We start from the raw sequence: 230,686 nt of genomic DNA, 5'->3' as shown, positions 1-230,686 counted from the left end.
ATTGTTTACGATCATTGTGCTCAATTAGAATCACAGTGCCGTAATTTTTGTGCAGACTCGTATTATCAGCAATAATCACTTTGCCACTAAAGCTTGCAATAATATTTGTACCTGTGGGCGCAGCAAAATCAATGCCTTGATGGGGTTTATCGCCACGAAAACTATTTACATCATCAAAATCAGAGCTGATCCAACCTGTCATTACAGGGTTAAACCCTTTCTCTTCATTGACAGTCATATTTGGCGATTGTGCAAACACCATAAAACCTGACGATATAACGCAAAAGCACAGCAGGATAAATACATTCTGTATTTTAAATCTAAATCGGGGTTGATCCAACATGGCAGCTCGGATCCGTTGTTCAAATTCGGCTTTACTGCCTAGAGGATCGCCAAAGAAAGAGCTGCTGGCTTGTGGGATAATCGCTTTGTTTAACCTTAAGCTAACCAATAATGTTTTGGCATAATCCATTTTATGATCTGGGTTTTTTGCCAATACAGCTGCGTCACAGTTTAATTCCATGGCCATTAAAAACCGTCGTTCAAACCATTTTATAAAAGGGTTAAACCAAAATACACAACAGATAAGCCGAAACAATAGTACAGTGCGATTGTCATTACGATGTATGTGCATTAGTTCATGCTCTAACAAGAGTTGCTGCTGCACAGGTGACATTTTTTCAATTGTATTGGGTAATACAAGTACATGGGAAAACAAGCCAAATACAAATGGTGAATGGTTTATTTCACTTACTTTGATATTTATATGCTTTTTCATAATAAAAGCTTGTTGGTTAATTGAAAAAATACTGAGATTGGTAATATTTTTAGCATTATTTATCACGCGTTTTATTGCAACCACTCCTGTAATAAAAGTGTAAAAACCGTATAAAAATGAACATAATAAAATACCAAATACACAGTAAACACTATTAACAAACACATTGTTGTGTATCTCTACTGCATCAAAATTAGCATGTGTTCCTACTAACATGGGCGATGCACCTTCAATACTTTGCAGCAGTGCCACAGGTATAACCGTATCAATTGCTAATATTGACAACGGCAGTATAGGCAGTAATGAAAGTCCCGCGAGTAACAGCCAAAACCTTGACCACTCGTAAACACTTTTGGCATGTTTTTTTACCAATACACTTAACCCTGCTAACACCGCACTGCTTATAAAGCACACCAGTAATGGGATTATAAAAGTGCTTAGCAACCCATAAACACTCATTCGTTTACTCTCCCTTTACTGGCTGCTGTAAATCGTTTAGCAATTTTTCTAAATCATCAATCTCGGTGTTACTTATCAATTTGCTGTCCGCAAACATCGCTATAGGAAGCGGTCCATCGAGCTCAAGTACACGTGTCGCGAAATCTTTTGTGATACGTGCTAACGTCGTCATTTTATCGAGCTTTGCAAAGTAGATTCGCTTATTTCCTTGTGCTTCACTATAGATGAATTTTTTTTCCCCCATTCGCTCTAAGGTTTTTCGAGTTGATGAGTAACTCCAATCATAAAGTGGTGCAATATGATCATGAAGCTCTCTGGCAGTACGTGGTTGCTTGTACCAAAGTTGCTTTAAAATTTCTAATTCTGGCGCTGTTGGTTGCATAAATCACCTATAAATTCACAATTCCAATTATACTGCGACATAAGTCGCACAAAGGCAAGTAAAAACTGCGACAATTGTCACATTAAATATGACAAACAGATAACGCGTTATCATTTTGGGATTTATAGTGCTGATGAGTCGAGGTGTTTAAAAATCTATTTAACCTGAGCTAGAGCATTAACTTCTCTTTAGTTCAGGTTAAATAGTCTTGAAATTTGCGCAGTTCCCTTAAGTAGTCACTACTTTAAAAAATATGTCTCAGCTAAGCCATTATGGATATCGGCTAAGTTAATTTGTATTTCATCAATAAAATCGTGGAGTAAGCCATTTTTTAACGCACGTACATCGTCGCTGGCCAGTTCGCCTGTTGCTTTATCAATTGATTTAATAATATCAGCTGAATTAGGTAGCTGTTGAATTAACGTTTTTAATTCATTCATACAAAATAAAATTGATCGCGGAAACACTTTGCTTAGCATGACAAATTCAATAACATCTGAACGTTGTACTCGAACACCCATTTCTTGGCGGTACATTTGGTATGCGCTGAGTGAGCGCAATAGGCTGATCCATTGAATATTTTCGTACGGTTTTACTTCTTCTTCATTTGTTATAAGCGTCGCCGAGCGAATATCCAATATTCTGGAAGTCATATCTGCACGCTCTATCAGTGAACCAAATCGTATAAAAATATAACCCTGATCATGGTTAATCGTCGCATCCAATGCACCAAATATTTGGTGGGCAGCCTCAATGATCTCTTTTAAGTAATTAAAACGACCACGCTTTGTTAAGCCTTCGTTTTGATTATCTTTGACATAGTAGTACAGTGAATTTATCGCTTCCCATACATCTCTTGGCATTACATCTCGAATAGTACGAGCACTTTCTCGTGCCGAACTGATAGAGTTAAGAATTGATGAGCTATTGTCACGTCCCACTAGCAAATATTTTAAAGCATGTTGATCAGAAAAATCAGTATGGTTTTCTTGATAGTTTTTACGTACACCAATAATATCGATAAGCGGTTGCCAACCAGTGCAAACACCTTTGGGTAAGTCCATCATTAGTAAATTATTAACATTGATAAGACGGGCAATATTTTCTGCACGTTCAATGTAACGAGATACCCAGTATAAAGTTTCACCTACTCTTGATAACATATTATTTAGCCTCTTCGTCAACAATCCACGTGTCTTTACTGCCACCACCTTGTGATGAATTCACCACGAGCGATCCCTTAACCATTGCAACTCGCGTTAAACCACCCGTTGTAACTTGAGTGTCTTTTCCTGATGATAAAATAAACGGCCTTAAATCTACATGTCGACCATCTGGTTGATTATCATCAAATGTCGGAACCGTTGATAAATCTAATGTTGGTTGTGCGACCCAGTTGCGAGGATCTGCTTTGATTTGCGCGATGCACGCTTCTTGCTCTTGCTTGGTTGATTTGGGACCAATCAACAATCCGTAGCCACCTGATTCATTGGCAGGTTTTACAACAAGTTTGTCTATATTTTTAATAACATGATCACACTCTTTAGGATCAAGGCATTTAAATGTAGGTACATTAGCAATTTTAGCCTCTTCTCCTAAGTAATATTTAATCATCTCAGGAACATAGGCATAAACAACCTTATCATCAGCAACACCTGCACCTGGCGCATTAACTAAAGCCACATTGCCTTTAGACCAGGCACGCATTAAGCCAGCAACGCCGAGTTGAGACTCTGGTAAAAAGGCTTCTGGGTCTAAAAACAAGTCATCTATACGGCGATAAATTACATCTACTCGTTGAAGTCCTGTTATTGTTCTCATATATACACAGTCGTCTTTTTCAACAACGAGATCGCGCCCTTCAACTAATTCACACCCCATCTCTTGGGCAAGGTAACAATGCTCAAAGTAAGCCGAATTAAACACCCCCGGGGTTAATACAACTACCTCCGGTTTATCATCTGGGCGAGGAGACATGGCAGCTAACATATCAAATAACTGAGAAGGGTAATCATCTACAGGTAAAATAGACACTTCTTCAAATAGCTCAGGAAATACGCGCTTCATAACAGAGCGATTTTCCAGCATATAAGAAACCCCAGACGGAACACGCAGGTTATCCTCCAATACATACATGGTGCCATTGCCATCACGTACTAGATCTGAGCCACAAATATGCGCCCATATTTTATTTGGCGGATTAATACCAACACATTGCTTACGAAAATTCACCGATTTTTCTAATAAACCTTTGGGGAAAATACCGTCTTTTATTATTTTTTGATCATGGTATAAATCATCTATAAATAGATTAAGTGCTTCAACACGCTGCTTTAAACCAGTCTCAACACTTTGCCATTCTTTTTTGCCAATAGTACGAGGAATGATATCAAACGGCCATGCTCTATCGATCATGTTACCTTCATTGTAAACAGTGAAAGTAATGCCCATTTCTTTGATCGCTAAATCAGCAACTGCTCTGGCTTTGACCAGCTCTTCCGCCGATAAACTCGAGAAGAATTGCGCTAATTGTTTTCCGTGTGTTCTGATATTTCCTTTGGCATCAATTAATTCATCAAAAAAACCATTTGTTTGGTACTCTTTCCAATCAATTTTCATACACTACTCACCTTATCCATCATTACTATGACGTTATTTAATTTATTCTAATCGAATCATATCCACAGCTACGTCCAGTAGCTGACTACCGCCGCCAAACACGACTCCTTTGAGAGGAGTCACATCAGAAAAATCTCGCCCTACAGCGAGCGTAATATGCTGATCGCATGGCAATACATTGTTAGTAGGATCAAAATCAACCCAGCCAATATTTGGGATAAACACGCCAAACCAAGCATGAGTCGCATCTGCTCCCTCTAATTTCACTTCTCCCTCTGGCGGCATCGTTTCAATATACCCACTGACGTACCTTCCAGCTAAACCAATACTGCGCAAGCACGCAATTGCAAAGTGCGCAAAGTCTTGGCAAACGCCTCTTTTTTGTGAAAAAACAACACTCAACGGGGTGCTAATGGTTGTAAAACCAGGATCATAATGAAACTCATGAAAAATCCTTGCCATCAAATCTTTACATGCGGCAATAATTGTTACTTCAGGCTTAAACGAGATTAATGCATAGTCTTTTATGCCATCATCAATAGGAATAAGCCCTGAGGGTAATACAAACTCAGAGGTTTTTAACAGCTCAGTAGTATTTGGCTTAGCCAATAAATTACGTACATCTTGCCATGGGACGTCTACTCGTTTTAAATTGTCGTTCGCATCGATTAACAACTCAACCTCACTAATCATAGTTACTTTGAGTTTTTTATGCTGTATTGCTATTTCAAATGCGGTTACTTGGTTATTAAAGTAATCACTAAATGATCGTATGTAATTGGGTGTTGGTTCAATTTCAATACGACTACTGTGGCATATTTGCCCACGGTTTGTTTTTGGTGTTAATCGGGCTTGGTTTTGACATAAACTGACATAGTCAGCATAGTTATAGGTTGTTGAATGTTTTATTTTATATTTCACGATTGAGCTTGCTCAATATTAGTCCAGTTTAATTTGTTTGCGGTCTGAGTATGTGAAAAATATTGCAGTAACAGCACATCGCAAAACGTTTCTAAATTCATCCGCGTGTTATGATTAAATTCTATTAATTGCTTACGCAACCCACCATCACTTTTTTGTAAGTAATCTTTTTCAGTTACATAACAACTTGTTTTAGATAATAATATAGCTTTTTCATGTGCCGCAATTACTCCTTGACGTCGCTTATTAGGTAAATGAATACACAGCTGATGAATTTGCTCTAATTGAAATAATATTGAACGCGGATACTCTGCATCTAAAAGTAATAACTCCAACCCAGTACCAATGGTTTGATACACTCTATAACGACGCTTATGCGTAATTAAACTCACTTGGCAGCTTAGCGCAACTTCAAGCAAACCGAGTTCTTCTGGCTCTTCTAATTCTTGAGTTAACAAAGCTGCACTTAACGATGTTATTTGCATGCTTCGTTCAACTCGTCGCCCCATTTCTAATAAAAACCAGCCATTACTATTTGGCATACAATCGGTGATAGAACCATTAAACGCCATAATCGTACCAATAACGTTATCTAAGCTACTTTGCATAGCGCGAGTTGGCACGTTGAGGTTAATATTCTTAAATATTTTAATTTGATCATTAATGCTGTCTATAATTCGCCGACTATCATGAGATAATAGCTCTTGTATTTGTACAGATGCATTGGCGATATACTTGAGTGTATTAACAATACTGCCTGCGCATTGCTCATCTGCTAACAGTTTAAATGCGGCTTCTTTGGAAAAGCAAACATCAGGTAGCTCACGTGTTAAATCAGGTTCGATATACGGATACACGATATATTGCAGATTAATCGCATTCAAAAGTCTCGCTACAATATTTTGCCTTATTAAATCGGGATAAATAGAAAGCTCAGTGTATTTATCGATAAAAATACGTAAAATACGAATGGTATTTTCACATCGCTCTAAGTACCTGCCTAGCCAGAATAGATGCTCTGCCGTGCGACTTGAGACCACGCCTTCTAATAAAGTGACGTCCATTCTTTTTCTGATCGGGGCAATATTATGCTCACTGGCCTCAATGCGATCGGCGGTATTTATCCACGTATCTTTTATCCAACCTGAGACGTGTGGATCACTGCTTGTTTCGTTAGAAAAACATAATGCTGAGGGTAAAACCTCTATGCCATTTTCTGTTGTTAATGCATAACAGCGAAATACAACCGGTCTAGCAACTAGCTGACCATCATGCCAAAATGGCGCACTGCTAAACGATGGTTTTTCTTGGAAAAAATAATTATCAGGATCATTACTAATAAGTAATTTAATTTCCTGCTCATCAAGAACCCCGTCTAACTTTAGTTTCGGGTTTAAATGACACAACAGTTCAAGATTATCCCATGATAATTTTTTAGCCTCTAAGACACTATAGTAATTAGGCTCTCCAAGTAACAATGGCTGCTTTAGAAGGTGCTGTGATAAATCTGCTAGATGACTCTTGATAGAAGAAGACGATAATACGCCGCTACCAAAAGGATTTAATACCTTAACCGATCCTTCTCGTACTGCCTGTAGTAAACCAGGAATACCATGCAGTGAATATTCTGTTTGCTCTAATGAGTCAATACTACGGTCTGTAACCCAACGCAAAATAACATTTACTTTCCCCAGCCCTTGCAACGACTTTAAACACACTTCCCCACCACGCACAGTAAGATCGGCGCTTTGTACTAATGTGTAGCCAAAATAAGTAGAGAGAAAAGCGTGTTCATTGTAGTTAGGATCGTCGATCCCTTGTGTAAGAATGACGATCCGTGGGTCATCCATATAATGGGTATATTCATCAATCCCTTCTTGAAATAGATTTAAAAACTCTTTGATTTGCTGAACGTTGCAATCGGCAAACTCTTCGGCCATTACACGTCTTGCGATAATACGATTTTTAAGTAGCAAGCCTAAACCTAATGGGCACTGACAATGATCGGCAAGTACTTTAAATTCACCCGCGGATGTTCGGTAAACATCAAGCGCCGTAAAGAAAAGAGATAACTCATTACTTGGTAAACTAAAACCTTCACGTAAATAATTTGGATCCTGAAATAATTGCTGTGCTGGAATATGCCCATCAACGAGAAGTGTTTGATCGCCGTAGATATCTTGCTGTATTAGATTTAATAAACGGGTTCGTTGTTTAATGCCTTCTTCAAGTATTGCCCAATCCGATTTTGATAACATAAAAGGCAATGGGTCAAAATGCCATTGCTTATTACTTTCGTTTTTTATATTACCATTTTGAAGTAGCTGCCTAATTTCAATAGCACGACTATTTACATCATCCGCTGTTAAACTTGCTAAGCGGTTAAACAAGGTATCCCAATGCGCTGGGTTTGAGCCACTGTGATTTGCAAGTTCATCATGAACATGTGTTTTATTAAGATATAAAGATAACCAGCTAGGCAACTCTGGCATCGTATTTGTATTTATATACAAGCTGAACGTGCTCCAATTTATAGTAATTAGCCAACATCAATGCGCCGTTTTACAATGTGAAATACACAGTAAAACGGCATATTCCCAACAACTATCTATGCTTATTTAAAGCTTGGCTGCCTGCGTAAGTCTAATGTATTTGGATAATCCGAATTCATACTTTCCTCATCTGGTACTACGTATTCATTCACATTTTGCACAGCTTGAAAGCTATGTGTAACCGCAGAAGGACTCCAGCTAGGCTCTGTAGATGCCAATAACGATGGTGTATGACCATGCTCCCAAAACCTGGCAACGCGGCGCCCTTCAGCCTCAAATGCGTTAACCGGAAGCGTTTCAGGGTTACGACCACCAGCATGACTTACATGGTACACAAAACCGCCAACAGAGCGCCCTTCCCATGTATCAATCAGATCAAATACCAAGGGTGCATGAACACCTATTGTGGGGTGGAGAGCTGTGGGTGGCTGCCATGCTCTATATCGGATCCCAGCGACCATTTCATCTTTTGCTTTGCCTTTTACGGGTCGCAATGGCACTCTCCGGCCGTTACAACTGACGATATAGCGGTCACTCATTGTCCCTTGTACTTTTATTTGTACTCGCTCAAGTGAGGAATCAACATAGCGTGCTGTACCCGAGGCACTCGCCTCTTCACCCAGTACATGCCAAGGTTCGATAGCTGTTCGTAATTCGAGTGTGACGTTATCAAGCTCACGCGTACCACAAACAGGGAACCTAAACTCGAAAAATGGGTTAAGCCAACTTAATTGAAATTGAAAACCAGCTTGTTGTAGATCACGACTTACTTCTGCTAAATCGTTCTCAACATATTGTGGTAATAAAAATTTATCGTGTAATTCTGTACCCCAACGAATTAATGGCTTGTGATAAGGCTTTTTCCAAAACCATGCAAGCAAAGTTCGTAGCAACAGCATTTGTACTAGGCTCATTTGTGAATGCGGTGGCATTTCAAAGCCCCTAAACTCAACAATACCTAAACGCCCAGTTGCTGAGTCAGGTGAATATAATTTATCAATACAAAATTCTGCTCGGTGTGTATTACCCGTTAGGTCGACTAATAAATTACGAAGTAATCTATCGACTAGCCAAGGTTCTGGCACTTCCCCTTCTGGCATATGAGAGAAAGCAATTTCAAGCTCATAAAGTACTTCATCTCTGGCTTCATCTACGCGAGGTGCTTGGCTTGTAGGCCCAATAAATAAACCTGAAAATAGATACGATAAACCAGGGTGGTGCTGCCAATAGGTAATAAAGCTTCTTAAAATATCAGGCCGACGTAAGAACGGACTTTGTTCAGGCGTTTCACCACCGAGAGTGACATGGTTACCGCCACCGGTTCCGGTATGACGACCATCCGCCATAAATTTGTCCGTTCCTAACCGGCATTCTTTTGCTAAGCCGTATAAGGTGGTTGTGCGGTCAACTAATTGATCCCACGATGTAGATGGATGAATATTAACCTCAATAACACCGGGGTCTGGCGTTACCGCATATTTCTCAACACGACTATCTTTAGGTGGGCTATAACCCTCTATGACTAAAGGCATTTTCAATTTTTTAGCAACAGCTTCTATACTGTTTAATAGTCCCATATAATGTTCAAAATGACTTGTTGGCGGCATGAACAGGTATAATCGCCCCTCTCTTACTTCCATAACAAGCGCAGTTTTTACCATTTCTTGACCAATAAATCCCTTTTTAAGCTTTTTAGGCTTGCTAAAGGTGTCTGGTATATCAAATGGGTCGCGATCAATTATATTGCCACTCCAATCAAGGCTATCTAAAGGTAGACGGTAGCCTAGCGGTGATTCACCCGGTAATAAAAAGCAGTGACCACGTTTAAATTCCCATGTACAAGATTGCCAACAATTTTTACTGTCATTCCACTTCAAAGGAAGCACATACCCGACAGGCTTTTCAATGCCTTTATCCATTTTTGCTAAAAAGCCTTTTCGACTCATAGCATTAAGTAACTCAGGTTGATCAGGTTTTATCTCTGTTGGTAGAGAAGCCTCTTGCCACATATGATACAAAATATCTTCATAGGCCGTGGTGAGTGCTTTATTATCTAATCCCAACGATTCACATAATGTGTCGGCGAATTTTTTGGTATCTGTATGATCGTATTTATAGTCTTTATTAGGATCCGCTAATAATGTTGCATCTTGCCAGAGTGGCTCACCGTCTTTGCGCCAATAACACGCATACTGCCAACGCGGTAAAGGTTCACCTGGATACCATTTACCTTGTCCATAGTGCGTAAAGCCGCCTTTTGTGTAAACCTTGTTCATTTCTACAAATAGGTTTTGCGCAAGGACACGCTTTTCTTTGCCATCTGCGTCTGTGTTCCACTGGGGATGCTCCATATCATCGATAGAAATAAATGTCGGCTCGCCCCCCATAGTAAGATGTATGTCTTCTTCTTGGTAAACATTATCAACATGCTGACCTAAGCGATTAATTGCAGCCCATTGCGCCTCAGAATATGGTTTAGTTACTCGAGGGTCTTCATGAACACGCGTTACTTTGTTGTAGAAACTAAATTCTGATTTACAATCGTCAATGCCGCCAGTAACTGGGGCAGCTGAGCTTGGCTCAGGCGTGCAAGCAAGCGGTATGTGTCCTTCACCTGCAAACAAGCCTGATGTAGGATCAAGTCCTATCCAACCCGCCCCCGGAATATACACTTCAGTCCAGGCATGTAAATCTGTAAAATCTTCTTCGGGACCACTTGGCCCATCTAATGATTTTTGATCTGAAGTTAATTGCACTAAGTATCCCGATACAAACCGAGACGCGAGCCCTAGGTGACGAAACAATTGCACAAGTAACCAAGCAGAATCACGGCATGAACCAGTTTGTTTAGTGATTGTTTCATTTGCTGTTTGTACGCCGGGCTCTAAACGAATGCCGTAACCGACTAAATTATATATAGCCTGATTAATGGCCACTAGATAATCAACGCTTCTTAACGGTTCTTTAGGCTGCAAAGAGTTAATTAATTCTAAAAATTTTGGGCTGGCTTTACGTTTTTTAAGATAGGGAGCCAATTCAGATTTTGAAACCGCATCATATACAAATGGGAACTCTTCTGCGTAATCTTCCAAAAAGAAATCAAACGGATTAATTACAGTCATTTCAGCGACTAAATCAACTGTAAAACTGAATTCTGTGGTCGGTTTATTAAACACAACCCTTGCTTGGTAGTTTCCAAAAGGATCTTGCTGCCAATTTATGTAGTGATCTTCTGGTACTATTTTTATTGAATAACTTTTAATTTTAGTTCGGCTATGAGGCGCCGGGCGAAGGCGAAATATATGCGGTCCCATATTGACTGACCGATCGTATTTGTACTGAGTATGGTGCGAAATACCAACTGTAATCGTCATCTATTAATCCCTTTTATAATGTATAGTCATAACATAGCGCATATAAATATGACTTGGCCTAATTTCATTCAGTAATTCTTGTATAAGTACACTTACCAGTTTTGTACTTTATATACATAGCCACTTAAAAACACAGACTATGCAATTATCATTTTGGCCTAATTAATAGGAAGACACGTTAATTAAATATATTTGTAACTTTTTTGATATTGCAATTATCATTTTCAATCGTAAGGTCCGCGCACTAACGGAGAGTTATTAATTTTAAATCAGCAACTTAATCGATTTTATAGATAATTCAGCAATAAAAAAATGAAACACTTCAACTGCTATTCGAGCAAAATAGGCATGACTAATCATTGCATACCTATCTATAATAAAACTAAAAAAATAGTTCATAATAAAGCTGCGAGTAAATTCTATAACAATGTTATAGTGGATCGATTTTTAATCACTTACGTTACATCAAAGTTAACAAGCCCAGTAAAATAAAACAAGCTGTTTTATTTTCAAGGTGTTAGTTTTGTTATCACCCACGCCTAGGCTAAAGCGTGCATTACCATTTCTATTCATATTTAAAACAAACCAATTTACCAATAGGATATTTTCGTATGCAACAGCTAACAGATGTCGGTCATAATTTAGTTAACGGTATCGCCTCTCGTTATGGCCTTAGCCAAAATGCGGTACTTCACATGCTTATTGCAGTGAATAATGGTGGAGGATCAATGGCACAATTTAATAGTCCTGAACTCGGTGGCTCTGGCCAATGGATGCGCGGTGGGATGACAATGGTTGGCGATATGTTTAATTATGGCCTCAAATCAACTGTCGATAACTTGTGTAATGAACTTTCAAATGTTCTAAGTAGCAATCAAGTATTTCCAACTATTCCTGCAGGGACTCCTGGTAGTAATCAATGGTGGCCAGGTGATTTGGGTAGCCCATTTAGTAGCGGCGCGCAAAATAATATTCGCTACGCTATATTCCCTAACCGACTAGCCGTTGAACTCAATGGACTTGTGAGTGTATACGACACGCTAGATCACAATATTGGTGGCGTCAGTCAGCAACAAGGTAATAATACATCGCTCACATTTAGTAGCCAGTGGGGAACCATTAATGTGGATACATTACCATTAATATCAGGGATACAGCCTAGCGCTGCGCAGCAGGACGTTGCTGCGCATTTTACACAACAACAAGCAGCGCACTCTACACAACAAGCAGCGCACTCTACACAACAAGCAGCGCAATCTACACAACAAGTAGTAGAGCAAAACTCTATACCTGCATCAGCAAATAATGTGGACGCTCCTGTGAATACACATCCGCAGTACTCAACAAACGAGACGTTACAAATTATAGAAAAACTTGCGCAATTACGTGACTCTAATGCACTGAGCGATGAAGAGTTTAATTCCAAAAAATCAGAGCTATTAAAAAGGCTCTAATAAATCAGGTATTAATACGCTATGAAGATAACCTCATAGCAGTTTATTTAATTTTGGTAAAAAATATGAAAACATTTAAATGTAATTGCAAAGAAGAGCTCATTTTATTTTTTGAAAGTAGTCACTGCTTAGCGTGCGGCAAAACAGTGGGAATTGATGATGAGTTTGAGCAAGTCGAGCCTTATGAGCTTGATGAAGCATCAGGGCTATTTTATAAATCTGAAAGCCCAGAAGTCCATTATAAAAAATGTGATAATAATGCCCAATTCAAAGTGTGTAACGGTATGGTGAACTTAAGTACATTTGTGCCTGTTGCAGATAAAGATGAAGTATTGTGTTTTGCGTGTCGTTTTAACGAAACGGTGCCCGATTTAAGTATTGTTGACCATATCCCCCTGTGGAAAAAAATGGAGACCGCGAAGCGCCGAGCCCTGTACACATTAAAGTCATTATCACTGCCACTTAACACTATAACTCAAGTTCCCGAGGGCGGATTAAGTTTTGATTTTATTACAGATCGAAATGTAAACGATCACTTTGTTAGCCCTATTGTAGGTCAAGAAACCGTGTTTACTGGGCATAACGATGGTCACATCACAATAAACTTAGCTGAAGCGGATGATGTAGCGCGATCACACACTAAAATGGCGATGGGCGAGCATTACCGTACATTACTTGGTCATTTTCGCCATGAACTTGGTCATTATTATTTTGATCAATTAATTATACATTGCCCAATCAAACATGCTTTGTGCAAACAGTACTTTGGTGATGATGAGTTAGATTATCAACAGGCACTTGATACACATTATAAACAAGGCGCACCTGCTAATTGGCATGAGAGTTTTATCAGTGAATACGCCACCATGCACCCATACGAAGATTGGGCTGAAACATGGGCGCATTACATGCATATTATCGATACATTAGAAACAGCAAAAAACTTTTCTATTACTGGCTCAACAACAGGCAACGAGTCTGATGTTGAAGATACCGACGAATTACAATTACCCCAAAACGCACGCTATTTTTATACACAAACATCAATTGACACTATTTTAGATGCGTGGATGGAGTTTTCAGTTATTCTAAATTCATTAAATCGTAGTATGGGCCTCGCCGACGCCTATCCATTTGTATTAACTCAAGCGGTACGTACTAAGTTAGCTTTCATTCATCACGCCATTCATAATAGGCTAAATTTGATGCCAGACTTAAATGTAGAAGTAAAGACTAGTAGCGAAAACGAGATTTCAGCAGCAAAATCATGATTTAGTAACACCTTATTTTAAAAGGAAAAGCACACCTAAAGGGGTGTGCTTATTTCATAATTAATGAGTTTAATTTGGGTTTAGCTAATTTTAAACTCTTTCGCTATCATTTGTAGTTCATGCGCTAGTTCAGCCATTTTCTCACTCGCCATTGCCGCTTCAGTAGCACTTTGAGACGACGCATCTGATGACTCTGATATCCCAGTAATATTTTGATTGATATCCTCACAAACGGTTGACTGCTCTTCTACTGCAACAGCAACTTGGTTATTCATATCATTAATATCACTGATCATGGATAAAATACCATCTAGTTGTTGGCGTGTTTGCCCTGATAACTCAACGGTGCGATGTGCTTCATCACTGCTGGTAGACATACTACTTACGGCGGTATTTGTTCCTGCTTGTAGTGCTTCAATCATTGTTTGAATTTCGTTGGTTGATTCTTGCGTACGTTGGGCTAAATTTCGAACTTCATCAGCAACGACTGAGAAGCCCCTGCCTTGTTCACCCGCTCGCGCGGCTTCAATTGCGGCATTTAACGCTAGTAAGTTTGTTTGTTCAGAAATATTTCTAATAACCTCAACAACAGCGCCAATATCATGGCTGCTTTGTTCCAGTTTATTGATATCTTTCATGGCATTTTCAATTGTTTCTGCCAAACGGTTTATAGCACCTACCGTTGAATCAATAACTGTAAGGCCTGTCTCTGCAGCTTTTTTAGCTTCATTTGCAGAACTTGCTGAATTCGTTGATAGCTTAACAACCTCTTGGATGCTGTAAGCCATTTCATTAATTGCGGTTGCAATTTGTGACGTTCGCTCTCGTTGTTCATTAACGACATTGTTGGTATTTTGCGCAATTTGACTCGAAGTAATTGCCGCTTCGCTGATTGAGTCTCCATTAGTAACGATGCGTGAAATAACACTTTTCAAACTATTAGACATATAAATGATAGATTTAAATATACCTGTCGCATCTTCTTGGTGTTCGAATTTTTCTGTTAAGTCACCTTTAGCAATTCTCTCTGTAACAGCTGCTATTTCCTTAGGCTCTCCACCAATAGGTCTGCGGATCATTTTAGGTAATGTGACCGCGAATAATAAGCCTAAAAATAGCGCGGATATCGATACTATCTTAACGATATAAATCATCATTTCACTGTTCTTTTGTACCTTCGGGCCAAGTTCATCTTGCTCATTTTTAACTGATAACTTCACGCTTTCTAAATTATCAGCGATACTAGGGCCAATCTTATTTAGTTTGTTATTAATAATATCGTTACGCGTGATAATTGTTTGCTCTATATTTTTTAAGGCATTTAAATACTTTGCTAAATTTGTTTTTACATTCTCCAGACTTGAATCTGTATTAAGTGTTCCTTTAAGCAATTTATCTATGTAAGAACTTGTTTTAGCAAGCTCTTGCTCAGCCCGTTCGATATCAGAGTGTTTGTTTGAAACCAAAAATTTAGTTACATATAACCGACCAAGTAAAAGTGATTCTTGTACTTGTGAGAGCAAATGAGCATCTTCGTAGTCAGTATTCTTACTAACTTGATTAAATAAAGCTGAGATGCTGATGCGCATCGCCTTCCCTGCGGGATCTAAATCTTCAAACACGATCTTATTTCTATCTTTAATTAACTGAACTACTTTTAAAAAATTTGATTTATAATCTTGAGTAAATTGCGATGATTCCTCTATCAACTTTAAACGAGTTGGATCATTCGAAGCGGTTTTTATTTCTCTCAAAAACTGCTCAACTAGCTCTAATCGGCGTGTATATTCTTTAAGGGTTTCAGGGTCACCTTCTTTAATGTACTTTAAAACATTCAAACGTGTATAAAGTAGATTAGCTTGTAAACGCCCTGCTAAATTTGTTTCTATAGCAAGTTGTCTATAGTCAACAAACCCTTGCTGACTCGTTGTAAAACCATAAAGGCTAAACCCAGCAACCACAGCTAAAAGTATAAGTAAAAAAGAGAACGAACCACGCAACTGAGAGGCTAATCTCATATTTTTTATATAAACAATCATAAAGGCCTAACGATTAAATAATACAGATATTTAAACTTTAGGCGTATTTTTGAAAAATGCCAATAGGAATTTTCCTATAGTGCATTACTAAAACTAAATATAACAATAAGTTATGATTTCAATCAAAAATAAATAGTATTAACTGCTGTCTGAAACTTAAATGTACTACTTTGCAAACTCATATTTGCAAACTCATATTTGCAAACTCATATTTGCAAACTCATATTTGCAAACTCATATTTGCAAACTCATAAAGGCTATAAATTATTTACGTAATCAATATAACCTTGAGTTAACTTTAACTATTTTTTCGAGGCACAAATTCCAACACAGTGGCATTAATACAATACCTATCTTCTCCTTTTGGCCCTTCACCAGGAAATAAATGCCCAAGATGTATGCCTGTTGACTTCGAACGTATCTCAATACGCTGCATACCATAACTGTTATCTTCGTGCATTGTCACACTCTCACCTACCGGATTAGTAAATGATAGCCACCCTGTGCCTGAAGTAAATCGATCATGTGTATCAAATAAAGGCGCTCCGCTTAGCTTATCAACAAACTGACCATCGGGTGTGTTTTTAAATATATCGTATTGTTTGCAAAATGGGCTGTCGGTACGAGCACTAAAGGCAACACGATATGCTTCACTATCGCCTAGTTTAAACGCACCTAATGCTTTATAAAACTCCTCTTTAGTGACATACCCTTGGCGAGCGTACACTTCTTTTCCATTTTCGAGAAACAAAATGGTCGGTGTAGCCCATGTCGCTGACTTTATAGTAAGTCCAGAAAGTTGATCGGCTTTTCTAAACGTTAAAGCAATTGTTCCTTGATAATCATTTAACACGTCTTTTTTCAGTTTTTCACAGTATGGGCAATAGCTGCGCGAATCAATAATAACTATCTGTTTTCCTTTTAATAAAGTCGAATTGTCAATATTTTCATCGGCCGTTTTGTCAAACACAACGCCTGTTGAATGATCTGGGCAATAGCCATTTGGGTTTTTTGCCAAGTAATTTTGATGATATTCTTCTGCTGGAAAGAATTCTGTTAATGGTTTGACTATCGTTTTTATAACCCCAAAACCTGCATTTGTTAACTTGGCTTGGTATTTCGTCTTTAAGGCATTTGCAACAGTTACTTGTTGCTCTGTTGTGGTTAATACAATTGAACGATACTGCGTACCAACATCATTACCTTGACGGTTTTTTTGTGTTGGATCGTGGCTTTCAAAATAGTTTTTAAGGAGTGTATTTACACTTATAATATTGCTGTTATAAGTTACTTGTACCACTTCCGCATAATTATGTTCATCAAGTCGACGTGAATGTGCTGTGATATTACGATACGTCGCTTTAAAGCCTTTACCATCTGCGTAACCGGATTCAGCATCGATCACGCCTGGTAATGCTTCATACCGTTTTTCCGCTCCCCAGAAACATCCAGATCCTAGTACGATTTTTTCTAAATGCATAGTTGCTTGTACATCACTCGATTTTATTTGTTCAAGAGAAAGCCCGTAACTCGCAGCACTGAATAAAAGCCCGAATGTTGCTAGTCTAAGTAAACTTTTTGGTTCCAACATATTTTACCTTTTAGTGTATTACTCCACAGTCATAAAGTGAGACCTTGACGTGAACTAATTTATTTCATCTATTTAAATAGTTTTATCGCTGTTTATTGCATATCCACCGTATCCGACTTAACCTATGAACCTAAATAAGGTAAAAAGAGCTTTTATTTTATTTGAGTTTAAACATGAAAAAAATCCTTAAAGCTTCGGCATTAACAATCGCCCTTTCCCTTTCTACGCAATCATATGCAGCTGAGTTTAATTTTTCTTCAAAAATAGATAATACAGCCCAAACTTTAGTGCTTTTTTACAGTGAAGATGGCAAAAACACACTGTTTAATTCAACAAATAAACAATTTAATAACCAATTGCAACGCGCTGTCGAAAGTGAAAGCTTTACAGGTAAATACGCCAGTGTTATTGAACTACTCGCCCCTTTTAATAGTGATTTTAAACGCGTACTAATCGTTGGTACTGGCGAGCAAGAAAAGCTCGATAAAGCACTTATCGCTAAATTAGGTGGCAACATCCACGCGCGTCTAATCGCGAACAAAACAACGACGGCCTCTATCGCTTTTGATAGTGTTAAAGGAGCTGTTAATAATAGCGAGCTGGCTGCTAACTTTGCCCATGGTGCTAACTTACGTGATCACCGGTTTGAAAAATACAAGCAAAAACCAAGCACAAATACAGTTAGCTATACAATTGATGTTGCAAGTACTAAACAAACGCGCAAGCAATATACAGTGCTAGAAAGCATTCAGGCGGGTGTTTTTCTCGCGCGCGATTTAACATCTGAAGTTGCCACAGAGATGACCCCTGTTGATTTTGCCAATGCCGCAAAGGAACTTGAATCATTAGGTGTCGAAATTACAATTTTAGAACCTAAGCAATTGAAAGAGCTAGGCATGGGTGCCTTAGAAGCCGTTGGCCGTGGTAGCCAACAAGGCGCACGCTTAGTTGTTGCGCATTATAAAGGTTCAAATGACACTCCTATTGCTTTGGTCGGTAAAGGGATCACCTTTGACTCTGGCGGCTATAGCATTAAAACAGGTGCGTCTATTGCGCGTATGAAATCGGATATGGCTGGTGCAGCAGCCGTTTTAGGCACTGTTAAAGCAATGGCTTTGGCAAAAGCGGATAAAAATGTGGTTGCTGTTATGGGTATGGCTGCGAATATGGTGTCGCAATTTGCAGTCGCTCCTGGTGACGTCGTCAGAACTGCTGAAGGCTTAAGTGTAGAAATAGTGAATACCGATGCCGAAGGCCGTTTAGTTCTAAGTGATGCAATGTGGTATGCACGCGAACACTTCAAGCCAGAAATCATGATTGATGTTGCAACATTAACGGGTTCTAAAATTAGAGCCGTGGGTAATGATTACGCCGCAGTATTTTCTGATGATGATACTTTAGTGTCACAACTTACCTTTGCTGGTAAAAACGTAAACGAAAACCTATGGCGCTTACCGCTGGGCTATAAGGATACTCTAAGTTCTGATATTGCCGACCTTAAAAATATTGGATCAAGTGGTCCAGGCGCGACAACTGCAGCAAGCTTTTTACAGCACTTTGCAGATGACACTCGTTGGGTTCATATAGATATTGCCGGAAATGCTTTAGCTACAAAAGGTAAAGATGAAATATCGCCAGGCGGTACTGGCTTTGGCGTGCGTTTATTATCTGAATGGTTGCTCAATAACTAAACAGCTATCCATTTAAACTGCGCCAGTTTTTTTTGGCGTAGTTTAAATTTAATGCATTTGTAATGCCGACTCGTAATTATACACTTAACAGGTACTTAAAAAGGAGTATGCTAATCGTATTGTTATAAACATTTACCTTCGAGTGTGCTAGCTTGCTGGTATGATCTACTAATAAAAATAATTAATGATGGACAAAAAAGACCAACCAACCATCCATATTCTAAGCAACTCAAGCGTACTTTTTGACGCCACTACCCTACTTGGCGATAAACTGGCCATTCAAAAACGTATCTGGGCCTTAGCATCACAGTGCAAAAAAACCTATCAATGCATTGATATTGTCCCGGCAATGAACTCTTTAACTCTTTATTTTTCAAATGAAACTAAATTCATTGATTTAAAAGAGCAATTATTAAATAGCTGGAAAACACTCCAACCGGAGGACTTTAAAGGACGCCATCACAAACTAATAACGCGTTATGGCGGTGAAAACGGACCTGATATTGAACACGTAGCGCGTTTTCATAATATGCACATTGAAGATGTTATCGCACGCCACTCTAGCGTGCACTATCAGGTTTTATTTCTTGGCTTTCAGCCCGGTTTTACTTACCTACATGGCTTAGATACGCAATTACATACACCTCGACGAAGTGAGCCAAGAACCCATGTTCCAAAAGGTTCGGTTGCAATTGGTGCCGATCAAACGGGTGTTTATCCAGCTGACTCCCCTGGTGGCTGGCATATTATTGGTCATACTGATTTTACTTTGTTTGATTCAAACCAAAGCGTGCCCAGCATTATCAACCCAGGCGATACCATTGAGTTTATTGCGAAGGACATTGCATCATGATCACAGTAAACAAACCGGGTATGCAAATGACGATTCAAGATTTAGGCCGTAATGGGTATCGTCATATTGGCGTTGCTCGTTCAGGTGCTTTAGATCCCTATGCCATGATCATCGCAAACCGACTACTTAACAACCCCGATAATACACCTGTCATTGAGATTACTCTTGGACTTGCGCAACTAACGTTTACAACCGATTGCGTAGTCGCATTAACGGGCGCTGATATGAAAGCCACATTGGCCAATTCTCCATTGGCACCTGGGTGGACATACCAAATAAAAGCGGGCCAAAAATTATGCTTTGCCACATCTCGAAGTGGTTTTAGAGCCTATTTAGCTGTTAAGGGCGGTATAGTGTGCAGTCCTACAATGGGGTCATGCGCGACAGATGTAGCAGCACAGTTTGGTGGATTAACCGGTCGCGCCTTACAAGCTGGAGATCACATCCCTATAACCCCTTATAATGGTATTTGGTCACAAAGAGGGGCAATTTCACCAGCGGCAAGACAACATATTAGAGTTCATTCAAGTCCACATAAACACTTACTAACTGAACAATCTTTAACAGCATTTTGCCAAACAACATGGCATATAAGCCCTAATAGTAACCGAATGGGTTTACGTTTAACAAATCAAGCTTGTGATTTAACACACATTCGTTCGCTCCCTTCTTTAGCTGTGGGCCCTGGCAGTATTCAACTTCCGCCCAGTGGTGAGCCAATAGTACTTTTAAATGATGCGCAAACAACGGGAGGATACCCATTGTTGGGTACTGTTATTAGTGCTGATTTACATCAGTTTGCTCAGTTAAAACCCGGTGATACAGTAAAATTTAGTTATGTAGATTTAGCCGTCGCAGCACAAGCTCAGTCAAAATTAAATGCCCATCTGCAACAATTAAAACTTGCGCTAAACACATTAAAAATAAAGAGGTAGGAATTATAGTATGTTTGAACTTAATTTTTGGCCACTCATTGGTATACCAGTTGTTGTGCTAGGTTTTGCATTGCGCTTTAACCCCTTAATGGTCGTAACGATCGCTGGTATTGCAACAGGCTGGGCGGTTAATTTAGATATCATCACTTTGTTGCAAACTTTTGGTGAGAAATTTATGAACTCGCGTCAGCTTGCTAGTTTCATTTTAATCTTACCCGTCATTGCTTTACTTGAACGTTATGGCCTACAGCAACATGCTAAAAATTGGATAGCAAAAATAAAAAGCGCCACTAGCGCACGCATATTAGCCTTATACTTCATTGTTCGTGAGTGCTCTGCTGCTCTTGGTTTATTAAGCCTTGGCGGTCAAGCACAAACTGTTCGTCCATTATTGGCTCCAATGGCATTAGGGGCTGCGACGAATAAATATGGTGAATTACCAAAACCAATTAAGGACATGATCAGTGCGCATGCTGCGGCTGTTGATAATATTGCAATGTTCTTTGGTGAAGATATTTTTATTGCTTTCGGCGCAGTACTTTTAATGGATGCTTTTTTAAAAGAAAATGGGATCGCAGGTATCGAACCATTGCACATCGGTTTATGGGCAATCCCTACGGCTATTGCTGCACTGATTATTCACCTATTTAGATTATCTCGCCTAGAAGCAAAAATTGCCTTAGCCGTTGCCGCACACAAACAGCAGGAAGCAATATGAGTAAAGTATCAACAACGGATATAAGCAGCTCAAGCACTGCGATAATTACCATAGAAAACATTTATTTATTGATTGGTATCATTGTAATGTTCTTAGTCGTACGCACGTTACAAGATAAAAACCACCCGAAAAGACTCACTACAGCACTATTTTGGTTTTTATTCGGAAGTAGTTTTTTATTTGGTGATTTGTCTATTGCCATATTAGGTGGAGCCACTACTTATTTATTAGTTGGGGTGAGCGTAATATTAATTGCTCTTCTGGCAGGGTTTAATCTTGTTAGTATGGGCAGTTATAAACCTCTAACAGAGCGACAACAAACTGAGTCTGCCTCACGTCTTGGCAATAAGTTATTTATTCCTGCATTAATGATCCCCGTAATCACTGTATTACTTACAGTATCATTTGATGGGGTCGCTATAGGTGATTATTACTTACTAGACCAACGCCATCTAACGCTAGCGTCTTTGACAGCAGCCTGTATTTTTGCACTTTTAATTGGCTGGAAAATTACAGGAGGTAACCCTGTTGAAGCGATCACTGAGTCTCGCCGACTGGTTGATTCAATTGGTTGGGCTGCTATTTTACCGCAAATGTTGGCCATGCTTGGCGGCGTATTTATTGTGGCGCAAACAGGCGATTCTATCAAAGAATTAGTCACTTTGTTTATTGCACCCGAAAATCGTTTTATGTTGGTGGTTTTGTATTGTGTTGGCATGGCATTATTTACCATGATAATGGGCAATGCATTTGCCGCATTTCCGGTGATGACCGCAGGTATTGCAATGCCATTTCTAATTGAAGGTCACGGCGCTAACCCTGCACCATTAGTAGCAATTGGTATGTACAGTGGTTACTGCGGAACGTTAATGACGCCCATGGCAGCAAACTTTAATATTATCCCTGCTGCATTGCTCGACTTAAAAGACAAATACCATGTTATAAAGGTGCAAATACCCACTGCACTGACCTTGTTAACTGTTAATATTATTTTAATGTATATGGTGATTTTTAATGACTAAACTAACATCGAGTATGCCGTGTGTGATTATCACCGGCTTTGAACCATTTGGTGGCGAATCAATTAATCCCTCGTGGCAAGCTGTAAATAAACTAGGCGATGACTTAATTGCTAAGCATCGAGTGATTGCTTTAGAGCTACCGTGTGAATTTGACCGCTCATTAGATGTGCTTTACAAAGCGATAGAACAGCATCACCCCGTATTAGTGTTATGTGTTGGTCAAGCAGGTGGGCGCAGTGAAATAAGCATAGAGCGTATTGCCATTAATATTGATGATGCCCGCATTGCAGATAACGCCAACACTCAGCCTATTGATAAACCAGTGATTGAAGATGCTCCAGCGGCTTATTTTACAAACCTCCCCATTAAACGCATGCTCGTCGACTTACAAAAAAGCCATATCCCGGCTGCTATCTCTAATTCTGCAGGGACGTATGTCTGTAATCATGTTATGTATGGCTTATTACACTATATTGCAGAGTATGAACCGCAGCTCAAAGGCGGCTTTATTCATATACCGTATTTACCAAGCCAAGCGGTGCACCACCACGGTGCACCAAGTATGAGTGAAGATACCGTCATCAATGCTCTAAAAGTACTGATTACGGCAGCGTTGAGTACAAAAAAAGACGTTAAGGTGGCCGCAGGCACTACACACTGATCATTGTGGTGCACTGCAGTTCATTGTGGTGCATAAATTATTCTTTAAATATTGTAAAAGCTATGTGACTTAGTTAATTGTTTCTGTTAAAACAAAGGTTAGCGTTTAGGAAAATGTACCTAGGCTACATACATGATAGGAATGAGGAGTTACTATGTGTTCAATTTTTGGTGTATTAGACATAAAGTCTGATGCCACACAATTGCGTAGTCAAGCAATTGAAATGTCAAAATTACTGCGTCATCGCGGCCCTGATTGGTCAGGTGTCTATTCATCTGACAAAGCGATTTTAGTCCACGAGCGTTTAGCTATCGTAGGTGTATCTAGTGGAGCGCAGCCACTATATAACCCAGAGAAAACCCATATTCTTGCAGTGAACGGTGAAATTTATAATCATAAAGAACTCGCTGCTCAACTTGAAACTGACTTTACGTTTCAAACACAATCAGATTGCGAGGTTATTCTTGCGCTATACAAACAAAAAGGCCCCGACTTTTTAGATGATTTAAACGGAATTTTTGCTTTTTGTTTATACGATGAAGAGCAAGACGCTTATTTAATTGGCCGTGATCACATTGGTATTATCCCGCTTTATACCGGCCATGATGAACATGGTAATTTTTATGTTGCCTCAGAACTCAAAGCACTATCACCTATTTGTAAACACATAGAAGAATTCCCTCCAGGGCATTTTTTATGGAGTAAAGATGGCGTGCTCACAGCTTATTACCAACGTGATTGGGAAACATTCGACGCAGTTAAAAATAATAGCGCAAAAGCAGAAGACGTAAAGGATGCGCTTGAAGCAGCCGTTAAGCGTCAATTAATGTGCGATGTACCATACGGTGTTTTACTCTCAGGTGGATTAGACTCATCGGTGATCTCAGCCATAACTCAGCGATTTGCCGCAAAACGCATAGAAGACAACGACGAAAGTGATGCATGGTGGCCAAAATTACATTCATTCTCTGTTGGTCTTGAAGGATCACCAGATTTAGCGGCTGCACAAAAAGTAGCTGATATGATTGGCACAGTGCATCACCCTATTCACTTTACAATTCAAGAAGGGATAGATGCATTAAAAGAGGTTATTTACCATATTGAAACCTACGACGTAACAACTATACGCGCTTCGACGCCTATGTATTTAATGGCACGTCAAATAAAAGCAATGGGTATTAAAATGGTACTTTCAGGTGAAGGGGCCGATGAACTATTTGGTGGTTATTTATACTTCCATAAAGCACCTAATGCGCAAGAATTTCATGAAGAGCTAAATCGTAAAGTATCTAAACTGCATATGTTTGATTGCCTACGTGCTAATAAATCAATGGCAGCTTGGGGCGTAGAAGCGCGCGTGCCATTTCTTGATAAAGAATTTGTTGATGTAGCCATGCGAATAAACCCAGAAGCCAAAATGTGTGGCAATGGCAAAATCGAAAAACATATTTTACGTGAAGGTTTTGAAGGTTATTTACCTGACGAAGTACTATGGCGTCAAAAGGAACAATTCTCTGACGGTGTAGGCTATAACTGGATTGATACCTTAAAAGAGTTTGTTGCTGAGCAAGTGAGCGATCAAGACTTAGCGAATGCTAAGTTTAAATATCCAATAAATACCCCTGATTCTAAAGAAGCCTATTTTTACCGGACTATCTTTGAATCACATTTTCCGGGAGACGCAGCCGCTAAGTGTGTGCCTCATGGTAAATCAGTGGCCTGCTCTACGCCTGAAGCGCTAGCATGGGATGCTTCATTTCAAAATAATGCAGATCCATCAGGACGAGCTGCGGGTATACATAACGACGCCTACACGCAAAAAAGCTAGGTATATACCCAAATCACCTCAAGATGTGAGGTGATTTGAGTATATTGTTTCCGACTTAATTTAAGTTGAACTCTGGTAATGTCCCCACTTTCCATAGTTCAACTTAACTAAAACAATAACTTTTTATGCGATAGAAGCAACGCACAACAAACGTGTTTTTTCACCCGCACTAAATGAAACATCATCACCTACTTCTTTATTCAATAGGGCTTTACCAAGCGGCGATAATGGTGTGAGAACATAAACAGAAATGCTTTTAATCGTCACTTTTAAGCCACCTGAATAAGGCCCGATAAAATACCAATTAAGTACATCATCTTCATCACTTAAGCATACTAAAGACCCTATTGTCACCTTCGTCGATGAGGGTTCTTTAAAGGCTTTTTCGAATGCTTTAATACTCATATGGCATTCATTCACACGCTGCGCTTGCCCTTGCGCTAAATACGCTGCTTCAAGCCCTAGCGTATCATATTTGTTTTCTGCAACATTTTCTTCGTGAGTGGCAGTATCGTGAGCCGTTTTAGCCGCGGCTTGTGCTGTGGTTAATTGCGCTTCAAGAGCAAAACGTAGGTGTTCTATAACATGGGCTTTATTCATAGTCTGTGTTCATACGTGCTATAAAAATCAATAATATCTCTATTTTAACGTGCTTTGAGTGCGTTGTAACTGAATTGACAAAAATGACTGATACCTTACCTAGTTGAATCGAAATAGCACTGTTAGTGATATTCGTAGATTAAGTAAATTATTGGTTGATATCTTTTAGGTGTATTTATTACATGATTTAAGTAACCAAAATCAATATGATACTAAACGAAAGAGGCTTAAGCAGATAAAATAATTAAGCACTGCACACAGTGCTTAATAAAATAGTTAATTGGCTATCCAAGGAGTGACTCTAACAAGCGTTGCGGTGATATTAAACGCTGTTTTATCGCCTTCCCACTCGTCAGAGATAGCGACATGGCAAACCACACCTTCACATGTAAAGGCAGGATCAGCAACTACGATAGGTTCTGCAAACGTCAACACAACACCTTTTTGTTCCGGTAATAAAAAGCTCATTAATTTACTAATGAAAAAACCTGACAAGTTAGATAGTAATTCATCAAACTCTTGATCAAGTTGATAAAGATGCTTTTTATTTAAATAGCTTGCGTTAAATTCACGCGCTTCTATTTGTAATTTTAATTGGCAATCATGATTGTCATTTTGTGGTTCAATGACAACGACCGCTTTATCAGAATCTAGTTGTTTATCAAACGGTAATAGCATTTGAGCTTGATCGGTGTAGTTTAACGGGAACTCCTGTCGCTCAGTAATAATACGCCCAGTTTTAATTAAACAGGCATCATTTGTTGCAATGTCTGTGATATAGAAATTAACTTGCGCAAACTGAAAGTCCCCTTTGTTTACCACTTTTAAACGGTCATAAAAGCCATCATAAGAAACAACAAACTCTTTGGCGTGAATACTAAAAGTACCTAACAGCATGAATGTAATAATAATATAACGGGGAAGGCTGAACATTAACTTATTCATCAAAATACGCTCGGTTTTGGTTTATCATTTGGTTTAATTCCTCAATGTATGCTTCTCTTCGTTCTGAATACGATATTAAACCATAGGTTAACTTTGTTGCAGATACAGGTTTTTGTTGGCGACGTAAATCAGCACGAATCGAGCGTAATTCTTTATATGCTCCATGCGTGTTAATATTTTTAAAATATGAGTTTACCGCTGCACGAACTGATTTAAATGCTGCAACTTCATGTTTTGCTTCGGCATTACGTCTATTTGGTACCATGCCACAGCCTTTACTGTAACACCACTGGCCAAAAAAATTCAATCCAATACGGGCAAATCGTGATGTTCCCCACGCAGATTCGTTGGCTGCCTGCATTAGTGCCAATTCTTTTGGAATAATATCAACACGGCGTAAGGCTTGATTTAAAGACAAACTATTAATCGTGTCAGGCAATTTATAGCTATTTAAAATTGCTTTTACTTGCTTGGTTTGTTTCTCATTAAGGGGCTCATCGTATTGCAACATCATTAACGCAATTTCTAATGTTGCGCGTTGCTGGCGAATTTTTTTATTTTCAGCCTCAATATGTGGGCGAATAAAGTCGAAAAAAGCATGCTTTTTTTCTTTCACATCAGTGAAGCTGTCAAACTTAGGTAATTTTACCGAATGCAATGGCTTTTCTATTTTCTTAACGACAGGTTTTTTTTCTGCTGTCGTTTGTGGTTCGCTTAGCGAAGTTGGACGTTGTATAAATGGGTAACTTAATGCCCAGATAAAAAAGAGGCTCATTAGAAAACGAAAAACGTATTTAAGCATGTATCATCTCAAAAAAACTAGCAGTTATGCATGGTAAATACACATGCACTCGACAAATCATTATACCTAAGCATCTAAATAAAGGCGAATTAACACAATTGTTATAATTCAAAAATTTCAGCTACAATTCGCTCATCAAACGTGTAAGTTATTATTAGGTATTGAATTCATGAATTTAGACTGGCAAAAGCGTATTATTGATCAGCAAAAAAATCGACCAAATGATAACCGCTCGCCTTGGCAAGTTGATCGCTCTCGTATTATCCATGCAGCTGCATTTAGGCGCTTACAAGCTAAAACGCAAATAATGGGGATTGGCTTAAACGATTTTTATCGTACCCGCCTTACACATTCTTTGGAGGTTGCGCAAATAGGCAGCGGTTTGCTGCGTCATTTAAAAAATCAACATACAGATTTTCATCATTTCCCCACAACCAGTTTACTAGAGACCCTTTGCTTAGCACATGATATTGGTCACCCCCCCTTTGGCCATGGTGGTGAAATAGCGCTTAATTATATGATGCGTGATCACGGGGGCTTTGAAGGCAATGCACAAACGTTGCGTATAGTTGCTAAGTTAGAGCCATACAGTAATGGCCACGGTATGAACTTGACTCGCCGCACTTTACTCGGGTTCATCAAGTACCCAGCACTCATTGATGATTTATGGCATACAATCCCTTCGCACTCCACTAGTCAGCGATTTATTAAGGCCGATGATTGGCGCCCTGCTAAAGGCTTATACAGCGACGATAAAGAAATTCTACATTGGATAAAAGCCCCGCTATCAGTTCATGACCAAACGCTTTTAGCTAGCCACAAAAAAGTTGATAACTATCGTTCTAAAACTAATTATAAATCCCTTGATGCAGCGATTATGGAACTTGCAGATGATATTGCCTACGCAGTACACGACTTAGAAGATGCGATCGCAACACACACTCTGACTTTAACCGATTGGCAAAATTACGCCGTTCCTGCACTAACAGCCATTGACTCACCTTGGTTAAAAAGCAATTTAGCTTCGATAACTCAGCGCCTGTTTTCACCGTTTGATTATGAGCGTAAAGATGCCATAGGCGAACTGGTTAATACGTTTATTATTCATGCCCATTTAACAGAGCAAAACAGTGTGTTTGAATGCCCAATTTTACAAGTTGGTGTAGAGTTACCAGATCAATATGCTGGTGCACTTCAGGTACTAAAGCAATTTGTGTTTAATCATCTAATTCGAGAGCCACATATGCAACAGATTGAATTTAAAGGCCAAAACTTACTAATTGAGCTATTCAATGCCTTTGCAAGTGATCCTTTACGGTTATTGCCGATAACTACACAGCATATTTACTTACAAGCAAGTAAACAAAATCAAGGCATGCGAGTTATTTGTGATTACTTGTCAGGCATGAGTGATGAGTATGCGTATAAAACATACGAGCGACTTTTCTCACCAATTTAAGTTTTTAAATAAAAAAAGCCACTTACGACAAGTGGCTTTTATATTTATTTTATAGCGATTAAAGTGATTTAATGCCCATATTATAAAGGGTAAAACCATAGATATCTGCGTATTGATCAATGATTTTACTCGTTGGCGTGCCCGCACCATGACCTGCATTCGTTTCAATGCGGATAAAGTATGGATTTGCACCTGCACCTTTTGCTTGTAATTCTGCCGCAAATTTGTATGAATGCGCAGGAACAACACGATCATCATGATCGCCTGTGGTGATCATCGTTGCTGGGTATTTTACACCCGCTTTAACATTATGAACTGGCGAATAACCATGAAGGTAGTCGAACATTTCTTTACTTTGCTCACTTGTACCGTAGTCGTAAGCCCAACCAGCACCTGCAGTAAATGTATGGTAACGTAACATATCAAGCACGCCTACCGCCGGTAACGCAACTTTAAATAATTCAGGGCGCTGAGTCATAACAGCACCGACTAACAAGCCACCGTTTGAGCCACCACGAACAGCTAAATAGTCACTTGATGTGTATTTTTTCTCGTTAAGGTATTCAGCTGCAGCAATGAAGTCATCAAACACATTTTGCTTTTTCAGTTGCGTACCAGCGTCATGCCACTGCTTACCATATTCACCACCGCCACGGATATTTGCAACGGCGTAAACACCACCTTGCTCAAGCCATGCGGCTACAGTAGAACTAAAGCTTGGTGTTAAGCTTGCGTTAAAGCCACCATACCCGTACAAAATTGTTGGGTTAGTACCATCAAGTTTTACATCTTTTTTGTACGATATAATCATCGGTACTTTCGTGCCATCTTTTGATGTATAAAAAACTTGCTCTGACGTGTATTGCGCAGAGTCAAATTTTGCACCCGATTTACGATATACGTCAGATTGTCCTGTATTTACGTCAAACGAATAGGTATTTCCTGGTGTCGTATAATTTGCAAAAGAATAATATAAGGTACTGCTCTCTTTTTTACCACCAAAGCCACGTGCTGTACCAACACCCGGTAGGCTAATTTCACGTACCAACTTACCTGCTTTATCAAATTGTTTAACTTTTGAAATTGCATCTACCATGTATTTTGCAAAGAAAAAATCGCCGCCTTTTGACATACTTAAAACGTTGTCAGTTTCAGGGATAAGATCTTGCCAGTTTTCAGGTGTTGGGTTTGCAGCATCAACAGTAACTACTTTTTTGTTTGGCGCATTAAGATTAGTCACCAAATATAGTTTGCTACCGTCATTATCAAACACGTATGTATCTGAATCAGTGTGCCCTAATATCGTTACGAGTTTACTGTCAGGTTTTGTTAAATCTTTAATAAACAGTTTATTACCAGATGTTGATACACTGGCTGATATCACTAAATATTTATTATCACGTGTTACTGATGCGCCAATGTAACGGTGTTTCTCGTTATCTGTACCACCAAAAATAAGTTCGTCTGCTGTTTGCGCAGTACCTAACTTATGATAGTAAACTTTATGTTGATCAGTCTTTGCTGATAACTCACTACCTTTTGGTTTATCGTAGCTTGAGTAATAGAAACCATCGTTACCAACCCACGAAATACCGCTAAATTTAACATCGATTAACGCGCTTTCAATTTGTTCTTTTGTTTGGGTATTAATAATAATAACTTTGCGCCAATCACTGCCACCTTCCGAGATCTGATAAGCCGCTAATGAACCATCTTCAGAAAAAGTTAAGCCAGACATTGAAGTCGTACCATCTTCACTGAATTTATTCGGGTCTAAAAATACCTCAGCATCACTTTCACCTTTACTGCGATAAAGGACATATTGATTTTGTAAGCCATCATTTTTATAAAAATACGTGTAATCGCCTTCGATAAAAGGGGCAGTCACTTTTTCATAATTCATTAATTTTTCAAGGCTGGCTTTTAATTTGTCGCGGTATGGAATATTTTCAAGATACGAAAAAGTAAGGTTATTTTGTGTTTTAACCCAATCAGCCGTGTCACTGCTCATATCATCTTCTAACCAGCGGTAAGGGTCAGCCACTTTTTGATCAAAATAAACATCAACTACCTCACCCTTTTTCGTCTCAGGGTAAGTAACACTTTGTGCCTTTTGATCTTTGACCTGCGTATTTGTTGTCGCAGAACTTGATGTGTTGTCAGAACAACCACTGAGCGCAACAAGCACGGCGCAAGCTAAAACTTTTTTTAACATCGTATTATTTCTTATAGGACAATTTATTAGATCGAGTAACATATTGCCTTAGTGCCTCCTTGTCTAGCGTAATGCGACTAATAAAAGGCTAGACTGTAAATGTATGTAAACCTATAACGGACATTTAGATGAACTTGTTTGCACTTTTAGTGCCATTGCGTCAACAATAAACACTTCACTTGATGCTGGTATAAATATAATGAAAAAGCAAACCACAGAGCAAGGCACAATCCAATTTACTAACTTTAAAGACTTTTATCCCTATTATCTGCAAGAGCACACTAATACAACAAATAGACGTTTTCATTTTATTGGCAGTTGTTTAGTTGTCATAGCTATTTGCTACGCTTTGCTCACACTAAACCTCAAAGTATTTTGGTTATTACCCATTATTGGCTATGGTTTTGCTTGGGTTGGGCACTTTTTCTTTGAAAAAAACCGCCCCGCTACCTTTAAACATCCTCTCTATAGTCTGCTTGGTGATTGGGTGATGTTTAAAGATATACTAACAGGTAAAATTAAGTGGTAAATAAGACTTTAAATCCCCCTGTTTTTGTCCCTTTTCAATGATATAGTGAAGGTCATTTTTACTATTTAAGATATTAAAATGTATCGATTATTTGAGCGGATGACTAAGCCGTTCCCTGAAAATAAACCAACGCAGCCGCCCTCAACCTTATTTGCCTTTTGCCGTCATTATACAAAAGGTATGGAACTGTCGCTCGTTTTCATGTCACTTAGTGCTGCACTGCTCGCTATTTTAGAAGTATCGCTGTTCAGTTATATGGGGCAATTAGTTGATTGGCTAAGTATTCACACACCCGAAACATTATTTGTTGAGCAAAAGTCTGAACTTATTAAAATGGCTGTGGTGCTATTAATTATTTTACCACTGGTGGTCTTTTTTCATTCAGCAATATTACACCAAGCTCTATTGGGTAATTACCCAATGTCAATCAGGTGGTTAGCTCATCGTTATTTACTACGTCAAAGTGTCAGTTTCTATCAAAATGAGTTTTCAGGAAGAATTGCAACCAAAGTAATGCAAACCTCTCTTGCTGTGCGCGAAACGGTGATGAAGTTACTTGATGTACTGATGTATATTGTGGTGTATTTTAGCGCTATGGTATTTTTAGTTGCCGCGGCAGATTGGAGGCTGATGATCCCATTGCTGGTATGGCTTACATTTTATACCCTAATACAGCTTTATTTTGTGCCAAAACTCAAAAAAATAGCCAGCTCGCAAGCCGATGCCCGCTCAGAAATGACAGGTCGTATTGTCGACAGTTACACCAATATTTCTACCATTAAGCTTTTCTCTTACACACAACGTGAAGAACAATACGCCAAAGACAGCATGGATGTTTTTTTACAGCCAGTTTATAAACAAATGCGTTTGGTCACGAGCTTAAATTTTGCGATTCAATCCCTTAACTACCTTTTAGTGTTCAGCGTCGCTGCATTATCTTTGTATTTATGGTCGTTAAGTGCCATTAGTGCCGGTGCTATTGCGATAGCGGTAAGTTTATCACTGCGATTAAATGGTATGGCCCAATGGATAATGTGGGAGATTAGTGGTTTGTTTGAAAACATAGGCACTGTTGCTGATGGCATGAAAACACTTTCAAACCCTATTGACGTTGACGATGCCCCAGATGCTCATACTCTTAATGTGAGTGATTGTGTTATAAATTTTGAAAACGTGCATTTTAATTACGGTAAAGCTGCCAATGAAACAAATAGAGGCCCTGTGATCAATGGTCTCGATTTAAATATCAAAGCAGGCGAAAAAATAGGCTTAGTTGGTCGTTCCGGTGCGGGCAAATCAACCTTGGTTAATTTACTGTTGCGTTTTTACGATGTTGACAGTGGAGCTATTAAAATTGATGACCAAGATATTTCAAAGGTCAGCCAAGAAAGCTTACGCAAACACATTGCAATGGTCACTCAGGACACGTCATTACTACACCGCTCTGTTAAAGAAAATATCTTATATGGTCGCCCTGATGCGAGTGACCAAGAGATGTTAAACGCTGCAAAGCAGGCTAAAGCCCTCGAATTTATAGATGACCTTGAAGATAGCCAAGGTAACAAAGGTTTTGCAGCACAAGTGGGTGAGCGCGGTGTTAAACTCTCGGGCGGGCAACGCCAACGTATTGCGATCGCACGCGTACTCCTAAAAAATGCACCTATCCTTATTTTAGATGAAGCTACAAGCGCACTTGATTCTGAAGTTGAAGCTGCAATTCAAGCAAGCCTTGATGATTTAATGACAGGTAAAACAGTAATTGCAATTGCACACCGTCTTTCAACGATCGCTCAAATGGACAGACTCATTGTACTTGATGAAGGCGGTATTGTTGAGCAAGGTAGTCATGATGAATTACTCGTTCAAAATGGGATTTATGCTGCGTTATGGGCACATCAAACGGGTGGATTTATTGGGGTTGAATAGAGTACTATACCCAAGCCACCTCAAGATGCGAGTTTCAGTTGGAGTTAAAAGCGATTTAGGCAAGGCATTGATTGCAAATAATAGTGGTTCTATTGTTTAAATCAATAACGCAGTATAAATCGCTTTTAAACCAACCCTCTGGGCGTTTCACAGGCGCTTACTCTCTACGTTGTTACTTCTTAAAAGGGACGACCATTATTGCAAAGTAACGCCTTGATATTAAGCGCCTGTGGAACGCTGAATTCTGCATCTTGAGGTGGCTTGGGTATAAAATGTCCGAATGATAAAAAAGAGCCTTAGTGGCTCTTTTTATCATTATTAATAAGTGGTTAGATTATTTACCGCGTTGCGCATCTTTTTGTGCTTTTTTAGCATCTTTGCGTTTTTGTAAAACCGCTTGCGCTTCATTACCTATATGACCTTCACCACGAGCTTGTGCTAGCTCAATTTGCTTTTGGCGCTCTGCGAATCGTTCTCTTTGTTCATCTGTAACGTTGTCAATACAGTGATGACACGATACACCTTCCATATACTCTGATTTTAGTTTTTCAGCCTCTGTGATTGGCATACGACAAGCATGGCATTGATCATACGAGCCTTTTTGTAAGTCGTGATCCACCGCAACGCGGTTATCAAAGACAAAACATTCACCTTCCCACATTGTTTCTTCTTTTGGCACTTCTTCTAAGTATTTTAAAATGCCGCCTTCGAGATGATATACATCTTCAAAGCCTTGCTCTTTCATATAAGCCGTTGATTTTTCACAGCGAATACCACCCGTACAAAACATCGCTACTTTTTTATGTTTTGTAGGGTCTAAGTTTTCCTTTGCCCACTGCGGGAACTCGCGAAATGTTTTAGTATTTGGATCAACGGCATTTTGGAAAGTACCGATTTCAATTTCATAGTCATTTCGGGTATCAACTAGAATAACCTCAGGATCTGAAATCAACGCATTCCAATCTTGTGGCTTGACGTAACTGCCAACAACTTTGAGCGGATCAACACCTTCAACACCCATAGTCACGATTTCTTTTTTAAGCTTTACTTTCGTACGATAAAATGGGCATTCATCATCAAACGACTCTTTACTCACAATGTTATCGAGGTTTGGTTGAGTATCAAGCCACGATAGTAAATTATCGATACCTTCGCGCTTAGCTGATACTGTGCCATTAATCCCTTCAGCAGCAATTAATAAAGTACCGCGTACTTCATTGGCTTCCATTACATCTAAAAGTGGTTGACGAAGTGCTTCAAATTCAGGGAGTGCAACAAATTTATACAGCGCGCATACAACAAAGTGCTCACTGGTGACATTATCTTTATGTACTGCAGTCATGGGTATTCCTATTTTGCTTTAGCCGTTATTGGCGGTAACCGAATCGTAAATCCGGCGCATTGGGGCGCATATTTTACGCATTTTACGGTTAAATGCAAAAAAAGCAGTGATAAACAGGTTTTTACTGTCGGCCAAGCACTCTACTACGCTATAATAGCGACATTATTGTTGGCTTATACCCAATTAATTGCTCATTTGGAGAAATACACTTTGCACTTTACTGATCTTGGGATTGATACTCGCCTTGAAACACAATTAGCTCATCAAGGGATCACCCAGCCTACAGATATTCAAGCCCATGCAGTGCCAACAGCACTTGCAGGTCATGACATTTTCGCTCAGTCTAAAACTGGGTCAGGCAAAACCTTGGCTTTTTTACTCCCAGCAGTTCAACGAGTCATGAAGCAAAAAGCGCTCAGTAAACGCGATCCTCGAGTACTTATCGTCGCGCCTACTCGCGAACTTGCTACACAAGTATTTACTCAGCTTCGACTTTTAATTGCGGGTACTAATATTAAAGCGGTAAAAATACTAGGCGGTGAGAATTTTAATGATCAAATTAAAGCTCTTCGTAATGATCCACAATTCGTTATTGCAACACCTGGACGTTTAGCTGATCACATAACAAAACGCTCATTACAATTAAGTGGCCTTGAATTACTTATTTTTGATGAAGCAGACCGAATTTTAGATTTAGGTTTCACCGAACAGCTAAAAATGATCAATGAACAAGCGGATCATCGCCTGCGTCAAACCTTATTGTTTTCTGCAACACTTGATCATGCCCAAGTTGATGCGCTATCACGTAATTTATTAAAAAAGCCAAAACAAATTACGCTCAGTGCCGCTAACGAACAACATTCAGACATTAAGCAAAGTTTATTTTTAGCTGATCACCTTGATCACAAAGAAGCATTGCTTGAGCACTTTTTAAAGCAAGATGATGTGGGCCAATGTATTATATTTACAGCAACCCGTGCAGATACAAGCCGTTTAAGTGATGCGCTCAACGCTAAAGGGTTTAAAGCACAAGCCTTAGCAGGTGACCTTGCACAAAATAAACGTCTTGAAATTATGGACAGCTTTAGTCGTGAAAACTTTAAGATTTTGATTACAACAGATGTCGCATCCCGCGGCCTTGATTTACTCAGTGTCACACACGTAATTAATTTTGATTTACCTAAACACGCTGAAGAGTATGTTCATCGTATAGGCAGGACAGGTCGTGCAGGTTTTAAAGGCACTGCAATTTCACTCGTTGGACCTAAAGATTGGTTAAGCTACAAAGCAATTAAAGCTTTTTTAAATGATGAACTTGAGTTTCATACCATCGAAGGGCTTAAAGGTAAATTTAAAGGTCTCCGCGAACCAAAACCTGATGCTATTTGGGCTAAAGAGCAAGATAAAGCAAAACCAAAAGCAAAGGTAATGACCAAGCGTAAGTCTAAGCCTAAAAAGCCACAAGCACCGATTAAAGCCCCCCTTAATATTGATGGCGATGCCCCAATGCGCCGTCGTAAAAAGCCAGAACAGGAATAATTATGAGTTACCTCGGAACCACCCAAACACTATTCGTTAATGAAGTAAGTAACGAAGGCGCGTACCTTGATGGTCATGACCTAGGCGAGGTTTTCTTACCAAGTAATGAAATCAAATATGAATTAGAAGCTGGCGATAGTATCAGCGTATTCATTTTCTTAGATAATGCTAACTTAGCAACAGCAACAACTAAAAAGCCATTAGCACAAGTGGGTGAGTTCGCCCTGCTTCGCGTAAAAGAAATGAACAGCATTGGTGCTTTTTTAGATTGGGGTCTTGAGAAGGATGTACTTGCACCATTTAACGAACAAAAACCTAGAATGCAAGAAGGCTATTCTTATTTAGTTCGTTTGTACTTAGATAATGCAAGTGGCCGTATTTGTGCTTCAAATAACTTTAATCGCTTCATAAATAAAACTGAACCAGAATATACACCACTGCAAGAAGTACAATTGATTGTCGCCGGTAAAACGGATATTGGCTATAAAGTGTTAATTGAAGAAGCACATTACGGCGTAATTTTTTACAACATGGTGTTTAAAAACATGTTTGTTGGCCAGCGCTTAACTGGTTTTATTCAAAAAGTACGTGAAGACGGAAAAATTGACGTCATTCTTGAAAAACCAGGAATGGGAAAGGTAAGTGACCTTGGTGAAAAAATAATGGATAAATTAAAAGCCGAGGGCGGTGTCATTGCACTTGGCGATAAATCAGATCCAGAAGTAATCAAAAAAGTTTTTTCAACCAGCAAAGCTAATTATAAAAAAGCGATTGGTGGTTTATTTAAGCAAGGTTTAATTGATATAGAAGCAAAAGCAATTCGCTTAAAAGCTTAAATAACAAAAACTAACCCACTAAATTTTTATAGGGCAAGGTACACTGTTTGTAATCTTGCCCATATTCATCTAAATCTTCTTTATTTTCAATATTAAATGGCGCTAAACGTAAAACTTTCACCTCACATTTATCCTTAGCAAGATCATGAGCTGAAATACATTCTGAAACATCACTTTTCATTTGGGTTAATCTTTCTTCATTCTTCTCGCATACATGATGGATATATTTAACAAGCGTTAGCTTAAAGTCAACGAGATTGACAGGATAAATATTGAATGCATCGCTCACATTTGATGAATCATCAAATGAATTAGCAGAAACCCCATATTTATTAACCGAAAAATAGATAACAAACAACAAAATAGAAGTAATAATATATTTCATAAAAAGCCCATACAACAAACTAATATAGGCTAATATAACAGATCAGTTATAAATTGTAATTAAAAATTGATACTAAAGTATAGGTAAACGTTAATTTTAAGAAATCGAATTATTAACATTTATCAAAACAGAAACAGGATCATCTGCTTGTGTTATAGGACGACCGATAACTAGATAGTCACTACCATCGTCAATAGCTTGTTTTGGTGTCATTATCCGCTTCTGATCACCTGCTGCGCTGCCTTCTGGGCGAATACCAGGTGTAACAAGTTTAAAGTCACTTCCTAATATTGATTTTAGTTGTTTGGCTTCTTGTGCTGAGCACACAACGCCATCTAACCCCGACTCTTTAGCCAGTTTTGCTAAATAAACTACCTGTTCAGCAGGTGTTTTATCAATACCGAGTCTTTTTAATTCGGCACTATCCATACTTGTTAATACTGTAACTGCAATTAATAATGGCGCTTCATCACCAAATTGTTCAAGTGCTTGCTTCGCTTTAGTCATCATTTCAACACCGCCACTGGCATGAACATTAACCATCCAAACACCCATTTTTGCAGCCGCCGTTACCGCTTTTGCAACCGTATTAGGAATATCATGAAACTTCAAATCTAGAAATACATCAAAACCTAAATCAATGAGTTCTTTAACAAAAGCAGGCCCAAAGTAAGTAAACATTTCTTTGCCAACCTTTAAGCGGCAAGTATCTGGTGATAATTGTTTAACGAAATTTAAAGCTGTTTGTTGATCATCATAATCGAGGGCGATAAGAACTTTTTTTGAATGTTCGAGAGACATAACTTTCCTAAAACTAATTGTAGAAGTAAGTGAATATTTTATAGAAAACTAAAAACCGTCTAAACCACGGCTTGGTACAATGGTTTCCCAATGTTTACACGATGGACAAACCCAATAAATTGTATGGCTGGTGAAACCACAGTGTTGACATTGAAAATCTGGTTTTGTGGCAATATAAGAGGTGACTAACTTATCGATTTGATCAAGCACATCTTTAATATCTGTATTTTGTTTAGCAAGAAGCTGTAATAAAAAACTAAAACCGCGAATTGTAGGTTGACGCTTTAAGCTATCAGTTAAAAATTTAATTGCTTGATCTGTGTGCCCTTGCTCAAGTAATGCTTGGCAATGTTTTATTTTTATCAACACCCCGCCCTTATCAAGCAATTGTAAAAGTAACGCATGAAATTGCTCAGTCAACTTTAATTGATTATAGCTGTGAGCAAGATCATCAATAAATAAAGGAGCAAAAAAAGTAAAAGTACATATCAGCTCACGCCAATAATAAATCGCTTTTACATAATCCTCTTTTGCATAAGCAGACTTACCTAATTCATACAAAGGGCGAATTGCTTTATGATTTAGACTAATAGCTTTGCGCATAACTTGTGGGTCGTTATCTATTAACGCAGCCTCACAATAAAAATTGGCTATGGCTTTAAAATGCTGTGGCTTTGAAAATAAGTCGCTGTGAGCCTCGAACATATTAATACCTTTTTCCCATTCACGTGTTTGTGAATATAAATTAAGTATCGGTTCTAATGCATCACTGTGGTTTGCTTTTATCAACCACACTAAATGCTCTTCGGCGCCATCAAGCAAACCCGCCATAATATAATCTTCGGCAAGTTCAAGTCGGCTACTGGCAGCTTGTTGTTCATTAAGGCTTGGGTGTTTAAGCAGTAGTTCGTGAATTTTTATCGCGCGGTCTAGCTCGCCTCGACGGCGAAACATAGTCGCAAGTGTAGAATAATGTTCAACAGAGTCAGCTGATACTTCAAGCAAATTAATTAAATGCTCAAGACCTTGATCTTCTTCTCTGTCGAGTAAAAACTTTAAGCCTTTACTGTATTCAGACGTGATCTGACGATTTAGCTGATGAGCTTGGTTTTTAGCACTGTTCTTACCCATTATCCAGCCATAACCAGCCGCAACAGGCAAAAGTAAAAACAAAAGCTCAATCATAATTAAGAATCTTTATTAGCTACGAGCTTATTTTTATTTTTTTCAGGTGCTAATTTTTTTTTCAAACGGTAGTTTTGCCACTTCAATTGTGAAAACAACTTAAAGCTTATAAAGCAACCGATCACGACACCTAAAGCAAAACAGATACTTATAATCATTGCGAGGGGTAACGTATTACTGGCAATAATATAATTGATTTTCACCAAGTGCGGATTTTGCGAACCAAGTACAAATGCAAAAATTAGGCATATTGCTACCAGAATAATTTTTAATACCCTAAACAAGTAACTACTCCAACTTAATAACTAGGCAATACTCGCATTTACACGATCGCGTAATTCTTTGCCTGGTTTAAAATGTGGTACATGCTTACCTTCTAACTCAACAGTATCGCCTGTTTTAGGGTTACGACCTGTGCGAGGTGAGCGAAAATGTAATGAGAAACTACCAAAACCACGAATTTCTATGCGATCTGAGCTTGATAATGAGCCGGCCATTTGTTCAAGAATTTCTTTAACAGCATTTTCAACATCTTTCACAGGGACATGTGCGTGTTGCTCGGCTAATTGTTCTATCAATTCTGACTTAGTCATAACGTTTCCTTAAAAAGAGATAAAGGAAGGGCAACACTGCCCTTCCAATTAAGACTGATTAATTAGTCTTTTTGTGCATTTGCGAAAGCAGCTGCCATTGCGTTTTCAAACACTGGCTCTTCTTTCTTAAGCTTTTCTAGTACTTCTTTCTCTTCTGCTTCGAAAAGAGCTTTAACTGAAAGGCTTAAAGTGCGGTTCTTACGATCAACACCAACATATTTCACTTCAATTTCGTCGCCTACAGAAACAACAGTAGTTGCATCTTCAACGCGCTCTTGAGCGATATCAGCTACACGGATGTAACCTTCAACGCCTTCGATAAGTTCAACAGTTGCGCCTTTCGCATCAACTTCAGTCACTTTACCTTTAACAATAGCACCTTTTTTGTTTGCATCAAGGTAGTTATTGAATGGGTCAGCTTCGATTTGCTTAACACCTAGAGAGATACGTTCACGCTCTGGGTCAACTTGCAATACGATAGCAGTGATTTCGTCGCCTTTCTTGAATTCACGTACAGCGTCTTCGCCAGGTGTATTCCAAGAAATGTCTGAAAGGTGTACAAGACCGTCAATACCACCGTCAAGACCGATAAAGATACCGAAGTCAGTGATTGATTTGATCTTACCAGTAACTTGATCGCCTTTGTTTTGAAGACGAGCAAATTCTTGCCAAGGATTAGCAATACATTGCTTAAGACCAAGTGAAATACGACGACGTTCTTCGTCAATTTCAAGAACCATAACTTCAACAGTGTCGCCAAGGCTAACAACTTTTGAAGGATGGATGTTCTTGTTAGTCCAATCCATTTCAGAAACGTGTACTAGACCTTCAACGCCTTCTTCGATTTCTACGAAGCAACCGTAATCAGTAAGGTTAGTTACACGACCAGAAAGTTTAGAACCTTCTGGGTAACGACCAGCGATAGCTGCCCATGGATCTTCGCCAAGCTGTTTAAGACCTAGAGATACACGAGTTTTATCTTTGTCGAATTTAAGAACTTTAACTGCGATTTCGTCGCCAACATTAACGATTTCTGAAGGGTGCTTAACACGCTTCCACGCCATATCAGTAATGTGTAGTAGACCATCAACACCACCAAGGTCAACGAATGCACCGTAGTCAGTAAGGTTCTTAACGATACCTTTAACTTCTTGACCTTCAACAAGGTTAGCAAGAAGCTCTTCACGTTCTTGTGAGTTTTCAGATTCGATAACTGCACGACGTGAAACAACAACGTTGTTACGTTTTTGATCAAGCTTGATTACTTTAAATTCAAGCTCTTTGCCTTCAAGGTGAGTTGTGTCACGTACTGGACGAACATCAACAAGTGAACCAGGTAGGAAAGCACGGATTGAATCAACTTCAACTGTGAAACCGCCTTTAACTTTACCGTTGATAACACCAGTAACAGTCTCTTGCTCTTCACATGCTTTCTCAAGACGGATCCATGCTTCGTGACGCTTAGCTTTCTCACGAGAAAGGATAGTTTCACCGAAACCGTCTTCAATTGCATCTAGTGCAACATCTACTTCGTCGCCAACAGCAACTTCTAGTTCACCAGCAGCATTTTTGAACTGCTCTGCAGGGATAGCACTTTCTGATTTAAGACCAGCATCTACAAGTACAATGTTGTTCTCGATTGAGATAACTGTACCTTTAACAATAGAGCCTTGCTCTGCTTCAAAACCCTTTAAGCTTTCTTCAAATAACTGCGCAAAATTTTCTGACATACGAATATACGTCTCATATATTATTACCAATTAGCAACCATGCTGCATGGGGTTGTTAAAATAGCACTGGCATCCTGCTGGTGCATAAAATGTGTTTAGTTTCGTTTAGGAAACTTACCTTCAGATATTGCAATATCGATTAAAGTTATAACTTTATCAAATACTTGCTGAGCATTAAGCTCGCTAGTATCGAGTTCAATTGCATCATCCGCAGGCACAAGCGGCGCAACAGCGCGATTCATATCGCGATCGTCACGTGCTTTAATGTCTTCTAATAGACCACTTAGTGTAACATCAAGACCGCGCTCATTCAACTCAACAAAACGTCTACGAGCACGTTCTTCTGCACTTGCGGTTAAATATATTTTCAATGGCGCATCTGGAAACACGACAGTGCCCATATCTCGGCCATCTGCAACTAAGCCATTTTCTGTGCGAAATGCGCGCTGGCGGCGTAATAAGGCCTCTCTAACACGTGGTAACGCTGCAACTTTTGACGCTGCAGCACCAACCTCTTCATTACGTATTGTAGTTGATACGTCTTCGCCTTCAAGAATAACTTTTCCAGCATTTGTTTGACTATCCACTAAAAATTGCACATCTAAATTGGCAGCTAAAGGCACTAATGCCTCTTCATTGTCCAATGCAATTTGATGGTGAAGTGCAGCCAGTGATAAAACACGATAAATAGCACCACTGTCTAATACATCCCACCCTAATTTCTCGGCTAACAAGCGACAAACAGTTCCTTTACCTGAACCACTTGGGCCATCAACGGTGATTACGGGCATTAATAACGCCTGCATTTAAACCTCCTTCAATGCACACCAAAATAAAACCGCCATATTATACGTCAGATAATTAAATTTATCCGCTTTTTGTATGTAACTTTTTATATCAACAACGCTGTACCTTAATGACTTACTGACGCTAGGGTCTTGAAAAATGTCGGAAATGTTTTATAGGTACATTTAGGATCATTAATTGTAATTGCTTTTCCACCTACTGCTACCATAGCAAAACACATGGCTATGCGGTGATCGTCGTACGTATCAATTGCAACATCATTAAAGTGTGTTGGGGGGATAATTTCGATAAAATCTTCCCCTTCAACAACTTCAGCCCCGACTTTACGAAGCTCAGTTGCCATTGCATGTAAGCGGTCAGTTTCTTTTACGCGCCAATTATAAATATTACGAATAGCTGTAGGGCCATCTGCAAATAAAGCCACTGTTGCAAGTGTCATCGCTGCATCAGGAATAGCGTTGGCATCTATGTCTACACCTTTCAATTGCCCTTTGCGAACAACTAAGCGCTCATCATACCAATCAATTTTAGCACCCACCTGCTCCATCACTTTGGCAAAACCAATGTCACCTTGCACTGATTTAGCACCAACGCCTTTGATTTCTATTTCACCACCTGCAATCGCAGCTGCAGCTACGAAATAAGAGGCTGATGACGCATCACCTTCAACCATAATGCGTTCAATCGCTTGGTATTGCTGTGCGCCTTTTACGATAAAGGTTTTGTAATCATCATTCGCTACTGCAATACCAAAACGTGCCATGACATCGAGGGTAATATCAATATAAGGTTTTGAAACTAACGCGCCTTTAATTGTGATCTTGGTGTCACCACTGAATAAGGGGGCTGCCATTAATAGCGCGGTTAAAAATTGACTTGAAATACTGCCGTCAATTTCAACCTGTCCGCCCTTAATCTGTCCACCCACGATTTTTAGTGGCGGATAATCTTTATTTTTTAAATAAGTTACATCACCGCCAAGCGCTTGCAGTGCATCAACCAAATGACCAATTGGTCGCTCTTCCATGCGCGGTTCACCAATTAATTCGTACTCGCCTGATACAGCAGCAAGTACGGCCGTTAGAGGACGATACGCTGTACCAGCATTACCAAGAAATAATGGCTCTGATGGGGTTAATAATTGCCCGCCAACACCTTTTACTGTTGCAACTGTTTTATCATCATTGAGGCTTACATCTACACCCAATAATTTTAATGCGCCTAGCATGTGGCGAATATCGTCACTGTCCAATAAATTTTCAACAACCGTTGTACCTTCAGCAAGTCCTGCCAATAATAAAATACGGTTTGATAAACTTTTTGAGCCAGGTAATGTCACGCTACCATTTACGTTATTAATTGGCTCTAAACGTAGTTGCTCCATTAGCTGTTCTCCTTGGCAAACTTTGCCATGAAATCAACTAAAGCCTGTACACCGGCAAGTGGCATTGCGTTATAAATACTCGCGCGCATGCCACCAACAATACGGTGTCCCTCAAGGGCTAGTAAACCAGCTTCTTTAGCGTGTGATAGAAATTGCTGATTCAAGCTTTCATCGTTTAACCAAAATGGTACATTCATGCGTGAACGACAGTGTTTTGCCACTTTATTGTTATAAAATGGCGACTCGTCAATAAAACCATAAAGTAATTCGGCTTTTGCAATGTTTTGCTGTTCCATGGCTTTAACGCCACCATTTTGCTCAAGCCATTCGAACACTTCCGCTGCTAAATACCATGCAAATGTTGGCGGTGTGTTATACATACTGCCTTGCTTAACCTCTAGCGCGTAATCAAATACACCAGGTTTAGCTAAGCCTTGGCGCTCTAACAAGGTTTTACGGATGATGACAATGGCTAAGCCTGATGGACCAATATTCTTTTGCGCGCCAGCATAGATTAAATCAAACTTATTGACGTCAAATTCACGAGATAAGATCGTTGATGACATATCTGCGATTATGGGTGCAGTAGGATGACTTGGTACGTCAAATACTTCAATACCATCAATGGTTTCATTAGGGCAATAATGAATGTATGACGGATCAGCGGGGAATTGCCATTCGCTCACTGGCTTGATTGAAAATTGCTCATCACTATCATTACGTACATCAAGCTCTGTCACTTGTGTAAATTTTAATGCCTCAGTTACTGCGCCTTTTGACCATACGCCGTTTTCACAATACACGGCGGCTTTGTCATCGAGGTGCAAATTTAACGGTACTGCAGCAAATTGACCGCGACCACCACCGTGCATAAATAATATTTCAAACTCGTCACTAATATCCATCAAACGGCGTAGACTTGCTTCACATTTTGCTGTGAGCGCTAAAAACTCTTTACTTCGGTGGCTTATCTCCATCACCGACACACCTAAATCTTGCCAATCAACAAATTCTTTTTGTGCTTTTGCCATTACTTCTGGCGGCAACATTGCAGGCCCCGCACAAAAATTATATTTACTCATTACCTTTCCTCATTCCAGTAATTTAACAATAAGAGTGTATATTTATCCCCGTATCTGGGGATTAATATTATTGCTCTGTTTTATTTTAACAATAAAAAAAAGCGGCCAAAGCCGCTTTTATTTATTAATGCTATTCTGCTGGAGGGTTATCCCCAGCGTCATCATTAACAATCTCGACTACTTCAACGCTTTCGCCTTCGATAGCTTCAAGCTCATCGATTTCAATTTCTTCGATACGTTGTAAACCAACTACTTGCTCTTCGTCAATAGTTCTTATCAAAATAACACCTTGGGTATTACGCCCAACTGTAGAAACTTCGTTAACGCGAGTTCGTACTAAGGTTCCACGATTAGATATAATCATGATTTCATCGTTATCATCAACTTGAACTGCACCAACAACAGCACCATTACGCTCACTTACTTTGATTGATACCACACCTTGAGTCGCACGACTCTTCGATGGATAATCTTCAAGTAAAGTACGCTTACCGTAACCGTTTTCAGTTACTGTTAAGATAGCACCATCTGTCTTAGGTACAATTAATGAGACAACACGTTGACCTTCAGGCATTTTAATACCACGAACACCCGTTGCTGTACGACCCATCTGGCGTACACCTTTGAACTTGATTTCTGGCTTACCATTTTCATCAAGTACTGGGTTACCATTTTCATCTAATACTGGAGATTCTTCAGCTTCTTTAAAGCGAACAACTTTACCAGCATCAGTGAATAGCATGATCTCGTTGCTTCCATCAGTGATGTCTACACCAATTAAGCTATCACCATCGTTTAAGTTAACGGCAATAATACCGCTAGCACGTTGACGGCTATACGCTGTCAGTGGTGTTTTCTTAACTGTACCAAATGCAGTTGCCATAAAGATGTATTTATCTTCTGCATATTCACGCACCGGCAAGATTGCTGTGATACGTTCGTCAGCCTCAAGTGGCAGTAAATTTACAATTGGCTTACCGCGGGCAGCTCGGCTAGCAAGCGGTAATTGATACACTTTAAGCCAATATAAGCGACCAGCTGTTGAGAAACACAGAATCGTATCGTGCGTATTTGCAACTAATAAACGTTCGATGAAATCTTCATCTTTCATCTTCGTTGCTGACTTACCTTTACCACCACGACGCTGTGCTTCGTAATCAGATAATGGTTGATACTTAACGTAACCTTCGTGAGAAAGTGTAACTACTACGTCTTCTTCAGTGATCAAGTCTTCTAAACTGATATCATGCGCTGCGGCATTGATTTCCGTACGACGTTCATCACCATATTGCGCTTTAATTTCAACTAGCTCATCGCGGATAACTTCCATTAAACGCTCTGGTGTAGCAAGAATATATAAAAGCTCAGCAATTAAATCTAATAACGTTTGGTATTCGCTTAGAATCTTTTCGTGCTCAAGACCTGTTAGCTTATGTAAACGCAAATCAAGGATAGCTTGGGCTTGTTGCTCAGAAATATAATACTGGCCATCACGAATGCCTAAGTCATCAGCTAACCAATCAGGACGCGCTACATTTGCTTCACCCGCTTTTTCAAGCATGGCTTTAACATTACCTAGTTCCCACGGACGCGCAGCTAAGGCAATTTTTGCTTCAGCTGGGGTTGGCGAGTTACGGATAAGTTCGATAATTGGGTCAATGTTTGCAAGTGCAATCGCTAAACCTTCGAGCATGTGTGCACGATCGCGGGCTTTACGTAAATCAAATACGGTGCGGCGCGTTACAACTTCACGACGGTGAATAATAAACTCTTCAAGCATTTCTTTTAAATTGAAACACTTAGGTTGATTATTAATTAAGGCAACCATGTTCATACCAAACACAGTTTGTAACTGAGTTTGTGCATAAAGGTTGTTTAGAATCACTTCACCTACATCACCACGTTTGATCTCGATAACGATACGCATACCGTCTTTATCTGATTCATCACGTAATGCACTAATACCTTCAATCTTCTTATCTTTAACCAGCTCTGCAATCTTTTCGATTAAACGCGCTTTGTTTACTTGATAAGGGATTTCGTGAACGATAATCGTTTCACGATGAGTTTTTTCGTCGACTTCGATTTCTGCACGTGCACGCATGTACACTTTACCGCGACCGGTTAAATAGGCTTGTTCAATGCCTTTTTTACCATTAATAATTGCCGCAGTTGGGAAATCTGGCCCCGGAATATAATCCATTAACTCAAGGATTGTTAAATCAGGGTTTTGAATAAGGGCTAAACAACCATTCACAACTTCAGTTAAGTTATGAGGCGGAATGTTTGTTGCCATACCTACCGCAATACCCGATGAACCGTTTACTAATAAGTTAGGAACTTTCGTAGGCAATACGTCAGGAATTTGCTCTGTACCGTCGTAGTTAGGTACAAAATCAACCGTTTCTTTTTCAAGATCGGCCAAAAGCTCATGAGACATTTTCGCCATACGGACTTCCGTATAACGCATTGCTGCTGCTGAGTCACCATCAACTGAACCAAAGTTACCTTGGCCGTCTACTAGCATATAACGTAATGAGAATGGCTGTGCCATACGTACGATCGTGTCATACACAGCGCTGTCGCCATGGGGATGGTATTTACCAATTACGTCACCAACCACACGGGCTGATTTTTTGTAAGGCTTATTCCAATCATTATTAAGCTCGTTCATAGCAAACAAAACGCGGCGGTGAACAGGTTTTAAACCGTCACGTACGTCTGGTAATGCTCGTCCTACAATTACGCTCATCGCGTAATCTAAATAGGAGTTTTTTAACTCGTCTTCAATATTGACTGGCAGAATTTCATTGGCGAAATCAGTCATTTGATATCACATTCCTTCAGTATTTACCCCTAAAGTGCCACATACTGGGCGCTTGCGGGTATTTAGTTATTATTACCAAGTCATGCTACCACAATTTATTTATATTTACAGGCGCTAAATCTTTGCGATTTATTAATTTCCCCCTATATAATGGCCTCAGATTGACGAGGAAGCTTTTTATGACCGAACATCAAAATGTAGATAACGCAGAAATTGCAAAATTTGAAGCCATTGCCGAACGATGGTGGGACCGAGATGGAGAATTTAAACCTCTTCATGAGATCAACCCGTTACGATTAGACTTCATAGCCGACAAAGCCCATGGTTTGTTTGACAAAGAAACACTCGACGTAGGCTGTGGTGGTGGAATTTTAAGTGAAAGTATGGCGCGAATGGGCGCACACGTGACCGGTATTGATATGGGTCAAGAACCATTAACCGTGGCTAAATTGCACAGTTTAGAAACAGGTGTAAATGTTGAGTATATAAAAATACCAGCAGAAGAGTATGCAGCGCAGTACCCTGCTCGCTTTGATACTATTACCTGCATGGAAATGTTAGAACATGTACCTGATCCCGCTTCTATTATCCATGCCGTTGCCAAACTAGCCAAACCGGGTGCGGATGTATTTTTTTCAACCTTAAATAAAACCCCAAAAGCATATTTGTTTGCCATTGTTGGCGCAGAAAAGTTATTAAAAATGGTGCCAGAGGGAACTCACGACCACAAAAAATTTATTAAACCTGCACAACTTATTGCATGGGCAGAGCAAGCTGGATTAAAAGTACGTGCCAGCGCTGGCCTTAGTTATAACCCGCTATCAAAGCAATACAGCTTAAATACCGATGTCAGCGTTAATTATATTTTGCACTTTGAGAAACTGGCGTAATGGCTGACTCTAAAACAGCAACGCCAATTATTAGCTATGATGCCTTTATTTTTGATTTAGATGGCACACTACTGGACACCGCAGATGATCTAGGCGCAGCGCTTAATAGCGTACTCGTTGATCATGATCAACCACAGGTTTCGGCTGACATCTATCGTCCTGCAGCTTCTAATGGTGCCATGGCGCTGCTGGAAGCCGGGTTCGGCCAGCAGTGGCATGCTCACCCAAAGCAAGGTGATTTACGCCAGCAATTGTTAAATGCTTACGCAAATAATATTGCAACGCATAGCCACTGTTTTTCTGGTATAGCGTCTTTATTAATTGCTCTTGAGCAAAAAAACATTAAATGGGGAATAATGACCAATAAACCTGGCTTTTTGACCACCCCATTAGTTTCAGCGATTACTGAATTAAAAGGCGCGCAAGCGGTTGTCAGTGGTGACACGTTAGCAGTAGCCAAGCCTTCCCCATTGCCGCTACTACACACCGCTAATTTATTAGGTGTTGAACCAACTCGGTGTTTATACATAGGTGATGCACAGCGTGACATTGTCGCAGCCAAAGCTGCAAACATGCACAGCGCTACGGCATTATGGGGATATATCCCTAGTGTAGCTGATGCAATAGGCTGGCAAGCTGATTTTAATTGGTACTCCCCTATTGATGCTTTTAACCATATATAGTGCCTAGCTAATTTTTAACCACTACATATTGTGATTGTGTTAATTTTTGTGCATTGATTGCTGATAAAAAAAGCAGCAGAAATTTATTTTTAAAATGAGATAATTTACTCAATCTGGAGTTGATTTTTATAAATTTCATTTTAATCAGAAGGTCAAAGGTTAATGCCCACTAACACAATCATGTTATCCCAACCTTATCCACAATCAAGGGTATTTATGTACCTTGCAAAAGATCGCAGACCACTCTATCTTGTGACCTAGAATTTGATAAGCACCAGATGTTGTGGCTAAGACTTATACAATTAAATTCTCGTTAAAGTAGAATTAACACAATAAAAATTTTTTTAGAAAATATTTCCTCAAGGAATACAGGCAAAATTATGAACCAACAGCTATCTGTAAGCAAACGTGACGGCCGCAAAGAGTCACTTGATTTAGATAAGATCCATCGCGTTATTGCTTGGGCCGCCGAGGGTCTAAAAAATGTCTCTGTCTCGCAAGTTGAATTAAAATCACATATTCAATTTTATGACGGTATTCGTACCGAAGACATTCATGAAACCATCATTAAAGCGGCAGCCGATCAGATCTCTAAAGAGTCTCCTGATTATCAGTACTTAGCTGCACGTTTAGCTGTATTCCACCTACGTAAAAAAGCATATGGTCAATTTGAACCACCTCGTTTATATGATCACATTGTTAAGCTAGTTGAAGACAAGCGCTACGACGCTCACTTACTGGCTGATTACACAGAACAAGAAATTGATGCATTGGACGAGTACCTTGATCATGGACGTGATTTAAACTTCAGCTACGCTGCGGTTAAACAACTTGAAGGTAAATATTTAGTCCAAAACCGCGTTACAGGCGAAATCTATGAGAGCGCGCAGTTTTTATACATTTTAGTAGCCGCCAGTCTGTTTTCAGATTACCCAAAAAAAACACGTTTAGATTACATTAAACGTTTTTACGACGCAGTTTCATTATTTAAAATTTCATTACCAACTCCAATCATGGCCGGGGTACGTACGCCGACACGTCAATTTAGTTCATGTGTACTTATTGAGTGTGGTGATAGCTTAGATTCTATCAATGCAACATCATCCGCGATTGTAAAATACGTATCGCAACGTGCAGGCATTGGTATTAATGCTGGTAGCATTCGTGCACTTGGTAGCCCTATTCGCAATGGCGAAGCCTACCACACCGGTTGTATTCCTTTTTATAAGCACTTCCAAACAGCCGTTAAAAGCTGCTCGCAAGGTGGTGTGCGTGGTGGTGCAGCCACGTTGTTCTACCCGCTTTGGCATTTAGAAGTTGAAAATTTATTAGTACTTAAAAACAACCGTGGTGTTGATGATAACCGTGTACGTCACCTTGACTACGGTGTTCAGTTTAATAAACTTATGTACTCGCGTTTAATTAAAGACGATTACATCACGCTCTTTAGCCCATCAGACGTGCCTGGTTTATATAATGCGTTTTTTGAAGATCAAGATGAATTTGATAAATTATATGTGCAGTACGAACAAGATGACTCAATTCGTAAAAAACGTATTAAAGCCATTGAACTGTTTTCAATGTTTGCACAAGAGCGTGCAAGTACAGGCCGTATTTACTTACAAAATGTAGATCACTGTAATACACACAGCCCATTCATTGCTAAAGTTGCGCCCATTCGTCAATCTAACTTATGTTTAGAAATAGCGTTACCAACTAAGCCGCTTAACAATGTAAATGATGAAGAAGGCGAGATTGCTTTATGTACTTTGTCAGCATTTAACTTAGGTGCGATTGAGTCACTGGATGAGCTTGAAGAACTTGCAGAACTGGCTGTACGCGCCCTTGATAATCTGCTTGATTTCCAAGACTACCCAGTCCCTGCTGCAAAAAATGCAACCATGGGTCGTCGCACATTAGGTATAGGCGTAATCAACTACGCTTACTATCTTGCTAAAAATGGTAAGCGTTACTCTGATGGCAGTGCTAACGCATTAACGCACAAAACATTTGAAGCAATTCAGTACTACCTAATGAAAGCATCAAATGAACTTGCAAAAGAACGCGGTGCTTGCCCTAAATTTAACGAAACAACGTATTCACAAGGTATTATGCCAACAGATACGTATAAGCGTGATTTAGATAAAATCTGTGATGAGCCATTGCATCTAGATTGGGACACATTGCGTGCCAATATTAAAGAGTATGGTATGCGTAACTCAACGTTATCTGCGTTGATGCCGTCAGAGACATCGTCACAAATTTCAAACGCAACGAATGGTATTGAGCCTCCTCGCGGGCATATCAGTGTAAAAGCCAGTAAAGATGGTATTTTAAAGCAAGTTGTGCCTGAGTATGAGCGCCTAAAAGATAGCTACGAGTTATTATGGGATATCCCATCAAACAAAGGTTATTTAGAACTTGTTGGTATTATGCAAAAATTTGTTGACCAAACAATTTCTGCAAACACTAATTATGATCCAAATAAGTTTGAAGGGGGTAAAGTACCTATGAAGGTGTTACTACAAGACTTACTAGGTGCATATAAACTAGGGGTTAAAACACTTTACTACCATAATACACGTGATGGTGCTTCTGATATGCAAGACGAAACACCAGAAGTGGAAGATGATGATTGTGCAGGCGGCGCATGTAAAATCTAATCGATTATAAATATAAATTTGAAGCGGGCTTTACGCCCGCTTTATCCTGTTCGTTTTTTGAGTGATCTTATGTCTTATACTACTTTTAGCCGAAACCATAATAACCAACTACAAGAACCGATGTTTTTCGGCCAAACCGTTAACGTATCGCGTTATGATCAACAGAAGTACCCTATTTTCGAAAAATTAATTGAAAAACAACTTTCGTTTTTTTGGCGCCCAGAAGAAGTTGATGTAAGCAAAGACCGCTTAGATTTCCAAGCCTTGCCAGATCACGAAAAACATATATTTTTAAGTAATTTAAAATACCAAACTTTGCTTGATAGTGTACAAGGTCGATCGCCTAATGTTGCATTACTGCCAATTGTGTCTATTCCTGAGCTTGAAACTTGGATTGAGACATGGGCATTCAGTGAAACAATTCATAGCCGTTCATATACACATATTATTCGTAATGTAACTCAAGCCCCTGAACTTATTTTTGACGATATCGTCAGTAATGAAAAAATTAGTGAACGTGCTGATGCGGTAACTAAATATTACGACGAGTTAATTAATAAAGTTGCCGTATACAACTTATATGGTGAAGGTAAGCATGTGCTTAACGGTGAAACCGTTAATATCAGTTTATTTGAGCTTAAAAAACTTTTGTACCTTGCCATGATGTCAGTGAATATTTTAGAAGCGATCCGCTTTTATGTTAGCTTTGCTTGCTCATTTGCATTTGCTGAGCGAGAGCTAATGGAAGGTAATGCAAAAATAATAAAACTTATTGCCCGTGATGAAGCACTGCATTTATCTGGTACACAACATATTCTTAATATTATGCAAGATGGCAAAGATGACCCTGAAATGGCTATTGTAGCCGCACAGTGTCGTGAAGAAGCAATTCAAATGTTTGTTGATGCTGCTGAGCAAGAAAAAGAATGGGCTGAGTATTTATTTAAAGATGGATCCATGATTGGTTTAAATAAAGATATTCTTTGTCAATACGTAGAATACATTACCAATGCACGTATGATTGCAGTTGGCCTACCTGCACAATTTCCGAGTAACAGCAATCCAATTCCTTGGATCAGCTCATGGCTTGTTTCTGATAATGTACAGGTTGCCCCACAGGAAGCCGAAATAAGCTCATATCTTGTTGGCCAAATTGACTCGCAAGTAGATGCGTCTGACTTTGGTGATTTTGATCTCTAATGTCTGTACAAAAAACTGCAAAGGTTCACCTTGCAGATGACAGCCAGTGTTTTGATTTTAATACTGGCTGCCCTTCTCTTTTAGACTGTTTAGAACAAAACAAATTAACTGTGCCCTATCAGTGCCGCGAAGGCTATTGTGGTGCCTGTAGGGCAACGCTTATTGATGGAACTGTTAATTATAACCAAGAGCCTTTAGCATTTGTCAGAGAAGGCGAAGTATTACTGTGTTGTTGTAAACCAAATGGCAGTATTACCCTGAGTTTTAAATGATTAAAAGACGAGATATAAGCATTAGTACGTTTTAGTGCCAATCAAATTTATTCGTTTCATAGCAATGATCTTTATCGCTAATCATCAAACTTGTGTCATCTATTATAACATCCCAGCTTAAGTTTCTCGTTAAGCCAGCCCGTATATCATCAATAAACTGCTGATCAATTTCAATAATATGGCTGTTTGAAAAGAAACTCAATCGTGTCTGAACATCCGCTAGCCAATCAGTATTGGCGGCGGTCAATATAAGAAGCTCATCAACATTTTTGGCTATTTTAATTAGCTGCTCTGCATCGGGCTTATCAACACTTAGCCATGTCTTATAATGCTCGTCTAAGGCTTTAATACTAACGTCTGGCGTTAGTTTATCAAATTGCTTATTTATCACCGCATCTTTATCATAAGATAGCAGACAGTAACCAAGTAGCTTTAAAATAAAATGCTCTAAGCTCTCATTCTTAACTAAAGCCGTAGTGAACACTTCTTGGTGGTTCCGTTGCTGGCGCAAATCAGCAATAGTAAACCGAGCTTTAAAAACGCGGGTTTTATCACTCATTGCAAATACCTATGATCGGCTACTTAAAAGTAAGTATAGCGGATATAAAAATTTAAGCGGATTATTAAAAGTTATGGTATAACATTATTGATCCACTTTATTGTTGGTGTTATATTATATCACAACATAATCATCACGATGTAGTACCCATGATCCGACATTCATTAATTTCCACTGCAATAATCACTGCCCTTAGTTCATTTTCCGCTCATGCTGGCATTATCAAAGGCCAAGTATTAGATACTAATAATCAACCAATTAGTCAGGCCGATGTACATATACACGGAAAAACACAATCAATTAAAACTGATGACAATGGTCAATTCAGTATTAATGTTGATGCCAATAGTCAATTACACATAAGTAAAAGTAATTACATTGATGCACGTATTGCAGTAAATGAAGCTAGCTCGGCTCTAAATATTACACTCACCCCAACGTCTGTTGAAACGATGGTCGTATATGCGTCAGCTTTGCATAAAAACAGCTTAGAAATGATTTCGCCAGTGAGCGTACTTGCTGGTGATGAATTACGTAACAAAGCTAAACCAACCCTAGGTGAAACTCTCAAGGGAATTCCTGGCGTAAATGCCAGTTATTTTGGTCCGGTATCATCAAGTCCAATTATCCGTGGTTTAGATGGCCCGCGCGTTAAGATCACACAAAATGGATTAGACAGTAGTGATGCGTCACGCATTGGTCCTGATCACGCGACCTCAAACGATAGTTTAGCTGCAGAACAAATTGAAGTTTTACGTGGACCTGCAACCCTACTCTATGGGTCAGGTGCGATCGGCGGCGTGGTAAATGTTGTTGATAACCGAATTCCGACTGATAACATTGAACAGCTAACTGGTGCTGTTGAATACACCCATGACACGGTTTCAAATGCTAATACGTATGCAGCAAAACTGGAAACAGGTCACAACAACTTTAATTTTCATTTTGATGGTACAAAACGTACTGGTGATGATTATCAAACGCCGCGTTTTGATTTACCCGAAGAAGAGCACGAAGATCATGACGGCCATGAAGAAGAACATGAAACCGCAACATCTGTAGAAAACACATTTATTGATAGTCAAACCGTTAATTTTGGTACCAGTTATGTGGGTGAACATTTTACTCTTGGTTTGGCTTACGGACGTATTGATACTGACTACGGTATCCCTGCACATGAACACCATGAACACGAACACGATCATGAGCTCGGCCATGACCACGAAGAAGGTGAAGAAACGCCAGTTTATGCACGTGTAGAGCAAGATCGCTGGCAAGGTCTTATGAGCTATGCGTTGCATAATAATTGGATAGAAACAATTAACTTACGTGTTGGTTATACTGACTATCGTCATGCTGAAATTGAAGATGGTGCTATTGGTACTATTTTTAGTAACGAAACTACAGAAGCACGATTAAACATTGAGCATAAGTTTGCTAATTGGCACGGTATGGTAGGTTATCACTTTAGCGATTCTGACTATGACGCTAATGGCGAAGAAGCATTTACTCCAGCCAGTAAAACAACCAGTCATGCAATCTTTATTTTAGAAGAGCAGCAAATTGGTGATGTTACTATTGAGTTTGGTGCACGCTTAGAAGATTACACTATTGATAGCGCAGTCGCAGACCATGAGCATGACCATGACCATGACCATGACCATGACCATGACCATGACCATGACCATGACCATGATGAGTCAAACGCACAAACACAGCTATACAGTAAAAGTTTCACTAATTTAAGCGTCTCTGCAGGTGGTATTTGGCAGTATACGCCAGGACAAAGTATCGCACTAAGCTTATCTCATTCTGAACGAGCACCGCTTTCTGCTGAATTACTTTCAAATGGTGTTCATATTGCCACCGGCACCTATGAACTTGGCCTAGGCTATGAAATTGAAGAAGGTGAGATTCACTTTGAGCCAGAGGATATAAAACAAGAAACATCAACTAATATTGATTTAAGTTTTAGACGCTTTAGTGGTGATTTTGGTTATACCGTTAACTTTTTTTATAACGATATTGAAAATTTCTATTATCAGCAAAATACGGGTCTAGTCTTCGATGAAGAGCACGGTTTAGAAGCTGCAGAAGAAGGTCACGAAGGTGACATGACTGTATATCAATTTGTAAGCAAAGATGCACAATTATATGGTCTAGAATTTGATGCGCATTACAAAATAAATTCAAATGCGATGATCAAGCTTTTTGGTGATTCTACAACGGCCAAGCTATCTTCTGACGATAATAACTTACCGCGTATACCTGCGAACAAGTTAGGCTCTGAGTTACAATATAATCTTAATGATTGGCAGTTTAGCTTAACCGGCACACATTATTTTGAACAAAATGACATTACCGCTTATGAAACTGCAACTGATAGCTATACATTATTTGATGCACAAGCAAATTACCAATTAACCGTTGGCCCTGTTGATACACAATTTTATATCAATATAGATAATATTACAGATGAATTAGGCTTTGTTCACAGCTCTTTTATCAAGGATAAAGCCCCTCTACCTGGTCGTAATTTTAGAATTGGTGTACGTGGTTACTTTTAATACCAATCTGGGTCGATATGGGGTCTATTTAATGACAAGTAAATTGCGTTATAACGAAGACGTGTTGACCTTTCGTGATTAATTTTGCAGCAGTATGTTTGGCATTTAGGCAAGGCAGCGCCTATGGTGTGGGTTGTTCCCCATAAATAGGCGATAACGCAGTATAAATGCCAAACATGCGCTGCCCAAAGGGTTCTTCCTAAGCAAAAATTTTTATATCTAGTGGTTCTAAATTAAAAATTTTTAACGACGTTATAGCGTGATTTAATTCATTAAATTGTTCAAATGTTAATGCTGATTAGTATAATATTACTTTGTAACAACAAAAAGCCGCGCTAATAAATATTAGCGCGGCTTTTTAATATCAAAATGTCTAATTAAAGAATTTCGATTAACTCAACATCAAAAATAAGCGTTGAGAAAGGAGCAATTGCAGCGCCAGCACCACGTTCACCATAAGCAAGCTCATGAGGAACATATAAACGCCATTTTGAGCCAGTGCCCATCATTTGCAATGCTTCAGTCCAACCTTTGATCACGCCACCTACAGGGAACTCAGCAGGTTGACCACGCTCATAAGAGCTATCAAAAACAGTACCGTTGATTAATGTACCATGGTAATGAGTACGTACAGTTGATTCTGCCGTTGGCTTAGCGCCTTCACCAGCAGTTAATACTTCATACTGTAAACCAGACTCAGTTACTGTGATTTCAGAACGTTTTGCATTTTCTTCTAAAAATGAAATGCCTTCAGCAGAGAGTACTTTTGACTCTTCTTCACGACGTGCTTGAATTTCTGTATTGATTTTTTCGAATGCAGCTTGGATCTCAGGGATCTCGACTTGGAAGTCGCTACCAGCATACGCATCTTTCATGCCTTCAAATACTGAATTTAAGTTTAAACCTTCGAATGGATTAGCTTTAAGTTGCTCACCCATTTGTAAGCCAATACCGTAACTTGCTTTTTCAGCATCTGTAGTAAAATTATCTGACATAATGTGTTTCACGTTTTGTTTATACCAACCTATCATGCGCTGGTATCAGTTAAAAGACGCGTCTATGCTATCATAAAAAAAAGCCCTTTTGGGCTTCTTTAAGCTTAGTTTTTATTGAGTTTTTGCTTAATTAGGCCCATTGCAAAAGTAAATACTGGCAGGCTGATTAAAATACCAGCAAGCAATGGTCTACTCAATAATGCATGCGTACCAACTAATACCGCAGGTACTACAACAACACCAACGACCCCAATAAAAAATGCACCAATCACAGGCCAATGTTTGTCATATTTTGTGATCAAATGTCCACTGAGAATATTGAAACCTAAACAATAAACAAACGACGTAAGTAAAACAGCATCAGGTTGGGCATCAATAGCCATTTTGACGAGCAAGTTGATGGCACTGTGATAGCAATAAGCAAATACAGTCCATAACAGGACATGTTTGACCACCCGTTGCACCGTGTTTAATTGGTTTTGTTGAGACATCATAAACTCCAGATAGCAAAAAGCCGCCCATAAGGCGGCTTTTTAAATATGGTGGAGAGATAGGGATTTGAACCCTAGATGGGCTATAAACCCATGCCGGTTTTCAAGACCGGTGCATTCGACCACTCTGCCATCTCTCCGTACGGCGCGGATAATAGTGGGAATGACTCTTTTTGTAAACCCCTAAAATGCAAAAAACCTAAAATAATTGATATTATAGGTTTTTTAACTCATTTTAAGACAGTTCAATAATATTGCTTAGGTCGACGAGCAATTAGTGAGCATAATGAACACGCTAATAAACTTAAGCTAACAAAGCTAATAACTTGGAATATCAAATCAAATCTGTTTAGGTCACCGCTTGGCATAATCACCAAAATAAATGCCGGTAATACACTTAACATCACTACGTACAAACACACTTTAAATGCTCGACCAAAATCAAATCGTTTACTGCGTTGCATCCACCAAGTCAGTAAAACAAGAATACTCATCGCTGAAAAGGCCACTAAATACGGTGTTTTTGTACTCATTGCGATATAAAGAGTCAGCGCTGCGCCAACCAAGCCCCATAAGGACCACGTTAACCATTTCTCTTTTTCACGTAGAAATAAATTTCCCATCATTCTCGTCTTCTTTATCGTTATTTTTATAAGACTATCCATACACTAACAAAAAACAACAGATTAAAAAACATACTGCAGAAGAAATAGTTCAATTAATGCATCCATGCACTTCTTACAGCTAAAGCAGAGTAACACGTTTAAACTTAATATGATGTGACCAGATTTTTAGAGAAAAGTTCATTCATTTGTGAAAATGATTATAAATTTGTAAAAAAGTGTTCAGGGCTATGACGGACAGATTTTTTACAATCAACTGCTGGTGTCCCTAAATAAAGATACCCGACAATTTCATCTTCACGAGTTAAGCTTAAAGCACCTTTAACTGCATCACTCTGTGCAAAATAACCCGTGCGCCACACACCACCTAAACCTTGAGCGAAAGCTGCTTGTTGCATAGCTAACACCGCACACCCAGCACTTTGAACTTGCTCTACGCGTGGAACTTTTGGGTGAGCTTGGTATTTTGCAATAGCGATAATAATCATCGGGGCACGCAGCGGTAATTCTTTCGCACGATTAATCACTTTTTCATCTTGTTGCTCTGCAATGGCACTTTGATGATAGATCTCACCCAAACGTTCACGCCCTTCCCCCTCAACAACAATAAATTGCCATGGTGCAATACAGCCATGATCTGGCACTCGCAGCGCCGCCTGTTTAATAATACTAAGTTGATCATCATTAGGGCCTGGGGCAATCAATCGAGGATCTGATTGGCGGGTTAATAAAAGTTCAATAGCATCCATAGCAAATCTCTTATTTAAAAGAAAAGAGCATACCATTGATAGTGAACGCTGAGAAAGTGATCTGAGCCAATACTTTGAGATACTTCGTTGATAAAATAAAATGACACAAAGCGACATCTGAACACTTACTGGTTGATTAAACTCAATGATATTACAGTCTGGATCGCTGATGAAAAAAGCCGAGAGCGATATAAATTTAATCAGGAGACATAATAGAACTTCTTATCTCATATATGATTGCACTAACCTGAAACTTCCGAACTCGCAATTCCACAACCCTTTAATGAGCTGGACGCGGAAACTTTGCTCGATTTTACTTAGCCCCTCGATTCCAAACCTCGCGCCGCGATTAAATCGCCCCTAGATTGAACAAATTTCAATCCACAAAGGTCAACACGTTCTAACTCGTAAATCACAGCTTTTATCCTATTTTAGCCGAAATAATCATTATTTAGATGTTTAAACACATACGTACATTATGCATCAACTGTTCAGAAGACATTAAACAACAAAAATCCTCCATTGTTTAATTTTTACAGTTAGACGAGTATGCGCTACAACCATCGTACATTCACAAGATTAATAGTGAATATTCATTTCATATATACAAATTATGGTGCAAGTGCGATAAAATCCTACCTTGTGTATAGATACCGTCAACGTAAAACCAGCTATAATTATAGTTGGGCACAAAGCTTTTTTCATTTGGGCATTACTAGTCACTGTAAATCAGTTAAAATGCTTAACTTCATATCAAGTAAAATACCGAGAGTTTTCTATGAGTTTGTATACAAAATATATGGAAGAAATCCAAACCCGTAAAACGGAACTTGGATTAAACCCAAAACCAATTGATAGTGCAGAGCTACTATCTGAAATCATCACTCAAATAAAAGATACGAACAACGAGCATCGTGAAGATTCTCTGCATTTCTTTATCTATAATACATTACCAGGAACAACGAGTGCTGCGGGCGTTAAAGCACAGTTTTTAAAAGAAATTATTCTTGGTGACGAAGCTGTAACAGAAATCACTACTGAATATGCTTTTGAGCTTCTTTCACACATGAAAGGCGGCCCTTCAATTGAAATGCTACTTGATCTAGCATTTGCTGATAACGCAGAAATTGCTGCACAAGCGACTGACGTACTTAAAACACAAGTGTTCTTATACGATGCAGATACTGCTCGCTTAGAAGCAGCATATAAAGCAGGCCACCCTGTTGCAAAAGAGTTATTAGAAAGCTACGCACAAGCTGAATTTTTCACTAAGCTGCCAGAAATTGCAGAAAAAATCGATGTTGTAACCTACATCGCTGGTGAAGGTGATATTTCAACTGATTTATTATCTCCTGGTAATCAAGCGCACTCACGTGCCGACCGTGAATTACACGGCAAATGCATGATCACACCAGAAGCACAGCAAGAAATCGGTGAGTTACAGAAAAAACACCCAAATGCAAAAGTAATGCTAATTGCTGAAAAAGGCACCATGGGCGTGGGTTCATCACGTATGTCTGGCGTGAATAACGTCGCACTTTGGGCAGGTAAACAAGCAAGTCCATACGTTCCGTTCATCAACATTGCACCAGTGGTTGCAGGAACTAACGGTATTTCACCAATCTTCCTAACAACCGTTGATGTAACTGGTGGTATCGGTCTTGACCTTAAAAACTGGGTTAAGAAGGTAGATGCTAACGGTAACACAGTAACAGATGCTAACGGCGACGCAGTTCTTGAAGAAGCGTATTCTGTTGCTACTGGTACAGTTTTAACGATTAATACCAAAGAGAAGAAATTATACAACGGCGATAAAGAGCTTGCTGATGTGTCTTCTGCATTCAGTGCTCAAAAAATTGAATTTATGAAAGCTGGCGGCTCTTATGCCGTGGTATTTGGTAAAAAACTACAAACATTTGCAGCAGAAACTTTAGGTATTGATATACCGCTTGTATATGCACCGGCTAAAGAAATATCGCATGAAGGTCAAGGCTTAACAGCCGTTGAAAAAATCTTCAACCGTAATGCCGTTGGCGTATTGTCTGACTCACCGCTACACGCGGGTTCTGATGTACGTGTTAATGTAAACATTGTTGGTTCACAAGATACAACTGGCCCAATGACGGCGCAAGAATTAGAAGCAATGGCAGCCTCTGTTATTTCTCCTATTCTCGACGGTGCATATCAATCAGGTTGTCATACAGCATCAGTATGGGATAGCAAAGCGCAAGCAAATATTCCTAAATTAATGGCGTTCATGAATAAATTTGGCCTGATCACAGCACGTGATCCGCAAGGCGTTTATCATGCAATGACTGACGTAATCCACAAAGTATTAAACGACATCACAATTGATGACCGCGCTATTATCATTGGTGGTGACTCACATACCCGTATGTCTAAAGGCGTAGCGTTTGGTGCTGACTCAGGTACTGTGGCATTAGCACTTGCAACGGGTGAAGCGGCAATGCCAATTCCAGAGTCTGTTAAAGTAACCTTTAAAGGCAGCATGGCTAAGCATATGGATTTCCGTGACGTTGTTCACGCAACTCAAGCGCAAATGCTTAAGCAATTTGGCGGTGAAAACGTATTCCAAGGCCGTGTTATTGAAGTACACATTGGTACTCTAATGGCTGACCAAGCGTTTACTTTCACGGATTGGACTGCAGAAATGAAAGCGAAAGCATCAATCTGTATTTCTAACGACGAAACGTTGATCAAGTCTATTGAGTTGGCTAAGAGCCGTATCCAAATCATGATCAACAAAGGTATGGATAATAAAGCACAAACACTTCAAGGTCTTATCGACTTAGCTAACACTCGTATCGAAGAGATCAACAGCGGCACAAACCCTGCGCTTGCACCTGATGATGTAGCTAAATACTACGCTGAAGTAGTGGTTGATCTTAATGAAATCGTTGAGCCAATGATTGCCGATCCAGACGTAAACAACGACGATGTATCTAAGCGTTATACTCATGACGTTATTCGCCCTGTTTCATACTACACTGACAAGCCAGTTGATTTGGCGTTTGTTGGTTCGTGTATGGTTCATAAAGGCGATATGAAAATCATCGCTCACATGTTACGCAACCTTGAAAAGAAAAACGGTTCAATCGTCTTTAATGCACCATTAGTTGTTGCACCACCAACATACAACATCGTTGATGAGCTAAAAGCTGAAGGCGATTGGGCAATCTTGGCTAAGTACGCTGGTTTTGAATTTGACGATGCGAAACCAAAAACTGCGGCACGTACTAAGTATGAAAATATCTTATACTTAGAACGCCCAGGCTGTAACTTATGCATGGGTAACCAAGAAAAAGCTGAACCTGGTGACACTGTAATCGCCACATCAACACGTCTGTTTCAAGGTCGTGTTGTAGCTGATACATCAGATAAAAAAGGTGAATCACTGCTTGGTTCTACACCACTTGTAGTACTTGCAAGCGTATTAGGCCGTTTCCCTACAATCGAAGAATATAAGTCTGCGGTTGAAGGCATTGACCTAACATCGTTCACACCGGTTGAAGAAGCAATGATCACTAAATTCAGTGCTGAAAAATCTGTGCCTGTCAAAGTAGTTGACGCTAGCTAATTTAGTTTAGTAATTAAAAAGCGCGTTTTAAACGCGCTTTTTTAATGTTACGAGCAATGTCATTTACATTCACTCCCGCTTAGGCTCGAAAGGTCAGTGATTACATTCATTTATGAAAATACTATTGAATTAAAATTAGACAACAATCACAGCCAACCCCATAGACCTGTCACAAACATGCCAAGTAAACTAACAAAACTTGTTGCAAATGCTATGCTACGTAATAGTTTAAGATCCAAGTAATAACATAACATGTGCCCAATGCGCCCAGCTAAATACATTAATGAGCATCCATTCAACCATGTTGGGTTTGCTGCTGAAAAAATAGCAAAAAGAGCAAATAAAATTAATATCGCCGCACTTTCATTGCTATTTATTAACGCTCGGTGTGAACGAAACAAAAAACTGCTGTGATTTTGCTCTATTGAAAAACCCGGAGTATGCTTAGCTTTAATACTAACTACATCAGCAAGTGCCAATTGAACCCAAAACAAAAACCCAGATAACCCTAGTACTAAAACCGTTACTTTATACGGGATAATAAAGTCCATTTTACACACTCCTTAATTATACAATTTGTCCGATATCTAACGAGCCTAAACAGTAACTCGCTTTATATTAATTAACGTACCAAGAATAACCAAATTCCTGTTTTGGTTCAATCGTTTAGAGATTTTCTGTTTGAATAGTTATTAACATGATTTGGCACTGTTTAGTTAAAAGTATACATTGAACATTTAGAATAGATCCCCAAACCAGTAACCTACTGATGTTTAAGTGAGCAATTATCTATTTGAGTACTGAAAAACACAGAGCCTAACGCAGAATAAAACCATCTAAATTCATTGATATTACAGCTTTGAGGCCTGCTCTTACGTCATAAATTTATCGCTGAGTTAATATTCAAACTCGCTTGCAACTTTTCTCTTTAATTTTTCAGTTTTAATCTCGAACTAAAAACAAAAAAACCGCGGTTCATTACAAACAGCGGCTTTTTTTGAAAAGCTTAAAACTTACAGGTCTAATGCTTATTTAATAACTTCAAGACCATTCATATATGGACGAAGTACTTCTGGCACGACTACTGAACCATCAGCTTGTTGATAGTTTTCTAAAATAGCAACTAGGGTACGTCCTACTGCTAGGCCTGAGCCATTAAGTGTATGCAGTAATTCTGGTTTTTTCTCTCCAGCACGGCGAAAACGTGCTTGCATACGGCGAGCTTGGAAATCAACCATGTTTGAACAAGATGAAATTTCGCGGTATGTATTTTGTGCTGGTAACCATACCTCTAAATCGTACGTTTTTGCTGAGCCAAAGCCCATATCACCCATGCATAAAATCACTTTACGGTACGGCAGCTCAAGTGCTTGTAAAATTTGCTCTGCGTGACCAGTTAGATCTTCAAGGGCTTGCATTGAGTCTTCAGGCTTTACAAGTTGTACTAGCTCAACTTTATCAAACTGATGTTGACGAATAAGTCCACGGGTATCGCGGCCATAGCTGCCCGCTTCACTTCTAAAACACGGTGTGTGTGCTGTTAAACGAATTGGTAAATCTTTCTCGTCGTAGATTTCGTCACGTGCACTGTTTGTAAGTGGTACTTCAGCTGTTGGTATTAAACTAAAGCCTTCTTGTTCTTCGCCGTCATCGTTTACAAGACCTTTAGTGTGGAATAGGTCTTCAGCAAACTTTGGTAGCTGCCCTGTACCAAATAAACTCTCACGGTTTACTAAATATGGCACGTACATTTCTGTGTAACCATTTTTGTCAGTATGCGTGTCCAACATAAATTGTACCAGTGCACGGTGCATACGGGCTGTTGCGCCACGCATAACAGTAAAGCGTGAACCGGTAATTTTAACACCCATTTCAAAATCTAGACCGTTTAGGTCTTGACCTAAGTCAACGTGATCTTTTACTTCAAAATCATACGCTTTAGGCTGGCCCCACGTTAAGATTTCAACGTTATCTGATTCATCAGCCCCTGCTGGTACTGACTCATCTGGCAAGTTAGGAATTGCTAAAGAAATATCTTTAAGCTGCTCTAATATAACATCTTGCTCAGCTTTAACGCTGTCAAGTTGCGCGCCTAAATCGCTTACTGCATCGAGTAATGGTTGTGCGTCTTCGCCTTTTGCTTTTGCTTGGCCAATCGCTTTGGAACGACTGTTACGCTCACTTTGCAACTCTTGTGTTTTTACTTGTAATGTTTTGCGTTTTTCTTCAAGTGCGCTGACAGTTGCTGTATCAAGCTCATAACCACGTGCTGCAAGGCGCGCCGCTGTTTGTTCGATATCTTGACGTAATAATTTAGAATCTAACATGTTAGTTTTTTAACCTTTTTGCATTACTAGCTGAAGGCCCAGCCAAGCCATAAAAATACACACCACCACATTTAAGGTGATATTGAGGGCCATTTTTAAAAAGTGACCTTGTTGCAGTAGCAACAACGAATCCATTGAGAATGTAGAAAAGGTGGTCAATGCACCTAAAAAACCAATTCCGATTAGGGTTTTGGCGGGGCTAACGGTGATAATTTCGCGCTCTATCAAACCGTATAATACGCCCATTAACAATGAACCAAGAATATTAACCGTCAACGTGCCAAAAGGGAATCCCCTACCGAGCAGTTTTAGCATGGTTTCACTAATAAAAAACCGTAAACAAGCACCACTTGCGCCACCAAGCGCGATCATCATGTATAATTTAAGGCTTGTCATAACGTTTTAAATCGCTTTGTTGGTCACGTTGTTTTAAGTAATCCAGTTTTTGTTTAATTTTTTGCTCTAATCCACGATCGGTTGGAAAGTAATATTGGGTGTCGGCTATTGGCTCTGGTAAGTACTTCTCACCCGCTGCATAGGCACCTTCTTCATTATGTGCATAACGATACTCTGCGCCATAACCTAAGTCTTTCATTAAATTTGTGGGGGCATTACGTAAATGCTCTGGAACAGGGTAACTAGGCTCATTTTGCGCATCCCGCTTTGCTTGCTTAAAAGCGTCGTACACTGCGTTGCTTTTTGGCGCACTGGCTAAATAAATGGTTGCTTGTGCGATAGCACGCTCACCCTCACTGGGGCCCACCCTTTGAAATATATCCCATGCATTGAGCGCAACTTCCATAGCTCTTGGGTCAGCATTGCCTATGTCTTCGGTAGCAATAGCCAGTAAACGCCTTGCAACATACAGCGGATCACCGCCTCCAGCCAAAATGCGGCAATACCAATACAGTGCGCCATCTGGCGAGCTGCCACGCACTGACTTATGAAACGCCGAGATCAAATCGTAAAATTCATCACCGCCTTTGTCATATTTTGCCAAATGCGTTGGTAATACTTGGCTTAATACATGTTCATCAACTAAGTATTGGCCATTTTGTTCGACTGTTAAATCGATTGCTTGTTCTAGTAAATTAAGTACTTTACGGGCATCGCCGTCACTTGCTTGGCATAATGCGCCCTTAGCATTATCAGCAAGAATAATGGTTTTAGTGCTTAACTCGTCGTCGTTTTTTAATGCCCGCTCAATTACTAAATTCAAATCTGCGTCTTGCAGAGATTTAAGTACATACACACGCGTTCGCGATAAAATTGCGTTATTTAGTGCAAACGATGGGTTTTCGGTGGTTGCACCTACAAAAATAAATGTGCCGTCTTCTATATGCGGTAAAAAGGCATCTTGTTGAGATTTATTAAAGCGGTGCACTTCGTCTACAAACAATAAAGTGCGTTGCCCGCGCCCTTCAAGGTTATTTTTAGCTTCGCTCACAGCATCACGAATATCTTTAATACCCGCAGTCACCGCCGACATTTGGATCAGTGCGGCATCAGCATGATTGGCAATAATTTGTGCCAGTGTGGTTTTACCCACCCCAGGCGGCCCCCATAAAATTAAGCTGTGACAACGCCCCGCCAATATTGCTTGGTATAAAGGTTTATCGTGGCTTAATAAGTGTTGCTGACCAATATATTGTTCTAAACTAGTCGGGCGCATACGCGCCGCGAGTGGGCGCACATCAGGAGCAAAATTAAAACCTAAATTACTCACCTGTGACTACTCGCCTTGGCTTTGGTCGTCAATTTCAACGCCATCTGGAATTGTGAACTCAAATAATGATGTTGTTAGGCTCTCATTTACTTTGGCATCGCTAAACGTAAATATTGATGATTGTCCTGAGCTATCTTTGACTAATAACGACGCTAAGCCACTCTCGTTCCCTGAAAATACAATATCAAGTTGCTCAACTTGGCTTTCAACGCCTTTGTTGGGCGTAACGCTAAACCCTTTATCAGTGCTTGCTACATGGTATTTTTGCCATTGCGCAGGATCTTTAGAAGTCAGCAAAACAAACGGCGTTGAATCAATCAAGCTATGTGTTTTCATTATCGTGACTTGCTCAGCAAAGCTGTCAAAGTAATAGGTTTTATCACCGTTTGAAACGAACAAGGTGTCATCCGGGCTTGCTTGCTGCCAGCGGATCATCATTGGCTGTTGTAAGGCAATATTACCTTTACCTTGCATAATTGACTCGCCTTGCGCATCGTTTACTTGCTGAATAAATTGCGCTTGAAAACTCTTTAAACCAGCAAGTTTTGCCTGTAATGCTTGGCTGTCACTTGTAAACGTCTCGCCTGCTAGGCTTTGGGCTGTAAAGAATGACGCTGATAAAAAACAGCTTACAGCTAATGCTAAAGATTTAATTTTTTTCATTTAATTTGCTCCACCGTTGGGCACTAATACATCACGGGCACCGTTATGACCTGGTGCACTCACAATACCCGAAGTTTCCATTTGCTCTACTAAACGTGCTGCGCGATTATATCCTACGCGTAGTTTGCGTTGTACACTTGAAACAGACACTTTACCTGTTTCAACAACAAATGAGACTGCTTCATCATAAAGCGGATCTGATTCTTCATCTGCATTTTCACTGGCTTCACCTGGAAGTAAAATATCTTCTGTGGCATCACCATTTAAAATTTCATCTATATAGTTTGGTTTAGCACGCGCTTTCCAATCATTTACCACGGCATGAACTTCGTGATCATCAACAAATGCACCATGCACACGTATCGGTACACTTGTCCCTGGTGGTAAATAAAGCATGTCACCCATACCAAGTAAGTTTTCAGCGCCTTGTTGATCTAAAATGGTGCGCGAGTCTATTTTACTTGAAACCTGAAACGCCATACGAGTTGGTATATTGGCTTTAATCAAACCTGTTATAACATCTACCGATGGCCGCTGCGTTGCAAGTATCAAATGTATACCTGCAGCACGGGCCTTTTGTGCAATACGCGCGATCAGCTCTTCAACTTTTTTACCTACAATCATCATCATGTCGGCAAATTCATCAATAACCACGACTATACTCGGTAATTTACCTAACTCGTCAGGTCCCTCTTTCATGCCATCGGTGTCTTTAAATAATGGATCTAAAATTGGATGACCTGCTTCTTTGGCATCCATTACTTTTTGGTTATACCCTTTTAAGTTACGAACACCTAACGCTGACATTAACTTATAGCGACGTTCCATTTCACCTACACACCAACGCAGTGCATTGGCAGCTTCTTTCATATCAGTGACTACTTCACATAGTAAGTGTGGGATACCTTCGTACACAGAAAGTTCCAACATTTTTGGATCGATCATAATCATACGCACATCATCAGGGCCAGATTTATACAGTAAGCTTAATATCATGACATTAACGCCCACTGACTTACCAGAACCTGTTGTACCTGCCACTAATAAATGTGGCATTTTTCCTAGGTCTGCACAGATCGGCTCACCGGCAATATCTTTACCTAGCACCATGGTAAGGGGTGACGGGTTTTGCTCAAATTTTGGCGCGTCGATCACTTCTGATAGACGAACTATTTCACGGTGTTTGTTTGGTAATTCAATCCCTACATATGTTTTACCGGGGATCACTTCAACTACTCGGACACTCACAGCAGAAAGCGAACGGGCTAAATCTTTTGCAAGACCTGTAATTTTTGATACTTTAATGCCCGGTGCTAAATCCAGCTCAAAACGCGTTACAACAGGCCCAGGGTACACTGCGACAACCGTCGCTTGTACGTTAAAATCAAGTAACTTGGTTTCAACTAAACGCGATACAGCTTCAAGCTCCTCCGGTGATATCGGGTTTTTAGCTTTATCTGGGCGGTCTAATAAATCAAGCGTTGGTAGCGGTGTGCTTGGTGGTTTTTCTTCTAATAACTGCTCAAATTTTTCTTTTGCTGTCGGTGGCGGCTGATACGTACTTTTTGGCTTAGGCATTGGCCTTGCTGGAGACACCACCGTGGTAACTGGTTTTTCAGGTTCAGCAACGTAGCTTTGATCCAGTGCATTTAATGCAGCAGCCGTGTCCATCGGCTCATCGTCAATGGCACTAAAGTTGATTTCTTGATCTAAAATATCGTCTAAATCATCAAACGGGCTATGCTGTGTAGTGGTCTCAATTTGATCAGCTGTAAAACGCTTTGCTTTTGTCGCACTCGTTGGCGCAGGCTCTGTAAACGTGATTTTATCTTGGTCGTTAAGATCGCCTTCAATTGAAGGTTCATTAATCGGTTTTTCTTCAATCGCTACGCGTTCACGGTGTAACCAGCCTTTAAGCTGCGAAGTAATCACACGGTATATACGGACAACCCAATCACCTAAGAAATCAACAAACTGCACCCACGATACACCAGTTAATAATGTTAACCCTGCAAAAAAGAAGCACAGTAGTAAGATAGACGTGCCAGTGAAATTAAATGCGGGCATCATCGCAGTTGCAATCACATCGCCTATTACACCGCCTGACGAAAAGTTATAAATATCATCAAAATTGATACTACTAATTGCGGTCGCTGAGGTTATAAATAGCGCAAAACCAATTACACGCAAAGCAAGTGTTGTATAGTCTAGCTGAAAAATTTTATGCGGTTGCTTAAATAGTAAATAGCCAAATACTTGAATGGCCGCAGGCACAAAGTAGGCTAGCCAGCCAAAGGTGAGTAATAAAATATCTGCAATCCATGCACCAGCTGCGCCAGTGACATTTCTGACTTCGCTAAAGCTGGTTTGTGACCACGCAGGATCGGCAGGATCAAAGCTTATCAGCGCACACAAAATAAATACTGCGGCAAAGGTGCTGATTATTAACCCTGTTTCTAATAGTCTTTGTACACCGTTTAGGCGCATAATTCCCTAATCCTTATTATCTTTGCATTTTTACTTAGCAGTGAAATACCTTAGCAGGAAATGCTTTTCGTTGCACTTTATCTTAACTATGATGGACTGATAATGAACGTGTTTTTATAAATTATGAATACCTTGGGCAAACCCGTTATTTGCCATTTATTATATCATCTATAAACCCGTACAAAACTTAGGCTATATATGGGCGAATAATCACCCCTTGCTCGCCTTTTACTTCTTCCATCACCACATAAGTGCGACTTTCACTAACGTTAGGAAGCTTTAGCAAAATATCACCTAAAACACCACGGTACTCAGACATATCGTTAACACGAGTTTTGAGTAAAAAGTCAAAATTACCAGATACCAAATGACATTCGATTATTTCGTCATGTTTTTTTACCGCAGCACTAAACTCATCAAATACATCTGGCGATGTCTTTGTGATCGTCACTTCAACGTATACAGATAAGCCTTGACCTAGCTTAGCTGGGTCAACTACCGCTTTATAACCTACAATATAACCTTCGCGTTCGAGCTTTTTTACTCTTTCCAGACAAGGGGTAGCACTTAAACCAACACGCTTAGCTAATTCCACGTTGGAGATACGGCCATCGTGCTGTAATTCCATTAAAATCTTACGATCTATTCGATCTAATAATTGATGCATATTACCAACTAGTTTTTTATTCTGTTTATTATTAATATTTAGATTATATCACTAGCCTCACACTAAAAAAAGGTGAGACACACTGGCTTGTCATGAATATAATAGTGGAAAATTTCATTCCGTTCAAACAAGGCAATATTATGATTATCGGTGTACCTAAAGAAATAAAAAACCATGAATACCGTGTAGGTATGGTCCCTGCTAGTGTTCGTGAGTTAGTAAACCACGGCCACCAAGTTTTTGTTGAAACTAATGCTGGTATGGGCATTGGCTTCACTAACGAAGATTACACGCTAGCTGGTGCAGAAATTCTAGCAACAGCAGCTGAAGTTTTCGCAACAGCAGAGATGATTATAAAAGTAAAAGAGCCACAAGCTGTTGAACGTGCGATGCTACGTGAAGACCAAATTCTTTTCACTTATCTGCACCTTGCACCTGATCTTCCACAAACAGAAGACCTAGTAAAGAGTAAAGCAATTTGTATTGCATACGAAACGGTTACTGATTCACGTGGTGGCCTACCTCTTCTTGCGCCTATGAGCGAAGTTGCTGGTCGTATGTCAATTCAAGCAGGCGCACAAGCCCTTGAAAAATCAAACCACGGTCGCGGCATGCTACTTGGTGGTGTACCGGGCGTTGAGCCAGCTAAAGTTGTTGTTATTGGCGGCGGTATGGTTGGTCGTAGCGCAGCGCAAATGGCAGTAGGCCTAGGTGCTGAAGTTGTCGTACTTGATCGTAACATCGATGTACTTCGTGCTCTTGATGCACAGTTTGGTAATAAAGTTAAAGCTATTTACTCAACGGCTGATGCACTTGAAAAACACGTACTTGAGGCTGATCTTGTTATTGGTGGTGTACTTATCCCAGGTGCTGCTGCGCCTAAACTAGTTACTGCTGAGCACATTAAAGCGATGAAGCCTGGTTCTGCTATTGTAGACGTTGCAATCGACCAAGGTGGTTGTATCGCAACATCTAAAGCAACTACGCATGCTGATCCTACATTCATCGTTGATGACGTTGTTCACTACTGTGTTGCTAATATGCCTGGTGCTGTTCCGCGCACATCTACATTTGCACTTAACAATGCAACATTGCCTTTCATCATTAACCTTGCAAATAAAGGTTACAAAAAGGCATTATTAGATGACGCTAACTTCCTTAAAGGTCTTAACGTGATCAAAGGTCAAGTAACTTACAAAGAAGTAGCTGAAGCATTCAACATGGAATACGCTGATCCACGTACAGCTGTTGAAAACGCATAATTAACGTACGTTAATTAGTAAAAAAGCAGCGAATTCGCTGCTTTTTTTATGTCTAAATTTTGCTTTAATTCGCTTTATATAAATCGCTTGATAATAAAATCAACCTTTACACGCTTTGCTTGGCCAAGTATTTTTTTAACTGCTGGCGGGTAGTCGTCCATAGTCTCTAAATCTTCAGCACCTGATAAACGGCGGCAGTGTTTTAATATTTCAGCTCTTTCATTATCAATTGCTGGCATTAAACTTTGCTCTGGATCATCTAATAAAATACCGTTTTCAATGTCTAAACCCCATGCACGCGGGTTTAAATTGTGACCACTGAGTAAATGGTACTTTTGATCAGAGCAAATGCCTTTTAAATGAAACGAGTTGCTTTCGTGTTGCCACAAGTAAACATTTAAATTTCCATTCGTTATATGGCGTTGTTGCGACTTTAAAAATTTATGCAAAATCGTTTCATACAAATACGGTAAAGCACCTATTTTACTAAATGGCTCACTTGGGGGCGTATAAAAATCATTGGCGGTTTTGTCACCCACCACAATTGTTATTTGCTTACCTTGTTTAAGTAAACGCCTTAACGAGCGCATTAACGGCGCTGGAAAGTTAAAATAAGGCGTGTAAAGAACAAGCTCTTTTTCAGTGGTATCAAATAACGACTTTATCGCGCGATTTAATTCGTTATTTCGTCGGCCTAACCCTAAAAATAAGCGTACACCTAATGGTTGTTCGTTGTTTTCAGGTCCATGTGCATATGTTGCTTGTTTAAGTGCCCGCATTAATTGCTTTTGCACTACTTTAATGTCGTTAAATTTAGTTAATGGACGCACATCAATACGCGGTACAGCCTCTGAACTTAATAATTCTTGCTCTATAAAATCGACCACAGCATTACATAACGCAAATTGATTAATCAAAAAGTAACGATCAAGACGATAACGTTCTTCAAATTGTAAATAAACGTTATTGAGACTTGCGCCGCTATATAACAACGTATCATCAATCACAAAACCCTTTAAATGCAGTACACCAAATAGCTCTTTAGCTTTGACTGGTACGCCATAAATTTGTACATTTGATTGATATTTTTCTTGGTATTCACAATATAAACTTGCGTTACCATCCGATTTAGCCGCGCCAATCAAACCACGTTGAGCACGATGAAAATCTACCAGCACTTTTATTTCTAATGCTGGGTTTGCTAATGAAGCGTGGTGCAATGCTTCTAAAATTTCTCGCCCAGCTTCATCATCCTGTAAATAAAGCGCGGTAATATAGATCCGTGTTTTCGCGTTTGCGATCAGATCCAGAAGATTCGAACGATATTCTTGTGCATTGGTTAAGACGTTAACGTCTTTTGAAGTCAACCCAAACGCGGGTTTTTCCTGCCAAAATAACATAGATGCCTATTCACTTAGGTCACGCCAAAACAGCGCGACAAATCAAAATTAGTTAAAACATATCAAAAAAATACAGCGTGGTCATGAATTAACGATGCTTGTTAGGGTAATAATGGATTAATAGTGTACATATCGTACAGAACAGCTACTTTTCACAATCTTAGTACACAATATTTGACAGCTTTGCGATTTATAAAAAAAAATAATCATCGCTTTTATTTACTTCCCCCTTGTTTCTCTTAAAATCGAGCGCATTAATACGCTATTAAACGTTTAGGATAAAAAACATGAGTGAAGCAAAACATTGTAAGTTACTAATTTTAGGATCTGGCCCTGCAGGTTACACCGCAGCCGTTTACGCAGCGCGCGCAAATTTAAACCCTGTATTAATCACAGGCATGCAACAAGGTGGTCAACTTACAACGACAACTGAAGTAGAAAACTGGCCAGGTGATGCTCATGGTTTAACAGGTCCGGCATTAATGGATCGCATGAAAGAACACGCTGAACGTTTTGAAACTGAAATTATATTTGACCATATTAATAAAGTCGATGTATCTAAGCGCCCGTTTACACTTACTGGTGACCAAGGTACGTACACATGTGACGCGCTAATCATTGCTACAGGCGCATCAGCGAAATACTTAGGCCTAGAATCTGAAACTAACTTCCAAGGCCGTGGCGTCTCTGCCTGCGCAACATGTGATGGCTTTTTCTATAAAGGTCAAAAAGTTGCGGTTGTAGGCGGTGGTAATACGGCTGTTGAAGAAGCGCTTTACTTGTCAAACATCGCAGACGAAGTTCATGTTATTCATCGCCGTGATAGCTTTCGCAGTGAAAAAATATTAGCTGATCGTCTTGCTGAAAAAGCAGCTAACGGCAACGTGGTATTACATTACAATCGCACACTTGATGAAGTATTAGGCGATCAAATGGGCGTAACTGGCATTCGTATTAAAGATGCGCAATCTGACGCAACTGAAGAACTCGATTTAGCAGGCGTATTTATCGCCATTGGCCATAAACCTAATACTGATATGTTTGTAGACCAGTTAAAAATGAAGGACGGCTACTTAGTTGTTGAATCAGGTCTTAACGGTAATGCAACGCAAACAAGCGTACCTGGTGTATTTGCTGCAGGTGATGTCTCTGATCACATTTACCGTCAAGCAATTACCTCAGCGGGTACTGGCTGTATGGCTGCATTAGATGCTGAGCGCTTCTTAGATAATCTATAAATATTTGTTTGTATTCTTAAATGCAAGTATTAAGGGCTGATATTTCAGCCCTTTTTTATATTCCCCCTTTGTAATTTTAATCTTGCAGGTTACACTTTTTAATTCGTCTTATTTTTTATTTACTGATGTTATGACTAAACAGCTTTATCAACTCTCCAATAGCCACTTTGAGTTTCCTAACCCAACACATGCACTTGATGATCCCGATGGCTTACTGGCTGTGGGTGGTTGTTTATCTATAGAGCGATTGAAAAATGCATACATACACGGCATTTTCCCATGGTTTAGCGAGTATGAACCTATAATGTGGTGGTCACCAAGTATGCGCGGCATTATTGAGCTGAATGAGTTTCATGTTAGCCGCAGTTTACGGAAACACCTGAAAAAACACCCAGTAAAAGTAACCATTAATACCGCTTTTAATGATGTTATTGAAGCATGTCAACAACAGCGCCAAGATGTTGAAGGAACATGGATCACAAGTGAAATGATCAATGCTTACCAGCAAGCACACCTAGCTGGTGTTGCCCACAGCCTTGAAATATGGATAGATGATGAACTTGTTGGTGGCTTATACGGAATGATGCAAAACGGCGTGTTTTGTGGGGAATCTATGTTTCATCATCAAACTAACTGTTCTAAATTAGCGATGTGGGCTTTAGTGAATTGGCTTAAGCGCCACAACGCACATTTCATTGATTGCCAACTAGAAAACCCTTACTTGCTATCATTGGGGCAAAAAGTCCTACCGCGAAGCGAATTTTTAACTAAACTTAAACAAGCCAGCAGTTTTAAAATACCACCAACGATGTGGCAAGCGCAGGAGCTTATAGCTATTTATGACTGACCATTTACCGGCTCGTTTAGGTTTGAGCCAACAATTTGATTGTAGCTACCTTACTGATAGGCAAGAGCAATTATTAGTGATCCTCGAACCTAGCTGCTACAGCAGTGAAAAATTTGAAGCATTATTAGCACTTGGCTTTCGTCGAAGTGGTGACCAAATTTACCGTCCACACTGCCCTGTTTGCAGTGCGTGTAAGTCAGTAAGAGTATTAGCTCAACAGTTTTCACCGACAAAATCACAAAAACGTAAACTTAATAAGGCAAAAAATCAATTTACAGTGACGTATTCACGACAAGAACGCCTTGAATATTACCCACTTTACAGCAAATATATCACGCAGCGTCATCAAGAGGGTTCAATGTACCCTCCTGAACAATCACAATATCAAAGTTTCTTATTTTGCCAATGGTTACCTATTACGTTTATTGAATTATGGCACCAAGAAAAACTTATCGCTGTGGCCGTAACTGATTGTATGAACAACGCCATTTCAGCTATTTATACTTTTTTTGACCCCGATTTTGAGCATTTTAGTTTAGGCACATTAATGATTTTAGAGCAGATAAAGTTTGCTCAACTACACAATAAAGATTTTGTCTACTTAGGTTACCAAATTGATGAATGCGCTAAAATGCGTTACAAAACTCAATTTTTACCTGCACAAAATAGAGTTGCAGATGAGTGGCTGACTATTTAATTTGCAAAAATAGCTACTGTGGCTTTACTTATTGGAGTATTTTCGGCAGAATCTGCATCGTTTAACTATTAAAGAGGTGTTACGCTAAACATGGCGAAAGAAGACGTAATCGAAATGCAAGGGACGGTCCTTGATACTTTACCAAATACAATGTTCCGAGTTGAGCTTGAAAATGGTCACGTAGTTGTGGCTCATATTTCAGGTAAAATGCGTAAAAACTATATTCGTATTTTAACCGGCGATAAAGTTACTGTAGAAATGACCCCATACGATTTATCGAAAGGTCGCATCGTATTCCGTGCTCGCTAAGTTAGTGCGTTAACGAAATATCAAGTTTTTAGCTAAGTTGTCTAAGTAACTTAGTTACTTACTACATTAGCTTGAAGCGTTTATTAAATGTAATTGAATGCAAGTTGCTGACCATTACATTTAATAAACAAAAAGCCCAGCATTTGCTGGGCTTTTTGTTATCTGCGTTATTACAAACACTTTTATGCAGGGGTTAAATTCGTTTCATAATCAAAACGAAGTTTTTTATCTTTAAGCGATACTTTCACTGTTCCACCATCAATAAGTGCACCAAATAAAATTTCATTGGCTAGTGGCTTTTTAAGCTGCTCTTGGATCACCCGTCCCATTGGGCGTGCACCCATTGCTTTGTCATAACCTTTATCAGCAAGCCATTCACGCGCTTTAGAAGTAAGCTCAAGGTTAACTGATTTTTTATCCAGTTGTGCTTGAAGCTCAACAATAAATTTATCAACAACCAGTAAGGTCACATCACGGTCTAAATGATTAAACCAAATAATGTTATCTAAACGGTTTCTAAACTCCGGTGAAAATACTTTATTAATTTCGCTCATCGCGTCATGTGAATGATCTTGATCAGTAAAACCAATTGATTTACGCACTGTTTCTTGTACGCCCGCATTAGTGGTCATAACAACAACAACGTTTCTAAAGTCAGCCTTACGACCATTGTTGTCAGTTAAAGTGCCATGATCCATTACTTGCAACAGAATGTTGTAAATATCAGAATGCGCTTTTTCAATTTCATCAAGCAATACAACTGAGTGTGGATTTTTGATAACAGCTTCGGTTAGTAAGCCACCTTGTTCAAAACCAACATACCCTGGCGGTGCTCCGATCAAACGACTCACGGCATGGCGCTCAACATACTCTGACATATCAAATCGAATAAACTCAACACCCATGCACTTTGCAAGTTGCTTAGTCACTTCTGTTTTACCAACACCCGTCGGGCCTGCAAACAAGAATGAGCCTACCGGTTTATCTTCGCTTGATAAGCCAGAACGAGATAACCGAATTGCCGACGTTAATGCATCAATTGATTGATCTTGTCCAAACACTAACATCTTCAGGTTACGGTCAAGATTTTTTAACGTCTCTTTGTCACTTGATGACACACTTTGTTGTGGAATACGCGCCATTTTGGCAACAATTAGTTCTATATCAGCAACACCAATGGTCTTCTTACGTTTAGAGATTGGCTGTAAACGCTGACTCGCGCCCGCTTCATCAATAACATCAATCGCTTTATCTGGTAAATGACGCTCATTAATATATTTAGCACTAAGCTCAGCTGCTGCCTTTAACGCTTTTTGCGTATAGCGAATACCATGGTGCTCTTCATAACGCTCTTTTAGACCGTTTAGAATTTTAGTCGTGTCTGCCACGCTTGGTTCAAGTACATCAATTTTTTGGAAACGACGCACTAAAGCACGATCTTTTTCAAAGATATTTTTATACTCGTTATATGTAGTCGACCCCATACAACGTAACTTGCCACTCGAAAGCAGCGGTTTAAGTAGGTTAGATGCGTCCATAACGCCACCAGAGGCTGCGCCGGCACCAATGATGGTATGAATCTCATCTATAAATAAAATCGCGCCAGGCTTTGCTTGAAGCTCTTTTAGTAATGCTTTGAAGCGTTTTTCAAAATCGCCTCGATATTTAGTCCCTGCAAGTAAAGCGCCCATATCTAATGAATATACAACGGCATCTGCAATGACCTCCGGCACTTGTTCATTAACAATCCGATAAGCTAAGCCTTCAGCAATGGCTGTTTTACCAACGCCTGCTTCACCTACGAGTAGCGGATTGTTCTTTTTACGACGACATAACACTTGAACCGTACGTTCAACCTCACTATCGCGCCCTACAAGCGGATCAATATTCCCTTCACGGGCTTGCACATTTAAATTAGTCGTAAAATTATCTAATTTACTTGGTTCTTCACCTTGTGCACCTTGCACTTCTTCATGAATATCGTCTGACTCTTCACCACCTATTTCATCATCTGATTTAGCTATACCATGTGAAATAAAGTTAACAATATCTAACCGTGAAATATCGCTTTTCTTCAGTAAATAAACCGCTTGGCTTTCTTGCTCAGAAAAAATAGCAACTAATACATTTACGCCTGTTACTTCATTTTTTCCTGATGATTGCACATGAAACACAGCTCGTTGTAAAACACGCTGAAAGCCAAGTGTTGGCTGAGTCTCACGCTCATCTTCCAGATCTGGAATAACGGGTGTTGTTTCATCAATAAATTCTGATAACTCTGTTTTTAGTGCAGCCATATCCACTGCGCATGCGATTAATGCCTCGCCTGCAGAGGGATTATCGATCAGCGCAAGCAATAAATGCTCCACTGTCATGAATTCATGGCGGCGTGTACGCGCTTCACGAAACGCCGCGTTTAAAGTTAGTTCTAAGTCTTTGTTTAGCATTGGCAACCCCTTACTGAGATAAATAAATATACCGTTGTGATGGGTATTCTGATCACCCTACCTTGGTATTATTCCTGCTCACAACTACATAGCAGTGGATGCTCGTTATCACGTGCGTAACGATTAACTTGGTCAACTTTGGAATACGCTACATCGGCTGTATAAACACCGCAAATAGCGCGACCATTCTGATGAACCTGAAGCATCACATCTGTTGCTCTATCGCTATCCATATTAAAAAACGTCGTAAGTACTTCTATTACAAAGTCCATTGGCGTGTAATCATCATTATTTAAAATGACTTTATACTTTCGCGGTGGTTGCAATTTTTGCTTTTCACTATCGCGAACAGTATCTAAAACATCCGAATCTTTCATGCCACTCATAATTAAATATAGTCTTGTCTTTGGAACTCAAGCAAACTTGAATTAAAAATAAATTAAATGTTAAAAAATAGTTTAAAACACTTGACTGATCGGCGAAATAAACTACAGTCAATTGTAGATTGATTAAACCTTAGTCAGTCTATCAAACTATACGGTTTAGAATAACTAAATTAGTCAACTTATAGAAGGATGTAGAAGTATGGCTTGTGGTAAAGTCAAATGGTTCAACAACGCCAAAGGTTTTGGTTTCATCGTGGAAGACGGCTGCGAGAATGACATATTCGCCCATTACTCAACGATTGTAATGGACGGTTATAAAACGCTTAAAGCTGGTCAAGATGTAACATTCGAATTGCAGCAAGGCCCAAAAGGCATGCATGCAACTAATATCGCTCCTAACGAAGAGTTAGTGTAGCTGTATAAATATTCGACTAAAGCGAGCGTTCTGTAAAGATCCTCGCTTAATCCTCCCTACAATTTTCTTCATCAAACATGTTTTAATGTAAAAATAACCCGATATAGTAGAAATTAAACGTTCTTAATGAACAAAAACTGCCCTTCCTCTTGAAATTCTTTTTTAATAACCCCATGTCCTATTTGTTATTAGCCCTTTTGTGCCAAGCTTGTTACACTCTTTGTGCTTAAAAACGGCCTTACATAGCTCTTTAAGTGGCAATACCTATGCTAATGGATCATTTAATTGGCTACAAAATTACAGTAAATTTAATACAGTTCGTCAGGTGTGGTTATTTATCACGTCCATTGCATAGTGCAAAGGACTTACAGTATTAACACCTAACAGACTGACTATTGCTCAATCGTGCTTGCATGATAGCGATGGTATTCTTTGCATTGTTGAATATGGCTTTTATGCCTACTATCTAGGAATGATGATGACATCAAAAATTATCTACACTAAAACAGACGAAGCTCCGGCGCTAGCAACTTACTCGCTGCTGCCGATCATCCAAGCTTATACTAATGCCGCTGGCGTTGAAGTTGAAACACGTGACATCTCTTTAGCTGGTCGTGTTATTGCTAACTTCCCTGAGTATTTAACGCAAGAACAACGCATTGGCGATGCACTTGCTGAATTAGGTGAGCTTGCTAAAACACCTGAAGCTAACATCATCAAACTGCCTAATATCAGTGCTTCTGTTCCACAATTACGTTCTGTTATCAAAGAACTACAAGAAAAAGGTTATGCACTTCCAGATTACCCTGCTGAGCCTAAAACAGACGAAGAAAAAGCAATTCAAGCTACATACGACAAAATCAAAGGTAGCGCAGTAAACCCTGTATTACGTGAAGGTAACTCTGACCGTCGTGCGCCTGGTTCTGTAAAAGAATATGCACGTAATAATCCTCATTCAATGGGCGCATGGAGCAAAGATTCAGCTTCTTATGTAGCTAGTATGAGTGAAGGCGACTTTTTTGGTTCTGAGCAATCAGTAACTGTTGATGCTGCAACAGATGTACGTATTGAACATGTTGCTGCAAATGGTGATGTATCTGTACTTAAGGCAAGCACACCGCTACTAGCTGGCGAAGTAATTGACGCATCTTCAATTAGTGTTGCTAAATTACAAGCATTCTTAGCTGCAGAAATTGAAGTAGCGAAAGAAAAAGGCATCTTGTTTTCATTACATATGAAAGCAACCATGATGAAAGTGTCTGATCCAATCATCTTTGGCCACGCAGTAAAAGTATTCTATAAAGATGTTTTTGCAAAGCACGGTGCTTTATTTGCTGAGCTAGGTGTTGATGTAAACAATGGCCTGGGTGATGTTTACGCTAAAATTCAAACCTTAGATGATGCAAAACGCACTGAAATCGAAGCTGATATTGACGCTGTTTATGCAACTCGCCCTGCAATTGCAATGGTTGATTCTGATCGTGGCATCACTAACCTTCACGTACCAAGTGATGTGATCATCGATGCATCTATGCCTGCAGCTATCCGTTCAAGCGGCCAAATGTGGAATAACGAAGGTAAATTACAAGATACTAGCTTTGTAATTCCTGATCGTTGTTATTCAAGTGTATATCAAGCAACGATTGATTTTTGTAAAGAGCATGGCGCATTTGATCCTACCACTATGGGTAGCGTACCAAACGTAGGCCTAATGGCCCAAAAAGCGGAAGAGTATGGTTCACACGACAAAACGTTTGAAGCACCTGCAAACGGTGTCATTCGTGTTGTAGATACAAATGGCACAACTTTACTTGAGCACAGTGTTGAGCAAGGCGATATCTGGCGCATGTGTCAGGTTAAAGATGCACCAATCCAAGATTGGGTTAAGTTAGCGGTTAACCGCGCACGTGCTACGGGTAACCCTGCAATTTTCTGGCTTGATGAAAACCGTGCACACGATGCGCAAATCATCAAAAAAGTAAATGCATATTTACCAAACCATGATACTTCTGGCCTTGATATCCAAATTTTAGCGCCACTTGAAGCTACGTTATTCTCTCTTGCACGTATTAAAGACGGCCTAGACACTATTTCAGTAACGGGTAACGTGCTACGCGATTACCTTACTGATTTATTCCCAATTCTAGAGCTTGGTACAAGCGCTAAAATGCTGTCAATCGTGCCTCTTATGAATGGCGGCGGTTTATTTGAAACTGGCGCGGGTGGTTCTGCACCTAAGCACGTACAACAGTTCGAAAAAGAAAACCACTTACGTTGGGATTCTTTAGGTGAATTTTTAGCACTTGCCGCATCACTTGAGCACCTAAGCACTACAACGGGTAACAACAAAGCACAAGTACTTGCTGATACGCTTGATAAAGCAACAGGAACTTTCCTTGCTGAAAATAAATCGCCTTCGCGTAAAGTGAAAGAAATTGATAACCGTGGCTCTCATTTCTTCTTATCTTTATTCTGGGCGCAAGAGCTTGCTAAGCAAGACGACGACAGTGAACTTAAAGCACAGTTTACTCAAATCGCCAGCGATTTAGAAAGCAATAAAGAGCAAATCATTAATGAACTTAATGACGCACAAGGTCCGGCAGTAAACATCGGTGGTTATTTCCAACCAAATGATGCTGCAGCATTCGAAGCAATGCGCCCGAGCACTACATTTAACGATATATTAGCTAAATTAATATAAGTATCGGTTAAAATTAAAAAGGCGTTCACTGTAAAGTGAGCGCCTTTTTTGTGCTTATTACAAATATAAGTTTGCATTACAAGCAACCAATAAGCTTCCGGTTAAAATAAAAAGGCCGCAAATGCGACCTTTCTATATAAAACGAACAAACAGATTATTTTGTATAAGCGCGCGGCATCTCAGACTCTGCCATGTAGCGATCACGTAACTTATCTTGGCGAGACTCGGTTGTTACCTCTTCGCCATTGATAAACATTTTTGTAACGTGGCTGCTTAGTTCAAATGGGTCGTTATTCCACATTACTAAATCAGCGGCTTTACCAACTGCAACACGGCCAGCATTGATACCAAACACATCAGCAACATTCGCTGTGATGGCATGTAATGCGCCTTGTTGGCTCATCCCGTAAGAAACTGCGTTGCCTGCATCAAAACGAAGCTGATAAACATTGTGGCTGCCATCACCTGCGATAGCAAAAATAACTTTAACACCCGCTTTTTCAAGCTCGCCTGCGTTATTTAGATTCGCATGGAGTGAATCAAAGCTGCCAGGTAAGTTATCCATTGCACTGATAATAACAGGTACGTTTGCTTCAGCTAATTGTGCTTTAACTACCACAGCATCTTGTGCGCCAGAGATCACCAAGTTAAGTTTAAATTGCTGTTTTACTTTGAGCAGCTCAAGAATGTCAGACGCACGTGATGCACTTACAAGTAATGGCATTTCACCTGCTAACACTTTAGTAAGCACTTTATCTTCTGTACTTGGTTTAGCGTCGTCTTTTTTATCTTTTTTGCTGGTTTTTTGCTGATGTGCTTCAAACTTATCGATTAAGTTTTTAAGCGACATTGCACGAGAGCCTTTACGCTGCTCACCTAGATTAACCACAAGTGCTGCATGTGTTTGCTTAACGCTATCAAATTCACCACTTAAATCAACTACGCTTGCTAAACCTGCAAAGATGCTATCGCCACCATGCGGTGTGATCACATCACGTGTTATACCGCCTTTACGTGCGTAAGGGATCAAGCTACTGCGTGGATTAAAAGCCAAGCTTGGGTCAAAGTCGATCCCTGCTTTATCATCACCAGCATCACGCGAGCCTGCCACAGCGCCCACTTCAACTAAACCTAGCTGGTTCATGCTACCGATAAAGCCGGCCGTTACAATTTGGCCTTTCGCATCAATGATGGTATCTGCTTCAACTTTTGTTGGATTGATGGCAATAATTTTGCCCTCATCCATTATAATACTCGCGCCTTGTAAAATACCTTGATCTGTTGAGGTATGCACCGTTGCGTTGATGATAGCCACTGACTCGGCGTTAACGCCAGTACTTGCTAATAAACCAGCAGCAACTAGCGAGAGCGCAAATGAATGTGTTATTTTTGTCATTCTAGTTACTCCTTATTTTTGACCTAACATAAAATCGCTTTGTGCTTGGTAAGCATCGTCATGGCGATCATACACTTTTGCACCATCTACAAATACTTGCTCAGCTTTTGCATATACACTAAAAGGATTCTGATTCCAAATTACCACATCACCTTGCTTACCCGCTTCTAGTGAGCCTGTTTTATCAGCTATACCTAATGATTTAGCGGCATTTAAAGTGATCCACTTAATCGCATGCTCTTCAGATATATTAAAACCATTGTCATTAGCGCGGAACATCACCTTGCCAGCTTCTTGGTTTAAACGCTGAATTGTCGTGTCTGAATCTGAGTGAACTACTGCGCATGAATTTTTCACTGCATCAACGATAGCAACGTTTTCTTGAACCATGTCGTAAGCTTCCATTTTAAAGCCCCACCAATCAGGCCAAAGTGCTGCACACGAACCATTATCAGCTAACATATCTGCAATTTTATATGCTTCAATACCATGGTGGAATGTGCCTGCGTGGTAACCAAACTCTTTAGAAAGATCAATCATCATTGCCATTTCTTCGGCTTTGTAACAATGATTATGGATCATTACTTCGCCTTCTAGCACGCCACGTAACGTATCAAATTTAATATCACGATGCGGTACTTCAGGGTTTTTACCCGCAGCGTAATCACTGTCATATTTATCCCACTCACGCTTATATTCAGCAGCGTCAATCCAGGCTGTACGGTAGCCTGCCATATTTCCCATACGTGTTGATGGTAAAATGCCTTTGCGACCATATACGCGTTTAGGGTTTTCACCACACGCCATTTTTAAACCATAAGGTGCATCTGGGAACTTCATGCTTTGCATAGTATGCGCTGGCACATTTTTTAAAGTAACGCCACGCCCGCCAAATAAGTTGGCAGAACCAGGCAGGATTTGTAATGACGTAATACCACCTTCACGCGCACGATTAAAGCCTGGATCTTGTGGCCAAACAGAATGTTCGACCCAGACCTCAGCTGTATTTGGGCTGGTCATTTCATTACCATCTTGGTGTGATTCAACCGATGGATTTGGGTACGCACCTAAATGCGAATGTACATCAATAAGACCTGGTGTAACCCATTTGCCTTGTGCATCAATTGTATTATCAACTTGTACTGTTAAATCTTTACCAACTTGTTGTACTTTCCCATCAATAAGTAGTACATCAGCTTCTTCTAAACGCTCACCCGTACCAGTTAATACGGTCGCATTAGTAATTAAGGTGCTTGTTGATTTAAGTGCTTGATATGTACTTGGATAAGGATTTTTATTAATTGTAACTTTTTCATCTTGTGGTCCGCTGTCTTGGCAACCGGCTAACGCCACACCAAGAGCAACAACCAACAATGAAGGAGCAAATTTTTGCATCATGTTTGTCTCTGTTGTTTTTTTATTACTTTATATAAATACACGCAATAAAGCCAAAAAATAAGCTAGAGCCTCATTTATATAAGATGAATGTAAGCAACTAAATGTTTAAATAATATTATTTCTTAATATAGTTGATATACAGTTTCTCCAATGCACCTTCTGTCGTTAAGCTTGGATCTTTAGTTATAAAGTGCTTTACGGTTCGCGTGACAAAGTCTGAATTTTGTTTATGTAATTTAGAAAAATCTTTAATTAAGCAATTACCATCTTTTGCTGCTGTGACTTTATCGTGACGATGACGGTACTGACTCAGCGCTTTATTAAAGTCACCTTGGTAATCTTCGACCAAAATTTTATAAAAATCACTTTTTTGTACTTTTAAGTTGCTAATGCAGTAATTTAAAGCTTCTTTGAAATCGGAAAAAACGAGTCCTTCAACATCAAACTCTGCGGTTTTTTCACGTACCGTTACTTTAGCTTCCTCTGTGGCATAACTGAAGCCGCCAAACGCAAGACGCTCTGCGGCTTCTGCACCGAGCTTCATACCGGCTTTAATACTGTGCGCAAATTCATCACTCATATCGCCAAGTTCATTTTCATGCCACATGTTATACACTCGCAACGGCTTTGCGTATTTAGTGCCGAGTTTACTTTTTAGCTTAGTAAAACGCTCATCAATCGTCATTAAGCGTTCATTATGTAATATTGCATGACATTCATAACACGCTGCAATACTTATAAAGTCAGCTTCTTCGCCTAAGTCGATAATACTTTGAAGCATATGCAATGGCGGGCAATGATCGCGCTCTGTCGCTTCACAGCCACAATAAAAGCAACGATTAAAATTATGCTGCTCACAAGCATATGCTTGCTGGTAATAACTCGCCAATGTTTTACTCACAGTGTCTCCTAATAGACCGATATCTTTATAATCATGGCGATCATAACAGGGTTTTAAAATATGTCAGTATTACAGCACGATAAAGTGCATTTACTCTAAAGTAAATGGTGTGTAAAACCAATGAAAACAGATTGAAAACCAACCAAAATCAATAAAAAAGTTAAAAAATAATTCTAGTTAAATATGTCAAAAAACACATATTAAACATCTTATTTTCATGCGCTTAGATATTAATACACACATCCACATACCGTGTTACATTTTGTCGATTTTCATTTACAGCATTATTAAAAAATTTAGCCAATAATGAACTCGTCAACAAGATAACTTATATCAAAAACACTGGAGAATGATGATGAATACTTTAACAACCACATTATGTACTACATTACTTTTAGGCACAGCAGCACTTACATCAACTAACACTGAGGCTGCGCAATTTGTTGCAGCGGATAACAGCCCTGGTACACAAATTTGTATGGCAGTAGCGTCAAATAAACCAATAAAGCTCTCAATGGCGATGAGAGAGTTACGCGTAAGTAAAAAAGTAGCCACTGATAAACTAAGCTGTAACAACATGAGCATGGAAAATTTTGCAGGTACTTATGGCTTTAATAGAACAGCAAAACTCTTAAATTTAAAAGCTGAAACAAATACATCAATACAAGATTTAGCTAAACTAGATCAACAAACAATTATGGTTGTTGCAGGTTCAAAATAGTATGCGTTACTTTATTTAAGCAGGCGAGTTGTTGGCCTGCTTAAAAATTTGCATATGTTTAATACGTTTAAATTACATTAAAGTAGAGCGGCAATTAAACCAAACATTCCACCAAATACTCCCCCCCACACGACCAACCAACCTAAATGTTCACGGATCATGGTTTGAATAATATCTTTAACCATTTTTGGCGTTAGTTCATCTAAGCGATCATCGACCAAGCCAGAGACCGTTGAATATAGCGAGTCACTCGCTATACCTGATTGCGTCAATTTTTTATTTACCAACGCTTTAAAATCATCAGTTTCGCTCATACTTAATAATGAACCGCGCATTTTATCAATAAATGCTTCGCGCATAGGCTCTACCGCAGCACTGCCACCAAACATTGCTAACATACTGCCAAACTGAGATTGCTCAATTACTTCTAGTAAGCTGTCAAACGCAGGGTTTAAATCAACCTCGTTGATGACAGGTTGAAGATCAACATTGATATTTTTATTACCCAACAATTGTGTTATCTTTTGCTCTGAAAAAAACTCGGTCAAAATAAGATTTTTTATCGCAACCTTAAAGCCCGCAAATTTTAATTGAATAACGCCTGAGCCATATAAAAAAGGGACTTTTTCAAACAACATATGCACAGCGAGTAAATTAGTTACAGCCCCCGATAAAGCAAACAAGCCTATAGACAACACAATTGCTTGATCATAAAAATAACCAATAACCACTAAAACACTCGCAATCACATTAGTGATAAGGCTTTTGTTCATCATTTTTTCCTCTTAGTAGTACTTAACAATATACGTATATTTATTAAATACGAATTTTACTCTCAAGAGATTGTTTATTTAACTACTTTTTGCCATAGTTTAAACATATGTACAAAAGGTGAGCAATCTCATGTGGAATACGGTTAACGAACAAATCAGCCAAGCCATGCATTTTGACTTTAAGCACACCAACAAGCGTCAACTTCAAAGCACTAGCAGCGACATGCTATTTAAAATAAGCGATGGCACACACTCATTTCTTGTTAAAGTAGCCCATCGAAATAATTTAGAACGCTTTGAGAATGACGCTTACAATTTAAACTTGCTGACCAAAGAAAGTATGTTCATGGTACCAGACTGTATTACAACTGGATCAAATATTGAATACTCCTTTATTGCCTTAGAATGGCTGACGCTTGATCAACAGCCTCACACTAACTGGCATATTATGGGACAACACTTAGCTCATTTACATTTAAAACATCAGCAAGCCATGTTTGGTTTTGATCATGACAATTTTATTGGTGCAACTGCTCAGCCTAATCGCTGGCATAAAAAGTGGGATGTATTTTTTGCTGAAGAACGTATTGGCTGGCAACTACAGCTTTTACATGAAAAAGGTATAGAGCTTGTTGACCACAATTATTTTGTAGGATTAATCAAAAGTATACTTCACAGCCACATCGTAAGTCCGTCACTATTGCACGGTGACTTTTGGCGAGGAAACCTAGGGTTTATCCATAGTATTCCCAGTGTATTTAACGCTAGCTGCTATTATGGTGACCGAGAAGTAGATATTGCGATGAGTGAACTGTTCGCGCCCCTTCCTGAAGCTTTTTACATCGCCTATAACAAACATTACCCATTGGCTTCTGGCTATGAGCAACGCAAGAAAATTTATCAACTTTACCCTATATTAAACCATGCGAATGTATTTGCGGGCCACTATCTCACTGAAGCAAAACAACAAATAGAACAATTAATGAAATAAATGCAATTATATGCTTTCGTTGATGTCATAAACCAGTAATACAGTCTATATTTAAGTTACTCTTTAATTAAACATACCAAGTAATGAAAGGCTTTATACCCAAACCACCATAGGCCAAATATTAACATGCAACTTTAATCAACTTGGCTCTGGTAACTTATGTAAGCATTGCTAGGTTGAGGAATTTATGAAAAATCATCTATCACAACGGATCAGCTGCCCACATTGTGGCCACCATATTCACATAACACTTGACGCAAGTGATGGCGATCAAGATTACTTTGAAGACTGCACCGCCTGCTGTAACCCTATTCATTTTAATATGCATATTGATTACGCAATTAACAAAATAGAGCTACATATTGACAGTGATGACGAACAGATTTTTTAATGCTGATTAGCTAAATAGTTTTCAACGGTATTAATGATCGTAAACGTTTGTTGGTCAACCTCAATGTTTATCACGTCACCGCTTTTTGCATTGCCAAGGTTTGTGATTGAAAGCGTTTCAGGGATAAGGTGCAACCAAAACCCATCTTCATCGGTTTCCCCCACCGTTAAGCTAGCACCATTAATTGCAACAAACCCTTTGTAAAGTACGTATTTTTGCCACTTTTTTGGTAAAGTTAGATACATTTTACAATTATCTTGCGAGTGAATAATGTTACTTATATTAGCTGTGCAATGTATATGCCCAGAGACTATGTGACCGCCTAACTCAGTACCGAATGTCATTGAGCGTTCGTAATTAACTGTACTACCAATTTTTAGCTTACCTAAATTGGTCAGGTTCAGCGTCTCGTCAATCACATCAAAATAAACATGGGCAAGACTGCTATTATCTAATGAATAAAATTTAACGGCGGTTAAACAACAGCCATTAATTGCAATACTCGCCCCCAGTTCCAGTTTATCAATAAACTGTACCGGTACAGATAATACTAATCGTAACACACCATGTTCATGGTTATTTGATACTACCAATGCTTGAGTTTGCACTATGCCTGTAAACATAAATCTATTCACCTTTTCAAATCTGACCATTGTAATTTTCAGTGTTAAGTGTACCTGAACCAATATTTTTTTACTTTATTGAAAGTAGACTCATCGTTTATAATTTTTTATTCATTACGGATCGATTACACTAGTAGACCACATTACCTTATTTTGCATGCAATATGACTTTTTGTAATTGGGAAGCTAAACGCCTTATATCTCTTGCGATCCCAGTATTTTTAGCACAAGTAACGCTCGTTTTAATGTCAGTGGTTGACACCATCATGGCAGGACAAGTTAGTCCAACTGATCTTGCTGCATTATCAATTGCAACCGGCATTTGGAATCCGGCCATGCTCGCGCTCCAGGGAATACTTTTAGCTCTAACAGGTATTGTTGCCCAATTTAGTGGCGCCAATGATAAAAACGGTATTAGCCATTATTTTCAGCAAGGTTTATACCTTGCGGGTGTATTAAGCATAGTGGGTATCTCCATTGCTTATTTTGCCGATATTATTATCTTCAAACTTGATACAAGTGCAGCTATTGCTACCATGGCAAATGACTATATTCACTTTGTTAAGTGGGGAGTATTCGGGTTTTTATTCTTTAGTGTCTATCGTAATATTACCGAAGGAATGGGCATGACTAAGCCCGCTTTTTATATCAGCCTTATTGGCCTTGCGATCAACATACCTGCCAATTATATTTTTATTCATGGAAAGTTTGGCATGCCCGCTTTAGGCGGTGCTGGTTGCGGGATAGCCACGGCTCTCGTGTTTACGGCCATGGCCATTGCACAAGTAATTTACTGCCAACTAAGTAAAAAAGTAGATGCTAAAACACTGCTTGCTAACTTTAAAAAACCACAACTCACTACCATGTGGACGATTACAAAGGTGGGAATTCCGATATCACTGGCTACTTTTTTTGAAGTTACTTTATTTGCCTGTATTCCATTATTTATAGCTCATTTAGGCGCTGTCGCCGTGGCGGGGCATCAAATTGCAGCAAGTGTAACAACACTCTTATTCATGATGCCCTTGAGTTTATCTATCGCTATCAGTATTCGCATTGGTAATTTATATGGGCAACATCATTATGAACAGCTCAAAAAAGCAATCTCCACAAGCTACATTTTAGCCGTGATGATTGCCATACTCCTTGCTACTCTTACATTTTTTGGCCGCGATATCATTAGCCACTTATACACAGATGATGCCCATGTAATTGCATTAGCCACCTCAATCATGGTTTTAGCGTGTATATACCAGCTACCCGATGCGCTACAAGTAGCCGCCAATGGCATATTACGAGGCCTAAAACACACCACCCCTATCTCATACATTACATTTATTTCGTATTGGTTAGTTGGCTTTGCTCTAGGTTACGTTTTAGCACGCACAGATTTCATTGTGCCAGCTATGGGCCCACATGGTTTTTGGATTGGTATTATTGTAGGCTTAAGTGTTGCCGCCATTTTATTAATGCTAACCGTTGCAAATAGATTCAAACATGAGCCACTTAAAAACGCTTAAAACAGATAATCAGCACAGTAACCAAACTTGGCAGTTTGGTTACTTATTTACATTGTTAAGCTGCTTATTACTCAGTGCCTGCACAGATAAGCCCAGCGATGTTTATCTACAATACCAACAACGCCTAGCCAATACATTAGAACAACCGCTAAGTCAGGCTCCCGAACTCAACAATATAGTGTTAACGCCTATTCATTATGAGCAAGAAGCGCTAACAACCCAGCAATTAAGTCTATTACAACTGGCACAGCTTTCTCATTGCAAACTAAATACCCTCATTGCTGAACGTAATAGTCAATTGGGTAAACTTGCAACGCCTGCCAGTCAATTAATCTATCAAATTCAATTTATTCAACTCGCACCCGCTTGTTTAGAGAAGCTAGAACCTAGCTCAAAAAGTTATCTTGCAATCAAAGGAGAGTTAAATAATAAAAAGCAGCAGTTAGTAGTGCAGTTCAATCAATTGCTTTATAACGATCCAGAATTAAAACGGACATGGCAACTCACCAGTTATACATTAGATACTAACCTAGCTGGCCTTACCGAGACTGAAGCTGCACTAAATCAGTTAGCAACGTTGAAACAGCAAATTAAGCAACAGCAATATGCACAGATAGATACCCAAGCGCTCTACCCACTTTTGTCACAATTGCACCAATATAACTTTAATCAAGCCCTGATAAGCGCCGTACGTCAGCAAACACAGTTAAATAATAGTACCAGTGACTATTTGGCAAACGTTGATCTAACCATGCTATGTAATCCACTGAAGAATAAACGCCAAGCGCAGATCGTGAGTAACATATTCAAAAAATATTACTTAGCGCAATTACAACCTTACCAAGCACAACTATCAGGAGCGTTAGAGCGTTTAATGCCGCTATACCAAGCCCTTTGGCTAAACTCTACAAGCATGCAACCGCAAATAGCAGCCCTGTTAAGCCCAAGCCAGCCTAGTAATTTACTCATAGCATTTAAGGATTCAGCTAAAAGCCATGTATTTTGGTGGCAAAATTTTTATAAAACGTGTGAAATCAGCCCAATATGAGTAAAAAAACGGCAAACGAACTAAAAAATACGTTTCCCGCTTGATTCACTAAAGCACACGCTATATATTAGCGACCGTTGTTAAGCAATTAACACAACTTAAATTTATGATACGACCGTAGCTCAGTTGGTTAGAGCACTACCTTGACATGGTAGGGGTCGGTGGTTCGAATCCACTCGGTCGTACCAAATTTATTCTTTACTTAAAGAATAAATTTATTTAAGAATTCAAAAAATTGTACGACTGTAGCTCAGTTGGTTAGAGCACTACCTTGACATGGTAGGGGTCGGTGGTTCGAATCCACTCAGTCGTACCAATTCTAAATATTAAAACTCTAAAAAGAAAAAGCACTCCCTACTCTTGATCACCCGGTCCAAGGGTCGGTAGTTCGAATCCACTCGGTCGTACCAATTCTAAATATTAAAACTCTAAAAAGAAAAAGCACTCCCTACTATTGAGCACCCGGTCCAAGGGTCAGCAGTTCGAATCCACTCAGTCGTACCAATTCTAAATGTTAAAACTCTAAAAAGAAAAAGCACTCCCTACTCTTGATCACCCGGTCCAAGGGTCGGTGGTTCGAATCCACTCAGTCGTACCAATTCTAAATATTAAAACTCTAAAAAGAAAAAGCACTCCCTACTCTTGATCATCCGGTCCAAGGGTCGGTGGTTCGAATCCACTCAGTCGTACCAATTCTCAATATTAAAACTCTAAAAAGAAAAAGCACTCCCTACCCTTGGTGACCCTGCATTAGGAATAGCAATTAGAACCCACTTCAGTGTCTAATTTTGAAAACCGTGGTCATATTCCTCAATTATTTAAAGCTAGGGTCTTTGGGAATATCATTTCGCCTGGTTATATATACGATGCATTCATCACCACTTTCATGGCTATACTTTCTAAGTTGATTGATGGGCACTGAAAAAGTATCCCCTTTGTTTAGGATAATTTGTTCACTTACTAGATCAACTTTTAGACTTCCTTGCTGAACAAATATGACCTCTTCTTCAAATCGTTGATGCAAAGGAATACTTGAATTAGGCATTAATTTTAATGCTGAAATATTAAAACCATGACTCCAATTGAGCTGTGCTTTAATTAGGGATTCAGCATTAAGTTTCCCCACTAAAGGCGCTTCAAATACCCCCTCAAATTGGCTCAAATAAGAGTTTTTACACCAGTTAAATTCAGATGTTCTTATGACTGTTTTTGCAAGGTCATCATCAGTTATAACTCTATGCTGTGCAATTTGTTCTGGAGTTGTTTTAGCCATTGGTTGAACACTATCTGGGATTTTTTCATTTAAGGTTGTGTCTACCAAACTGCCATTTTCTAATAAAATAAGACCAAACTCTTTTGCCATATCAAAAACTTGTGGTGCCCAAAGCACTCTACCAGGATCATCACTGCCCAACACTGCATATAAATAACCGATGCCATCACCAACGTTTTCAAACCCTCTAAAAATATCCATTGGGATCGAAATAATGTCACCTTCATTTAAAGTTACTTTTGCGTCATTACCATCAACACCTGTATAAAAGACCCACGTACCACTGTGTACAACAAAAATCTCTTCAGTTAGGTGACTATGTTGTGAATTTAAACACCCTGCAGGCTGGCGAGCACCACCTATGTTAAAACCGTGTGCAATAGAAATATGAACATGCTGATTCGGATTTTCAGCAACACCTGGTCCAATTATCGTAAAGTTTTCTTTTTGATCGCTACCTGGCGAACGCGTATCAATAAACGCATTTTTGCATGGAATTAAATCATCGTATCTAACTAAACGTTCTGAAAATAAACTCATCATTCTCTCCTAATTAATTACTGTGCGGTCCAGCCGCCATCAATTTTTATACTTGTTCCTGTGATCATCGCCGATAATTCACTTAGCAAAAATACACATGCATTAGCCACATCAGTTGTTTGAGCTATTTTTTTCATTGGGATCATGTCGTACACAAATTTTTTGAATTCAGGGTTTTCAAGCATTGGCTTTGTCATGGATGTTTCAACAAATGTGGGGGCCACAGTATTGACACGTACGTTTTGTGGGGCTAGTTCGACAGCGAGTGCTTTGCTTAGACCTTCAACTGCATGTTTGCTCATACAGTACAAAGTGCGGTTAGGTGAACCGACAAAACCCATTTGAGAGGACATATTCACCAACGCACCAGCGCCACTGTTTATTAATGCAGGTAGTGCAGCTTGGCTAATACGGTAAACACTGCGGATATTCATTGAAATTACATCATCGATGTTGTCGTCTGTTTGCTCAATCATTGGGGCAACACGATTAATACCAGCATTATTTAACAGACCATCTAATTTAGTAAGCCCTCGTAAATGCTCAAAAAATATATCGCTATTAATATCAAAAGGCCAAATCTCTATTTGTGATGGCGCATATTGCTTTAATACCTCTAAATCGTATTTTGTGCGTGCAACAGCAATGACATGCGCACCAGCATCAACGCACTTTTTCACACATGTTTTACCAATACCTTTCCCCGCTCCTGTTATTAAAATAGTTTTACCAAGTAATAGCGTTTTATCAAATCCCATTTATTTCACCTAAAATCTATATTGCATTCGAAGTCATTATTAATTAGAGTAACCCCAGATGCAAGATATTATTTAACCAGAAATTCTCATCAACCACATACAAAAAATAACTATATAAGGATTAAAAAATGATAAAGCATTTAAAAAAAGGTCAAGAAAAAGAGTCAAAAGAAAAACAAAATCAATCAGTAAGAGGTATAGTAGAAAATATACTTTCTCGTGTTGAGTCTGAGGGTGATAATGCAATTCGTGAGTATTCTATACAGTTTGACAACTGGACTCCGAAGTCTTTCAGGCTTTCTAGTGACGAAATCAAAGCATGTTATGCGCAACTCGATCATCAATTAATTGAAGATATAAAATGGGCACAGAGCCAAGTACGTAATTTTGCTCAAATTCAGCGTGATTCGATGAAGGATGTTGAAGTAGAAACCCTCCCAGGTGTAACACTTGGTCATAAACACATTCCCATGGATAGCGTTGGCTGCTACGTACCTGGCGGAAAATACCCGCTACTAGCCTCAGCACACATGAGCGTTTTGACAGCTAAAGTAGCAGGAGTTAAACGTGTTATCGCGATGGCGCCACCTTTTAATGGCAAACCATCACCAGAAATTGTAGTAGCGATGGATATGGCTGGGGCTGATGAAATCTATTGCCTTGGCGGTGTACAAGCAATTGCTGCGATGGCTATTGGTACACAAACTATTGCCCCAGTAGATATGATTGTAGGCCCTGGTAATGCTTTTGTGGCCGAGGCTAAACGTCAGTTATTTGGCCGAGTTGGTATTGATTTATTTGCAGGTCCAACCGAAACTCTCATTATTGCTGATGACAGTGTTGATGGCGAACTATGTGCAGCGGATTTGCTGGGCCAAGCAGAGCATGGCCCAACCTCTCCAGCTATATTACTTACAAACTCTGAGCAGCTCGCCATAGATACAATGGCAGAAGTGAAAAAGCAGCTTACTATTTTACCTACTGCAGATATTGCAGGTAAAGCATGGCAAGATCACGGTGAAGTAATTGTATGTGATACTTACGAAGAAATGATCCAGGTAGCAAACAATCTTGCATTTGAGCATGTACAAATAATGACAAAGAATACCGACTACTTTAAAGAAAACATGCAAAATTTTGGCGCATTATTTTTAGGTCCACAAACCAATGTATCATATGGTGATAAATGCATTGGCACTAATCATACACTACCCACAGGAAAGGCTGCGCGTTATACTGGTGGCCTATGGGTAGGAAAATTCATAAAAACATGCACTTTCCAACAAGTAACAGAAGAAGCTTCGGTTGTTGTTGGAGAGTATTGTTCACGTTTATGCGCTGCAGAAGGGTTCGCCGGCCACAAAGAACAAGCAGACATTCGTTTAAGACGATATAGGAAATAAATCATTGTCACAGCAAAAAAGAGTAACCTCATATGATGTCGCCCGCGAAGCGGGTGTATCACAATCAGCGGTATCACGTGTTTTTAGGCCAGGATTTAGTGTGTCTAAAAAAACCCGTGAAAAAGTAATCGCTACGGCTAATGAAATGGGCTACCGCCCCAATGCCATTGCTCGTATGTTGATCACCAAACAATCAGGTATGGTTGCGGTCATTCTTTCATCGCGAGCAAATCTAAATTACCCTGAGGTACTCTCTGAGCTTAATAAAGAATTAGCACTGAATAACAAAAGAGTGCTGCTCTTTACACTTGATCATGCTGACGAGCTCGACGAACTGCTTGAAAATATTTGGACATTCCAAGTAGATGGCGTTATTGCTCTAGCCGCTCATTTTGACAGTAAAAGCTTGGATTTATTTGCTAAGCATAGTACGCCTATCGTGCTGTATAACCGTAATGTGCCTGAATCGAGTGCAAACACTGTATGTTGTAATCACGAGAAAGGCATTAAACAGTTAATTGATTTATTACATAACTCTAACCATAAATCGTACCTAATTATTGCCGGTCCAGATGACTCTGATGTAGCTAACGAACGTCGTGAAATTGCCGAGAGTTATTTACAAGCACTAAAGGTGCAAGATACACCGGTCATTTACGGCGATTACGGCTATGAATCAGCTCGAAACTCACTGGCGCAATGGTTAAAAACAAACCCCCTACCCGATGCCATAATCTGTAGTAATGATGTAATGGCGATTGGTGTAATTGATGAGATAAAACAAAACTTAAACCTCAGCGTCCCTGATGATGTGTCGGTGGTTGGGTTTGATGGTATCAGCGCAGCTGCGTGGTATAACTATCAAATAACCACAATACAACAACCCATGAAACAGCTAACTAAAGCCGCTGTTGATATTTTAATGGAACGTATTGAAAACCCACAAGCAGCAGCTGAAGCACGCGTTTTTACAGGCTCATTAATTACGGGGAACTCTATTAAACAACGTTAAATTAAGGCATTTTTGTGGCCAAAAATCCTGTTTATATCTTACCCGGTACACTGTGTAATCATCGTATGTTTGAAATGCAAGTAAATGCACTTCAAACAGCTGGATATACACCTCATATTATTCCTATTTCTGAACAAGAAACGATTGCAGAAATGGTTGAATTTACCAAAGAACTGATCGAAAAACCTGCACCTATAATTGGTTTTTCAATGGGCGGAATTATTGCGCTTGCACTGTTAAAATCAAATCCTGAGCTAATTGATTCACTATGTTTAATATCAAGTAACTGCTTGGCTGATAAACCAGAACGTCTCGCAATTAGACTTAAACAAATACATCAAGCACAACAAACCAGTTTGACTGATGTACTAAATAAAGATTTTTTACCTCACTATTTCTATCAGTCAAAGCATACAGATAGCCAATTAGTTTTAAACATGGCAAATGAATTAGGGCTCAACGCTTTTAGCGCGCAACTGCACGCACTTGCCACTCGGGAAGATACATTAAAAGTGATTGAAAAAACTGATAAAAAGTTACTTTTTATTGGTGGTGAACAAGATCCACTGTGCGCTAGCGACGTACAAAAAATGATGCATAGCGCCTGCCCGAATAGCGACCTAATTTTATTGGGTCAGTGTGGGCATTTTGTACCTCTTGAAAGGAGCAACACGCTAAATACTTTACTATTAGATTGGTTAGGAGCAGCGCAATGAACTTAAAACAAAAATTAAATAATAAACAACTTCTTTTAGGCACATTTATAAAAAGCACTCACTATCATAATACTGAGGTCCTTGCTCATTCTGATCTTGATTTATTGTGCTTAGATGCAGAACATGCACCATTTGATAGGGGGGATTTAGATAGTTGTATTATGGCAGCTCGCACTAAAAATATGCCAACTCTTATTCGCGTTAACAACACCGATCACGCTACTTTACTTAGTTGCTTAGATATAGGTGCTGATGGCCTAGTTTTACCTCATATTAAATCACCTGAACAAGCTAACGCTATTATTAAAAACTGCTTTTATGGTAATAACGGCAGGGGCTACGCAGGCTCAAGTCGCTTTGCAGGTTACACCACGCATGCGTTAACTGATAACTTAGCAGCTAACAAGTCATCCACCTGCATTATCGCGCAAATAGAAGATGCCGATGCTCTTGATAATATCAATGCTATTTGTCAAATAAGTGAAATTGATTGTATTTTTATTGGCAGAATGGACTTAACTATTTCACTGGGAGAAACCAACCCAAGCGCCTCTGCAGTTATTGACGCAGTGACTAAAATAGCAAATGCCGCAGCAAGGCATAATAAATGTTGCGGTATGTTTGTTGGTAACCTAAGTGAGCTAAATCATTGGCAATCACTTGGTGTAAGCTTTTATTTATTAGGCTCTGATCACAGCTTCTTATTGAGTGGTGCTAAGCAATTACGTAGTCAATTTGAAGAGACAATAGGCATAACAAAATCATGAGCACTCATAATAAAAATAAAGAACTAATTAAAGAATTTACAGACTCGCTTTATAACTTTGATATAAATACTCTAAAAACAAAAGTCACCAATCTATTTGCAGAAGATGCTTTAATACAACTTTGCCACCCGTTCGAAACCTTAGCAAACCCAAACGCACTAATTGAGCAAGTGTATACACCACTTGCCGATGCATTTATAGGACTAGAACGTCGCGACACTATCGTTATGGCAGGTAGCTCTTTGAACGAATCTGATTGGGTTGGTTGCTGCGGATACTATACCGGATCATTTGAAAAATCGTGGTTAGGTATCCCTCCTACAGGCCATCAAGTCAGTATGCGTTTTCATGAATTTTACCGTATAAAAAATAACAAAGTAGTCGAGACTCAAGTCATTTGGGATATTCCTGAAGTTATGATTCAAGCTAACGTTTGGCCGCTTTCGCCAAGTTTAGGTAAAGAGTGGCATGTGCCAGGACCTGCAACGCAAGATGGACTTATCAACACCCCTTACAATCTAGCGCAAGCAACGCGAAGCTTGAATGTCGTTGGCAATATGTGTCATCACCTCGGCTTTTATGCTCAAGGCGGTATACCTGCAATGAAACTTGAACAGTTTTGGCATCCTCACTGTAGCTGGTATGGACCAAGCACAATAGGCACTGCTCGCGGTATTAAAGGCTTTAGAAATTGGCATCAAATCCCATTTTTAAATGCTCTCCCCAATCGAATTGGTGACGCAAGTAAAGGCTATTTATTTGGCGACTCAAACTACGTTGGTTTTACTGCGTGGCCAGGAATGAATATGACTATTAGCCATGATGGATGGTTAGGTATCGCACCGGCCAATCAAAAAATAACAATGCGTAGCCTTGATTTTTGGCGCATAGAGAACAACCTTATTCGTGAAAACTGGGTGTTAATAGATATACTTGATGTTTACCATCAAATTAATGTAAATGTATTCGCTCGTATGAAAGAACTCGCTAAAGCCCGTTATTTAAACTTTGCGCCTTAATCTATTGACTGTTCACATCTAAAAAACGCTGTAAGTGACAGCGTTTCTATTTCAGTCTAATTATACCAACCGTGTTAAATTACTAACCATTTATAGCAACAAATAAATACAGTGATAACAAGGTTAATATTTTGGCATGCAGTTGTTCTCGCCAATTACTCCTGCATTGCTTTATCTCCTTCATGCATGCAGTAGTACATAATAAATGACTAACGCAGTTAGCGCTTTATTTAGCCCGCTGTAATAATTAAATATTTAAGTCGTTCGGTATTACATATATGGATTAGCGATACTTTGTGTGCGTTGCAAAATATCTAAACCTTGTTGTTTTAACCAGTAAGGTAAATCAATAATTACCCAGTTTTCCACCAGCTTATCACCTTCACGATGATACACATCAACAACGCGCATATCTGCTGGTGTATTTGCTCCTGGCAACCCTAAAAAACCACCGATTGCCGTATTTGTTAAATTAGGCCAACCAAAAAAACATGCATATTCATCTTCTGCAAAGCGGCAAATATGGCCATTAAATACTTTACCGGTTAACCCTTCTCTGAAAGGATACATATGCTGTTGCTGGTATCGCTCAATTGTGTACGTTGCACCAATCCCTGCTGGGCCATACCAAACCATATTTTTATCCCATGTTTTAGCAAGTACTTCTGGGGGACAACTATTTACACCACTTTGATTTAATGCAGTAAGGTTATCAATCATCTGATTAACCAAGTTCATTGTCCGTGTGCTTTGTTCTTCGCTACCGGCGCCTAAACGTACTCCATCATGAGTGCGCGGCCCAGGATAGGTAAAATATTGCCCTGTAGAGAGCGGTAATGGATTTAAACCTACCTGCAGCATTACGCCTATAATATCAACAAAAAACCCAGTTTGAATAATTTTACCGTCTTTAACGCAGTTAAATTCGGCGTAGCGAATTGTCACTAGTTTATGAGAAGGTGCAATACCGAGCCAATCACGATCAAATAGCCCCATAAAATGCCCCATGCTCATCACCCATTCACCACCATCGGCTTCGCTTTGTCCTGCAATAAAAATATCTTCGCGGCGTTGCAATGCTTTAAAAGAATGAAATAAAGGCTGCCAAACTTGCTCAATTACTCCATTAATATTGTCTAGTTCGTTAAAAGGATGAACGCCTTTGAAACGGTAGTCATCAGCCATATAATTATTAAATAAATCATTTAAATCATTACCTTGTGTTTTTTCCAGTGCGGCATGAAATTGACGAATAAATTGCTTATTATTAATTGTGTCTATCATGATGTTGCCTTAATGTTTGCGCAGTCAAATTTATACTCTTGAACTAAAATAAATACCTATTCTCAGAATGTATGTTATTTCAAAAGTAATGAAAAGCCTGTTAATAGTGAGTTATATATTGGTTTAAAATAATACTAATGACAATTGACTTCGAAGTCAAAGTGATTCATGATGATTCAAAATAAAAAGTATAAATAGGCTATTCAGCCCGTAATACCTAATCTAACAGGATTAATTATGAATGATTTTGGAGTGTTAAATTGGAGCATTCTCATAGGCTACATTTTTGCAAACCTAGTACTGGGGTTTGTAATAAGTAAGAAAGTAAGTAGTGCCAATGATTTTTATATTGGCAGAAAAACAACACCTTGGTGGGCTATCGGTATATCTGTGGTAGCAACTTATGTCAGTGCGCTGACATTTTTAGGTGCACCGGCATGGGCCTATAAAGAAGGCCTGTCTGTTATTGCAATACATTTAAACTACCCTCTTGTGATTGTTGCCGTTGTATGTTTATTTTTTCCATTTTTTTATAATGCTGGCGTGGCCTCTATCTATGAATACCAAGAAAGACGATTTGGTAAAAAAGCGCGTATATTAATTTCTACTATTTGGCTCATCTCACAAACAATGGGCTCAGCAGCTGTGCTATATGCAACCTCTTTAGTCCTCGCTTTTATCGTAGATATAAACGTAGTTACAGCCATATTTTTAGTAACTATCATTGCGCTAGTTTACACCATGCTAGGAGGGATAACGGCGGTCATATGGACTGACGTTATTCAATCCGCCATATTATTTATAGGTGCAGGCATTATTATGTATGCATTAATAACATCGATGGATGGCTCATTTAGCTCAACGCTTAGTGAGCTAAAAACACAAGGTAAACTAGACCCGCTTAATTTCTCATTCGACTTTACGCAAGTTACCACGGTTTGGTCTGGGGTATTGGCTATGTCGCTTTATCACATCACCGTTTACGGCACTAATCAAATGATGGTGCAACGTACTCTTGCAGCTAAAAACATTGGTGATGCCAAAAAGTCGTATTTACTAATGGGTTTTATTGCGTTCTTTATTTACTTATTTTTTATCTTTATGGGTGTGTTGTTTTATAGCTACTATGGTGGGCGCACATTTGAAAATGACAACCTCATTATTTTACAGTTTGCAGCGGATTACGGCCTCCCTGGATTAATGGGAATTATAGCTGCTGCAGTTATGGCTGCATCTATGTCCAGCCTAGACTCTGCGCTTAATTCACTTTCGACTATTAGTACTATCGATTTTTACAAAAAATACTTTGCCCCCGATAAAAATGATGCGCATTACTTAGGGGCTACTCGCTTATTCACCCTTGGTTGGGCAATCATCATCATTGTGCCTGCAATTATGTATCATCTTTATAGTGAAGGCTCAATTTTAGAAATTCTAACTAAAGTGGGTTCTTATTTTGTGGGTGCTCAGCTTGGCATGTTTGCTTTAGGTTTTTTCTCTAAACATGCAACCGAAAAAGGTCTACTCATTGGCACTTTGATCTCATTTGTAACTGTCGCATTATGTGCATTGTATACCGATATAGCATGGCCTTGGTACTGCGCAATTGGTGCTCTCACTTGTGTGGTATTTAGCATAGCTTTAAGTATCGCTATTGATGGTTTTCAACAGGAATACAATGAGTACACAATTAAAGGTCAACTAAAAGTGTTTAAAGACGAAAAGCGCCCCGAGAAAGAAAATGGCTGGTATTTAGTCCCAGGTAAGTTCGATTCAATTAATTATTGGCTTCTTGGTTTTTTTGTATTGACCTTCACGTCTCTAATGTTATTTGAATATTTTGTATAAGGTGAAAAAATGAATATTTTAGAACAACTTTTTGAAAATTTCAGTGCAGCACAATTGCAAAATCAAGCGCTATTAGCTGATAACGTTCAGTGGCAAGTAAGCCATCCATTTACACCTATTACTTCAAAAAAAAATGTTATAAATAACTACTTTGGTGTGCTTAAAAACTCATTACCTGATATTGAGCGAAAACCATTTATTTCTATCCAAGGCGAATATAACAAGCAGCAGTGGGTATGTGCCACGGGTTATTTTACCGGCACATTTGTAAAACCACTTTGCGGCATTCCTCCTAGTGGCAAAAGTATTTTTATTCGCTATAGCGAAATGGCTCAACTTGAGAACAACCAAATTGTAAATGTTTTTACTTTTTTAGACTTAATAGATGTAATGAATCAAGTTGGTGTTAATCCACTTCGACCTAGCTTGGGGTATAGCGGTTTAATTATGCCACCTTCGACCCTTGATGGCGTTCTAAAATCTTCTAAAGACAGTGAACTAAGCAATACCAATCAACAACTTGTGATTGATATGCTTAGCGAACTTGGCCGATATGACGGGAAAGATTTATACAGTATTAACCTTGAAAAATATTGGCACCCAGATTTCATTTGGTACGGTCCTGCAGCGATAGGGACAACACGGGGAATTAGCGGTTTCAGAGAGCATCACCAAGCGCCCTTTTTGAAAGCCTTTCCTGATCGTGGGATTAATAAAACATTGTGTTTGATCAGCCACAATAACTTCGTTGCTACTGGCGGCTGGCCGCATATGTATGGTACGCACACAGGTAATGACTGGTTAGGTTTGCCTGCATCAGGAAATAAGCTTTTCCCGCGTGTTATGGATTTTTGGCGTTGCGAGAACGGCGTTTTAAAAGAAAACTGGGTGGCTATAGATATCCCTCACTTACTTAATGGAATGGGTATTGATATTTTCGAGCAAATGAAAAACAAAATAGCTGCAGCTAACTAAGAGGTATTAATGAACACACATAGCACTATAACCCAACCATACTGGCTGCCTTTATCTAGTATATTAAATCCGCAAATTAAAAAGCAGCAAGCGCTTGTCGGCTTTGATGAGGAATTTGTTGATATTGTTGATTATATATTACGGATAACGCATCGTATTTGGGAGCAAAAAAACATTGGATTATGCTATCGCTATTACGCTGATATATGTCCTGTTTTTACTCTTGGCGGATACAGCGAAAACATTGAAGATGTTATTCAAGGCACACTTAAAACCATTGCCGCATTCCCTGATAGGAGCCTAATTGGCGAAAATGTCATTTTTTCACAAGAAGAAAATGATCACTACTATTCATCGCACTTGATTAGTAGTGTAATGACAAATACTGGCAACTCAGAATTTGGCCCTGCTACAAATAAAACAGGTCGCGTCACAACAATTGCTGACTGCGTCTGTTATAAAAATCAAATTGTGAAAGAGTGGCTCGTACGCGATAACGGTTTTTTGGTTAAGCAACTTGGCTTAAATATTATCGATGTAGCCAAACACATGGCCAAAATACCAAGTACAGAAAAGCATATGCAATGGCTTGAAGATGAGTTTTTTCGTGTGCAAGCAATTGAGCACCGCACTTCAAGCACCCCTATTTTAAAAGGAGATCATGCAGCTTTTGCTCATAACTGGCTCGACACTTTATTTAATCAAAAACAATTTTCAAAAATACACGAGTTTTATAGCTTAAATGCCACACAACAATGGCCTAGTGGCAGAATGGCCAGGGGTCTTGCGCAAATGAATGGCACATTTATACAGTTTTTTGCCAATTGTCCTGACGCAAAATTAACGATTGATCATCTGGCTATTACACCATTTGAAAATGATAGCGACGATATTGCTATACGCTGGTCACTCGCTGGACATTTTAATCCACAAAGTAGTGAATTAAATAAGCTGAAAAATCTTCCTTACTTTCTTTTAGGCGCATCACACTTACGTATCAAAAACGAAAAGATCATTGAAGAGGTGACCGTTTTTGATGAGATAGCCTTATACACAAACTTATTTAAAACGCAGTTACTACATAGCCAGAATCAGGAGGTAAATGCATGATCAATGCAATTATCGATTTATATACAAAAGCGGATATTCAAACAATAAGCAATAAACTACTGCGCAGTAGCCGCTGGCAACAACATCACTTTACAGCCATGGGCTCACTACAAGCACACCCTCTTTGGCTCAGCTTTTTAGCGCAATATGGGGTATCAGAACTACTCAGTAAAACCCATAATAAAGGCGGCGAACTTGAAACCTTACAACTCGTTTTACAGCCTAAAAAGCTGCAAAACCCAGTACGCTTATCATTTGTAATAAAGCACAACGGTACATTTATCAAGTCTGTAAAATGCGTAATTGATACCCTGTTACTTGCTAGCAATGTATACAGTAGCGAGAGCGTTATAAACAATACTACAGTGAGCCCAAAGTTACCGAAAAGTGATCCTATCGTAGTGAGCGATTTAGATAATCAACTCCATCCAACCACCTTCCACGCGATCCCTAGTGCTATTTGTTCACTAACAAGCCTAACAGCTCAAGTATTAGATACATGGTGGCAAATTTGGCAAAAGAATCACCTAGCTAACTTTGAAGACCTGTACACTAAAAATGCAACGGTTGTGCTTGCAGGTAATAACGAAATACAATCTAAAAATGCACTGTTTGATCATCATCTCGCGCTATCACAAACACTAAGTAGACGCTATGCACAGCTAGAAACAGTTCAGTTTGATGCACACCTTAATCAAGCTGTGGTGTGTTGGACATTGGATGGAACTTTTAATACAAAACACATTCGTGTTCGTCAACAGATGCTCAGTATTATTTGCATCACCGATAATCAAATATCCAGTGAAGTGATGCAATTTGACACCTTAGCCTTAAATCAGCAGTTTGATCTTTAACTCTTTTCACTTTGTGCGCTCTGTGAGCGCATTCTTGCCTCTTTTCATCTACTAAGTAAAATTTCTATTATTCAATAAAATGACTTGAAAAAACTAAGATCTGTTAACCTAGGGCGTGTTGACCTTTCGTGATTGATTTTCAGCAGTCTATTTGGTATTTAGGCAAGGCAGCGCCTATGGTGTGTGGTTGTTCCCCATAAATAGGCGATAACGCAGTATAAATGCCAAACATGCGCTGCCCAAAGGGTTCTTCCTAGGGGGATTAATCGCTACGTGACATTTGACCTAGTGGCCTAAACATATTGATCACGCCCGCTATCTACATCCATGTGGTTATAAAAGATGGTTAATTACAAGTAACTTGCCTGACATTCAGACCGTAAATTAATCTGTTAATAAACCTCTTAGCCAGAGTTAAATAGTACACTTTCTGCTTAGGGACACTTAACACATATAATGCGATGCTTTTCATTATAACCATGGACCCATATGCAAAATGCCAGCTAGGTAATAGCTGGCTAATATTGAGTTAATGATTATATTCTGAGTAATTTAAAACTGATATTTTACGCTCATTCCCCAAGTCCGTGGATTATTCCAATTCGCCTGAACTGAGTTTGCAGGCAGAGCACCTACAATTTTTGAATGAACTACGCCACGTGTTAGTATTGCTTTGTCACCTATATTTTTAACATAGGCTTCTACTTGTACATTGTCGTTTATGTACCATGTTAAGCGGGCGTCAGCCATTAAATGCGCATCTACTTGCACTTCAGGTATATTCGTATCAAATGCGTAATAATCATCTAAGTAATTCATTTGAATATATGGCACTAAGTACGACTCACCACCTAAACTAAATTCGTAACGAGCAGAAAGCCCCATACTATATTCAGGTGCCATAGCTGGTCGCCACCCTGCAAAACTAAATTGGCTGTTATTGTCATTTATATCTTGACGGCCACCTTGATTACCTAGCCCTAACAATGGGCGTAATTGCTCATTACCAACAGCAAAACCATCCGCAAACTCGCTATCAAGTAATGACAGCGTGCCTGTCAGCGTTAAATTATCAATAGGTATCCATTGAATGTCTGCTTCAAGGCCTTTAGTTTCAATATCGCCACCATTTTCATAATACTCAAACGTAGTAGCACTGCCAGCAGACACGCACTCTAGAACAGTTTCCCCCGTTGTTGTGTCGTTGCATGAAGTAGCAAATAACTGTGCTTTTACATCATCGTACTTATTCATAAATACAGAAAGATTTAAACGCATTGCCCCATCAAGTAAATAGCTTTTCATACCCATTTCGTAAGAAATCACATCTTCATTGTCATAAAGAGGATCTGCACCACGGGCTACAACACGTGAGTCATTAGCACCTCCTGTTCGATACCCTGTTGCTACACTTGCATAAATCATGATGTCTTTACTTACATCATATTCAGCTGCCGCTTTGTATAACAATGCTGAATCGTCCCAATCAGGTATGGTTTCGCCTGTAAATGTTTTATCATCTTTATTTACACGCAGGCCACCAACAATACGTAGCTCATCATTAATTTGGTAACGCAACTGCCCGTAAGCCGCAAATGATTTAGCGGTATGCGGATCATAATCAGGATTCCCCCATGAAGGAACAACCACTGAATCTGAAATACCATCACCTGTTGTATCAGCATGGGATAACCAACTCCAATCAGCTTCTTGATCAAAGTAATAAAGCCCACCAATCCACGAAAGATCGGAATCATTGTTTGATGCAAACTGAAGTTCAGAAGATAATGTTTTTTGATCATCTTGACGCCCGAACCCACCGACAAAATCAAGGCCGCCATCACTATAGTCGTTATCGTAATACTGTTTTCCATTGAGCGTTGAATAGTTCGTTGTCCATTTCACATCAGCAAAATCCGTATACCATTCAAGTGCAACTGTTGTAGAAAAGCTCTCTTGTTTATCTAATGAAAAGCCATTGCGATAAACGTCATAAGGACCAAGATCGTCACGTTGCGCATCACCTGGTTGATAAATATGCCCAGGTGTAATAACTGGTTCAGGGTTGAACACGCCTGAGGCAGGCGACGTTTCAGTTACTTGATAACCTGCTATTTGTTGATAACCCCAAATAGCTTCTGAATTGGAGTTTTTCCTCGCATAATCAAAGCGTACTGTTGCATTAAAAGCATCATTTGGCTCCCATTTAGTAACGTTACGCACATAGAACTGGTTTTTCTCACGCAGATCATCAGATGGGCCAGAAATAACTAAATTATTAATGTAACCATCATGGCGATCAGATGCCACAACGAAACGTGTTGCCACAGTGTCACTTACCGGCAAATTTATAATACCTTCATAGGCACTTCGGTTATAACCACCCGTCTCAACTTTTATACTCCCCAGTAAATCGTCAAAAACAGGTTGGTTGGTAATAATATTTATACTACCTGCAAATGTATTGCGGCCATATAGAGTTCCTTGTGGTCCTCGTAACACTTCAATACGTTGCACATCAACAAGAGCTCCTAAGCCTGATGATGTTGTAGGTACATAAATACCATCTTGAAATATCCCCACTATTTGCTCTGCAATACCTGTACCTGCAACCCCTACTTCGTTGGTGCGTGCTCCGCGCATTGCTGGGCGTACTTCCCCGCCAGATGATCCCATGCGTAACCCAGGAACGACTTGTTCAAGTCCCGTAACATCAATAATACCTGCACGAGCAATATCAGCCTCTCCTAATGCAGTAATTGATGATGATACTTCCTGTAAATCTTGTGATCGCCTGTTTGCTGTTACTGATATGCGCTCAATAGTAGGCTCTTTAGCTTGTACCTGCGTTTCTGTTGATGTTTGATCCGCACCGTAAACGTTCATTGTTGTCGCTGCAATAGCGCTAGTAACCGCGAAATGAACGAGGGTCCGTGTAAATTTAGTTGTCATTATTTTTATGCTCCCAGGTTTTAAATCTTATGTAGCTCTCCCCATACCTACATTTCAATTTTTTATAGTATACAAATATAGCAATTGAAATGTACTCACCCAGAATAGACTTCGAAGTCAAACATATCAACAAAAATATTTAACAATCAATTAATAAATATTTAAAAATCTTTTAAATCAACTTATTGAAATTGTATTTTTTTGGTTTCGGAATCTAAAATTTGGATGTTTCAATCGATTTTAGTTGGTGGATGTTAATTAACCTGAACTTTTACTAATGGGGTTAGCCGTGTACTCATATTAAAATATAAATAGACATTACGCTCTCCTGTTAAAGTTTTTAGTAGTAGAGCTATGACAGTAGATTAAATGCTGTTAGTACTGAAAATAACCTCCAGACAAACAATTGTTTATTACTTTAATTACTCGAATGTTGGTGAAGTAAAGTTAATTTTCCCATTGTGCTGTCACTGAAGTACACATAGCTATTTGCTTTTATACATTATATTTGAGTGGTATTTCATACGTCGTATGTACACAAAATAAAATAACTGAGCACTTCATAGCATTAAATTAGTGATGTGATGAATACCCATGATTATCTCCTAAATAAAAAGAGGATGTACCGCTGGCTAAATACTTACGAGTCTACTAGCTGGGTGCAGGTAATATGATGATTTAATTAGAAGAGGCATCGAAAAATAAACGATGCCAAGGCAACAGTAATACAAGGAATCATTTTACAATTAAAGCACATTTCAATATGTAGTCCCTATTTACATTTTGAATATATGGTAACTCTAAAAATTACAACCACTTAAGTTATAGCTTGTAATCTTATTTCACAGTTTTCAACAGAAAATGTCTTTTCGTGAGTAATTTCAACTTTTTTATTATCAATACTTGAGTTAAAAAAAACGTTGTCACCTTCAACAGTAATACTGCCAATTTGTTTTTGCACTGTTATACCTTCACTTGTTAAGTTAATATCCATGTCATCTGTAAACCCAACGGAAATAGGATCTGCGCCAAGCGTTAGATTAAAGTTATGTGGCTTTACTAAGGAGATCCCAGCGTTTATTGGTTTTAAAGTAATGTTGATTGATGCTTTACGGAATACTTCCTCTGAAGTTGCGACCATTAAACCAATTACAGCTCCAGTTACAACAACCCCCATTGTGTAACTTAAACCAAGGTTCATTACAATCAGGCCAATTGCACCACCAATCGCGCCTGCGATTAAAGCTACTTGTACTTTCAAATTTGGAACTTTTAATGAAGCAACATAACCCGCTGCCGCCCCACTAATACTCCAACCGACTAGCCTCCCAATCTCATCAGAAAAAATGCCCATTGATAAAAATGCTAATAAACCACCCGCGGCGCCAATTCCGAGCCCTTTGGATGCTCCGTTGAGTACTTTATTTGTGTTATTCCATGAGTTACTTTGGTAATAATTTTGTACATAAACAAGAAAAGCACCTATGAGAGCCGCATCTATTGCACCTGTTAAAACCCAACTACTAAAAGGTGAATCAAGAATACCTAAAATATTTGCCAATATTGCACTAACTGCACCACCAATACCTGCTCCTGCAGCGAATAATCCCTTTTTATTTATCATATTCCGTCCTATAGAAAATTTTAGTGTGACTAATTTAAGTAGGTAAACGTCACCACGAGTGCTTTATTAAACCGATAACTGCTATTTATTAGCAATGATTATTTTATTGTTCAAATGCATGGTTTATACTTTTCCTTTATTTACTATCGACCATTTGAATATTCAATAATCGATCACCTCTTTCATTACCAATTAATAAATTAATACTGTCTGTAATTTCAATTTGGCTACCAATTACATAAGCTTCTTTTGTTGTGGCATTTATTAAGTTAGGCATATTTTCATTCACTAAATACCAAGCATGGTTATGAAAAACAAAATATCCTTGTCGCTTTTTATCACTTTCTAACAGCCTTTCATTAGGAGTAGTAAAACGGTTAGTGTGCCACCGATATAATGATTGATTCGTGTACACCATTAATCTATGGTCATCAGAAACAAAGCGGCCTTTTTCTCTTTCTGAATAGAAGTTAATAACAGGAAGCAAGCCTTTGTACTTAGTGTTGCAAAAAGGACATGTAGGAGTCAGGGTGTTATCAAAAATATACCAGCCTTGCTCACAATTATCATTAACACATGGCTGAATCAAATCAATAGACTTAATTAGTGCGCTTTCCCACTCATCTGCTGTGGGTCTGCTTTGAGGCGAGTGAAGTCCCTCTATAAAAGCCCTTTCAAATAACTTACTTATATAAGGTCCGGTAATTGAGTAAGGGAGTTTATTCGTGTCTTTCCAAGGTAATTCGGTTGCTTTTACTCTTTCTATTTTTATTCTGTTATCAGTGTTTGTAGGGTGTTCCACAAATAAAGCTTGCTCTCCCATTGATAACATTTCATCTTTTTGAGGGTCTAGATCTCTAACTTTATCGCCTCTTAAAGGATGGCGTAACAATAAATAATTATAGATTAAAACAGCTAATGCATGCCTATCTGTGGATATATTAGGTAAACACCTTGCTGAGTCTGCTTTGGGTAAATGCGCTGTAGCCACAACCTCAGGTGCAATAAAATCAGGCGTACCGACAACGTCTGGTGGATATTTTCCCGGCACAACTAACCCATCAACGTCAATTATAGTTGCAAGTCCTTCTACTGGGGATACAAGTACATTTTTATAGCTTAAATCTGAATGAGCAAGTCCAGCGGCATGTAACCTGCGCACAGCCCTGGCAATAGTTAGTGATATTTTTAGATATTTAGACCAATCGCCTTTTTCACGGTTATCAAGAAATCGATTCTGATTATTTGCAGATGCAAACCATTTACCTTGCTTTTCTTTGCCTTTAATATTTAAAAAGTCATTATTCACCGAACCATAATCAAAGAAAAAATGCGCTTGATAAGATGGAACAACAACGCCTATTTTACCGTTATACTCAACTATTTTTTCTGGCCAACAAAAAAAACTTTTCCAGTAAGCACCTTTATCATGCCCAAAAATACTTTCGCGATACCGACCCGTTATCATTTCTAACCGTTCTATACTTGCATGGTCAAGTTTGTCTCTATAAAAAGCGACTACATAAGATTTACAAGGGCTAAAATACACATCTTTCATTGCCCCTGAACCAATTATTTCATCAACAAATTGAACCTCAGCGCCATCAAGTGCATTTATTTTAACTACTGCCATAAATCACTCCTTAACTAGGCAAATAGAAATTGTACGATCATCATGATTTCCTTTAGACCAAAAATCCATCCACTGCGTTAAACCTTGTAAACCATCTTCACGATTTTTGTGCATAACATGTGGCTCTACCTCATCCCATAACCTATCCCAATGAGGTAATGAGTCTAGTTGTTTTTCAGTTTCAAACCACGCATCTGTAATCCCATCAGTAGCGAGAATAAGTGCACTCATAGAATCAACTTTTTCGATTCTAACCCGTCTGTAGACACTGCCATCTTCAAATATTTTATTATCTAAAAATCGAGTTTGTCCTGCGAATTCACCGCTATCAGGTTCTCCCATTAAGATTACTTTTTTATTCTTATCGTAGATTACAATACCACCATCACCGATCCAAAAAGAGATAACGAGGTAACCACCTTCAACTTTTTTATGCGCAGCAAGTATTAACGTCGTAGAAAAATCTTTAGCGCTATCGCCTTTACTTGTATCAACACAGCTATTTATCGCTTTTGCAGCGTTAAATACGGCTTTTACAATAGTATGCTGATAAGCCTCTAATAATGATTTTTGATTTTCTTCACTCTTATTAATAGAAAAGTCGTTGTATGCATTCTCAAGTTCAATACCATAATGCCCTGTTAAAGACTCTTTAAGCGAGTCAGTTGCATTACCTACGGCAGCAAATGCGCCTTGGCGAGAATATTTACACGAACCGGCACCATCAGCAACACAACTAATAACCCATTCAGATGATTCATTACAATAAATTTTAAAATCATCATCACGATGAATACCTTTGTGAGCATGTGAACGCCCTCTTACACTACTTCCCATTAATAACATGCGATTATTTTCGCAATATGAATGATGCGTATCTGGTTTATGAAAACGTGCACTTTCATCCGAAGGGATGTTTTTCCAAAGTGACTTAGGATCTGGTACAAAAGTTATTTTAACTCTTAAAACAACACTCTGAACCTCTCCATTTGAATGTGGTATTGAACCGTATAAATCAAACTGATGATCGCCAACTTGATCAGTCATGCCAGATAATGCTAATTTTTCCGTATCAAATTCTAACCCCTCGAATTCATCAATACTTTTAGTTTGAAAAAAACTTACCTTTGCATCAGTATCATGATCCAGAGATATCAACTCTGAAAACAACGTATTTACTTTAACATTAGGCAAACGAATATTAATGACCAAAGGCGGTGTTTTTTTATTTACACTTAAATTATTCTTTTTTTTATGCAATTTTCCGCCCTCAACAGTTGTTAGACGCACGATACTTTTATTACTTTTTACCAACGGTATAAGCTCATTAAGCAATGCATTTATATGATGCTGTACAACAGTTTTATCTAAATACTGGTTTGCTCGCTTTTGAATAAACGATTGCTTTGTGTTTGTATGTGAGGCTTGCAATAAAAGATTTAACAAGGCTTGTTCAAGTTTTACTTTACTCATTAACCCTGCCCTCGTGTAATTAAAAAATCGGCACTTCCTTCATTAAATTTAATGTTTTTTTCGCACCAGGGACATGTAACAATGTTTTCGTCACCAACACATAGCAATTTACCACACGCACACATTGCAAAAGCGGACTGATTACCACATTGAGGACAAGGCGGAAAACCATCGAGGGAAGATGTATCAACTTGCTCTGCAACATAATTATCAGTAGACCAATCAAAATAGCTTTCTTCTAACTTATAAGCACCTTCTAGATGATAATATTGATGATTTTTAATAAACCGCTCCATACCTTCAACTAGTTTTGGTTTCGCGTATTTTATTAAATAAGGACGACGATTACTTGAACAACGACCTGTCAATGTTACGCAACTTGAATCTGAGATATTAAGTTCCGAGGTAGTGCCTATGACTTTTAAACCCGCGTTATTAACTTTATCTAAAGAAACTGGTGAATTTTTATTGTCTAGCTCTATCATTTGGCTTTGCGCCTTGACCGAGGCACTCACCCACTCAATAAATTTAAAAAATTGATTTTTATCTGTATTTTCTAGAGCTAACACCGTGTTTGAAATTTTATTAAGTATACCGACATCAGCATTCAAACCTAACGTAATAGCAATTAGACTGACGTTTTTTGCATATTTATCTGTCCATCGAATAATGGCCTGACTTGGGTCATCTGTAGGTTTACCATCTGTAATTAAAAACACAATAGGCTCCCAATCACCGCGTGTTTCAAATGTAGTTTTTTTTACATTAGTATCTATTTCATCCATTAGTACATTTAATGCACTACCAATCGAAGTGCCGCCTCCAACTGGAATTTTAGGAGGATAAAAAGAAATCAAATCAACTAAGGGGGCGATTGCTTTAGCTTTGCCAGCAAATGCAATGATACTAATATAAACAGTTTCTAATGAATGGGGATCTTGGCGTAAAGAAGAAACAATATTTTCGATTCCTTTCTCCATCAACTCAATTGGTTCTCCAGTCATTGATTCTGAAATATCTATAACAAAAAAAATTGGTAATCTACGCATCTTATTTCCTTATAATACGATTTGAAACTCCGGTGGTGGGGGTGGTAATGAGTTCTCTAACGGCCCATCAACACCTGAGCTCATAGAGCCTGCTGCAATAGAGTCACTTACCCATTTAAAAAATTGTGAAAATGCCGAACTCTCCATATTATCTAGCACAACAACATTATTTGTTAATTGCTTTAAAAATTCGGGTTTTGCTTTAGGGCCAGCAGCACAAGCAATTATTTCAGCAAAGTTACTTTCCTTAACTTTAGGCAGTATTTCTTTAAATACCATCAAATCTGACGGTGAACCGTCTGTCATAATAAACAGCATTGGCCTAAAATCTCCTTTAGTAGTATCTGAAGATTTAATTACATTTTTTGCTACTTTATCAACAACAAATTCCAATGCTTCACCCATATGTGTAGCACCAGATTTAGGTAATTCAATCTCAGAAAATTGTGCACTTTCAAGAGGAGTTAAAGGTAAAATCTCTTTGATTTCACGATCAAACGTAATCAAAGATAAATAGACTGACTCTAGTGCATATGGGTCTTGCCTCAGCGCAGTAAGCATTGAACTAATACCGACATTAACTGCATGAATAGGCTCTCCTTGCATCGAGCCTGAGCTATCAATCAAAAGATATACTGGTAAACGTCGACTCATGACAAACTCCTACTTTTTGGTTAAATCAACTAAGTTAATTTCAGGTGGCGGCGGCGGAAGGTCCGATAGCTGGGATGCTTCAGATTCACCATTTTCGACTTTTTGTGAATTTGTTGAAATACTTGCAGATACCCACTCAAAAAAGGCCGAAATGGCATTAGAGTCTGCATTTTCAAGATGCACAACATTCTCTGTAATTTTCGTTAACTCATCTATTTTTGCATGATGACCAGCAGCACAGGCAACTATGATACCCATTTTAGTTGCTTTTAAATCATCAATACCTTGTTGAAAGTCATCAGTTGCACCTCCGTCGCTAAATACAAAGACTAATGGTCGCCAATCGCCTTTTTCTTCTAGGGTCGTTGTTTTTACTTCTTCATTAACTTTATTTGCTAATAAAGTTAATGCTGCACCAAGTGATGTGGTACCTGAAGGAGTAAGTTCAGGAGATTGAAATGACATTAGATCTGTAAGTGGGACTGATTGAACCGCTTTACTGTTAAACTCAATTATTGATAAAAATGCAGTTTCCAGTGCGTAAGGGTCTTGACGTAAAGAAGAGAGTAAAGTTTCTAATCCATTTTTTACTGATTCAATTGGCTCTCCGTACATAGAACCAGAAGTGTCTAATAATAGGTATACTGGTAAACGTCTCATAATGAACTCCTTAAATAGTTAATAACGAAAACTAATCAGTAGAGAAGGCACTGAACAGAAATTAATAACACAGGGTGATAATTGTCATTGTTGATTTGTTAGTATCTTTGCTTATTGCCTCGTCTACATATTCCTTGTTGTAATTTATTTATAAATCAAATTCAGATGGTGATATACCTACAGCATTACAAGCATCCTTGATTGCACGTTTTTCGTCTGCGTCAAAATCGCCATCAGCGCCGCCAATAATAATACCCAGTTGAATACAAGCTCGCGCTTGATCTTGCTTACCTTTTAAAGCACTTAATGCCTGAATTGCTTCTATTTTTCCAAAATCGTAATCAGCTTCTAATTTATTACAGTAAAAATCGAATTTTTCTTTAAGATCTGACGCAGAAAAAACTTTTAAAGACTCATTCGACATAATAAAACCAGTCGTTTTTTTACGTTCCTCTGCGTCTATTTCACCATCAGCAAAAGCAACTAAAGCACATATAGCCATCGAAGCATCCGCAAATTTTTTGTTTTTAAATTGCCCAATATTCTTTTGTAGACTATCGTTTGCATCGCTTATTTTTTCTTTAACGTTATTCCAAAAACTCATATTATTCTCCATTAGTTGTTTATAAATGGGCTTAATTGCCCTTTTTTAACATAAAACTTTTTTTCAGCAAGATCTAACATCGGTATGTCTACTGGTAAATTACCGTAAGCTTCCTCAACTGTACACGTTAATTTTTCGCTCGCAATTAACGAATTAAATCGAACTACTTTTTCTTCAATTTGACACTCTGTACCTATTAACCCGTTTAGTACATTATCATCTTCTTTTAATAATGTACCTATTACTCTCTCAACAGGCCATTGTAATTTATGCACAATGCCTTCAATAAAATATTGTGGTGAGGCAGTAATAATCCAAATTTCCACCCCTTGTGCATGTAAATTCATCATTCTATCTATGACAGGCTTAATAGGCGTTAGCTTTTCAGCCGTATCTAAGCCAGCTTGATATACTAGTTCATTACTTTTTTCGTTTAAAGAAAGCATATAAAAATGCTGTTTTATGGAGTTTTTTATTGTTTTTCTTGATGTCTTTTGTTTTGCAAACACGGGGAAAAGGTAAGTGAAAAGAGGTCTTCTACCTAAAAAAAATTTAAATAAAAAACTTAACGAATTTTCTTTAACCAACGTTTCGTCAAAATCAAATACAGCTATTTTTTTCATAACTAATCTACATCCTTTATAAGTGCACAAGCACCAAATGGCATTTCAGGTAATACACATACCTCAATGTTTTTTTCATTAGCTATTGTTATTAAATGTGCGGTATTTGGATTATTCGCATCATTTATAATTAAAAGGTCTGGAACTCTACGCAACATTACTCGTGTTGCTTCTGCAATACCTGGTTTAATTCTATTTATATCAGCCACATTAAATTTGTTCATTAGCAAACGAATATAGCTATGCGTTAGTTGATTACGTGCTATTCTTTGTTGCTCATCTGGCGCCGTCGCTAATTTAAAATATGCAGTTTTAAAGCAGTTTGAAATTTCAGAAACAAACCAATTTGAATGATCATATTGAGCTAAATGTTCATACGATATACATCCATGGAAATCATTCTTTTTTATCTGTTCATTAATCACTGAACGACTAATTAAACCACTTACAGTTGAGTTCATTAATGCACTTGGTATTGCATAGTCTTCGTAAGTAACAGAATAATCAGCAGTTCCACCGATGTCTGATACAACATATAAGTTATTTTTTATGTTAACATTACGACTAATATTATACTCTTCAATCGCTTTTTTTAACTCATGAGTAATGATTCCCTTTGCAGTCCAACCATCGATAAAAACAATGCTTTGAGGAGGTATTTTCAAATCAAAAATCAGATAATCTAATGCATTAACATCAATCCCTTTATCTCTAACAATACTAATTGAGTAATGAGTTGAGTTATATTCTGAGTAATTGTTTAATCCTTTATTAACAAGTACGCCAATAGGTGTTCCAGCCCTCACTAAAGAAACAATACATACATCTTGCTTAACATTCTCAGAAATCAAACACGATAGATTAAGGATTTCCTCTGCTAACTTATGCTTATATTTAGCTGTTAAATCGTGAAATAATTTTTCGTATTCAGGTGATGGCTTACTTTCTTGACTAACCATCTGAGAGTAATGTAATTGACCTGTTTGAATTAATCGCTCTTTATCTTCAATAGTATGAAATTCTGGTTTTATTTTTTTTAACAAGAACATGCAATCATACTCTGGGTAACTACCAATTAATGGTGTTTTCATTGGTTTTATTCCCTAGCTAAAATTTGTGATCCGTTTGGAGCAATTAAAAAATCAGACTCTCTCATAAAAGGTAGATCACTATTACTGTCGCCAATACTAAACACGGTATCATGTTCCCCTATTTTCAATTTATTTTTAATATACTTAACCGCAATTTCTTTTCTGGCATAAGGTGGTAATATCGCAAAATTACGTCCATTACTGTGTAATAACATGTCATCTAGAAGTATGCTTTTTAAAAAAGAATCAACATCTTTCGCTTTATCTTTGCTGTAATCATTTTTTGAAACCTTAACACAAATATAAGCTGTCAAACCTTGATCAACAATAAGCCTTACTCTCACTCCATTATCTAAAGCAGTAAAATGATCATGTAAATGATTAAACGTCCTTACTAACTCACTTTTCCATACGGCTAAATTAAACTCCCCGTCAATAAATGTATGCCATTCATCGAGCAATCTACGATTTCGATCTAAAATAACAGCACCATGAGATACAACTGCATACGGTGTATATTTAATGGTAGGTAAACTACAATTTAAGAATGAACTTGTTCTTCGTCCTGTCACGGGTATAAATATCCCATTAGCAGCTTCAAAAATATTAAGTAGCTTCTGTTGTTGCAACGATGAATATCCCTGAGCTTTACCTTGACTGTCCGTTGTTGAAACAATAGACAAATCACTTCCCGTTTTTTTTAAACTATTAAAAAGCGTATCATCTAAATCAGTAAAAACAAATAGCCTTGAAGTCTGTTTTATTAGCATTTCCATTCGTGATATTTTACCTCTTCAGTAAAAATTAACCCTTCATAATTTTTTTCACTAACAACAAATATAGATTTATTCTCAGGGAAGAAGTTATATAAATAATGCTCCGCGTCGTTTTCTACCGTGGTTATTTTATGCTTGTTTACAATCGCATCGCACACTAATATTGGAGAACGGTTAATTGATTGAAAAACAACTTCAACACCTTTATTTTCAAGCCTTTCAGCTAATAAAAATGGAATATATTGATGTTCGCCATCAGCGATAACAACCGTACTTTGAGATGTATCTATACTCTTTATTTTTTCTTTGTAAGGCATTAGTAAGCCACACCGCCCGGTATCATTTGCAGACACCGCATTAGACAGCTTAGAATTGACTTTTTCAGGTAGTTTAGGATTAAAATCAGGGTCCTTATCTAAACTAATATTAGCTTTAAGTAAAGAAACATAACGCAGCGGTATATCCAAATTCAAATCGCGTAAATAGTTTTCTTCCCCCATCAAATCAACAATTGCTGTGACTACAATTTCTTCTAACTCAGGTAAGTAAGGCAGTATTTTTAAAAGTAAAACCTTAATAGTGCGCCCAGTCGTAATTTCATCATCAACAATAACAAGTCGTTTAGACTTTATTATTGAGCTTAATAAGCTTTCACTTGGTTGATAAAACATATGATCAACTGCATGGCTGTGCTTTTCATCTACAGTAAACCATAACTTTTCATCTAGTTTATGTCTTGTCGTATGTTGGAAATAAACGTCATCATTTTGTGAGTGGGCTAAACTATCAGCAACGCCAGCGCCTAAACCTGTTGCGGCTTCAGCAAAACTTACAACATAGGTTTGAGGACCCTCACCTATTTTTTCAGCTAACTGATTATAAGTTTGTCTCATTATTTTAGGGGCCGTTGGGGTATAACGCCCAATTAATTTATTGACTAAAATGAAATGACGTTTAGGGTTTTCTCGACAAGCAAATGTCAGTATACGATCTAATGTTGTTCTTTCTTCAGTGGCTTTTAACGAGAGGGTGCCAGCTTTTATGTCATAGATATGTTTCATATTTTCCAGTTATATTTTCTGTATGCTTATAAAATCCCAGTTGCAATTACGCACCTGTTTAACTGAATGTTTTTAATACATTTATAAGTCAATTATGTGTTTAAATTAGTGTGCGTGTCAGTTTCATAAGTCACATAAATTATATAAACATTGCTAATGTTACACCATTGTATTACTCAACGAACATACAGGGTAATCTGAAAGACATAATAACAAAGCAAAGATTTAGATATTTGAGGTACTCATACGAAGAAATAGCAAATAGTGATAAAAATTATAAATTCAATATCCATACACCATAATTGTAAATGGGCTTAAAATTTAAGCCCATAGTTTTTATTAATATCAAGCTTATAGCACATTAAAACTAATTGAATACCTATTGAATGACGAAGTACATACTCGCAGCCCAAATTGTAAACATCGCAAGTAAAAAGTACGCTATCGTTTTTGTTACTTTTTTATAATTAAATAATAAGCTCGCAGCTACAGCAGCCGTTATCCCCACAATAGACCAACGTAATATTGTTAAGTTGTCATCTTGTACAAGAGGTAAAGAGTCCACACCATTAATTATAAACCAAGCTAATAAAGGTAATGCAAATGCAACTGTCGTATCAAAAGTGTTAGATGCTAATGGATTAGCAACGGCATCTTCGTAATCACCTTTTTGAGCATCTTTAACTGATAAAATTAAGTCTGGTATAGATGATGCTGCTGCACCAAAAACTAAACCGGCAAAGAATTGAGGTACACCTAATACTGCTGAACTGCCTAAAACACCTTCAACAAGTATGTGAGAAGCACCAGAAATAACAGCAATAGCTAATGATATAACAATTATCGCACTTGTTGCCGTAAAGGCGCGATTTGAGAAAAATAACGCATTAAAGTTAAAAGTAAGAATATTAGCGAAAACACCTCTGTCTTCAATTTCTTCATACTCATATTCTTCGTCATCATCACTTACGTGGTTTTTAGCATCGAAATATAAATGAACCGCATATAAAAAATAAATTACATTTAATATTACAGCCATCCAAATTGTAAAGCTATTAAAACCAAGACAAACAATTAACGCGACTTCTGCGGTTAAAACCCAAAAAACATCACGTAATAGTACACGTTTATTAAGTTCAATATGCTCAACTGATTTACCATTTCCATCTTTTGCCATAATGATAGATAAAGCAGGTATAACACAGCCGTTAAAAATAGCTGAACCAGCTGTAACACCTAAAGCTACCATAACTAGAGATGGGTCGTTAAACCAAAATAAACAAGCGATTACAACACACATTTCAGGCATGCTAGAACCTATAGCATTAACTGTCGCACCTTTAACACCTGGTGGAAAGTTACGACCTAAATACCCTGCGGCCTGCTCAAATGTGTCGCAAGCAAATTTTAATAAGTAACACGACAAAATAATATATATAAATGGTAATATTGTATCTAACACGTCTTTCTCCGACTAGGCAATATTAACGCCATAATTAACAGCCATAGCATGCAGTCCACCTGCGTACCCTTGACCTACCGCTCTAAACTTCCATTCATTATTATGTCTGTAGAGCTCACCAAAGATGATGGCTGTTTCAGTTGAATAATCTTCTGATAGATCATAACGAATTATTTCTTCGCCTGTCTTTTCATTAACTACACGTATAAATGCATTCGATACTTGTCCAAAATTTTGAAATCTGGCATTTGCATCATGAATGGTTACACCAATAACAACTTTATGCACGTTACTAGGTACGGCTGATAAATCAATTTTAATTGATTCATCGTCACCATCTCCCTCACCCGTTAAGTTATCTCCAGTATGCTCTATTGATAAGCAAGGTGAAGTTAACGCACCATAAAAAACAAAATGTTGATCAGATATAATTTTCCCCGCTTCATTCAACATAAACGCTGATGCGTCTAAATCAAAATCAGCGCCATCTGATGATCGTGAATCCCAACCAAGTCCTACTAAGCATTTACTGATACCAGGTGCAATTTTTTCAAGTGATACATTTGCACCCTTTTGCAAGGATATTGCCATTAAACGACTCCTTAGCTATCTATAAATACTTTATAGGTAGCTACTTTCAGCTGTTTTGATCGTTTGCTCAAGCTTTCTATCGCTAGTAGTTTCACCTATCGCAGAAAACTTCCAGTTACCATTATGCTTATATAATTTTCCTAAGATCATAGATACAGAACCCGCAAATTTCGGATCATTTGCAATATCATATACCGCGTGTATTGAATCAACACGAGCTGGAGTCCCTTCGTATAAACGAATTGACGCAAACGGGATCGTTTTAAAGTCATCACCATTGAAAGAGTTAAGAACAAATATAATCTGCTCTGCATTCGCTGGTAAAACACTCAAATTAACGTTAATTACTTCGTTATCTAATCCATCATCACCATCAGTATCGCCAGTTAAATCATCACCTGAATGCTGGATACCCGTCGCGTTTAACTTTCCAAAATACACAATATCTAAAAGTTTTTTGTTAGCATCAAACACTGCACAACTAGCGTCTAAATCTACTGCAACCATTTTTTTACCAAAGAAGCCTTTTTTCTCTATAGCTCCCCAGTTAACGCCTACACAGATATTTGTTAAGGTAGAACCATTAGACTTTTCAAGACTAATTTTCTGACCTTTTTGTAATGAAATTGCCATTTTAAATCCTTTATATTAAAAAATCAGTTGAAGCTATAATTAATTTCAACTGATTTATTGATTAACTATTTGTATACGGTATTAAACTGAAACGCCGTATTGACGAGCTAAAGGTGCAAGACCACCTTCAAAACCCTGACCAATAGCTTTAAATTTCCATTCACCGTTATGGCGATATAGTTCACCGAAGATCAATGCAGTTTCGATTGAGTAATCTTCAGATAGGTCGTAACGTGCAACTTCTTCATTTGATGAAGCATTAACAATACGAATAAATGCATTTGATACTTGACCAAAATTTTGCTTTCTTGATTCAGCATCATGGATAGTTACAGCAACAACTATTTTAGCGATATCTTCAGGGATCTCTTTAAGGCTAACTTTGATAGACTCATCATCACCATCGCCTTCACCTGTCAGATTATCACCAGTATGCTCTACTGATTTACATTCAGAAACTAAATTATTGAAAAAGATAAAGCCGTTATCAGCTTTAACTTTACCTTCTGCATTTAGCATAAATACCGATGCATCTAAATCAAAGTCAGCACCATCTGTAGCACGAGAATCCCAACCTAAACCTAGTAAACAATTTGTCATTCCTGGAGCAACTTTCTCTAGAGAAACATTGCCACCTTTTTGTAAAGAGACTGCCATTTTAAAACTCCTGTATAATTTATATAAATGAAAAAAAATAAAACAATAACAAACTCAAACACCAGACTAAAAAACAATTACTCGTGTAAGTAACATAGAAATCTCTTAACCATGGATTGTTTTTCGTAAGTATTAATAACTAACAATTTAATTTAATGGGTGTTAAACATTCTTAAATCTGATTTAGAAGGCGCTAAAAATTTCATATCAATTACTTGCCCCTCCACCATTAATGAGTATAAATAGCCTACTTTTACTAATTGCACTGAATTTAAAACTCCATCGATAGGCTTTATCGCAATCAGTGTACCCTTTTAAAAAACGATTAAGCCTTTCAATTACAACAAGGTTATTTTCTTTCTTCAACTCAGCTACGGCACTAAAACCTTTGTTACTTGAGGTTTCGTTTAGCTGAGTTTCGACAGTATGCATATCTGGTACATGCAATGTTACCATTGCATTTACTTTATTCCAATTAAGTGCGCTCGAATAGAGGTTGTATGTCCATTTTTCACAAACACTTTTCGGAATACCATAAAAAACCACACCTTCATTTGAAGTTATTTTACCCGCGTATGGTATGGTTTAAGCAGAAAATGGAAACATCTGTGGTAATAGGCAGTGTGTGCTTGATGGTAAAATTGGATGCAAAAAACCTTGTATTCTCTGCCATAGTCAACGATGTCATTATAATTCCTTTTAATTTTTTCGTTATTACGTGAATAACTTTAATCTAGCTTACACGTGATAGTCAATTACTAAATTACTTTGACTTTATGTGCGAAGAATCGTGTTGTTTATTAATCCATATAATTTATCACAAACAAGGCTTTGTCTGGCTCAGACTTAAGCATAGTTCTCGCCACAGCATTCATCACGCACTGTAAATACGGTAAAAACCGCCATGGTCGCTAAATCAACCAAATAAATAGCAACTCCAGGCTGTTATCAGTGAATAATCGGCAAAGTCAGTAATCCGTGCTCTGGCAGCTATGTAAAACGATCATCTGCTTTTCATCAACCACTCGCACAGCCTCATTTAGGGGTAATAAGTTCGCTGTAAAAAACTATATTCCCTCAGCCACATAGTTTAACTTATGTTAGTTTTACTTCAACCTGAAGCACTTTGCTTTCCCATCATTTACAACTTTAAAAACCCAATCTAAGGCTTCATCAGCTTCATTTTTACCGCATAAATTTATACTCAGCTTATCAGCTTGAGTGCCTTGCTCTACCGCTTCAGAAAAGCCATGCCCTGCTTTGATTGAACCAAAAGAGGTAATTATATAGCGGTCATGAAAGAACCTTTCTGGTGCTACAATTAATTCAAAAGGAGGTAAGTGGGAGTATTTATTTTGATATTGCTTAATAAAAGTGTGTTTGGGGTTTGCAGTATTTATACCTGTAACTAATTTTATAGAGGTAATACAGTCACTTTTGTTAATTTCAGCCAAAATACCATCCAATACTTTATTGTTTGTTAAACGAAAGTACTGATCAACAATTATAATATCGCCGCCTAATTTTATCAGTGGCTTAATTATCGCGACAATGTCAGCTGCATTTTTATCTACAGTAACCGTTGGGGTGATCTGCCAACGTTGATCTCGCTCTAAAATATCGTTAAAGCTTAAAGCATCAGTAAAGTGCTCAGATATTACATTTTTAAACGGCGCTAATACCATTTGATCTTCACACCAATCAATCCAACTGCCTTTATCAATGTATTTTCGATAATTTGGCAATACAATAAACGAGCTGTTTTTTTGCTTTTGCAGCTTATTTAAATAGGTTGTTATAGATTTTTTTCGAACAGGCTTAAGTTGTTCAGACTCTTTGGCCGCCTTATAGGCTTCTCTTGCCCATTTTCTTACGGGTGCAATAATATAACGGCCTTGCTCAAAACCAAACTCTGTTTTTAATAATCCATAATAATGAAATTCAGCAAGGCAACGAGGATCGAATGCTATTTCTTGGTACATCAGAATAACTCCTCATCTCGCTCATCAAAAAAACCACCTGGCCACTGTGTTTCAAAATCACCATCAGCGGTTATTTCCAGTTTTTTTACTTCTACACCTCCTGTCGTTTTTGATAACAGCACAACCCCAATATCGCTGGGTAGAACCGGGGTTTGTTCCTTAGTTAACTTGCCTTCAGCGCTTTCTCTAATTCTACGTAATAATCTTAAAATTAAATGTTCGCTGTGTGTTTCAATAAAAAAGTTGGCTTTTGAACTCTGTTTAATTAGTAAGTCACCTAATTGCACTTGTAACCTAGGATGAATATGCAGCTCAGGCTGCTCCACAGCAATAATACCCTGTTTAACGTAATGTGAAGCAACCACTAATGGCGTTAATTGAGATATACCCACGCCAACCTCACTCGGCCATACGGGTATCTGTGAGTTGATATCCCATAAAAAAGGTGTGACGGCTTTAGAGTGGCTTTTTTGTTCGCCAGTAAACTGATTTAGCGCATTTGCGAATGGTTGTGACTGCGACATCAAGCCAACGCCTGTATTTAATTTATCTTCACTTTTTAACCAGTCATCAACACCTTTATTTAAATCCGCATCATTTTTAGCTAATAAATCCCATGCAGCCTTACCATTGTACCAATGCTTTTGCTCTGTATTTGAATAAATATCATAGTTTTGATCGGGTACAATTCGTAAAGGACCAATATTTACACTGTTTGATAACAAGCCGCACAACATATCTAGCGGTGCTATAAATAGTTCAGTAAAACAGGCAGTTATTTGTTGATTATGCAAGTAACCCCCATTAATACCCACTTCTGATTCATTCATGACGAGATCTATTTTTTGCTCTAATCGCGGGATCCCAAGCTCGGTATGCGCAATAATAATTGGCTTTATTACAGCTTCATTATTTGAAAAATCTGTCATTCCAAAATAATCAGGCGTTTTAGTTAGTAAATAATGTTGTAATGCCGAAACATAGCCACTCTCAGAAATTCGTTCAGACTTGGCTTCTAGCTCAGAAGCACTTTTAAGTAAATGCGGATGCAAACAATCAGACTCAGCGATTAAATTATCTACATAAGTAATTTGCTGCGCAGGCGCTAAAGCCGCATGTTTTAAATTTAGCTTTGAAATGGTTGTTTTAAACTCTTTCGCTTCAGTGTTTATTTCCCCTAATAGCTCGCCATCACCATAAACGGTATACGATTTTAGGTAAGCATTTTGTTTTTTATGAGACCAACTAATTACAAACTCTAGCTGAAACTTTTCAACCCTCTGCTGAATTGAACCTAGTACAAAGACAGGATCGTCATTATTGACTGCCCCTTTATCGATTAAGGATTCAACCATTTGTGTTGTTTCAGGTAAATACTCAACGCCAAATGCGCCTTGCTTATCTAGCTCAACAGCAATTGTTATATCTTTATCTAAATTTTTACCATTTACTAGCGCATAAAATCCATCAATATAATGCCCGTTAATGGCACTAATTTGATTCGGGTTGGTTATTTTGGTTGTAAGTAATTGGTGTAAATAAAATAAAGCCATTAAAACTGAGCTTTTCCCTACGCTGTTTGGGCCAAATAATAAAGTAACAGGCGCAAAATCAATGGTTTGCTTTTCTTTAAATGATCGAAAGTTGGTTAATGATAGTTTGCTTATTCTCATTCTAATTCCTTGAACTTAATTCTTTTTCCAATTTTTATGACTTTGGAGTTTAATCGCTTTTACTGCTTTATTTCAACACAATACTCTACGACCTGTTTACCTTTCGAAGTTAAATTTTTAGGCTAGGCAAAGTCAACTCAAGCAATGCTTGCCAATTAACAGCTTTATTATATTTCAGCTTGTTGCTTTTAATTAGTTGTACAATCGCAATAAAGAACTAGACTTTTTATATATAACAAAAGCTTAAAAATTTATGAAATTACTTGCAGCTCTCTTACTATTATCATCTTATCAAGCGCTTGCTACCCTCCCCACTATTGCTTATGAAATCAATGGGGCACTAATAACCGAAAATGCAGTGAGATATAAAGATGGGTACGGCTTTAATTTAAAGGCGAATAAAGTACTACGACTTGTTACGCTTGATTGGCCACCTTATATAGACGAAAACTCATGCAATCAAGGCTGGCTTTTTCAATTTACTGTGCAATCTTTATTAAAAAAAGGCTATGGGGTATATATCGCTTTTTATCCTTGGGCTCGTGCAGTGAGAGAAGCAGAGCTTGGTAAGGCAGATATTCTATTTCCCGAATACTTTGTTGAAGACGGTGTTATTTCAGATAATGTTTTAGATAAAACACGCAATGAATTACTTGCCCTTAGCTATCCGATCCCTGGCGGTGACTTATCTTTTGTTGCTTTAAAAGGTAACAAGATTTCCTTTAATGGTGAGTTATCATCAATAAAAAACCTATTAATTGGAGTCGTAAGGTCATACAAAAATACAAAAGAACTCGACGAGCTCATTGAAAAAAAGAAAATCGCTACTGTCGTTGCTAATAATGAATATCAGCTTATCAATCTACTATTAAGTAACCGTGTTAGTTTAATTGTTGCGGATTTAGATGTGTTAAAAGCAAGCTTATATAAATCTGATCTCTCAATAAAAAACAGAGTACAGATAGTTGAATCTTTGGTCGCATTACAACCTAAATTGGAATACAAGCCATTATACTACTCAATAAGTAAATCTAAACCTCATTGGCAAAAGGTATTGCAAGATCTTAACCACGAAATTGATTCAATGGACAAAACACTGTTTGACGCTTTTATTAATAAAAAAAAGCAGCAATGTTACGCAATCTAAGAAGCAGTATAATACCACTTTTGGGATTGCGTATTCTTAAGTTATCTAAAGCAGCAAGTATCAGTTGGGATTAAAAACGATTTAGACAAACGCACTATCTAAAAATAATCTCTGGTTATAAAATCCCACTAACAGCTAGATTTTAATTAAACGTCAAATGCTTACCCTCACTATCCCTTCCATTAGTACGCGTGCGCTGCGGCTCATGCTGGCTTTAGTAACCTGCCAGTTACCATTATTGAGCGTGGCTTTTGCGCCCACTTTTAAGGTGCCTGAAGGGTGACCAAAGTTGACTTCACTTAATTGTCCGCCACCAGCGGCTAAATTAACTAACGTGCCTTTAATTGCGGCGGCTGTGCCAATAGCTACGGCTGCGGTGCCCATCATGGCATGATGCAGTTTACCCATCGACATAGCACGTACTAATAAATCTATATCATTGCTGTTAATTTCTTTGCTGCTTGATGCGATATACGTGAGTGGTTTATTTACAAATGCCACTTTTGGAGTATGCTGACGTGCTGCCGCTTCACTAATATGGCTGATCAAGCCCATTTTTACTGCACCATGAGCGCGAATGGATTCAAGCTTTGCCAGTGCTTGGTCATCATTGTTAATATCCTCTTGCAGCTCGGTGCCGGTGTAACCGATATCTGTTGCGTTGACAAAAATAGTTGGGATGCCAGCGTTGATCATAGTCGCTTTAAGTACACCAAATTCAGGTACTTCAAGCTCATCAACCACATTGCCCGTTGGGAATAACGCACCGTCACCATCGGCAGGATCCATAAATTCTAGCTTTACTTCTGCGGCAGGAAACGTCACGCCATCAAGTTCAAAATCGCCAGTCTCTTGTACTTCACTGTTAGTTATTGGCACATGGACTAAAATAGTTTTTTTAATATTCGCTTGCCAAACACGTACTATGGCAACGCCATTGTCAGGAATACGACTTTTATCAACAAGACCATTACTAATTGCAAATGCACCTACGGCTGAAGTTAAATTACCGCAATTGCCGCTGAAATCAACAAAAGGCTTATCAATAGCTACTTGGCCAAATAAGTAATCAACATCGTGATCAGGCTGCTCACTTTTGCTTAAAATTACCGTTTTACTAGTGCTTGACGTTGCCCCGCCCATACCATCGGTTTGCTTAGCATAAGGATCGGGACTGCCGATAACGCGCAGTAATAAATCATCTCGCGCAGAGCCTGCCACTTGGGCAGCCTCCGGTAAGTCTGTAAGGTTAAAAAACACACCTTTACTGGTGCCACCGCGCATATAGGTAGCTGGCACTTTAATTTGTGGTTTGAATGTCATTACTGTTCCTTATGCGCTTTGTGTTGATTCTAAAAAGTCTTGCGCAAAGCGTTGTAACACACCCCCTGCGGCATAAATTGATAGCTCTTCTTGGGTGTCAATTCGGCATTTTGTTGGCACGTTGAGCACTTCGCCATCTGTGCGAGTTATGGTTAAATTAACCGTTGCACCAGGGGTTAGTTCACCTGTTACATCATAACTTTCACTGCCATCTAGTTTGAGGGTTTTACGAGTCGTGCCTGCTTTAAATTCAAGTGGTAATACGCCCATCCCTATTAAGTTAGTACGGTGAATGCGCTCAAAGCCTTCTGCAGCTATGACTTCAACACCCGCTAAGCGTACACCTTTTGCTGCCCAATCACGCGATGAACCTTGACCATAATCAGCCCCTGCAACGATGATCAACGGCTGTTTACGCGCCATGTACGTTTCGATTGCTTCCCACATACGAGTAACCGTGCCTTCTGGCTCAACACGAGCGAATGAACCTTGCTTTATCTCACCGTTTTCAATCACCATCTCGTTAAGCAATTTAGGGTTGGCAAAGGTCGCGCGCTGCGCTGTTAAGTGATCGCCACGGTGTGTTGCGTACGAGTTAAAATCTTCTTCTGGTACGCCCATATGAGTGAGATATTCACCCGCCGCGCTGCTGGCCATAATTGCATTTGATGGTGATAAATGGTCCGTTGTTATGTTATCGCCAAGCACTGCTAAAGCGCGCATCCCTTTCATAGTCCGCTCACCTGCTAATGCACCTTCCCAATAAGGTGGGCGGCGAATATACGTACTTTGTGCGCGCCAGTCGTAAAGTGGGTCGTTATCTTCACCGTAATCAACGGTTAAATTAAACATGGGCTCGTACACTTTTTTAAACTGTTCTGGTTTTACACTCTGCTTAATAACGGCATCTATTTCTTCATCTGATGGCCAAATATCTTTAAGGGTAACGTCGTTACCGTGTTGATCTAGACCAAGTACATCTTTTTCAATATCAAAACGAATAGTTCCAGCAATGGCATAGGCCACCACTAACGGAGGAGACGCTAAAAATGCTTGTTTTGCATAAGGATGAATACGACCATCAAAATTACGATTACCCGAAAGTACTGCCGTGGCGTATAAATCACGGTCAATCACTTCTTGTTGAATAACCGGATCAAGCGCGCCACTCATGCCATTACACGTCGTACATGCAAAGCCAACAATACCAAAACCAAGCTGCTCAAGTTCTGACAATAATTTGGCGTCTTCAAGGTATGATTGCACCGCCTTTGAACCCGGCGCGAGTGAGGTTTTAACCCACGGTTTACGACTTAAACCTTTCGCGTTTGCGTTACGGGCAATTAAACCTGCGGCAATCACGTTACGTGGATTACTGGTATTAGTACAACTGGTGATAGCTGCAATAATACAGGCACCATCGGGCATTAAACCGACTTCGTTCTCGACTACACCTGAAATACCTTTTGCAGCCAAATCACGGGTAGAAACACGGCGATGTGGATTTGAAGGACCTGCAATATTACGCCCTACACTTGATAAATCAAAGGTTAGTACACGTTCGTACTGCGCTGTTTTTAGACTATCGCTCCAAAGCCCGGTAGTTTTAGCATAATTTTCAACAAGCGCAATTTGCTCTTCGCCGCGCCCTGTTAAGCGCAAATAATCAATGGTCATTTGATCGATATAAAACATCGCAGCAGTGGCACCAAATTCTGGTGTCATATTTGAAATGGTTGCACGATCGCCTAATGTTAATGCGTCAGCACCTTCGCCATAAAACTCTAAATAAGTTGATACAACGCGTTGTTCGCGTAAAAATTCGGTGATAGCAAGTACGATATCCGTTGCAGTAATACCCGGTTGGCGCTTACCAGTGAGCTCAACACCTACGATGTCTGGCAGGCGCATATAAGAGGCGCGACCAAGCATCACACTTTCAGCTTCAAGACCACCAACACCGACTGCAATTACGCCAAGTGCATCGACATGAGGTGTGTGGCTATCTGTACCAACAAGGGTATCTGGAAAAGCAATACCATCGCGGTTTTGGATCACTGGCGACATTTTTTCAAGGTTGATTTGATGCATGATGCCGTTACCCGGTGGGATCACATCAATATTTTTAAAGGCCGTTTTTGTCCAGTTAATAAAGTGAAAACGGTCATCGTTTCGTCTGTCTTCTATGGCGCGGTTTTTTTCAAATGCATCAGGATCAAAACCTGCATGTTCCACTGCCAATGAGTGATCTACAATTAACTGTGTTGGTACGACTGGATTTACTTTCGCCGGATCGCCGCCTTTTGCTGCAATGGCATCACGCAAGCCTGCTAAATCAACCAATGCGGTTTGCCCTAAAATATCGTGACATACTACGCGCGCTGGGTACCACGGAAAATCTAAATCTTGTTTACGCTCAATCAGCTGCGACAATGCTGCGGTTAGCATGTCTGGATCACAGCGACGCACTAAGTTCTCTGCTAATACGCGTGATGTGTAAGGCAAGGTAGCGTATGCACCTGGCTTAATGTCATCAACGGCGGTTTCGACATCAAAGTAATCTACATTACTGTTTGGTAACGGTTTTCGATATTTGGTGTTATTAATAATGGTCATAATAAAAGTTCGCTAATAGGTGACGGTGGTTGCACACGTATAGTGTGTTTAAGGAAAGTGTGAAAAAGATGAAGCCTTAAAAACTATGTACAATTAAAATGTGCAAAAAGAAAAGGTGAGCGCTTGAAAACGCCCACCCTTTTGGTCTTAACGTGATTCGATTGGTGTATAAGTGCGCGCATCTGGCCCAGTGTAATCGGCACTTGGGCGGATAATACGGTTGTTAGCACGTTGCTCTTTTACATGAGCAGTCCAACCTGTTACACGGCTCATCACAAAAATAGGGGTAAATAACTTAGTTGGGATACCCATAAAGTGATAGGTCGATGCATGGAAAAAATCAGCGTTACAGAATAACTTTTTCTCACGCCACATGACTTCTTCACAGCGTACTGATACTGGATAAAGTACATTGTCGCCGACTTCAGCAGCTAGTTTTTCAGACCATTTTTTAATGATCACATTACGTGGATCAGACTCACGATAAATGGCATGACCAAAGCCCATGATTTTATCTTTACGCGCAAGCATGCCCATAATTTCTTGCTCTGCGTGATCGGCATCAGTAAGACCTTCAATTAAATCCATTGCCGCTTCATTTGCGCCGCCGTGTAATGGACCGCGTAACGTACCAATTGCGCCTGTCACACAAGAATGAATATCAGATAGCGTTGATGCACACACGCGACCGGTAAAGGTTGAGGCATTAAACTCATGCTCTGCATATAAAATCAGTGACACATTCATCACTTGTGCAAATAGTTCTGACGGTGCTTTATCATGTAGTAGTGTTAAAAAATGTGCGCCAACTGAGTCATCGTCAGTGTGTGTTTCAATGCGAACGCCATCATGGGTAAAGCGATACCAATAACAAATAATACTTGGGAATACGGCAACCATACGATCAATTGCATCATTTGCTTCGCTAAAATCATTTTCCATTTCAAGATTACCCAGCATAGAGCAACCTGTACGCATTACATCCATTGGGTGAGCATCTTTTGGAATGTTCTCAAGCACGGTTTTAAGTGCCGCTGGCAAACCACGTAAGCTTTTTAATTTAGCTTTATATTCAGCAAGTTCTGAAGACGTTGGCAATTTGCCACGTGAAAGTAAAAACGACACTTCTTCAAATTGCGCTTTTTCAGCCAGCTCTGCGATATCGTAACCACAATACGTTAAACCTGACCCTGTTTGTCCTACTGTGCACAATGCTGTTTGACCTGCTACTTGACCACGTAAACCTGCACCACCTAATGCTTTATCGACCATGAGTATTCTCCTAAATTTTGTTGTTCTTATAATTGGGATTATTTATTTGCTGAAAAAAGATTATCAAGGGTATTTTCATACGTGTGATAATCTAAAAAGTCATAAAGTTCAGCACGGGTTTGCATGTTTTCAATTTGGCTTTGTTGCGAGCCTTCATTTAAAATAGCAGAGTACACATTAAGCGCCGCTTTATTCATCGCTCTAAATGCACTTAGTGGGTAAAGCACCATTTGAACGCCAACATCTGATAACTGCTCTTTAGTGTAAATAGGCGTTTGACCAAATTCAGTAATGTTTGCCAAAACGGGGACGTTAATCGCTTTAGAAAATGCTTGATAATCAGCAAGGTCGTGGACTGCTTCAGCAAAAATTGCATCAGCACCCGCTTCAACACAGGCGGCTGCACGGTCAATTGCGGCATTTAAGCCTTCTTTTTGGAATGCATCGGTGCGCGCCATAATGTAAAAATCGCTGTCAGTTTTTGCATCAACGGCCGCTTTAATACGGTCAACCATTTCACCTTGAGAAACAATTTCTTTATTTGGGCGATGGCCGCAACGCTTTTGCGCAACTTGGTCCTCAATATGAAAACCTGCCGCACCTGCTTTGGTCATTTCTTTTACTGTGCGTGCAATATTGAATGCCCCCCCCCACCCGGTGTCAGCATCAACAAGTAACGGTAAATCGCTTGCACCTGTAATGCGACGAATATCTTCAAGTACATTATCAAGGCTGGTCATACCTAAATCTGGCATGCCATAGGAGGCATTGGCAACACCTGCACCTGATAAGTAAATTGCTTGGTGGCCCATTTTTTCAGCCATCATTGCTGTGTACGCGTTGATAGTTCCTACCACTTGCAGTGGATGGTTATTCGCTATCGCCTGTTTAAACTTTGATCCTGCTGACATTGCTGTCTCCTTTGAACGGTAGCTGCTCGAGGCAGACTTTATTTTTAAATTTTAACTATGACAATTTTGCTATTAGTTATTTATTGACTGCACTTTTTTGTGCTGCCAATAAATCAAATTTGTTTTGAACATTTGCTTGCGATGCACTGATGTGGCGTTTCATTAATAGCTCAGCTAATTCACCATCGTGGCTTTCAATCGCATTAATGATTGCTAAGTGCTCATCAAACGCTTTTGACACTCGCGGGCCAACCATGCCCATTTGCACACGATACATACGAATTAGCTGATAAAGCCCATTACTCAGTAGATGAATAAGATGCTCGTTTTTACTACCTTTAATAATGCGATAATGAAAATCCAAATCACCCGCTTCTTGATAGTACGACTCGCCCTCTTTTACTCGCTGAGTTTGTAGATGTTGATTAAGTAATTGTTTTAAGCTTTGCACTTCATCTGCTGCCATATTGTCGGCAGCTAATCGACAAGCTAAGCCTTCAAGGGCACTGCGCACTTCGTATACTTCTATCAAACGCTCTGCAGTAAGGGCCACCACGCGACAACCCACATTGGCTTTGCGCTCAACTAAATAGCAACTTTCAAGGCGGTTTAATGCTTCGCGTAATGTCGCACGACTTACCCCATAGCGCTTTGCCAGTTCAGGCTCTGAGATTTTGCTGCCTTGCTCTATCGTACCTTCGACAATTTCACGACGCATATCCACAAACACTTGATCGGAAGCTGTGGTAATAGGTGTTTTGCTAAAAGCGTCTTGCGTCATTTAATACTTCTCTAAGATTGTCGACAATTAATGACTACACTATGGTCTTTTGCTGAAAATGTGTCAAGCCTAAATCACCAAAAAGAGTGTTTAAAACCGACTATTGTCGACATAAAAATAGATAACTATATTTAAAAGCTCAAAATGCAAATAAAAAACCAGTAAATGTCGACAGGAATAACAACCATAAAATTTTATTTAAGGCGACCCTCAATGCCAGTAATAATGATAGAATACACCTTTAAAATTCTCTGTGAGCTTAGTCTTGGACGCCAATACCTATATCCCCCAGCCTTTTATAGATGACGTAAACACCTATTTACCAGCGCACCTAACACTCGATGACTTTCTCAGTGCCTGTCGCAGACCCCTGCGCAAATCTGTACGCGTTAATACTCTAAAAATGTCAGTTGAGGATTTTAAGCTGGCGGCCAAAGGAAAAGGCTGGCAATTAACGGCGATCCCATGGTGTAGCGAAGGTTTTTGGTTAGTACGCCCTGAAAAAGAAGAGCAAGCATTAGCCCTAGGGAACACTGACTTACACCTAAGTGGTGCCATGTATGTTCAAGAAGCCAGCTCAATGCTGCCACCAATGGCACTCAAAGAGTCATTAATTAATGCAATACATGTGCTTGATATGGCATCAGCCCCAGGCTCTAAAACCTCACAACTTGCCGCACTAATGAATAACCAAGGTGTCTTGGTTGCTAATGAATTGTCGTCATCTCGCTTAAAAGTACTCAGCGCGACATTAAAACGCATGGGGGTGGGCAATTGTGCACTCTCACATTTTGATGGTGCTATTTTTGGTGATTACATGTATGAGTGCTTTGATAGTATTTTGCTAGATGCTCCCTGCTCAGGTGAAGGTACCGTTCGTAAAGATGCTGATGCACTAAAAAACTGGTCAATTGAATCAAATATTGATATTGCTAAAGTACAAAAAAACTTAATTAAAAGCGCCTTTTATGCGTTAAAACCCGGCGGCACTTTAGTGTACTCAACCTGTACTTTAACACCGCTAGAAAATCAGCAAGTGTGTGACTACTTGCTAAGCGAATTTCCAGAGCTGCTAGAAGTACACCCATTAGATGATTTATTTACCGGCGCAGAGCTCGCTACAACGTCTGAGGGTTACTTACACGTTTGGCCACAAACTTTTGATAGCGAAGGTTTTTTTATTGCCAAATTTAAAAAGTTGGGTAGCTGCGATAACCCTAATCAAAAAGTTAAAAAAGGCGCTTTCCCTTTTCAACCTTATGATAAAAAAGCAGCCTTGGCATTTAATAGCGAACTTAAAAAACAATTTGCTGTGCAACCTCTTGCTGGCAGCTTAATGCAACGCGATAAAGAATTGTGGTTATTTCCTGAGGAATTTGATGCCATTGAAAATAAAATAAAATACGCTCGCTTAGGTATACACCTTGGCATGATCCACAAAAATGGGGTTCGTCTTAATCATGAATTTGCCACTGTGTTTGGCGGACAATGTTCAAAAAACGTCTATGCGCTAACTAACGAACAAGCTAATGATTACTTTCAAGGTAAAGATATTCGTTTAACTGAACCAACGAGTACATTAGGAGAAGTAATACTAACGTTGTGCGGCTGCCCAATAGGGTTAGGTAAATGGCAAAAGAATAAAATCAAAAATTCATTGCCACGAGATTTAGTGCAAAATACGCAATTAATTGTTTGGTAAGAAGAAATGTTAATAACAAAAACATAAAGTTTTATTTTTTACTTTATTTTAATACAAACCATTGTTTTAAAAGCAGTATAAAAATCACTCATTTTATTGTGTCTTTTTACATATGTTAACTACACTTAATATTACTTTCTACTTCTCCCTTAATGAATTTAGAAGGTGTTCCCAAGTTAGCGCAGGCTCGTCAAGAGCCACCCCTAAGCCCAGAACAATGCAGATTCGTTCTGGGCATTTTTTATCTAAAAGCAATAAAAGCGTAAAACTTTTTTAAACATGTAGTTTTCTATTGCCTTATGTGTGCTTTGTTGTTTTTATAGGTAAAAAGCTAACTCAAAGGAATTACTATGCCTAAGCCATTCACTTTCATCTCTATTGCTTATTTATTAACAAGCGCCTCCTGTTTTGCACAAGACTCAACAAAATACCTAGGTTTTACCTATCCAGACAAAGCACAAAATGCGGTGAGTATTACCTTCGATGATGCAAGAGAAAGTCAAGTCGATGTAGGCACTACCATACTCAATAAGCACAATGTAAAAGCGACTTTTTACGTATCCCCATTTAATGTTGAAAAGCGCCTTAATAAATGGCAAAAAGCAGCTAAAGCTGGTCATGAAATCGCTAATCACACTAGCAGCCACGTTTGCACAGGTAATTTTGAGTGGCTTAGAAAACAAGGTTTATCACTTGAACAAACGACACTTGAGTGGTTAGAAAACGATATACTAAGTGCGCAACAATACCTCGCGAAGCATTTAGACGTTACCCCGCGAGCATTTGCCTACCCTTGCGGAAATACTTTTGTTGGTCGCGGCATTAATACCAAAAGCTACGTGCCTTTAATTGCCAAGCATTTTGATAGTGGCCGAACCTGGCTAGACGAGTCTGCTAATAACCCTAACTTTACTGACTTTGCACAACTAACGGGTCTGCGAATTGATGGTATGAGCTTTGATGAAGTCATTACTATGACTGAGCAATTACGTAACAATAATGCGTGGTTAATTTTAGCAGGCCACGATATTGGCGAAAAAAGTCAGTATTCAACGGATGCGAAAGTTTTAGAGCAGCTTATTATCTACTTTAAAGACCCAAAAAATGGCTACTGGCTCGATACTGTAAGTAATGTTGGTGATTATGTAAAAAAACACCGTAAATCAATCGACTAATCATTCGTTAAATCAAATTCTGTGGTGCGATTATCGGGATGAAGTAACTGATAACGCGCCAACTTCCCTTGCTTTAAATCAATTAAGCTAATAGCAGAGTCGCTCACAAGGTACTTTTGTCCATCACCTATTGTTTGGTGTTTATCAACTTCCATATGCCAACGTTTCGTAAAGAAATTTAATGGGCTTTTCGGTGAATATAAAATTGAATCGAGCTTATCGAGTATATTAATTAATTTTCGCGGAAATTCATTTTTAATGCCACTGGCGGTAAGTTGCCAGATCCGATTCGGATGTTTGCCAAAGCGTTTTTGCACTGAAAAGCAAAACGAATAATGTACATCGCCTGATAATATCAGCGTTTCTTTTGGAGTGTCGTCGCGGCGAAAGGTATCGAGTAATTTTTTAGCTGAGCCTTCATGGGCCATCCAGTTTTCAACATCAACTAATAATGGCTGCCCACACATATTAAATAATGCTTGAATTGCCTCGATTGATTTAACCCCAAACACCGGCGCAGGTGAAACGATAATCACTTGCTCATGCGTAAGTAAGCTTGCTTCAAGCTCCATGAGTCGTTCCCAATCAAGTAAGCCTGAGGGTTCATTAAAGTTTTGTTCATTACGCCAACGATGAGTACGAGTATCTAACACCACCACCTTTGGTACAGTGTTAAGCTCATAATGCCAATGGTTAAATTCCAGTATGGTTTTATCAAATGCTTTATAATGCCACTGCTTTTGCTCAGTCAAACTTGCTTTAAATTCATCGAGTAAAACAGCGGTTTTATTACCAGCATCATTACCAAAGCCTTGCATTAACCAGTAACTGATCAAACCATTATTAATAATACGCCGACTTACTGGGTGTTGATAAATCAACTGCTCCCACCCTGCTGTTAAATTCCAATCATCGGTCACGTCGTGATCATCAAACATCATTAAAGTGGATACGTTTGCAAATAACACCTGCACATCTTTTAAACCTTCACTAAAGCCGACTAAGGCCTGCTTTTCGCTTTCAAATATCTGTTGGCATTTATTGCTTGATGCTTGATAAGTAATAGTATCTATACTGATATGCGCCCATACAATCGAACTAAAATTAAGCAGGTATAGCGCTATAAACTCTTCAAACGCAATTAAGTGATTGGCTGCTTTTAAACTTGAAAAATGCGGTTCATCTTTTTTGAGCCAATACCCTACGCCTATTTTACTGCGTTGCTGCCAAGGCACTTTAGGCAAAAATAGGTGCCGCTGATAGAGTTGGTCGGTTAATTTTTCAGGCAGTGCTATATCAAGGGGTTGTTCTTTATAAATACCGAGTAAATCAATCAGCCTATATATCGCAATTAGCATGGCGCCGGCAACGTCATCTGCGTAAACCTGATCGCCTGAGAGTAATAAAATATCAGCCCCCGCTTTGCTATTACTGCGATTTTGCTGTTGAAAATCATTCGCTGCAACTAAGCTGTCTTTTGCTGGATGATGCGGATTACGACATGAACCATGTAATATCTGCTCGAGTGTATGTGGAATTACAAACTCAGGGGTTGCCTTACCTTGGTAGCAAAAAACACTTAAATCCACCTCTGCAGAGTCGTTGAATAAGCGATAGCTTATCAATTTATCAATGGGGAGTGTGGCAACCACAGGCTTTATTATTACAAAATGCAAATAAAGATGAGCACCTAAAGCAACGCTATGATGCTCGCTGAAGGTGTCTATTTTATCAAACTCTATACGATATTGTGATGCCACAGACGTGGCAAATTGTATGCAAACTTCAGCAGCATCTGCGCGGCGCACCATCGGCCCCATTAATAAAAGAGGAAGTGATGCATCACTCATGCTTAATTATCCTTTGTTCACTAAATTAAATAATGAATAAAAATTATTTGTAGTGGCAGTCGCTAACTCTTTGTAGCTAATACCTTTTAAATCGGCAATATAATAAGCAACATCTTGCACATAAGCAGGCTGATTGGTTTTGCCACGATAAGGCACTGGCGCTAAATACGGCGAATCTGTTTCAATCAACAATCTATCTAACGGTATTTGTTTAACTACGTCTTTAAGTTCTACTGCATTTTTAAATGTCACAATGCCAGAGATAGAAATATAAAAACCTAAATCAATGGCTTTTTTTGCCATATCCCAATCTTCTGTAAAGCAGTGTAATACGCCACCACATTTTTCTGCATTGTGTGCGCGCATCAGGTTGATAGTGTCTTCTCGGGCATCACGAGTGTGAATAATCAGCGGTTTTTGCAGCTCATTCGCTACTTCAATATGACCGACAAAACTTGCTTGTTGTACAGCATGCGTATCTTTCGCGTAATAATAATCAAGGCCGGTTTCACCAATAGCCACTACTTTTTCATGGCTCGCTAAATCTATTAAACGTTGTTTATCTAACGCATCTTTTTGATCTAGCGGGTGTACACCGCATGACGCTGATACATCACTGTAACCTTGAATTTTTTCCAACATAGATGGAAATTGATCAAGCGTTACACTGACACACAAAAAGTGTTCTACCTGTTTAGCCCTTGCACTATCAAGCACTTGGTCTAAGTTTAAATCGAGTTTATCAAAATCGAGACGGTCTAAATGGCAATGAGAATCTACAATCACGTTACTGCTTACTACATGGTATAAGTTGGATTACCAGAGTTTAACATAGTCCCTAGTAGTTTTTCGATCTTCGCATTAAGATTGGTTTTATCGTCGATAAAACTAATCCCTATTCCTGGTGGGTTAGAACTTTGCGCGCCTTGGGGTGTGATCCACGCAACTTTCCCCGTAATGACATCATCTTCTAATGCATCAGGTAAGGTCACTTTTAATGCCAGTGAATGGCCCATTTCATAACGCATATTAGTGCGTACAAATAGCCCGCCGGTTTTTAAATACGGCATATAGCAGCGGTATAATTCATCTAGATCATCTAAATCGACTAATAATTCTTGCACAATCAATCCTATTTATAGCTTTGGCGTAAACGATACGCTAATCGAGAAACAGCCAAAGGCAAATTCAATCCAAGTATCTGTGTGCTGTTTTGGACAAACTCCGCTAATGCGCTCTGCGCATTTTGATACGAGTCAAAATCCATTCCAGCAATGAGTTGTTGTTTTAATTGTTCACTTAAAAATAAACAAAATACCCGAACACGCTCTGTATCTTTACTAATGATATCAACCAACGCGGTGAAATTATGGCCTTGTTTAAGCTCAGTTGCAAACTTATAAAGTTTATCAATCATTTCCAGCTGTTCGTCTTGTTGCCAACGTTCAATGAGTAACGGCTGTTGAGTAAATAAAGAAAGCCATTCATAGGCAGGAATTTGTAACTGCGAAATCCACATTTTTGCTGCATTTACATCACTAACTTTTACTTGCGTTAGCGCACAGCGGCTTAAAATAGTCGCTGGCAGTTGTGTTGTCGCACTCGTGGTCAATAATAAAAACCGACGCGGACTTGGCTCTTCTAAGGTTTTTAACAGGGCATTTGCTGCTGCGGTGGTCATTTTATGACAGTCGTTTATAACAACCACTTTATTTGCATTTTGCGCCGCTGACTGATTCATAAAATCACTGACACTGCGAATATCATCTACACCAATACTTTGCCCATCAGCTTGCACTACATACTTGTCCGGGTGAGTCACAGCTTGATTGAGATGGCAGCTTTTGCAGTTTCCACAAGGCACTAAGTTATTAGCCGATGAACACAATAATGCATTCGCTAATTGTTCAACTAAGGCACGCTTACCCACACCTTGCTGGCCATTCAATAATTGTCCATGATGAAAGCGTCCTGCGTTAAAACTTGCTGCTAATTGTTGTTCAACATGACTAAGCCAAGGATAAATCATTTTAATGGTTACTTTTAATAAACTGATCTAGCACAGTGATAATATCTTGATGTACTCGTTCGATACTTTGCTGTGCATTTACGGTCTCAATGCTGTCGTCACACTTTGCTAATTCTAAATAGCGTGTGCGTGTACGTTCAAAAAAACTTAAGGCTTGTTGTTCTATACGATCAAGCTCACCACGCCCTTTAGCACGAGCAAGGCCAATAGCAGGGTCAATATCCAAATAAATGGTTAAATCAGGTTTTAAACCTTTTAATACAATACTAGCAAGGGAGTCCAAAGTGTTTGAAGCAATTTCACGCCCACCGCCCTGATACGCTTGCGATGATAAATCATGACGATCACCTAGTACCCATTGTCCTTTTGCCATCGCTGGACGTATAACATTGTGCAACAGTTGAGAACGAGCAGCATACATGATCAAAAGCTCCGTCTCGCTGGCAATCTCTTCGTCGTGATTGTCTTTTACGATACTACGCAGTGCTTCAGCAATGGGGGTACCACCGGGCTCTCTTACATTGATAAAATCAACGCCATGCTGCGCTAAAAACTGTTGGCAAATTGCTATAGCGGTTGATTTTCCGGCGCCTTCTAAGCCTTCAATCACAATAAATTTTGCTGCTGTCATGGTTTCTCTTTTTTGTTTGAAAAAGCATTAGTAGGCTTTCTCGTTTTATATTTTTTAATCTATTTGTTTAACTGCTTTTGATAACGCAAGTAATCTTGTACCGCTTTATTATGCTCTTTTAGCGTTTTTGAAAATTGGTGGCTGCCATCACCTTTTGCCACAAAATACACAAACTCAGATTTTGGTGGATTAACCGCAGCAAAAATTGCAGGTTTTGATGGCATTGCAATAGGCGTTGGCGGTAAACCATTTATTTTATAGGTATTATACGGCGTATAAGTCGTTAAATCTTTGCGTTTAATATCGCCATCAAAATCAGCGCCTATGCCATAAATCACAGTGGGATCCGTTTGCAAGCGCATTTTTGTGTTTAATCGGTTAGTAAACACAGATGCGATTAATGGCCGTTCGCTAGCAAGACCTGTTTCTTTTTCAATAATGGACGCCATGATTAATACTTCGTAAGCAGACTTTAAAGGTAAGTTAGGAGCTTTATTTTGCCACGCTTCATCAAGCACACTTTGCATTATCTTATGCGCACGCTTAAGCACCGAGCTGGCAGTATCATTAGCATGATAATGATAGGTATCAGGAAACAGCCACCCTTCTAAATGTTTATCTGAGCCTAAAACTTGCTGAGATAGCTCATCAAGTATTAAGTCATTACGAAGGTACTCTGCGTGACTAATTGCTGCTAACACTTCGCGCAATGATTGCCCTTCAATAATTGTAAAACTAAAGCTGGCCTGCTTACCTTGGTTAATACGGCGAATATTATCTAAAACGGTGCCTGTATCAAGTTGATATAAGCCCGCTTTTAAATCAGTTAATGTTGGGTCCAATTTAGCGAGTACTTGATAACGAAAGCAATCTTTCAACCACTGCTTGGCCTGCCATTGCTGACATAGTTGGTTAAAACCCGTGCCTTTTTTCACTTCAAATAGCGTGTTTTGAGGCGTTTTTAATGGACTATTAATTGTCGTTTGCAACTGTTGGTAGCCAATACCAGTGACAAATAATGCCAATAATAAGACCGTGATAATCACTTTTAACACGCTGACTCCTTGAGTAATAAATCTTCCAGTAAGGCTACACTGGTAGATAATTCATATTTTATATTATTGATCGCTGTCACAGGCACAATACCCATTAGGCTATTACAAATAAAAACAGCTTCCATTTGCTGTAATTCCTCAAGTGTCATATCAATAAATTGCACGGGTAATTTATCACACAGAGATTGCAGATAAACCCCCCGAATACCGCAGTTTTTCAAATTAGGACTAAAGACGCAGCCTTTATTAATGGCAACTATGTTTGCTGCGGAGGTTTCTATCACAAAATTATTATAATCTAACACGATCACATCATCACATGTTTGATGCGCCATGGCCTGTTTTATCATCACCTGCTCTAAGCGATTTAAGGTTTTTAAACCTGCAAATAAAGGTTGCGATGCTAATTGCACCGTGCTGATAGCTAATTTAATGCCTTGTTGTGTAAGCAAAGAATAACTGGCAGGAAAAGGTAGCTGCGATAGTATAATAAGTGACTGTGGTAACTCAGGTAAACCATATCCTCGGCCACCACTGCCTCGCGTTACGACAATTTTTAGTACGCCCAGTGCTGTTGTGGCGATATAATCAGTAATCTCTGATTCCAGCTGCACAAAGTCTAATTCGCTAAAGCCTAATCGCATTGCGCATTCAATTAAACGCATTCGATGAAGTGGCCAATGGACCACTTGACCATCCTGCACTTTAGCGGTGGTAAAAAAGCCATCCCCATAATTAAAGCCGCGGTCTTGACTGCTTATCGTGGCTGATTGCTCTTTGGAGGCTTTTTTTATTATTTGAATTATTTTTTTAGGCATATTTTGCATATAAAAAAACCCAGTAACAACTGGGCTCTTCTTGGATATCGTTGTTAAAAAAGATTATACCTTTTTAAATAGCAACGAGCCATTAGTACCACCAAAACCAAATGAGTTACATAGCGCGTAATCAAGTTTCGCGTCACGAGCGGTGTGAGGAACATAGTCCAAATCACATCCTTCATCAGGGTTATCAAGGTTAATTGTTGGTGTTACTTTTTGATCTTGTAATGACAAAATTGTAATGATTGACTCAACAGACCCTGCTGCACCTAATAAATGGCCCATCATTGATTTAGATGAACTCACCATCACATCTTTTGCTGCGTTACCGAAGATTGATTTAACCGCTGAAGTCTCAGCTTTGTCGCCAGCATTAGTCGATGTGCCATGTGCGTTAATGTAACCCACTTGGTCAGCATTAATTTGCGCATCATTTAGCGCATTTTCCATCGCAAGAGCTGCACCTGCACCGTCTTCTGGTGGTGATGTCATATGGAATGCATCGCCGCTCATACCAAAACCAACTAACTCTGAGTAGATTTTAGCACCACGCGCTTTTGCATGTTCGTACTCTTCAAGTACGATCACACCTGCACCATCGGAAAGTACAAAACCATCACGATCTTTATCCCACGGGCGCGATGCCGCTTGCGGATCGTCGTTTCGGGTAGATAAAGCGCGTGCAGCATTAAAGCCACCCATACCAATTGGTGTTGACGCCTTCTCAGCGCCACCGGCTACCATGGCATCTGCATCGCCGTAGGCAATCATACGCGCCGCGTGACCGATGTTATGCAAACCCGTTGTACAGGCAGTAACAATTGAAATATTTGGACCACGTAGACCGTGCATAATCGATAAATGACCTGAGATCATATTGATGATGGTCGATGGTACGTAAAAAGGAGAAAGCTTACGTGGGCCACTGTTTAATAATTTTATGTGGTTCTCTTCAATCAGCGTTAAACCACCAATGCCTGAACCAACAGCAACACCAACGCGCGGTGCGTTCTGCTCTGTGATCACAAGGCCAGAATCTTGTATTGCTTGTACACCTGCCGCTATGCCGTACTGAATGAATAAATCCATTTTTTTAGCATCTTTCTTTGGCATGTAAGCCGATGCATCAAAATTATTCAGCAAACCTGCGAATTTGGTGCCAAAACTTGAAGTATCAAAATGCGTAATAGTTTGAATACCACTTTTGCCGTTTAACAAGTTTTGCCACGTTGACTCAACATCGTTACCTAGCGGTGTCAACATTCCTAAGCCAGTTACGACTACTCGACGTTTAGCCACGGTTTGCCTCCAATATGGGAATTATTATTTTTCTGGTGGGTGTAATAGATTAAGGGTAGCGAATGCTACCCTTAATTTGCGATTGATTACTCAGCGTGAGCTGTAACGTAATCGATTGCAGATTGTACTGTAGTGATCTTTTCAGCTTCTTCGTCTGGGATCTCAGTGTCAAACTCTTCTTCAAGAGCCATTACTAATTCAACAGTATCAAGTGAATCTGCGCCTAAGTCATCAACGAAAGAAGCTTCGTGCTTTACTTCTTCTTCTTTAACACCTAGTTGCTCAATGATGATTTTCTTTACGCGTTCTTGGATGTCGCTCATTCTTCTTTCCTTTATTAAAAACGCCAATGCGTTATTTTCAGATTGCGGCGTAGTTTACGGCGCATAATTCTGTGATTCAAGGATTTGCTGATAATTATTTATCTGGTCAAACCTCTTGAAGGTTATTTGGCTCTTTTATCGCTTATTTTCACAACGAATTCAAGTATGTTTAAAGCAAGTTCACAAAAAATTCAACATTTTTCGACAAACTCACCAAAAACTAAATAGGAACAAAGTTCCTTATACCATGTACATGGCACCATTTACATGCAAAGTTTCGCCTGAAACATAAGCAGCTGCATCAGATGCTAAATAACAGACTGCGGCTGCAATCTCATCTGGTTGACCTAATCGTCCAGCTGGAACATTAGCAAGCGTAGCTGCTTTTTGCTCATCTGTAAGCTCGTCAGTCATATCAGTTTGAATAAAACCAGGTGCAACAACGTTAACTGTAATACCACGAGAGGCCACTTCACGCGCTAATGACTTAGAAAAACCAATTACACCCGCTTTTGCTGCGGCATAATTAGCTTGCCCTGCATTACCCATCGTACCTACTACCGAGCCGATGTTAATAATACGACCATTCTTTTTCTTCATCATCGGACGTAATACCGCTTTTGACAAACGAAAGATAGAGCTTAGATTAGTATCAATGATATCGTCCCACTCTGACTCTTTCATGCGCATAAGCAAATTATCGCGAGTAATACCGGCATTATTAACTAATACATCAATATCACCCAAATCCGCTTTTATCGCAGCAAGTATCGCCTCAATCGATGCAGGATCAGTTACGTTTAATGCATAACCTTTACCGTTATCGCCTAAGTACTCGCTTATATTTGCAGCGCCCGACTCACTCGTTGCAGTACCCGCTACTTTAGCGCCTTGCGCAATTAAAGTCGTTGCTATTGCTTTACCGATACCACGACTTGCGCCAGTAACTAGGACAACTTTGCCCTCTAGTGAAAATAAATTTGCCATTGTTATCCTACTCTTATTTTGCTTCGTCAATAGCTGATTGGCTATTAACCGAACCACATACCATTGCTTTATCAATACGCTTTGCAAGGCCTGTTAATACTTTACCAGGACCAAATTCGTAACTTTGGGTAATACCTTGCGCTACTAACGCTTGTACTGTCTCAGTCCAACGTACTGGGCTGTATAATTGACGCACCAATGCGTCTTTAATCGCATCTGCTGCGCTTGCAGCGGTTACATCAACGTTATTAATTACATCACACTTAGGTGTATTAAATGTTAAAGCCGCTAAATCCGTCGCTAATTTTTCTGCTGCAGGCTTCATCAGTTCACAATGTGATGGCACGCTTACAGATAAAGGCAATGCACGTTTGGCACCGGCTTCTTTACACGCCTGTGACGCTCTATCAACTGCGGCTTTATGGCCTGCAATCACAACTTGACCTGGTGAATTATAATTTACTGGCGATACAACCTCACCTTGTGCAGATGCTTCGCACGCAGTTTGGATTTCATCATCACCTAAACCAATGATTGCAGCCATAGAGCCGACGCCTGCAGGCACAGCTTCTTGCATGTATAAACCACGGTTTTCAACGAGCTTTACAGCTTCCCCTAAACTTAATACATCGGCACACACCAATGCTGAATATTCACCTAAGCTGTGACCAGCCATTGTTACTTCTGCATCTGAATTTGCTGATAACCATTGACGGTAAATAGCCACTGAGGCTGTTAATAGTGCAGGTTGAGTACGATGGGTTTGATTTAGTTCTTGTTCTGGTCCATTAAGTACTAATGCAGCCAAATCATAACCTAGTGCGTGTGATGCTTCTGCAAACGTTGCTTTTACTATATCCGATTGATCTAAAAGTTCACTTAACATACCCACTGATTGTGAGCCTTGACCTGGAAAAACAAGTGCAATTTTTTGTGCCATACTTTGCTCTTTAAATTAAACAAATAAATAATTGTTTAAGTAAACGTCTGACAACAACATCTACTCGTCAGTCGCTACTTTTTAGTTGAATGTGTTTGCTCGAAAATAGCTGCAATTTTTTCAGGAAGTTGACGCTCAACTTCTTTAGCAGCTTCGTCGATAGCAGCATGAAATGCTTTAGCGGAGGCATTTCCATGGCTTTTTACGACAATACCGCGCAATCCTACCAGAGAAGCGCCGTTATACTGGTCGGGGTTCACCCTTTTATAGAGTTTTTTTATTACTGGGCGTAGCAAAAAGGCTAAGCATTTATAGAAAAAGTGCTTGCGCAGTGCTTTAGTAAGCTTAAACATAATGAGTTTTGCAATCCCTTCGCACGTTTTTAAAGCGACATTGCCCACAAAACCTTCGCAAACTATAACGTCTGATTTACCAGTAAATATATCACTGCCTTCGCTATAACCGGTATAATTTATATACTTACATTGCTGCATAAGCTCTGCAGCTTGCTTAATATCTTCATGGCCTTTAATCGCTTCAGAGCCAATATTTAATAAACTGACTTTAGGATTATCACAACCAAGCGCTTGCCCTGCGACCACCGACCCCATAATGCCAAACTGATACAAGGTTTGCGCATCACAATGCACATTGGCGCCTAAATCAAGTAAGTAAACAGGGTTTTTACGCTCCGTTGGTACTGCTGAAATTAATGCTGGGCGCTTTACACCTGGAAGCATTTTCAGTACATAATGAGCCATGAATAATAGTGCGCCGGTGTTTCCGGCACTCACACACGCCTGTGCTTCACCTGATTTAACTAAATCAAGGGCAACGCGCATTGAGGAATCTTTTTTTGCTCGCACAGCAGAAGACGGTTCACAGCTATTGGTGACAACTTCAGTGCAATGACGAATAATTAAACGAGGATGGGAAAGAGAATCAAGCGATTCGAGTTCTTTAGATATTACTTGTTCGTTACCACATAAGATTAAACTTAAGTTGGCATTAGCATTTACCGCGTTAACGGCTGCGGGGATAGATGAACGGGGGCCATAATCGCCCCCCATCATATCTAACGCAATGGTTAGATTGGTCAGCATAAAAGCAATCTCTTATTTAGAAATTACTTGAACGCCTTTGTAGTAACCATCTGCAGTCACATGGTGACGACGATGAGTCTCACCAGATGTTTGGTCTACAGTTAAAGTTGGACCACTGATCGCATCGTGTGAACGGCGCATGCCGCGTCTTGCACGAGACTTTTTGCTTTTTTGTACAGCCATAGTCTTCTCCTAAGAATCTTTCTTAAGTTGTTTCAAAATATCAAATGGATTAGGTTTATCATCTTCCGCCTTTAAAACACCAAAGCTGGCAGGCTTTGCTGAATAACTGCATGAAGCTTCGTTGTGGGTAGCAACTAATGGAACTGCTAAAATTAGTTCGTCTTCGATTAACTCAAAAACGTTAATTTCACCATTTTCATCAAGCGCTACTTCATCGTAGTCTTCTGGAAAAATATCTGACTCTGTATCCTCTCCAATTGGGGAATAAACAAAGTCTTGAACCAAATCCAACCCTAAATTACCATTACAACGTTGACAAGTGACAGTAACGTGTGTGGACAAATTGCCTCTAATCACAGCGAAACCTTGGTCGTCGTTTTTGCAATGAATTTTTACCGCTATTTCACCTACTTCTTCCTGCACAACTTCCCGTAAACGGGTAAGTTTTTCAAGCGGTACAATGCCGTCATACTTTAAACGGTGTTGAGCTGCTTTGCCTGGATGAAGAGTGATGGGAATTTTCACCTTTTGCATAGGGGCTGCATCATATAGATAGTTACTTGGTTAGTCAAAGTAAAAAACCATTTTTAACTGGTTTTTCGTGATTCATTTCTTTGTTTTACTTACGGATCTGATTTATCCTAACTCAATCTGATTTTCATTAGGAAAACAATCCATGAAGCACCCTCTCATTTTAGCCTCAAGTTCACCCTTTCGTCAGTCTTTATTGCAAAAATTTAATCTACCATTTGATACTTTTTCACCTGATGTTGACGAAACCCCTCACATAGACGAAACACCGATTGCACTTGTTTCTCGATTAAGTGAGCTCAAAGCCCGCGCTGCAACAGGCCTTTTTAAAGCGGGTTTAGTCATTGGTTCTGATCAAGTTGCAATATTTGACCAGCAAATTTTGGGTAAACCCCACAATAAAGAAAACGCAATAAAGCAACTGAGCCTATTTAGCGGCAATACAGTCACTTTTTTAACCGGCTTGTGCGTATACGACATTCTTTCAAACACAACAAAAACACGCGTCGAACCCTTTGATGTCACGTTCAAAAGCCTTTCGCATGAGCAAATAAGCGCTTATTGCGATGCTGAACAACCTTACAATTGTGCTGGCAGCTTTAAAAGTGAAGGCCTAGGTATTTGTTTATTTGAGAAACTCAATGGCGATGATCCAAACAGTTTGATTGGGTTACCATTGATCAAACTCAGCCAATTATTGACTGAGTTTGGGGTTGATGTATTAAGTAATCAAGCCTAACGATCAAGTAAGAGCGCACCTAATTGCTGATACGAATCAACCGTAGCAATTGGCGCAAACTCTTGCAGCTGTTGGGCGTTGTGTACGCCCATCGTCACACCTATGCGGTCAATATTGGCTGCTTTCGCCATGGCCATGTCGATTTTAGTGTCACCAACCATTAACGCATCAAGAGCACTCATATTGAGCTCATCAAGTAATTGTAATAGCATATCAGGCGCTGGTTTTGACAATGCATCATCGCTGGTGCGCGTTGCAACAAAATAATTCCTAAGCTTTGTTTCATCAAGTAAACGCTCAAGCCCAGCACGGCTTTTCCCGGTTGCAACAGCTAACAACACACCACTATTTTTTAATGCAGCTAAAGTTTGCTCAACACCTTCGAATAAAGGGGTTGGCGTTACATCTACATATTTATATTGATGTTTATAGCCTGCGATCAAATCAGCATATAAATCTGCATCGTTAGGAAATAAAGTAGCCACAGCCTGTTCAAGTGATAAGCCTATAATATTGGCGGTTGCTTCGTCACTCGGAGCAACTAAGCCACATAATATCGCAGATTGATGCATGCAGTTTACTATTTTTGTCACTGAATCCATCACTGTGCCATCCCAATCAAATATCACTAATTTATAGGATTTCACGATTTGGCTGCACGTAATGTTTTAATACAATTAACAAGTGCTTTATCAAGTGGTGCTTCAACACGCATGGTGGTTTCGTTTTTAGGGTGATAAAAACTCAAGTCATGTGCATGCAAAAATAACCGCCCTAAACCAATTTTACGCATCGCTGCATCAAATGCTTGGTTACCGTATTTGTCATCGCAAGCAATAGCATGCCCACGGCACTGAGTGTGCACACGAATTTGGTGCGTACGACCAGTAACGGGTGATGCCTGCACCAGTGAGCATTCATCAAAACGTTCTAACACTTTAAAGCGTGTATGAGATGGTTTACCTTCGGTGTTATTAACACGAACAACGCGCTCACCCGATTGCAAGGTGTTCTTCAACAGCCCTTCGGTAACGTTTTTATCTTTTGAATCCCATTGCCCATCAACCAATGCCCAATAGTTTTTTTCCATGGTTTTTTCACGTAACTGTTCATGAAGACTGGTCAGTACAGAACGACGTTTAGAAATCAATAAGCAACCTGATGTATCCCGATCTAACCGATGCACAAGCTCTAAGCTTCGCTCTTCAGGGCGTAGAACACGCAACGCTTCAATAAGCCCATAACTTAAACCGCTGCCACCGTGCACAGCCATGCCTGAAGGTTTATTAATTACAATAAGATACTTGTCTTCAAATAAAATAGCGTCTTCAAGCTTAGTTACTACATCTAAATTTTTTGGCACAAACTCTTCACGCTCAGCGATTTTAATTGGCGGGATACGCACAATATCGTCAAGTTGAAGTTTGTAAACAGGTTTGATACGTTTTTTGTTCACACGCACCTCACCTTTTCGAAGGATTCGGTAAACAGCGCTTTTAGGCACCCCTTTTAAGTGGGTAATAAGAAAGTTATCAATCCGTTGACCTAAATGGTCTTCGGTAATCGTGACGAAAGATACTTGTAAGCCGGTTTTTTCTGACATTGCCTAATCACTGATTTAAGTAAAAATAATTTAGTTGCTAACACGGTTATAATAATGGGATAATCGCTAGCGCAAATATAAATTTGCACATAACAACGGTGCTTTTTAACACATTAATACATTCGTGATGCACATTCTGGGTAATTGATCATACAGATCCGAGTTAAGTTTTCCAAAGCTTTTATACATACCTAGTTTGCACGTGCGTTCAATTAACTCCGATGCGCGTAATATATCGCTAGTTAAGTTTGACCACGATGTGTTTTTTAATGTTGATAAAAAAAGCAATGAACAAATAATTTGTCTGATCGTGACGGCGTACGATACGCCGTTCAGCAGATGCATTGTAAATCGTACAAGTTAATTTAATACATGGTCGACTCTGGGCAGAACTCAAATAGATAACTGTAAAAACAGTCATTTGTTTTTCCCCTATTTAGAATCTAATAACGTGACAACACGTTATTGTCAGCCAGCACCATAAAGATACTTAAACGGATACAGAGCAAAGCTCCCCCACAGATCCAGTCGTGAGATTGTATAAAAAGAAGCGATGGGAGCAACTGAACAGGCGAAAAGTTTCGTCATGTCAGAGACATAACACAGTAGAGTAACAATATGAAACGTATGCTAATCAATGCGACGCAGCAAGAAGAAATGCGCGTAGCACTGGTTGATGGCCAGCGCCTGTATGATTTAGATATCGAAAGCCCGGGTCACGAACAAAAAAAAGCCAATATTTATAAAGGCAAAATCACACGTATAGAACCGTCACTAGAAGCCGCTTTTGTTGAGTATGGCGCTGATCGTCACGGATTCCTTCCTTTAAAAGAAATTGCTCGCACTTACTTCCCGACAGGTTATACCTTTCACGGTCGTCCGAACATACGTGACGTGATCAAAGAAGGTCAAGAAGTCATTGTTCAAGTAGATAAAGAAGAGCGCGGACAAAAAGGCGCAGCTCTTACTACGTTTATTAGTGTTGCTGGTAGCTATTTAGTGCTTATGCCAAACAACCCACGTGCTGGCGGTATTTCTCGTCGTATCGAAGGTGATGAGCGTACAGAACTTAAAGAAGCATTAAGCCGTTTAGAACTGCCTAAAGGTATGGGTTTAATCGTGCGTACTGCTGGTGTTGGCAAATCATTTGAAGAGCTTAACTACGACTTAAAAGCGCTATTAGTACATTGGGATGCGATTCAACAAGCGTCTGATGGCGGTAAAGCTCCATTCCTAATTCATCAAGAAAGCAACGTGATTTTCCGTGCTATTCGCGATTACTTACGTCGTGACATCGGTGAAATACTGATTGATAAAGCCCGAGTATTTGAAGAAGCAAAAGCGCATATAGAGCGTTTTCGCCCTGACTTCATGAGCCGTGTAAAACTTTATCAAGGTGAAGTCCCACTGTTTACTCATTATCAAATCGAAAGCCAAATTGAGTCAGCATTTCAACGTGAAGTTCGCCTGCCTTCAGGCGGTTCAATTGTAATTGATCCAACTGAAGCACTTACCTCTATCGATATCAATTCATCAAAAGCCACTAAAGGCGGTGATATCGAAGAAACAGCGCTTAACACCAACTTAGAAGCTGCTGACGAAATTGCTCGCCAATTACGTTTACGTGACTTAGGTGGCTTAATCGTTATCGATTTCATCGACATGACACCACCACGTCATCAACGTGAAGTAGAAAACCGCTTAAAAGATGCTGTACGTCCAGATCGTGCCCGTGTACAAATTGGTAAGATCTCACGTTTCGGCTTACTAGAAATGTCGCGTCAGCGCTTGCGCCCTTCATTAGGTGAAGCAAGCCAAGGTCCATGCCCACGCTGTAGTGGCCAAGGTACTATTCGTTCAAACGAGTCGATTGCATTATCAATCCTACGTTTAATCGAAGAAGAAGCGATTAAAGACAATACGTCACAAGTTAACGCACAAGTGCCTGTTGCTGTTGCCGCTTATTTGTTAAATGAGCAACGTCGTAGCGTACATCGCATTGAAAAACGTCATAATTGCGATGTTGTGATTATTCCTAATCAACACATGGAAACGCCTCATTACGAAGTTATGCGCTTACGTAAAGACGAAACCATCGAGACTGTAAGCTATGAGCAAGTGATTGCTCCTGAGCAAGAAGTATTTGAAACATCAAAAACACCAACAGCGGTAGTACGTGAGGAGCCAGTTTTAAAAGGTGTAGTAATGCCTTCGACACCGGCCCCGCAAGCTGTTGAAAAGCCAGCTCCAACGCAAACAGCCAGTCAGCCAGCTGCAGAGCAAGTTAGCTTGCTGACAACTATTAGCAACTGGTTCAAATCGTTATTCGCTGATTCATCTGAAAAGAAAGAAGAAGTAAAGAAACAAGAACAGCAAACTGCACAGAGTAACCGCAATAACCGCAATCGTAACAATGATGGTGATACTCGTCGTCGAAACAATCAACGTCGTCGTAACAACAACTCACGTAATAAGCCGGTTAATGAGCGTTCAACAGAAGAAGCTGTTGTTGTTAAAAACGATAATGCATCAACAAGTACTGAGCAGCAGGAAAGAAACGATAATCGTAATAAACGTCGTCGCAATCCTAACTCGCGTAAACGTAATGAAACTCGTAATGACGATAAAAAAGAAGTGGCAGTTGCAGCAGCAACTACACCTGAAGTAAAAGATGTTACAGTTGAAACTACTGAACAAAAACCAAAAGTTCGCCGTCAACGTCGTAACATACGTAAAAAGGTACGCTTACAAGCTGAAGATAGCCAAGTTGTTGCAACTGATGATCAACAGCAAGCTGTTGCTGATGAAAAACCGACTCAGACCCCGACAAAAACTGAAGACGTTGTTGTAGAAAAAGCACCGGTTGTTGAAACACCTGCACAAGACATTGAACAGGTAGTTGTGAATGAACAAGATGCTGCCTCTGCAGATGAAGAGCAAGGCCAAACACGTACACGTTCACGCCGCTCACCTCGCCATTTACGTGCCGCAGGCCAACGTCGTCGTCGTCCTGAAGGTGAAGAAGCTACTCAAACACAAAGTACACAACCGCCAGCGTTTATTCCAGTTGCAGATCAAGCCGCAGCCGAATATGAAGCGGAGTTAAAAGCAAAAGAAAATGCGATTACTGAAGCGAATGAATCTGCTCCTGAAGTAGTTAAAGCAGCACCTGTTGTCGCAGAGCCTACTCCTGAAGTGGTTGAAGAAACACCGGTGGTCGCTGAGCCGACTCCTGCTGTAGTTGAAGAAACACCTGTGGTTGCTGAGCCTACTTCTGCTGTAGTTGAAGAAACACCTGTGGTTGCTGAGCCGACTCCTGAAGTGGTTGAAGAAACACCTGTGGTTACTGAGCCTACTCCTGCAGTAGTTGAAGAAACACCTGTGGTTGCTGAGCCGACTCCTGCAGTAGTTGAAGAAACACCTGTGGTTGCTGAGCCGACTCCAGTAGTTGAAGAAACACCTGTTGTTACTGAGCCTACTCCAGTAGTTGAAGAAAAACCTGTTGTTACTGAGCCTACTCCTGCAGTAGTTGAAGAAACACCTGTGGTTACTGAGCCTACTCCAGTAGTTGAAGAAACACCTGTGGTTACTGAGTCTACTCCAGTAGTTGAAGAAACACCTGTTGTTACTGAGCCTACTCCAGTAGTTGAAAAAGCACCAACACAAACTGTTTCTAACACTAAAACAGTGATCACAACTGGAAAAGCAAGTGCGCCAATGGCACAACCTACACCAGTCGCTGATAGCGATGTTGTTCATACGCCTAAGGCAATGGCACATGATAAGCGTGAAGCGATTCCAGATAGTGGCTTGCGTGCCGGTTCATTAAAGCCAGCTGGTCGTGCTAGTGCTGCAATGACTAAAACATTGAGTGCTTAATAACTCACATTGTTTAGTTAAGTACTAAATAAAAAAGCCGTGTTAATAAAATTAACACGGCTTTTTCGTTTATAGCTGAAACCTAAATTGACACTAAAGTATAAAGCCCCAAACAACTGAAGTTTTTATCTCTGTAATCCCCTACTTTTTATTTGGTAACTCTTATACCAATCTACTTAGATATGGGGTCTATTTAATGACAAGAAAATTGTGCTATAACTAGGGCGTGTTGACCTTTCGTGATTGATTTTACAGCAGTCTATTTGGTATTTAGGCAAGGCAGAGCCTATGGTGTGTGGTTGTTCCCCATAAATAGGCGATAACGCAGTATAAATGCCAAACATGCGCTGCCCAAAGGGTTCTCCCAAGGGGCGACTAACTGTTTATTACCTGTACGGATGTGGATAAAGGACGCGGAGGCTTTGCTCGATTTTACTTAGTCCACTCGATTCCAAATCTCCCGCCGCGATTGAACCGCCTGAGCTTAAACAAATTTTAATCATCAAAGTTCAACAGACCCGAGTGCTACATACAAATTAAAGTTACTTACTACAAACAAAAAAAACAAAAAACCATCACTTGACACTATATATTAACAAACCCATTTGCTACTATCACTTTGCTTATTTTTAATACAACTTTATTGCATGCTAATTTAATGCGGGTAAGCAGTATTTCTGCGGATAATTAGAGACAACTTTTAGTTAATATAATTCTCAAAGGAAAGTTAAATTATGGAAATTCATAAGTTCAAACTAACACAACTCGCCATAGCATTAGGTCTAACAGCAACTTTGGCTGCATGTTCTAGTGACAATGACAAAACACCTCCTCCGATAGAACCGACACCAACACAAAAGGTTGTTGAACTGCCTGCAGGTACCACATCTGAAAAACAAGCTGGTTTTTTCACTGTAGTTGTAAAAGATAGCGAAGGTAATAGCTTAGGCTCTGCTGATGTGCCTATTACAGTAAAGATCACCAAAAATTCAGCCAATGTTGTTTCAACCAAAGGCGAAGCGTTAACAGCCGATGATTTAACGATTACTAATGGCGCAGGCTTATTTGCGGCGTCATTATCAGAACTCACTGCTGAAACATCAATAACAGTGAATTTTACTGCTCCTGGCTATTTTAATAACAGTAAAGTAATTACTTTATCAGTTGATGATTCTGAAGTTGCAGAAACTGTAACATTAGTTTCTCGTAGTATTGACGCTGATAATGTTGCTATTGTGTCTGAAGAAAAATCAGTGAATGATTTAGCCGAAAATGGCGCTACGGTTACATTTAAAGAAGATGGATCACTTGAAACATCTGATGGCTCAGCATTAAAGCTTGCCAAAACAGTAACTAAAACCAATGGCAGTGCCACTAGCGACAAAGGGGGGGTTCAAATATCAATACCCAGTGGATCTAAAATGCTTGCTAAAAATGAAGCTGGTGAGCTAGTTCCTTTAACAAGCGCCCCTTCCCTTGCTGTTGCGTATTTTAACAATGAAGCTAGCTCCAGTGCTGCTGCAAACGACAATAATGAGAGTCGCCCTGAATCAGCACTAGATTACTTCCCTGGTGGTCTTGACCTAGCCGTTTCTGTTCCTACCGCAGATAATGTAACGACTGAAGTCACAACCACAGGCTCATTTACAACCGCTGGTTTTGTTGCCATCGAATTGACCGATGATGCTGGTAACAAAGTGAAAGAGTTTGGCTCAACGGGTGATGGTGACAACGCCACTAAAAACTCAATTGAAGTTAAAATGCAAGTAGAAGTTAAAACATCAAACGCCTGCCCAATGACTTATGCTGATTTAGATAATCTAGACCAAGCTACAGTGGCTGCTTTTGCTGTTGATGCGTCTAAATCAACTGATAGTGCTTACTTTCGCAAAGGCGCCTGTGTTTCCTCTGATGGCTCAGCAATTGCGACACGCCAAATCAAAGCAGGTGATATAATCCCTGTATGGAGTTACGATGCGGATGAAGCGCAATGGGCTTTTGAAAGCTATGGTGTTGCTCAAGTAAATGCTGATAACGCTGATGTTTTTGACGTAGCAGTTCAGGTAACTCACTTATCTTACTGGAATCTTGATTTCTTTAACTGGCGCGAACCTAACTTTGGCCAATGCGGTGATGATCGCAAAGTTCAGTTTGACATCAAATATGCAGATGGCTCAACTGATAATGTAACCGCATTTGACCTGCTTGTGGAATCTCAATCTGGTGGTTACCGTAAACTTAAACGTGGGTATGAATTCCGTTACTACAATAAGTCTACGATAGCTAACCCGCCGTCATTTTCCGTATTTATGTCGCTATTAAATAATGGCACTAATATTATTGATGGGATCGAAGGTGACGCTAATAATCCGGTTGATGCTTCAGCATCTAGATTAAAACTAAATGACATTTGTGAGTTGGATGGGAAGAAACTAGTGCTAACGCTTGATACTGCTCCAGCGCGAGTAGATCAAAAAATTAAAACACAATATGCTTGTAGTAACAACGCTGAAGGTGATGTTGAAGCCCCACCGGCAGCAACTTCAACTTACGCGTATTTGATTGATTCAAGCAATAACTACGTGACCTACTCATATACTGCAAATGACGGCACAGCAACTTTTTCAAACGTTGTTGAAGGTGATTATAAAGTAAGAGTATGGGATCAAGTCAGCCGAACTTATGTGACTTCTCCTGATTTCGCCGCGAGTGCGACAAATGAAGTGGTTATTGATCTTCCCATTGAATGCACCATAACTGAAAAACCAGTTACAGGTACTGGCACAACAGGCGGTTCGTGATCGATCTTTAAGTAAAACAGAGTCAAAGCCGCGTTTATCGCGGCTTTTTTATTACTAGTAGCGATAATGAAATAGCGATAACCAATTAAACGGGCTCTCATTTGCCTAAAAACCAAACAGTCTGCTTACAATTAACCTAGAAAGATAAACACACCCTAGGGCGCGTTGACCTTTGTGGATTGAAATTTGTTCAACCTAGGGGCGATTTAATCGCGGCGCGAGGTTTGTAACCTAGCGGGCTAAGTAAAAACCGAGCAAAGCTTCCGCGTCCTGCTCACGCCCCTTACCTACATCCGTGTAGGTAACAAAGAGTCAATCGCCCCTAGGAAGAACCCTTTGGGCAGCGCATGTTTGGCATTTATACTGCGTTATCGCCTATTTATGGGGAACAACCACACTACATAGGCGCTGCCTTGCCTAAATACCAAACATACTGCTGCAAAATTAATCACGAAAGGTCAACACGCCCTAGCTTTCACTCGCTAATTTGTACGCCTCATATTTTTCACATTCGAGTTCTGCTATATTTTTATCATAAATAGATTGAGACATATCAGATTTCAATGTTAACTCCTTGCATCGCTGTTCTAACTCTCCAACCTTTGGAATCGTTGGATCGATATTATGAAGTAAGATATGTTTATCAATTTGCCCTCCCCTAGATTGCATTTGACGCTGGATATCTTGAGCAACCATTTGCTGCTTAAGTTTTGCTTCATTGTGCATTTGTTCACTCATTTTGTGATAATCAACGACTACTTTTCTTTCAACCAATTTGTTATAACAAACCAACAACACAAATATAGCCAGTAAAAAATAAATAATCCCTTTCATATTAATAATTTCCCCTTGACAGAATAATGGGTTTTCTAGCCTAATACATCACTATAATAAAATACTCATTCGAGTCAATTCACAAGGAGGTTTTATGCGTAGTAACCTGATAAAATTTAAGTTGCTTATTGGTGCTGTATTATTTTCAGTGTCCGTTTGTGCGCAACAAGTTTACAGCTGGGTCGATAAGAATGGTGTTCGTCATTTTTCTGATGTTCCTACGAGTCAAAGTGCGGAAGTAGTCGAGGGTATTGAGTCAACCCCCACTCCAAAAGCAAAGAATAAAAATGAAAACCAATCTCATGGCTCTGAAGAAGAACATGAAGAGTATACCCCCGGTGCTGAAGTTCCCATAAAAGGCTCGGGCACAATACTCAGTTGCAATAAGTCTATCTCATATCATGGTAATTATTATCAAGGTAGTTCTTCCTATACGATGAATAAACAGTACACTACAAAAAAAAATGCGATGAATGTTTTAAAGACGCACGAAAATAGTAAGGATAGATTAAAAAAAGAGAACGAAAGGTTAAACGCTCATCTTGAAAAACAACAAGCTCATTATAATAAAAATAAAAGTAACTCGATAAAATATGCCATTGAAAATACAATGGACCAAATTGCTGAAAACAACTGTGAAATACAGGTCCATTTACGTTATATGGAACTCACGCAAGAAAAAATAAATTCATTATAAAAACCAAGGAATGATATGACCAAACTTATACTCACTATGCTACTTTTATCAAGCTTTGTCACACAAGCAAAAGTGTATATGTGCGAAGATGAACAAGGGAATGTGTCATATACCGACATTCCTTGTAAGAAAAGTGCATCAACCGTTGCCCAAAAAAATGAAAGTGCTTCTCAAAGCCCAATAGTTAACGAGATCCCTAAAGAGATTAATACTGTCAAAGATGCTTTGAATTATATTGGCTTGAACCAATTAGTACTTTTGAATTTAGATTTAATTGAGCAGCAATATATCATCCCGCAAGGTAGTTTTAATTACGAGTACTCTTTTTTAGCCCCCAGTAAATATCAATATTCAAATGTTCCTATCCATAATGTGAGTGCAAGATTTATAAATGGCATGGGTGAAATTGTTTATCAAGGGAAAATGTACGCAAGAAATTTTTCATCTACGCCTGACAACAATGGTTTTTTCAACGCCACTTTTTCTGATATCAATAAACGAATGATGGAAATGGGACTAGAAGATCAGACTGAAAACACGCTTCGCTATGGAAAAGGCAACTGGAGATGGAATCATCGTAATTTTGCCTGTCATGCTCAATCAGACTTTAGGCCAAGAAGTTCTGTAATTGGGTTAAAAATTACGTGCAAAACACAAAAGTAATATTACTGTGAAGTTCATAGAAAATTAACAGTAAGTACAACTCAAACAAAGAATAAAGCCGCGTCAGATCTCGCGGCTTTATTTGTAACTCTGTTTTAAGCTTACTCTTTCTCATTTTCCATAAAGCGCTGTAACTGATCTTTTAAGTTAGGCGGAATGCCTTTGATAACCAACGTATCAGTAGCGTCGTTATACATAACGCGTTCACCTAAATGCTTACGTTCAAAGCTAATGCTTACACCACCACCAAGACCTGAAAACTTAACCATACTTGTCACTGTTTTCTTGTCAACTGGAAATGACTCTTCTAAATCATAACTTTGCTCTTTACAAAAGCTTTCAAACGGGTTGTCGTCACCTTTAGTCAAGGTTGCGGATAATTCGCTGACATTCGCGTCTTCACCTGTGGTGACACAATCATTACAATAATCGAAAACTTGTTTTCGCAAGTCGTCTTTTTCAGACTTATCAAATTGTTGCTCTGATAGGTAATCTTCAACTGCACTGAGCATCACTTGACTTTGCTGCTTAGGATCAATGCCTTCTTCACAGCCTAAAAAGTCTAAAAAGAAGTCGGCTACTTTACGCCCAGCTCGCCCTTTAATAAACGAAATATAACGATTATCTTCAGCTTGAGTATCCCATGCAGTTAAATCAATACGTGCAGCAAGTTGCATGCGAGATATATCTAAATGACGTGATGAGGCTAAATCAAGTTCAGAGGTAATTGAATAGTGCTCTTTAATGTTGATCATCGCAATCAACATATAATCCGTTGCGACGTATTGGTAATGACAAAAAATTAAATAGCCTGTTTCGTTAAACGCATACTTATTTAATTCTTCTTTTAATACAGTAGTTGCTTGCTCTGTCATGTGCCAAAAGCCAAGTTCGTCATTACGATAACTTTGCATTGCAGATGCAACCACACTATTTTTATCTCCGCTAAATGCACAATAACCTTTACCAGGTTTACCGTTATATGCGTGATGCAGTTGCTCGATGAATACAGCGACTTTTTCATTCACTGCCATTTCGTCATTGCGCAAATGAATTTGCGTATCGTCGTCTTTTTTGTCTACATAATGAACGACTAACTTTTTAACATCTATTGCCATCTTTGTTTTTCACGCCTCTGGTGTTAAAATATGAGAATATAACTCTTTTATTGAACCAACTGATGCCAATCTTATCAAAATATTCTAATGATGAAGTAGAACAAATCGTCGATCAGCTCATTGATGTGTTAACTAAACACAATGCGCCGGTTGATTTAAGTCTTATGTGTTTAGGAAATTCTATCACGCATATCTTAAAAGAGCATGTACCAACAGGGAAAAGACAAGCCGTTGCGGATAACTTTGCGAAAGCACTTGCGCAATCGGTTAAATAAACTTTATGAATTTATCGCAGCACAATCAGTTTTCGTCTAAAGCGAGTCAATTATTAAGTTGGGGCCATTGGTTCACCTTCGCTAATATTGGTTTAGTTTTGCTTATTAGTTTAAGTTACTTATTTGCCGACTCGCCACCGACAACTGCAATCGGGTATGTTTATATGCTAGTTACTTGGCTTAGCCACACTAGCTTTATTACCTTTATTGCCTTTGTGCTGACGATTTTTCCGTTAAGCCTTATATTCCCCTACCCTCGGCATATTCGTGGAATGGCCGCCATTCTTGCAACCTGCGGAGCATCACTACTTACGCTTGACGCTTACGTATATTTTAATTTAGGTTATCACTTAAGTAGTTCAGCATTGCCTGAAATTGTGACTTTATTATGGCATAGATTAACCAGCAGCCCGGGGTTAACCAGTTTACTTGCTGGCGGGATTGTCATACTTATTTTTGCATTTCAATTACTTGCAAGTAACTATACTTGGCATCATTTAGCACGTTTAAAACAGTATAAGTTCGCACGATACGCCAGCTCATTTTTATTAGTATGTTTTGCTATGAGCCACAGTATTCATATTTGGGCTGATGCTAATTTAAAATTTGATATCACCAAGCAAGATAACGTGTTGCCGCTATCTTATCCAACCACGGCTAAAAGTTTATTAGCAAAGAATGATTTATTAGATATTGAAAGCTACAAGCAGGCACACAATGTTAAACTCACATCGCAAAATATTAATTATAGTGCCCCTTCACCACTAACCCGATGCGAAAATTTTACGCCCGCAACCATTGATATCTTAGTATTTAGCTCTACAGCAAATCTAGATGAGTTTGCTAAGCAGCATACAGACTTATATAAAACAGAGCAGTTTTTACAAGCTGTTGATCATCAAGATGCACTTTTTAGTCTAATTTATGGCCTGCCAGCTTATTATAAAGCAGTACTTATGGACGAGCAGAATCTTCCGGTGTGGCAAACACAACGTCGTAGCCTTTCGGTCACTGGATTTGAAGATTTCACATATATAAATGGAGCTAAAATAGATGGTGCTGCAATCCGTATCGTAAATGCAGATGCACAGACCACAGTTCGTGATAATAACACCCATATTTTCGCTTTTAGTTTGGCGACTGATAACAATAGTGTTGTTAGTGTCTCTACTTTATATAGCTCAGATAAAAAAGTCACTCGAGCTGATGGCCTAATCCAACCAAGCGATCTCATTGCTACCAGTGTAGGCCAATACTTAAACTGCCCTAATGTTACAAAACAAAGCATGCTGGGCGTTAATTTATATAGTAAAAAAGACGATATCGGTGTTAATTATTCACAAGGTGTCTTCATTGCGTACAAAAAAGATCGCATTACTTTGATTGATTCTGAGGGTAATTATAAAAATATATCTGCTGCACAAGGCTTTTCAATTGAGCAAAGTTTAGATATCCCATTTTTAGTACATAGTATTAAAAAGCTAAGAACATTTACGCATTAGCCTACACAACAGCCCTTATAGATGTCTATTAGGGCTTGAGCATTTAATTTGCGATTTGCCCTAGTTAGGTTATAGTTTTTATTATTAGCTGACTAAGGAAGGTTAAAAGTAATGAAATCACCCGCAATTTTTTTTATTTTCTTTATCGTTCTTTTCACATCAAGCCTAATAGCTAATGATACTCATTACTATAAATGCATCACGGATAAAGTAACGACCTTCAGTCAATTCCCATGCAGTGGACAAGCAACCCAGCATAAAGTCACAACGGCTAACGTAGCAGACTCATCCAAAATTGATCATACTAAATCCCTCAATGCACTTGAGCGCGAACAAATAGTACGCAACCTCCATAGCGAGATCCGCAGCGTAAAACATACACTTGCAATTTTAAGCCGTAAACGCGATACCGCTGAATATAATCAGCAAGAACGCCTAACACGCCTGATGAGTGATGATGATAAAAAGCACACTGCAAAAGACATTAAAAAGCAGATCAAACGAATCGATAAAACCTACGCAAAAAAGAAAAAATCAACAGAAAAAAAACTGGCTGCATTAGAAAAAAAGTTAAAACGTTATGAATAAGCTATTGGGTTTTACTAATATTTAGCATACTCTTAACATCAGTAGAGCATATACTCTACACCGTATTCTAGGAGTAGCCATATGTGCGCGCACGAGATTGCCGAATTCATTTTAAAAGGCTTTAAAAAGCACTATTTATTATTTCAAAAAATTACAGCACAAGCCCCGCTTGCCTTTGCGCATAAAGACTGGTCTAAAATGCACGAAATTAGTCGTTTGCGGATCAGTTATTACGATGACCGAGTAAATGAAACAACGCAACAACTCAAAGACGAGTACCTAACAACACAACTTGATGAATCGCTATGGCTTGCAACAAAGCAGCACTATCAACAGTTCTTGCTTTTTCACCCACAGGCAGAATTAGCTGAAACATTTTACAACTCTGTTTTTTGTCGATTATCTCATCGTCGTTATTTTAATAATAATTTCATTTTTGTTAAAGCCACACTCGCTGATGCCCCTGCGTTACCAATTGAAGCAGAGTATCGTAGTTATTTTCCTGTTATTGATGGCTTAAAACCCACGATCCGTAAAATTATTGAGCAATTTGACTTTAAAGCCTCTTTTAATGACTTAGAACGCGATATTCGCTTACTTGTTAAAGCATTTTATAAACAAGCGCCAGATACACACCACAGTGCATGGCAAATGCGTTTTGATATATTACAAACTCCCTTTTATCGTAATAAAGCCGCCTACATTGTAGGCCGTGTTGTTTCGCAAAGCGGTGTGCAGCCTTTTATTATTGCCGTTCTTCACCATGAAGATAAAGGTTTATATTTAGACGCCCTACTCACTAAATCATCACAAATGCGGGTTATTTTTGGTTTTGCCCGTGCTTATTTTATGGTTGAAACCCATGCGCCCTCTGCATTAGTCCGTTTTTTAAATCAGCTAATGCCGAATAAAACCCTTGCTGAACTGTACAACGCGATTGGTTTTCACAAGCAAGGAAAAACCGAGTTTTACCGTGAATTTTTAACGCACCTAGAGCGCTCAAACGACGATTTTATTATCGCCCCAGGCACACCGGGAATGGTGATGATGGTATTCACGCAACCTTCTTTTGGCTACGTGTTCAAAATAATTAAAGACAAATTTGGTGAGAGTAAGCCTTTTGGTCGTGACACTGTTCTAAAACGCTACCAATTAGTTAAAAGCCATGACCGAGTCGGCCGGATGGCTGACACCATAGAGTATTCTAACGTCGTATTCCCACTGGCACGCTTTAACGCTACATTATTAACACAGTTAAAGGCAACAATAGGGTCATCAATGGTGATTGAGGGGGATTTGTTGATTATAAAACACCTCTATATAGAGCGAAGAATGACACCGCTGAACTTATTTCTAGAAAGTGCCAACGAAGAAGATGCACGTACTGCCATTATCGAGTACGGGCAAGCGTTGAAAGAGATGATTGCGGTAAATATTTTCCCTGGCGACATGCTTTTGAAAAATTTTGGGGTCAGTAATCACAAGCGAATCATTTTTTATGATTACGATGAAGTCCAATATCTTACTGATATGAATTTTCGAGCCTTACCTAAACCAAAAACCTACGATGATTACTTAACTAACGAACAAAGTTACTCTGTGGCACCCCAAGATGTATTCCCAGAGCAATTATGCACCTTTGTAATGCCAAACCCTTGTTATAAAGCGATTTTTACGCAAATGCATCCTGAATTACTCGATGTCAAATTTTGGCAACAAGCGCAAAAAAATGTTAAAAATGGCCTTGTTAGCCACATTTATCCATACCCTAGCTCACAGCGTTTTATCCATAGTTGGTAAACGAAAGGACACACAATGAACATCAGCAAAATAGACTTAAATTTACTTGTTTATTTGGATACGTTATTACGCGAATGTAATGTTACGCGTGCCGCAAACCAACTGAGCATCACACAGCCTGCAATGAGCAATGGCCTAAAACGCTTACGTAACTTATTTAACGACCCCATTTTAGTTCGCACAAGTGATGGTATGGTACCCACAGAGCGAGCGCTTGAATTACAGCCAGTGATCCGCGGTATATTAATGACACTCGAAGAGACACTTGCTCCTAACCGCGAGTTTGAAGCCAGCCAAAGTAAACGCGTGTTTCGTATTATGGCTAGTGATTACGCAGCCAGTACACTTGCGCCTAAGCTACTCAGTAAGCTGCATACAGAAGCACCTGACACCACTTTAGACATTTTGACTCCAAGCGATGTAACCTTTCATGATGTTGAAAATGGTAAGGTCGATATGGCGATCAATCGTTTTGAAAATTTACCGCAATCGTTTCATCATAAACGTATATGGAAAGATAGCTTTTGTTGTTTAGTTAAGGCTGACAACCCGATAATTGAAAGTTTTAGTCTAGATAGTTATTTAAAAGCACGGCATATTTGGGTAAGTAAAACAGGCTTTGGTGTGGGTGTTGGCATGGATCCTAAAGATGTGCAAAAACTGGGCTGGGTAGATGAAGCACTCGCCCACTTTGGTAAGCATCGTAACATTGCCACTTTTACACGTAATTATCATGTCGCAATTCATTTAGCAAAAGAGCAAAACTTAGTCGCTACATTACCCTCAAAGGCCGCCAATATTTATTTAGATGACCCAGGTTTAAAGATCCTCGATCCTCCTTTCCCAATTCCACCTTTTGAGTTAGATATGATCTGGAGCCCGTTACTGCACAGAGACGCAAGTCATATTTGGTTAAGGCAAAAAGTAGCTGAAGTTGCTGATGAGTTAAAGTAACAGTCTTACATACTCCTGTGTAAAATTTGCTTATGTCTATTTATAAGTGAGTCTGATAAATTTAAATAACACTTTAAAATCAAATGCATAACAAAAACAAAATAATGGAATGACCATTGCTTTAAGTTAATTGAACTTTAATATTCATTTAACTTAAAGAGGTCAACATTATGAATACCCATCAAGGAACAGAAGTAAATCATATCACTGACATTATCCAAGTAATGAACAGCGGCATCGATTTTTATGAAAAAGCTCAGGAGAAAGTTCAAGATCCTGCCATAGGTGCACTTTTTCAACGTATGATCGACGCACGTAAAGTGAGCATTGAAAGCTTACAACCTTACGCTATTAATGAACAAGGTGAACGAGAAGATGGCTCCTCTTTTGCTGTTGAAGCTCGCCGTGCTTACACCGCGCTTATTACTAAGTTCAGCTCAAATAACGACCAAACCTACGTTAAAGAGCTAGAAGAAGTAGAAGACAAAACACTCGAAGAAATAAAGTCAGCCATGCAAAAACCACAGCCACATGATTGTGAAGCTGCATTATCAAAAGTACTGTTAACAATGCAAAGCTGCCATACAGAAATGAGCCGTATGCAAAAGCATTAATCAAACTTGTTATACAAAGCCCAGCGTTCACGCTGGGCTTTTTTATGCCTGCATAAAATTAACCTTTACAACAATACAGTGCAAAGAATTAATAAAAATAAAATATTTATTTAACCACAGCTCATTTTCATTCTACTAGTCTTACTTATAGGTACCTGATACCGCTGTGGCGCCGCAGCATTTATTTAAACTTAATAAATATAATAAGGTTCCATTATGAGAAATAAACAACATGTAAAACAAAATAACGCCGAGGCAGATATGACGCCCATGCTTGATATTGTGTTTATATTATTAATTTTTTTTATTGTTACAACTTCATTTGTTAAACCCGTAGGTATTGAGTTACAACGCCCTGTAGATAACCCTCAAATAGATAAGCAATCTAAAAATGCGCGCTTCACCATTGACCAAAGTAATGCGGTATATTTTTCCGGACGGTTAATTGATTTAGACCAAGTTGCAACTAATCTCGCCATGTTCGCAGCCAAATATGAAATTACTACCGTGCAAATTGCCGCGAACGAAAACAGTACACATCAAACATTAGTGACCGTAATGAATAATATTAAAGACTATAATAATTACCCTATAGCACTCACCTCCCACTAAAAACTATAAAAGGGCCTTTCGGCCCTTTTTCATAAATAAATCTTTTCGTCACATGTTTGTAAAGATAGCCGTTTATTATTAGCTTTAACAATGCTGGTCTAGACCAGATATTTTAAACTTGAGGCTGAACTAATAATGAAACGACATGCAATAGCAACGGCAATATTACTAAGTACCAGTGCATTACTTGTTACCCATAATACAGTTGCTCAAAACGCAACATTTGTAGGTACAATTAAAGATAACAAAACACATTTATCAGGTGCATTAATTAGCATTGTAGGCACTGATAAAAGTACGGTTACCAACTATCAAGGTCGATTTGAACTACCTAAGCTTGATGCGGGTAGTTATCAATTAAAAGTATCTTACTTAGGGTATCAACCTTATTTAATTGATATAAATATTGCAGAAGATGAGGTAAAAAAACTAAAACCAATCACCCTCTTCGCAGTAACAAGCGATAATGCTATTGAAGAAATTATTGCCGTAGGACACATTCAACGTGGTGAAATGGCCGCTGCAAATAACCAAAAAAATGCTAAAAGCATTAAAAATATTATTTCTGCAGATGGGATTGGTAAACTCCCCGACCGAAATGCTGCTGAGGCTGTGCAACGTATCCCAGGTGTCTCAATTGAGCGAGATCAAGGCGAAGGTCGCTTTGTTGCCGTTCGCGGTTTACCAGCACAGTGGAGCTCTGCAAGTATAAATGGCGATCGTTTACCTACCGCCGAGGAAGAAACCACCAGCCGCGCCACTGCATTTGACTTTTTCCCTAGTGAACTCATCGAGTTTGTCGAAGTATCTAAAGCGCTTACACCTGATATTGAAGGCGATGCGATTGGCGGCAACGTAAACTTTGTAACCAAAAAAGCACCCGATGATTTTGTATTTAACACCAATCTTGCTATTGGCCAAAATGAGTTAGCTGATGGTACAAATTACTCAGCTAATGTGCTTTACGGAGATAGACTCCTTGATAACAAGTTAGGGTTCTTAATTAATGCGACCGCTTGGCAACGAGATTGGGCCACTGATAACTATGAACCTCGTCGCGGTAATGACGGCTTAGGTATTTATCGATTAGAGCTACGTGATTACACGGGTACACGCGAAACCTATGGCCTCAATGGTGCTATTGAATATCAGTTAGAGCAAGGAACTTTAAGTGCTACAGCTATGTATGGCACACTAATAGATGATGAAACGCATTACAAACATCGCATGCGCTTTGATAAAAACCGCGCAGAAGTACAACATATCCGAAATGAATTAATCACTGAAATGACCGGTTTCGAGATTGCTGGTGAGCACTACTTCGGTTACGACAAAACCCTCTCATGGAAACTCTCTAGTTACGAAAACGAGTTTCGTTATGGTGATACGCCTAATACCGATGACAACAGCTATTTTGTCGTGCGATTTGATCAAAAAGATGTCGGCTATCAAGGGCTAGAAGACCGTGGAACGGGTAAAAATTATGCCTATAACACGGTTGATAACGGCAGCGATCCTTGGAATGCAATCAGTAATCACTTACCCAATGGGTTTTCATTCGATCCCAGTAAAGCAAAGCTCTCTTGGGTAGAGCTTTATAAAGTATTCGTTAACGAAAAAGATAAAATTGTCGCCAGCACAGATTTTGAATGGCAACTAGACAGCGATTTAATATTAAAAGTAGGTGCTAAATATCGTGATAAAGAACGCGTAGCGCGTTTTAGTGATGAGTTTTACGCATGGGATGAAGCTCAGTATGGCGTAGCACCTACGTTAAGTGACTTTAGTTTGTCAGACCAACCAGGCAGAAATGACTACTTAAATGAGCTAAATGTTGACTATCAAAGTCAATTTTCGCAGGTTGCCGCAACTGATGCTTTGGCACAATTTTGGAATAAAAATAAAGAAAAATTTGTACTTGATAAGAGTGAGTCTGCTTTAATCGAAAATGGCGGTGCACTTGGTCGTAATTTTGATGTGAGTGAACAGCACGTATCGTTATACGCAATGGCAACTTATACCTTTAATAGCCAGTGGGAAATGTTAGGTGGATTACGGTTAACACAAACCGATACGAAAGTTGACGGTTACCTGTATTTAGCCGACGAGGATAAAGTCATCCCTAGCAGCGCAAGTAACGATTATCTCTCTGTGTTACCAGCATTGCACCTTACCTATCATTTTGATGAGCAAACAAACTATCGCTTAGCGTTAACTCGCTCATTTTCTCGTCCTGATTTTGGCTCCCTTACCCCTGGCGCAACTTATTTAGAAGCAGAAAACGAACTTGTTACTGGTAATCCAGAACTTGATCCTACTTATTCAAATAATCTCGACTTTATGGCTGAGTACTTTTTTGAAAGAGTCGGTTTAATTTCTGCGGGGGTGTTCTACAAAGATATCAGCGACCCTATTTTTCAAAGTAGTTCAATGGGTAAGTTTGGCAACAAAAGTAGCGTCAATATTATTCGCCCAGAAAATGGGGATAGTGCATGGCTTGCTGGAGTTGAAATGGCTTTTAATCGTGACTTAGCCTTTATTAATCCTGCTTTGGAAAGTGTGGGCGTTATGGTCAATGCTACATTTATGGATTCACAAATGAGCATCCCAGGCAGAGCCGACAAGGTCGCGATTTCACGCCAAGCCGATAACTTATATAACTTTACCTTGTACTACGATGATTCATTTTTTGCTGCGCGAATTGCGCTTAACTATAAAGGCGAATATATCGAAGAGCATGGCAGCAACTCACAGTCTGATAGCTATTATGGCGATAACACCAGTGTTGATTTTACTACGTCATATCAGCTTAACGATAATGCATTAGTTTATTTAGAGTTAAACAATCTAACTAACGAGCCACTTAAATATTACTTAGGCGATGAGAGTCGCCCTCTGCAAGTCGAATATTACGGTGTGCGTGGCATGATTGGCATTAATTACCAATTCTGATCACTTCTATGTTGTGCGGGGCTGTGCCCCGCAAAGGATTGCTTTATGTTTACTCAACCACAATGGCTAAAACGTGCTCACGGTATTGGCTTTGTTTTATTCGCCGCCAGCTCTGCGTTTATGACTTACTTTTGTATGTATGCTTTTCGAAAGCCCTTTACTGCAAATAGTTATACCGAGTTTGACGATCCTAGCTGGCAAGTCAGCTTTAAAATAGCTTTAATTCTTTCACAAGTTTTAGGCTATCTATGCGCTAAGTTTATAGGCGTTAAGGTCATTGCAGAAATGCGTCACCAACAACGCGGTCTAGCGATCATTGCCATGATCACGGGTGCCGAATTATCGCTGATTTTATTTGCCATCACACCGGTTGGTTTTAATATTGTCTGGCTGTTTTTTAACGGTTTATCGCTTGGCATGATTTGGGGAATTGTGTTTAGTTTTTTAGAAGGCAGGCGTACCTCTGAAATTCTTGGTGCGGTGCTCAGTGTTACCTTTATTCTCGCCTCTGGTTTAGTCAGAAGTGTTGGCAAATGGCTAATTGACACTTTAAATGTACCTGAACTGTGGATGCCTGCTGCAACCGGCGCGCTTTTTTTGCCGATACTATTACTGAGTGTTAAATGTTTAACATTATTACCTGATCCAACCTTGGCAGATCAGCAAGCCCGTCAACAGCGCTTACCTATGGATGCCAAAGCACGCTGGCAGTTTTTTAAACGTTATTGGTTTGGTATCAGCGCTTTGATATTGAGCTTTTTACTCTTTACAGGCTTTCGCGATTTTCGTGACAACTTTGCAGCGGAAATATGGCAAGCACTGGGGTACGGGCAAGAGCCTGCTATTTTTGCTTATGCGGGGATCCGTATGGCACTCATCGTACTAATCGCTTTGGGCGCAATGGTACTGGTGAAAAATAATAAAACCGCATTTTACGTTAATCATGCATTTATATTATTTGGCGCTTGCTTACTTATAAGCAGCACTTTGGCTTTTGAAAGCCAATTACTTAGCGCCAAAGCTTGGATGGTGTTACTCGGTGCAGGCCTTTATATTAGCTACATTCCCTATAACTGCTTCTTATTTGATCGAATGATTTCTGCCGTTGGTTCAACAGCTAACGCAGGGTTTTTAATATATCTAGCCGACTCTGCTGGCTATTTAGGCTCTGTGGGCATTTTACTCTATCGTACCTTTGTAATGCCTGAAATCAGTTGGCTGAACTTCTTTATTACCGCCAGTTACTGGGTCGGCACTGTGGCTGGCTTTTTAGTACTGTGCTCATTAAGTTACTTTTCAATTCGTTTATCTACACAAAAAACATCTGCGCCAACATTGGCCTCTATAAATATTTAAGGAACATTATGACAAAGTTAGAAGCACTCATTTTAGATTGGGCCGGCACGGTTGTTGATCATGGCTCAGTTGCTCCAACCACCATTTTTGTTGAAGCATTTAAAACCGCGTTTAATTTCGAAATCAGTTTACAAGAAGCGCGCATTCCAATGGGCATGGGTAAATGGGATCACATCGCAACATTAGGATCACTTGCTGATATTAAAGCGCGTTGGCAAACACAGTTTGGTGCGCCTATGAGTAATGACCAAATTGATCATATTTACGAGACTTTTATGCCATTACAAAAAGCCAAAGTCGCTGAGCGAGCAATGCCAATCGCAGGGGTATTACCGGTGTTAAATCGCTTAAAGCAACAAGGTTTGAAAATAGGCAGTTGCTCAGGTTATCCTCGCCAAGTTATGGATATATTAGAAGTTGCGGCGGCTGAATATGGTTATAAACCCGATCACAGCGTGGGCAGCGATGAATTATCAGCGGGATCTCGTCCAGGTCCTTGGATGGCCCTTGAAAATGTAAATGTATTGGGGATCAGCAATGTCGCACATTGCGTTAAAGTCGATGACTCAGCACCTGGAATTGCAGAAGGCTTAAACGCCGGAATGTGGACAGTCGGCGTTGCATTAACAGGCAATGCAGTGGGCCTAACAGAGTCACAATGGCAAGCATGTTCACAAACCGAACAAGATGAACTTACCCGTACAGCCTACCAACAACTTTATTACAGTGGCGCACATTACGTGATTGATTCACTCGCTGATATTGAGCCTATTCTTATGCAAATTGAAGCAAGACTTGCACGTGGAGAGCGCCCTTAATGACATATCAACCTTTTTGGTTTGATAGCGCTATAAATGAGGAGGCCGCTGCGCCTTTTCATTTATTACCCCAAGGGCACCACACTGATGTGTGCATTATTGGTGGCGGGTTCACCGGCCTTTGGACTGCAATCAATATTAAACAACAACACCCTACAAAAAAAGTAACCATTATTGAGCAAGGATTATGCGGCCAAGGCGCATCTGGGCGAAATGGCGGCGCAATGCTAACCTGGTCAACAAAGCTTCCTAGCCTAATTAAGCTCGTTGGTTTAGATAACGCGCTATTTTTAGTTAAGCAATCTGAACTAGCCGTGCATGAAATAAGCGCATTCACAAAAGAACAAGGTATTGACTGTGACTGCAGAATCGACGGATGTTTTTATACCGCCTCTAACCGTGCACAACTGGGCTTGCTTGATAACGCTTTGGATTGTTTAGATCAATTTAAACTCAATTCTTGGCAAAAGTGCACTGCTGAGCAATTGTTACAAACAGGCTCAAAACAAAATTTGCATGCTCATTTTTCTGCCCATGGCGGCAGTATCCAACCAGCAAAATTAGTCAGAGGGCTTAAGCGTGTTGCCCAACAAATGGGGGTTGATGTTATTGAGCATTGTCGTTATAAACAGCATCATGGGCATGAGCCAATTAATGTCGCCACCAATCAAGGGGCATTAGTTTGTAATACCCTTATCTTTGCTGTTAATGCGTGGCTACCCACTTTACAAAGCCAGTTTTCCCGCTCAGTAGTCTTGGTTTCAAGTGACATGATCATCACCAAACCAATACCTGATGTGCTCGAGCAGCTCAAGTTAAACCATGGTAGTGCAATTATTGATTCTCGCACTTTTGTTAACTATTACCGCAGCACCTCAGATGGGCGTTTAATGCTTGGCAAAGGTGGAAATTTTTTCAGTTATGGCAATAAAGTACACCCCAAATTTGACCAACCAAGTCACTATAAAAAATTACTTAATAGCTCATTGGCTCATTTTTTCAAAGGGCATGAACTGCCTATCGAACGCACATGGACTGGGCCATCTGACAGAAGTGCCACTGGCTTTCCTTTTTTCGGGCATTTAAACGCACATCCGCAAGTGCTTTATGCAGGTGGTTATTCTGGTAATGGTATTGTTCAGTCTTATTTAGGCGCAAAAATACTCTCAGCTATGGTGCTTAATAATAATCCACAATGGCAACACTGCGGATTAGTAAATCAGCCACTTAAGCAATTCCCAATAGAGCCTATTCGTACCGCTGGCGCCTATATTGTGCGTAATGCTATTCGCCGTAAAGAGTTGGCTGAAGATTTAAACTTGCAACCGCATAAAATAGACTGCTACTTAGCTAAACTCAGCGGCAGTGCAGCAAAAGTTGACACGCAATCACTCAGGTAATATACAATGTCTAAACAAGACTTTCCTATCATTACTTCAACAGAGGTAGAAATTAGTTTTTGTCTCTAACTTACGCAAACACTGACTACGATAGGACCTGTGCGCAGCTTTCTCACGATGCACAATGTGCCTTGGTAGCGCAACAACAAGGCCCACACATAAAAATTAGATCTTATTAATGTCATTAATATCGACTAAGCTATCGGATAATCAGTGGAAAACATAAAAAATATGCTTTTATTTCAAGAAATTCGCAATTATATCCTCGCCCTACTCCAGCAAGACGAAATTGCCACGGGCAGTAAGCTGCCATCAGAGCGGGCTTTACAAGAGCACTTCAACTCTACACGTATCACTGTGCGTGAGGCATTGATCCGATTAGAAGCAGAAGGATTAATTTATAGTCAAAAACGAAAAGGCTGGTTTGTCACTCCGCCTAAACTAAAGTGGCACCCAGCAACAAAAGTTAACTTCTACGAACTTGCTAAGCAGCAAGGCTTCACAGCACAAACACGTTTAGTGAGTGCGAACAAAATCGATAATATTAATTTTACCGATATCTTTAGCGCACAGAGTCTATATCATCTACAACGTGTGCGTAGCTTAGACAATCGTGCAGTCATGTTTGAAGACATTTTTTGTGATGCGCAGCGCTTTGACGGTCTTAATAAGTATTCGTTAAATAGCTCAATTACCGAGATCATGGCCAAACAGTATGCAACAAATGTAGTAAAAGAACAGAGTATTATTAGCGTAACGGTGCTTCCTGACGATGTCTGCGAGATGCTTGAAAAAAACAGTGGTACACCATGCTTAAAAGTAGTGCGTCAACGTTTTGATGAGCAACAAAAATTGGTTGATCATAATATTGAATATTGGTTACACAATGCGATTGAAATGATTGTCGAAGGCCAATAAAAGCGATACTTCTAATATCGCTTTTATTACTCAATTTATACTGTATCTTGCCAATAAAGATTACTTGCAACGGCGTCAAGCAAGCGATGCATATCAGCTGCAAATACATGGCCGATATTACCAATACGAAAGCAATCCGCATCCGACACTTTACCCGGATAAATCACAAACCCTTGATTTTTTAGTGTATTATAAAACGTTTTAAAATCGTAACCCTGCCCTGTTGGTGATAAAAACGAGGTAATAATCGGTGAATGCACTGACGTATTTAATAAAGGAGAAAAACCAAGCTTTTTCATTCCCGTGACAAGAATATGTTGATTTTCCTTATAGCGTTTATAACGCTCTGTGATCCCTCCTTCTTCTTCAAGTTCGACTAATGCCTGATAAAAAGCCCGTACAACATGAGTTGGCGAAGTAAAACGCCACTTACCATTGTTCTTTTCCATACAGTGCCACTGTGCAAAGAGATCTAAAGAAAGGGAACGTGAAACGCCTTCACTTTGCGCTATAATGTGCTGTTTGCAAATCACAAAACCAAAACCCGGTACGCCTTGAATACATTTATTTGCCGAGCTAATCATCACATCAACATGCCAATCAGCCAAATCGAAAGGGATCCCACCAAAACTGCTCATTGCATCTAAAACAAACACCTTGTTATACGTTTTGGACAACTGTCCCACTGCTTCGGCTGGATTTAACATACCCGTGGTTGTTTCGCAGTGAACCATTGCTATATGCGTAATATCAGAATCGTTTAGTAAAACAGCTTCAATATCAGTTACATTTGGCAGTTGGGTTTCGGTGTAATTGATAATGTGTGTATTAATATTCAAATAGGCAGCAATTTCGCCTATTCGCTCACCATACGCCCCATTATTAATAACCAACAATTTATCACTGCTTTTTATTAAGCTACCAAGAGCAGACTCTACACTCGCTGTTCCGCTGCCTTGCATTAGCACACTGGTGTAACCTGGATGTGCAGTAGCAAGTGCCACCAGCTTAGCTCGAATTGCTTGAACTACACCTTGGTTATATTCATCATCCCACGTACACCAATCCTTTAGCATCGCTTTTTTTACTGTATCAGAGGTGCTTAGCGGCCCTGGGGTTAGTAGTAAATAATCATTCATTGTAATTTCCAACTTAACCTGGTCTAGTCCAGATAGTATTGAAGATTTCAACTTGAAAAAACAGTGAAATTTTTATGACAGATCAAAGCGAAAAAAGGGCCTTTCAGCCCTTGAGATGTTAAATAACAATAGGAAAGTTATTTATTAAAAACGGTATTCTGCGCCGATATAATAATATGCACCATTAAAGCCAAATGGAGCCGAACGGCGTGAATACTCAAATACACCAGGGCTACTAACAATAGTATTACCATTTGCATCGACAATGGTGCCTGAACGTGAATTACCTATTTTGTTTTTGTCAGGATAGACATCAAACAAATTGTTAGCACCAATGTTGACTGATAGGTCTTCTGTAACAAAGTAATTCACTTTAATATCAGTCAAAATTTCTGCTGAATACGTTTGGCTTCCACCATCTTCAACCGTGTATTCACCAAAACGATTAAGCGATAAATTAACCGTCCAATCATCGCGTTGATAAAGCGCACTTAAGTTAATACGATCCTCTGGTTGCCATTCTTCAATGATTGAAATTTCTTGATCTGAGAATACATCTTCAACCGGCACTGTTTCTAAACCTGAACCTGCTGGTGTAAATAACGATACAACATCAGTTTTAGTAAAGTTAGCGGCAAGTGTAAAATCAAGCGTGCCACCGAGCCCTTCAGTATTCCATGTTGCTACAAAATCGATACCACGCGTTTCAGTATCAGCGCCATTTAAGAAAAACTGGCCCGCACCTGCACCAGAGCTAACTAGTGCGGCATCTAAGCTAGAAGAAAGCCCTTTGCCTAAACGATTACTGATAACAATACGATCGTCAATATCTATCGAGTAGTAATCAACCGTTACATTAATGTTGTCAGTCACATTATAAACAATACCAAGACTGCGGTTTTGAGATTTTTCCTCTTTTAGTTTTGGAATACCTAAACTTTGCGCAAGGGTTGAATCATTTCTGAATGTCCCCACTTCTTCAGCAACTAATGTACCATTAGGCCCAACAACAAACTGCGTACTAATATTATTAAAGTATAACTGCTGCATAGACGGCGCTCTAAAACCTGAGCTCAACGCACCACGAAGTGAGATATCATCAGTTACTGACCAGTTACCCGCCAATTTAAAGTTAACAGTATCGCCAAAGCCTTTGTAATTATCATAACGAAGTGCGCCGGATAAGATTACATCGTCTATCACATACGCTTCTGCGTCTATATAGAATGAAATTACATCACGCGACTCATCAACAGATGACGCTGGAGATGAACCACCAAACCCTTGTGTGCCACCAGATGCGTTTTCACTCCCTACACCACCACTTAACCCGTTGTAAATACTTACCCCGTTATTTGTATCGTAATCGCGGTATGCGTATTCATTACCTTCTAAAATGCGGTATTCATCAGTACGAATTTCGGCGCCCATTGCAAATGAGTAATCATCAAAATCTTGCGTAAAATCAAGATTGATGGTTTGCAGTGATAACTCCATACCATAGGCATAGGCCTCGCGTGGGATCGTCGTACGTATGTCAGCAGCACTTAAACCTTGGTCATAACGTAAAAAGTTTGCGTAAGATGCATTAATTGTGTCACTCGTCGTGTAACCAATGCTGTTTTCACCGTAGGTATAGGATAAATCTAAGCTTGCGTCGTTATCAAACTGTGTTTTATAGCCGAAGTTATACGAAATATCGTCGATAGTCGTATTAATTTTTGGTAAGAAACCTAACGGTATTGTCGCATCGTTATCTTGCAATACTGGATTACCACCGGCATTTGCATTATGACGGAAAAACGCAGCCGATTCGTTATCACGCGTTGAGTAAGTAATAAAACCATAAAGCTCGCCATCGCCAAGTTCATACCCGGTATTGACAGTTAAACCAAATTGTTGTGAATCAGCATCACCAATTCGAAAGGTATTACGATCCGCTGTTAACTCGCGTGGATCACCAGCCAATAAAGTACCGTCACTTAGCTCTGTACAACCGTAGAATTGGCAAGAGCCATGTAAACCAGCACGGTTAGTCGGGGCGCGATCTCTGTAATTAAGAGTCACGTTTACATACCCTTCATCACCTAATGCAAACCCTTTATTAAAATCAAGATTGACGGTTTCGCCATCCCCTTCAGAATATTGACCATAATTAATGGCCGCTTTACCACCATCATCGGCATCTTTTAAAACAATATTAATTACACCCGCGATTGCATCAGAGCCATATTGTGCGGCCGCACCATCACGTAAGACTTCAATACGTTTAATCGCTGAAGCTGGGATCGCATTCATATCTGTACCCGCAGTTCCACGCCCCACTGAAGTGTTGATGTGAATAATACTCGCTTGATGGCGACGCTTACCATTGATCAGGACGAGTGTTTGGTCTGGGCCTAAACCACGCAATGTCGCAGGGCGTAATGCATCGGTACCATCACTAATTGACGAGCTTGAAAAGTTAAATGAAGGGGCAATAGACTGTAACATACGGCCAACTTCGGTTTGGCCTGTGTTTTCAAGCGCTTCGGCACTTAAAATATCAACTGGAACAGGTAAATCTTCAACTGAACGGCCCGCTACACGGCTGCCGACAATGGCAATTTTTTCGATGTTTTCTTTTGCTGTTTCTTCTTGTGCATTAACGGCTTGGCTATTAGCTGCCATTAAAAGTGGTAATACAGCTGCACTGACCCCTGAAAGCTTCATCATGTTGTTATCATTCCTGTTGATTTGTTTGAGTTTGATACTCAGTAAACCATTTTGATCAACAACCGCATCGAGCTCAGTATTTTGCAACATTGTATTTAATGCATCTAACTGAGTGTAATAACCAAATACTGATTGGGCTTGGTACTGCTTTGCCAGTTCAAATGAAAAAACCACGGTTTGTTCTGTCTGTTTTGCAAAGTCAATCAGTGCTAGATCTGCTCGCTGCGCTTTTATATCAAATTGCACCATCTGTGACTGGACAGTATTTGCGTGTACATTGAAACTCAATGCTATCGATGCAAATACTGATAGACCACAATGGGTGTATGTTTGGTTACTGCGCAACTTATACAAACAGTTGAGGAAGAAAAATCCGCTACGTAATTTTATTTTTTTATTGATTATTTTTTTACTTTTTAGTTTTACCATCGTAACTTACAACACTTTATTTAAACAAGTAAGTAGGCATGCTTAGCTGTTATTGCTATGTTTTAGGCTAACAATATGTTCACCTAATCGTTCATGATCAATGGCTAAATTTAATTTAAGGCTATCAAGTAAACCAGCAATATCACCCGCTTTAAAAACACCTGCAACTTTAAGTGAAGCTAACGCTGGATCCGTTAGTTCAAAGCGCGTAGCAGTGTAACGACTTACTTCTTGCAGCGCTTCGCTCAGGGGTTCTCCATTAAAAATTAGCATACCATGTTGCCATGCTAAATCTCGCTGAACATCATCTTGTGTTAATTGTTTAATCGGCTTAGTGATACTTTCTTTTATTAATGCTTTTTCACCTGAGATCACAATACTGGCATTAATATTTTTTACTTCAAGTGTGTCGTTACTTGCATCTTGTAATTGCACAAAGTGCTCTGCATTTACTTCAACCGCAGGGTCTGTGATCATCACTTTGCCTTCAGTTACAACCAACTCTAAATCAGAAGCTGCATTGCGTTGTACATTAAAGACAGTCCCTAATGCTGTAAACGATTTATCACCCGCCATGACACTAAAAGGTCGTGATGCATCTTTTGCCACATTAAAACGCCCTTCACCGCGCGTTAAAATCAATTGTCGGCGATTTTGTGTGTAGGCCACTTCTAATAAACTATTGGTATTGAGCTGAACAATCGTGCTATCGGGCAACACATACGTTGCTTGCTCACCCACTTTAGTGCGATAAATTTTGCTATATTTAGCCTGCTCTTGTGGAGCGCTAGGCCAATGCTCAATGCCGATAAACATAAAACTGGCAACCAACATAGCAGCAAAGATACTCGCAGCCACAGAAAAACTAAAACGCGGTGCACTGTGCTGTGAAGGCACTTGTTTATTAGGAAACAGACTACTCAATTCATTCAATACACTCAACTCATCCCACAATTGGGCAAGCTCAAATACGGCGTCTTGGTGTGCTTTACTTTCCTTTACCCATACTTGGAATGCGGCACGTTCAGTATCCGACAAACCACGATCCATAGCACTTATCCAGCGGCTTGCTTTGGCTTGAATTGCGTCTTTTGATGAAAATTGATGAATATTACTCATTTTCCTACCCTCCTGGTAAGGGTGTCTTTATCGGCGACAGACTCTGAAGGATGTTCTTGCTGCTGCATGTATTGCATTGCTTTTAGTAACCCTTTGGCAATGTGCTTTTCAACAGTACTTTCACTTAAATTCATTTGCGCAGCAATTTCTTTTTGGCTCATGCCATAGACTTTTTTTAATATAAAACATTTACGTACTGGTTGACTTAATTGCTCTGTTGCTCTGCAAAAAAGTAAGAATCGCTCTTTAGATGTAACTTCATCTTCTAACTGCATCGATGATAAATTTTGCTGATAATCATCACTGCTATCAAGAGAATCATTATATTGGTTATCCCATTTCGCAATGTGATTAAGCGCCAAATTTTTTGCCGTTTTTAGCATATAACTGTGAGTATATTTTATATCTTGCTTTAAATCGGCTTCATAACTTTTAACAAAGGTTTCTTGTACGATATCTTCAACATCGTCAGGTAGTACTATTCGTGATACAAATCGTCGTAGTTGTGCAGACAATTCAATAAATGTAGTCGTTACTTTTGTTCCTCGCGTCATCCTTAACTGCCCCTTGTTAATATGAATACGCTAAGACTACGAGTTTTAGCGCCAATTACAAGGTTAATTGTTAAATTGTCGTTATTATGGGTGCAAAAAAAGTAACAAATTAAATACAATCGCTTTAATCAGAGCGTTATTATTCAAATATCGACTTCATAAAAGCATAGAAAACTTCTGTTTTTTGCGTTGTTAAACTATTTTGCGGTTTTAAAAACCATACAGGTGCATCATCGTCAGCCAAAATACCGGGTAACACCTCTACTAATGCACCACTTTGTAACTCTTCTGCGATAGCTAATTTTGACTTTATGGCAATGCCATGTCCAGCAATCGCGGCTTGTGTCATATTGTCAGAATTAGAAATCGTAAACCGTGTTTTGGCATTCAAATTTACAATTTCCTGTTGTTCATTTAGTAACTTTAATTGACGCTGCCAAGGTAAACAGACCCAATAATGATTGACTAACTTCGAAAAACTAGTAGGCATGCCGTGCTTTTCTACATAGCTTGGTGCTACACATAGAATACGCCGATTATTTACTACTTTGCGCGAAAGTAACCCTGAATCATTCAGTTTTCCAACTCGGATAGCAATATCCTGAGCATCATCAACAACATTTACGAAGTTATCAGAAATTAAAAAATCTAACTGTAAATCAGGGTAACGTTCTTCAAATTCGCTTAATTTGGGCATTACAAACTTCGAAAAGACCCAAGGAGGCATAGTCACCCTGAGCAAACCGCTAACAGAAGAACCTCGAGCACCGATACTATGTTCCGCATCATGTAACGCTTCCAAGATGGTGCCGATACGATGGTAAAATATCTTCCCTTCTGGGGATAAACGCATACGGCGACTATCTCTAAATATTAAAACCGTCGACAATTCTCGCTCAAGCTTAGCCAACCGATGGCTCACTGTTGCAGGCGAAAGCCCTTGTGCACTTGCCCCAGCTAACACACCTTTATTTTCCACAATCGCTATAAATGTTTCTAAATCACTAATGCTGTACATAACCAACCCTTTTAAAGCGTTTGAATTTTTCGAATTAAGCTTTCGTTTTTGCAGTGTTTATTTAATTAAACCAAACACTATACTCGCTTATATTAAATGATAAACAGGAAAACTAATCATGACTTTAAAAGCACAAATAGACGACTACAACCTAGCCAAAATTGCTAAAGTGCCTAGCGACATTCTCGCGCTTATGGATGCTACCACTGAAGATTTAATTGCACAGCATATTGAATTTAATGCATTAAAACTAAACCAGTCAATAAATGATTTTACGTTAAATAATCACCTTAATGAACCCGTCACTCTGTCTACGCTATTAGAGCAAGGCCCCGTCATTATTAGTTTTTATCGCGGTGGCTGGTGCCCGTACTGTAATTTAGAACTTAAAGCCCTCAACGAGATGCTTCCTGAGTTTAAAGCCGTAAATGCTCAGCTGATTGCGATATCGCCACAGCTCCCTGATGCATCATTATCAACTTTTGAAAAGAATGAATTAGCCTTTAATGTACTCTCTGATACGAGCAACAAAGTTGCTAGGCAATTAGGTTTAGTGTTTACATTAGATGAGCGATTAAAACCTATTTATGCACAATTTGGTTTAGATATCCCTGCTGCCAATGGAGACAATAGCTATCAACTCCCTCTACCTGCCACCTATATCATTAACCAAAAAGGTAATGTGATTTATGCTTTTGTTGATAGTGATTACACATTACGCGCAGAGCCCTGTGCTATTTTAAATGCACTACAACAGGACTGTTAATATTATGGTGTTGTTTGAACAACTTAAAACGCTAACATTAAGCTTACTTGTAGTCTGTCACTTTATAGGAGGCGATCTTATGGCAGCTGAAAAAACATTAGCGCAACCAAAAGTAATTATTTTTGATGTAAATGAAACCCTGCTCGATCTTGAATCTATGCGAACATCTATTGGGGCTGCGTTGGGCGGGCGAGAAGACTTACTACCATTATGGTTTTCAACTATGTTGCATCACTCTTTGGTAAGTACGGCAATTGGTGACTATCAAGACTTTGGAAAAATTGGTGTGGCATCGCTGCTAATGGTTGCGCAAAACAACGCGATTAAACTCAATGCAGAGCAAGCGAAAACAGCGATTGTTACACCACTACTGAGTTTACCGCCTCACTCGGATGTAAAAACAGCACTGCAAATACTCAAAGATCGTGGTTATAAATTAGTTAGCTTAACTAATTCATCAAATAACGGGGTTAAAACACAATTTGAAAATGCAGGTCTAACTGATTTTTTTCAAGCCCGTTACAGCATTGAAGATATCAAAATCTACAAACCTGATTTACGTACTTATGAATGGGTGTTACAAAAATTACAGGTAAAACCTGAAGAAGCACTAATGGTAGCCGCGCACGGATGGGATGTTGCGGGCGCAAAAGCAGCAGGCTTACAAACGGCATTTATAGCACGCCCTGGTAAAGCACTCTATCCGCTTGCAAAAACACCTGACTACAAGGTGAACGATTTAACTGAGTTAGTAGCGTTACTTAAATAATAACGTCAGTCTTTAATTAATCCTAGGGCAATCAGTTGATACCCAGCATCAAGCTTTTACTTTTCAAGCTTGATGCCACTGATAAAAAAGCGCGATGTTAAATCCACAAGCTGCTCTAAGCGCGCTTCATCTAAAGCGGGCTTCCATTTAATCACTTGCTCCCAATACGCCATTTTTTTTAAACCACCATAAAAAAATGCAGCGGCAATATCAGCAGGTACATCATTAAGTACACCCGCGCTTTGAGCTTGTTCAAACCACGTTAGTAGGCCTTTTTCACAGTCTAAAAACTTTACTTCAAGGCGAGCTGCTTGCTCTTTATCTCGCATAGATTCAATAATCACAATACGTGACAATGTTAGGTAATCTTCATCATTGCCCAAAGATAAACAGAGCTTTGCCAAATCTTTTAACTGATCATAAATTGGTATGTCTTTTAAGTATTGGTAACTCTGTAATTGTGCAATGCGTGCTAAAAGTAATGATACAACTTCATCAAATAGTGCTTGCTTGTTTGCATAGTGCTTATAAAGCGTACGCTTAGATACAGTGGCTTTTTTAGCGATGGCTTCCATCGTAGTACCCGCTAACCCACGGCGCGCAAATTCATGTATCGCAGCACATAGCACATCATTTTGTTTGTTATTACTCGATTCCATAATGCCCCCAATATCAATACAAACATTGTAGCATTATTTTTTGTATTTGAATGCTAAGAGTAAAAAAGTAAACGCAAGTGTATACCTATTAAAAATTAAGGTATACACTTGCGTTTACTTAAGCTGAATAAAAGTAATTTGTCTTTACATGCTGGTCATAAAACCAGCTAAATGCCATACTCAGGCAGCTTAATACATGCTTAAAATATTATACTTAACAATTGGAACTGTGGAGTAAACATGCGTCAGTCTTTCGCACTATCAAAATTGTCTCTTTCTTTCTTTTTATTTGCCTCAACAGCCTTACTTTTACAAGGTTGCAGTGAAGCCCCACAAACACCGCAAGCGGCTATGCAACCAGCCTCTGTAGCAACCGTGATTGCCGCAACTGAAGATGCGCCTTTTACAATTGAATTACCTGCAACACTTTCTGGCTCAAAAGAAGTTGAAGTAAGAGCACGCGTAACCGGTATTTTAGAATCACGTAACTTTGACGAAGGTCAAACAGTGACAAAAGGCCGATCATTATTCACCGTTGATTTAGAACCTTATCAATTAGCGCTAGAACGTGCCCAAGCCGCCTTTGACGGCGCAAAAGCATCACTCGTTCAAGCACAAAGAGATGTAAAGCGATTAGGTAAACTGCGCGCTGAAAAATCTGTTTCACAACGTGATTATGATAACGCCAGCTCGACTACAGACATCGCGAAAACTAATTTAGCAGCCGCTAAAGTTGCGTTAAAAGAAGCACAATTAAATCTCGAGTATGCGCAAGTTAAAGCGCCTGTTGCAGGTGTTATGGGCCGTGAATTTGTCTCTGAAGGCACTTATGTTTCAGGTCCTGATTTACTGCTAACGCAAATAACCCAGCTTGATCCTATCCGTTTACGTTTTGGTATTTCGGAGCGTGAACAATTGCAAATGCGCCAAGATGAAGCTAACGGTTCACTAACATTGCCACAAAGCGGTCATTGGCAAACTAGCATTAAACTGCAAGATGGCTCTATATATAGCAAAAGTGGCCTAGTTAACTTCTCTGATGTACGCATTAACCCAAATACGGGCACCAGTGAACTACAAGCTATTATACCCAACCCTGATTTTAAACTTCGTCCGGGTCAATTTGTTCGCGTGAGTTTAAAAGGTGCAGTGCGTAAAAATGCGTTTGTTGTGCCACAGCGCGCGGTACTTGATAACGGTATGGGGAAATTTGTCTACGTTGTAGCTAAAGGTGAGCAAGGTGGCACTATTGCCCGACCTGCGCCTGTTGTTGTTGGTGAGTGGGTGCAAAAGCCAGCAAATGCTGGTGATAAAAACTTTTGGTTAATTAAATCAGGCATTAACGCAGGGGATGAAATAATTGTCGATGGTATGGCACGTATCTTCTTCCCTGGCATGCCGGTAGCCGTTAACAATGCAACAAACAGCGTAAGCGCAGAATAGGCGCAGGGAGTATTATGTTTTCTCGTTATTTTATAGACAGACCTATTTTTGCATTTGTTATTTCAATTGTTATTGTATTGGCTGGCTTAGCTGCAATGCGCAGTTTACCCATCGCACAATACCCTGAAATAGCCCCTCCTGTTGTGCAAGTAACTGCAGCTTATCCGGGTGCATCTGCTGAGGTGCTTGAACAAACCGTTGCAGCGCCTATTGAGAATGCGATCACTGGTGTTGAAGGCATGATGTACATGGCTTCTACATCAACCAGCTCAGGCGCAACCACGATTGAGGTAACCTTTGAAATTGGTACCGATATTGACCAAGCGGCTGTGAACGTCAATAACCGCGTTAAGCAAGTTGAAGCGCGCCTACCTGAAGAAACGCGTCGTCAAGGTGTGGTTGTTCAAAAAGGCTCATCAAGCTTCTTGCAAGTTCATGCCTTTTATTCTCCCGATGAAAGCCGCAGCAGCTTGTGGACCTCAAATTACGTTACCCTCAATATTTTAGATCGTATTAAACGTATACCTGGAACCACCAGCGTACAAATATTTGGTGCGAAAGATTACGCTATGCGTATTTGGTTACGCCCAGATGTAATGAGTCAATTAGGTGTTACCGTTGAAGAAATAGCAGGTGCTATTCGCTCACAAAATTCACAATACGCTGCGGGTAAAATTGGCGCTACGCCAACCTCCCAATCAGCCCAAGAACTGGTTTATAGTGTTACCGCACAAGGGCGTTTGTCTGAGCCAAGCCAATTTGAAGAGATTATCATTCGTTCAAATTTAGATGGCAGTAGTTTACGTTTAAAAGATATTGCACGTGTTGAATTAGGGTCAAAAGATTACAATTTCAGCGGTACTATTAACGGTAAAGAAGCCGTACTTTTAGGTATATTTTTACAACCTGGTGCAAATGCACTTGATGTAGCTGAAGAAGTAAATGGTGTACTAGCAGAAATTAAACAACAATTCCCTGTCGGTCTTGCGCATTTAAACTCTTACGACACCACTCGCTTTGTTGAAGTGTCTATTCGTGAAGTTGTAATCACGCTTATTGAAGCAATGATATTGGTTTTCTTGGTCGTGTATCTGTTTTTACAAAATTGGCGCGCGACGCTAATTCCAACATTAGCCGTACCTGTGTCTTTATTAGGTACTTTTGCTGGTATGTACATGCTTGGTTATTCTATTAACTCACTCACTCTGTTTGGTATGGTGCTGTCCATTGGTATTGTTGTTGACGATGCCATTGTTGTACTGGAAAATGTCGAACGGATTATGCATGAAGAGCATGTCAGCGCCCACGAAGCTGCCATAAAAGCAATGAAAGAAGTATCAGGTCCGGTCGTCGCGATTGTACTCGTACTTTGCTCTGTATTTGTGCCCATAGCCTTTTTAGGTGGCTTAACCGGTGAGTTATTCCGCCAGTTTGCGATTACCATCTCAATTGCAGTGAGTTTATCTGGTGTCGTCGCATTGACCATGACCCCCGCGTTATGTGTACTTATTTTAAAACAAGAACATAAACAAACAGCCTCCTTCTTTTTATGGTTTAACCGTATTTTTACTAAAATAACCAGTAAATATGTTGGCGCGGTTGGCTATATGGTTCGCCGTGGCGCATTAGGTTTATTATTAATGATTGGCATGGTGTCTATTACTATTGGACTTTGGAAAAATACCCCTGGTTCTTTAGTCCCTGATGAAGATCAAGGTTATTACATCTCCGCTATTTTCTTACCTGATGGTTCATCGCTTGAACGCACTGAGGAAGTAGTAAAAGAAGTAATTGCAGCAGTGCAATCAAACCCAGCCAATGAAAACGTGGTTGCTTTTACAGGCTTTGACTTTATTGGTGGCGGTTATAAAAATAGTGCCGCGACCTTGTTTGTTACCCAAAAACATTGGGATGAACGCGAGATAGATACAAAAAGCCTCGTCAATGAGCTGTTTATGAAAACTGCACATATTAACGAAGCCTTAGTACTTGCATTTAATCCCCCTGCTATTTTTGGTTTAGGTAGTACCGGTGGTTTTGAGTTTTATATTCAAAACAAAGGTGCTGGTGGCCCTGAAAAACTACAACAAGCCATGGGAATGATGATGGCTGAAGCACAAAAGAGTCCTGTTTTAAGTGGCTTGCAAACGCTTTGGCGTCCCAATGCCCCGCAGCTAAAAGTAAATGTTGACCGCGAACAAGCACGTGCAATGGGTATTGAAATTGATGATGCCTTTACTGCCCTTGCCGGCACGCTGGGCACTTACTATGTCAATGACTTTAACAAGTTTGGTCGTGCATGGCAGGTATTGATGTCTGCTGAAGCTGAGTTTAGGATGAAGCCCGATGACATTGGCCGTATTTATGTTAAAAACAACCAAGGAACCATGGTGCCAATGTCTGCATTTACAAATGTCGATTTTAGCCGCGGGCCTGAGAGCCTTAACCGCTATAACAATTTACCGGCTGTAAAACTGCTCGGTAATGCAGCTCTCGGTTATAGCTCTGGTCAAGCAATTGCTGAAGTGGAACGCATCGCAAAAGCCGTGTTACCACCTGATATGACCTACGATTGGACAGGCTCTGCATTCCAAGAAAAACGAAGTTCTGGCACTACAGGTATCGCACTTGGCCTGGCTGTTATTATGGTGTTTTTAATTCTTGCGGCTTTATACGAGCGCTGGTCGTTACCATTATCAGTTATGCTTGCACTACCATTTGGTACATTTGGCGCACTGGTGTCAATTTGGTTAGTCGGCATGACAAACGATGTTTACTTTCAAATTGGCTTAGTAACACTCCTTGGCCTGGCCAGTAAGAATGCCATATTAATTGTTGAATATGCCCTTATGAAGCACCAACAAGGCTGGAGTGCCAGCGCCGCAGCACTTGAAGCAGCACGCTTGCGTTTTAGGCCAATAATTATGACATCATTAGCGTTTATTTTAGGTGTTGTTCCATTGGTACTTAGCTCTGGCGCAGGAGCTGGTGCACGTCATAGCGTTGGTACAGGCGTGATGGGTGGCATGATGGCCGCCACTTTCTTAGCCGTGTTTTTTGTACCATTATTCTTTTACTGGCTAACAGATCGTAAGCTAAGTGAAAAACGTTCTCGCACTGAGCTAGCGGATGAAATAGCCCTGCATCATAAGCGTGAAAATGTAGATACACCTGAAAGTAATTTATAATTAATAGCGATTAAAAATATAAGGGCAAACAGTAGTTTGCCCTTTTTTATGGGTGTCAGATAACTAGCAATTTCTTCTCGCGGGCGCTACTATACCCAAACCACCTCAAAATGCGAGCGTCGTTGGAATTAAAAGCGATTTAGGCAAGGCATTGATTGTAAATAATAGTGGTTCTATTGTTAAAATCAATAACGCAGTATAAATCGCTTTTAAACCAACCCGTTGGGCGTTTCACAGGCACTTACTATCAGCGTTGTTACTTCTTAAAAGGGATGGCCATTCTTGCAAAGTAACGCCTTGATAATAAGCCCCTGTGAAACGCTGAATTCTGTATCTTGAGGTGGCTTGGGTATATAATAGTTCGTGCGTCGAGGAGCCTTAATATGAACAATGAAAAACTAACTGAGTTTGAGCAATATTTTCAAATTGATGAAAGTAACCGTGTAAATCTATTTGCAGTTGACCCTCATGCGGTTCCTAAAACTCTCGCACAACTCGAAGCTGATATTCCCCCATTATTTAAGCTTGCCAATGAAGTCAGTGAATTAGAGTTAAGTTCATTACGGCCACTGCGTAACTTAGGCGATATAGCACAAGAACTTGCCGTATTTTTACAAGCACAATCGCGTAAAATAGACCTAATAATGAGCCATATATTGGCATCAGAACAGCCCGAAGATAATACAATGTACTGCGATAGTTATGGCGGTGGCGGTGTTAAATTCACCTCAGATAACGTGTATTCATTAGGTCACACATTTCGCACAAAATTGTTTTTACAGCATGAAGCATCTGCCGTTTATTGTTATACCGAAGTCGTTGCGATTGAAAAGCAAGATGACGATCAATATCAATATACGCTGCTATTTATTGCCATTCGTGATTCAGATCAAGAACTCGTTGTTCGCGCTACTTTACATGCACAAACGCGACAGCTCAAAAAACGCCAACAACAGCAAGCGCTCGATACGCCTTTAGATGGATCATTCCAAAACGATAAAAGCACAAACACACCAACAAAACCTGAACATTAACCATGAAAAAGCTGACTTCTTCGGCCGAAATGCTAAACTAGCAACACCTTTGTTTGTTTATTAAATCCATGAACTTTAGACTTTTACCCGAATGGGCCGAGCAAGACGCTGTCATGCTAACATGGCCTCATCAAGCCACTGATTGGCGTGATAATTTAACCGCTGTTGAGCCCGTATATGTACAGCTTTGCCAACATATATGTAACGCTCAACAGTTAGTGATCGTCGCGCACGATGACACACTTAAAACACATATAACGCAATTATTGCTTACCAATGATGTTGATTTAAGTCGCGTGCATTTTGTAGTGACTCCATGTAATGATACATGGGCACGCGATCATGGACCTTTGACCTGCGCATCGCTTGATAACCCCGCAGAACTAACAATAAACGACTTCACGTTTAATGGCTGGGGTAACAAGTTTGAAAGCACATTGGATAATCAAATTAATGCCGTGCTTGTCAAACAACTCGCTCATCCCAATAATCAATATCAAGCCATTGATCTAGTACTTGAAGGTGGGGGTATTGAAATAAATGAACACGGTACATTGCTCACCACACGCGAGTGTTTACTCAACCAAAATCGTAACCCGTCACTGAGCACTGATGATATTGAGCACGTTTTACGTACTCAGCTGGGTGCAAACGACTTTTTATGGGTAGACCATGGTTACTTAGCCGGTGATGACACCGACAGTCACATTGATACTCTCGTGCGCTTTGCACCTAACAATACCCTTGTCTATGTAAAATGTGACGACAACAATGACGAGCATTACAGCGCCCTCGATGCGATGGAAAAACAGCTTAAAAGCTTTACAACTCACACAGGCAAGCCATACACATTAATTGATTTGCCATGGCCTAAAGCTGTATTTAACGCTGACAATGATAGGCTCCCTGCAACCTATGCGAATTATTTAATCATTAACAATGCCGTGCTTGTACCGACGTATAATGACAGCAAAGACGCATTAGCCCTTGAACGTATACAAAGCGCCTACCCTAGTCATAAAATTATTGGTGTGAATTGTTTACCGATCATTGCCCAATTTGGCAGTTTACATTGTATTACCATGCAATTACCGCGTGGATTTTTAGCCGGAGGCCCTAAGTGAATAGCCCTGATAAGTTAACGGTTGCCCTAGTGCAACAAACAAATAGTGATAATGCCGACGAAAACATGGCAAAATCAATCGCAGGGATTCGCGATGCCGTAAGCCAAGGCGCGCAATTAGTGGTGCTTCAAGAACTCCATCGCAGTCTTTATTTTTGCCAAACTGAAGACGTTGATGTATTTGATTTAGCTGAAACAATACCTGGCCCTAGCAGTAATACTTTAGGCCAACTTGCTAAAGAACTTGGCATTGTTATTGTCGCGTCACTTTTTGAAAAACGTGCAACAGGGCTTTATCATAATACAGCCGTCGTAATTGAAAAAGACGGCACTATTGCGGGCAAATACCGTAAAATGCACATTCCTGACGACCCAGGCTTTTACGAAAAATTTTACTTCACACCAGGTGATCTTGGTTTTGAACCAATTCAAACCTCGGTTGGTAAACTTGGCGTGTTAGTATGTTGGGATCAATGGTTTCCTGAAGCCGCACGCTTAATGGCTATGGCCGGTGCTGAGCTACTAATTTACCCAACAGCTATTGGCTGGGATCCACGTGATGACAAAGGCGAACAAGCTCGCCAAAAAGATGCTTGGGTGATCTCTCAACGTGCGCATGCCGTAGCAAACGGGGTTCCTGTGATCAGTTGTAATCGTGTTGGCCATGAAAATGACCCGAGTGCTCAAAGTAACGGTATTCAATTTTGGGGGAATTCATTTATTGCGGGCCCTCAAGGTGAGCTACTCTCTGAGGCTAATACAACTGATGAGCAAATTTTAGTAATCGAACTTGATCAAAAACGCTCAGAAAACGTAAGACGTATATGGCCGTATTTACGGGATCGTCGAATCGATCATTACCAAGACTTAACTAGAATCTATCGCGACTAAAATAGTGACCTTGCGAGGTCAAATAAAGGAGTAATAAATGGCGTTTGCGCAATGGGCAGCCTTGCCTTGGGTAAAATCTCAAAAAGATAAAATTCAATGGGGGCAACTCACCGGTAGCGGATTAAGTATTGCTATCGCTCAAGGGGTTCAGCAACAAGACGGTTTGGTATTAATCGTCACACCTGACACGCCCAGTGCCTTGCGTTTAGAAACTGAATTAGAGTACTTATTACCAAATCATCCGGTCATGGTGTTTCCTGATTGGGAAACTCTTCCTTATGATCATTTTTCGCCACACCAAGATATTATCTCAGCGCGCCTAGCAACATTAAATACGCTCAAAAAAGAACAACAAAGTGTATTAATTGTGCCGGTTTCAACCCTAATGCTACGCACTGCTCCTGCATCATTTATTTATGGCTCCACTATAAACTTTAAAGTGGGTGATATTTTAGATACCCATAGCTTGCGCAATAACTTAGAGCAAGCTGGTTATTTACATGTGCAACAAGTAATGGAACACGGTGAGTATGCAATTCGAGGCTCTATTGTTGATTTATACCCAATGGGCAGCCCGCATCCTTTTAGGCTTGACTTTTTTGATGATGAGCTTGATTCAATTCGCTTATTTGACGTTGAAAGCCAACGCTCTGACGATAAAGTAGAAAAAATAGAGTTACTGCCTGCCCATGAGTTTCCAACAAACGAAGCTGATATAGAACGTTTTCGTATTAATTACCGCTCAAAATTTGGAGCTAGCTCTGAGCAAGACTCAGTTTATATGCAAGTCACTAAAGGAAACTGGCCGGCAGGTATTGAATATTACATGCCGCTATTTTTTGATCAATTAGCCACTATTTTTGAATACCTCCCTGATACAACGACGGTAATGCAATTAGGGGATGTTGAACATGCCGCGGATAATTTTTGGCATGACGTAAATGTCCGATATGAAAACCGTCGTGTTGATCCGCTGCGCCCACTACTTGAACCTGTCAGCTTATATCAACCCATTAATGAGCTGTTTTCAAATTTAGGTAACTTTGCCCGCATTAAACTCTCGCAGGCTAAGCTACCTACCAAAGCGGGTAATAAAAACTTAGCCACATTAGAACTCCCTGCAATCCGTATTGACCATAAGCTACATGAGCCCTATCACGCATTTATTGACTACGTCAGTACACAGAAAAAACAAAAAGGCCGTGTTTTACTGTCTGTTGAATCGGATGGTCGCCGTGAGTCATTACTGGCAATACTAAAACCGAGTGGATTAAAGTTAAAAGAATTTAATACGTTTGATGAATTTACAGCAAGTAACAGTGATGTTGGCTTAATTGTAAGCCCACTTGAACAAAGTGTTGTGCTAAGCAGTAAACCACCGCTGACTATTATTACTGAACAAGAATTACTCGGCATAAAAGTATCGCAACGACGTCGTCGAAAGCATAAATACGAAGCAAGCCAAGATGCGCTAATACGTAATTTAGCTGAGTTAAAAGTAGGCCAGCCTATTGTTCACCTTGATCATGGTGTTGGCCGCTACCAAGGGCTACAAACCATTGACGCCGCAGGTCTAGTCACTGAATTTGTCACTATCACCTACTCGGGTGAAGCAAAACTCTACGTCCCAGTGTCAGCACTGCATATGCTAAGCCGCTACTCTGGTGGTGAAGAAGCAAGCGCCCCGCTTCATAAACTTGGATCTGATGCATGGGACAAAGCTAAAAAGCGTGCAGCTGAAAAAGTGCGTGATGTTGCAGCTGAGCTATTAGATATTTATGCGCAGCGCCAAGCTAAGCCAGGAAATGCATTCACTCTTGATGGCGCAGCTTATCGTGCGTTTAGTGATGGCTTCCCGTTTGAAGAAACAGACGATCAGCGCAGTGCCATTGAAGCGGTGCTCGGTGATATGCAAAGTAAACAAGCGATGGATCGACTAGTATGTGGCGATGTTGGCTTTGGTAAAACCGAAGTCGCTATGAGGGCTGCATTTGTCGCTATTAATGATGATAAGCAAGTCGCGGTGCTTGTACCGACCACTTTACTTGCCCAACAGCATTATGAAAATTTTAAAGACCGTTTCGCTGATTTTCCAATTGAAGTGGGCGTTTTGTCTCGCTTTAATTCTCCAAAGGAACAAAAAGACACACTCGAAAGAATGGCCAATGGCAAGCTAGATATCGTGATTGGAACGCATAAACTGATCCAACAAGATATCATTTTTAAAGATTTAGGCTTATTAATTGTTGATGAAGAGCATCGCTTTGGTGTTCGCCAAAAAGAAAAAATTAAATCACTACGTGCTGATGTAGATATATTAACGCTGACGGCCACTCCAATTCCCAGAACATTAAATATGGCCATGAGTGGTATGCGAGACTTATCAATTATCGCCACACCACCTGCTAAACGCCTTGCGGTTAAAACTTTTGTGCGCCAACGCGACGCCGAATTGATACGCGAAGCCATACTACGAGAGATTAAACGCGGTGGCCAAGTTTACTTTTTACACAATAACGTAGATACCATCGACCGCGTTGCTGAAGAGATCAGCGAATGGGTACCAGAGGCAAGTGTTGCCTCTGCTCATGGGCAAATGCGCGAACGTGATTTAGAGCAATTGATGAGTGAATTTTATCATCAAAAATATAACGTGCTCGTGTGTACGACCATTATTGAAACCGGCATTGATATCCCGACCGCAAACACGATTATTATGGATCGTGCTGATAAACTTGGCTTAGCGCAGCTTCACCAATTGCGCGGTCGCGTTGGACGTAGCCATCATCAAGCATACGCTTATTTACTAACAGGTAACCCTAAAGCGCTGTCTAAAGATGCTGTAAAGCGCCTAGAAGCCATTGAGTCACTAGAAGATTTAGGCGCAGGTTTTGCGCTGGCAACTCACGATTTAGAGATCCGCGGCGCGGGTGAGCTACTTGGCGATGATCAATCAGGGCAAATGCACACCATTGGTTTTAACCTATACATGGAAATGCTTGAGCAAGCCGTCAAGTCACTGCGTGATGGCAAAGAGCCAACGCTTGATAACTTATTACAACAACAAAGCGAAGTGGATTTAAAATTAGCAGCACTGTTACCTGATGATTATATTCACGATGTAAATGCACGATTGGGCATGTACAAACGCGTTGCCAGCTGTGCTAATGTGGATGATATGGATGAATTACAGGTTGAATTAATTGACCGTTTTGGTTTATTGCCTGATGCGGCTAAAAACTTATTCAGCCTTCAACAACTTAAGCTAAAAGCCAGCGAACTGGGAATTAAAAAAATTGAGGCAAACCCTAAAGGAGGTTATTTTGAGTTCAGCCAAGATACAAAGGTTAATCCTAGCTTCATTATAGGTTTGATACAAAGTGCGCCTAAGGTGTACAAAATGGATGGCGCAAATAAATTGCGTTTTGCGATCAATGAGGCAAGTGCCCGTGAGCGTTTAAAAATGGTCACTGCAATGATTGCAGATTTCTCTAAAAAGGTTAGCCATTAATGTTGTTTAAAAAGTCCCTATTATTGTTGTGTTGTGTATTTAGTAGCACTGCATTTGCTGAACGCTGGTTTGAAGTGGAAGTGCTGATTTTTAAGCAACGCCCTGCCCCCTACATGCAAGAAGATTTCAGCTTAGATAAAGACCCGATAAAAAAATCTAATAATCTTGATTTACTGACACCTATTTATGAAGAGCAAGCCAAACAAGATTGTATTAATGGTGATAGTCGTTTTAACTCAGCCTCTTTTACTGATTCATTAATAAGCGTTAGTCGTTCAAACTTGTGTGATGAGAGTATTGATTACCTAAGTAGCTACAACGTACTACCTTTAAGCCCTTTAGCGCCTGTAAGAGATGACATGGAGCAAACGTACCTGTTAGCGCCTGAACAATTAAAATTCATACCCCAACAGCAATCACTTGTTCGTAACGGATTGAAACCGCTATTGCATACGGGCTGGCGTTTTAAAGGTGCAAGTAAATCACGATCTGAACACATTTCGTTATTTGGCGGGCAACTGATACCAGCCCCCTATATAGCTAAAACAGCGAACTACCAAAGTGATGATTTTATTAATCAAGTTAGCTTCAATTCTTCATTACCTACCACAGAAGAAAAAGCCAGCGATAGCTGGGAGCTAGAAGGGGTTTTCAATATTTACCTTCGTCATTATCTTTTCATTAACGCAAATTTTGACATCAATGAAGCATTACCAACAGGCGATATTCAGCGTGCTCGTTTTTCACAATTTAAGCGTGTAATTAGCAATGAAGTTCATTATTTTGACCACCCGAAAATGGGAATGATAGTACAAATTAGAAAGTTCAAACACTAAATAAAGGAAGTTAAAAAATGAAAAAATTATTAATAGTTGCTGCCATTTTAACGTTGTCGGCTTGTTCAAAAATCAATTTAGAAAATTACGAAAAAATTGAAATTGGTATGAGTAAAACTGACGTTGAAGCAATATTGGGTGCAGCTGAAAAATGTGTTGAAAAAACGCTACACACTAACTGCACATGGGGCGGTGGTGATAAAAAGATTGAGATCACTTTAGTCTCTGATCGCGTCTCGTTATATAGTAAAACAGGTCTAGAAAAATAATAGCCTCACCAGATGGTAACTGATCACCATCTGGTTTTTTAGTGCTATACCCAAGGAGTAAGTCCTACCACCAATATACTAGATAATCACGCTTTGGGTTTTGTGATAAATTATTAACCGAAAACGCGACTAACAACATAATCAATTCCCAAATAACACAGGGCTAATGACAGTAATGTAAGCGACTAACAAAGAGCAACAGCCAATTACTCTTTCGCCAGATAAATGGTTACATGAGCTCGCCTAATTAAAATGTTCCTTGAGCGCGATGCTTACACTGGCGCGTTATTTTTGTTTTGCAATAAAGCGAAAGAAAGACACAAATTAACGAATTACTTCAAGCCTATAACGTGAAGCTCCCAAAGAATACAGCAAAAAAATCGGAGAAAAAGCCTGACACGATTGAAGTGTTCAATGAAACAGAAGAAATCATTGATGAACACGACAAAGTACTATTGGCAATATAGTTTTTAGTAAAAAAGGGAAAACCAAACCTAATCGCCACCCAGTCATCCCTGTACAAGTTACCACGAGTTAAGGTTGTTGTTTACCTCGATGAAGGTGACAAGGTGTGATTGCTGCCACTATGAGCGATTAGATATTGAAAATATAGTAAAAACTGAGATGGCCAACGATTTGGTGGTGCATGAATATATTTTTACTTACTTGGTAAACCTTACAGAGCAGCCTGATAATTTTGAGCCTTTGTTACCTTGGTAGCACTCCCGCAGATAGGTGTCGTTGGCTATACGCTTACATTGTACTGTATATTTTGATGGTGACTTCTAACATTTACGCCGCTTCGCCACATGTCATTGTCTGTGGGGCGGGGCAACAGCAGATTTGCATTTCTTTATTATAATGAAAGTCTTCTTAGGTAAATAATAGTGGCTTGCCTTTACCGCCTTTTAGTCGCCGTTTTTCTTGCTCTGTTTCCCTTTTTGTTTACGTGAGGTCTTCACTCTCTTTAAACAACTGGTTTCGTTTTCTAAATTAGTTATCAGCAATGTTGGTAATCAAACTCACTGTGCACCTCGCTTCGCTTTTAAACCCACTATCTGCCTTGAATTTGATAAGATGTTTATCTACCTGTTTTTCTGTATTGAATTTAATTCTTTTGCCAATAGCAATTTAATTGCTTTGCTATTGGCAAAATACTCGCACAGATATCAAAGTACCTAAAGGATACATCTCGTCGATGCTGATAATAAAGCCACCTCAAGATGCAGTTTCAGTTGGCGTTTCTCAGGCGCTTACTCTCATTTTTGTTACTTCTTAGAAGGGACTGCCATTATTGCAAAGTAACGCCTTGATATTAAACACCTGTGAAACGCTGAAGTCTGCATCTTGGGGTGGTTTGGGTATAACAACAGTTGGTAAGATACTCGACTATTTAAATTACTCACAAAAACGTAATTTAAGCGCTTTAATATTTGCTTCTTCAACATACTGTGATTTGTATAATAATAAGCACACCATTTGAAGCTTGTTATATTTTTTCGCTAACGCTAACTGCTCTTTTAATCTATATTCTTTTAAAAAACTATCATGCACAACTAAAATATATGAACGCTTATCTTCATTGCTCAAATAATCCCAATTAGCTAAATATATTTTACTGACAGTAAACATAACATGCTGCGTGTAACGTCCTGTAGCTCGCGATTTAGCAACATAAGATCTTGTTTTTTCGTTCATCCCATATAAATATGCATTTAAACGTGCTAGATCTGTCCATGTCTCAGACCAGTATGGTCGAGTTTTAGTTGCGGCTAAATACAACGAACCGACATCACTATAACGTGATTTTTTTTCAGCACCAACAATAATCCCCCAGTGCAATACCCTGCCCTGCGTATGAATATAATGGTTATGCTCAGGATGGAAGTTAACGGCTTTTTCAATTGCTTCTTTTGCTTGCTGATAACTTTCAATAGTTAACGACGCCCTGTCGTCATTCCAACGCTCTAAAAGCGCATTTGTTTGAAAATAATAAGTACTGGCAATACCCCATCTAAATGCAATCACAATTAAATATAGACATAAGCAAGCAGTTATAAGTTTCAAAATTAAAAATAGGCTAACTTTCATCAAAAATGGTCTGTGTTAATTTTTGCGGTGTTGTTTTAAACAACATATCTGCTTTTTCCAAACCGTATTCTTTAGTAATAACAGCATAGGCATCTGATAAAACAGGTGGACGACGACTAATATTGTGCGCGTCACTGGCAATTACATCTACTTTATCTTGAGCAAGTAAAGAAAGAGCAAATGATTTCACCTTGTTACCAAATTCGCCAGTAACACTCCCTGCGGTTACCTGTGTGAGGCAACCCAAGCGTAAATATGGCGTCAATAATGAGGGACTTTTTAATAGTTCTCTATTTCTTTCTGGATGTGCTATTAAGGGTTTATAGCCTTTGTTAAATAGCCATTTAACAAAGTTTTCAGACCCTGGAGGGATATGGCTATGAGGAAACTCTAGTAGTATGACCTTTAATCCGTCAACAATACCTAAACAAGGAATTTCACCGCGCATTAATTTAGGCATATGCTCAATATCAAGTCTAAGCTCACAACTAGCAGCAACATTAATGGTCAAAGAGTGGTCTTTAATAATTCTTTTCAGGGTATTTAAACCAGCATAAATAGTATCGTGATCATTTTCAAATCGGCCACAATGAATATGGGGAGTGGCAACAATATGTGTAGTGCCATCCTTTTGGGCTAAGCGAAGAAGAGACAAAGCCTCAACTTCATCTCTCGCACCATCATCAATCCCCGGTATTATGTGGCTATGAATATCAAACATACTATGACGTCTTATCTCCATACGAGTAATAATCATAGTACCCGTGATAGCCTTGTGATTTAGACACCTTATCTGTATCTACATGGTTCAAAACAACGCCAGCTAGTTTTGCCTTATCTTGCAATAATCGACCTATCCCATTTTTAACCATAGAGATATGCGTATCATCGCTTTTAACCACATAAATTACACTATCAGCACTTTTAGAAATCATTAACGAATCGCTCACTGCTTGCACTGGTGCTGTATCTATTATGATTCTGTCGTAGCGATTTTTAAGTGACTCAATTACTTGATTAAATTTATTGCTCGATAAAAGTTCAAGTGGATTTGGCGGCAACTGACCACACGGCATAACATCTATACCACTTTGCTCATCTTGATATAAGCAATTTTCTAGTTTCTCTGTGCCGACGATAAAATTTGACAGTCCAGGATGGTATGCTGGTATATCAAAACGTTTACAGATACTTGGTTTACGCATATCGGCATCAATGAGTAACACATTTTCTATCTGACCCAAAGAGAATGCTAAATTGATTGATGTGGTTGTCTTACCTTCACCTGGTATAGATGATGTAACTTCTATAACCTTATTATTATCTGCATCCATTTGCGATAAAACAACACCAGTTCTGAGGGTTCTAACAGCTTCTGAAAACTGTTTTTGCTCTTTATCAAAAAAAGCTCGCACATCAAGCTCACCACTTTTAGAAAGTGGGATCATACCTAACATACGCATTGAAAGTTTACTTTCAATGTCAGCAGGGCTTTTTATTGTGTCATCAAGCATTTCAAATAAAATTACAAGACCTACAAAAAACATTAAGCTGATAACAAATGACGCAGCAACAATAAGCTTACGATTTGGTTTAACTGGGTAAAGGCTTGCATCAGCCATGCCCGTAAATCGTGCGGGGCTTGCTTTATAATCACTAGTCGCCTCCGTTTCACGTGAGCGTTCTAAAAATGTATTATAAAGGTTTCGGTTGGTATCTAACTCTATTTTAAGGGCTGTGTATTGCGTATCAAGTTTGGTGATTTCACTGTACTTATTACGGATTTCAGCAAGCTCAGCACGGTATCTATTAACACGCTGGGCTGCTGTGTATGATTCTTTTTTTATACCCGATATCAAAGACTTAATTTGCGAATTAACTTGCTCAACGCGCATTTCTAATTCTTCTGTAGCAGCAATCATGCGAGGGTGTTTTGGACCATATTTTTTACCTAACTCTGCAAACTTAAGTTGTGCACTTTCAAGTTCTGCTCGTCCTTTCGATATCGAACTATGGCTTATAATTTCAGGTAAGGACTTAAGGCTTTCAAAATCAGATTGGCCCATTTTATTAATAAGATCTAAAATACTATCTACTTTATTTTTATCACTTTCAGCAATGGATAACGTTTCTTGGGTTTTTTCAAGTTCGTTATCTATTCTTACTACAGCACTTTCTATATCAACGATATTGTTTTTTTGTCTAAAGCTTTCAAAAGCAATCTCGGAGCGTTCAAGTTCTGACGTTAAACCTGCCATTTTTTCACTCATCCAAGCACTTGCTTTACGCGTAATCCCCATTTTAGCTTCTAATTGAGTTTCAATATAAACCTCCCCGATCGCATTAGCTACTGCGGCGGCTAGCTTTCTATCAGCAGCTTGATAAGTGATATGAACTAACTGCGTCCCTCTAACTGGTCTAACTGATAAACGCTGTCTGAAATCGCTAACTAACTGTGCCATTTTATATTCATGCTCTAGCGCAGCGTCTTTCCCTTTAGTGCCAACAAGGGAATATATGTATGTTTTTATACCTGACAAAACACCAACTTCACCTTTAAATTCAGGGTGTTCAATCAAGTTGAGCTTATCAATAACCGCTTCTGCAATATATTTTGACTGTAAGATCTCAAATTGTGTGCTGTAAAACTCGCGCTTAGTATTATTAAATCCATACATCTCATCAACCGACATCATACTCTTTTGTTCTGGCTCTATAAGTAGAGTCGCCGTTGATTCGTAAGTTGGTTTTATTTGCATAACAACAAATGCAGTCAATACAGAAATAAGCAGTGAAATAAACACAAGTCGCCATTTGTATTCCATACATGCATATACATAACGTTTGTAGTCGAGAGTATTACTTTTTTCTAAAAATGTATTTCGAGTATCCATTAAAAAAACCTCTGCTCAACTGTTAACGTATCACCTGCATGAACAATTGAATCCAATGTTGCATCTATTTGTCTTGATTTGTTTTTTTCTTTAAATAAAAATATTTTTTCTTTTGATGCACGTTCTGTAAAGCCACCTGCAATCGCAATAGCTTGATTAACAGTCATACCTGGTTGATATGCATAGCTACCTGGCATGCGCACTTCACCATGGATAAAGAAAGGGCGGTACTGAATTACGTTGACATAGACAGTAGGTTCAATTAAATAATCACCCTTAAGGCCCACATATATTTTTTGTTGTAAGCTTTTTTCTGTAAGGCCACTTACTTTAATTTCACCTAAAAACGGATAGTTTAATTTTCCTGAACGTCCTATTTTTGTTTCTAAAGAAAGATCATCTTCTCCGTAAACCTTAATTTGTATTATATCGCCAGTATCCAATAAATATTTTGTCTCATCAGCGAACACTGAAATAGAAAAAAAGAGAGCTAAATAAAAGCAAAAAAACTTCATGTTTATCCTTACATTGAAACTTTAAAATTTAAACCTATGAGTGTTTTGTCGTATTTGAATTGTGTTAAATTCGAATCTTTATCTTGTAATGTGCCATATGCACTAACCTCGAGCCATCGAGCAGTACTGTGCACTAGTGCTAAGACAAGTTCTTGAGAATCATCTTCGCGTGTAACACCTTCATAGTCATCATTTGTGAAGCTATATACAACGTTAGTGCCAAACCTCTCACTCCAAGCATGCTCCCAGCCAACAGAAATACCTTTTTGATCAATGTAATCACCAAATGCATCCGGATCAACAGCACCCGCTTCAGACGTTAACACAAAAGTTGAATAGGTAAGCGGAGACCACTGTGCCTCTATCAACCAACTCAAACCATTAAAGTCAGAGCGCTCTGCAGCTTTAAATGACTTGCTCTGGTAACCAATTTTAGCAACACCTGTTGTTAAAGCTGTAGCTTCCCAACGAAGTCCGATACGAACTTCAGAAACATCTGAATCACGAGATACTCCGCTAGCATCAATAATATCGTAGCGAATATCAGTATGGGTTGCATCAATAGATAAATCTGTTAGACCACTTAAAGAGTATAAAAACTCACCACCAAAAAGCAGTTCATCGACATCCCTGTATCGCGTTAATAATCGGTTATTTGTATAACGTGTGTCAGCGTAATTTGCTAAAACAGCAAAACGAGAAGTATCTACGCCACCGATTTCATATCGAACATCGGCATTTTGCTCTCTGAAGTTACTCGCTTCTTCGAGTAATTCATCAAAACCTTCTGTAAGACCACTGCCTCGTTGCTCTGTATCAAAGTCGAATGAGTAACTAAAATCAAAACGATTGCGAGCAGATGGCTCTAGATGTATCGATGTAGCTAGACCACCGTCAAAATAATTATCATTAGAACTTGATAAATATGTACCACTTTCAATATAGGCACCTATCGAATACTCATCTAGTGCGTCAATCATTTCAAAATTAACTGATGGTTTTACAACAAGTTTTGTACTAGAGGTTTTACCAGCTGAGCGATTGAAAATATTATTATCATATTCAAATTTAGACTCAAGCAAAGGTGTTATATCCACTCCCGACTCAGTTTGAATTGAAGCAGGTTCTATAGCATATATAGACGAAGAGAAACTTGCGGCTAATGCCAATGCTAGCGTACTAATTTTCATATGAAGTCCTTGTTTATTAATAAGCGTTTTTGCTTATAAACCCTTTAAAAACAGTTAAAAATACAATTTTAAGATCAAACAATAACGACCAATTTTTTATATATTGCAAATCAAATTCGACGCGTTTTTCCATTTTTTCTAGTGTATCTGTTTCTCCACGCCAGCCATTAATCTGCGCCCATCCGGTAATACCGGGTTTAACTTTATGGCGTAACATATAAAACTCAACTTTTCTTCTATATTCTTCATTATGTGCAACGGCATGCGGCCTTGGCCCAACAATCGACATCTCACCAAATAGAACATTAAAGAATTGAGGAAGCTCATCTAAGCTCGTACGCCTTAGAAAACGTCCAAATTTGGTGATCCTAGGGTCTCCTTTCGTTGCCTGTGTAACAACTGCACTGTTTTCCATAACGCGCATAGAACGAAATTTCCACACATTAATTTTTTGCCCGTATAAGCCGTAACGATGCTGTTTAAATAGTACTGGACCTTTAGATGTAAACTTTACGCCCAAAGCGACGGCGCATAATATTGGAGAAATAAGCATGAGAATAACTGATGAAAGCAAAATATCTTCAGTGCGTTTAACCCACTCACGCGCACCAAGATAAGGTGATTCAAATACACTAAGTGTATCAATATTACCAATATGCTCTATACGAGCATGAATCAAATTTGACAATAAAAAATCAGGGATAAAGTGCACATCAACCGTTGTGTCACCAAGTTTGAGTAAAATATCAGCGATTCTTTTTTCAGCTTTAAATGGCAATGCTATAAATAACACATCAATTTCACCAGCTTTCGCTTTTTCGACAGCGCTGTCAATTCCCCCCTCAATATTAAAGTCCATGTCTTTAAATAAACGCTCTGGTTTTCTATCATCAAAAAAACCAGCAAAATCATACCCTAGTTCATCGTGTTGTAAAATCTCGTTAAATAAGTTGGCGCCAGCTTCTGTTGCCCCTACAATTGCAACTTTATTTATACTTAATCCGAGTTTACGACGATTAACTTTATACAGTCTGACCAAACCGCGTGATATAAACAAACCTACTGTGGATAATGTAAACCATAAGGAAAGTGTGACTCGTGATAACTCTTCAGTAAATTTTAGTGCAAAAGCGATTAAAAATAACAGCGCAAAAGCGCTTGCTAAACTGATCCATGCAATTAAGACCATATGCCTTAACTTTCCTGCTCGCCATGAACGGTACAAACTCAGTGTTTCAGCAGTATATAAATAGCCAACAGTTACAATTAATAACACAATAATATAATTATTAGATATGACCGTTCCATAAATAGCGGCAGCCAACAACAACGTTAATATTAGCGTTGTTAGATCTACAAAACGGTATAAAGCAGCAGAAGAATTACTACCCGTTTTAAATGTTCGTGATTTATTCACAAAGCCTCCTTGCCCTGCAGAAAGCGGCATTAAAAAAGTTCCTCTATTATAAACAATAAATCATCAAATAAAAAAGGATATTAGGGACAAATCGATAATATTTATTTAATAATCAAATATAAACGATTCTCTGTTTGCTTAATTTAATCTTTACTCTTATTCAGATTTAAAAAAGCACTTTAATTGGCTATACCAGTGTTCTTTTCCTTGATTATCTGCAAGTAAACTAAATTTTGGTCGAATAGCTGGTGTAGGATAATTTTCGCTAGAAATTGGTACTAATGGGATCGCTTTATCCAATATTCCCACTTCACAGGCGAGTGTTTGAATTGCAACTGCAAAGTCATACCAACTTGAAACCCCTAAATCACTATAATGATATCGAGTAGAGAGCCCTTTCACTTCACAAAGAAACCATAAAAACTCAGCCAAGCCTTTTGCATTTGTTGGGCAACCAATTTGATCGCTAACAATGCATAACCTATCTTTTTCAGACATCAAACGTAGCATTGTTTTTACAAAGTTATTTCCATAACTAGAATAAACCCAAGATGTACGAACCACAGTGCTATTATCAGCATAAATCCGTGTAATGGCTTCTTCGCCCGCTAATTTTGACTCACCATAGACATTGATTGGGTTAGGTATATGATCTGGGAAATATGCCGTATTTTGGCGTCCATCAAAGACAAAGTCTGTAGATATGTGAATAAGCCTTGCACCATACTCTTTTGCAACTTGCGCAATTGATGCCACCGCATCTCGGTTTAATGCAAAAGCATTTTCTGAGTCAGTTTGGGCTTGATCAACGAGTGTGTATGCTGCTGCATTAATAATAAAGTCAGGCCTTACTGTTAAAACAACATCGCGAATACTTGCTATCTGCATAAGATCAATATCAGCACGACCATAGGCGACAGCTTCAATATGTGTAGGGCAAGTATCAATTAGTTCAGAAGCTAGTTGTCCGCTTTTTCCAATAATTAATGCTTTCATTACCCTTGTTGTCCTAAACGTTCACCTTGATAACTGCCATCTTTTACATTTTTGCACCAATCTTGATTATCTAAATACCACTGAATAGTTTTTAAGATGCCTGACTCGAAGGTTTCTTCTGGGTACCAGCCTAGTTCTTTATTAATTTTATTTGCATCAATAGCATAACGTACGTCATGGCCTGGCCTATCAGCAACATACGTAATTAAATCGTTAAAATCCGTCAAACCTACTGGTTTTTCAGTTATGAGATCATTAAGATGATTACAGATAGTTTTAACCACATCTATATTTTTCTTTTCGTTAAAACCACCAATATTGTAAGTTTCGCCAACCTCACCTCGTGTTACAACGGTATACAAAGCTCTTGCATGATCTTCAACGTAGAGCCAATCTCTCACTTGCGAACCATCGCCGTATACAGGTAGTTGCTTAGCATCAAGTGCGTTTAAAATCACGAGTGGGATGAGCTTTTCAGGAAAATGAAACGGCCCATAGTTATTTGAACAATTAGTTAATACAACCGGAAAATTATAAGTACGGTGCCATGCTCGAACTAAATGATCTGATGCTGCTTTAGAGGCTGAGTAAGGAGAGCTTGGTTCATAGGCCGTTTCTTCAGTAAATAAACCAGTTTCTCCTAAATCACCGTATACTTCATCAGTAGAGATATGATGAAATTTAAATCTCGATTTTTTATCATCGCTCAAGCGGATATAATAACTACGTGCCGCTTCAAGTAATTCATATGTCCCGACTATATTAGTTTGTATAAATTCACCGGGTCCATCAATTGAGCGATCAACATGACTTTCAGCAGCCAAGTGCATAATGTAATCTGGTTGAAACTTTTCAAATGTAGCAGCGACGAATGAACGATCACAAATATCACCATGAACAAAATGATAACGAGTAGAATCATTAACTGATGCCAACGACTCAAGGTTACCTGCATAGGTTAATTTATCAAAATTAACCACTGTGTTTTCGGTGTTATTAATTAAATATCTGATCAATGCTGAGCCTATAAAACCAGCACCACCTGTTACTAAAATTGTTTTTCTCATTGTTACCTCTAAATGCCTCTAATAATAGCCCTGTTAATTAAAAATATGGTGCGTCTTTAAATAATAAACCGCTTTCATCTTTAGCTGACAACTGCACGGTATCTTCAGGGCTTATTGGCCAATCAATTTCTAGTTGAGGGTCATTCCAACACACACTTTGCTCAAACTGAGGTGCATAATAGTCTGTGCATTTATAAACAAACTCAGCGGTATCTGATGTAACATAAAAACCATGGGCAAATCCTGCTGGAACCCATAGTTGACGCTTATTTTCTGCACTCAAAACAATGCCGAACCACTGTCCAAATGTAGAGCTGCTTTGTCGCATATCAATAGCAACATCGTATACAGTACCTTGCACTACATGGACTAACTTGCCTTGAGTTTGCTGTGTTTGATAATGCATTCCTCTCAATATCCCACGACTAGATTTACTGTGATTATCTTGCACAAATGTGACATCTGCTACATGTTCTTTAAACCACTGTTCTCTAAATGTTTCGAGAAAAAAACCACGTTCATCACCAAAAACCGTAGGCTCTATAATTTTCAGATCTAAAACCGGCGTATCAATTACATTCATGAAAAAACTCGCTGAGACAGTAAACTTAATAGGTACTCACCATAACCACTTTTTCGAAGTGGTTCAGCAAGTTGTTTTAATTGAACATCATCGATATACCCCATGCGATAAGCAACTTCTTCAGGGCAATTAACTTTTAAACCTTGGCGTTTTTCTATCGTTTCAATAAATTGGGCTGCTTGTAATAACGAGTCATGCGTGCCTGTATCAAGCCAGGCTGTTCCACGTCCCATTATTTCTACATTTAAAGTGCCAGCTGCTAAATAACGTTCTATCAAATCTGTTATTTCTAATTCACCGCGCGCTGATGGTTTTACTTCTTTTGCAAAATCAACAACATCATTATCAAAAAAATATAATCCTGGCACGGCATAATTAGATTTAGGCTGTTGTGGTTTTTCTTCTACTGAAATAGCTTTTCCACTTTCATCGAACTCAACAACACCATATGCACAGGGATTTGCAACATGGTAACCAAAAACGGTTCCACCTTTAGGCCTTAAAACTGCATTTTTTAACGACTTAACTAAATCATGTCCATAAAAAAGATTGTCACCAAGCACAAGAGCAGCATTAGCACCCGCTAAAAAATCTTCGGCAAGTAAAAATGCTTGCGCGAGACCGTCTGGTGAAGGTTGAATAGTGTATTCAATTGTAATACCCCACAATGATCCATCACCTAACAGCTCTATAAAACGGGACTGCTCTTGCGGCGTTGTGATAATAAGTATCTCTTTGATACCTGCGCACATCAATGTTGCGATTGGGTAATAAATCATAGGTTTATCATATACAGGCATTAACTGTTTACTAACCACTTTCGTTAACGGGTAGAGTCGTGTACCACTTCCCCCTGCAAGGATTATCCCTTTTGTATTATGGGTTATTGTCATGAGTTAATTTTTCCCTAATTTAAAAAACAATTTTTTTTATGTAATCGGTTATTTGTGGTGGAGCTTTATGGTTAAGTTGCCCTTTTGAAGCAGTTGCTGCGAGCGCAGAATTTACAGCATCATCAAGCATACTTTCATCGTCTGCGGGATGAAGACCTGCAAGCTCTTTTAACTTCATATACGTTGCTAATTGATGATCATTACGATGTTCGCTTAATGAAAAAAGGCGCGGCATAACAACTAACGGTTTCCCCTCACTCAAGCAGGATAAGATGGTTCCCATGCCTGCGTGACCAATCACAACATCTGCATTATTAAAGTATTCATCTGCTTCTTTGCCCGAGATAAAATCAAACACCTTGCCAATTTTAGGACGATAACCTTGCTCGCCAACTTGAAAAACACAATCAGTATAATTTTGATCAATTGCCCATTTTTCAATTGCTTTTATAAGCCTATCAAATGAAAGCTGAGTACCTACAGTGACGAAAATCAAAATACTCTCCCTTTATAAATAGGACCATTTTCTTTTGCAACTTCAGGCCATTGTGTTAACCATACATCTGCTAATTTTGATACTTTGCTACCAGCAAGAGAGAGTTCCTCAGCATTTGCTACTGAATCAACCCAAACCGTTTTTGCACCAATCAATTTCCCCCAAAGGAGCGCAAAAAAACCTGGCGCAGCCCCTGTACTAATAATGACATGAGGACGGTGTTTTAATACTTTAAAACATGTTTGCGCAGCTAAAAGAATGAGTTTAAATTTCTGGTCCATATTTGCATCGATTACTGTTTCAAAACGATTATTCCCTACATGGCTTTTTAAAGAAGCATCATTCGTTATAAAAACAACATCATGATCTTCCCAAACTGCTGACAAACGATTCAATTGGATCCAATGCCCACCACGAGACGCGATGGCCATAACTCTTTTCTTTTTCATACTACATTCCTTGATGACTCATCTTTTTGCCACTTGTAACTGTGAATATCTTTTGCTTTTATTTCTGCTGATTTAGCGGCAATAAAATTAACCATTCCATAGACTAAAAACTCAAATAAACTCGGCTTAATGCTAAAACGTTTGCCCATCAACTCTTGATTCACGACAAGGTTTTTTCTTTTTAATTCAAGGTTGCCTAATTTACTGCGTGTTTTAATTTTTATCAGATCAGACAGTGTCACTGGCGCATTAACTGTAGAGATACACTGTTTATCTACGACTTGCTGTGATTGAGGTACAACTTCACGAATAAAACCATCATCTGCAATTACATTCGGAAATACATCAAAACACTGCCTAGCAGCTTTATTTAAACCATAAACACCTGAGCCAAACCCTTGTTGGTTATAAAACTTAGTTTTAAACCATGCATTATAAAATGCTTTAACAAACACACTTGAATGGGCAAAATTCATCACCGCTTTAGGTGAAGCAAGTAAAGACATGGTTGAATTCGATAAGGTTTTTATCAGTGACAAAATCCCTTCATAACTGATCACAACATCCGCATCCATGTAAATACGCGGGTAACCTAAACCAGCTTGTTTTTCAGCTTCATTCAACGCATTAGTTTTTGAGCCAATCTGGATATCTAAACAAGTAACCTGCGGGAATTCTCGACGAATAAAGTCAACAGAATCATCACTCGTGCCATTAACCGCAATGGTGATTGTGTACTCACCATTTATAACACCGTCATAGAGCGGGTTAAGTGTCCGACCAATCACGTTTCGCTCATTATAAGCGGGGATAATAATCGCGGGTATAAGCGCTGTCATTATATTTCCCACTTAAGCTGTTGTCGGCAAAACATCCACCAAACCTTTGCTTCAGCTCGTTTAGGCTTCTGAAATGAAAGTAAACTGTAAGCAAAAGCGCGTAATACAGCTCCACAAAAAAGGCTTAATCTAGCGATGCTATATGACAACGGGTTCCAATATTTTTTACAGTATTTTAATTTTGAATGATAAAGAAAATTTAGTTTATTCTGCGAAGTAATAGTTTTACTTCCTTCATGCACTATAACGGCTTGGCTGGTTGACATAGGCTTTGCTCCGAGCTCTCTCGCTCGTCGGCAAAGATCAACCTCTTCACTATACATAAAGAAACGTTCGTCAAATCCATTTAACTCTTTCAATAAATCGGTATCCATTAATAAGAAACAACCTGAAATTGAATCTACATAGGGCAATCTATTAATTTCATCCGTAGTGTAAGCATCTGGTATACGTCGAGATAGTTTTTTTAGTAGGATGTCTCCGAAAAAAGACCAGCTTAACACACCCCTTAAACTAGGTTCGCGCCAAGCATTTTGACCATCTATTTGCCCTTGTGGATTAATCGTTTGCCCCCCCCACACTTTCGCATTGGGGTGAGAATTAGAAAAATCAACGAGACTAGTTATGCTAGTTTCATTAAGCCTAACATCAGGATTCAAAAAGAGGGTTTTATTGGCTTTTATATGCGGCAAAGCTAAATTACAACCACTACCAAATCCAAGATTATTTTTTGACTCTATAATCTTAAGATCAAACCCTTCAATATTTCTAAGCAAGGCGACAGAGTCATCATGAGAATCATTATCCACGACAATTATTTGAAGGTGATTATTTTCATAATAACCATTTTTTATGTCAGTAATTGCGTTAAATATGTCTTCGCCACAGTTATAACAAACAATGACAATGGTGATTTTATCCATTAAAAAACCCTTAAATTTAGTCGTTGTTGACTTACTTCCACTCTTCTAAGTAACACTTTATTTACGTTTAACTAAATTAGATAAACAAATGATTTGTAGCTTCAAGCTGTTGAATGTGTAGAAGCGTATTCCTAATTTTCTATGAACGGTGATAGCATTCGTTATGCACATAGTAACCGTACCTAAAAGAGAAGATACTGCTGCTCCAACAGCGCCGTAAAGGGGAATAAGCAAGATGCATGAAGAAAATATTACTAACGCTGACATGTATAAATTTGTTCTCAATCCTTTTAGGTTTTTAGTCATTGTTAATATGGTACCGAGTGGACCAACAAAACTTCTTAAAACCCAGCAAAATGAAAAGATTACCAATACTAAATAGCTATTTTGATACTCTTTTCCAAAAAGAAATAAAATCATTTTCCCTAAGAAGACAAAAGATAGAAACATACCTATTGAAAACACATTTGAGATAGCGATCAGCTTAATAGACTTATCATGGATTTCAGATATTTCACCTTTTTCAAACTGAATAGAAATCTTTGGTGCTAAAAGTGCACAAAAGGCCACAAAAATAAAGCCAACTAAAGTTGATAATCTAAAGGCAACTGAAATTAAAGCTAGCTCGGTTTCAGTAAGCCAAAAACCAGATAGTAAAGCGCCTCCTTGTTGGATGATAATCATAATAAAAGCGATTGCTGTATAAGGCAGAGTATGAATGAGTGTGCTTTTTAAGTTTAACTTATTAAAATCTTTTACATCATTTTCTATTGGTAATGTCTTTAGCTTAAACAAAAAAATCATTAAACAACTTAAAGCAACTAAAAAACAAAGAATTATGAAATATACACTTAAATATAATACATTTAAATTCATTAAATATACACTTAAACAAGCAATGGAACCTGCAAAACTAACACCTAAACCCAAACTCCAATATTGACTATAAACCATGACTTGACTTTGAAAGTAAGATGCTAAAACTTGAATGAAAGAGAATGTTAATGTAATTATAAGAAATGAATATAAAACAAGACGAGCTAATTCACTTTCATATATTGGAAATATATTAAAGAATGATAGCAAGACCATAATAAAGCATAGAATTATAGAGGTAAAAAAAACAAAAATCCCAGTTTGAGTAATAACATTTTTATGCTCTAAAGCTGATTTTCTGTGTGCTAATTGCTTAATAATAGCGTTATCTGTCCCTGCTCGTGCAAGCTGAACAAGTATCATCATTATAGAATAGCTATATAGAAAAATTCCCGCTTCTTGAGTTGATATTGATCGTGCAACTAAAAATAGAAATAAAAAAGTCAATAATGCTGATATAACCTTCGAAAAAATAGCCGCAAAAGATTTCTTTTTAAATAAAGTTAATATACTGTTCACTATAAATCCATGTATGCTATGACAGGTTTGTGATCACTGCCAGTTTTAATATTTAGCGTTTTACCAACCTTCAAGCTGATCCCTTTTGTATAAATTTCATCAATAGAAATAAGAGAGCCTAACCAGCCAATTCGGTGTTTTGGGCCTGGGAAAGTATTTATAAAGCCAGAACCATATTTTGATAGTGCACCCTCGAAAGAATAATCAGAAACAAGAATTTTTCTAGGTAGATTATTTCTAGTTACATTAAAGTCACCAGCAACAATTATTTTTTTTATAGTAGATTGGTTTATATCTGTAAATAATCTGCTATAAAACCTTTGATAGTTTTCGTAATTGAGGAAAAACTTGGGTGCATGAAAGTTGTAAATTAGCAATTCTTCAGCGCCAACTTCAATTATTACTTTTTGTATGTTCCCAATAAATTCTGATTCTTTTACTGTCAACTTAGTCATCAAAGCAGTTCTTTTATTTTCATCAGATATGTATTGATAATCAGGGAATAGATTGTTCAAAGTATTTCTAAAATCCTCCCCCTTATCTCCTTCCTGTAGAAGTAGAATATCTGGGGAATGAGATAAAATAATGCTATTAATATCAGCGATTTTTTGTTCGTTACCTGATCGTAAAGAAAAAGTGATGACAGTTAGATTTTCATCAATCTTATCAACCTGGTTAAAACCAAAGGACAGATAAAAATATAGAGACAATGAAACCGCGCACAAACCTAACCCGATAAATAGTTTTCGCCAAATAAGACAAAACATAGCACCAAAAAAAACAATAAAAATAGGCACGTAACTTTGTGTCAACAACCACATATCGTGTAAAAAGCTACCACTGTGCATTATTTACACCCTTTGTAAGTTTTGGTTTCACTAAAAATGAGTTATAAATTCCTAACATTAGAAAAACCATTAATTGAGCGCGGTCAAAGAAATCTACAGTTAAACCTGCAAATACAATAGAGGCAATGGAGCAGAAGAACACAAAGTGATACTTTCCATCTATTTTATGATCCTTGTTCTGCCATTGTGCTTTTAGAGTCAAGAAAAAGAAGCTTGTCAGCAAAAATAATGCAGGGTATCCACTCACAAGAGTAACATTTAACCAAAAGCTATCAACGCTATCACTCATCCAAAATGGTCTAGACCAACTTTCAAACCCAATCCCAAATAATGGGCTGTTTGCAATATCATCTGCCGAAAATTGCCATTGTTGGTATCTTGCATAAGCGGTTGCAGGGTTAAGGGCTAACGATTCAACCATTACAAGCACAGGTCCTCGATTAGAGCTAACAATAAGTAAGAGGTATATAATACTGATCCCCCAAACTATCACCTTATAAATATTCTCAAAATATTCAGCTATTCTCTTAAGTAAAAACAATGAAAATTGCATAATCACCATCAAAAACCCTGCTGAAGTCACTGAAGTTATCATGGCAATAAAGAGCCCCGACCCCATTAATAATGCTTTAAAAGGTTTGTAATATAAAAACGACAATGGCAGAATCATCAATGCGCAAATTGAATAAAGTATAGGGTGGGAAAAAACAGTGCTTGCTCGATGCAGGCCATACCTAAAATATGAATCACCTAAATATTCTAAAACTGGGTTTCCAAATATATTTGCGGCCCAAATATGTAGTATCCTAACCCCATTATTAGCTTCTATAATAGCCAAAGGGATCAATAGCGTAAAAACTAGAAGAAATATTTTAAATAACTTTTTTAAAGAATCTTTAGATCCATATAATAATAGCCCAAGCCCATACCCTATAAAAACTTCTAAAAAATTAATAACTCCAGATTCGAGGTTAGCTGTACCGTGATTAGCTAGAAAGCTCACTGTAACCCATGCACAATAGAGAAGCAGATATTTTTCTTTAAGCCCAAACAAATTTTGTTTTTTTAAATTAACAAGAACAAAAGGTGTGATACAAATTAAAATTAACCTATAGAGCTCCATTCTTATTGAACCCATATAAAAAAAAGCTTCCATAGGGATCAACATCGAAAAAAAGTAAATTAATATTAACGAGTATATATGCTTATTTTCAGCCATCATTTTCAACTAGTATTCCAAGGGCTTTTGTTTTTATATCTGTTTTTATTACTTTTGCAGGGTTACCACCGACAATAGTATTTGAAGCTACTGACTTAGTGACTACACTGCCAGAACCAACAACGCATGAATCACCTATAGTGACTCCCGGTAGAATGATTGCATTGCCCCCTATAAAACAGTTCTTACCAATTTTTATAGACTTAGTAAGATTTCTTGACATATCGTGAGTAAGTAATATTGCCCCAAAAGCAATATACGTACCCTCACCTATATTTATACCTTTGGGATTTGTAAAATCTAATTTAGCTTTCAGTGAAATACGAGCAGAAGGATGAATATTCATCCCAAAAACTAAATTTAGAAATTTTATTCTTAAACCCAAAATCGCATGACGTAAAGTTACATGAACTAGCCATTTAATTTTCTTAAACATTTTATTTTCTCAGCTGATTATCAATTTCATGTAATTGTTCTAATGCTATTTTACGAACATTAGGGACATGCTTATCAAGATCAATTTGAAGCGTTGGTATATTGTTTATTGATTCGATGACTCTGTTAAATACTTCATCTGTTTCAAGCTTTCGTGGATCGATCACACTATATCCAACACCACATGATTCAAAAACACCTAACGCCTTATCACTGTAAGAAATTGTGCACACTGGTGTTTGAGTCGATAAAGCTGCAATAGTTGCGTGCATCCGCGTACCCATAAACCAGTCAGTTTGAGATATTAACCACTTAATTTCACATTGATCTAAATTTGCTTCTTGAACTTGAATACGTGGAGAGTCTTTTAATGTTAAGTTTTCAATTAGTTGAATACTCGCTTTATAATCTGATTCGTAATCACCCAAAGGGGATGTCAATACATGTGGGATCAATACAATTTTCGAATCCGTACTAGTTAAGATGTAAGTTATTAATTTTTCGATACATTTATTGTAATCCGTCTTGAACTTATAACGACTTTTTGCTTCGTTAGGGTCATTAAAAATAAGACCACTTACATTTATTCCCAGAACTTTTTCATTCGAATTTGATTCAAGCCATTGCATCACAGTTTGATTAATTTTGTGCAGTGGTTTATTTACAGGTAATGCAAAAGCCATATCTACCCCAACCTTATGGATGTTTGGATCAAAGTCATTACCTAGAAGCTCTTTTAATGTGTCATACGATCTTAAATCTCTTGCCCAAGCCATTTTTGCTCTTTTTACTAACTCTCTGGCTTCATTTTTTGTTTCTTCAGATATAAAAGGCCCATAAGTTTGCGGTAAAAATACGAGAGGAATATTATTATTTAAGGCAAAATATTTAGGAGAGTTAACCAAATCAAATCTAAATTCTCCATATAAATCTGTAAAACTATCTCCTCCGCTGACATCAAGAAACGCATCTGTATTAAGCAAGTGTTTACAATTAGTATTAAAAGAGCCATTAAATTTACTGAAAAAGTTTAATTGTAGATAACTTTCTTTTTGATAAAACTTCTTGCTTAGCTTAGCACCACACAATGTCACTTCTGCGGTTCCACCTTCAACAGTAAAATTATCACTACGGATACCTTTTCTAGAATCTAACACTGTAAACTTGTTGCCATTATCAAAATTATAGAGAGTAGAAACTGCAGCATTACCCAGTGCTGAAACACCTAAATTACTAGTTCCTGGATCTGAACCGCATATTACATAATGCATATTGACACCTTTTCTTTATGTTTTTTTATACTTTAATTTAAGACTTTGAAGTCGCTCTTTTGCCCAACATGCTGTAACTAAAAAGCCTAGTTGGCTGGTATAAACATCTGGGTTTTTCAATATATTAGTTAAGTTTTTATTTTCAATACCTAAAAATTCATTCATTATATCAGGGAGTGAATTTTTAATTGTTTCATTATTAATTAATGAGCGTATTGTAGATGTAGAACCAAGATCACTTTTCCCTCTCAAACCAATAACCCTATTGTATACTTTTCGAGATTTAACTATTAGTTTACTATTTAATAGCGAGCTATTACCCAATTGACTTCCATAAGGTATTTTAGCTAAGTTGGGATTTATTTTGTTGATAAGAGCGAGTTGAGCTTGTCTATTTTTACGCAATTCATTTGGTACTGCGTTTGCCCAACAAAGGTAGTAATCTGTTAATAGAGGGGCTGCTACATCATAAAAGCCTGAAGATGCATTCAAAACTGGGCCAACCCAATTTTTAACTCGATGCTCGGAATATAACGAGACTAAACTCGAACGCCATGTTTGTGAGTTTTTAGTATTGAGTATGTCATATATGCTGGATGTAAGGTTTTCATGCAGTGATTGATGATGCCCGACATCGCTCATCATTTTATTACCAGTCAAATAAAGACGCTTTTTAACCCAAGTTTCAAAAATATATCGACTGGAGATAAAAGAGTCAAATGGAGTGAAATAAAAATCGCCCGCGCACTCTCCTCCTGCCCCACTTAACTGCCCAGTTCTTTTTGACTCTAACTTTCTATAAACTGTAGGTAGCCAGCTATATGAGGCAGCATTTGCACAAAATCCAGATAGCGAAACAAACTTTGAACCATCCTCAACAAGCTTTTGAGCATCAAAAGCATCACTAATCAAAAAGTGATCTGAACCTGATAACTTACTAATCAATTTTGCAATTTGTACATCACTATCTAATTCTTTACCTATAGTGAAGTTAACTTTCGGAGAAACACCGCCAGCAAGGCCTAAGGCATATACTAGTCGACTATCAATACCACCTGTTAATTCAACCGCATAGTCGTTCGAAAAACATTCAGCCACCATTTTAGGAAGTGTATCCAAAAGCCTTTCTTCGGCAATGTCAAAAGAAAGAGGTTCTATAATCATTTCATGAATTGTAATTTTATTATTACAAATCTTAATATATTTTCTGGCATTTAACTTATATACGTTTTCAAAAATGGATAAACTGCCTAAACGAAACCCTATAGAAACATCTTGAAAAATTGCATTTTTTGATAGTTCACAATCAAATAAAGCTGCCAAGATGGCCGGATCGGATGATACAGCTTCAATGCCATTCCCCCTATCTAGATAATATATATTCCCCATTGCTAATTGAGATGAATTGATTTTCAATTCCGTAGGTGTTTTATTTATATGTACTACAAGAGGATCTATTAACCTATATCCGGATAAGTCATCTTCTTTTACGTTTACATTTGAGCCCGCAGAGTAAAATAGACACAAATTAGAAAGTTCTGATAATTTTTCTACACTTTCATAATCAAGCAAAAAGTCGTATGAAAAACAATCACTATTGATGATTAGAAATCGACCTTGATCAGTATTATTCATTTCCTTTTCTCTTTATCATCCATAGTATAAAATTACCTGTCATTTTATACTAAACTATAAATTATAACAATCCATATTAGGAACACAATTAACTTTAGTGATTATTAATACCTTGGATAAATTTAAAAAATATTTTTAATAGCTAAAATAAATGTATTTGATTAGACAGCAGCATCTTGATAAATTAAATTAATAGCTTTTTAACTTTTAAGAATTTTTATGCGAAGTGATATTGAATTGATAAGGATTTTATCTGCTTTTGGGATCGTCTGGTTTCATTCTAGTGTGTTCTTTGGGAAAAGCATTGCATATACTGGATTAGTATTTTTTATAATTACAGCTGTTTTTTATACTTTAAGATCAAATAAAGAAAGCCCTATTAAAACGAAAATCGAAAGGCTTATATTACCTTGCTTACTGTGGTCTTTAATTTATTTCATTCTATATAGATTCATCGGCAAAGTGCCAACTCAATCTACTGAAAATATATTTTTTGATATTTTATCAACGCCTTCAATTCACCTATGGTATTTAGCATTTATTTTCATAGTAACTGTGTTTATAGTTAATTTAAAAAAACACTTGCCGACTAATTTTACATTACTCTTTTTTAGCCTTTTATTGCCTACATTATTTTATTTTGGGGCTGACTGGAGAGCCTATGAACTAACAAGTCCACTACCACAATATTTGCATGCACTCCCCGCTGTTTTAATTGGTTATCTTTTTTATTGTTTTGAAGTAAAAAAGAATAATTTAGCTAGGCTGATTATATTAACGAGCATACTAGTAAGCATCATTTTTTTATATATAAGCAAACTACCTGGCCTATCATCAACATATATTGTAGGGATTTCATTTAGCATTCTGCTTCTACTTAACAAGCCTATTATTAAGACAAGCCCATACATTAATTCTTTTTCAAAGCTTACCTTTGGAATATATCTGATACACATTATTCCACTTGCTATTCTAAATAAAGCCTCTATAACTGGTTGGTTACTTCCAACGTTGGCATTTATATCATCTGCATTCGTTATTTACATAGCAAAATTAATAATTCCAAATAAACTACAGAAATATATTTTATAGCAAGCACAATCACTCAAAAAACGGCAATTATAAAACAGTACAATAAATATACCTAGATATTTAATATTCACTGTATTTTAATCCTTTTTCACTATAAAATATGAGTGTATTATTTACTTTGAGGGTTTAAAAATGGAATTCCCAAAAGCACTGTTAATAACTGCACTTGGTACGAGCATGTTATTTACTACTACGACTAAAGCGGACGAATATAATCGCGCAGAGGTATATCAAGCTTTTTATTCTTATATAATGCAAAACACATCGATTGATCCTAAATTCCAGTTGGATGATTTTGCATTAAGTGATCTACTTGTTGCAATGCAACAAGTAACTGCAACAACAGTTACAAATAGAGAAGAAAGAATTCGTCAGCAATTTGAATGGTGGCTAGCTCGTCGTGGGGAAAATTTCTTATCCGATGATGATGATGGCCCTGGAGATGGCTGTGTTGGCGGTGGTTCAGGATCTCGTGACGGTGATGATGATGACTGCGGCGGTTCTGATAACTAATTATAAATTATTGGAGTAAAAAAACGCTCTGTAATGAGCGTTTTTTATTTCTTATAAATATATATTTATCCATGCTCTCTTAGCGCATTGTAATTTAACTCAAGCAATGGTGATAATAAATAATCTAGAGGAGTCCTTTTTTCTAGTAATATCATAACCTCTGCTGGCATCCCAGGATATAGTTCTATATTTTCAGGTATAGTGTCTATTTTCACTTTTATTTTATATGCCGATATTTCTTTTTCTTTATCATATATTCTATCCGCAGATACATTTTCTATCACCCCATCGATTGGTGCAACACGGCGCATATTATATGATGACAATCTCACTTTTGCTTGCATGCCAATATTTACTGACTCAATATCTTTTGGATTTAATAATACTTCAACAATTAAATCCTCTGTATCTGGAACAATATCTAGTAACACCTGGCGAGGACTAATTACCCCTTGTAATGTATTAACTGATAAATTCACTACATAACCTGATATTGGACTAACTATAACCGTTCTGTCTAATACATCTTTAATGCGACGATATTCTGATTCTCTAATACTTAATAACTCTTGCTGTTTTTCAAACACTTCTCTGAGTTGTTTTTGATTTTCGATTTTGATACTTGCTAATGAAAGTTCAGATTCATTAATAGCAGCTTGAGCACGTTGTATTAAACCCACATATTCATTTAAGCGACCTAAAATTGACTCTTGATTACTTTTTGCCGCCAAATATTGTGATCTGGATGAATAGCCTTTCTTCTCTAGCTCTTGATACATAGCTACATGTTCGTTCGAAATTTTTAATTGTTTTTTATCTGATAATTGTCTGGCCAGAAGTGTTTGTAGTTGCTGTGTATTTTGTTCTTTTTGCTCAAGCTGAAGAGAAATTAAACTGTTTAATTTATGTGTATTGGCATTAAATTGCTCAACTTGATAATCTAACATCGCTTTAATTTTTGGGTTGTTTTTATCAAAATCAGAAAATGATAGTGTATCAATTCCTGACAATTCTGCTTGAATTCGTTGAAAAGCGGCTTTTGCATGAAGATACTGAGTGTGTGTTTGCTCAAATAAATTTAAAGCCTGATCTTTAGCCAGTCTAAATAGCACCTCACCTTGCTCAACATATTGGCCTTCTTCCACATAAATAGCCTCAATTATCCCCCCTTCTAAATGTTGAACACTTTTTTTGTGTCCTTTTACAACAACACTGCCCACAGCTATTGAAGCTGAACTTAAAGGAGACAGTGTAGACCACAAAATAAACGTGCCAAACCCGAAAATGAATGTTAAAAAACTTACAACGATCCATTTGTTACTACTATTTTTAGCCATTGCTTGCCTCTTTTATTTTATTGCGGCTAGCAAAAAAATCTGCCGTTTTTCCGTTAAATTTAACATTGCCATCTTCAAGATATAGTGCATTTTGCGCTTTACTAATTAAATTCATTTTTTTGGCGCTGTAGATGGTGATTTTTCCTTGCTGGGTTCTTTGCACTAATAATTTTGCCAGTGCTAACTCTGAACGTGTATCTAGATGATCATCAATATTGTCTGCTATTAATACATGCGGCTTATTGCACAATGCTCTAATGAGGATAATTAATTGTATTTCAGAGCTACTAAGTTGCGATTGAATATCGACCAATTCGGTATCGTAGCCTTGCTCATGCTGCATCACTTTTTCATGTAAACCAAGTATTTGAGAAAGCTCAATTGCATAAGAAATATTTTCAGCATCAGTGGACATATTTGAAATAATTGTGGCCTGTGTCAATGGCAAATCAGAACGATAAATACCAATTATTTTTTGTTTATTCGCGTAATCCCAGCTGGATAATTGGCTTCCATCTATTCTTATTTCGCCAGAAAATGGAGCATATTCACCCGAGAGGAGCTTTAGTAATGTAGTTTTACCCGCACCATTTGCACCAATTACGACATGGGATGAATTAAATTCTGCGCTCAGCGTTTTTATAAATACTTTATTTGCATTTTGATATTTATAAATAATCTTTTGTGCAATTACTGAGCCCGTTGGTAAAGGAGGTTGAGTATACTCAGTCGGCGCTAAATCACTCTTGAGATTAGTGACTCTTTTCCAGGCTTTGTAACAGGTTACCCAGTGTTGTAATTGCATGACGGCTTGTTCAAAAGGCCCTAATGCGCGCCCAATAATTAAACTCGCAGCAATCATACCGCCAACGGATAGTTGTTGATTAAGTACATAGTAAACACCCACACAGGTGATCATTATTTGAATTATTAGTCGATAGGTTTTTGAAAAGCTGCTTACATTTAAGGTTTGGGTTTTATAACTCAGCTGATTTGTAGCGGTTTTATCAATATATTTTTGCCATAGTTCAACCATTGGCGCAATCAGGCCTGATGCCGTTAAGTAGCGATTATTTTGTACTATGGTTGTGTGAACATTGCCAGATAAAGGCTGCAGACTGGCGCGTTGACTAAATTTATAATTAATAAACGCAAGGACCATAAGTACCACTATACTTGCGAGTGCAATATTAAAAAAAGTTGGGTGAATGATTAACAGTACAAATAAAAAAAGGCTCGTCCAGGGGATATCTGCTACTGTTGACAAGTGGCTTTGTAATCCGTTTTCTGCTTGCTTTATATCGCTGATCAGTTTGCCATTTTCACTTGTTGCAAAGCCTACTTCTGCATATAAAGCATTGGCCTGCTCACGCCACTCATTCGCTGTGGCATAAACTAACCGTTGTTTAGCCCAATCTAAAACGCCAAACACAATAACTAGCCAGCATGCAATCGCGGTTAATAAGTATAAAGTATCTAAACTGAATGAACTTAAAACGCGATCAAAAACCTGAAGCGAGTAAATGGGTACAACCAACATAAGAACGCTAGTCAATAAACTAAAAAAAAATGTCCATCTAACACGATTTATCACGTGTTGTTTGATTTTTTTCACACCAATCTCAACTTATAGGCAATCTTAAAGGCAATAAAAAAACAGCAGCTTAAAGCTGCTGTTTACACTATACAAACGGTATATTAAACGATGTATGTCATTTCTTGATTTTCAAAATCAAAACTACCTGCACCGCTAACATCATTTACAGACTCTTCAATCACTTCTTCAATGACAGTAACTAAGTTATTATTTTCAGTTAAGTAAACTGTCTCTTTAAGTTGTGCCGATGCATCAAGGCCTAGTAATGCAACTAACTCGGCTTCGTAATCACCCTCTAACTCTTGAGTTGATTGTTGTTCAACTTGCTCAGAGAACGTCAATGTATCAATGCCTATTGCGAAAAACATATCGTCGTAAGTACCTTCTGATTGCTGAGCTACTTTATCAAGTGATACGTTAAGCGTGTAGTTAACATCATTATTAGAATTGCCAATAAACGCTTCAATACTGTTATATTTGCTATTACCTAAATCAATATCTACGGCATTATCACCATCTACATCATCCATTTTAGCAATTAAATCAAAGCCTTGACCACCATTAATAGGACGATCGGTTTCATCAGCATAAAAAGTGTCATCCCCACGTCCGCCAACTAATCGGTCTATACCACTGCCGCCAACAAGCACATCATTTCCATCACCACCATTTAAGAAATCGTTACCTTGAGCGCCTTCTAAGCGATTATCAAATCTATCGCCTTGGATCGCATCATTGTATTTTGAGCCAATAGCATTTTCGATACTAACAAGCTTATCAGCTTCAATCTGGCCAGACTTAACGGCTTGTAAAAGTTCTTTCCAGCTTAGAGAGCTTCTATCAGCCATACTTACTGAAAAACCTTGATCTAAACGCACATTGACGCCATGGCCATCAACTGTGCTACCAAAATAGCTAGCAGTATCTGAGCCTAAACCACCGTTAATGTAATCTGCGCCTCCAGCACCCTTGATAATATTATCACCAGAACTACCTTGGATGATATCTCTGAAATTTGTGCCTGTGAAGTTTTCAACATTAACAAATTTATCGGCCGCAAGCTCACCTGACTCTATTTTGCTATTTATTTCTTTCCAAGTGTAATCAAACTTATTTTGGTAATCAGTTGCCCAACCTTTATCCATACGAGCGTACACACCTTGCTCAGATGTTTCACCAAAAAAGTTAATTGTATCGTTACCTTCTCCGCCATCTACAAAGTCGCCCCAGCCTTTGCCAGTTTTAATAAGATCATCACCGTTACCGCCATAAAGTGAATCAAATCCAGCACCACCATTTATATAATCATTTCCTGACATGCCATAAATTGTATCTGCATTACTTGAACCTTGAATTATATCTGCGTAGTCAGATGCAATTAAAATTTCAAAATTTTCAACGGTATCGTGTGCAATAGATCCATCAGCTATACCTGCATTTAGGTCTGTCCAACTAAATAAAGATTTATTATCAATACTTGTTACCCATCCTTTATCTAAACGTATATACAGACCTTCATTTGAAGAGCTGTACGATAATAAATCAGTGTCATCACCACCATTTAATACAGCGCCGAAGTCGACGTGATTAACAATAACTGAATCATTACCAGCCATCGTGTTTAAATATTTACCGTTGATAAGCGTATCAAAAAGATCTATTTCATTTGTACCGAAGAAAGTTTGTTGCAGATTCATGATAAGAGATGCCTCACATATAAATTTTTTAAAAGTAATGTTCAGCAACCCGGCTATCGTCCTAATGATTTAGGAGACCCGTGGCTTTCCGTCCTTGACTCACACCAAGTTTGGCTTTTTTTAATTAGTGTATTAAATACACGCATCTCCTTACTTGATTTGTCAAATCCACATTGAATTCAGACTGTACATTTAAACATCAAGATGCGTTTATTGGGGACAATTCTAGCGTCCCTAAAATAACAATACAAGGGAAAAATATTTTTTATAATTTATTGTATTTTAAGCACTAATGCAAAAATGACAACCCTGTCATTTTTAAACTTATTTTTCGCTTTGTTAAAGAAATAGGTGCAAAAAAACCAAGAATATATATAATCGTTTTTATTGAAGATGCTGAATATTGAAAACAATAACTAAGTAAGGATAATTAGGGATATGAAAAAACTACCTTTGATTTTTGGGTTGCTTGTTCTATCAGCAACAGCCTCAGCTAATCAAAACACGGATGAAGCAGCTAACCTACCTTTAGAGCAATTAACCCAATGTTTAACTTTAGTTGGTGAAAATAAGCAGCAATGCTTATCTCAGCTGATCAACGGTCTTTCTTTAACTAATGAACAGCAAGAATCTTTTTTCGCTTTCGCTAAGGCTAATGGACTAACCGAAGATGAATTACTTGTCTACGCAAGTGCGAATCCAAACCTCAATTTAGAGCTAATTAGTTCAGGAACAGCAGCTGGCGGACAAAATACCACTGGGATAAATTCTGGTACCGGGACACCATTAGCTAGCGCAACAGGTTCTGGTAGCGGCGGCGGCGGCAGTACCGTTTCAGATAACTAATCTATTACTATTCTAAGGAGCCCAATAGCTGGGCTTTTTTTGTGACTTTATGTTTAATAAGTTTATATTTTATAGCATTTGCTGTTTAATAGTTTGGCTTCCAATACCTCTTGGCAGCAATAGACCATGGGCATGGGCAATTTCCGAAATAGTTGTTTTTGTGCTTTTTCTTTTGCACTCACTCTCTCACTCAAAAATGCAAACTGCTTTTTTCCCAGCAATTAAAACATGGCCAATTTTCTGCCTGATTGGCGCGTTACTTATTACACTCAGTTTGCAATTAGCGTTTGATTTAAGTCTTGATCCTATACAAACACAAATTTTATTATTAAAAACCATTAGCTTTTTTTTATTCGCCTGGTTAGTCTGTGTTTATACGCATAGTAAAGCACGAATTTCAAAAATTGTTTATGCATTAATAATAGCAGGTTTATTTCAGGCAATTTATGCCACTATTCTCAACCTTTCCCCCAACTTATCAACACCTCTTTTTGGTTTACAATATGCAGAACGTGCGAATGGTTCATTTATTTATCATAACCATTTAGCTAACTACCTTGCTATGATTTTAGCTATTAGCATTGGCTTTATTATAAGTGAATTAAAAATAAGCCCCAACTCTTACACCAAGGTCCGCTATTACTTAAGAGATATTATACAAAGCATGTTATCGAAAAAGTTAATTATTCGTTTATCTCTAATTGTAATCGTTGTCGCTCTTTTACTTACGCGCTCTAGAATGGGGAATGTAGCTTTTTTTGCCTCTTTGGCCATAATGGGACTATTTGCATTACGTTTTTATAATAAAAAGCCATGGTCTTTAAAATATTTAATTGCCAGCTTCTTTGCAATTGACATAATACTTGTTGGAACTATTTTTGATGCAGAAAAACTACAAACTCGCTTAATAGAAACAAGTTTTGTTGAAGAAACTCGCGATGAGGTTGTACGTGATTCTCTCACTTTAATCGAAAATCTTCCCATAACGGGTTCCGGTGGTGGTAGTTTTTATGGATTATTTACTACTAGCCAATCACTGCCCTATTCAGGGTTTTATGATCATGCTCATAATGAATATGTTCAATTTGCTATTGAATTCGGACTAATAAGTTCTCTCATCGTGTTTGTATTATTAATCTACATATTTTTCATAGTTTTAAAAAATATGACAAAAAAAGAATCATCACTGTATAAGGGCGTGAGTTTTGGTGTAGCAACAAGTATGCTATTTATGATGATCCACATATTTGTTGATTTCCCTTTACAAGCAACAGCTAACGCTATGACATTTATAGTAATCATGTGTTTAGGTTTACTATGTAATAGTAATGAACGTTTGACGAATCGGCGATATTAAAACACTATGAAGTTATTATTATTTTTAATGTGTAACTTAGAGTAAAGCTTGAATAAACTTCTCCTATTAGCATGTGTATTCGCTTTTTCATTGTTTGCCTTTGCTCAAAAAATTGAAGAAAGGCTAAACAACGAGAAATTTGTACGATTCGTTGCCAATAAATATAACCAAGATGGCGTTGACCGCTATACAGATTGGTTAACACTTTTAAAAAAGCATCAAAGTGATAATACATGGGTGCAACTCAATGCCGTGAATTCATTTTTTAATCGCCAAGTTGATTATTACGAAGACATTGCATTTTGGGGTAAAAAAGATTATTGGGCTTCACCAATAGAAACGTTAGGGCGCGGTGGTGGTGATTGTGAAGATTACGCCATTGCAAAATACTTTTCATTACTTGCCCTAGGCGTTCCTGAAAATAAGTTGCGTTTAATGTATGTTCGCCAGTTAACTCTCGATGTACCACACATGGTATTAATTTATTTTGAAGAAGAAAATGCAACCCCCCTTGTGTTGGATAACTTCAAACGTAAAGTACTCCCCGCAACAAAACGCCCTGATTTAAAACCTATTTATAGCTTTAATGGTTACGGTCTCTGGTTATCAAAGGCAAAAGGCATAGGTAGTAAAGTTCGTAACCAACACGGTTTAAAATCTTGGCAAAGTATGATTGATCGAATTGAAGAAGACCTAAGTACTTATAATGGAGAAGATAATATTGACTAATAATAACAAAACAGGCCTGAGCCTTAAAACACAAATATATGGATTAATATTTATTCTAATATCTATTTCATTTTTTGCGCGTTTAATAATTGATATTGAAAATACTAAAGCCTACTTCATAGAACAAATGAGCGTACATGCAAATGATGCAGCAACAAATTTAGGTCTTTCAATTTCCCCATACACAGACGAAGAAAACCTAGTAATTGCAGAAACAATGATCGCTGCAATATTTGACTCCGGTTATTATCACAGCATACGCTTTATTGATACACAGGGAACCATTTTAATCGAGCGAGAAAACCCAAAAAAAGCAGCTGAGATCCCAATATGGTTTGTTACCCTATTTGAACTTCCACAAGTAATCGAATCAAGTGAAGTAAATGGTGGCTGGAATATAGCAGGTACTTTAATAATCCAGAGTCACCCAGGTCTATCTTATGAAAAATTATGGAAACATACTATTAACACATGTGTTAGTAGCCTCATTTTACTGTTTATTAGCTTAACTTTAGGCTACTTTATATTAAATGCAATATTCAAACCCTTAAGAAAATTAGAACATCAAGCACTGTCTGTTACCAATAAGCAATTTATTATCAATAATGATGTACCTTTTTCTAAAGAGTTGAGGACAGTGACCAAAGCCATGAATAACATGGTAAGAAACCTAAATGCAACGTTTCAATCGCTATCTGAACACAGCGAAGGATTGTCTCAAAAAGTATTTCAAGATGAGCTAACCAAACTTGGTAATCGCCGCGCTTTTGAAAATCAATTTAGTGCCACTCAAAAAGGCATGACTAACGAGGACGTATCTTCTTTATTATTTATTTCTCTTGATTCTTTAAGCCCAATTAATAAACGCTTTGGCTTTTCTGCCGGTGATTCATATGTATTTGAAGTTAAAAATCTAATAAAAAATTGTTTTAGCCATTCCCAAGAAAGTGAAATATTTAGAATCTCAGGTGGAACATTTATTTTGATGTTAAACGTAGGTATTGAATATCGTCAAGAAATGCTTGATAACTTAACAATACAGCTCTCTCAAAAGCACATAAAAGAGCTCGGCTCTCAATATGCAACATTAACCGCGATTGATTATAGCAACGATTGTGCTTTGAGTGATTTACTTTCACGCCTAGACACCACTCCAACAGCGATTGACATTGCCTCTGATGCCAACTCACCCGCCATCTCATTTTCAAAATGGCGTGATGTTATTAACTGTGTCATAGTCGATCGAAACATCAATTTTAGTGTTCAACCCATTGTGACCTACAATAATGAAATTGAATATTATGAACTTTTCTCAAACGTTTTACATAACACAAAACCATTAAATAATAGCCAGATGTTCACTATGGCTGAACGCCTAGAATTGACAGTAGATTTAGATAAAGCGCTTATAAGCGCTCTATTAGATCTTAATTTGGTGCATTATGATAAGCCCATAGCAGTGAACTTGGCCAAACAATCTCTTTACAACGAAGACTTCATTCAATGGCTAGATGCGATTAGCAAAAAAGCAAACGAGAAATCTCTGCAACTTATATTTGAAATAAAAGAAACTGTAATTATTGACAGCCAAGAACAAGCTACGCATGTAATTGCAAAACTTAAACAAATGGGTTTCAAAGTCTGTATTGAGCATTTTGCTATTAATTTAACCTCGATTAAATACTTACAAGGTCTCAACATCGATTATGTTAAGTTAGACGGTGGATTTACAAACGATCTAAACAATATCGATGACCAGTACTTTTTGAAAACACTTATTACATTAACGCATGGCTTAGGCATTAAATTTATAGCATGTTTAATTGAAGACCAACAAACCTACGAAATCTTGAAAGAGAATAAATGTGAATATTTTCAAGGCCGTTACATAGCCGAGCCCAGCCTATGTAACGACTAACTGAAGCTAAGTGTTAGGTGGTACGCCCACCTTCGAAGTTAAATAAATATAAACGGCGAATCCCGAAACATATTAAAAGTTCGCCGTGCTAATCAGCTTTTGAAAATACACTGTTAAATGCCTTGTTTTTCAACTCAAACCAACTGACTTTAGCAATAACAGGGTTTAACGACGACATTAAAGCACTTTACAAGCAACATAAAGATCGCACTATTTTAGAAAGTTTTTCTGGTACAGGGGCATGATTAGCCCCTAGATTATTAACCACAATGGGTCAAGTTGTGACCGCTATAAGTACGCCGCTGACATACAAAAATACGTGGGTATCATTACTTGAGCGCGTTAGTCGCCAACAAGAAGCCAAAGAAAAACCACGTTTGTAAGTTAAGCTCAAGGCGTTACTTTGCAACAATGGCAGTCCCTTTTAAGAAGTAACAAAGATGAGAGTAAGCGCCGGTGAAACACCCAGCGGGTTGGTTTAAAAGCAATTTATACTGCGTTATTGATTTTAACAAGGGAACAACCATTATTTACAATATCGTGGTAGAGCGACCCATTACTGGGCCGACCCCACACAGATCCGGACGTGCGGAACTACCGCATCCGGCTCTTCAGTTATATATTCGCTCGTGTAAAACACACGACCCTAGTACCAATCAACAA

General features: G+C 38.9%; 196 protein-coding genes, 3 tRNA genes and 1 riboswitch (1 of these 200 cut by a window edge). Of the genes, 80 read left to right on the top strand and 119 right to left on the bottom strand.

Annotation, left to right across the window (positions count from 1 at the left end; genetic code table 11):
* From HH219_RS00995 to HH219_RS00965, 7 genes are all read right to left on the bottom strand, one after another.
* Positions 1–1,237 carry the 5' portion of a M23/M56 family metallopeptidase gene (locus HH219_RS00995; RefSeq protein ID WP_169326368.1) on the bottom strand. The gene continues 170 nt to the left of window position 1, outside the view, so 1,237 of the gene's 1,407 nt are visible here — the first part of the coding sequence; it begins with the start codon at positions 1,235–1,237; its stop codon lies beyond the left edge, outside the window.
* Between the two features lie 4 nt (positions 1,238–1,241).
* Positions 1,242–1,619, bottom strand: a complete 378-nt coding sequence (locus HH219_RS00990; protein ID WP_054203656.1) for a BlaI/MecI/CopY family transcriptional regulator — start codon at positions 1,617–1,619, stop codon at positions 1,242–1,244.
* A gap of 239 nt (positions 1,620–1,858) precedes the next feature.
* Positions 1,859–2,782, bottom strand: a complete 924-nt coding sequence (locus HH219_RS00985; RefSeq protein WP_054203655.1) for an alpha-E domain-containing protein — start codon at positions 2,780–2,782, stop codon at positions 1,859–1,861.
* A 1-nt stretch (position 2,783) separates the two neighbouring features.
* On the bottom strand, positions 2,784–4,238 hold the full coding sequence (locus HH219_RS00980; RefSeq protein WP_054453479.1) for a circularly permuted type 2 ATP-grasp protein: 1,455 nt from the start codon (positions 4,236–4,238) through the stop codon (positions 2,784–2,786).
* Between the two features lie 42 nt (positions 4,239–4,280).
* Positions 4,281–5,159, bottom strand: a complete 879-nt coding sequence (locus HH219_RS00975; protein ID WP_054453477.1) for a transglutaminase family protein — start codon at positions 5,157–5,159, stop codon at positions 4,281–4,283.
* Positions 5,156–7,672 carry a circularly permuted type 2 ATP-grasp protein gene (locus tag HH219_RS00970; RefSeq protein ID WP_169326367.1) on the bottom strand — a complete coding sequence of 839 codons (2,517 nt, stop codon included), beginning with the start codon at positions 7,670–7,672 and terminating at the stop codon, positions 5,156–5,158. The genes HH219_RS00975 and HH219_RS00970 overlap by 4 nt, the downstream gene beginning before the upstream one ends.
* 101 nt (positions 7,673–7,773) lie before the next feature.
* Complete coding sequence (locus tag HH219_RS00965) at positions 7,774–11,085, bottom strand: transglutaminase family protein (RefSeq protein ID WP_169326366.1); 3,312 nt, start codon at positions 11,083–11,085, stop codon at positions 7,774–7,776.
* 611 nt (positions 11,086–11,696) lie between these two features.
* Between HH219_RS00965 and HH219_RS00960 the strand changes: the two genes are divergently transcribed.
* Both HH219_RS00960 and HH219_RS00955 read left to right on the top strand, forming a co-directional pair.
* Entirely contained in the window at positions 11,697–12,539 is an 843-nt protein-coding gene (locus HH219_RS00960) for an SHOCT domain-containing protein (RefSeq protein ID WP_169326365.1), read from the top strand.
* Between the two features lie 65 nt (positions 12,540–12,604).
* A complete protein-coding gene (locus tag HH219_RS00955) occupies positions 12,605–13,810 on the top strand; it encodes a putative zinc-binding metallopeptidase (protein WP_054453471.1) in 1,206 nt (401 codons plus the stop codon).
* An 80-nt stretch (positions 13,811–13,890) separates the two neighbouring features.
* On the opposite strand, the gene HH219_RS00950 is transcribed toward HH219_RS00955, so the two are convergent.
* The gene (locus HH219_RS00950) at positions 13,891–15,828 is read right to left on the bottom strand and encodes a methyl-accepting chemotaxis protein (RefSeq protein WP_169326364.1); all 1,938 of its coding nucleotides are present in this window, start codon (positions 15,826–15,828) and stop codon (positions 13,891–13,893) included.
* A 319-nt stretch (positions 15,829–16,147) separates the two neighbouring features.
* Entirely contained in the window at positions 16,148–17,437 is a 1,290-nt protein-coding gene (gene msrA / locus HH219_RS00945) for a peptide-methionine (S)-S-oxide reductase MsrA (RefSeq protein ID WP_249118421.1), read from the bottom strand.
* 176 nt (positions 17,438–17,613) lie between these two features.
* Between msrA and HH219_RS00940 the strand changes: the two genes are divergently transcribed.
* From HH219_RS00940 to asnB, 7 genes are all read left to right on the top strand, one after another.
* The gene (locus HH219_RS00940; protein WP_169326362.1) at positions 17,614–19,131 is read left to right on the top strand and encodes a leucyl aminopeptidase; all 1,518 of its coding nucleotides are present in this window, start codon (positions 17,614–17,616) and stop codon (positions 19,129–19,131) included.
* A gap of 184 nt (positions 19,132–19,315) precedes the next feature.
* The gene (gene pxpB, locus HH219_RS00935) at positions 19,316–19,984 is read left to right on the top strand and encodes a 5-oxoprolinase subunit PxpB (RefSeq protein ID WP_231658965.1); all 669 of its coding nucleotides are present in this window, start codon (positions 19,316–19,318) and stop codon (positions 19,982–19,984) included.
* On the top strand, positions 19,981–20,919 hold the full coding sequence (locus tag HH219_RS00930) for a biotin-dependent carboxyltransferase family protein (protein WP_169326361.1): 939 nt from the start codon (positions 19,981–19,983) through the stop codon (positions 20,917–20,919). Before pxpB ends, HH219_RS00930 begins: the two co-directional genes overlap by 4 nt.
* A gap of 10 nt (positions 20,920–20,929) precedes the next feature.
* Positions 20,930–21,637 carry a DUF969 domain-containing protein gene (locus HH219_RS00925; protein ID WP_054203644.1) on the top strand — a complete coding sequence of 236 codons (708 nt, stop codon included), beginning with the start codon at positions 20,930–20,932 and terminating at the stop codon, positions 21,635–21,637.
* A complete protein-coding gene (locus HH219_RS00920) occupies positions 21,634–22,659 on the top strand; it encodes a DUF979 domain-containing protein (protein ID WP_054203643.1) in 1,026 nt (341 codons plus the stop codon). The genes HH219_RS00925 and HH219_RS00920 overlap by 4 nt, the downstream gene beginning before the upstream one ends.
* A complete protein-coding gene (pcp, locus tag HH219_RS00915; RefSeq protein WP_082378995.1) occupies positions 22,652–23,320 on the top strand; it encodes a pyroglutamyl-peptidase I in 669 nt (222 codons plus the stop codon). The genes HH219_RS00920 and pcp overlap by 8 nt, the downstream gene beginning before the upstream one ends.
* 154 nt (positions 23,321–23,474) lie before the next feature.
* Positions 23,475–25,148 (top strand): asparagine synthase B, encoded by a 1,674-nt coding sequence (asnB, locus tag HH219_RS00910; RefSeq protein ID WP_169326360.1) that lies wholly within the window; start codon positions 23,475–23,477, stop codon positions 25,146–25,148.
* 123 nt (positions 25,149–25,271) lie between these two features.
* Here the strand turns inward: asnB and HH219_RS00905 are convergent, their stop codons facing one another.
* The 3 genes from HH219_RS00905 to HH219_RS00895 all read right to left on the bottom strand — a co-directional run bounded on the left by HH219_RS00905 (position 25,272) and on the right by HH219_RS00895 (position 27,495).
* On the bottom strand, positions 25,272–25,748 hold the full coding sequence (locus HH219_RS00905) for a GreA/GreB family elongation factor (RefSeq protein WP_169326359.1): 477 nt from the start codon (positions 25,746–25,748) through the stop codon (positions 25,272–25,274).
* Between the two features lie 276 nt (positions 25,749–26,024).
* Positions 26,025–26,645 carry a DUF2987 domain-containing protein gene (locus HH219_RS00900; protein WP_231658966.1) on the bottom strand — a complete coding sequence of 207 codons (621 nt, stop codon included), beginning with the start codon at positions 26,643–26,645 and terminating at the stop codon, positions 26,025–26,027.
* A 40-nt stretch (positions 26,646–26,685) separates the two neighbouring features.
* The gene (locus tag HH219_RS00895; protein ID WP_054203639.1) at positions 26,686–27,495 is read right to left on the bottom strand and encodes a glucosaminidase domain-containing protein; all 810 of its coding nucleotides are present in this window, start codon (positions 27,493–27,495) and stop codon (positions 26,686–26,688) included.
* 169 nt (positions 27,496–27,664) lie between these two features.
* Between HH219_RS00895 and HH219_RS00890 the strand changes: the two genes are divergently transcribed.
* Positions 27,665–28,954, top strand: coding sequence for an anti-phage deoxyguanosine triphosphatase (locus HH219_RS00890; protein WP_169326358.1), 1,290 nt, complete (start codon positions 27,665–27,667; stop codon positions 28,952–28,954).
* 58 nt (positions 28,955–29,012) lie between these two features.
* On the opposite strand, the gene HH219_RS00885 is transcribed toward HH219_RS00890, so the two are convergent.
* Positions 29,013–31,169: a prolyl oligopeptidase family serine peptidase gene (locus tag HH219_RS00885; RefSeq protein WP_054203637.1), complete on the bottom strand. Its 2,157-nt coding sequence runs from the start codon at positions 31,167–31,169 to the stop codon at positions 29,013–29,015.
* A gap of 199 nt (positions 31,170–31,368) precedes the next feature.
* On the opposite strand from HH219_RS00885, the gene HH219_RS00880 reads away from it, so the two are divergent.
* Together HH219_RS00880 and HH219_RS00875 are read left to right on the top strand one after the other, a co-directional pair.
* A complete protein-coding gene (locus tag HH219_RS00880) occupies positions 31,369–31,698 on the top strand; it encodes a DUF962 domain-containing protein (protein WP_169326357.1) in 330 nt (109 codons plus the stop codon).
* Between the two features lie 78 nt (positions 31,699–31,776).
* Complete coding sequence (locus HH219_RS00875; RefSeq protein WP_169326356.1) at positions 31,777–33,624, top strand: ABC transporter ATP-binding protein; 1,848 nt, start codon at positions 31,777–31,779, stop codon at positions 33,622–33,624.
* A 334-nt stretch (positions 33,625–33,958) separates the two neighbouring features.
* On the opposite strand, the gene HH219_RS00870 is transcribed toward HH219_RS00875, so the two are convergent.
* A complete protein-coding gene (locus HH219_RS00870; RefSeq protein WP_054203634.1) occupies positions 33,959–34,966 on the bottom strand; it encodes a rhodanese-related sulfurtransferase in 1,008 nt (335 codons plus the stop codon).
* A 210-nt stretch (positions 34,967–35,176) separates the two neighbouring features.
* Between HH219_RS00870 and HH219_RS00865 the strand changes: the two genes are divergently transcribed.
* Both HH219_RS00865 and HH219_RS00860 read left to right on the top strand, forming a co-directional pair.
* On the top strand, positions 35,177–36,505 hold the full coding sequence (locus tag HH219_RS00865) for a DEAD/DEAH box helicase (RefSeq protein WP_054203684.1): 1,329 nt from the start codon (positions 35,177–35,179) through the stop codon (positions 36,503–36,505).
* Between the two features lie 2 nt (positions 36,506–36,507).
* The gene (locus HH219_RS00860; protein ID WP_169326355.1) at positions 36,508–37,341 is read left to right on the top strand and encodes a S1-like domain-containing RNA-binding protein; all 834 of its coding nucleotides are present in this window, start codon (positions 36,508–36,510) and stop codon (positions 37,339–37,341) included.
* A 10-nt stretch (positions 37,342–37,351) separates the two neighbouring features.
* Here HH219_RS00860 and HH219_RS00855 read toward each other — a convergent pair whose 3' ends face one another.
* From HH219_RS00855 to gyrA, 10 genes are all read right to left on the bottom strand, one after another.
* The gene (locus tag HH219_RS00855; RefSeq protein ID WP_054203632.1) at positions 37,352–37,726 is read right to left on the bottom strand and encodes a hypothetical protein; all 375 of its coding nucleotides are present in this window, start codon (positions 37,724–37,726) and stop codon (positions 37,352–37,354) included.
* 96 nt (positions 37,727–37,822) lie between these two features.
* On the bottom strand, positions 37,823–38,527 hold the full coding sequence (gene pyrF, locus HH219_RS00850) for an orotidine-5'-phosphate decarboxylase (protein WP_054203631.1): 705 nt from the start codon (positions 38,525–38,527) through the stop codon (positions 37,823–37,825).
* A gap of 48 nt (positions 38,528–38,575) precedes the next feature.
* Positions 38,576–39,712, bottom strand: coding sequence for a lipopolysaccharide assembly protein LapB (gene lapB / locus HH219_RS00845; protein WP_054203630.1), 1,137 nt, complete (start codon positions 39,710–39,712; stop codon positions 38,576–38,578).
* Positions 39,713–39,714: 2 nt separating this feature from the next.
* Positions 39,715–39,996 (bottom strand): LapA family protein, encoded by a 282-nt coding sequence (locus HH219_RS00840; protein ID WP_054203629.1) that lies wholly within the window; start codon positions 39,994–39,996, stop codon positions 39,715–39,717.
* A 21-nt stretch (positions 39,997–40,017) separates the two neighbouring features.
* Positions 40,018–40,305: an integration host factor subunit beta gene (ihfB, locus tag HH219_RS00835; protein ID WP_016707218.1), complete on the bottom strand. Its 288-nt coding sequence runs from the start codon at positions 40,303–40,305 to the stop codon at positions 40,018–40,020.
* Between the two features lie 62 nt (positions 40,306–40,367).
* Entirely contained in the window at positions 40,368–42,035 is a 1,668-nt protein-coding gene (gene rpsA / locus HH219_RS00830; RefSeq protein ID WP_029216020.1) for a 30S ribosomal protein S1, read from the bottom strand.
* Positions 42,036–42,130: 95 nt separating this feature from the next.
* Complete coding sequence (cmk, locus tag HH219_RS00825; RefSeq protein ID WP_054453454.1) at positions 42,131–42,841, bottom strand: (d)CMP kinase; 711 nt, start codon at positions 42,839–42,841, stop codon at positions 42,131–42,133.
* A 107-nt stretch (positions 42,842–42,948) separates the two neighbouring features.
* Entirely contained in the window at positions 42,949–44,226 is a 1,278-nt protein-coding gene (aroA, locus tag HH219_RS00820) for a 3-phosphoshikimate 1-carboxyvinyltransferase (RefSeq protein WP_169326354.1), read from the bottom strand.
* Entirely contained in the window at positions 44,226–45,308 is a 1,083-nt protein-coding gene (gene serC / locus HH219_RS00815; protein WP_054203626.1) for a 3-phosphoserine/phosphohydroxythreonine transaminase, read from the bottom strand. The genes aroA and serC overlap by 1 nt, the downstream gene beginning before the upstream one ends.
* Before the next feature lie 130 nt (positions 45,309–45,438).
* Positions 45,439–48,135 carry a DNA topoisomerase (ATP-hydrolyzing) subunit A gene (gene gyrA, locus HH219_RS00810; RefSeq protein WP_054203625.1) on the bottom strand — a complete coding sequence of 899 codons (2,697 nt, stop codon included), beginning with the start codon at positions 48,133–48,135 and terminating at the stop codon, positions 45,439–45,441.
* A 179-nt stretch (positions 48,136–48,314) separates the two neighbouring features.
* On the opposite strand from gyrA, the gene ubiG reads away from it, so the two are divergent.
* The 5 genes from ubiG to yfaE all read left to right on the top strand — a co-directional run bounded on the left by ubiG (position 48,315) and on the right by yfaE (position 53,843).
* Positions 48,315–49,025 (top strand): bifunctional 2-polyprenyl-6-hydroxyphenol methylase/3-demethylubiquinol 3-O-methyltransferase UbiG, encoded by a 711-nt coding sequence (gene ubiG / locus HH219_RS00805; protein ID WP_054203624.1) that lies wholly within the window; start codon positions 48,315–48,317, stop codon positions 49,023–49,025.
* Positions 49,025–49,708 carry an HAD-IA family hydrolase gene (locus HH219_RS00800; protein WP_169326353.1) on the top strand — a complete coding sequence of 228 codons (684 nt, stop codon included), beginning with the start codon at positions 49,025–49,027 and terminating at the stop codon, positions 49,706–49,708. Before ubiG ends, HH219_RS00800 begins: the two co-directional genes overlap by 1 nt.
* A 380-nt stretch (positions 49,709–50,088) precedes the next feature.
* Complete coding sequence (gene nrdA, locus HH219_RS00795; RefSeq protein WP_169326352.1) at positions 50,089–52,371, top strand: class 1a ribonucleoside-diphosphate reductase subunit alpha; 2,283 nt, start codon at positions 50,089–50,091, stop codon at positions 52,369–52,371.
* A 69-nt stretch (positions 52,372–52,440) separates the two neighbouring features.
* The gene (gene nrdB / locus HH219_RS00790) at positions 52,441–53,571 is read left to right on the top strand and encodes a class Ia ribonucleoside-diphosphate reductase subunit beta (RefSeq protein WP_054203621.1); all 1,131 of its coding nucleotides are present in this window, start codon (positions 52,441–52,443) and stop codon (positions 53,569–53,571) included.
* Positions 53,571–53,843 (top strand): class I ribonucleotide reductase maintenance protein YfaE, encoded by a 273-nt coding sequence (yfaE, locus tag HH219_RS00785; protein WP_054203620.1) that lies wholly within the window; start codon positions 53,571–53,573, stop codon positions 53,841–53,843. Before nrdB ends, yfaE begins: the two co-directional genes overlap by 1 nt.
* A gap of 31 nt (positions 53,844–53,874) precedes the next feature.
* Here the strand turns inward: yfaE and HH219_RS00780 are convergent, their stop codons facing one another.
* Complete coding sequence (locus HH219_RS00780; RefSeq protein WP_054453443.1) at positions 53,875–54,402, bottom strand: YaeQ family protein; 528 nt, start codon at positions 54,400–54,402, stop codon at positions 53,875–53,877.
* Positions 54,403–54,551: 149 nt separating this feature from the next.
* Between HH219_RS00780 and HH219_RS00775 the strand changes: the two genes are divergently transcribed.
* The gene (locus HH219_RS00775) at positions 54,552–56,969 is read left to right on the top strand and encodes a TonB-dependent receptor (RefSeq protein ID WP_169326351.1); all 2,418 of its coding nucleotides are present in this window, start codon (positions 54,552–54,554) and stop codon (positions 56,967–56,969) included.
* A gap of 377 nt (positions 56,970–57,346) precedes the next feature.
* Here the strand turns inward: HH219_RS00775 and HH219_RS00770 are convergent, their stop codons facing one another.
* The 5 genes from HH219_RS00770 to HH219_RS00750 form a co-directional block, all read right to left on the bottom strand.
* On the bottom strand, positions 57,347–57,964 hold the full coding sequence (locus tag HH219_RS00770) for an FKBP-type peptidyl-prolyl cis-trans isomerase (RefSeq protein WP_054203617.1): 618 nt from the start codon (positions 57,962–57,964) through the stop codon (positions 57,347–57,349).
* A gap of 104 nt (positions 57,965–58,068) precedes the next feature.
* Positions 58,069–58,455: a hypothetical protein gene (locus tag HH219_RS00765; RefSeq protein ID WP_169326437.1), complete on the bottom strand. Its 387-nt coding sequence runs from the start codon at positions 58,453–58,455 to the stop codon at positions 58,069–58,071.
* A gap of 49 nt (positions 58,456–58,504) precedes the next feature.
* Positions 58,505–58,595, bottom strand: a tRNA-Ser gene (locus tag HH219_RS00760).
* Positions 58,596–58,700: 105 nt separating this feature from the next.
* Positions 58,701–59,078: a hypothetical protein gene (locus HH219_RS00755; protein WP_054203683.1), complete on the bottom strand. Its 378-nt coding sequence runs from the start codon at positions 59,076–59,078 to the stop codon at positions 58,701–58,703.
* Positions 59,079–59,278: 200 nt separating this feature from the next.
* The gene (locus HH219_RS00750; RefSeq protein WP_054203615.1) at positions 59,279–59,827 is read right to left on the bottom strand and encodes an NAD(P)H nitroreductase; all 549 of its coding nucleotides are present in this window, start codon (positions 59,825–59,827) and stop codon (positions 59,279–59,281) included.
* A gap of 778 nt (positions 59,828–60,605) precedes the next feature.
* Between HH219_RS00750 and HH219_RS00745 the strand changes: the two genes are divergently transcribed.
* The gene (locus HH219_RS00745; protein WP_169326350.1) at positions 60,606–63,425 is read left to right on the top strand and encodes a bifunctional aconitate hydratase 2/2-methylisocitrate dehydratase; all 2,820 of its coding nucleotides are present in this window, start codon (positions 60,606–60,608) and stop codon (positions 63,423–63,425) included.
* 146 nt (positions 63,426–63,571) lie between these two features.
* Here the strand turns inward: HH219_RS00745 and HH219_RS00740 are convergent, their stop codons facing one another.
* The 7 genes from HH219_RS00740 to lrp all read right to left on the bottom strand — a co-directional run bounded on the left by HH219_RS00740 (position 63,572) and on the right by lrp (position 71,295).
* Positions 63,572–63,976 carry an MAPEG family protein gene (locus HH219_RS00740; protein ID WP_169326349.1) on the bottom strand — a complete coding sequence of 135 codons (405 nt, stop codon included), beginning with the start codon at positions 63,974–63,976 and terminating at the stop codon, positions 63,572–63,574.
* 477 nt (positions 63,977–64,453) lie between these two features.
* Entirely contained in the window at positions 64,454–65,752 is a 1,299-nt protein-coding gene (serS, locus tag HH219_RS00735) for a serine--tRNA ligase (RefSeq protein ID WP_054204673.1), read from the bottom strand.
* Positions 65,753–65,761: 9 nt separating this feature from the next.
* Complete coding sequence (gene crcB, locus HH219_RS00730; protein WP_082355595.1) at positions 65,762–66,148, bottom strand: fluoride efflux transporter CrcB; 387 nt, start codon at positions 66,146–66,148, stop codon at positions 65,762–65,764.
* Positions 66,135–67,478, bottom strand: a complete 1,344-nt coding sequence (locus tag HH219_RS00725; RefSeq protein ID WP_169326348.1) for a replication-associated recombination protein A — start codon at positions 67,476–67,478, stop codon at positions 66,135–66,137. Before HH219_RS00725 ends, crcB begins: the two co-directional genes overlap by 14 nt.
* A gap of 6 nt (positions 67,479–67,484) precedes the next feature.
* Complete coding sequence (gene lolA, locus HH219_RS00720) at positions 67,485–68,141, bottom strand: outer membrane lipoprotein chaperone LolA (protein WP_169326347.1); 657 nt, start codon at positions 68,139–68,141, stop codon at positions 67,485–67,487.
* A complete protein-coding gene (locus HH219_RS00715; RefSeq protein WP_169326346.1) occupies positions 68,142–70,628 on the bottom strand; it encodes a DNA translocase FtsK 4TM domain-containing protein in 2,487 nt (828 codons plus the stop codon).
* A gap of 187 nt (positions 70,629–70,815) precedes the next feature.
* Positions 70,816–71,295, bottom strand: coding sequence for a leucine-responsive transcriptional regulator Lrp (gene lrp / locus HH219_RS00710; protein WP_054204677.1), 480 nt, complete (start codon positions 71,293–71,295; stop codon positions 70,816–70,818).
* 140 nt (positions 71,296–71,435) lie between these two features.
* Between lrp and ald the strand changes: the two genes are divergently transcribed.
* Positions 71,436–72,557, top strand: coding sequence for an alanine dehydrogenase (gene ald, locus HH219_RS00705; protein ID WP_169326436.1), 1,122 nt, complete (start codon positions 71,436–71,438; stop codon positions 72,555–72,557).
* 74 nt (positions 72,558–72,631) lie between these two features.
* Here the strand turns inward: ald and pssA are convergent, their stop codons facing one another.
* Positions 72,632–73,957: a CDP-diacylglycerol--serine O-phosphatidyltransferase gene (gene pssA, locus HH219_RS00700; protein ID WP_169326345.1), complete on the bottom strand. Its 1,326-nt coding sequence runs from the start codon at positions 73,955–73,957 to the stop codon at positions 72,632–72,634.
* Between the two features lie 287 nt (positions 73,958–74,244).
* Between pssA and trxB the strand changes: the two genes are divergently transcribed.
* From trxB to infA, 4 genes are all read left to right on the top strand, one after another.
* A complete protein-coding gene (gene trxB / locus HH219_RS00695) occupies positions 74,245–75,195 on the top strand; it encodes a thioredoxin-disulfide reductase (RefSeq protein WP_169326344.1) in 951 nt (316 codons plus the stop codon).
* Between the two features lie 130 nt (positions 75,196–75,325).
* Entirely contained in the window at positions 75,326–76,042 is a 717-nt protein-coding gene (aat, locus tag HH219_RS00690; protein WP_054204681.1) for a leucyl/phenylalanyl-tRNA--protein transferase, read from the top strand.
* Positions 76,035–76,739, top strand: a complete 705-nt coding sequence (locus HH219_RS00685; RefSeq protein WP_169326343.1) for an arginyltransferase — start codon at positions 76,035–76,037, stop codon at positions 76,737–76,739. The genes aat and HH219_RS00685 overlap by 8 nt, the downstream gene beginning before the upstream one ends.
* Positions 76,740–76,829: 90 nt before the next feature.
* Complete coding sequence (infA, locus tag HH219_RS00680) at positions 76,830–77,048, top strand: translation initiation factor IF-1 (protein WP_002962494.1); 219 nt, start codon at positions 76,830–76,832, stop codon at positions 77,046–77,048.
* Positions 77,049–77,230: 182 nt separating this feature from the next.
* Here infA and clpA read toward each other — a convergent pair whose 3' ends face one another.
* Both clpA and clpS read right to left on the bottom strand, forming a co-directional pair.
* Positions 77,231–79,495 carry an ATP-dependent Clp protease ATP-binding subunit ClpA gene (clpA, locus tag HH219_RS00675; RefSeq protein WP_054204683.1) on the bottom strand — a complete coding sequence of 755 codons (2,265 nt, stop codon included), beginning with the start codon at positions 79,493–79,495 and terminating at the stop codon, positions 77,231–77,233.
* A gap of 68 nt (positions 79,496–79,563) precedes the next feature.
* The gene (gene clpS, locus HH219_RS00670) at positions 79,564–79,872 is read right to left on the bottom strand and encodes an ATP-dependent Clp protease adapter ClpS (protein WP_170173927.1); all 309 of its coding nucleotides are present in this window, start codon (positions 79,870–79,872) and stop codon (positions 79,564–79,566) included.
* Between the two features lie 208 nt (positions 79,873–80,080).
* Here clpS and cspD point away from each other — a divergent pair, with 208 nt between their 5' ends.
* Both cspD and HH219_RS00660 read left to right on the top strand, forming a co-directional pair.
* A complete protein-coding gene (cspD, locus tag HH219_RS00665; RefSeq protein WP_054204685.1) occupies positions 80,081–80,296 on the top strand; it encodes a cold shock domain-containing protein CspD in 216 nt (71 codons plus the stop codon).
* A gap of 478 nt (positions 80,297–80,774) precedes the next feature.
* A complete protein-coding gene (locus HH219_RS00660) occupies positions 80,775–82,997 on the top strand; it encodes an NADP-dependent isocitrate dehydrogenase (RefSeq protein ID WP_054204686.1) in 2,223 nt (740 codons plus the stop codon).
* Between the two features lie 154 nt (positions 82,998–83,151).
* Here the strand turns inward: HH219_RS00660 and HH219_RS00655 are convergent, their stop codons facing one another.
* The 3 genes from HH219_RS00655 to HH219_RS00645 all read right to left on the bottom strand — a co-directional run bounded on the left by HH219_RS00655 (position 83,152) and on the right by HH219_RS00645 (position 86,692).
* Positions 83,152–84,393 (bottom strand): amidohydrolase family protein, encoded by a 1,242-nt coding sequence (locus HH219_RS00655; RefSeq protein ID WP_169326342.1) that lies wholly within the window; start codon positions 84,391–84,393, stop codon positions 83,152–83,154.
* A gap of 12 nt (positions 84,394–84,405) precedes the next feature.
* Positions 84,406–85,788: an amidohydrolase gene (locus HH219_RS00650; RefSeq protein ID WP_169326435.1), complete on the bottom strand. Its 1,383-nt coding sequence runs from the start codon at positions 85,786–85,788 to the stop codon at positions 84,406–84,408.
* A 118-nt stretch (positions 85,789–85,906) separates the two neighbouring features.
* Positions 85,907–86,692, bottom strand: a complete 786-nt coding sequence (locus HH219_RS00645; protein ID WP_169326341.1) for a hypothetical protein — start codon at positions 86,690–86,692, stop codon at positions 85,907–85,909.
* 349 nt (positions 86,693–87,041) lie between these two features.
* Here HH219_RS00645 and HH219_RS00640 point away from each other — a divergent pair, with 349 nt between their 5' ends.
* Positions 87,042–87,413: a DUF3718 domain-containing protein gene (locus HH219_RS00640; RefSeq protein WP_244507091.1), complete on the top strand. Its 372-nt coding sequence runs from the start codon at positions 87,042–87,044 to the stop codon at positions 87,411–87,413.
* 77 nt (positions 87,414–87,490) lie between these two features.
* On the opposite strand, the gene HH219_RS00635 is transcribed toward HH219_RS00640, so the two are convergent.
* Entirely contained in the window at positions 87,491–88,186 is a 696-nt protein-coding gene (locus HH219_RS00635) for a DUF445 domain-containing protein (RefSeq protein WP_169326434.1), read from the bottom strand.
* A gap of 130 nt (positions 88,187–88,316) precedes the next feature.
* Between HH219_RS00635 and HH219_RS00630 the strand changes: the two genes are divergently transcribed.
* Both HH219_RS00630 and HH219_RS00625 read left to right on the top strand, forming a co-directional pair.
* Complete coding sequence (locus HH219_RS00630) at positions 88,317–89,177, top strand: fructosamine kinase family protein (protein ID WP_169326340.1); 861 nt, start codon at positions 88,317–88,319, stop codon at positions 89,175–89,177.
* Between the two features lie 187 nt (positions 89,178–89,364).
* Positions 89,365–89,568 (top strand): CPXCG motif-containing cysteine-rich protein, encoded by a 204-nt coding sequence (locus HH219_RS00625; protein ID WP_054203596.1) that lies wholly within the window; start codon positions 89,365–89,367, stop codon positions 89,566–89,568.
* Here HH219_RS00625 and HH219_RS00620 read toward each other — a convergent pair.
* On the bottom strand, positions 89,565–90,191 hold the full coding sequence (locus HH219_RS00620) for a riboflavin synthase subunit alpha (protein WP_169326339.1): 627 nt from the start codon (positions 90,189–90,191) through the stop codon (positions 89,565–89,567). The two genes, HH219_RS00625 and HH219_RS00620, sit on opposite strands and share 4 nt — an antisense overlap.
* A gap of 164 nt (positions 90,192–90,355) precedes the next feature.
* Between HH219_RS00620 and HH219_RS00615 the strand changes: the two genes are divergently transcribed.
* From HH219_RS00615 to HH219_RS00600, 4 genes are all read left to right on the top strand, one after another.
* On the top strand, positions 90,356–91,711 hold the full coding sequence (locus tag HH219_RS00615; RefSeq protein WP_169326338.1) for an MATE family efflux transporter: 1,356 nt from the start codon (positions 90,356–90,358) through the stop codon (positions 91,709–91,711).
* Positions 91,689–92,759: a DUF3080 family protein gene (locus HH219_RS00610; RefSeq protein WP_169326337.1), complete on the top strand. Its 1,071-nt coding sequence runs from the start codon at positions 91,689–91,691 to the stop codon at positions 92,757–92,759. Before HH219_RS00615 ends, HH219_RS00610 begins: the two co-directional genes overlap by 23 nt.
* Before the next feature lie 111 nt (positions 92,760–92,870).
* Positions 92,871–92,947 (top strand) — tRNA-Val (locus tag HH219_RS00605).
* Between the two features lie 51 nt (positions 92,948–92,998).
* A tRNA-Val gene (locus tag HH219_RS00600) sits at positions 92,999–93,075 on the top strand.
* 498 nt (positions 93,076–93,573) lie between these two features.
* On the opposite strand, the gene HH219_RS00595 is transcribed toward HH219_RS00600, so the two are convergent.
* Positions 93,574–94,572, bottom strand: coding sequence for a cupin domain-containing protein (locus tag HH219_RS00595; RefSeq protein WP_169326433.1), 999 nt, complete (start codon positions 94,570–94,572; stop codon positions 93,574–93,576).
* A gap of 17 nt (positions 94,573–94,589) precedes the next feature.
* Entirely contained in the window at positions 94,590–95,330 is a 741-nt protein-coding gene (locus HH219_RS00590) for an SDR family oxidoreductase (protein ID WP_169326336.1), read from the bottom strand.
* A 128-nt stretch (positions 95,331–95,458) separates the two neighbouring features.
* Here HH219_RS00590 and hisD point away from each other — a divergent pair, with 128 nt between their 5' ends.
* Genes hisD through HH219_RS00565 form a run of 5 tightly spaced genes read left to right on the top strand, consistent with a single transcriptional unit; the run spans position 95,459 to position 100,247 of the window.
* On the top strand, positions 95,459–96,733 hold the full coding sequence (hisD, locus tag HH219_RS00585; RefSeq protein ID WP_169326335.1) for a histidinol dehydrogenase: 1,275 nt from the start codon (positions 95,459–95,461) through the stop codon (positions 96,731–96,733).
* Positions 96,734–96,737: 4 nt separating this feature from the next.
* Positions 96,738–97,745: a LacI family DNA-binding transcriptional regulator gene (locus HH219_RS00580; RefSeq protein WP_169326334.1), complete on the top strand. Its 1,008-nt coding sequence runs from the start codon at positions 96,738–96,740 to the stop codon at positions 97,743–97,745.
* Positions 97,746–97,759: 14 nt separating this feature from the next.
* Entirely contained in the window at positions 97,760–98,461 is a 702-nt protein-coding gene (locus tag HH219_RS00575; protein WP_169326333.1) for an alpha/beta hydrolase, read from the top strand.
* Positions 98,458–99,228: an aldolase/citrate lyase family protein gene (locus tag HH219_RS00570; RefSeq protein ID WP_169326332.1), complete on the top strand. Its 771-nt coding sequence runs from the start codon at positions 98,458–98,460 to the stop codon at positions 99,226–99,228. The genes HH219_RS00575 and HH219_RS00570 overlap by 4 nt, the downstream gene beginning before the upstream one ends.
* Complete coding sequence (locus HH219_RS00565) at positions 99,225–100,247, top strand: ester cyclase (RefSeq protein WP_169326331.1); 1,023 nt, start codon at positions 99,225–99,227, stop codon at positions 100,245–100,247. The genes HH219_RS00570 and HH219_RS00565 overlap by 4 nt, the downstream gene beginning before the upstream one ends.
* Before the next feature lie 270 nt (positions 100,248–100,517).
* Here the strand turns inward: HH219_RS00565 and HH219_RS00560 are convergent, their stop codons facing one another.
* On the bottom strand, positions 100,518–101,531 hold the full coding sequence (locus tag HH219_RS00560) for a nuclear transport factor 2 family protein (RefSeq protein ID WP_169326330.1): 1,014 nt from the start codon (positions 101,529–101,531) through the stop codon (positions 100,518–100,520).
* Positions 101,532–101,768: 237 nt separating this feature from the next.
* Here HH219_RS00560 and HH219_RS00555 point away from each other — a divergent pair, with 237 nt between their 5' ends.
* From HH219_RS00555 to HH219_RS00540, 4 genes are read left to right on the top strand one after another with little or no spacing between them, the layout of a single operon-like run.
* Positions 101,769–103,379, top strand: coding sequence for a sodium/solute symporter (locus HH219_RS00555; RefSeq protein ID WP_169326329.1), 1,611 nt, complete (start codon positions 101,769–101,771; stop codon positions 103,377–103,379).
* A gap of 9 nt (positions 103,380–103,388) precedes the next feature.
* Positions 103,389–104,354, top strand: coding sequence for an ester cyclase (locus HH219_RS00550; RefSeq protein WP_169326328.1), 966 nt, complete (start codon positions 103,389–103,391; stop codon positions 104,352–104,354).
* A gap of 9 nt (positions 104,355–104,363) precedes the next feature.
* Complete coding sequence (locus HH219_RS00545) at positions 104,364–105,464, top strand: nuclear transport factor 2 family protein (RefSeq protein WP_169326327.1); 1,101 nt, start codon at positions 104,364–104,366, stop codon at positions 105,462–105,464.
* Positions 105,461–106,318 (top strand): hypothetical protein, encoded by an 858-nt coding sequence (locus tag HH219_RS00540; protein WP_169326326.1) that lies wholly within the window; start codon positions 105,461–105,463, stop codon positions 106,316–106,318. The genes HH219_RS00545 and HH219_RS00540 overlap by 4 nt, the downstream gene beginning before the upstream one ends.
* A gap of 552 nt (positions 106,319–106,870) precedes the next feature.
* On the opposite strand, the gene HH219_RS00535 is transcribed toward HH219_RS00540, so the two are convergent.
* The 19 genes from HH219_RS00535 to HH219_RS00445 form a co-directional block, all read right to left on the bottom strand.
* Complete coding sequence (locus tag HH219_RS00535; protein ID WP_169326325.1) at positions 106,871–109,270, bottom strand: TonB-dependent receptor; 2,400 nt, start codon at positions 109,268–109,270, stop codon at positions 106,871–106,873.
* Positions 109,271–110,087: 817 nt separating this feature from the next.
* Positions 110,088–110,894, bottom strand: a complete 807-nt coding sequence (locus tag HH219_RS00530) for a hypothetical protein (protein ID WP_169326324.1) — start codon at positions 110,892–110,894, stop codon at positions 110,088–110,090.
* Positions 110,895–111,030: 136 nt separating this feature from the next.
* The gene (locus HH219_RS00525) at positions 111,031–112,527 is read right to left on the bottom strand and encodes a kinase (protein WP_169326323.1); all 1,497 of its coding nucleotides are present in this window, start codon (positions 112,525–112,527) and stop codon (positions 111,031–111,033) included.
* Positions 112,528–112,530: 3 nt separating this feature from the next.
* On the bottom strand, positions 112,531–114,000 hold the full coding sequence (locus HH219_RS00520) for a PP2C family serine/threonine-protein phosphatase (protein WP_169326322.1): 1,470 nt from the start codon (positions 113,998–114,000) through the stop codon (positions 112,531–112,533).
* A complete protein-coding gene (locus HH219_RS00515; protein ID WP_169326321.1) occupies positions 114,000–115,049 on the bottom strand; it encodes a TerY-C metal binding domain-containing protein in 1,050 nt (349 codons plus the stop codon). Before HH219_RS00515 ends, HH219_RS00520 begins: the two co-directional genes overlap by 1 nt.
* Positions 115,050–115,058: 9 nt before the next feature.
* Positions 115,059–115,703 carry a VWA domain-containing protein gene (locus tag HH219_RS00510; protein WP_169326320.1) on the bottom strand — a complete coding sequence of 215 codons (645 nt, stop codon included), beginning with the start codon at positions 115,701–115,703 and terminating at the stop codon, positions 115,059–115,061.
* Between the two features lie 9 nt (positions 115,704–115,712).
* Positions 115,713–116,363 carry a VWA domain-containing protein gene (locus tag HH219_RS00505; protein ID WP_169326319.1) on the bottom strand — a complete coding sequence of 217 codons (651 nt, stop codon included), beginning with the start codon at positions 116,361–116,363 and terminating at the stop codon, positions 115,713–115,715.
* Between the two features lie 148 nt (positions 116,364–116,511).
* Positions 116,512–116,967, bottom strand: coding sequence for a tellurite resistance TerB family protein (locus HH219_RS00500; RefSeq protein WP_169326318.1), 456 nt, complete (start codon positions 116,965–116,967; stop codon positions 116,512–116,514).
* An 11-nt stretch (positions 116,968–116,978) separates the two neighbouring features.
* The gene (locus HH219_RS00495; protein ID WP_169326317.1) at positions 116,979–117,590 is read right to left on the bottom strand and encodes an HAD family hydrolase; all 612 of its coding nucleotides are present in this window, start codon (positions 117,588–117,590) and stop codon (positions 116,979–116,981) included.
* Between the two features lie 2 nt (positions 117,591–117,592).
* Positions 117,593–118,681: a cysteine protease StiP family protein gene (locus tag HH219_RS00490; protein ID WP_169326316.1), complete on the bottom strand. Its 1,089-nt coding sequence runs from the start codon at positions 118,679–118,681 to the stop codon at positions 117,593–117,595.
* 5 nt (positions 118,682–118,686) lie between these two features.
* Positions 118,687–119,457 (bottom strand): HAD family hydrolase, encoded by a 771-nt coding sequence (locus HH219_RS00485; RefSeq protein WP_169326315.1) that lies wholly within the window; start codon positions 119,455–119,457, stop codon positions 118,687–118,689.
* Complete coding sequence (locus tag HH219_RS00480; protein ID WP_169326314.1) at positions 119,445–120,518, bottom strand: phosphoribosyltransferase domain-containing protein; 1,074 nt, start codon at positions 120,516–120,518, stop codon at positions 119,445–119,447. The genes HH219_RS00485 and HH219_RS00480 overlap by 13 nt, the downstream gene beginning before the upstream one ends.
* Before the next feature lie 379 nt (positions 120,519–120,897).
* On the bottom strand, positions 120,898–121,980 hold the full coding sequence (locus HH219_RS00475) for a sodium:calcium antiporter (protein ID WP_169326313.1): 1,083 nt from the start codon (positions 121,978–121,980) through the stop codon (positions 120,898–120,900).
* A gap of 12 nt (positions 121,981–121,992) precedes the next feature.
* The gene (locus HH219_RS00470) at positions 121,993–122,571 is read right to left on the bottom strand and encodes a TerD family protein (RefSeq protein ID WP_169326312.1); all 579 of its coding nucleotides are present in this window, start codon (positions 122,569–122,571) and stop codon (positions 121,993–121,995) included.
* A 30-nt stretch (positions 122,572–122,601) separates the two neighbouring features.
* A complete protein-coding gene (locus HH219_RS00465; RefSeq protein ID WP_169326311.1) occupies positions 122,602–123,204 on the bottom strand; it encodes a TerD family protein in 603 nt (200 codons plus the stop codon).
* Between the two features lie 81 nt (positions 123,205–123,285).
* Positions 123,286–123,861 (bottom strand): TerD family protein, encoded by a 576-nt coding sequence (locus tag HH219_RS00460; RefSeq protein ID WP_169326310.1) that lies wholly within the window; start codon positions 123,859–123,861, stop codon positions 123,286–123,288.
* A gap of 207 nt (positions 123,862–124,068) precedes the next feature.
* Positions 124,069–124,317 (bottom strand): hypothetical protein, encoded by a 249-nt coding sequence (locus HH219_RS00455; RefSeq protein WP_169326309.1) that lies wholly within the window; start codon positions 124,315–124,317, stop codon positions 124,069–124,071.
* Positions 124,318–124,967: 650 nt separating this feature from the next.
* Entirely contained in the window at positions 124,968–125,843 is an 876-nt protein-coding gene (locus tag HH219_RS00450) for a hypothetical protein (RefSeq protein WP_169326308.1), read from the bottom strand.
* Positions 125,843–127,516 (bottom strand): AAA family ATPase, encoded by a 1,674-nt coding sequence (locus HH219_RS00445; RefSeq protein ID WP_169326307.1) that lies wholly within the window; start codon positions 127,514–127,516, stop codon positions 125,843–125,845. Before HH219_RS00445 ends, HH219_RS00450 begins: the two co-directional genes overlap by 1 nt.
* 253 nt (positions 127,517–127,769) lie before the next feature.
* Between HH219_RS00445 and HH219_RS00440 the strand changes: the two genes are divergently transcribed.
* Positions 127,770–128,663: a transporter substrate-binding domain-containing protein gene (locus HH219_RS00440; RefSeq protein ID WP_169326306.1), complete on the top strand. Its 894-nt coding sequence runs from the start codon at positions 127,770–127,772 to the stop codon at positions 128,661–128,663.
* Between the two features lie 153 nt (positions 128,664–128,816).
* Here HH219_RS00440 and prpF read toward each other — a convergent pair whose 3' ends face one another.
* The 5 genes from prpF to HH219_RS00415 all read right to left on the bottom strand — a co-directional run bounded on the left by prpF (position 128,817) and on the right by HH219_RS00415 (position 135,566).
* The gene (gene prpF, locus HH219_RS00435) at positions 128,817–129,986 is read right to left on the bottom strand and encodes a 2-methylaconitate cis-trans isomerase PrpF (RefSeq protein ID WP_169326305.1); all 1,170 of its coding nucleotides are present in this window, start codon (positions 129,984–129,986) and stop codon (positions 128,817–128,819) included.
* Between the two features lie 9 nt (positions 129,987–129,995).
* Positions 129,996–132,602 (bottom strand): Fe/S-dependent 2-methylisocitrate dehydratase AcnD, encoded by a 2,607-nt coding sequence (gene acnD, locus HH219_RS00430; protein ID WP_169326304.1) that lies wholly within the window; start codon positions 132,600–132,602, stop codon positions 129,996–129,998.
* A 147-nt stretch (positions 132,603–132,749) separates the two neighbouring features.
* Positions 132,750–133,874 carry a 2-methylcitrate synthase gene (gene prpC, locus HH219_RS00425; RefSeq protein WP_169326303.1) on the bottom strand — a complete coding sequence of 375 codons (1,125 nt, stop codon included), beginning with the start codon at positions 133,872–133,874 and terminating at the stop codon, positions 132,750–132,752.
* 38 nt (positions 133,875–133,912) lie between these two features.
* The gene (gene prpB / locus HH219_RS00420; RefSeq protein ID WP_054203572.1) at positions 133,913–134,785 is read right to left on the bottom strand and encodes a methylisocitrate lyase; all 873 of its coding nucleotides are present in this window, start codon (positions 134,783–134,785) and stop codon (positions 133,913–133,915) included.
* A 76-nt stretch (positions 134,786–134,861) separates the two neighbouring features.
* Positions 134,862–135,566, bottom strand: a complete 705-nt coding sequence (locus HH219_RS00415; RefSeq protein WP_054453418.1) for a GntR family transcriptional regulator — start codon at positions 135,564–135,566, stop codon at positions 134,862–134,864.
* 265 nt (positions 135,567–135,831) lie between these two features.
* Here HH219_RS00415 and rsmF point away from each other — a divergent pair, with 265 nt between their 5' ends.
* Positions 135,832–137,268: a 16S rRNA (cytosine(1407)-C(5))-methyltransferase RsmF gene (gene rsmF / locus HH219_RS00410; RefSeq protein ID WP_169326432.1), complete on the top strand. Its 1,437-nt coding sequence runs from the start codon at positions 135,832–135,834 to the stop codon at positions 137,266–137,268.
* Between the two features lie 350 nt (positions 137,269–137,618).
* The gene (locus HH219_RS00405) at positions 137,619–138,443 is read left to right on the top strand and encodes a polysaccharide deacetylase family protein (RefSeq protein ID WP_169326302.1); all 825 of its coding nucleotides are present in this window, start codon (positions 137,619–137,621) and stop codon (positions 138,441–138,443) included.
* Here the strand turns inward: HH219_RS00405 and HH219_RS00400 are convergent.
* The 14 genes from HH219_RS00400 to yceD all read right to left on the bottom strand — a co-directional run bounded on the left by HH219_RS00400 (position 138,440) and on the right by yceD (position 150,198).
* Positions 138,440–140,293 (bottom strand): metallophosphatase, encoded by a 1,854-nt coding sequence (locus HH219_RS00400; RefSeq protein WP_169326301.1) that lies wholly within the window; start codon positions 140,291–140,293, stop codon positions 138,440–138,442. The genes HH219_RS00405 and HH219_RS00400 overlap by 4 nt on opposite strands.
* Positions 140,294–140,299: 6 nt before the next feature.
* Positions 140,300–141,079: a YchF/TatD family DNA exonuclease gene (locus HH219_RS00395; RefSeq protein WP_054203567.1), complete on the bottom strand. Its 780-nt coding sequence runs from the start codon at positions 141,077–141,079 to the stop codon at positions 140,300–140,302.
* 11 nt (positions 141,080–141,090) lie between these two features.
* Positions 141,091–141,417 carry a PilZ domain-containing protein gene (locus HH219_RS00390; RefSeq protein ID WP_054203566.1) on the bottom strand — a complete coding sequence of 109 codons (327 nt, stop codon included), beginning with the start codon at positions 141,415–141,417 and terminating at the stop codon, positions 141,091–141,093.
* A gap of 8 nt (positions 141,418–141,425) precedes the next feature.
* Positions 141,426–142,322 carry a DNA polymerase III subunit delta' gene (gene holB / locus HH219_RS00385; RefSeq protein ID WP_054203565.1) on the bottom strand — a complete coding sequence of 299 codons (897 nt, stop codon included), beginning with the start codon at positions 142,320–142,322 and terminating at the stop codon, positions 141,426–141,428.
* A gap of 1 nt (position 142,323) precedes the next feature.
* The gene (gene tmk, locus HH219_RS00380) at positions 142,324–142,953 is read right to left on the bottom strand and encodes a dTMP kinase (RefSeq protein ID WP_054203564.1); all 630 of its coding nucleotides are present in this window, start codon (positions 142,951–142,953) and stop codon (positions 142,324–142,326) included.
* 59 nt (positions 142,954–143,012) lie between these two features.
* Complete coding sequence (gene mltG / locus HH219_RS00375) at positions 143,013–144,008, bottom strand: endolytic transglycosylase MltG (protein ID WP_169326300.1); 996 nt, start codon at positions 144,006–144,008, stop codon at positions 143,013–143,015.
* The gene (pabC, locus tag HH219_RS00370; RefSeq protein WP_054203679.1) at positions 144,002–144,826 is read right to left on the bottom strand and encodes an aminodeoxychorismate lyase; all 825 of its coding nucleotides are present in this window, start codon (positions 144,824–144,826) and stop codon (positions 144,002–144,004) included. Before pabC ends, mltG begins: the two co-directional genes overlap by 7 nt.
* 63 nt (positions 144,827–144,889) lie before the next feature.
* The gene (fabF, locus tag HH219_RS00365; protein ID WP_054203562.1) at positions 144,890–146,128 is read right to left on the bottom strand and encodes a beta-ketoacyl-ACP synthase II; all 1,239 of its coding nucleotides are present in this window, start codon (positions 146,126–146,128) and stop codon (positions 144,890–144,892) included.
* 86 nt (positions 146,129–146,214) lie between these two features.
* The gene (gene acpP, locus HH219_RS00360) at positions 146,215–146,451 is read right to left on the bottom strand and encodes an acyl carrier protein (RefSeq protein WP_054203561.1); all 237 of its coding nucleotides are present in this window, start codon (positions 146,449–146,451) and stop codon (positions 146,215–146,217) included.
* A 240-nt stretch (positions 146,452–146,691) separates the two neighbouring features.
* Positions 146,692–147,438, bottom strand: a complete 747-nt coding sequence (gene fabG, locus HH219_RS00355) for a 3-oxoacyl-ACP reductase FabG (protein ID WP_169326299.1) — start codon at positions 147,436–147,438, stop codon at positions 146,692–146,694.
* A 13-nt stretch (positions 147,439–147,451) separates the two neighbouring features.
* A complete protein-coding gene (gene fabD / locus HH219_RS00350) occupies positions 147,452–148,378 on the bottom strand; it encodes an ACP S-malonyltransferase (protein WP_169326298.1) in 927 nt (308 codons plus the stop codon).
* 74 nt (positions 148,379–148,452) lie between these two features.
* Positions 148,453–149,481 (bottom strand): phosphate acyltransferase PlsX, encoded by a 1,029-nt coding sequence (gene plsX, locus HH219_RS00345; RefSeq protein ID WP_054203558.1) that lies wholly within the window; start codon positions 149,479–149,481, stop codon positions 148,453–148,455.
* 12 nt (positions 149,482–149,493) lie between these two features.
* Positions 149,494–149,664 carry a 50S ribosomal protein L32 gene (gene rpmF / locus HH219_RS00340; protein WP_002962381.1) on the bottom strand — a complete coding sequence of 57 codons (171 nt, stop codon included), beginning with the start codon at positions 149,662–149,664 and terminating at the stop codon, positions 149,494–149,496.
* 9 nt (positions 149,665–149,673) lie between these two features.
* On the bottom strand, positions 149,674–150,198 hold the full coding sequence (yceD, locus tag HH219_RS00335) for a 23S rRNA accumulation protein YceD (RefSeq protein ID WP_054203557.1): 525 nt from the start codon (positions 150,196–150,198) through the stop codon (positions 149,674–149,676).
* A gap of 142 nt (positions 150,199–150,340) precedes the next feature.
* Here yceD and HH219_RS00330 point away from each other — a divergent pair, with 142 nt between their 5' ends.
* Complete coding sequence (locus HH219_RS00330) at positions 150,341–150,934, top strand: nucleoside triphosphate pyrophosphatase (protein ID WP_169326297.1); 594 nt, start codon at positions 150,341–150,343, stop codon at positions 150,932–150,934.
* Here HH219_RS00330 and HH219_RS00325 read toward each other — a convergent pair.
* Positions 150,931–151,581: an HAD-IA family hydrolase gene (locus tag HH219_RS00325; protein WP_169326296.1), complete on the bottom strand. Its 651-nt coding sequence runs from the start codon at positions 151,579–151,581 to the stop codon at positions 150,931–150,933. The genes HH219_RS00330 and HH219_RS00325 overlap by 4 nt on opposite strands.
* A complete protein-coding gene (gene rluC, locus HH219_RS00320) occupies positions 151,578–152,537 on the bottom strand; it encodes a 23S rRNA pseudouridine(955/2504/2580) synthase RluC (protein WP_054203554.1) in 960 nt (319 codons plus the stop codon). Before rluC ends, HH219_RS00325 begins: the two co-directional genes overlap by 4 nt.
* A 618-nt stretch (positions 152,538–153,155) precedes the next feature.
* On the opposite strand from rluC, the gene rne reads away from it, so the two are divergent.
* Together rne and HH219_RS00310 are read left to right on the top strand one after the other, a co-directional pair.
* Positions 153,156–156,416 (top strand): ribonuclease E, encoded by a 3,261-nt coding sequence (gene rne, locus HH219_RS00315; RefSeq protein WP_169326295.1) that lies wholly within the window; start codon positions 153,156–153,158, stop codon positions 156,414–156,416.
* Between the two features lie 734 nt (positions 156,417–157,150).
* Positions 157,151–159,217 carry a hypothetical protein gene (locus HH219_RS00310; protein ID WP_169326294.1) on the top strand — a complete coding sequence of 689 codons (2,067 nt, stop codon included), beginning with the start codon at positions 157,151–157,153 and terminating at the stop codon, positions 159,215–159,217.
* A gap of 468 nt (positions 159,218–159,685) precedes the next feature.
* Here HH219_RS00310 and HH219_RS00305 read toward each other — a convergent pair whose 3' ends face one another.
* Positions 159,686–160,051 (bottom strand): hypothetical protein, encoded by a 366-nt coding sequence (locus tag HH219_RS00305; protein ID WP_054453408.1) that lies wholly within the window; start codon positions 160,049–160,051, stop codon positions 159,686–159,688.
* 94 nt (positions 160,052–160,145) lie between these two features.
* On the opposite strand from HH219_RS00305, the gene HH219_RS00300 reads away from it, so the two are divergent.
* Both HH219_RS00300 and HH219_RS00295 read left to right on the top strand, forming a co-directional pair.
* Positions 160,146–160,748 (top strand): DUF4124 domain-containing protein, encoded by a 603-nt coding sequence (locus tag HH219_RS00300; protein ID WP_169326293.1) that lies wholly within the window; start codon positions 160,146–160,148, stop codon positions 160,746–160,748.
* A gap of 15 nt (positions 160,749–160,763) precedes the next feature.
* A complete protein-coding gene (locus HH219_RS00295; RefSeq protein ID WP_054203549.1) occupies positions 160,764–161,411 on the top strand; it encodes a DUF4124 domain-containing protein in 648 nt (215 codons plus the stop codon).
* 101 nt (positions 161,412–161,512) lie between these two features.
* On the opposite strand, the gene yejK is transcribed toward HH219_RS00295, so the two are convergent.
* Positions 161,513–162,529, bottom strand: coding sequence for a nucleoid-associated protein YejK (gene yejK, locus HH219_RS00290; protein ID WP_054203548.1), 1,017 nt, complete (start codon positions 162,527–162,529; stop codon positions 161,513–161,515).
* Between the two features lie 62 nt (positions 162,530–162,591).
* Here yejK and HH219_RS00285 point away from each other — a divergent pair, with 62 nt between their 5' ends.
* The 12 genes from HH219_RS00285 to HH219_RS00230 all read left to right on the top strand — a co-directional run bounded on the left by HH219_RS00285 (position 162,592) and on the right by HH219_RS00230 (position 176,318).
* Positions 162,592–162,804, top strand: coding sequence for a DUF1414 domain-containing protein (locus HH219_RS00285; protein WP_016707302.1), 213 nt, complete (start codon positions 162,592–162,594; stop codon positions 162,802–162,804).
* A 5-nt stretch (positions 162,805–162,809) separates the two neighbouring features.
* A complete protein-coding gene (locus HH219_RS00280) occupies positions 162,810–164,306 on the top strand; it encodes a DUF3413 domain-containing protein (RefSeq protein WP_169326292.1) in 1,497 nt (498 codons plus the stop codon).
* A gap of 111 nt (positions 164,307–164,417) precedes the next feature.
* On the top strand, positions 164,418–164,894 hold the full coding sequence (locus HH219_RS00275) for a hypothetical protein (RefSeq protein WP_054203546.1): 477 nt from the start codon (positions 164,418–164,420) through the stop codon (positions 164,892–164,894).
* Positions 164,895–164,975: 81 nt separating this feature from the next.
* Positions 164,976–166,694, top strand: coding sequence for a bifunctional isocitrate dehydrogenase kinase/phosphatase (gene aceK, locus HH219_RS00270; protein ID WP_169326291.1), 1,719 nt, complete (start codon positions 164,976–164,978; stop codon positions 166,692–166,694).
* Positions 166,695–166,709: 15 nt separating this feature from the next.
* Positions 166,710–167,648, top strand: a complete 939-nt coding sequence (locus HH219_RS00265; RefSeq protein ID WP_054203544.1) for a LysR family transcriptional regulator — start codon at positions 166,710–166,712, stop codon at positions 167,646–167,648.
* Between the two features lie 170 nt (positions 167,649–167,818).
* Positions 167,819–168,262, top strand: a complete 444-nt coding sequence (locus HH219_RS00260) for a PA2169 family four-helix-bundle protein (RefSeq protein ID WP_054203543.1) — start codon at positions 167,819–167,821, stop codon at positions 168,260–168,262.
* A gap of 216 nt (positions 168,263–168,478) precedes the next feature.
* Positions 168,479–168,874, top strand: coding sequence for a biopolymer transporter ExbD (locus HH219_RS00255; RefSeq protein ID WP_054203542.1), 396 nt, complete (start codon positions 168,479–168,481; stop codon positions 168,872–168,874).
* Positions 168,875–169,009: 135 nt separating this feature from the next.
* The gene (locus tag HH219_RS00250) at positions 169,010–171,826 is read left to right on the top strand and encodes a TonB-dependent receptor (protein ID WP_169326290.1); all 2,817 of its coding nucleotides are present in this window, start codon (positions 169,010–169,012) and stop codon (positions 171,824–171,826) included.
* 45 nt (positions 171,827–171,871) lie between these two features.
* Positions 171,872–173,182, top strand: coding sequence for a DUF5690 family protein (locus tag HH219_RS00245; protein WP_169326289.1), 1,311 nt, complete (start codon positions 171,872–171,874; stop codon positions 173,180–173,182).
* A gap of 8 nt (positions 173,183–173,190) precedes the next feature.
* Entirely contained in the window at positions 173,191–174,000 is an 810-nt protein-coding gene (gene phnX, locus HH219_RS00240; protein WP_054203539.1) for a phosphonoacetaldehyde hydrolase, read from the top strand.
* Positions 174,000–175,400: an FAD-dependent oxidoreductase gene (locus HH219_RS00235; protein WP_169326288.1), complete on the top strand. Its 1,401-nt coding sequence runs from the start codon at positions 174,000–174,002 to the stop codon at positions 175,398–175,400. Before phnX ends, HH219_RS00235 begins: the two co-directional genes overlap by 1 nt.
* Before the next feature lie 213 nt (positions 175,401–175,613).
* Entirely contained in the window at positions 175,614–176,318 is a 705-nt protein-coding gene (locus HH219_RS00230) for a GntR family transcriptional regulator (RefSeq protein WP_349251601.1), read from the top strand.
* A gap of 35 nt (positions 176,319–176,353) precedes the next feature.
* Here HH219_RS00230 and phnW read toward each other — a convergent pair whose 3' ends face one another.
* From phnW to HH219_RS00205, 5 genes are all read right to left on the bottom strand, one after another.
* Positions 176,354–177,457, bottom strand: coding sequence for a 2-aminoethylphosphonate--pyruvate transaminase (gene phnW / locus HH219_RS00225; protein ID WP_169326287.1), 1,104 nt, complete (start codon positions 177,455–177,457; stop codon positions 176,354–176,356).
* Between the two features lie 144 nt (positions 177,458–177,601).
* The gene (locus HH219_RS00220; RefSeq protein WP_249118412.1) at positions 177,602–180,601 is read right to left on the bottom strand and encodes a TonB-dependent receptor; all 3,000 of its coding nucleotides are present in this window, start codon (positions 180,599–180,601) and stop codon (positions 177,602–177,604) included.
* 42 nt (positions 180,602–180,643) lie between these two features.
* A complete protein-coding gene (locus tag HH219_RS00215; protein ID WP_054453390.1) occupies positions 180,644–181,720 on the bottom strand; it encodes a FecR domain-containing protein in 1,077 nt (358 codons plus the stop codon).
* Positions 181,717–182,274: a sigma-70 family RNA polymerase sigma factor gene (locus HH219_RS00210; protein ID WP_054203534.1), complete on the bottom strand. Its 558-nt coding sequence runs from the start codon at positions 182,272–182,274 to the stop codon at positions 181,717–181,719. Before HH219_RS00210 ends, HH219_RS00215 begins: the two co-directional genes overlap by 4 nt.
* 139 nt (positions 182,275–182,413) lie before the next feature.
* Positions 182,414–183,292: a LysR family transcriptional regulator gene (locus HH219_RS00205; protein WP_054453388.1), complete on the bottom strand. Its 879-nt coding sequence runs from the start codon at positions 183,290–183,292 to the stop codon at positions 182,414–182,416.
* A gap of 118 nt (positions 183,293–183,410) precedes the next feature.
* Between HH219_RS00205 and HH219_RS00200 the strand changes: the two genes are divergently transcribed.
* Both HH219_RS00200 and HH219_RS00195 read left to right on the top strand, forming a co-directional pair.
* Entirely contained in the window at positions 183,411–184,058 is a 648-nt protein-coding gene (locus HH219_RS00200; protein WP_169326285.1) for a peroxiredoxin-like family protein, read from the top strand.
* A gap of 4 nt (positions 184,059–184,062) precedes the next feature.
* On the top strand, positions 184,063–184,827 hold the full coding sequence (locus tag HH219_RS00195) for a haloacid dehalogenase type II (RefSeq protein ID WP_169326284.1): 765 nt from the start codon (positions 184,063–184,065) through the stop codon (positions 184,825–184,827).
* Positions 184,828–184,883: 56 nt separating this feature from the next.
* On the opposite strand, the gene HH219_RS00190 is transcribed toward HH219_RS00195, so the two are convergent.
* Entirely contained in the window at positions 184,884–185,486 is a 603-nt protein-coding gene (locus HH219_RS00190; protein WP_054203530.1) for a TetR/AcrR family transcriptional regulator, read from the bottom strand.
* A gap of 240 nt (positions 185,487–185,726) precedes the next feature.
* Here HH219_RS00190 and HH219_RS00185 point away from each other — a divergent pair, with 240 nt between their 5' ends.
* From HH219_RS00185 to HH219_RS00150, 8 genes are all read left to right on the top strand, one after another.
* Complete coding sequence (locus HH219_RS00185; protein ID WP_054203529.1) at positions 185,727–186,929, top strand: efflux RND transporter periplasmic adaptor subunit; 1,203 nt, start codon at positions 185,727–185,729, stop codon at positions 186,927–186,929.
* A gap of 14 nt (positions 186,930–186,943) precedes the next feature.
* The gene (locus HH219_RS00180; RefSeq protein WP_169326283.1) at positions 186,944–190,117 is read left to right on the top strand and encodes a multidrug efflux RND transporter permease subunit; all 3,174 of its coding nucleotides are present in this window, start codon (positions 186,944–186,946) and stop codon (positions 190,115–190,117) included.
* Positions 190,118–190,500: 383 nt separating this feature from the next.
* Entirely contained in the window at positions 190,501–191,151 is a 651-nt protein-coding gene (locus HH219_RS00175; RefSeq protein WP_169326282.1) for a PilZ domain-containing protein, read from the top strand.
* Between the two features lie 68 nt (positions 191,152–191,219).
* Positions 191,220–192,275 carry an agmatine deiminase family protein gene (locus HH219_RS00170; RefSeq protein WP_169326281.1) on the top strand — a complete coding sequence of 352 codons (1,056 nt, stop codon included), beginning with the start codon at positions 191,220–191,222 and terminating at the stop codon, positions 192,273–192,275.
* Positions 192,272–193,165 (top strand): carbon-nitrogen hydrolase, encoded by an 894-nt coding sequence (locus HH219_RS00165; RefSeq protein WP_169326280.1) that lies wholly within the window; start codon positions 192,272–192,274, stop codon positions 193,163–193,165. The genes HH219_RS00170 and HH219_RS00165 overlap by 4 nt, the downstream gene beginning before the upstream one ends.
* A gap of 37 nt (positions 193,166–193,202) precedes the next feature.
* Positions 193,203–196,676: a transcription-repair coupling factor gene (mfd, locus tag HH219_RS00160; protein WP_169326279.1), complete on the top strand. Its 3,474-nt coding sequence runs from the start codon at positions 193,203–193,205 to the stop codon at positions 196,674–196,676.
* Positions 196,676–197,512, top strand: coding sequence for a peptidoglycan binding protein CsiV (locus tag HH219_RS00155; protein ID WP_169326278.1), 837 nt, complete (start codon positions 196,676–196,678; stop codon positions 197,510–197,512). The genes mfd and HH219_RS00155 overlap by 1 nt, the downstream gene beginning before the upstream one ends.
* A gap of 17 nt (positions 197,513–197,529) precedes the next feature.
* Positions 197,530–197,781 carry a DUF3862 domain-containing protein gene (locus HH219_RS00150; protein WP_169326277.1) on the top strand — a complete coding sequence of 84 codons (252 nt, stop codon included), beginning with the start codon at positions 197,530–197,532 and terminating at the stop codon, positions 197,779–197,781.
* A gap of 1,398 nt (positions 197,782–199,179) precedes the next feature.
* On the opposite strand, the gene HH219_RS00145 is transcribed toward HH219_RS00150, so the two are convergent.
* The 20 genes from HH219_RS00145 to HH219_RS00050 form a co-directional block, all read right to left on the bottom strand.
* The gene (locus HH219_RS00145; protein ID WP_249118411.1) at positions 199,180–199,872 is read right to left on the bottom strand and encodes a VpsP family polysaccharide biosynthesis protein; all 693 of its coding nucleotides are present in this window, start codon (positions 199,870–199,872) and stop codon (positions 199,180–199,182) included.
* Complete coding sequence (locus HH219_RS00140) at positions 199,862–200,593, bottom strand: CpsB/CapC family capsule biosynthesis tyrosine phosphatase (protein ID WP_169326275.1); 732 nt, start codon at positions 200,591–200,593, stop codon at positions 199,862–199,864. The genes HH219_RS00145 and HH219_RS00140 overlap by 11 nt, the downstream gene beginning before the upstream one ends.
* Position 200,594: 1 nt before the next feature.
* Positions 200,595–202,766 carry a polysaccharide biosynthesis tyrosine autokinase gene (locus tag HH219_RS00135; RefSeq protein ID WP_169326274.1) on the bottom strand — a complete coding sequence of 724 codons (2,172 nt, stop codon included), beginning with the start codon at positions 202,764–202,766 and terminating at the stop codon, positions 200,595–200,597.
* Entirely contained in the window at positions 202,766–203,281 is a 516-nt protein-coding gene (locus HH219_RS00130; RefSeq protein WP_169326273.1) for a polysaccharide biosynthesis/export family protein, read from the bottom strand. Before HH219_RS00130 ends, HH219_RS00135 begins: the two co-directional genes overlap by 1 nt.
* A gap of 8 nt (positions 203,282–203,289) precedes the next feature.
* Entirely contained in the window at positions 203,290–204,471 is a 1,182-nt protein-coding gene (locus tag HH219_RS00125) for an outer membrane beta-barrel protein (protein ID WP_169326272.1), read from the bottom strand.
* Positions 204,472–204,487: 16 nt separating this feature from the next.
* On the bottom strand, positions 204,488–205,888 hold the full coding sequence (locus HH219_RS00120; RefSeq protein WP_349251600.1) for an undecaprenyl-phosphate glucose phosphotransferase: 1,401 nt from the start codon (positions 205,886–205,888) through the stop codon (positions 204,488–204,490).
* Between the two features lie 156 nt (positions 205,889–206,044).
* Entirely contained in the window at positions 206,045–206,884 is an 840-nt protein-coding gene (rfbD, locus tag HH219_RS00115) for a dTDP-4-dehydrorhamnose reductase (RefSeq protein WP_169326270.1), read from the bottom strand.
* Positions 206,884–207,951, bottom strand: a complete 1,068-nt coding sequence (gene rfbB, locus HH219_RS00110) for a dTDP-glucose 4,6-dehydratase (protein WP_169326269.1) — start codon at positions 207,949–207,951, stop codon at positions 206,884–206,886. Before rfbB ends, rfbD begins: the two co-directional genes overlap by 1 nt.
* A 37-nt stretch (positions 207,952–207,988) precedes the next feature.
* The gene (gene rfbC / locus HH219_RS00105) at positions 207,989–208,534 is read right to left on the bottom strand and encodes a dTDP-4-dehydrorhamnose 3,5-epimerase (RefSeq protein WP_169326268.1); all 546 of its coding nucleotides are present in this window, start codon (positions 208,532–208,534) and stop codon (positions 207,989–207,991) included.
* On the bottom strand, positions 208,531–209,427 hold the full coding sequence (gene rfbA / locus HH219_RS00100; protein ID WP_169326267.1) for a glucose-1-phosphate thymidylyltransferase RfbA: 897 nt from the start codon (positions 209,425–209,427) through the stop codon (positions 208,531–208,533). Before rfbA ends, rfbC begins: the two co-directional genes overlap by 4 nt.
* 19 nt (positions 209,428–209,446) lie before the next feature.
* Positions 209,447–209,923, bottom strand: a complete 477-nt coding sequence (locus tag HH219_RS00095) for a glycosyltransferase (protein WP_169326266.1) — start codon at positions 209,921–209,923, stop codon at positions 209,447–209,449.
* The gene (locus HH219_RS00090; RefSeq protein WP_169326265.1) at positions 209,920–210,372 is read right to left on the bottom strand and encodes a UDP-N-acetylglucosamine--LPS N-acetylglucosamine transferase; all 453 of its coding nucleotides are present in this window, start codon (positions 210,370–210,372) and stop codon (positions 209,920–209,922) included. Before HH219_RS00090 ends, HH219_RS00095 begins: the two co-directional genes overlap by 4 nt.
* On the bottom strand, positions 210,369–211,211 hold the full coding sequence (locus tag HH219_RS00085) for a glycosyltransferase (protein WP_169326264.1): 843 nt from the start codon (positions 211,209–211,211) through the stop codon (positions 210,369–210,371). Before HH219_RS00085 ends, HH219_RS00090 begins: the two co-directional genes overlap by 4 nt.
* The gene (locus HH219_RS00080; protein WP_169326263.1) at positions 211,211–212,134 is read right to left on the bottom strand and encodes a glycosyltransferase family 2 protein; all 924 of its coding nucleotides are present in this window, start codon (positions 212,132–212,134) and stop codon (positions 211,211–211,213) included. The genes HH219_RS00085 and HH219_RS00080 overlap by 1 nt, the downstream gene beginning before the upstream one ends.
* A gap of 57 nt (positions 212,135–212,191) precedes the next feature.
* A complete protein-coding gene (locus HH219_RS22365; RefSeq protein WP_169326262.1) occupies positions 212,192–213,529 on the bottom strand; it encodes an oligosaccharide flippase family protein in 1,338 nt (445 codons plus the stop codon).
* Positions 213,529–214,377: an endonuclease/exonuclease/phosphatase family protein gene (locus HH219_RS00070; protein WP_169326261.1), complete on the bottom strand. Its 849-nt coding sequence runs from the start codon at positions 214,375–214,377 to the stop codon at positions 213,529–213,531. Before HH219_RS00070 ends, HH219_RS22365 begins: the two co-directional genes overlap by 1 nt.
* Entirely contained in the window at positions 214,364–215,599 is a 1,236-nt protein-coding gene (locus HH219_RS00065) for a hypothetical protein (RefSeq protein ID WP_169326260.1), read from the bottom strand. The genes HH219_RS00070 and HH219_RS00065 overlap by 14 nt, the downstream gene beginning before the upstream one ends.
* Positions 215,589–216,032 (bottom strand): DapH/DapD/GlmU-related protein, encoded by a 444-nt coding sequence (locus HH219_RS22245; protein ID WP_169326259.1) that lies wholly within the window; start codon positions 216,030–216,032, stop codon positions 215,589–215,591. The genes HH219_RS00065 and HH219_RS22245 overlap by 11 nt, the downstream gene beginning before the upstream one ends.
* A 1-nt stretch (position 216,033) precedes the next feature.
* On the bottom strand, positions 216,034–217,302 hold the full coding sequence (locus HH219_RS00055; protein ID WP_169326258.1) for a polysaccharide pyruvyl transferase family protein: 1,269 nt from the start codon (positions 217,300–217,302) through the stop codon (positions 216,034–216,036).
* Between the two features lie 15 nt (positions 217,303–217,317).
* The gene (locus HH219_RS00050) at positions 217,318–218,937 is read right to left on the bottom strand and encodes a hypothetical protein (protein WP_169326257.1); all 1,620 of its coding nucleotides are present in this window, start codon (positions 218,935–218,937) and stop codon (positions 217,318–217,320) included.
* A 219-nt stretch (positions 218,938–219,156) separates the two neighbouring features.
* Here HH219_RS00050 and HH219_RS00045 point away from each other — a divergent pair, with 219 nt between their 5' ends.
* A complete protein-coding gene (locus HH219_RS00045) occupies positions 219,157–220,029 on the top strand; it encodes an acyltransferase family protein (RefSeq protein ID WP_169326256.1) in 873 nt (290 codons plus the stop codon).
* 132 nt (positions 220,030–220,161) lie between these two features.
* Positions 220,162–220,542, top strand: a complete 381-nt coding sequence (locus tag HH219_RS00040; protein WP_169326255.1) for a hypothetical protein — start codon at positions 220,162–220,164, stop codon at positions 220,540–220,542.
* Between the two features lie 65 nt (positions 220,543–220,607).
* On the opposite strand, the gene HH219_RS00035 is transcribed toward HH219_RS00040, so the two are convergent.
* The 3 genes from HH219_RS00035 to HH219_RS00025 form a co-directional block, all read right to left on the bottom strand.
* Positions 220,608–221,879 (bottom strand): HlyD family type I secretion periplasmic adaptor subunit, encoded by a 1,272-nt coding sequence (locus tag HH219_RS00035; protein WP_169326254.1) that lies wholly within the window; start codon positions 221,877–221,879, stop codon positions 220,608–220,610.
* A complete protein-coding gene (locus HH219_RS00030) occupies positions 221,872–223,419 on the bottom strand; it encodes an ATP-binding cassette domain-containing protein (RefSeq protein WP_169326253.1) in 1,548 nt (515 codons plus the stop codon). The genes HH219_RS00035 and HH219_RS00030 overlap by 8 nt, the downstream gene beginning before the upstream one ends.
* 158 nt (positions 223,420–223,577) lie before the next feature.
* Positions 223,578–225,173 (bottom strand): calcium-binding protein, encoded by a 1,596-nt coding sequence (locus HH219_RS00025; protein WP_169326252.1) that lies wholly within the window; start codon positions 225,171–225,173, stop codon positions 223,578–223,580.
* A 40-nt stretch (positions 225,174–225,213) separates the two neighbouring features.
* Positions 225,214–225,298: riboswitch (cyclic di-GMP riboswitch) on the bottom strand.
* Between the two features lie 313 nt (positions 225,299–225,611).
* Between HH219_RS00025 and HH219_RS00020 the strand changes: the two genes are divergently transcribed.
* The 4 genes from HH219_RS00020 to HH219_RS00005 are packed head-to-tail and all read left to right on the top strand — an operon-like array spanning position 225,612 to position 230,023.
* Complete coding sequence (locus HH219_RS00020) at positions 225,612–226,019, top strand: hypothetical protein (RefSeq protein WP_169326251.1); 408 nt, start codon at positions 225,612–225,614, stop codon at positions 226,017–226,019.
* Between the two features lie 49 nt (positions 226,020–226,068).
* Complete coding sequence (locus tag HH219_RS00015) at positions 226,069–227,376, top strand: O-antigen ligase family protein (RefSeq protein WP_169326250.1); 1,308 nt, start codon at positions 226,069–226,071, stop codon at positions 227,374–227,376.
* A gap of 48 nt (positions 227,377–227,424) precedes the next feature.
* Positions 227,425–228,105, top strand: a complete 681-nt coding sequence (locus HH219_RS00010) for a transglutaminase-like cysteine peptidase (protein WP_249118410.1) — start codon at positions 227,425–227,427, stop codon at positions 228,103–228,105.
* Complete coding sequence (locus HH219_RS00005; RefSeq protein ID WP_169326249.1) at positions 228,098–230,023, top strand: EAL domain-containing protein; 1,926 nt, start codon at positions 228,098–228,100, stop codon at positions 230,021–230,023. Before HH219_RS00010 ends, HH219_RS00005 begins: the two co-directional genes overlap by 8 nt.
* The last annotated feature ends 663 nt before the right edge of the window (positions 230,024–230,686 follow it).

This window comes from Pseudoalteromonas sp. NEC-BIFX-2020_015 (assembly GCF_012952265.1).
Taxonomy (GTDB): domain Bacteria; phylum Pseudomonadota; class Gammaproteobacteria; order Enterobacterales; family Alteromonadaceae; genus Pseudoalteromonas; species Pseudoalteromonas neustonica.
The sequence above is the reverse complement of the archived record's forward strand: the minus strand, read 5'-3'. Positions and strand labels throughout refer to the sequence as shown.

Excerpts from the sequence above, each read along its gene's own strand:
- HH219_RS00440 (WP_169326306.1), top strand. The coding sequence starts at position 127,770 with ATGAAATTACTTGCAGCTCTCTTACTATTATCATCTTATCAAGCGCTT.
- HH219_RS00920 (WP_054203643.1), top strand. The coding sequence starts at position 21,634 with ATGAGTAAAGTATCAACAACGGATATAAGCAGCTCAAGCACTGCGATA.
- HH219_RS00495 (WP_169326317.1), bottom strand. The coding sequence starts at position 117,590 with ATGAAAAAAATAGCTGTATTTGATTTTGACGAAACGTTGGTTAAAGAA.
- gyrA (WP_054203625.1), bottom strand. The coding sequence starts at position 48,135 with ATGACTGATTTCGCCAATGAAATTCTGCCAGTCAATATTGAAGACGAG.
- HH219_RS00030 (WP_169326253.1), bottom strand. The coding sequence starts at position 223,419 with ATGTTGGTTGTACCCATTTACTCGCTTCAGGTTTTTGATCGCGTTTTA.
- yceD (WP_054203557.1), bottom strand. The coding sequence starts at position 150,198 with ATGCAAAAGGTGAAAATTCCCATCACTCTTCATCCAGGCAAAGCAGCT.
- HH219_RS00510 (WP_169326320.1), bottom strand. The coding sequence starts at position 115,703 with ATGAGTCGACGTTTACCAGTATATCTTTTGATTGATAGCTCAGGCTCG.
- HH219_RS00885 (WP_054203637.1), bottom strand. The coding sequence starts at position 31,169 with ATGTTAAAAAAAGTTTTAGCTTGCGCCGTGCTTGTTGCGCTCAGTGGT.
- HH219_RS00855 (WP_054203632.1), bottom strand. The coding sequence starts at position 37,726 with ATGAAATATATTATTACTTCTATTTTGTTGTTTGTTATCTATTTTTCG.
- HH219_RS00535 (WP_169326325.1), bottom strand. The coding sequence starts at position 109,270 with ATGACAACTAAATTTACACGGACCCTCGTTCATTTCGCGGTTACTAGC.
- HH219_RS00255 (WP_054203542.1), top strand. The coding sequence starts at position 168,479 with ATGAGAAATAAACAACATGTAAAACAAAATAACGCCGAGGCAGATATG.
- HH219_RS00500 (WP_169326318.1), bottom strand. The coding sequence starts at position 116,967 with ATGAGTTTTTGGAATAACGTTAAAGAAAAAATAAGCGATGCAAACGAT.
- HH219_RS00020 (WP_169326251.1), top strand. The coding sequence starts at position 225,612 with ATGAAAAAACTACCTTTGATTTTTGGGTTGCTTGTTCTATCAGCAACA.
- HH219_RS00990 (WP_054203656.1), bottom strand. The coding sequence starts at position 1,619 with ATGCAACCAACAGCGCCAGAATTAGAAATTTTAAAGCAACTTTGGTAC.
- HH219_RS00415 (WP_054453418.1), bottom strand. The coding sequence starts at position 135,566 with ATGACGCAAGACGCTTTTAGCAAAACACCTATTACCACAGCTTCCGAT.
- HH219_RS00015 (WP_169326250.1), top strand. The coding sequence starts at position 226,069 with ATGTTTAATAAGTTTATATTTTATAGCATTTGCTGTTTAATAGTTTGG.
- HH219_RS00635 (WP_169326434.1), bottom strand. The coding sequence starts at position 88,186 with ATGAACAAAAGCCTTATCACTAATGTGATTGCGAGTGTTTTAGTGGTT.
- phnX (WP_054203539.1), top strand. The coding sequence starts at position 173,191 with ATGACAAAGTTAGAAGCACTCATTTTAGATTGGGCCGGCACGGTTGTT.
- yejK (WP_054203548.1), bottom strand. The coding sequence starts at position 162,529 with ATGGCAATAGATGTTAAAAAGTTAGTCGTTCATTATGTAGACAAAAAA.
- HH219_RS00520 (WP_169326322.1), bottom strand. The coding sequence starts at position 114,000 with ATGAGTAAAGTAAAACTTGAACAAGCCTTGTTAAATCTTTTATTGCAA.
- HH219_RS00870 (WP_054203634.1), bottom strand. The coding sequence starts at position 34,966 with ATGACTGCAGTACATAAAGATAATGTCACCAGTGAGCACTTTGTTGTA.
- nrdB (WP_054203621.1), top strand. The coding sequence starts at position 52,441 with ATGTCTTATACTACTTTTAGCCGAAACCATAATAACCAACTACAAGAA.
- HH219_RS00445 (WP_169326307.1), bottom strand. The coding sequence starts at position 127,516 with ATGAGAATAAGCAAACTATCATTAACCAACTTTCGATCATTTAAAGAA.
- HH219_RS00875 (WP_169326356.1), top strand. The coding sequence starts at position 31,777 with ATGTATCGATTATTTGAGCGGATGACTAAGCCGTTCCCTGAAAATAAA.
- HH219_RS00750 (WP_054203615.1), bottom strand. The coding sequence starts at position 59,827 with ATGGATGCTATTGAACTTTTATTAACCCGCCAATCAGATCCTCGATTG.
- prpC (WP_169326303.1), bottom strand. The coding sequence starts at position 133,874 with ATGGTCGATAAAGCATTAGGTGGTGCAGGTTTACGTGGTCAAGTAGCA.
- HH219_RS00265 (WP_054203544.1), top strand. The coding sequence starts at position 166,710 with ATGAACATCAGCAAAATAGACTTAAATTTACTTGTTTATTTGGATACG.
- HH219_RS00400 (WP_169326301.1), bottom strand. The coding sequence starts at position 140,293 with ATGAGTGATGCATCACTTCCTCTTTTATTAATGGGGCCGATGGTGCGC.
- HH219_RS00930 (WP_169326361.1), top strand. The coding sequence starts at position 19,981 with ATGATCACAGTAAACAAACCGGGTATGCAAATGACGATTCAAGATTTA.
- HH219_RS00200 (WP_169326285.1), top strand. The coding sequence starts at position 183,411 with ATGACTTTAAAAGCACAAATAGACGACTACAACCTAGCCAAAATTGCT.
- serC (WP_054203626.1), bottom strand. The coding sequence starts at position 45,308 with ATGAGTAAATATAATTTTTGTGCGGGGCCTGCAATGTTGCCGCCAGAA.
- HH219_RS00150 (WP_169326277.1), top strand. The coding sequence starts at position 197,530 with ATGAAAAAATTATTAATAGTTGCTGCCATTTTAACGTTGTCGGCTTGT.
- HH219_RS00050 (WP_169326257.1), bottom strand. The coding sequence starts at position 218,937 with ATGAATAATACTGATCAAGGTCGATTTCTAATCATCAATAGTGATTGT.
- HH219_RS00215 (WP_054453390.1), bottom strand. The coding sequence starts at position 181,720 with ATGAGTAATATTCATCAATTTTCATCAAAAGACGCAATTCAAGCCAAA.
- HH219_RS00450 (WP_169326308.1), bottom strand. The coding sequence starts at position 125,843 with ATGTACCAAGAAATAGCATTCGATCCTCGTTGCCTTGCTGAATTTCAT.
- HH219_RS00305 (WP_054453408.1), bottom strand. The coding sequence starts at position 160,051 with ATGAAAGGGATTATTTATTTTTTACTGGCTATATTTGTGTTGTTGGTT.
- HH219_RS00740 (WP_169326349.1), bottom strand. The coding sequence starts at position 63,976 with ATGGACTTTATTATCCCGTATAAAGTAACGGTTTTAGTACTAGGGTTA.
- HH219_RS00490 (WP_169326316.1), bottom strand. The coding sequence starts at position 118,681 with ATGAAAACACCATTAATTGGTAGTTACCCAGAGTATGATTGCATGTTC.
- HH219_RS00460 (WP_169326310.1), bottom strand. The coding sequence starts at position 123,861 with ATGGCAGTCTCTTTACAAAAAGGTGGCAATGTTTCTCTAGAGAAAGTT.
- rluC (WP_054203554.1), bottom strand. The coding sequence starts at position 152,537 with ATGTCAGAAAAAACCGGCTTACAAGTATCTTTCGTCACGATTACCGAA.
- HH219_RS00940 (WP_169326362.1), top strand. The coding sequence starts at position 17,614 with ATGAAAAAAATCCTTAAAGCTTCGGCATTAACAATCGCCCTTTCCCTT.
- HH219_RS00085 (WP_169326264.1), bottom strand. The coding sequence starts at position 211,211 with ATGACAGCGCTTATACCCGCGATTATTATCCCCGCTTATAATGAGCGA.
- acpP (WP_054203561.1), bottom strand. The coding sequence starts at position 146,451 with ATGAGCGACATCCAAGAACGCGTAAAGAAAATCATCATTGAGCAACTA.
- hisD (WP_169326335.1), top strand. The coding sequence starts at position 95,459 with ATGATAAAGCATTTAAAAAAAGGTCAAGAAAAAGAGTCAAAAGAAAAA.
- HH219_RS00610 (WP_169326337.1), top strand. The coding sequence starts at position 91,689 with ATGAGCCACTTAAAAACGCTTAAAACAGATAATCAGCACAGTAACCAA.
- rne (WP_169326295.1), top strand. The coding sequence starts at position 153,156 with ATGAAACGTATGCTAATCAATGCGACGCAGCAAGAAGAAATGCGCGTA.
- HH219_RS00055 (WP_169326258.1), bottom strand. The coding sequence starts at position 217,302 with ATGCATTATGTAATATGCGGTTCAGATCCAGGAACTAGTAATTTAGGT.
- HH219_RS00895 (WP_054203639.1), bottom strand. The coding sequence starts at position 27,495 with ATGCTTAAATACGTTTTTCGTTTTCTAATGAGCCTCTTTTTTATCTGG.
- HH219_RS00170 (WP_169326281.1), top strand. The coding sequence starts at position 191,220 with ATGAACTTTAGACTTTTACCCGAATGGGCCGAGCAAGACGCTGTCATG.
- lrp (WP_054204677.1), bottom strand. The coding sequence starts at position 71,295 with ATGCATCAATTATTAGATCGAATAGATCGTAAGATTTTAATGGAATTA.
- HH219_RS00745 (WP_169326350.1), top strand. The coding sequence starts at position 60,606 with ATGAGTTTGTATACAAAATATATGGAAGAAATCCAAACCCGTAAAACG.
- HH219_RS00025 (WP_169326252.1), bottom strand. The coding sequence starts at position 225,173 with ATGAATCTGCAACAAACTTTCTTCGGTACAAATGAAATAGATCTTTTT.
- pabC (WP_054203679.1), bottom strand. The coding sequence starts at position 144,826 with ATGCCTAAAAAAATAATTCAAATAATAAAAAAAGCCTCCAAAGAGCAA.
- lolA (WP_169326347.1), bottom strand. The coding sequence starts at position 68,141 with ATGAAAAAAATTAAATCTTTAGCATTAGCTGTAAGCTGTTTTTTATCA.
- crcB (WP_082355595.1), bottom strand. The coding sequence starts at position 66,148 with ATGACAAGCCTTAAATTATACATGATGATCGCGCTTGGTGGCGCAAGT.
- HH219_RS00295 (WP_054203549.1), top strand. The coding sequence starts at position 160,764 with ATGACCAAACTTATACTCACTATGCTACTTTTATCAAGCTTTGTCACA.
- HH219_RS00045 (WP_169326256.1), top strand. The coding sequence starts at position 219,157 with ATGCGAAGTGATATTGAATTGATAAGGATTTTATCTGCTTTTGGGATC.
- plsX (WP_054203558.1), bottom strand. The coding sequence starts at position 149,481 with ATGCTGACCAATCTAACCATTGCGTTAGATATGATGGGGGGCGATTAT.
- rfbD (WP_169326270.1), bottom strand. The coding sequence starts at position 206,884 with ATGAAAGCATTAATTATTGGAAAAAGCGGACAACTAGCTTCTGAACTA.
- rfbC (WP_169326268.1), bottom strand. The coding sequence starts at position 208,534 with ATGAATGTAATTGATACGCCGGTTTTAGATCTGAAAATTATAGAGCCT.
- ubiG (WP_054203624.1), top strand. The coding sequence starts at position 48,315 with ATGACCGAACATCAAAATGTAGATAACGCAGAAATTGCAAAATTTGAA.
- HH219_RS00275 (WP_054203546.1), top strand. The coding sequence starts at position 164,418 with ATGAAATCACCCGCAATTTTTTTTATTTTCTTTATCGTTCTTTTCACA.
- HH219_RS00040 (WP_169326255.1), top strand. The coding sequence starts at position 220,162 with ATGGAATTCCCAAAAGCACTGTTAATAACTGCACTTGGTACGAGCATG.
- HH219_RS00965 (WP_169326366.1), bottom strand. The coding sequence starts at position 11,085 with ATGACGATTACAGTTGGTATTTCGCACCATACTCAGTACAAATACGAT.
- HH219_RS00770 (WP_054203617.1), bottom strand. The coding sequence starts at position 57,964 with ATGTCAGATAATTTTACTACAGATGCTGAAAAAGCAAGTTACGGTATT.
- nrdA (WP_169326352.1), top strand. The coding sequence starts at position 50,089 with ATGAACCAACAGCTATCTGTAAGCAAACGTGACGGCCGCAAAGAGTCA.
- HH219_RS00470 (WP_169326312.1), bottom strand. The coding sequence starts at position 122,571 with ATGGCAATATCCTTGCAAAAGGGTGCAAATGTATCACTTGAAAAAATT.
- prpB (WP_054203572.1), bottom strand. The coding sequence starts at position 134,785 with ATGTCAGCAGGATCAAAGTTTAAACAGGCGATAGCGAATAACCATCCA.
- HH219_RS00135 (WP_169326274.1), bottom strand. The coding sequence starts at position 202,766 with ATGGATACTCGAAATACATTTTTAGAAAAAAGTAATACTCTCGACTAC.
- trxB (WP_169326344.1), top strand. The coding sequence starts at position 74,245 with ATGAGTGAAGCAAAACATTGTAAGTTACTAATTTTAGGATCTGGCCCT.
- HH219_RS00650 (WP_169326435.1), bottom strand. The coding sequence starts at position 85,788 with ATGCAAAAATTTGCTCCTTCATTGTTGGTTGTTGCTCTTGGTGTGGCG.
- HH219_RS00455 (WP_169326309.1), bottom strand. The coding sequence starts at position 124,317 with ATGGTAACATTGCATGTACCAGATATGCATACTGTCGAAACTCAGCTA.
- ihfB (WP_016707218.1), bottom strand. The coding sequence starts at position 40,305 with ATGACTAAGTCAGAATTGATAGAACAATTAGCCGAGCAACACGCACAT.
- rpmF (WP_002962381.1), bottom strand. The coding sequence starts at position 149,664 with ATGGCTGTACAAAAAAGCAAAAAGTCTCGTGCAAGACGCGGCATGCGC.
- HH219_RS00800 (WP_169326353.1), top strand. The coding sequence starts at position 49,025 with ATGGCTGACTCTAAAACAGCAACGCCAATTATTAGCTATGATGCCTTT.
- HH219_RS00755 (WP_054203683.1), bottom strand. The coding sequence starts at position 59,078 with ATGGGAAATTTATTTCTACGTGAAAAAGAGAAATGGTTAACGTGGTCC.
- HH219_RS00660 (WP_054204686.1), top strand. The coding sequence starts at position 80,775 with ATGACATCAAAAATTATCTACACTAAAACAGACGAAGCTCCGGCGCTA.
- rfbA (WP_169326267.1), bottom strand. The coding sequence starts at position 209,427 with ATGACAATAACCCATAATACAAAAGGGATAATCCTTGCAGGGGGAAGT.
- HH219_RS00090 (WP_169326265.1), bottom strand. The coding sequence starts at position 210,372 with ATGAAAAAGAAAAGAGTTATGGCCATCGCGTCTCGTGGTGGGCATTGG.
- HH219_RS00565 (WP_169326331.1), top strand. The coding sequence starts at position 99,225 with ATGAGCACTCATAATAAAAATAAAGAACTAATTAAAGAATTTACAGAC.
- HH219_RS00890 (WP_169326358.1), top strand. The coding sequence starts at position 27,665 with ATGAATTTAGACTGGCAAAAGCGTATTATTGATCAGCAAAAAAATCGA.
- HH219_RS00980 (WP_054453479.1), bottom strand. The coding sequence starts at position 4,238 with ATGAAAATTGATTGGAAAGAGTACCAAACAAATGGTTTTTTTGATGAA.
- HH219_RS00205 (WP_054453388.1), bottom strand. The coding sequence starts at position 183,292 with ATGTACAGCATTAGTGATTTAGAAACATTTATAGCGATTGTGGAAAAT.
- pssA (WP_169326345.1), bottom strand. The coding sequence starts at position 73,957 with ATGTTATTTTGGCAGGAAAAACCCGCGTTTGGGTTGACTTCAAAAGAC.
- HH219_RS00465 (WP_169326311.1), bottom strand. The coding sequence starts at position 123,204 with ATGGCAATTTCATTACAAAAAGGTCAGAAAATTAGTCTTGAAAAGTCT.
- HH219_RS00035 (WP_169326254.1), bottom strand. The coding sequence starts at position 221,879 with ATGGCTAAAAATAGTAGTAACAAATGGATCGTTGTAAGTTTTTTAACA.
- HH219_RS00300 (WP_169326293.1), top strand. The coding sequence starts at position 160,146 with ATGCGTAGTAACCTGATAAAATTTAAGTTGCTTATTGGTGCTGTATTA.
- HH219_RS00330 (WP_169326297.1), top strand. The coding sequence starts at position 150,341 with ATGAAGCACCCTCTCATTTTAGCCTCAAGTTCACCCTTTCGTCAGTCT.
- HH219_RS00190 (WP_054203530.1), bottom strand. The coding sequence starts at position 185,486 with ATGGAATCGAGTAATAACAAACAAAATGATGTGCTATGTGCTGCGATA.
- HH219_RS00180 (WP_169326283.1), top strand. The coding sequence starts at position 186,944 with ATGTTTTCTCGTTATTTTATAGACAGACCTATTTTTGCATTTGTTATT.
- HH219_RS00545 (WP_169326327.1), top strand. The coding sequence starts at position 104,364 with ATGAACACACATAGCACTATAACCCAACCATACTGGCTGCCTTTATCT.
- HH219_RS00955 (WP_054453471.1), top strand. The coding sequence starts at position 12,605 with ATGAAAACATTTAAATGTAATTGCAAAGAAGAGCTCATTTTATTTTTT.
- HH219_RS00715 (WP_169326346.1), bottom strand. The coding sequence starts at position 70,628 with ATGCGCCTAAACGGTGTACAAAGACTATTAGAAACAGGGTTAATAATC.
- HH219_RS00210 (WP_054203534.1), bottom strand. The coding sequence starts at position 182,274 with ATGACGCGAGGAACAAAAGTAACGACTACATTTATTGAATTGTCTGCA.
- HH219_RS00860 (WP_169326355.1), top strand. The coding sequence starts at position 36,508 with ATGAGTTACCTCGGAACCACCCAAACACTATTCGTTAATGAAGTAAGT.
- HH219_RS00625 (WP_054203596.1), top strand. The coding sequence starts at position 89,365 with ATGAAAAATCATCTATCACAACGGATCAGCTGCCCACATTGTGGCCAC.
- HH219_RS00130 (WP_169326273.1), bottom strand. The coding sequence starts at position 203,281 with ATGAAGTTTTTTTGCTTTTATTTAGCTCTCTTTTTTTCTATTTCAGTG.
- HH219_RS00195 (WP_169326284.1), top strand. The coding sequence starts at position 184,063 with ATGGTGTTGTTTGAACAACTTAAAACGCTAACATTAAGCTTACTTGTA.
- HH219_RS00655 (WP_169326342.1), bottom strand. The coding sequence starts at position 84,393 with ATGACAAAAATAACACATTCATTTGCGCTCTCGCTAGTTGCTGCTGGT.
- HH219_RS00280 (WP_169326292.1), top strand. The coding sequence starts at position 162,810 with ATGAATTTATCGCAGCACAATCAGTTTTCGTCTAAAGCGAGTCAATTA.
- HH219_RS00525 (WP_169326323.1), bottom strand. The coding sequence starts at position 112,527 with ATGGCAGTAGTTAAAATAAATGCACTTGATGGCGCTGAGGTTCAATTT.
- HH219_RS00950 (WP_169326364.1), bottom strand. The coding sequence starts at position 15,828 with ATGAGATTAGCCTCTCAGTTGCGTGGTTCGTTCTCTTTTTTACTTATA.
- HH219_RS00640 (WP_244507091.1), top strand. The coding sequence starts at position 87,042 with ATGATGATGAATACTTTAACAACCACATTATGTACTACATTACTTTTA.
- tmk (WP_054203564.1), bottom strand. The coding sequence starts at position 142,953 with ATGACAGCAGCAAAATTTATTGTGATTGAAGGCTTAGAAGGCGCCGGA.
- prpF (WP_169326305.1), bottom strand. The coding sequence starts at position 129,986 with ATGACATTCAAACCACAAATTAAAGTGCCAGCTACCTATATGCGCGGT.
- HH219_RS00780 (WP_054453443.1), bottom strand. The coding sequence starts at position 54,402 with ATGAGTGATAAAACCCGCGTTTTTAAAGCTCGGTTTACTATTGCTGAT.
- HH219_RS00405 (WP_169326302.1), top strand. The coding sequence starts at position 137,619 with ATGCCTAAGCCATTCACTTTCATCTCTATTGCTTATTTATTAACAAGC.
- HH219_RS00260 (WP_054203543.1), top strand. The coding sequence starts at position 167,819 with ATGAATACCCATCAAGGAACAGAAGTAAATCATATCACTGACATTATC.
- HH219_RS00140 (WP_169326275.1), bottom strand. The coding sequence starts at position 200,593 with ATGTTTGATATTCATAGCCACATAATACCGGGGATTGATGATGGTGCG.
- clpS (WP_170173927.1), bottom strand. The coding sequence starts at position 79,872 with ATGAAAGATTCGGATGTTTTAGATACTGTTCGCGATAGTGAAAAGCAA.
- cmk (WP_054453454.1), bottom strand. The coding sequence starts at position 42,841 with ATGCAGGCGTTATTAATGCCCGTAATCACCGTTGATGGCCCAAGTGGT.
- aat (WP_054204681.1), top strand. The coding sequence starts at position 75,326 with ATGACTAAACAGCTTTATCAACTCTCCAATAGCCACTTTGAGTTTCCT.
- HH219_RS00310 (WP_169326294.1), top strand. The coding sequence starts at position 157,151 with ATGGAAATTCATAAGTTCAAACTAACACAACTCGCCATAGCATTAGGT.
- HH219_RS22245 (WP_169326259.1), bottom strand. The coding sequence starts at position 216,032 with ATGTTTAAGAAAATTAAATGGCTAGTTCATGTAACTTTACGTCATGCG.
- serS (WP_054204673.1), bottom strand. The coding sequence starts at position 65,752 with ATGTTAGATTCTAAATTATTACGTCAAGATATCGAACAAACAGCGGCG.
- HH219_RS00485 (WP_169326315.1), bottom strand. The coding sequence starts at position 119,457 with ATGGAAATGCTAATAAAACAGACTTCAAGGCTATTTGTTTTTACTGAT.
- aroA (WP_169326354.1), bottom strand. The coding sequence starts at position 44,226 with ATGGAGCAACTACGTTTAGAGCCAATTAATAACGTAAATGGTAGCGTG.
- aceK (WP_169326291.1), top strand. The coding sequence starts at position 164,976 with ATGTGCGCGCACGAGATTGCCGAATTCATTTTAAAAGGCTTTAAAAAG.
- HH219_RS00900 (WP_231658966.1), bottom strand. The coding sequence starts at position 26,645 with ATGCTGTTAGGTACTTTTAGTATTCACGCCAAAGAGTTTGTTGTTTCT.
- acnD (WP_169326304.1), bottom strand. The coding sequence starts at position 132,602 with ATGACCATTATTAATAACACCAAATATCGAAAACCGTTACCAAACAGT.
- HH219_RS00555 (WP_169326329.1), top strand. The coding sequence starts at position 101,769 with ATGAATGATTTTGGAGTGTTAAATTGGAGCATTCTCATAGGCTACATT.
- pyrF (WP_054203631.1), bottom strand. The coding sequence starts at position 38,527 with ATGTCTCTCGAACATTCAAAAAAAGTTCTTATCGCCCTCGATTATGAT.
- rpsA (WP_029216020.1), bottom strand. The coding sequence starts at position 42,035 with ATGTCAGAAAATTTTGCGCAGTTATTTGAAGAAAGCTTAAAGGGTTTT.
- HH219_RS00145 (WP_249118411.1), bottom strand. The coding sequence starts at position 199,872 with ATGAAAGTTAGCCTATTTTTAATTTTGAAACTTATAACTGCTTGCTTA.
- HH219_RS00590 (WP_169326336.1), bottom strand. The coding sequence starts at position 95,330 with ATGGGATTTGATAAAACGCTATTACTTGGTAAAACTATTTTAATAACA.
- yfaE (WP_054203620.1), top strand. The coding sequence starts at position 53,571 with ATGTCTGTACAAAAAACTGCAAAGGTTCACCTTGCAGATGACAGCCAG.
- cspD (WP_054204685.1), top strand. The coding sequence starts at position 80,081 with ATGGCTTGTGGTAAAGTCAAATGGTTCAACAACGCCAAAGGTTTTGGT.
- HH219_RS00080 (WP_169326263.1), bottom strand. The coding sequence starts at position 212,134 with ATGGATAAAATCACCATTGTCATTGTTTGTTATAACTGTGGCGAAGAC.
- phnW (WP_169326287.1), bottom strand. The coding sequence starts at position 177,457 with ATGAATGATTATTTACTACTAACCCCAGGGCCGCTAAGCACCTCTGAT.
- HH219_RS00540 (WP_169326326.1), top strand. The coding sequence starts at position 105,461 with ATGATCAATGCAATTATCGATTTATATACAAAAGCGGATATTCAAACA.
- HH219_RS00070 (WP_169326261.1), bottom strand. The coding sequence starts at position 214,377 with ATGCACAGTGGTAGCTTTTTACACGATATGTGGTTGTTGACACAAAGT.
- HH219_RS00925 (WP_054203644.1), top strand. The coding sequence starts at position 20,930 with ATGTTTGAACTTAATTTTTGGCCACTCATTGGTATACCAGTTGTTGTG.
- HH219_RS00765 (WP_169326437.1), bottom strand. The coding sequence starts at position 58,455 with ATGTCTCAACAAAACCAATTAAACACGGTGCAACGGGTGGTCAAACAT.
- fabG (WP_169326299.1), bottom strand. The coding sequence starts at position 147,438 with ATGGCAAATTTATTTTCACTAGAGGGCAAAGTTGTCCTAGTTACTGGC.
- HH219_RS00220 (WP_249118412.1), bottom strand. The coding sequence starts at position 180,601 with ATGGTAAAACTAAAAAGTAAAAAAATAATCAATAAAAAAATAAAATTA.
- HH219_RS00175 (WP_169326282.1), top strand. The coding sequence starts at position 190,501 with ATGAACAATGAAAAACTAACTGAGTTTGAGCAATATTTTCAAATTGAT.
- HH219_RS00905 (WP_169326359.1), bottom strand. The coding sequence starts at position 25,748 with ATGAATAAAGCCCATGTTATAGAACACCTACGTTTTGCTCTTGAAGCG.
- HH219_RS00185 (WP_054203529.1), top strand. The coding sequence starts at position 185,727 with ATGCGTCAGTCTTTCGCACTATCAAAATTGTCTCTTTCTTTCTTTTTA.
- HH219_RS00530 (WP_169326324.1), bottom strand. The coding sequence starts at position 110,894 with ATGATAAATAAAAAGGGATTATTCGCTGCAGGAGCAGGTATTGGTGGT.
- HH219_RS00245 (WP_169326289.1), top strand. The coding sequence starts at position 171,872 with ATGTTTACTCAACCACAATGGCTAAAACGTGCTCACGGTATTGGCTTT.
- HH219_RS00285 (WP_016707302.1), top strand. The coding sequence starts at position 162,592 with ATGCCAATCTTATCAAAATATTCTAATGATGAAGTAGAACAAATCGTC.
- HH219_RS00250 (WP_169326290.1), top strand. The coding sequence starts at position 169,010 with ATGAAACGACATGCAATAGCAACGGCAATATTACTAAGTACCAGTGCA.
- HH219_RS00125 (WP_169326272.1), bottom strand. The coding sequence starts at position 204,471 with ATGAAAATTAGTACGCTAGCATTGGCATTAGCCGCAAGTTTCTCTTCG.
- clpA (WP_054204683.1), bottom strand. The coding sequence starts at position 79,495 with ATGCTAAACAAAGACTTAGAACTAACTTTAAACGCGGCGTTTCGTGAA.
- HH219_RS00595 (WP_169326433.1), bottom strand. The coding sequence starts at position 94,572 with ATGAGTTTATTTTCAGAACGTTTAGTTAGATACGATGATTTAATTCCA.
- HH219_RS00620 (WP_169326339.1), bottom strand. The coding sequence starts at position 90,191 with ATGTTTACAGGCATAGTGCAAACTCAAGCATTGGTAGTATCAAATAAC.
- mfd (WP_169326279.1), top strand. The coding sequence starts at position 193,203 with ATGGCGTTTGCGCAATGGGCAGCCTTGCCTTGGGTAAAATCTCAAAAA.
- HH219_RS00155 (WP_169326278.1), top strand. The coding sequence starts at position 196,676 with ATGTTGTTTAAAAAGTCCCTATTATTGTTGTGTTGTGTATTTAGTAGC.
- pxpB (WP_231658965.1), top strand. The coding sequence starts at position 19,316 with ATGATGGACAAAAAAGACCAACCAACCATCCATATTCTAAGCAACTCA.
- holB (WP_054203565.1), bottom strand. The coding sequence starts at position 142,322 with ATGATTTATCCTTGGCTTAGTCATGTTGAACAACAATTAGCAGCAAGT.
- HH219_RS00560 (WP_169326330.1), bottom strand. The coding sequence starts at position 101,531 with ATGATAGACACAATTAATAATAAGCAATTTATTCGTCAATTTCATGCC.
- HH219_RS00480 (WP_169326314.1), bottom strand. The coding sequence starts at position 120,518 with ATGAAACATATCTATGACATAAAAGCTGGCACCCTCTCGTTAAAAGCC.
- HH219_RS00685 (WP_169326343.1), top strand. The coding sequence starts at position 76,035 with ATGACTGACCATTTACCGGCTCGTTTAGGTTTGAGCCAACAATTTGAT.
- HH219_RS00235 (WP_169326288.1), top strand. The coding sequence starts at position 174,000 with ATGACATATCAACCTTTTTGGTTTGATAGCGCTATAAATGAGGAGGCC.
- pcp (WP_082378995.1), top strand. The coding sequence starts at position 22,652 with ATGACTAAACTAACATCGAGTATGCCGTGTGTGATTATCACCGGCTTT.
- HH219_RS00615 (WP_169326338.1), top strand. The coding sequence starts at position 90,356 with ATGACTTTTTGTAATTGGGAAGCTAAACGCCTTATATCTCTTGCGATC.
- rfbB (WP_169326269.1), bottom strand. The coding sequence starts at position 207,951 with ATGAGAAAAACAATTTTAGTAACAGGTGGTGCTGGTTTTATAGGCTCA.
- HH219_RS00880 (WP_169326357.1), top strand. The coding sequence starts at position 31,369 with ATGAAAAAGCAAACCACAGAGCAAGGCACAATCCAATTTACTAACTTT.
- fabD (WP_169326298.1), bottom strand. The coding sequence starts at position 148,378 with ATGGCACAAAAAATTGCACTTGTTTTTCCAGGTCAAGGCTCACAATCA.
- HH219_RS00550 (WP_169326328.1), top strand. The coding sequence starts at position 103,389 with ATGAATATTTTAGAACAACTTTTTGAAAATTTCAGTGCAGCACAATTG.
- HH219_RS00515 (WP_169326321.1), bottom strand. The coding sequence starts at position 115,049 with ATGCGTAGATTACCAATTTTTTTTGTTATAGATATTTCAGAATCAATG.
- lapB (WP_054203630.1), bottom strand. The coding sequence starts at position 39,712 with ATGATTGAGCTTTTGTTTTTACTTTTGCCTGTTGCGGCTGGTTATGGC.
- ald (WP_169326436.1), top strand. The coding sequence starts at position 71,436 with ATGATTATCGGTGTACCTAAAGAAATAAAAAACCATGAATACCGTGTA.
- HH219_RS00630 (WP_169326340.1), top strand. The coding sequence starts at position 88,317 with ATGTGGAATACGGTTAACGAACAAATCAGCCAAGCCATGCATTTTGAC.
- asnB (WP_169326360.1), top strand. The coding sequence starts at position 23,475 with ATGTGTTCAATTTTTGGTGTATTAGACATAAAGTCTGATGCCACACAA.
- HH219_RS00985 (WP_054203655.1), bottom strand. The coding sequence starts at position 2,782 with ATGTTATCAAGAGTAGGTGAAACTTTATACTGGGTATCTCGTTACATT.
- HH219_RS00960 (WP_169326365.1), top strand. The coding sequence starts at position 11,697 with ATGCAACAGCTAACAGATGTCGGTCATAATTTAGTTAACGGTATCGCC.
- infA (WP_002962494.1), top strand. The coding sequence starts at position 76,830 with ATGGCGAAAGAAGACGTAATCGAAATGCAAGGGACGGTCCTTGATACT.
- HH219_RS00065 (WP_169326260.1), bottom strand. The coding sequence starts at position 215,599 with ATGATGGCTGAAAATAAGCATATATACTCGTTAATATTAATTTACTTT.
- HH219_RS00775 (WP_169326351.1), top strand. The coding sequence starts at position 54,552 with ATGATCCGACATTCATTAATTTCCACTGCAATAATCACTGCCCTTAGT.
- HH219_RS00505 (WP_169326319.1), bottom strand. The coding sequence starts at position 116,363 with ATGAGACGTTTACCAGTATACCTATTATTAGACACTTCTGGTTCTATG.
- HH219_RS00570 (WP_169326332.1), top strand. The coding sequence starts at position 98,458 with ATGAACTTAAAACAAAAATTAAATAATAAACAACTTCTTTTAGGCACA.